The following is a 230,686-nucleotide window of genomic DNA, read 5'->3' as shown; positions in this document are numbered from 1 at the left end:
AAGAGAATAAAGAAAGGTGCGATCGCGCGTGATAAGGCTGCAGCAGTTTACAATCTGCTGGTGGACGCCGAAGTGCCGGAGAAGCTCGAGCTGATGAGCCGGTCTGCACTGGATGCCGGCAGGCCGGAAGAAGCCAGAGAGCATCGTCAGGTTTGGGGGGCTGTGCTGGACCTGCTTGATCAGATCGTTGAGATGATGGGCAGTGAGAAACTGAGCGCTGAAATGTTTAGCGGCATGCTGGACACGGGTTTAACGGAGCTTCGAATGGCGCTTGTTCCGCCTTCTCTTGATCAGGTGCTCATTGGAAGTATGGATCATACCCGTTCGGGTGATGTAAAATATGTATTTTTATTAGGCGTGAATGAAGGCGTAATTCCAGCCCAGTTTCAGGATGATGGAATATTGACGGAGCAGGAACGGGTTACGCTCGAGAGCTCAGGTATGGAGCTGGCTCCGAACATTTCCCGTCGTCTGCTGGATGAGCGCTTTCTAATATACATAGCGTTGGCTGGAGCCAGCCATCAGCTATGGATCAGCTATCCTGTGGCAGACCATGAAGGAAAACCGCTGCTGCCATCGGAAATTATTCGACATGTTAAGAGCATGTTTCAGCTTAAAGAACAAGTACTTCATTCCCACCCTCATAGTGAGCTGACATCTGAGGAACAGAAGCAATTTGTGGCCGGAACCGGAAAGTCGCTCGCATTTCTTGTCGGCAGACTCCGGGATTGGAGAAATGGAGGAAATTTGCCGCCTTTGTGGTGGGAAGTATACAACTGGTTCGCACGTCATTCTTTATGGAAGGATCAACTGGGCAGAATGCTCTCATCCCTTTCTTACCGTAATGAGGCCAGAACTTTGGCAGAAGAGACAAGTCGGCGCTTATACGGAAGCAAGCTGAGGACAAGTGTGTCGCGGATGGAACGTTTTGTTGCGTGCCCTTTCTCACATTTTGCGTCCCATGGGCTCAAGCTGCGCGAGCGTCAGCTGTACCGGCTTCAAGCTCCAGATATCGGCCAGCTGTTCCATGCCGCGCTTAGCGATATGGCGTCGCGCTTTAAGGATCAAGGTCGGAGCTGGGGCGAACTGAGTGCGGACGAATGCTTGCAGGAAGCTGAAGCGACAGTTGACAGGCTTATTCCTAAACTGCAAGGAGAAATACTGCTCAGCTCCAAGAGATACGGATATATATCCCGCAAACTGAAAAATATCGTCGGTCGTGCCTCCGTTATTTTAGGGGAGCAGTCGCGCAGAGGAAGCTTCGAGCCGATTGGTCTGGAACTGGACTTCGGCCCGGACAAGCCGATCCCGCCGCTCGTTTTTCAGCTGCCAAACGGCGTGTTGATGGAAGTGGTCGGTCGAATCGACCGTGTTGATATGGCTCGTGGAGAGAACGGGATCATGCTGCGAGTTATCGATTATAAATCGAGCCAAAAAGACTTGCGTTTGCACGAAGTGTACTATGGCTTATCCCTGCAGATACTGACCTATTTGGACGTGCTGCTCACATATGCCGAAGATTGGCTGGGCGAGAACGCACTGCCTGCGGGTACACTGTATTTCCATGTTCATGACCCGATGCTTCAGGCGCCTAACGGTATCAACCCTGATCAGGCAGCGGAAGAACTGCTGAAGCGGTTTAAGATGAAAGGGTTGCTGCTGGCTGACCGTGAAGCCGTATCTTTAATGGATTCATTCCTTGATAAAGGACATTCTGCCATCCTTCCTGTAGCTGTTAAGTCTGACGGCAGTTTTTACAGCAGCGCAGCTGTAGCTACGCCGGATCAATGGGATACGCTGCTCGCGGCTGTGAGGAAGAATGTGGTTACAATCGGCTCGCGGATTACGGACGGGGAAGTATCTATTGAGCCTTACCGGATTCAGCAAGAGACGGCCTGTACCTATTGTGCTTATCGATCGGTTTGTCAGTTCGATGAGGCGATGGAAGGCAGCGGGTATCAGCTATTAGGCAAGCCGGGCAAGGAACGGGTCTGGGAGCTGCTGGAACAGATGAAAGGAGGAAGCGACAGGTGAATAGGATCATGACTAAACCGGAAGGCAGCATGTGGAGCGACGATCAGTGGAAAGCGATCGCGATGAACGGAAGCGACATCCTGGTCGCTGCGGCTGCCGGTTCAGGCAAAACCGCCGTGCTGGTCGAACGCATCATCCGTAAAATTACGGACGAAAGCGCAGGATTCAGCGTGGATCGTTTGCTCGTAGCTACATTTACTAAAGCGGCAGCGGCGGAAATGCGTGAACGTATTCGGGAAGCGCTCGACAGAGAACTTGAGAAAGATCCGGACAATGAACATTTACGGCGTCAGCTCGCAATGCTTGGACGTGCCTCTATTACTACGCTACATTCATTCTGCATGGAAGTGATACGGCGTTATTATCAACTGATCCCGCTCGATCCAGGATTTCGAATTTTAAATGAGTATGAAGCGGAGCTCATGCGTCAGGACATTTTGGAGGATCTGTTTGAGGAGAAATACGGTGATGCTGCGCAGGGAGGGACTTTTCTGCAGCTGGCGGATTGGTTCAGCGGTGAACGAAGCGATGATGCTTTATTTCGGCTGATTCAGCGTTTGAACGATTTTTCCCGCAGTCACTCCTGGCCTGATCATTGGCTCAGAGACATGGCCGCTTCATTTCAGGTAAAGGATACAGCATCATTAGGTGAGACGGCTTGGGTTCGGAGCATTCTTGCTGACGCACATCTGTCGCTTTCAGGCGCATTGGATCTGCTCAAGCAGGCCCGTTCAATAGCGATGATGCCGGGTGGGCCGGCTCCATATGAGGCGAACTTGAATGAGGATATGATGCTGGTGGAATCGCTGCTTAACGCGGTCAACCATGATCCATGGGATCAGCTTTACGACCGCTTCCGCACGGTTTCTTTCGGCAAGCTGAAGTCTGTTCGTAAGGACGAGGTGATTCCTGAACTGCAGGAGCGGGTCAAGGAGCTGCGGGACAATGTGAAAAAAACAGTGAACGAGCTGAAAACAGCTTTGTTTGGACGCCCGGCGTTTGAATTTGTGAACGAACTTCAAACCGCTGCTCCGCTGATGCGTGAGCTGGTCGAAACGGTCATTGCCTTCGCTGATCGATATCGTGCTGCCAAGGCTGCGAAAAGTGTCGTGGACTTTAATGACCTGGAACACTACTGTCTTCAGATTTTAAGACATCCGGACTCTGATCCGGGACGTCTCATGCCGTCTGATGCTGCGCTGGAATACCAGGCACAGTTTGATGAAGTGCTGCTTGATGAATATCAGGATACAAATAACGTACAAGAAGATATTGTTCACCTGATCTCCCGGGAATCTCCAGGAAACCGGTTCATGGTCGGGGATGTCAAGCAGAGTATATACCGTTTTCGATTAGCTGAACCGGGTTTGTTTCTGGATAAATACAAAAATTACGTATCTGAAGCGGAGGTTGGGGCACATTCACTTGACCCTTCTTTGAAATCCTCGGGAATCCGGATCGATCTTGCACGGAACTTTCGCAGCCGGATGGAGGTTGTGGATGCCGTCAATATGGTGTTTCGTCAGATCATGAACGAGTCCGTGGCAGAAATCGCGTATGATCCTCGGGCAGAGCTTGTGTGCGGCGCATCCTTTCCGCAGCCAGAGCGAACGCATGATCATTTTGATCTGGACGATGAAGATGCCTTGGCACGCAATACCCCCTATGCTCCTGAATTGCTGCTTATTGACCGTCTTGGTCAAGGAAGCGAGGAACCTAAGGACGGGGAAAGCCCGGATATTGAAGGGATTTCTTCTGAGAGTGAGCGGCTGGAGATGGAGACCGCTCAGCTGGAGGCCCGGGCAATTGCCCGCCGGATACGCTCATTGGTCGGAGAACACGGAAATTCGCTCATGGTGTATGATAAGCATCTTAAATCGATGAGACCTGCCCAGTATGGCGATATCGTTATTTTGCTGCGTTCTGCTATGGTATGGTCCCCGTTAATTATGGAGGAGCTGCGGCAGGAAGGAATCCCGTCAATCGGTGAACAGAGCAAGGGATATTTTCAAGCGATTGAAGTTGAAATTATGCTTTCTTTACTTCATGTCGTTGATAATCCACGCCAGGATATCCCGCTTGCTTCTGTTTTGCGATCACCGATCGTCGGCTTAACGGAAGAGGATTTGGCACAGGTTCGCCTATGTTCTTCGGGAACGTTTTATGATGCGGTTCAAGCGGCCATCGGTGCATTTGAGCCCGATCTGTCTGAAGGAGCTGGGATCGATAGCGGTCGCTGGACGACCGGAATAATATGGCCAGGGTATACCGAGGCGGCTGCAGGTCGGGCGGATCTAGAGGTCATCTCTGAAAAATCAGAATTGACAACAGGTCATGTAAACGATGGTCCTGTAATATCCCAAGAGCTGTCCCGGAAACTGAAAAGGTTTATGGAAAGGCTCCAAACTTGGCGTAACAAAGCGCGTCAAGGAAGTCTCAGTGACCTCATCTGGGAAATTTACAGTGAAACAGGCTATCTGGACTGGGTTGGGGGACTGCCGGGCGGTTCTCAGCGCAGAGCCAATCTGACCTCCCTATATGACCGGGCTGTTCAATACGAACAGGATACGTCATCCAGAGGGCTTTTCCGGTTCCTGACCTTTATCTCACGCTTGCGTGATAATGGCGGAGATCTTGGTGCAGCAGGCGGGACAGAGAATCAGGGCAACGCTGTTCGTCTCATGACTATTCATAAAAGCAAGGGCTTGGAGTTTCCGGTCGTGTTCGTGGCTGGATTATCAAAAAAATTTAACCAGCAGGATCTGAACATTCCTTTCCTGATGCATAAGGAGCTTGGGTTTGGACCGAAGTATGTAGATGAAAAACTGCGGGTCAGCTATCCGACACTCCCGAATCTTGCTATACGCCGCAGAGCGCAGCTGGAGCTACTGGCAGAGGAAATGCGTGTTCTTTACGTAGCGTTAACGAGACCGAAGGAGAAGATGATTTTGGTAGGGACCGTCAAGGACTTGCCGAAAAAAGTGAGCAGCTGGGCTCAGGCAGATAGTACGCGCGAACTGCTTCTGCCCGATTATATGCTGGCACGCGGACGCAGTTATATCGATTGGATCGGGCCTGCTATTATACGTCATCCATCTGCTGGAATGCTGCGGGAAGCAGCAGGCTTGCAGCTTCCGGAGTACACCGCGCTTTCGTCGGACAGCACTGACTGGGTCATTCATATCGAAACATCCGATACTTTGTCCGAGACTGCAATTCATAAAGAGGAAGAGGATGCTATAGAGGCGAATCGGGCCGAGAAAGAAGCTGCCCTACGCAAGGTGGAGCCGGTTGCCGATATCGGTTGGCTGGAAGAAGGCAGTGTGCAGGAGATGAGACAGGATATTTACCACCGTTTGAGCTGGACATATCCTTTTGCACCGGTTAGCGGGATTTCTGCGAAAACATCGGTTACGGAAATGAAAAAGCTGCTATCTATGCAGGACAGCCCGTCACTGGATATCGTAGAAGAAGCGGTGCTTCGCAGAGAGCAGGCAAAGAAGCTGTCGGATGCCGATTCGTTGACCCTGCACTTACGAAGACCGAAATTCATGGAAGAGACTGCACTAACTCCGGCTGAGCGGGGAACGGTCTATCACACTATCATGCAGCATATGCCTATCGCCAAAAATACGAATCTCTCTATTGTTGAGAGAACGATAGTGGAACTGATCGAGAAAGAGATTATCACAAGAGCCCAGGCTGATGCTGTAAAACCGGAAGAAATTATGGGGGTTTTCCATTCTCAAGTAGGAACGAAGCTTCTCGAAGCCCAGCAAATTTGGCGAGAGCTGCCGTTTTCATATGGTTTGTCTGCATTCGAGGCTTACAAAGGTCTAGCTTTTCTGGGCTTGACGGAAGGAGCAACGGATTCCTCCGTTCGTGAGGCGAAGCTTCTGGCTGATGAGACCGTCCTGATTCAAGGGGTGGTGGACTGCTTGTTCCGAGTGGACGATCAGCTGATTTTGCTGGATTATAAAACAGACCGCGTTCTCGAGCATCGCGGAGGTGTTGAATCCTTAACCGAGCGATATCGTTTTCAGCTGGAGTTATACAGCAGGGCGCTGCAGGATATTTTGGATGAACCTATTTATGAAAAATGGCTCTACTTTTTCGATGGAGGCCATGCCGTTCTTTTATAAAATTGTTGATACATTGAGAAATAAGCTTTCCGTTAGAGAGGGTGAACTGAAATTTATGCGAATTTTGCATACAGGTGACTGGCATTTGGGCAGAACGCTTGAAGGGCGAAGCCGTATGGCTGAACAAGAGGCATTTGTGGACGAGCTTGTCAGGCTGGCTGATGACCAGCGTGCAGACCTTATATTGATGGCAGGTGACGTGTATGATTCTGTTAACCCGCCTGCGGCTGCAGAGCAGCTGTTTTATGAAGCTGCTGCCCGGCTGACAGATGGAGGACGGCCGCTAGTCGTCATCGCGGGAAATCATGATCAGCCTGAAAGGGTATCATCGGTGACACCGCTTGTATCAAGCCGTGGAATTCGTCTGGTAGGGCTGCCCTCAACGAAGGCTGTTACCGTAACGGTCCCCCGAACTGGAGAAGTTGCCAAAATAGCAGCCCTTCCCTATCCATCAGAAGCAAGACTAAATGAGCTGCTGACCGAAGGCGGGGACGAAAATGAGCTGCGCCGGGCTTACAGTAAACGGGTGGGAAAATTAATGGAGATGATGGCTCGTGAATTTTCGCCAAAGACGGTGAATCTGGCAATGAGTCATATTTACGTTCTCGGCGGGCTGGAGAGTGACTCAGAGCGCCCTATACAGGTAGGGGGTGCTTATACTGTAGATCCGTCAGCGTTGGCGGTTGGGGCTTGTTATACGGCCCTTGGTCATCTTCACCGGCCGCAGGCTGTTAAAGGTGAAGGGATCATTCGCTACAGCGGCTCGCCCTTGGCTTACAGCTTCTCGGAGGCGGGACAAGCCAAATCCGTAACGATGGTGGATGTTACCCCTGAAAGCACCCCGGTGATTGAGGAACTGTTTCTAAAGAGCGGGCGCCCGCTCGTCCGTTGGAAGGCCAAGGGAGGCCTACAGGAAGTATATCGATGGCTGGAGGAAGAGAGAGATCCCGGCGCTTACATAGACCTTGAAATTTCATTGACTGAAGCGATGGGGATGGCGGATATTCAGCGCCTGCGCAAAAGCCGTGAGGGGATCATTCATATTCGGCCGATATACCCTGAAATGGAACATTTGGGGCTGGAGAGCCAGAGATCTGCCCTTCCCCTGCCGGAGCTGTTTCGCAAGTTCTATCAGCGGCAGACTGGGGGAGCAGAGCCGGAAGATAGTCTTGTCGAGTTATTTTTGGAGCTTGTAGATGAGGAAGACGCGAAAACGAGCGGGGGTGAGTGAGTGAAGCCGATTTCACTTAAAATAGCTGGTCTTCAAAGCTATCGGGAATCGCAGGAAATCGATTTTGAGCAGCTGTGCGAGACCGGATTATTTGGTATATTCGGACCGACCGGAAGCGGGAAATCGACACTGCTGGATGCCATTACTCTGGCGATGTACGGCAAAGTGGAACGTGCGGTAAACGGTACGCAGGGGATTATGAATCATTCAGAGGATAGTCTTTTTGTATCTTTTACTTTTGAACTGGCTTCTGCAGACGGCCCGGAAAAATATCGTGTAGAGCGGCGTTTCAAACGGAATAATGAACTGTCGATCAGTAATACGATCAGCCGATTCGTTGCGCTTAAGGATGAAGGAGAGGTCGTTATTGCGGACAAGCTGGCTGAGGTGACCCGCTGCATAGAAGAGAAAATCGGTCTGAAGATGGATGACTTCACCAGGGCAGTTGTGCTCCCTCAGGGGAAATTCGCCGAGTTTCTGTCATTAAAAGGTAGTGAACGGCGGCAGATGCTCCAACGACTTTTTCATCTGGAGCGTTACGGTGATCAGCTTGCTGTAAAGCTCAGCCGCAGAGTGAAAGAGAATGACGGGGCATTAAAGTCGATCGAAGCGGAGCAACAGGGTCTTGGAAATGCAGGCAAAGAAGCCGTAGCAGAGGCTAAGAAGAAGATGGAAGAGGCGGTCGTGCACGCGGAAAAGTCGAGAAAAGCTTTAAGAGCAGCGACCGAGGCAAGTGAAGCTCTAGGGAAAATTCGCGAACTGGATTTGGAGCGGCGCCGTCTTAGAAGCAAACTGGATGATTTAGCAGCACATGAGGAAGAGATCAAAGGTTATGAAAAACGTTTGGAGCAGGCGGCAGCCGCAAAGCTTCTTATTCCAGCTTTGGAACTAAGCCGGGAATCCGTAAAAAAGCATAAAGACTTGCTGGAACAAGCGGAGCTGCTATTGAGGCAGTCGGAGGCGGCTGGGGCAGCAGCTGAGCTTGCTTGCAAGGCGGACGATGCCGCTACGCTGCAATTGTCAGAAGAGGAGCCCAAGCTTTTGCTGCGGGCCGAGCAGCTGGAGCAGGCGTCCGTTCTTCAACAAGAAAGGGATGGGCTTCATCTTGAGCTTAACGCTCTGAATGCCCGGCGCTCTAAAGCCAGAAAGTCACTGGAAAGCATTGGTGCACAGCTTCATAAGGAGCAGGAGCTGCTGGAAAGAGGGAACAAACGACGTGAGGAGCTGCAAGAGACTCTGAAACAGCTTGAGACACGCGCGCAAGATCGGCAGAATCTGCATGAGGCTATGCAGAAACGGCAGTTGATTATGGGCGCTGAAGAGCAGCTATCCAAAACAGAGACCGAGTTCAAGGAACATACCAAGAAGCAGCAGCGTATTGAACATGATTTGAAGGAAGCATTGGCCATAGAACAAGAGCTTCAGCTTGAGTTGGAGCGGCTTGCCCTGAAATCGGAGCAGCTTAGACATACGGCTGGGGAGGCATCGCGTCTTGCGGACGAGGGGGCAGCCAAAGCGGCAGAAACTGCTGTATCGATGAATAAATCTCTTCGAGAACAGCAGCTGCACGCGTTGTCCGTATCACTGGCCGCTGAGCTGCGCGATGGGGAAGCTTGCCCTGTTTGCGGCAGTATGCATCATCCTAATCCGGTTCGGCTGGATGTCCCTATAGAAGAATCTCTTGAACAGCAGCAGGAATCCCTTCGTCAGGCTCAAGAGGAGATTCAAGAACTTCGCTTGACTCTTCGTCAGCAGTTTAATGAAGTCTCGGCTTTGTCCGTTCCGGCTGTTTCAATAACAGCAGACTTGATGAAAAATGATGCCGAAATTGTTGAGCTGACGAATATTTTTTCTGAAGTTGCTGCAGGTTTGGAATTTGAACAACATGAGGAGTTATCCTTTGCCTTAGAGCTGGATAAGATTTGGCATTTTGTACCAGCGCTTAAAAAAGTCTCTTCAGTTCAGACAGAAGTTCTACAGCAATGTAAGGACCATCTTTCAAGTGTTCAACAAAAGCTTGCTTCCCTCCAGCAGGAATTGGCCAAGCGGAACGCTTCTGCCGAGAATGCCCGTATGTTATCCGATCAGTTTGAGAAAAAGATCAGCGGATGGAGAGAAGAGATCACCCGTTTGAAGCAGCAGTGGGATCAGAACAACTCAGGCCTTGAGCTGCAGACGGTAGAGCTTCGCTTTAAGGAAATGCAGGAGCGGGATGCTAAAGCGGAATCGGTTCGGGAAGGACTTGATCGAAGCGTACCTTTTCTGGAAGAGAAGAAGCGGGCTGTATTGAATTTTGAGAGTCAGCTTCTTGAACTGGAGAAGCAGCTTATTCAATGGGATGCGCAGTTTGAGAGCAAGCAGGAGCTTATCCTGGAAAAGGAGAAGAGGCTTAAGTCATGGGTTGGCGAGCGTTCTGCTCAAGAACTGCTGCAGGAATGTAAGCAGCGTCTTCAGCATTTGAAATCCGCAGCCGATCATGCGAAGCAGGAACGAAGGAAAGCGGAAGAGCGGAAGCAGCAGGCGAATCAGGCAGCAGCTATTGCCAAGCAGGCAGCGGACTCTGCCAGCGAACACGCACAGGCGGCGAAGCAGCGATGGCTTGCCTTGCTTGGCGAATCGCCATTCGCCACTGAAGAGGCGGTTCTTGAAGCTTCTATGAGCCCGCAGGAAGCCGAGCGATACGCTTCTCTTGTTCAGGCTCATCGTGAAGGTCAGCGTGAATGGTCAATGCGGCTGAAAGATATTGAGCTGAAGTTAGACGGTGCGGCATTTAGTGAAGAAGCTTGGCAGGAATGCTCACAGACATTGGAGCGATGTCAGCAGGCAGATGAACTGGCAATCGAGTCGAAAGCTCGCGCCGAACGGGATTTGGAAGATCTCAAGGAGCGGCATATTCGGTTTATGGAGCTGGAAGAACGCCGCAAACTGCATGCCTTGGAAGGCGAGCGTCTGTCCAAGCTTCAATCCTGTTTACGCGGAAATGCTTTTGTGGAATATGTAGCTGAAGAGCAGCTTATGCAAGTCAGTCAAACCGCGTCCCAGCGTCTACGTTTTTTGACGAAACAGCGTTATTCCCTGGAGGTCGATTCCGGAGGGGGATTTGTTATTCGTGATGATGCGAACGGGGGCGTGCGCAGGCCGGTTTCAACATTGTCTGGCGGTGAAACGTTCTTGACATCCCTGTCTCTGGCACTGGCTTTATCAGCCCAGATTCAGCTCAGAGGACAGTACCCTTTACAGTTTTTCTTTCTCGATGAAGGCTTTGGCACACTGGACCCTGAATTGCTTGAAACAGTCATCACCTCTTTGGAAAGACTTCACCATGATCGTCTTACGGTAGGGATTATCAGCCATGTGCCGGAGCTGAGAGCACGTCTGCCACGCAAGCTGATCGTACAGCCAGCCGAGCATTCCGGAGGCGGATCGAAGATTGTTTTAGAGACGATGTAAGCCTGTTTTTGTCCTGTGATTTTGTTCACAGAGACAGTTACAAGGGGCTGTTATAATACAGCTAAGCCGACATTCTTTTTCTTTGGAAGCACCTCGGCGGACGTATGGATAAGAGATATCTCTGCATCATACGTCCGTTTGCTGGACAGCTGAGTTTCAGCTGACCGGGTGCTTCTATTTTTTTGTCTTTAATTGGACGAAACCGCAGTTTTTCTTGTATGATGAAAACATGATAACCTTATGAGGAGGTATAGTTGTGGATAATTGTCTGTTTTGCAAAATTGTTAATGGAGATATCCCTTCCAAGAAGGTGATGGAGAATGACCGTGTGCTTGTTTTCCACGATATTCAGCCAGCCGCTCCGGTTCATGTGCTGATCATTCCCAAGAAACATATCGCTTCGATGAACGATGTTCAGGCAGAAGATTTAGAGCTGATTGTTGACATTCATAAGGCGGCTCAAGAAGCGGCTGCTGAGCTTGGAATTGCCAAAAGCGGCTACCGCCTGATCAATAACTGCGGTCAAGATGGCGAACAAACCGTTCATCATTTACATTATCATTTGCTCGGAGGAGCGCGTCTTGGAGCTTTAACAGGAATCTCTTCATCCCATGCTTAACTGCAAGTGTGCAGGTAGTTTTGCCTGCTAAATACATACGGATTTAAAGCTTGCAATAATGGAACTGTCAAGGTTGACACCTTATTTCAGTTTACCCTATAATGAAGAATGATGAACCGTGTTATGCTCTTGGACGGTCTGGTCGGAGGGAGGGAAAACTGGTGTCTGAAACGAAAGTTCGCAAAAACGAGACAATTGATGCTGCACTTCGTCGCTTCAAACGTTCCATTGCTAAAGATGGCGTCTTGGCTGAAGTGAAGAAACGTAAGCATTATGAAAAGCCAAGCGTAAAGCGCAAGAAAAAGTCCGAGGCTGCTCGTAAGAGAAAGTTTTAGGAGGATATGAACTAGCATGAATCTTAGCGAACGATTGAACGAAGATATGAAGCAAGCGATGAAGAGTAAGGACAAGTTCAAACTCTCCAATATTCGAATGGTTCGTTCGACGATTAAAAATCTTGAAATAGATTTAAAAAGAAGTTTGGATGACAACGAAGTGCTTGATATTATTAGTCGTGAGATCAAACAGCGCAAAGATGCCCTCCAAGAATTTGAAAAAGCAGGTCGCCATGATCTTGCCGAAAATGCGAATGCAGAAATTGAACTTCTTAGTGCCTACCTCCCGGAACAGCTTTCTGAAGAAGAAATTAAAGTCATTGTACAGCAGACCATCCAGGAAACCGGTGCTTCTTCAAAAGCCGATATGGGGAAAGTTATGAGCGCTCTCATGCCAAAAGTTAAAGGGCGTGCAGATGGAAAGCTTGTTAATCAAGTTGTTCAACAATTTCTGTAATAACATAAGCGAAACACTCCTTGATGAATCAAGGGGTGTTTTTTCGATGTGGGCCTGTTTATGACAGATAGTGTGCTTGCTTTTGCCAATCAGATACTGCGACGGATACATAATTATTGAAACAAAATTGAAAGTTATTCGTAATACCTATCATAAAGCCGGGACCTTAATTCATAAGAACATCCCCGGATGGCTCGAATCGATTATAATATCGATATAGCGCAAATATCATTTAATCGAAAAGGAGGGGATGATGGTGGTTAATAACAGTGATCATAAGGGGCGGCGATTTTGGACGATTGCAGGAGTTATGCTGCTTATTCTGATGTCTGTCGGCATGTATATGTTGCCGGTGAAACAAGCAGCAGCTGCTAAGGCGGGGTCGGTGTATGTAATCCCGGTCGATCAGCCGATCGAGCGAGGGTTGACCAGCTTTTTGGAACGCGGTTTTAAGGAAGCCGAAGAGATGGAAGCGGGTTTAATCGTACTTGAAATCAATACGCCTGGGGGGCGAGTGGACCAAGCTGATGAAATTGCGGGTATCATAAAAGGTACTGAAATCCCCACCGTTGCTTATGTTCGAGGGGATGCCACTTCGGCCGGAAGTTACATTGCACTAAATGCTAACAAGATTGCTATGGCTGAGGGAAGCACGATCGGTGCAGCATATTTGGTAGATGGAATGGGCAATCGTATTGAAGATGCCAAGATGGTAGCGTATTGGAAGAGCAAAATGAGAAGCGCTGCTGAGATGAATGGACGCAATCCCGATATCGCTGAAGGAATGGCTGATATTAATATAAAGGTCGAAATGCCTGAAATCGGTAAAACGAAAAATGTTGGTGAGATCATTTCCTTATCTCACGATGAAGCATTGAAGGTTGGTTATGCAGATAAAATTGCCGATAGCACCAATGAGGTCATCGAATGGATGGGCTACTCCACCAATGATGTCTTTCATATGGAGCAGACTTTCTCCGAAAAATTGGCTACGTTTTTGACGCATCCTGTCGTGATGACAATCCTGCTTTTTGTAGGTATTGCAGGGGTTATCATTGAAGTTATCGTTCCTGGATTCGGCGTACCAGGAATTTTGGGAATTGCAGCATTTGTGCTTTATTTCTTTGGTAATTCAGTTGCGGGATTCGCTGGATCGGAAACGTGGCTTCTGTTTATTATCGGTATCGGCTTGCTTGTCATAGAATTGTTTGTGCCAAGTTTTGGAATACTTGGTATTGGTGGCTCGATCTTATTGATTTTCGGTGTCGTACGGGCAGCGTACAGTACATCTCATGTAGCATTATCTCTTGGAATAGCTGTTACTTCTGCGTTAGTAGCCATTGTCGTTGTAGCTCTGGTGTTTAAAGAACGGGGAATATGGAATAAGTTCATATTAAAAGATAGTCTCACGAAGGAGCAAGGATATGTTCCTGTGGAGGACAGGGATGTGTTGATCGGGCTTATTGGCAGAAGCATAACCCCTCTTCGTCCGTCTGGAACTGTTGAGATTGACGGACGTCGTCTTGATGTCGTTACCGAAGGAGGATTTATTGAATCAGGCCGTCTTGTTCGTGTTGTGATGACCGATGGAACCCGGATCGTAGTTGAGGAAGAGAAGGAATAATACAGAAATAAAAATTTCTCAGGTAGTTATTCACTTGCTTTATTTGGTAAGATGGTCATAACAAATATATCGTTGGAGGATGATTTTTTTGGATATGGATAGTTCTTTGATTCCCATTCTACTGATCGGGGTCGTTGCGATCATCGTGCTGAGTGTGTTTTTCAGCTTCTTCCCGTTGATGCTCTGGATCTCGGCGCTCGCTTCGGGTGTTCGCATCGGAATTATTACGCTGGTTGCTATGCGGCTTCGCCGCGTTACACCGAGCCGAATCGTTAACCCGCTCATTAAAGCGACAAAGGCCGGCTTGGGATTGAATATAAATCAGCTGGAAAGTCACTATTTGGCGGGCGGTAACGTGGACCGGGTTGTAAATGCGCTGATTGCCGCCCAGCGTGCGAACATTCCGCTTGAATTCGAACGTGCCGCAGCGATTGACCTCGCAGGGCGTGATGTTCTTCAGGCCGTTCAGATGAGTGTAAACCCTCGTGTCATTGAAACCCCTATCGTTGCGGCTGTTGCCAAGGATGGTATTGAAGTTAAAGTTAAAGCTCGTGTTACTGTTCGTGCGAATATTGACCGCCTGGTCGGTGGTGCGGGTGAAGAGACGATTATTGCCCGTGTTGGTGAAGGTATTGTTACGACGGTCGGTTCTTCGGCTTCCCATAAAGACGTATTGGAGAATCCAGATCTGATCTCCAGAACTGTGTTATCTAAAGGGCTGGATGCCGGTACAGCATTTGAAATTCTGTCTATTGACATCGCGGATGTGGATGTAGGCAAAAATATCGGTGCATACTTGCAAACGGAGCAGGCGGAAGCAGACAAGCGAATCGCTCAGGCTAAAGCGGAAGAACGCCGCGCGATGGCTGTAGCGCAAGAGCAGGAAATGAAGGCCCGCGTTGTAGAAATGAGAGCGCGCGTGGTAGAATCCGAATCTCAAGTACCGCTGGCTATGGCTGAAGCGCTGAAAAGTGGCAAGATTGGCGTAATGGATTACATGAATCTTAAAAATATTGAAGCAGATACCCAAATGAGAGGCACCCTTGGCAAAATGGGTGAGAATACGGACGGAAATGACTCTCATAAAAAATAACAGGAAGAGATGAGGCGAGCCACTGATGGATTGGATTCTTGATAATATTGTCATCGTGGCGGGTATAGTTTTTTTTATCCTCTCCGCATTTGGGAAAATCGGCAAAAATAATGAGGAAAGCAAACAAAACCGGATGCCAACGTTCGGAGGGGGTGGAGATTTGACCGAACGGGTTCCAAAATCCAATAAGGAAGAACTCTCAGGACAGCAAGCCCGGCGCGTTAAGTCTTTGCCTGCTACAGAAGCTTCGGCGGGTCAGTCAGCCGATGATCGGACATATGATTCGTTTGATGACGAAGAGCCATATCCCGCGTACCATGAAGAGTCGGAGAGAACATATAGTTCCCCTGCCGATTTGGAGTCATGGCATGATGCTGCGCCGGGAAGGGAGTCCACCCTTTCGCTCGATATGGAGGAGCGCAATCGATATGTGGAGGAAGGTCTGGATCAGATTCACAAGGAATTGGACAAAATCACTTCGCATATTCCTGAAATATCGGTAGAGGTTACGGATACGGGTGGCACATCTGGGCGTAACCAGTCGAATCTTGTAGAACAGGCCAGAAGAGGAGTGATCTGGTCAGAAATTTTAGGGCCACCCCGCTCTAAAAAACCTTTGAGACGCCGATATTAGTGAAACTTTTGGTGTTTTTAGGAAAAACCAATCAAATATCAATATCAAGACCGCTTATGTCATCGACATAGCGGTCTTTTTGCTTATCAGTAGAAGCCGTGCTTTCCCATCGTTCATGAAAGGCTATCAACTTGCATAAAAAGGCCATTCCGTTCATAAGGTGTACAGTATAGGAAGGGGGGAGGGCCTTCATATGTCCCGCATCAGCCGCAAGTTGCAGAAATGGACTCAGGAAATGCTCGATTTGCCGCAGGATCTATTATTTGACTTGCCGCGGTTGACCCTGATTGGAAATAAGGAATTGCATATTGAAAACCATCGTGGTGTCCGTCATTTTTCCGCTGAAAAGCTTGTGCTTTCTCTTTCTCAGGGGTCTATGGAAATAACGGGTTCCGGTCTCTCCATCCGAGCAATTCAGAGTACGGAAGTCATGATTGAAGGCACAATTAACAACATTCAATATATAGGAACGGGGGAGAGACCGTGAATATACCGACAATGGTCTTTATACGCGGTTATTTGAAGCTTACGGTGCATGGCGAGCATGTGGAAGCATTCATCAATGCATTGGCGGAGAAGGGAACTCCGGTTTGGGATGTAAAACCGACAGGAGAGCATTCCGTAGAGTTCAAGCTGTTGCTAAATGATTTTAAAGGGCTGCGCCCTTTGTTAAAGCGGACAGGCTGCAGAACTCGTATCCTTGAACGTCATGGACTGCCTTTCCGGGCTGTTCGATTGCTGAAGCGCAAACTTTTTGTGATCGGTGTAGTTATATTTTTTGCCATTTTAACCGCTTTATCCTCTATGATCTGGAACGTAAGTGTTGAAGGAAACGAGACGATAGCGACCGAAGACGTGCTGCAAGCGGCAAAAGAGGAAGGGATATACCCTTATCAATGGATTTTCAGAATGAAACCATTGGACAAGCTGTCAACGAATTTGACTACTCGTTTGCCCGGAACCTCGTGGGTTGGCGTTGAAAGAAATGGTACGAGCATTCAAATTCAGGTAGTGGAAGCCGCTGTACCTAAAAAGCCGGAGTTGCAGAGTCCGAGGCATCTTGTCAGCACGAGAGACGCTGTAGTTACACATATTTATGCGGAAAAGGGCTTGCCGAAAGTTCAAGTCAATTCCCGCGTTAAAAAAGGGGATATTTTGATATCAGGAATTATTGGAGATGAAGAGTACTCCCAGTCTGTTGTTGCTAAAGGGGAAGTGCGGGGACTTGTTTGGCATGAATATGATATCGAAGTACCTCTTGTAAGAAAACAGAAAATTTATACCGGTGAATCATCCAAAAAGTCATATCTCGTTCTTGGAAATCGTGCAATACAGTTATGGGGGTACGGCGATGAGCCGTTTGATAAGCATGAAACACTGACATTGTATGATCCGTTGACTTGGCGCTCGCGAACGCTTCCAATCGGCTGGATGACTGAGAAGGTGATGGAGGTTAGCGAAAGTAGTCAGACTGTGACAGTGGAAGAAGCGAAAAAAGAAGGATTAGAGAGTGCTTTTCGCGATATTCAGGCAAAATATGGGGCAGATTCCCGTTTGGTGAGTCAAAAAATTTTGCATGATAAGAAAGAGAATGGTAAAGTTTATATGAAAGTACTTTTTGAGGTGGAGGAGACCATCGCAAAAGAACTTCCCATAGTATACAATCAAGGAGAATGAATCTATTTGTCACAGCAATCGACCAGCATTCAGATTTATTTGCAAAGTGCGTCTGAAGGACTATCCTTGTTCGGACCGCAAGATTCTTTTTTGAAAATTATCGAATCGGAAATACCCGCCAGAATTGCTTCAAGAGAAGCGGTTATTAATATTTCCGGTGAGCAGCGTCAGTTGGAAAGCTTGCAGCAGTTATTTGATGTGCTGTTGCAGCTTATTCGCAATGGCTATATCCTGACCGAGAGAGATGTTCTTTATGCAGTTGATTTGGCAAAAGATCTGCGTGCTGACCAGCTGTTGGATCTGTATAAAGGTGAAATTACGACAACATATCGTGGAAAGCCTATTCGGGTAAAGACGATTGGACAGAAGCACTATGTTACAACGATTAAGAAGAAGGATATCGTGTTCGGTATCGGTCCTGCAGGTACAGGAAAAACCTATTTGGCTGTAGTGCTTGCCGTAGCTGCACTCAAGGAAGGGTCAGTGAAACGGATCATCCTTACCCGCCCGGCCGTTGAAGCTGGAGAGAACCTCGGCTTTCTGCCCGGCGATCTTCAGGAGAAGGTAGATCCGTATCTGAGACCGTTATATGATGCTCTGTATGATGTTATGGGACCGGATCAAGTAGCCAAGGCTCTTGAAAGAGGTCTGATTGAAATTGCGCCGCTTGCATATATGAGAGGCCGAACGCTGGACGATTCGTTCATCATTTTGGACGAGGCCCAGAATACAACGCCTGAGCAAATGAAAATGTTTTTGACAAGGCTCGGCTTTGGATCAAAGATGGTCATAACGGGAGATGTTACCCAGATTGACCTGCCGCGCGGTAAAAAGTCAGGTTTGGTTGAAGCGAAGACCATATTGCATGAGATTGAAGATATCGGATTCGTTTACTTTGCGGAGCAGGACGTTGTGCGGCACTCTTTAGTACAAAAGATCATCGTTGCATATGATAAAGCTGCAGAAAACCAAGATTAAAGGGGATTGTCGCTATGGCCTCCAAAGAACCATCGACAAACAAGTCCATATTCGTTAAAAACAACGGTTGGAAATATAGCGTGGCAACACGCTATATTCTGTTTTTGTTTCTGGCTCTACTGTTTTACATCAGTCTTTCTTCAAAGCTTCTTCCGGAGCGCTATGACATACAGGTTGGTACGCGCAGTGAAAAGAATATTACTGCACCCGTGCAAATAGAGGACAGCAAGGCAACTCTAGAGGCGCAGGAAGAAGCGGCCGATAAAGTCCAGCCTATTTATACATATGTCCCGCTTCGTAATGATGTACTCGTTACTCAGTTGTTTGACCGGATTGATCGTTTGAATCAGGATGAGGTTTCTGTGCAGGATAAGATCGGGATTTACAGACAGGAACTTCCGCAACGGGTTGAGGATTTTGTGAATAATTTTATCCAAAACAACCGGGATAATTATCCACCGGAGCTGCTTGAAGAGATGAAAAAGGTGATTAGTCAGCAGGCTTACCGGGTACCCGAGGAAACGTTTATTAAAATCCCTAGGTTAAATCCTGAAGATATCAATGAGATGAAGATCGTAGCAAGGGACATCGTGTCACGGCTCATGAGTGAAACCGTAGATGCGCAGGTTCCAAGAGCCAAAGTAGCTGAGCTCGTCAGTGCGAGTTCGCTTGATGACCGAACGTCAAGAGAGGTGGTCCAGGAGCTTGCGCGCTTATCTCTGACAGCCAATAAGTTCTATGATGAGGTCGCTACGAAGGAAGCCAAGGTTGAGGCCAGGGAGAATACCCCACCTGTATATATTAATCAAGGTGATGTACTTGTAGAGAAAGGTCAGCTCATAACTCCCGAGCTGTATGAACTGCTTGGCAAAAACGGTCTTTTGAAAGATGAAGTTAACTATTGGCCAGAGCTGGGCGTTCTCTTATTCTCCATCCTGCTTTCCGTGGGAATACTGATGTTTATCCGACAGATCGATATGAACATGTTTAAATATAATAATTCCCAAGTGTTTATGATGGTGCTGATTTATTTCATTACGCTGATCTCCATGCATTTGGCTGGTGTTTTGCAGAGTGAACAGCGTATGTTCGTCGGTTATTTGGCTCCGGTCGCGATAGGAGTTATACTGATAACGCTGCTTTTGGATATGCATTTGGCTTATTTCAGCGCCATTATATTCAGTATCATGGCAAGTGTTATCTTGAATGTAGATAAAGGGGAAATGTTCGATTTTCACTTCGGTTTTTTTGCCGCGGTAACTTCCTGTGTGGCTATCTTTTCGATCCACCGGGCAAGCCAGCGTTCCACCCTGCTTAAGGGCGGAATCATGGTGTCTTTATTCGGGGCGATGACCGTTTTGATCATGATGCTGATTCAGGATTCTTCCTGGACGAGAGCAGAATCTATATATGCCCTGGCATTTGCTGTGGCTGGCGGAATTTTGACAGCTGTGCTTGTCATAGGCCTAATGCCGTTCTTTGAGGTTACTTTCGGTATCCTCTCGCCGCTCAAGCTTGTGGAGCTGTCAAACCCGAACCATCCGCTGCTGCGGAAGCTGCTTACTGAAACTCCGGGCACGTATCACCATAGTGTGATGGTCGGAAACCTGTCGGAAGCTGCAGCTGAAGCCATCGGTGCTGATGGATTGTTGTGCCGCGTTGGTTCTTATTATCATGATATCGGTAAAACGAAACGACCTGTCTATTTTATCGAAAATCAGAACAACATGGAGAATCCTCATGATTCCATGGACCCCAAACTCAGCAAGTCCATTATTGTGGCCCATGCGCGAGATGGTGTGGAAATGCTCAAGGATTACAAGCTGCCAAAGCCGATACGGGATATCGCAGAGCAGCATCATGGAACAACATTTTTACACTTTTTCTACCATAAGGCACTTCGGCAAGCTGAGGAACAGGGAGTAGAGCCTGATTTCACCGAAGATGATTTTCGCTATCCAGGGCCGAAAGCACAGTCTAAGGAAGCGGCTGTTGTAGGAATTGCGGACAGCGTGGAGGCTGCGGTTCGTTCCTTGCGGAAACCGACGGTGGAGCAGGTTGAATCGATGATTGAGAAGATCATAAAGGGCCGTCTGGATGACCATCAGTTTAATGAATGTGATCTGACGATGAGAGAGCTTGATATTATTGCAAGGACGCTGAAGGAAACCGTGATGGGCATTTTCCATTCACGGATTGAATATCCGGAAGAGATTAAGAAGCCGAAGCCGGACAGTCCGGCTGAACAACAAGAGTCGGTGGATTCCGTAAAGCCGGAGTCCGAAGAAGACAGTAGAAGGAGCGTTTAAGGATGAGTCTGCAGCTGGTATGGAACAATGAACAAGAGGAGTTTGATATTTCGGATGAATTGATATCTCTTCTTGAACGAATTCTGCAGCAAGCTGGAAAAGCTGAAGGGATAACGGAAGGAGAAGTTGATCTCACTTTCGTTGATGATAAGCAGATACACGAACTAAATAAAGAATACCGCGGAATCGACCGTCCGACTGATGTGTTATCTTTTGCAATGAATGAAGAGACAGATGAAGAGCTCCAGATCATTTACGAGCTGGATGAAGAGGACGAGCTAAATAGCGTGCCTGATGTACTGGGAGATATTATTATCTCTGTTTCACGTGCCAAACTGCAAAGTGAGGAATACGGTCACTCACTCGAGCGGGAGCTTGGATTTCTGTTCGTCCATGGCTTCCTGCACTTGCTCGGATACGATCATCAGGATGCGGAAAGTGAATCGGTAATGATGGGAAAACAAGAGGCTATATTAGCCCAAGTGGGGTTAACCCGTTAGTGAAGGGAAAGCCGTATAGGTCTTCCCTGCGGTCCACCTTTAAATATGCGGTACAAGGCATTATTCATGCCTTTAAAGCCGAAAGAAACATGAAGATTCATATCGTTGCTGCAGTTGTTGTGTTTATGGCTGCGGGACTGCTAGGCCTGACACTGATACAGTGGTTGTTTCTGGGGCTTGCCGTAACTTTAGTAATTTCAGCGGAATTGATAAATACAGCGGTGGAAGCTGTGGTTGACCTGATATCTCCTGACGATCATCCCTTGGCCCGTATTGCCAAGGATACAGCTGCAGGGGCTGTGCTGGTTACCGCTTGTTTTGCAGTAGTTGTCGGTATTGCTGTTTTTTATGAGCCGGTGATATCCTGGGTAAGCGATATCCGGTAAGCAAACTGTAGAAGAACTGCTGCCCGGAGCTTTGGGTTCATGGAGTTTGGGAACGAAATAATATGTAATCTTGATGGTCAATGAAGCTGTAAGAAACAATGGAGCAACATGTTAACGGAGGAATTTTATGCACAATAAAACGTTCAAATCGGGTTTTGTAGCTATTATCGGCCGACCAAACGTTGGCAAGTCGACGCTTATGAACCAGGTGATTGGTCAGAAGATTGCCATTATGTCAGATAAGCCGCAAACAACTCGTAATAAAATACATGGCGTGTATACGACGAACGATTCACAGATCGTTTTTTTGGATACACCCGGAATTCATAAACGCCAATCCAAGCTTGGGGATTACATGAATCAGACTGCGCTTGGCACATTAGGTGAGGTTGAGGCCGTCTTGTTTCTGGTGGATGCCTCAGAGGGTCTTGGCGGAGGGGACCGCTTTATCATTGAGCAACTGAAGCAGATTAGCACGCCTGTCATTCTTGTTATGAACAAAATTGACAAAATTGAACCAACCGCTTTGCTGCCGCTTATTGAGGAATATCGTAACCTGCTGGACTTTGCGGAAATCGTACCTATCTCTGCCAAATTGGGCAATAATGTGAATACCCTTTTGGATCAGATTCAGAAGTATTTACCGCCAGGACCGCAGTATTATCCTGAGGATCAGGTGACCGATCACCCAGAGCAGTTTGTTTGCGCGGAATTGATTCGTGAAAAAATACTGCACATGACAAGGGAAGAGGTTCCGCACTCCATTGCCGTCACGATTGAAGATATGCGTGTTGAGGAAAATGGCGTCGTCCATATATCGGCTGTTATTTTCGTGGAGCGTGATTCTCAAAAAGGGATTATTATCGGAAAGCAAGGTTCCATGTTGAAGGAAGTTGGCCGACAGGCTCGTCAGGATATACAGCGATTGCTCGGCTCTAAAATCTTTCTTGAATTGTGGGTAAAGGTGAAAAAAGATTGGCGCAACCAAGAGCGCGTCCTTCGAGATCTCGGGTTTCACCGCGAATAGTTCTTACAGTGTAAAGGGGATCGGGTGATTCGGACTTCTGCCAACAATTGCAAATCATAAATCCAGTGTTAACGCACATCCTAATTCTTGTAGATGATAGACGTCCATGTCTTTCGAAAGAAAGGATGAATACGAATGCGAGATTTTTCGTGGAAGTATTTTGCAATGACTGGAGATGTCGATGCTTATCTGCTGTACAAGGAGTCCGACGGCACCCCAGAGCTGTCCATTACAAGTGAAGAAGAAGAGCCGGTTGAATATGAAGAGAACGAATGATTTTTGGCTGCTTCAGGAATGGTTGGGGGAAAAGTCATGCTACACAGGACGGAAGGGATCGTCATCCGCAGTATGGACTACGGCGAGGGGAACAAGATTATTACGCTTTGCACCGAAAAATCAGGCAAGGTAGGGGTTCTCGTCCGCGGTGCGAAAAAGATGAAGAGTCGTCATGCTGCATTGACACAGCCCTTCACTTATGGAGAGTATGTTTTTTTTAGAAATCGTACCGGACTCGGCACATTAAATGCCGGAGAGATTATAGAATCTCATCACCTTCTTCGGGAGGACCTTATGAAAGCCGCCTACTCTTCATATGCCTGCGAGCTTCTGGATCGGGTGCTTCAGGATGAAGAGACAGGCGCTTTTTGGTTTCATCAGTTAAAAGCTTGTCTTACGGCACTTCAGGAAGATAAAGATCCGCAGATTATAACCAATCTGTATGAAATGAAAATATTGCAAGCTGCAGGTTACGGTCCGGAACTGAACGTTTGTATCTCTTGTAATCAGGAGAGAGCAGATACAGAGTTACTGATCAGTCCAAGACTTGGAGGAGTAATGTGCCGACGCTGCAAGCATTTGGACCCGCCGGCTATGCCAATGTCTCCGAAGACGCTAAAATTGCTTCGCATATTTGCTCAAATTGATCTTAGAAGACTGGGCAGCATTAATGTGAGTGATTCGACTAGGGCTGAGCTTAAAGCGATTATGAGAGCGCTGATGGATTTTCAACTCGGCTTACGTTTGAAATCGCAAAATTTTCTGGACCAGATGGACAAATATGATATTTGACGTCAGGTAAAAAATTAGGTATCATATGTTAAAGTTTCTAGTATTGAATATTGTCATGCGTTGAACGGAAAAGTAGTGGGTTTAGGTCCTTGCTTCAGCGAGTCGGTGATGGTGGGAGTCCGGCGGAAGAAATCCATGAACATGGCGTCCGGGAGCATGCTGCTCGTCATAAAGTGGGTCCTTATATGAAGGATCAAGTAGGGTGGAACCGCGGGAAGCTACAGCTCTCGTCCCTATGTCTGTACAACAGACGTAGAGGCGAGAGTTTTTTGTTGTGCAGAGCAAAAGTGACAGAAGTGGAAAAAGGGATTTTGAATAAGGTGTAAAGGAGCTAAAATCATGAATTTTCAGAAAATGATTTTGACGCTGCAGCAATATTGGGCGGAACAAAATTGTATTATCGTACAGCCGTATGATACGGAAAAAGGTGCAGGAACAATGAATCCGATGACATATTTGCGGTCGATTGGTCCAGAACCGTGGAATGTAGCTTATGTGGAGCCTTCCCGGCGCCCGGCGGATGGACGATATGGAGAAAACCCTAACCGCTTGTATCAGCACCATCAGTTCCAGGTCATTCTTAAGCCATCTCCAGACAATATTCAGGAGCTGTATCTGGAAAGCTTGAAGTGTCTTGGTATTAACCCGCTTGACCATGATATCCGTTTTGTTGAAGATAACTGGGAAGCACCGACGCTTGGGGCCTGGGGACTTGGCTGGGAAGTGTGGCTTGATGGTATGGAAATAACGCAGTTTACGTACTTCCAGCAGGTTGGAGGCATCGATGCAAACCCTGTAGCAGTTGAAATTACCTATGGTATGGAACGTCTGGCCTCTTATATTCAGGACAAAGAAAATGTGTTTGATTTGGAATGGGTCGATGGAATTACGTATGGGGATGTATTTCAGCAGCCGGAGTTTGAGCATTCGAAATATACCTTTGAGGTATCTGATGTGAAAATGTTGTTCACGCTCTTCAACATGTATGAAGAAGAGGCAAACAAGGCGATGGGTCAGCACCTGGTATTCCCGGCATACGATTATGTTTTGAAATGCTCGCATACGTTCAATCTGCTTGACGCGCGTGGCGCAATCAGTGTGACCGAAAGAACGGGCTATATCATGCGTGTTCGCAATCTGGCTCGTCAAGTTGCAGCGACTTATTTGGAGGAACGTGAGAAGCTCGGATTCCCGCTGATTAAGAAAGGAGGCGCTCAGCGTGACTAAAGATTTGCTATTTGAAATCGGATTAGAAGAAGTGCCTGCCCGTTTTTTACGTGCGGCGATGGAACAGCTCAAGGATAGAACAGTTAAGTGGTTTGAAGCGTCCCGGATTGCACATGGTGAAGTCAAATCGTATGCGACACCGCGCAGATTGGCTGTGCTTGTAAAAGATGTAGCAGAGAAGCAGACCGACGTAAGCGAGGAAGTCAAAGGTCCTTCGCGCAAGATCGCTCTGGACGAGAATGGAAATTGGAGCAAGGCCGCCCTCGGTTTTGCACGCAGTCAAGGAGTTGATCCGGACAGCTTTACATTTAAAGAGCTTGGAGGTACCGAGTACATCTACGTAACGAAGAAAAGCGCTGGGGTGAAAACTTCCGAGATTTTGCCTGAAGGATTGAACGGCATCCTTACTTCGATGACTTTTCCAAAGAACATGAGATGGGGCGGATATGAATTTAAATTTGTCCGACCGATCCGATGGATCGTTGCACTTCTTGGTTCCGATGTGATCGATATGGAGATTACTGGTGTAAAGTCAGGCAATGTGACAAGAGGCCACCGTTTTCTTGGTGGTGAAGCTGTCATTCCGGAAGCCTCGGCATATGAAGAAATACTTAGAGATCAGCACGTTATTGTGGATGTGAAGCAGCGACAGGACATGATCGTCTCTCAGATTAATGCACTAGCTCGGGAAAAAGACTGGAATATCGCAATAAAGGATGATCTGCTGGAGGAAGTTTTGTTCTTGGTGGAAACGCCGACGGCATTGTTTGGCACGTTTGATCCATCGTTCCTTGAAATTCCGCAGGATGTTCTCATTACATCGATGCGTGAGCATCAACGTTATTTCCCTGTGCTAGATAAGCAAGGGCAATTGCTTCCGTACTTTGTTACTGTACGCAGCGGTGACAGCCGATCCCTTGATATTATTGCCAGAGGGAATGAGAAAGTGCTGCGTGCTCGCTTGTCGGATGCGAAGTTTTTCTATGAAGAGGATCAGAAGCTGCACATCAAGGAAGCTTTGTCGAAGCTTGAAAGCATCGTGTTTCACGATGAGCTTGGAACGATCGGTGACAAGGTCCGCCGTATTCGCCGTATTGCTGACAGCCTGGCTGTAAAACTGGGTGTGTCTGCAGAGACAGCTGATTCCGTAAGCCGTGCTGCAGATATTTGTAAATTCGACCTCGTTACCCAGATGGTTTATGAGTTCCCTGAACTTCAAGGGGTTATGGGAGAAGACTATGCGCGCAAGGCCGGTGAGAAGGAGAACGTTGCAAAAGCGGTGTTTGAACATTATCAGCCGCGATTTGCAGGGGATGCAGTGCCTTCTTCTTCAGTAGGTTCGATCATTAGCATCGCTGATAAAATCGATACGATTGCAGGCTGCTTCTCCATTGGTATCATCCCTACTGGCTCTCAAGATCCGTATGCTTTGCGCCGTCAAGCACAAGGCATTGTACAGATTATTCTCGAGCATCAGCTGCCGATTACATTGGCTGATATTTTTGGAATCGCACTTTCTGTCCATGAAGATATTCGGGTGCTGAAACGTTCTAGCAATGAAATAAGTAAAGATCTGTATGAGTTTTTTAATCTGCGGGTGAAAAAGCTCTTGTCTGAGGAACAAAGATATGATGTTGTCGATGCGGTCATTTCAGCAGGATTTGATCATATCGTTTCCGTTGTTTCTCGCGGCAGTGCGCTTATGAATGCAGTCCATGAAATGGATGATTTCAAAACGGTTGTGGAATCCTTTAATCGGGTTAGCAATCTGGCTGCAAAAGCCGGGAAAATTGCCGTTAATCCAGGTTTATTTACAGAAGCGGAAGAGGGCAAATTGCACGAGGCATGGCTGGCGATTCGTCAACCGTACGAGGCGGCTATGGCACAGTCAGACGGTAAAACCGCCTTGGCTCTTCTTAGCGAATTGAAGGAACCAATTACCGAATTTTTTGACTCCGTGATGGTGATGGCTGAGGATGAAGCAGTGAAGGCCAACCGTTTAGCGCTGCTGTCCGGTATTGACAGTGACTTGAAGAGGTATGCTGATTTTACAAAACTGGTATGGTAATATCAGCTTGAAAAACAATTAAAGATAGAACGTGTTGAATTGACGAAAGCGGAGCCTGAACGAAAAAGGGGCCGCTTTCGTCATTCCTTGTCCTGTTGGAAAAAAGAGGATTGTCCATTCGCGGGTGAAGAAGGAGGATTTTATCCCTCATAAGACGTATATAATATATAGCAAACATTTATGAATGAGAAACCGGTGATACCTTTGACGTCAATACGTCCAATACACATTGTTGTAGATGGTGATGCCTGTCCGGTCAAGAAGGAAATTACTGAGACGGCCAGAGCTTTTTCTGTTCCTGTCCTGCTTGTTTCCTCTTACGATCATTTTCTCCGTGAAGAGGAGGGTGTTAAGGTTATTCAGGTAGACCGCAGTGATCAAAGTGCGGATTTGTATATCGCGAACCATATAGCGCGCGGTGATATCGTAGTTACACAGGATTATGGATTGGCGGCATTGGCATTGGCAAAATCATGCCATGTTTTGTCGTTTCGTGGGCGAATATTCAACGATCAGGATATCGATTTTTTACTTGATAGCAGGCACCATAAGGCCAAAGCTAGAAAAGCTGGGCATTATGGTAAAGGCCCCAGGAAAATGATCGATGAGGACCGAAGAATTTTTCAACATAAACTGACAAAACTTTTGCGAAATTTGCAGGAGAACGATTCCTTATAGCGAATACTATTTACGTGCTAAAGAGATGAAGGTGGTTGAGATGAGTGCCGGTCAAGGAATACCGGATATAGTCATCGAGGCAGTACTGGCCCGAAGCGACATTGTTGACACTGTCAGCAAATACGTGCACCTTACGAAACAAGGGAAGTACATGAAGGGGTTATGCCCTTTTCATTCAGAGAAGACCCCTTCTTTTACGGTTACACCGGAACGGCAAATCTTCTACTGCTATGGCTGCGGTAAGGGCGGCAATGCCATTAAGTTCAGAATGGAAATCGAAGGATTCTCTTTTCCCGAAGCTGTTAAGGTTATGGCAGAGGAACATGATATCGCCTTACCGGAAGGTCAGGGCGGTCCAATCATTCCACGGAATCCGGAGAAGGAGCGTTTATATGAAGCTTATGAGCTGACTGCCAAGCTGTATCATTTTTTATTGAAAAATACAGAGCATGGCAAAGAAGCAATAGCTTATTTACGCTCACGCGGGATGAACGACAAAATTATCGATCAATTTCAGATTGGCTTTGCCCCTGAGAGATGGGACACACTGGTTCAATTTTTGAGCAAGCGAGCCTTTGATCTGAAAGAGATGGAGAAAGGCGGGCTGCTGTCCGCAAGACATGACCATGAGGGTTACCTGGATAAATTCAGAGGAAGAGTGATGTTCCCGATCCATGACCGTAATGGCAGAGTGATTGCTTTTGCCGGCCGGATCTTGGGTGAAGGACAGCCGAAGTACTTGAATTCCCCGGAAAGTTTATTGTTTAACAAAAGCCGCACGTTGTATAACCTGCACCAAGCAAAGACGTCCATACGTAAATTGCGTCAAATCGTATTATGCGAAGGATACCTCGACGTTATATCTGCATGGGAAGCTGGTTTTCACAATGTCGTGGCAACGATGGGAACTTCTTTAACAGAAAATCAGGCAGCACTCATGAAGTCCATGGCAGAAGAAGTCATCGTAACTTATGACGGAGATAAAGCCGGGCTGGCCGCTGCAATGAAGGTCATACCGCTGCTCGAAAATGCCGGCCTGAGAGTTAGAATTTCGGTTATGAGTGACGAACTTGATCCGGATGATTACTTCCGTAAGTATGGTGCGGAGCGGTTCAGACATGTGGTGGAGTCAGCTGTTTCGACCACGAAATTTAAACTTATATATCTGAAAAAAAACCATATACTGCTAGAAGAAGAAGGAAAAATATCGTATGCGAAGGAAGCACTTCCGATCATTGCCGCCTTAAATTCTTCAACGGAACGTGAAGTTTATTTGAGGGAATTATCTTCAGAGCTTAATCTTTCTTATGAAAGTCTTAAGCAGGATTGCAATTTGCTGAGACAATCATTACAGAAAAAGACGGGCAATGGGGATAATAAGGAAAAAAGGTGGAATAATGGTAGGCATAAAAAAGGGCAGATTTCTATACCGAAGCTCTTGCCGGCTTATCACGCCGCTGAACGGCGTCTGTTATCATTAATGCTTCAGGATGCTGAGGCAGCCCGGTATGTGGGTGAAAAACTTGGAGAAGCGTTTAATATTCATGATCATGCAGCGATTGCTGCTTATCTTTATGCTTATTACGCACAGGGCAAGCCACCGGATATCAGCCGGTTTATGTCATCACTTCATGATGATCGGCTTGAGATGACGGTTAGTTCTATTTCCATGATGGATAATCCTACCGACTGGAATACTCAAGTACTTGATGATTGCATACGTGAAGTACTGAAATATCCGAAGCAGAAACAGATTGATCAAAAGAAAGAAGAAATGATTAAGGCGGAACGCTCAGGTGATTATATGCGTGCCGCGCAAATTGCAAGTGAGATTATTGCCCTAGAGAGACAGTGATGGCCCAGCTTGAATGTTTCTAGGGAGGAGGGAGTCGAAAGATGGCGAATGATCAGCATACTGAACTAGAAACGGAATTTACACTGGATCAAGTAAAAGATCAATTGATTGAACAGGGTAAAAAGAGATCCGTACTAAGCTATAAAGATATTATGGAGAAACTTTCGCCTTTTGACCAAGATCCTGAGCAAATGGAAGAGTTCTATGAGCAGCTCGGTGACTTGGGTATTGAGGTAGTGAATGAGAATGATGAGGAGAGAAGTCACGGTCCTTCTGAAGATCAAGAGGACAATAGCGATGACTTTGGAATTGATGATGACCTCTCTCTGCCGCCGGGAATCAAAATTAATGACCCGGTGCGTATGTATTTAAAAGAGATCGGGCGCGTACCATTGCTGTCTGCTGATGATGAAGTGGAGTTGGCGAAGCGGATAGAGAATGGGGATGAAGAAGCCAAACGACGCCTCGCTGAGGCGAACCTTCGTCTCGTTGTAAGTATCGCCAAACGCTATGTAGGCCGCGGTATGTTGTTCCTTGATCTGATTCAAGAGGGCAATATGGGACTGATCAAAGCGGTTGAGAAGTTTGATCACAAAAAAGGCTATAAGTTCAGTACGTATGCGACTTGGTGGATTCGTCAGGCGATCACACGTGCAATCGCTGACCAGGCTCGGACCATTCGGATTCCCGTTCACATGGTGGAGACGATCAATAAGCTGATCAGGGTATCCAGACAGCTGCTGCAAGAGCTCGGCCGTGAACCGTCTCCTGAAGAGATTGCAGCAGAGATGGAGCTAAGCGTTGAGAAAGTTCGCGAGATCATGAAAATTGCACAGGAACCGGTCTCTTTGGAAACTCCAATCGGTGAAGAAGATGATTCACATCTGGGAGATTTTATCGAAGATCAGGAGGCTTTGGCGCCTGCTGATGCAGCAGCTTACGAACTGCTCAAGGAGCAGCTGGAAGATGTGCTGGATACACTCACAGAACGGGAGGAAAACGTGCTTCGTCTTCGTTTCGGACTCGATGATGGACGAACTCGAACGCTTGAGGAAGTCGGCAAAGTATTTGGTGTTACACGTGAGCGGATTCGTCAGATTGAAGCGAAAGCGCTCCGTAAACTTCGCCACCCGAGCCGAAGCAAACGTCTAAAGGATTTTCTGGAATAGGGTGACTATGGGACCTTCTGCAAATGCCGCAGCAAGGTCCTTTTTCTTGGCTGTAAGCAAAAGCAGCACACATCTTCTTTGTACTGGAATTACTTCCTGCATTTGTTTTATTGGTCTTTATTTTAGCTCTTTTCCTTCGCCATTGCAAATTGCTTCCATTTCTATCTGTGGATTTGCAGTTTGACATGGTGTTTGGTAGGGTATTGATTAAACATGATTTGCTGCGGTATTTATCTCCCAAACGGAAGCTATACTTTTGAAGAGGGGGATATTGCTGATTAGCTGATTGGATATGGATAACGCCTCTTTGGTGGTTTTATTTAGAGAAATGTATGTTGAGAAAAATAGATTGTGTAGGTGTCATGATGAAGTTGTCAAATCGATTGCAGCTAATATTAGATCATATTCCTGTTGGAAGCCGTCTCGCGGATATCGGCTCCGACCATGCACTTTTGCCAACAGCGGCAATCCGGTCCGGGATTTGTGTTTCGGCCATCGCTGGTGAAGTGAATGCAGGACCATATCAGGCGGCAGTTAAACAGGTAAGAGAGTCGGGATTAACGGATACAATTGCTGTTCGCCGTGGAGATGGTCTTGAAGTTCTTAAGCCTGGTGAAGTGGATGTCATTACGATTGCTGGCATGGGCGGAGGGCTGATTGCCTCCATACTGGACCGAGGGATAGACAAGCTCAGTGGTGTCAAAAAGCTTGTGCTTCAGCCGAATGTAGGTGAAGATACACTTCGTCAGTGGTTGCTGGGGCATGGATGGCTGCTCATTGATGAACATATTTTGGAGGAAGACGGCAAGATTTACGAAGTGCTTATCTCTGTACCGGAAGAGTTATCAGAGTCTGATATAACGAATCAGACCCTTTATCAGGAACGCAGCCTTGATGGAGGAGTTATACTTTCACCAGAATGGCTTCTGCGGTTGGGTCCTTGGCTGATACAGCGGCCAAATCCTGTCTTTCATGCCAAGTGGAGATCTGAGATCGATAAGCTAAACAGCATTCTTCGCTCTTTATCGAAATCGGATCTGGCTACAGCCAAGCAGAAATCCGAAGAAATCAAAGCTGATATCAAGTATATTCAGGAGGTGCTTTCATGTTTGCCAAAGGACAAACGGTAATACAATTTATGGAGCAGCTGGCTCCGAAGCATGTAGCGATGCCGGATGATCGAATTGGACTACAACTTGGAACTTTACAGAAGGAAATCAAGACTGTGCTGGTTGCCCTGGACGTGAATGAGGCAGTCGTTGAAGAAGCGATTGAACTGGGGGCAGACCTGATTATTGCCCACCATGCTATCATATATCGGCCATTAAAGCAGCTTCAAACCGATACACCTATGGGCAAAGTATATGAGAAGCTGATAAAACACGATATTTCCGTATACATAAGTCATACCAATCTAGATGTGACGGAAGGTGGAATGAACGATTGGATGGCTGAAGCGCTCGGGCTGGTTGATACATTGCCTATCCATGATGTTCATACGGATCAATTATCCAAGCTGGTTGTATTTGTACCAAAGAGCCATCATCAGGAAGTGCTGGATGCCGTATTGAATGCAGGAGCCGGATGGATCGGGAATTACAGTCATTGCAGTTTTAATATCGAAGGCTTCGGCACTTATATTCCAAGAGAAGGAACAGACCCGTTTATAGGCAAGCAGGGGCAGATGGAGCGAGCAAATGAGATTCGAATTGAAACGGTTGTTCCGCTTAGCATTCGTAACAAAGTAGTTCAGGCTATGCTCAAAGCCCATCCATATGAAGAAGTGGCGTATGATTTGTATCCGATGGACTTGAAAGGCCGTTCCTTCGGTTTGGGCCGGATTGGAAAGCTTAGGGAGCCTATTACACTTGGTCAAATGGTGGATGTCGTTAAAGAAAAACTGGATGTGCCTTATGTCCGGGTAGTAGGAGATCTCGAACGCCTGATCAAAAAGGCGGCTGTCATAGGCGGCTCGGGCGGCAGCTTTGTAAATAGTGTACTGTTTAAGGGAGCGGATGTATTGGTAACGGGAGATGTGGATTACCATACCGCGCAGGATGCTTTAGCTGCAGGACTTGCCATTATTGATCCCGGTCATAATGCGGAGAAGATTATGAAAGAAAAAGTTACAGAATGGATGAAAAACAAGCTTCAAGAAAAAGAATATGAGACGCAAGTCGTTGCTTCAACAATCAATACCGAACCATTTCAGTTTATGTAAGCCCAAAATTTGTTGCTTCGGCATACCGGGCTATAAATATACATTCATGGGACAATCCTCTTGCAGTGGTAACGATTAAGGGTTGTATCTGCTTTGAATACCTAGTATACTATGTAGTGTTGTCCGGAAAGCTTAACAGACAATCGCTGGCGGCCAAGAGCCGCGAGAGGAAAGTCCGGGCTCCATAGGGCAGGGTGCTGGATAACGTCCAGTCAACGCGAGTTGAAGGATAGTGCCACAGAAATGGACCGCCGATGGCCGCTTATGTGCGGCACAGGCAAGGGTGGAACCGAGGTGTAAGAGACCCCGAGGAACGCTGGTGACTTCGTTCCTGGTAAACCCCACTTGGAGCAAGACCTAATGGGACGTAGCTTCTTTCGAGGAAGCAGCCTTTGCCCGAGGTGCGTCCAGGTTGGTCGCTGGAGCCGTTCAGCAATGATCGGCCTAGATAGATGATTGTCACTCCTGGTGGCAGGGTAGTTCCCGTTATGACCACGAAGAGTACAGAACCCGGCTTATGGTAAGCTTTCTTAACTGCAACAACTTTTTTATTAGTTTCACCCCGGTATATGCATCGTTATAACGCGTATCTTTCCAGCAGTTATTCTGCTGAGAGGGATGCGCGTTTTTCTATATATACCCCGGGCAAATGCTTTATTTTATATAATGGACGTATTTGACGGACAGTCGTCTATACCGAATAGCCCTATCAATAATAAGCTATTATCATCAACGGAAAGGAGTGTCTACCTATGGATTGCGTAAAGCCTGGTGTCTGTCCACCGGTATCACCTATTATATGTGAACCGATCGTCATTGTAAGAGAACATTTTATTCCACAAATCGTACCTGTCATTCATCCAATTAAGGTTGTGGATAAGGTGCATTGTGTTCCGGTCAAACAGCATGTTGTTACATGCACGAGGGATGGTGTAGGTACAGGAAACGTTACCGTTTCCAGTAAATCGCAGAAGAAACGTCCTGCCCGGATTTCACGCGCCAGAAACAAGCAATAATCGATTACCAGGTGAAACTGCCTAACTGTGCTTTAAAAAAATGGCTGTTATTTGTGCGAATATGTAACAAAGCAGCTTTCGCCTTAATGGTGAAAGCTGCTTTATAGTTATTTATCGTTACCTGTACTCAAACGTTGAAGCTCTTCTTGCAGCCGCTGAAGTATATTTTGCGGCCACGATTGTAGAGGCTTATTCTGATTGTTAGCAGCCTCCAACGAGCGGAAGACATCAACTTGTCCATTACCGAAGTATTTGTCTTTTCCTTTGACCCCCAAATCAACGGCTTGGGAAATCATGAGATCCATGACTTCCCTGTTCGTCAAGTCAGGGTTTAAGGAGCGAATGAGTCCAGCCATCGCTGCTACGTGCGGACTGGCCATCGATGTACCCGATAAAGCAGCATATTGATTCCCAGGATAGGTGCTTGCAATGTTGGTTCCAGGTGCAGTAACGTCAATATAATCCCCATAGTTGGAATATTCTGCACGGCTCATATCTTTGTTGGTGGCTCCAACCGCAAGCACCTCCGGATAGGCTGCTGGGTAGCCGGGTCGTTCTGTATTGTCATTTCCTGAAGCTGCTACAAGCAGGACATCACGGTCATAGGCATATTTGATGGCATCATGCAGAAATTGCGAATCCGCGTAGTTTCCAAGGCTCATGTTAATCACTTTGGCACCGTGATCAGTTGCCCATATTACCCCTTCAGCAACTGCATAGGTTGTCCCTGATCCACTGCTATCCAGTGCTTTTACAGGCATGATTTTGTTGTACCAGCTTATACCCGCCACACCTTCTTCATTGTTCACCAGAGCGCCTATAATGCCGGATACATGTGTTCCGTGTCCGACATCGTCCTTTGGTGTTTTCTTTGGATCGATAACATTATAGCCTGAAACGAGCTGTCCGTTTAAATCTGTATGGTCAATATCCACGCCCGTATCAACAACGGCGATAATGACATTTTCACTTCCTTTGGACAAATTCCAGCCACGGTTTGTTTCTATAGCAGGAAGATTCCACTGATATTGTGAGAAAAGCAAGTCGTTAGGAATGTTAGCTTCTTCAAGCATCGGATCATTGGAAACATTGTCGTTCTTTTTTTCGCTTATGCTGCTAAATCCATTTGTTAAATAAATGTAATGCGGTTCTGCGTACTTAGGGCTCCATTTTTCATTGAAATAAGCTTTAAGAGCATTATAATCCATCACATTTGAGCGAAAAACATAGGCATAGCCAAGTTTACGCGGTGTCCCGCCTGATATTTCTTTGGAAATTTGCTTCAGCTGCTGTGCTGATGGATCTTGCTGAAACCGAATGACGATTTCATTTTCATAAAAATGGCTCGCTTTTTCATTGTCATGTCCGGTTTTTAGCGTAATGTCCCGAAGTGTATCCGAATGAATGGATTCGACTCTGTATTTTCCTTCTTTTGGGTAAGGAATCAACCGCAAATTTTTCTTTTGATGATCCGTAACCTGTGTTAGGACGCTTAGATTGATCATGGCAGCAGCACCGTGCTTATGATCTGCTGATGGCTCTGCAACGATGAAAAACGGCTCCCCAGCAACTTTAAATTTCGGGGACTCATAGCTTTTTCCACGTTGAATATTTTGTTTGGCCTGTCTTAAATGTTGTTCAATTTGTTGCTTGTCCTGAGCATTCATGTTACGGGTTTTAATATTAAATTCGGTTTGCTTTTGATTTTGTAGATCGTACCATATTAATTTTTCACAATGGTTATGTGTGCGTTGATGTTTCTGTATTAATTGCTTTATTTGCTGAGTATCCAGGTTGTTTTTCTTTAGTAAAGCTTGAAGATGCTGCTTGGCATCAACTCGGCTTAAACCATCTGTAACGCTTAGGTCTCCTTCTAGAGCCGTTTGTTTAAGCTGATTTTCTTGTCGTGAAGGCAGGGGCTTTACATTGTTTTCAGAAGCTTGCTTTGGATGATCAGGTTCTGGAATTAGCAAAAAGACAATGAACAGACCAATAATCGCAGTAGTACCCAATATACTCCATAGACGGCGTGAATTCATAGTCATTCTCCTTAGTCGATGAACAATATTTTGTCTTTAGCGTTGGAAGAGAAGACGTATTTTATGCGTCTGAATCGAAAGTAAGTATTAAGGGAAAAGGACTTCCTGAAAAATACTTGAAAGCAGTATTATTTCATGTTAATAATTTCATGAACCATCTATTTATGTGGTAGGATAGTACATAATCATAAGCGCAGTCATATGTTGAGTCAGTAACCATTTTAAGGAGGAACTACCGTCATGCCAGCAGACAATCTTCAGAATCTGTGTTCGGAGACAAGGGAAAAACTCAAAACGGCTATAAACTTGGTTGAAACATTTTTGAATGAAAATGCCTTGCCTCAACTGGTTGTAGAGCAGGATGAAGAAACCATTTATTTTTACAAAGGATTTCTTTCTGATTTACGCCACTTGCTTACATTTTCGGAAGTTTGCTATGAAAATCTCGGTATTGTTCAGCGTCGTCCAAATTTTGACGTTGATTTTGCCGAGAAGGAGTTGTATCGAGTTTATCACCGCTGTGTTAACAGTTTTTTTTATCCTAAAAATGAAAGTTATTCTGAGGATGGCCGTTATGCATATACGGGTCAGGATGCGATTCGATTTCGGAAAAAACCAGTTCGTCCGGCACGGGATGTTATTATGAATATAACGAAAATTTATGAAGAAATTCGGGATGATCTGAGTTATTATGAAAGTGATTATTTAACGGCACGCCGAATGCAGGCCGAAAGAAAACATGCATAAAACATTAGAGGAATGATTCATGACTTTGATCGTGTTTCAATAGACAAAAAGAGGTGTCTTAGGTCAATGGACCGTTTAAGACATCTCTTTTTTTGTACGTCTTAACACCAACTGACATTTCAATTTGTGCATACACCTTCGTGTGTGCGGAGAAAATGTGTACGAGGTGATACCAAATGGCCAATGAAGCCAGACCATACGTTAAATGCAGTGTGAGTAACTGCAGCTATTGGGGCGAGCAAAATATATGCCGTGCCGACATGATCATGATCGAGATTGACCGTCATGCCAAGGTGAAACTAGGGGATGAGTTTGCAGGTGAGGATTTTGTCAATAACCATCAGGATAAGGCAAGTACTTCTTCTGCAACTTGCTGCTTGACATTTAAACCGAAAGAAGGATAACATGCTTAACCGTCTTTTAACAACAGGGAGGTGTCAGCATTGAGTAAAAACAAGAAACGTAAGAAAAACAACAATAACAACTTTATCGTTGTTGATAGCAAGCGTGAGCGTGTGGATTATCCACGCAGAGATGAGGAGGAGTTTGCTGCTGAGGTAGCTCCTGTCGAGGTAAACAACCGAAACACTGAAAATGACTCAGAAAGTGATGACATGTCTGCAGGCCGTGTAGCAGGATATATAGGTCTCGGTATTGGTATTGCCTCATTATTTATGTGGTCTGTCATTTTAGGTCCGATTGCTGCGGTTCTTGGCTATTATGCTTATGCTCAAGACAGCAGAACGCTCGGAGCTTGGTCGATGGGGCTTGGTATTGTAGCGACTATAAGCTATTTCATACTCATCCCGTTTGTAAGATAAAATTGCAGACGATACTCATCGGGATAACATCGGTACAACTAAGCAGATAACTCGTTATTACAACGGGTTGTCTGCTTTTTTATAATCATTTTACATTGACGTTATATTTAATTAAATTTTTGGCCTTAAATGCCGAAATATAGTTTAGGAAGTAAAACGTTTCTTTTGCGGAAGCAGGGTATAGCGAAATGTTGCAAAAGAATGTAAAATGGAATTTTAAAATCTAAGGGGAAGATATAATGAATGAAATGCAGATTAATCCGGTAACGGCTAAAAATACGGTTGAGCCGCATGTTTCCGCGTCAAACCATTCTGCTCGCCCGCCGAAAAGTTTGGAAATGACGGGAAACCATGCGGATTTTAAAGCTGCACTTCATAGTGCCATGAACGGAGCTCCTGTCTCTCCAGGGACGACCGTTACACTGAGCCTGGGAGTTACATGGGAGGACGGCTTGCTATGGCAGCAGCTCGGTACTACAGACAATCAGGCTGAGACTGCCGGACAGGTAACGAACCCTACGGCGGTGACAGCTATGGATTTTCGCTCAGATTCTTCAGTGAAAACAAACTATGATGAATTAATTATGGCTGCAGGGGAAAAATATGGAGTACCGACTTCGTTAATCAAAGCGGTTATCGATACAGAATCCTCTTTTAATCCGAATGCTGTTTCATCGGCGGGCGCGAAAGGTTTGATGCAGCTGATGGATGGAACCGCACGTGGGCTCGGGGTCAGCGATCCGTTTGACCCGGCGCAGAATATAGATGGGGGCACGAAATATTTATCGTATCAGCTGGAAAGATTCGGCGGTGAGGTTGCCATGGCTTTGGCTGCTTATAACGCAGGTCCTTCCCGTGTTGCGCGGTTAGGTGTGTCTAATGATGCAGAACTCCTTGCTGAGGCCCATCTGCTTCCCTCGGAGACTCAGGCTTATATTTATAAGGTAATGAATGCGCGTAAGAAATATGAAGCATAGCTTCTGAACTATACATGGCGAACAAAAGGATCAAACGGGGAGTAACGGCTGGCATGGTTCCCAGACCGTTTAATCCGTTTGATCTTTTTGTGCGAATATGAGAATTATGATTTAATATATAACGATCTGATCGAACGCTCTTCATTCCTTAGGATGCCGCAGCGTTTTTGTTTACAATATGGGAAATATAAGTGACAGGAAGGATAATGAAGATGTTATATTGGGATCATGCAGCCACAACCCCTCCCCACAAAGAGGTTGTAGACACAATGGCGGAAATCATGAACAAGCATTATGGAAATCCATCAGCACTTCATCAAGCTGGCGAGGATGCAGCTAAACTGCTTAAACGAGCGAGGGAAGTATGTGCCGCAGCACTTGATGTGCAACCTGTAGAAATTGTATTCACATCAGGGGCAACAGAGGGAAACAATATAGCCATTAAAGGAGCGGCGATACAGTATCGTTCTCGGGGACAGCATATCATTACAACCAAGACAGAACATCCGTCGGTATATGAATGCTTCAAACAGCTGGAAAGATTAGGATGGGAAGTGACGTATGTTTCTGTAGATGAGTTTGGCAAGGTTGATCCGCTTGATGTTGAACAAGCGATCAGAAAAGATACCGTATTGGTTAGTATTATGCATGTTAATAATGAGACGGGAGCGGTTCAGCCATTGGACGAGCTCGGAAAACGAATCAAGGAAAAAAATAACCGGACCTTGTTTCATGTAGACGGAGTACAGGGATTTGGCAAGCTTTCCGTTTCACTGAAAGAATGGAAGGTTGATTTATATACATTATCTGCTCATAAATTCAAAGGACCTAAAGGTGCTGGCGTAATGTACGTTCGTGAGGGAATAGAGCTCTTTCCCCTGTTGTCCGGCGGCTCTCAGGAGAACGGACAGAGACCTGGAACGGTAAATGTGGCGTCAGCCGTCGCTGTTGCCAAAGCGATGAGATTAGCCCAAGAGCATCAAAGAACCTTTTATGATAAAATAGGCAGGTTGCGTAATTTGCTTATGACTGAAATCCGAAACATTCCAGACTTTGTACTGAACAGCAGCGAGAAAGGGGCGCCGCATATTGTTCATTTCTCGTATCCGGGGTTGAAGCCGGAGGTGCTGGTCCACACGTTGGAGGAACATGGTATGTTGGTATCGACCAAATCGGCATGTTCATCCAGAAATAGTGAACCAAGTCGAGTTTTACAGGCCATGGGCAAAGACGATGACATCGCCGCAAGCGGGATCCGTATCAGTTTAGGCTGGGAACATACGGAGGATGATATAGGCCGTCTAATTAAAGCTCTTCATCAGTCCGTCGATCAGCTGCGGCCTTTACGTGCTAAAAGGAGGTAAACCCATTTGAAATATGACATGCTGCTTCTCCGTTTTGGAGAAATTACTTTGAAGGGGAAAAATCGAAACCATTTTGAGAGATCGGTGCTTATGCATGTTACATCAGCGCTAAAAACATATCCTAAAGCCAAAGTGTTAAAGGAATATGGAAGAATATACGTTGAGTTGAATGGAGAGTCTGCTGAAGAAATTATTGGCGTACTCAAAACAGTTTTTGGAGTCGTTTCAATCAGTCCTGTACGAGTCAGTGCTTCTGAGCTTGATGAAATTATTAAAACTGCAATCGAATTTTTGGGACAGGTAGATCTCTCGAACGAGACAACATTCAAGGTAAGTGCGAGACGTGTTTGGAAAGGATTCCCGCACTCTTCTCAAGAGATGAATCATCTTGTTGGCTCTCCTGTACTCCACACTTACCCTCAGCTTAAGGTTCAGGTCAAGGAACCGAAGATTGAACTTAAGATTGAGATCCGGCAGGATCGAACGTACATTTTTTATGAGGTTATCCCAGCCGTAGGAGGATATCCGCTTGGAACGAACGGAAAAGCGATGCTGCTTCTGTCCGGGGGGATTGATAGTCCGGTTGCCGCATGGTCTGCGATGCGAAGAGGGTTAAAGGTCGAATGTGTTCATTTTTACAGCTATCCATACACAAGCCAGCTGGCTAAAGAAAAGGTCATTGAGCTGACCCAAATCTTGTCTCGTTATGCAGGTAAAATAAAGCTTCATCTTGTACCTTTTACTGATGTGCAGACTTCCTTCACCGGAATTGGGCAGGACAATCTCATGATTACATTTATGCGCCGTGCTATGCTTCGTATTGCTACCATGATTGCTGAACGAGAAAGCGCGCTTGCTCTTGTAACGGGAGACAGCTTGGGCCAGGTTGCGAGCCAGACCCTGGCAAGTATGAATGTTATTGGAAGGGCTACGGAGCTTCCTATTCTCCGTCCGTTAGTAACGATGGATAAGAATGACATTGTGAATCTGGCGAAGGAGATTGGAACTTATGAGACCTCCATTCTTCCTTATGAGGACTGTTGCACACTGTTTGTACCGAAATCGCCAGCAACGAATCCAAACCTTCGGATTGTGGAAAGTGTAGAAAATTCCCTGTCCAATTTACCTGAACTGATTCAAACAGCTTTTGAAAAAACAGAGACTGTGATTGTAACGCCGGAGCTGAATCTAAACCGGAATCATGAAAAAATTCACGATGATGTTATTCAAGAGAAATGGTTTTAAGAGCACTTTTCAAAAAGAGGATTTACTATAGGCTTGTTTTTGAATGAGGCAAGCATAGCCTGGCCACTTCACTCATATGTGTAAAGTGAGGGGGTTGTCAGGTGGAGACGATATGGCTGTTAGGACAAATTTTAATTATTAATCTGGTACTGAGCGGCGACAATGCCTTGGTGATTGCAATGGCGAGCAAGGATCTTCCCGAGAAACAAAAGAAGCAAGCGGTTTGGATCGGCACATTAGGTGCAGTATTACTGCGCTGTGTACTTACTTTTGTCGCTGTGCTGCTGCTTAAGGTACCGTATTTGCAGGCCGGAGGAGCTCTTTTGCTGTTATGGATCGCATTTAAGCTGTTAATTGATCAACAGGGAAGTGACATCCATGTCTCTGAATCTTCGTCTATGTGGAAAGCGATCAACACAATCCTAATAGCAGATATTGTAATGAGTGTCGATAACGTTCTTGCTATAGCAGGTCTTGCCAAAGGAGATCTCGCATTAATGATAATCGGTATTCTGTTTAGCATACCCATTGTTGTATGGGGAAGCGGCATAATTACGAAACTGCTACGAAAGTTTCCGCTCCTTCTTTATATCGGGGCTGGCATACTTGCCTATACGGCCGGGGAGATGCTGCTTCAGGATTCAAGGACCGGTTTGCTTATTGCTTATTGGGCACCTCAATCTCACAGTATTTTACCCGCGATGCTGGCGTTGCTTGTCATTGGTCTGAGCGGATTAAAAACGTTGAAAAAATAAGATTTGAACATATGGAACTGAAGAAATGGCGATACTGAGTAGATCAGTATCGTCACTTTTTATTTTAATTTAGAAAACTTGAACTTGGTAAACAAAAATCAAACGTTTTTTTGGGAGACAAGCTCAGGATATGGTTTTTTTTGTCGCTTTCGGATAAGATTAAAGTAACTACATGTTCTTAATAACAGTGATCGTTTACAATAAATAAAGAGGGTGATGAGATGTCCTCCAAAAAAGATTTAATGCTGGGTGTGTTTATCGTTACGGCAGGCGTTGTTATTTTACTAGGTAAGCTTGGCGTGTTCGGTTTTCTCGGACGCACCTTCTGGCCTTTGCTTCTTCTTGTTCCCGGCTTGCTTCTGCAAGTACTGTTCTTTATTCGCCGCGCTCCGGCAGTGATCCTTATTCCTGGTGGAATTTTGACGGTATATGGAGTGCTGTTCCTTATTTGCAGTTTCTGGGGATGGGATCTGATGGCTACACTTTGGCCGGTCCTTATTTTGGGTGTCGGAATAGGTCTATACGAGTATTATCTTTATGAATCACCTCGTCCCGGAGGCGTGCTTCCAGCAGCTCTCGGACTGATGCTATTATCGGTCGTGATCTTGATTTTCACCTGGCTCAACACTGGCGCGCTGTATATTATCGCGCTTGTGTTAATTGCAGCAGGGATTTGGCTGATATTCGGACGTAACCGAGGTCGGAGCAGAGGTGGAAAATGGAGTCGCGATTGGTAATCCAGCTGGAAATTTTCTGAAAAGACTTGATTTCTACATTAGTTTACTTATAATATAATGGTTATGTTGAAGCGTCGGTTGGCTTAACTCCCGGCGCTTCTTTTGGTGGCTCATTCGAAAAGAAAGGATTTGAGATATATTTATGCAATCTAGAGATCAAATTCGCAACATCGCAATCATTGCCCACGTTGATCATGGTAAAACGACGCTTGTCGACCAGTTACTGAAGCAATCCGGTATTTTCCGGGAGCATGAAACGCTTCAGGAGCGAGCGATGGACTCGAATGACCTGGAGCGTGAACGCGGGATTACGATTTTGGCCAAAAATACGGCTATTACGTATAAAGATTATTTAATAAACATTGTGGATACTCCAGGTCACGCTGACTTTGGCGGCGAAGTGGAGCGTATCATGAAAATGGTTGACGGTGTACTGCTTGTAGTAGATGCTTATGAAGGATGTATGCCTCAGACAAAATTTGTGCTAGGCAAAGCACTTGAGCATAATCTGACTCCCATTGTTGTCGTTAACAAAATTGACCGTCCGGCGGCACGTCCGGCGGAAGTTATCGATGAAGTTCTCGACCTGTTTATTGAGCTGGGCGCTAACGATGAACAACTCGATTTTCCGGTTGTGTATGCGTCTGGATTAAACGGTACTTCAAGTCTTGATTCGGAAAAACAAGATGACAACATGCTTGCATTGTACGAAACTATTATCGAGCGTATTCCATCTCCAACCGAGAAAGTTGATGAACCTTTACAGCTTCTTGTAACGCTTATGGATTATAACGAATATTTGGGACGTATCGCTGTCGGCCGTGTAAACCGTGGCGTAATCAAGCAGGGGCAGCCGGTTACAGTGATGATGCGGGATGGTTCGACCAAGAGCGCTCGTATTGAAAAATTGTTTGGTTTTCAAGGCTTGAAACGAGTAGAAATCGCTGAAGCTGGAGGCGGAGACATCGTTGCCATTTCCGGTATCAAGGACATAAATATTGGTGAAACCATTGCCGACCCACAGCACCCGGAAGCGCTGCCAGTGCTTAAAATTGACGAGCCTACGCTGCAAATGACATTCCTTGTAAACAACAGTCCGTTTGCAGGACGTGAAGGGAAATGGGTGACATCCCGGAAGCTGCGTGAACGTCTCTATAAAGAGCTGGAAACAGATGTCAGCCTCCGTGTGGAAGAAACCGACAGCCCGGATGCTTACATTGTCTCAGGGCGTGGTGAGCTTCACCTCGGTATTTTGATTGAGAATATGCGGCGTGAAGGCTATGAGCTGCAGGTGTCCAAGCCTGAAGTAATCATCAAAGAAATCGATGGTGTCAAAATGGAGCCGATCGAGCGTCTGATGATTGATATCCCGGAAGACAGCGTGGGAGCAGTAATGGAAAGCTTGGGATCACGCAAAGCCGAAATGGTGAACATGGTTAACAGTGGGAATGGACAAGTCCGCCTTGAGTTTTTAATCCCTGCCCGCGGATTGATCGGTTACCGTACTTATTTCCTGACACTCACGCGCGGCTACGGGGTAATGAACCATGCTTTTGATAGTTATGGACCGTTTCATGGCGGCCAGGTTGGCGGACGTCATCAAGGCGTGCTGATTTCAACGGAGAATGGAACAACGACATTCTATGGTATGATGTCTGTAGAAGATCGTGGAATATTGTTCGTAGAGCCAGGAACCGAGATTTATGAAGGCATGATCGTTGGTGAACATACCCGGGATAACGATATCGTGGTAAACATCTGTAAGGAAAAGCAGCTGACCAACATCCGCTCTGCTACGAAAGACGAAACTGTTAAGATGAAAACACCGCGTATATTTTCTCTGGAGCAAGCGCTCGAATATTTGAATGATGATGAATATTGCGAGATTACACCAAAGTCAGTACGTCTTCGTAAAAAGATTTTGAACAAGAGTGAACGCGAGCGCGCAGAAAAACATCGTAAAATGGCGGAGTCGAAACTATAATAGAGAGAGTAGCTTTCTCTTCATTTATAGAAGTTGCATAAAAGTTTCCTATTGTAAAGGAGTGAACCTGTTATGCAAGCCTGGTTTGCCGCACATCCGCTTGTTTCCTACATCATTATCTTTGTGCTTATTGTTTTTGTGTACAACAAGGTGTTTCGGGTGAATCAGAAGCTTCCGCTTCTGAAAGAAATTCTTCTGTATATCATGATTGCGCTCGGCTCTGGCATGCTGCTCATCTTTCAAGTGGATAAGCTGCCGATTATCCAGAGTTTGCTCGTTGCGGTCGCATTGATGCTGATGGTTCGTATTCGTTATTTTGTAGAGGATCGTCGGAAGAAGAAGGCTCAGACAGAAGCGAAAGCACGTTAATGTTCACCTGCTTTCAGTAGTGAGGAAACTTTTTGTCAGTCACCATCGTTTACAAAAGAGAGAAATGTATGAATCGTCCGGTAGATGTCCCTTTGCAAAGGGCGCTATCGGACATTCCTCTAAAATGAATGAAAAAGGTGTTATGATATGAGCTCAGGTCATACTAGTCTGCCTCCGAGATCAAAAAACGGGGGGAAAAGCAAAAAGAAACCACCGCCGCGCAAGAAGAAAAGCAGAGTAAAATCATTCTTTAAATTTATTTTGATTGTTATGCTGTTGGCGGTGCTGGGAGTAGCAGTTTATGCCGGAAGTCTATACCTTAAGATCGAGAACAGTGTATTGAATACAGGAAATGATAAAAAAGTAGCTCCGGAGGAGTCTGCCCAGGTGAAGCCGCTGACGATGTTATTGCTTGGATCAGATCACCGCCCTAAAACCGGTACGAACCTTACGGATGTGGTCATGGTCGTATCCATGAATCCGAAGACGAATTCAGCCACGCTGGTATCTTTACCGAGAGATGCAACCCTGCAGCTGGAAGGATATAAATCGAACAAGAAGTTGAACTCTTTCTATGCTTCTTTTAAGGCGCAAGAAAAGGACACGGGGATATCTGCGGAAGATCAAATGAAGAAGATGCTTGGAAAATATTTGGATGTGGAAATCGATTATGCTACCGTCATCGATTTTCAAGGATTTCGTGATGTCGTTGATGCCCTTGGCGGAGTGAATGTAAACGTGCAGTACGACATGTGTCACCGTGACTCTATCGATGGGACGGACATTAATTTGAAGGCCGGTCCGCAGAAGCTGGATGGAGATGAAGCGTTGGATTATGTTCGCTACCGGAAATCGATGAACTGCAGTCCGAAGACCAAGGAATCCAATGACTTTGACCGAAATGCTCGTCAGAACGAGGTGCTTCACTCCATGATTGATCAAATGAAATCTTTCGGTGGAGCGACCAAAGCTTTTAAAGTGATTGATGCAGTTGATGATAATATGAAGACCGACCTTGAAAAGGATCAGGTTAAAAATATGATCAAAACGTATTATGATATAAATACAGAAGATGTAAAATTCGTACCGGTTACGGGTGAATGGCGAAGTCCTTTTGTTTATATTAATGAAAGTGAACTGGAAAAAGCGAAGCAAGCGCTGCATGACGAATTAGCAGGGAAGCATACCCGCGAACCAGACGGTACCAGCACGGAATCCGCGCCACAGTCGTAACAATGAAGGCAAGTTTTACAGCGTTCTATAATACAATGTAACAGACGAAAGCTTATTGTACTGGAGGCCGGTAATATGTCCCGATTCGCTGCAGAGTTATCGGAGAAATTGGTAAAGAAATTGCAGCCTGAAACATTTGTCTTGCTGAATACAGTAGATGCTGAAACCGGCGGTCCGACTTCGAGTGTTACTTCCTGGATTTACGCGGTAGATCCTTCTACGCTTCGGTTGACCATTGATCATCGTTCACGCCTTGTGAACAATCTTAAGGTCAATCCGCTTGTTACTGTAACGGTATTTGAAGACGGACAAGTTTTTGCCATCGGAGGCCGCGCTAAGGTTCGCCAGGACCCTCTGAATGAAGTGCCTTTTGATATGTGTTGTTTCGACATCCATGTTGAAGCGGTGCGAAATGCACTTTTTCATGGTATTGAATTAGCCGCACCTCCTCAGTATGTTAAAACGGATAACGTATGTGCAGCAGAAAAACTGGACGGGCAAGTTTTTGCTGCGATGCGAAAAGCCTAGTGAATATTCACTGGGCTTTTTTTGTTGAAAAATTGGAATTTTCCTCGGAAGATAAAAAGATTGAAATATGGATGGCAGGCTTGTTGGAAGGGGGGTGTTGCTGGTTAAAGGAAAAATGTGAGTTAATGGGATTCTTTGATAACTATAGCGGATATGTGTAATGAAGGAGCAGTGGAGGGGATACGATGAAAAAAATTTTTGTATTGGATACTAACGTTCTGCTGCACGACCCCAATGCGATTTTTGCATTTGAGGAACATGAGGTAGTCATTCCCGCTGTTGTACTTGAAGAGATCGATTCCAAAAAGCGGAATGCAGATGAGATCGGGCGCAATGCCCGTTCTGTGTCGCGTCTGCTGGACAGAATCAGGGAGAAGGGGCAGCTGCATGGTGGGGTCCCGTTGGAACACGGGGGCAGTCTCAAGGTTGAGCTGAACCACCGAAGCTTTGTTAGGGTACAGGAGATGTTTGGCGAGGTCTCGAACGACAATCGGATTTTGGCCGTCGCATTGAATTATAAATTGGAAGAAGAGACGAAAGAACATCCGACTTCCGTTGTACTGGTCAGCAAGGATGTGCTTGTTAGAATTAAGGCGGATGTGCTTGGGCTAACAGCTCAGGATTATTTGTCCGACAGAACAGCGGACCCGACAGAATTGTATTCAGGTTATACAACAGTAAAGGTACACCCCTCTGTCATCGATGAGTTTTACAGTTATCGAACATTAGCTATCAAGCCGCTTCAAATCTCATATACGTTGTATCCGCATGAGTTTGTCATTTTGAAGGATGAAATGGGGAGCAGGAAATCGGCGCTGCTCCGCGTGAACTCGGATGTTACTAGCCTTGAACCTCTTTATCTAAGCAATGATCCAGTTTGGGGGATATCTGCCCGTAATGCACAGCAGAGAATGGCTCTGGAGCTGTTACTAAATGACGATATACCGTTAGTTACAATAACGGGTAAGGCTGGCACTGGAAAGACACTGCTCGCTTTAGCCGCAGGCTTGTGCAAAGTGGAGGATGAACATAAATACAAAAAGCTTTTGATCGCTCGGCCCGTCGTTCCGATGGGGAAGGATATCGGATACCTGCCCGGAGAAAAGGATGAGAAGCTTCGGCCATGGATGCAGCCTATATATGATAACCTGGAGTTTCTGTTTGATACGAAAAAAGCAGGTGATATAGATAAAATTTTGATGGGGATTGGCAGTATTCAAGTGGAAGCATTGACTTATATACGAGGACGTTCCATTCCGGGCCAGTTCATTATTATAGATGAGGCTCAAAATTTATCCAGGCATGAAGTGAAGACGATTGTCTCCCGTGCCGGTGAAGGAAGTAAAGTTATTTTGATGGGAGATCCAGAGCAGATTGATCATCCGTATTTGGATGCCGTGAGTAATGGATTAACTTATGTCGTTGAACGATTTAAACAAGAAAGCTTAAGCGGTCACATTACGCTGACAAAAGGCGAACGATCGAAATTAGCCCAGCTGGCAGCGGATTTGCTCTAACTATATTTTCCGGGAAATATGTATATAAAGAACATGCAGGCCAATCCGAAGATTGAGTAAACAGGGGGGCCTGCTTTTTTATTATGCTTACATATGATCTTGAATATCTAAAAAAAGGTAGGACAAGAGCCCTATGAATCTGGTAATATAAGGGCAGGCTCAGAAAGGAGAGGATTAAGATATGAATATGAAGCGGAAAAACTATTGGCTTTTATTTGCCATATTACTTCTTTCGTTAACAAGTCTTTCTCCGAGCTTTGAATTCACTAACACTAGAAGTGGCGATCCTCCTGGTAATGAACCTGTCCCACCGACGCAAACACCTGATGCACCAGAAAGTGATTTAGGGCCAATACAAGTTGGGGTTCAGATGGACGATGCTGAGCTTAAGGTGCTTCAGCAGATGAACATACGGTTCATGGAGAGAACTGGGGCAGAGGTTGAGATTATTCCTTTAGACACGATCATTTCGGATGCGGAATCCCTTATGCTTGAAATGAGTCTTGGCGAAGCGCCGGATATATTATTTCTTGACAGCCAATGTATAGAGTCGCTTGCAATTAAAGGTTTTTTGCTTCCTATTGATGTTTCCCAGGCTGCTGTGCCTGACTCCCGGATTCCGGGATCTCTGCTTTCTCTTGTTCAATGGAATGGTTATCAGTGGGGGGTTCCGTTTGATATGGACCCTTATGTTTTTGTTTGGAAGAATGATAAGGATGCCGAGCTGCCATCCAGCCGGAAGGCTTGGCTGGAATTTAAGCAAGATCAGGGGAAAGAGTCCATGTTTGTCATGAACTCGAAAGATCCTTATGCATTTGCAGCAGCTGTAAGCGCATTCGGCGGTGATCCTTCAAAGCCTGATCAAGATATATTGCATATCCTGTCCCCATCTAAAGGCGCTTCCTGGTTTAAGCAACAAGATGCCGAAGCGGATTTAACGGAGCAGATTGAAGAGGAGAATGCTGCTATAGCGATCGGAGCGTATTCGTCTTTTCCTCAGGATTTGCCTGGAGAATATCGGATGTGGCTACCAGACTACGACACGAGCAAACATAAACCGGTTATTCACTCCCGAAGCTTTGCTATTACTTCGCATAGTGAGTCTTCCCAGCTTGCTATGTCCTGGATTTCTGAGATGAGTTCGAAAGAAATGAAACGCTTATGGTTCGAATCAACAGGGAAATTACCTGCTTTATCTGATTTCTACAATCCAGGTGACAGCGCTGGTGAACATCAGCTGACCGTACTGGAGGAGCTTCAATCGATAATGGAGCATGCGGAAGTTGCAGAATTGAGTTTTGGACGTGGAAAGGGCTTATTTGTGTATTCAAATTCGGTGGTTGATCTGATGAGTGGACAGATGAATGTAGAGGATTTTCGTGAGCAGTATGAGACCCCAGCCCGATAATTAAAAAAAAGCTGCCGAAGAGGCGGCAGCCTTTTTCTTAGACACGGTCAACTGGATTAAATGTCGAGCTCAAGCTTAACAAACAATACTTTATCGTCAGTCTTGACTTCGGTTGCCTTCAGGAAGGAAACGAGTTGTTTCGGATAAAAGTTCATATCAAATTCATTCTGAAGTGCCGTTCGAGTTGTATCCGGCAGTTCGAGCCGATTGAACACAAGTTTATCGATTTGAAACATAATCGCGTTTTCCGGGTCATTGATGATAGTGTACCGTCCTTCAATGAAAAGAGACAGGTTTCCGCTTTCCCCTTCAGCAGATATTTTTCCATCGTCAAAATGAAAGGCAAAGGTTTCAAACAATTCGTTCTGAGAGCGTAGAAATTCATTCAAATCATCTTCGTGGATTTGAATGGAATATTCCTTCCCGTTTGTCTTGAGCATGTTTTTATTTTTGCTGCCCTGGATAAAGTCAGGCAGATTGTTCATCGCTTCTGCCAGAGCTTGAAAATGACGTTTAACTTCGTATATGCCGACATTTTCCCAATAAAGTGTAAATTCTTCGATTAATTTCGCCATCGCGTCAGGGTTGCTGCTGGCCGTCAGCGCATCGTCTACCTGCTGCTCCAGTGCCAGCACACGTGCTCTTTGCTTGATCAGGTTGTCTTTAACTTCCGACAGCTGAGCTGTGATGCGAGTAGCTTCGGCTTGTGCAGACATCAGCTCCTTATGCTGCTGATTGTATGATTTCAATACGGTTTGGTCATTTTGTATAATCAGCTCATAAAAATCCAGTATTCTAAAAAAATCAGTTAAACTTTGAGTGGACAAAAGCAGGTTCAGCAAGCTCTCGCGTTCCCCCATATAGTAGGCTCTGAGCACGATCCCTGCCTGATCTCGGCGCTCCTTGATCTTTACTTCCATGTTCGATATTTTGGTATGTAAATCGTTTTGGACTTCTTCAAGCTTCTTTTGTCTGTTGCTGATCCGTTCAATTTCCTGATCGATCTCTACAATAGACAGGCTGTCCTCAAGCAGTTTTCTAGCTTCTTCCGAGTCTAATGCTGCCGCATCAGGAACGGCAAATACCGCTTGTGAACCTGCAGCGCTACCGGTGATTAGAAGGATAAAGATAAGAAGTATGAAGTGCAGTCGTTGTTTCAATACAATCAAACGGGTATCCCCCTTGATAATTTGTTGCGATTCTTTAGAATAGACAATCCCTTCATTTTAATCAATATATGATGTATAAGACATAAATATCAACCCTTGTCTTACTTTAAGTATGAAGAAATAAAAAACTTCAATTGTGATGTAAGCGCATAAAAAAGCGACCAAGCCGAAGCCTGATCGCTTTTTTATGTTCCATAAAGCGGGATATTAGACTGGCAAGCCCATTTCAAAGATCGTCCAATAGCTGAACCCGGTAAAGGTTACGATCATATAAGCCCAGAATAGAAGGACATAGGTCCTTTCCGTGAAGTTCAAGTATCCCAAGATCACGAAAAACGCTGTTTGCAGGAAGAATAGAAAAGCCATTTCCACCAAGCCCCCGGCAAACGCCATCAAACCGATGGTTAGAGTGAAGAAACCGAGTACTCGGAACATGCGTGCCACGATCATATCCTCCTCTCATATGTAAGGACAATACTTATTTTCTATGTACATTATAACGTCATGGTAAAATCGTGTAAATGTTTTACAGGATAATTTTTGAAAAATGTGATTTAAATACTTGAAATTTGGTGATCGATCGTATTTTTATTGCAAATCCAATAATTGGTGTATGTTATGTAGTTAAATTGGAAATACATTTTAGTATCAAATAGATTCTATGAACTCTATGAGAGGCATAGAAATGAATTAAGCAGCTTTTATACCCTATTCAGCAACCGAGTTGTACGGTATTGAAGACGGTTATTTTAGGATGTCGTTAGGAGGTTTTCATGGTATGTCAGCAGTAAGACAGGATGCATGGAGTGCAGAGGATGATCTAATTTTAGCAGAGGTGACTCTTCGTCACATCCGCGAGGGCAGCACGCAATTAGCAGCGTTTGAAGAGGTCGGAGAACGTATTGGCCGAACCTCAGCCGCCTGTGGTTTCAGATGGAACAGTTGTGTTCGTAAAAAATACGAGGAAGCGATCAGTCTTGCGAAATCTCAGCGTCAAAAAAGGAGTTATTACAAGAAACAGTCAGCACCTGCAGGTCCGCAAGTGGCAGGTTTGGTTCATGCTGACTATGAGCAGGACAGTTATAAGAATGAAGGAGCTAGCGAGGAAACGCTGTCGATTGATGCGGTCATTCGCTTCCTTCGTCAATGGAAGGGCGGGCTTCAGGAAAGCGGCCGCCAGTACAAAATGCTTGAGCGAACCCTTCGCGAGAAAGAAGAAGAGCTGGAAAGACTTCGTGCAGAGAACGCCCGTCTATTGAAGGAAGTTAGTGAAGTGAAGACAGACTATCATGTTGTTAATGATGACTATAAAGCTTTAATTCAAATTATGGACCGGGCTAGAAGGCTTGCTTTTTTGAATGAAGAGGATGAAGAGTTGAAGACACGCTTTAAAATGGATGCAAACGGTAATCTCGAACGAATCGAATAGTTTGACCATGGATGGCTAATAACCCGTTCTGTACACATATGTTGTGTATAGAGCGGGTTATTTGTATGGTCCGGATGATTTCTGATATATACTAGATGCTGAGTATGAACTACATGGACGGGGGAATTGACAGATGAAAATTCATATTATCGGAGCAGGTTCTTTAGGGCTGTTATTCGGAGGTCGACTTGCCGCAAGCGGAGCGGATGTTACCTTCTGGTGCCGTACGAATGAACAGGTGGAGCAGCTGCGCTTGAAAGGAATCACGGTTACCAAGGATCATAAATCAATCCATATATCGCCTGGATTTTTTAGAGCAGAACCGATGTCGAAGTATCATGAACTCGGCGGAGCTGGGGAAGAGGACTGTATTTTTTTAATGGTTAAGCAGACAGTATTGAACAGCGTGATTAAAGAACTTTTCGCTCCATATTCATTGAGGCATTTAAAACTTCTTTGTTTTCAGAACGGCACAGGGCATATCGAACAGTTGAGAGAACATCTCCCGGCCTGGACCCTGTATGCAGCAGTTACAACGGAAGGGGCCAAGCGGAGCGGGCTTGCCGAAGTCATACATGCCGGAGATGGCTCAACGTGGATTGGACAAGCCGGCGATGATGTTTCGAATAAAAAAGCAGATATAATCAAAGGAAGCGAGTTGGAAAAAGAGCTGACTGCTCAGCTGGAAATAGCAGGATTTGAAGTTTTTTTGTCGAAAGAGTTGGATACGATGATTTACCGGAAATTGTTGATGAATGCCGTCATTAATCCGTTGACCGCCTTATGGCGAATTACGAACGGAGAGCTGCTTGAATCGGAAAAGCGCATATCTTTAATGAGAGAGCTTTATGAAGAAGGGATTGCTGTATACGAAGCTTGCAATATTCCTTGGGAAAAAAATTTGTGGGATCAGATACTTCAAGTTTGTCAGAGTACTTCAGGGAACACATCTTCGATGTTGAAGGACGTTCTGGACGGACGCAAAACCGAAGTATCTTCCATCAATGGGAGCATCGTTCGCATGGCGGAGCGCATCGGTGGATCCGCACCGACTCACCGTCTTATATGGCGGCTGATAGAAGGTATTCATGTCAAGGAGGCGTGAGAATGAATCTTCTCGTAGTGATGAGTGTTGTACCAATCATACCTTTTGTTTTGGTTTATTTGATTGTTACTTTGCGAAACAAAAACAAGAAAAAGGCGTTCAGACTTGCAATGGATGTAACGACCTTTTTTTTGTTGATTTCTGTATCCGCCCTTTTTAACATCTTATTCCAATCTAAATCTGGATTTTATTTAATTCTTCTTCTGTTATTGATAACGACGGGATTAATCGGGGGGGCACAAAATCGCTGGAAGGGTAAAGTTGATGCCAAACGACTGGTCCGTGCTGTATGGCGTCTGGCTTTTTTAACTATGAGCATCGGCTATATTGTTTTTACATTATTTGGTCTACTTCAATACATAATTAAAACAATGTAAGAGAATTATATATACAAGGAAACATTTACAAAAATGTGTCGATTTTTTGACAGGGAGATTTTTCTGCTTTAGTTTTAATGGATTTTTTTGACCACTGGTTGTATAATCGATAAGCATATACCTAAAATCTATGAGGGGGAAACTGCAAGATGAAGAAACACAAAAGTCTTTTGTTACTCTTGACGCTGATTCTTGCTGTCGGTACTGTGTTGGCTGGATGCGGCTCCAACAACAAGAATGATAGCAATAGCGCAGGCAGTGACGACGGGAAACCTAAAGAGCAAGTTTTCCGTATGAACCTCGCTTCCGAACCTCCTACATTGGATCCGGGACAAGCTCAAGACAATACATCCAACACCGTTATTAACGCAGTGTTTGAAGGTCTTGTACGCAAAGGTGAGGACGGAGAACCCATACCTGGTGTAGCTGAAAAATGGGACGTTTCTGACGATGGTCTGAAATATGTGTTCACGCTTCGTAAAGATGCCAAGTGGAGTAACGGAGATCCTGTAACTGCGAAAGATTTTGAATTCGCTTGGAAACGTGTGTTAGATCCGAACTTTGCGCCTGCTCCACCGTATGTTTATCAGCTGTATTACATTAAAAATGCAAAAGCATACAACCTGGGAGATATTACGGATCCAAATGAAGTAGGTGTAAAAGCGACGGACGATTATACACTGGAAGTAACGCTTGAGAGCCCTACTCCATATTTCCTTAGTTTGATGTCTTTCCAAACCTACTATCCGATCCATTCATCTGCGAAAGATAATCCAAAATGGGCAACCAAAGCAGACACGCTGATTGGTAACGGACCTTTCAAAGTAACCAATATTGCGAAGGGTCAAAAGATCGAATTGGCTAAGAATGATCAGTATTGGGACAAAGATAACATTAAACTGGAAAAAGTAGAAATGAGTATTGTAAACAGTGGCGCTACAGAGCTTTCGAGTTACCGTAATAATGAACTCGACTATGCAGGAAAGCCGACAGGCAGCATTCCTACTGACCAGCTTGAAACTGTGAAGAAGGAAATGCCGGATGAGTTGAACATTAAAGGTATCTCCTCTACGTATTTTTATGTTTTCAATACGACTGCACCGCCGTTTGATAACGTGAATATACGTAAAGCTTTCTCCATGGCTATTAATCGTCAAGCGCTTGTTGAGAAGATCACGATGGCTGGGGAAATTCCGGCTTATGGATTTGTTCCACCAGGCATTAAAGGTGAGAAAGACGAGTATCGTAAAGAAGTACCTGACAATTACTTTGAAGAAAATATAGAAGAAGCTAAGAAGCTGCTTGCCCAAGGCATGCAGGAGGAAGGCTATACCACATTACCTGAGATTACTCTGATCCATAACTCTGATGATAACCACAAGAAAATTGCACTCGCAGTTGCGGATATGTGGAAGAATAACCTTGGTGTAGAAGTTAGTGTTCAAAACCAAGAGTGGGGCGTATTCCTGCAGAACCGTTCGAACCTTGATTATCAGATCGCTCGTTCAGGATGGGGTGCAGACTACAACGATCCTATGACATATATTGACATGTGGACGTCAAATAGTGGAAACAATGACAGTGGATTCAAGAACGAAGAGTACGACAAGCTTGTAGAAGAAGCTTATAAAACGAACGACAATGCAAAACGCATGGAATTGATGTCCAGAGCTGAAGAAATTCTGGTAAAAGAGAATCAAGTAGTTATGCCGTTGTACTACTATTCTAACGTATCTTTGGTAAAACCTTGGGTAAAAGGTCTTAACATTGATTTCAAAGGCGACATTGATTTCACACGTGCATATATTGAGTAGTCATTTATGATATAATGGCTACGACTCGGGATATATATGTGGGGGTTCATCTCATATATATCCCGATTTTTTGTATTAATGTCGAATTTCCAAATCTTGTTTTGTCTGGTGAAACTTATAGAATTGATTATTCGTTCTAGTGTTGTTTACAATAAAACTAGACTTGGTATAGAACAATTATCAACTAGGGGGATGCAGGATGCTGAGGTATGTTGCGAGTAAGTTTTTTTTCATGCTTGTGTCATTATTCATACTGATCTCAGCCACTTTTTTTCTCATGCAAATCATACCGGGTGATCCGTTTATGGGAGAAAAAAAGCCCTCGCCTGAAATACAGGCAAGGCTGATGGAACAGTATGATTTGGATAAACCAATTTATCAGCAGTATGCGACATATTTGAAAAATATTTTGCAAGGTGACTTGGGCGTTTCCATGAAACAACAAAATCAGAGTGTAACCGATATTATTACGGAAACATTTGCGCCATCCCTGAAATTAGGGTTAATAGCGATTGTTGTTTCTCTTATTATAGGTGTACTGCTAGGTATGCTGGCAGCTCTGTATCACCGAAAACTGATAGATAGCGTTGCAATGATTATGTCCGTTTTGGGGATTGCTGTACCAAGTTTTGTGCTGGCCTCTTTGCTTCAATACGTGTTAGCGGAAAAGGCAGGTATCTTTAATGTTATGGGCTTTGACGGCCCGCTTGACTATGTACTTCCGGTAATGGCACTATCGGCTCAGCCGATTGCCTTTATAGCACGTTTGACACGTTCCAGCATGCTGGAAGTATTGCACTCGGATTATATTAAAACCGCGAAAGCAAAAGGTTTGAGCTGGTACGCTATTATGTCTCGCCACCTTATCCGTAACGGTATATTGCCTGTTGTAACCTATGTTGGTCCGATGACGGCAAATATTATTACCGGATCGGTTGTTATTGAGCGGATTTTCGGTATCGGCGGAATTGGTAAGCAGTTTGTTGATAGTATTACAAACCGCGATTATACGGTCATTATGGGTATTACTATTTTTTACGGAATTTTATTGATGGTTGCTCGTTTTCTAACGGATATTGTCTATGTATTAGTAGATCCGCGTATTAAACTGAGCGGCGGGAAGGAGGACTAACCTATGAATACAGATCAGATGATGTCGAATCCCGCGGCACAAAACCTGAAGCCTGAAGATTTCCAAAAGATCGGCGTGGATGAGAAACAATCCGAAGTCATTCAGCGTGAAAGTTTGTCCTCTTGGCGGGATTCATGGGAACGATTGCGTAAGAACAAGTTGGCAATGACAGGCCTGATCATTCTTATATTAATCATTATTATGGCTATTATTGGTCCGATGATCTCGAATTATGATTATGATACAAATGATCTCATGAATACGAATGCACCTCCTTCCAAGGAACATTGGTTCGGCACCGACGATTTGGGACGTGATATGTTCGTTCGTACATGGATGGGCGCACGGATCTCTTTGACTGTCGGACTTGCGGCGGCGGCAATTGACCTTCTTATTGGTGTCATTTACGGCGGCGTAATGGGCTTCTTTGGCGGCCGTGTCGATGAATTTATGAATAAATTTGCTGAAATTTTGTATTCGATCCCTTATCTTTTGGTTACGATTTTGCTGCTGGTTGTATTTGAACCAAGTTTGGGTACGATCATACTTGCCTTGACGATAACCGGATGGATCAACATGTCATGGATTGTGCGAGGAGAAATAATGAAGCTGAAGAGCAGGGAGTATGTACTGGCTTCACGTTCCATGGGAGCTGGCGCGCCAAGACTGCTGTTCCGTCACTTGATTCCGAACGCACTGGGTCCGATCATTGTTACGTTGACGCTGACTGTACCGAATGCTATTTTCGCAGAGGCTTTCTTGAGCTTCCTTGGACTGGGTGTTCAAGCACCGGTTGCATCCTGGGGTTCTATGATTAACGATGCTTTGTCCGGCTGGATGGTTTATCCTTGGCGGATGCTGTTCCCAGCTCTCTTTATCAGCTTGACGATGCTTGCATTTAACATTTTTGGTGATGGTTTGCGTGATGCACTGGATCCACAATTGAAAAAATAGGAGGTGGGAAGATATGGAGCCGATTTTGCAGGTCAAAGATCTTAACGTTTCATTCAACGTACGCGGCGGTGAAGTGAAGGCTGTTCGCGGCGTAAGTTTTGAAGTTGGAAAAGGAGAGACGGTTGCCATTGTTGGTGAATCTGGCAGCGGTAAAAGTGTTACCGCGCAGACGATCATGCGTCTGATTCCGTCCCCTCCATCAAAAATAAAAAAAGGAGAAGTTCTTTTTAAAGGGGAAGACCTTCTCAAGAAAAGCAATAAACAAATGGAAGCGATTCGCGGCAAAGATATTGGGATGATATTCCAAGATCCGATGACTTCCCTGAATCCTACTATGAAAATAGGTAAGCAAATTACTGAGGTGCTTACAAAACACCAAAAGATGTCTTCCAGCGAAGCGAAGGAAAAAGCCGTTGAAATGCTCAAAATGGTCGGCATCAAAAATGCGGAGGAACGTTTCAATCAGTACCCGCATGAATTTTCAGGCGGTATGCGTCAGCGTGCGATGATCGCGATTGCACTTGCGTGCAGACCTTCCCTGTTGATTGCGGACGAGCCTACAACTGCGCTTGACGTAACGATCCAGGCTCAGATTATGGATGTTATGAAAGAAATGCAGGAGAGACTGGGCACATCGATTATTCTGATCACACACGATCTTGGCGTTGTAGCCGGAATGTGTGACCGGGTTATCGTAATGTATGCCGGTGAGGTTGTTGAGACTGGCACGAAGTGGGAGATTTTCAAGAACCCACAGCATCCTTATACAAAGGGCTTACTTCGTTCCATGCCGCGTTTGGACCAGAAAAAGGATGAGCCGCTTATTCCGATTATCGGAACACCTCCCGATCTCATTAAACCTCCGCTGGGCTGTCCGTTTTGTGCCCGCTGTGATGAGGCGATGAGAATTTGTGAACGAATTGATCCGGGGGCAACAGAGTTCAGCGATACGCATATGGCACGCTGCTGGAACCTTCATCCGATGGCAAAGGGGGAGCAGTCGTCATGAAGGACAACAAGCTTATTGAAGTAAAAGGACTAAAAAAATATTTTAATGTTGGTAAAGGCAATATTCTTAAAGCGGTAGATAATCTTAATTTCTATATCCGTGAAGGCGAAACACTTGGTATGGTAGGTGAATCCGGCTGCGGAAAATCAACGGCTGGGCGGACGATTCTTCGTTTGTATGAACCTACGGCTGGAAGTGTAACGTTCAATGGAGTAGATATTTATAAGCTGCCGCCGAAAAAAATGAAGGCGATGCGCCGTGATATGCAGATGATTTTCCAGGACCCGTATGCTTCATTGAATCCACGGTTTACGGTGACGGATATTATCGGAGAAGCGCTGGATATCCATGGATTGGCCGGCAGCCGGGCTGAACGGAAGAAACGTGTTGAAGAACTGCTGGATATGGTTGGCTTGAACAGTGACCATGCGACACGCTATCCGCACGAATTTTCAGGTGGTCAGCGTCAGCGGATCGGAATTGCTCGCGCGCTCGCGGTAAATCCTAAATTTATCATTTGTGATGAGCCGATTTCGGCATTGGATGTGTCCATTCAGGCACAGGTAGTCAACTTGCTTCAGGACTTGCAGGACCGTCTTGGTTTGACATACCTTTTTATCGCGCATGATTTGTCCATGGTTAAGCATATTAGTGACCGTGTTGCAGTTATGTACCTGGGCAAGATGGTAGAGCTTGCAGAAAGTGAAGAGCTGTATGCGAACCCTATCCATCCATATACGAAGGCGCTGTTGTCGGCGATTCCGATCCCAGATCCGGAAATTGAAGCCAACAAGAAACGTATGGTTTTGGAAAATGATACAGACGGTCCAATTTCTGCAGCTAAAGGTGAAGATGGGACTGTAGTCCTCAATGAGAAAGACTCCGAATTGGTTGAGGTGTCGAAAGGACACTGGGTAGCCAAAGCCTACGCTTAAAGAAATAACAATATGGGTGTCCTGAACGTTGATTATTAAATAAGGGCATCTTCCTAAAAAAAGTAAAAACCAGGTCATCCGAGGAATACATCTTTGGATGGCCTGGTTGTTTTTGAAAATCTAAGAAAATATAAGTTTGGCACGATTCTCTAATCTTGGATTTCCTCGCGAAACGTAAGCAGTGTCTGTTAAAGACAGCAAAGCCGTTTATGCTTGAAAATAACTGTTTTCCTTTGACGGGGAATAGCATCTTTCGGTACAATTCAATAAGGGCTTTAATAAAGTAAGCTGCCCGCTTAGGTTTGAAGCAGAATAGGAGGCATACCTCATGAATATAGTTCCGGAGCCCTTATCCGGCGGCTCGCGTCTGGCGCGGGATTACATAGATCGCTTTGAACGTGTGAGCGGTTTCTATGGAGGGGATTATCGTGATCAGCGCAGCTGGGAGAAGCGCGTGAAATGGCTGGATTCTACCGAAGAGAACCGGATTAACCGTAAAGCGCTGGTTGCCAGTCTTCGCTTATATAATGAAAGATATAATCCGCATAAGGCGGTACATCAATCATTGGATTTATTGGAGCAGGACGGAACTCTCGTCATTACGGGAGGACAGCAAAGCGGTTTGTTGACCGGTCCGATGCTCGTTGTATATAAGGCGATGACGATTATTCAGGCAGCGCGTGAGGCTGAGCAAAGATTAGGAAGGCCTGTCATTCCTGTGTTCTGGATTGCCGGTGAAGATCATGACTGGGATGAAGCAAACCATACATACATGTTGACAGCGAATCTTGAGGTGACCAAAATAAAAATAGACGGTGACGAAGATTCACGGACGTCTGTAAGCCTTACACCGGTTGCGCAGGAACAATGGAAAGAGGCGCTGGATACTTTTCAGAATTTACTTCAGGACAGTGAATTCAAACCGGGTATGATGGATTTACTTCGTCGTTCAGTCGAGACGTCTACCGGGCTTAGCGATGCATTCGCCAAGCTGATGGGGGCGCTTTTTGGCAAATATGGACTTGTGCTTCTAGATTCTGCCGATCCACAACTTAGGTCTTTGGAATCATCTGTTTTTGAAAAAATGATTAAACAAAATGAATATCTAGGTCATTCATACCAGTTAGCTGCTCGTGATATTGTGGGCCTTGGTTATGAACTGCAGGCGGATGTTCCTGTAAATGGAGCAAACCTGTTTTATTTGTTTGAGAACAAGCGGCTGTTGCTATTTCGGGAAAATGGGATTTTTACAGATCGAAGAGGCCTTGTCTCCATGACAGAAACTGAGTTGCTTGCACAATTGGAACGGCATCCAGAGCGTTTCAGCAACAATGTGCTTACAAGGCCGTTAATGCAAGACAGCCTGCTTCCTGTTTTGGGAACCGTTTTGGGGCAGGGAGAAATATCGTACTGGGCGATTACGCGCTATGCTTTTGCTGAAATGGGGCTTGAAATGCCGTTGATTATACCTCGGCTGTCTTTTACGATAGTTGAACATAACTCCAGAAAGTACATGGAGAAATACAATTTGACTTTCCAGGATATATGTGTAAATCTGGAAAGCAAGCGGCAAGCGTGGCTTTCGGCTCAAGATCAATTTGATTTGGACTATCGTTTCCGCGAAACCAAAGAGTCTTTCAACCGACTTTATGAGCCTTTAATTCAGGACTTGAGTCGGATACAGCCAGGACTTTTAAATTTAGGAGAAAGCAATAAAGAACGAATACTGGCTCAAATGGACTTTTTGCTGAATAAGACGAAAGAGGCTCTGAAACAGCAGCATCATGCTTCACTAAGGCAGTGGGAACTAATAGAGCAGTCTCTCGTTCCGCTAGGCAGGCCGCAGGAGAGAGTATACAACTTTTTCTACTATCTGAATCGATACGGAATGTCGCTGCTGGATGATCTTATGTCCATTCCTTATGATAACTCGGGTATTCACCGGGCCATCTATTATTGATTTCAAGGACAGTTTTGAATGCTGTGCTTAATAAGAATGTTGTTTAATGTATTATTTTTCATATATTAAGGAGGCCGTATTATGAGTTCACCAGCAATTCAGAGTAGCGTTATCAAGGATTTGAAGCTGGCGCCGGAAGGACATTTGAAAATCGATTGGGTAGAGGCACATATGCCCGTGCTGAGTCGTGTTCGCCAGCAATTTGAACAGCAGCAGCCGTTTAAAGGATTGAAGGTTGCGATCTCATTGCATCTTGAAGCGAAAACGGCTTATCTGGCAAAAGTAATTCAAGCTGGCGGTGCTGAGGTGACGGTTACAGGAAGCAATCCGCTGTCGACACAGGATGATGTGTGTGCAGCTTTGGTGGAGGATGGGATTACCGTCTTTGCGAAGTATGACCCTGAGCCGGAGGAATATAAGGAGCTGCTGCTTCGCACATTGGAGACTAAGCCTGATCTTCTGATTGATGACGGCGGTGATTTGGTAACGATTCTCCATGCGGAGCGCCCTGAACTGCTGAAGGGGATTCGCGGAGGGGCTGAAGAGACAACAACGGGCATCCTTCGTTTAAAGTCGCTTGAGAAAGAAGGGGCTCTGAAGTTTCCGATGGTTGCAGTGAACGACGCGTTCTGCAAGTACTTGTTCGATAACCGTTACGGTACAGGACAGTCGGTATGGGACGGAATAAACCGGACAACCAACCTGGTAGTCGCGGGTAAAACTGTAGTCGTTGTCGGTTACGGCTGGTGCGGTAAAGGGGTTGCGATGCGAGCCAAGGGACTGGGAGCAAACGTGATTGTGACCGAGATCGATGCCATCAAGGCAGTAGAAGCCTATATGGACGGTTTCCGTGTGATGCCGATGGAAGAAGCGGCGAAGCATGGCGATTTCTTTGTTACCGTGACCGGGAACCGTGATGTGATCAGCGGAGAGCATTATGACGTGATGAAGGATGGAGCGATCTTATCCAATGCGGGCCATTTCGATGTTGAAGTAAACAAACCGGATTTGGAAGCTCGCTCACAATCTTTTCGTACAGTACGCCGAAATATCGAAGAATATCTTTTGAAAGATGGACGTAAAATTTACCTGCTTGCTGAAGGTCGTCTGGTCAACCTTGCGGCAGGAGACGGGCATCCTGCTGAAATCATGGATATGACATTTGCGCTTCAGGCGCTTTCGCTGAAATATGTAAATGACCAATACTCCAACATTGGCAATCAGGTTGTCAATGTCCCTTATGAATTAGATGAACAAGTTGCGCGGTATAAGCTCGAAAGTCTTGGGATAGAAATTGACGAATTGAGTGAAGAGCAAAAGTCTTATCTCAACAGCTGGTCACCGCATTAAACTTTACACTTTGATTCGATTATTGAGAGGTTGTCCGATAAGGAGATTTTGTTCTCTTTGGGACAGCTTCTTTTTTTATTTCAGAACCTGCGCCAGAACATAGTGTACTTGTGAAAAAAAGAATAGCTTGCTTGAAGGAATTTGATTCTTGATGACGAATCTATTATTCTAAAGTGGAGGAAAGTGGTGCAAAGTGGGGAATCGGGGTTAAGGGGTGAGAGTGCCAGATGTTTATGGGGGAATTTCAGCATAGCATCGACGATAAAGGAAGGATCACGATTCCTGCAAAATTCAGGGATCTCCTTGGCAGCTCTTTTGTTATCACCCGCGGATTGGACCAGTGCCTCTTTGTATACCCCACTGAAGAATGGGCCATCATGGAACAAAAGCTCAAATCCCTCCCGCTCATGAAGTCGGACGCGCGTGCGTTTACTCGGTTTTTTTTCTCTGGTGCAGCAGAATGTGAATGGGATAAACAGGGAAGGGTAAATTTACCGGGCAATTTGCGTGAATTTGCGAAGCTTGAGAAGGAATGTGTTGTTATCGGCGTTTCGAATCGAGTGGAGATTTGGAGCAAAGAGCAATGGCAAAAGTATTACCAGCAATCAGAAGAAGCGTTCAATGACATCGCTGAGAAGCTGGTCGACTTTGATTTTGACCTGTAATAAAACACCAGCAGGTACTTACACCACAATCATATGCTGGAACTAAGTAGAAAATTATGGAGGGCTGCAGCTTGTTTCATCACATCACGGTGCTTAAAGAAGAAGCGGTAGAAGGGCTGCGCATCAAACCAGACGGTATATATGTTGACTGTACATTGGGAGGGGCGGGCCACAGCTCGCTGATCGCTTCCAAACTGGGTTCAGAGGGCCGCTTGATCGCGCTTGATCAGGATGATTGGGCGCTGAACAATGCTAAAGAGGTTCTGAAGCCATATGGAAATAGGGTTACCCTGGTCAAGACAAATTTTCGCGATTTGGAGGAGGTTCTCCGCAGCCAAGTCGGTCGTGACGAGGATGGCCATTTCCATGTTGACGGTATTCTGTTTGATTTGGGCGTCTCTTCGCCGCAATTTGATGAGGGGGAGAGAGGATTTAGCTATAATCACGATGCGCCGCTCGATATGCGGATGGATCAATCCGCAGAGCTTACAGCAGCCGATATCGTGAACGAATGGCCAGAGCAGGAAATCGCAAGAATTTTGTTCGAGTATGGTGAGGAGAAATTTTCAAGGCGAATTGCCAGGGTCATTTGTGAAAGGCGGGAAAATAGTCCCATTCAGACGACTGGGCAATTGGTCGATATGATTAAAGAAGGAATTCCGGCTGCAGCTCGCAGAACGGGAGGACATCCGGCGAAACGGAGCTTTCAGGCACTGCGAATCGCTGTTAATGATGAACTCGGTGCATTTAAGGATGCGCTGCATCAAGCGATAAACTGCCTTGCACCTGGAGGAAGAGTGTCTGTTATTACATTCCACTCACTTGAGGATCGGATTTGTAAGCAAATCTTTAACAGTTATATACCAAAATGTACTTGCCCACCAGATTTTCCCATGTGTGTTTGCGGTGGAGGACAAGGAACATTGAAGCTTGTAAATCGAAAACCGATTGCTCCAAGCGCATCGGAGTTAGCGCAGAATCCCCGCGCACGTTCAGCTAAATTGCGTATTGCAGAAAAGTTAGAACCTAGCTAAGAAATACCAAAGTGAAGGAGAATTCAGCCATGGCTTACACACGCGGCAATTTGGCCGTTCAAGAGAGACAGAAACAACAGCAGTCTCAGTATGTCGAGAAAACGACCGTCGTTAAACGCCGTTCTCAGCTGCCCCAAAAAGAGAAGCTGCTTTACCTGGTGTCCGTGCTGCTTGTTGTTGCAGTTATGGGCTGGGTTGGAATGAGCCATGTAAAAGTTTATGATCTCAACCGTCAGATTCAGAATACGACGCGAGAAATCGATACGCTGAACAAAAATATAGAAACACTTCAAGTAGAAAAGCAGACGTTAGAGATGGGGATTGCTCAAAAAGCGAAGGAAATGGGATATGTTCAAGCTGAGAAAGGCGATGCGATACACGTTCCTATGCCATCTGGCAAAGCGGATAAATCCAGTGTACCGTCGGGACAAAACTAGAAGTATAGTGAGGTTGGACCGATGATTAAAAAAATCAAACTGCGTACATTGCTGATAGGGGGAGTGATTACCCTCTTTTTTCTTTTATTGATTGGGCGGATTTTCTGGCTGCAGGTCATTGATAATGACTTCTGGAAAGAGAAAGCCTTAGATAACTTTGGCCGTCAAGAGACCATTACAGCTTCGAGGGGAACGATATCGGATCGCGATGGCGATGTACTGGCGATGGATGCCCCGGCATATACAATTGCTGTAAATCCGAGAGTGATTCAAGCTAATGGTTTGGAGGATGAGGTTGTAAAGGGTCTTAACAAGGTGTTGAATAAAGACGAAGAAGAGCTTCGGAAAATTGTAAGAGCGAAGAATAAAGAAGGGGAATATCACGTTTATCGGGAAATCGGCCTTGAAGGCTGGAAAGTCAATGAAGATAAGAAGAATGAAATTGTACAGTTGAGGGATGAGCTGGAAAGTCAGCTTAGAGCTGAGGGCAAAGTGCCGGATAGCGGGATTTCAATTATAACGGACAAGAAGCGTGTCTATCCGCAAAACACCTTGGCTGCGCATGTTCTGGGGTACACGGATCGTGATGGAGTCGCCAAGGACGGCTTTGAAAAATATTTTGATAATGAACTGAAGGGCGAGGATGGCTTTGCCAAATATCAGAGTGACAAGAAGGGGGTAAGGGTTCCTTCGGCTGATGAAGTTTACAAGCCCGCTAAAAATGGGAAAAATTTTATGCTGACGATCGACGACACGATCCAGTATTATATCGAGGATGCCATGCGTGAAGCATATGAGAAATATAACCCGCTCAGCATGACCGTTATCGCAGCAGATCCAAATACAATGGAAATTTTAGGCATGGCGAATATGCCGACCTTTGATCCGAATGAGTATTGGAATACGCCTGATATGGCGAATTTTTACAACCATGCGGTCATGTCCACGTATGAGCCCGGTTCCACCTTCAAGATCGTCACCCTTGCCAGCGCAATCGAGGAAAATTTATTTAACCCTGAGGCGAAATATATGTCAGGTTCCATTCGTGCAGGTGGCAGAACGCATTATGATGTCGTCCCATGGGGATGGGGAGAAATTACGTATCTCGAGGGTGTGAAGCGGTCCAGTAACGTAGCTTTTGTCAAACTCGGTTATGAAATGCTCGGGAAAGAACGTTTGAAACAATATATTAATGCATTTGGATTTAATGAAAAGACAGATATTGACCTTCCCGGTGAAGTAGTCGGTCAGTTGAATATGGAAAGAGATATCGACATCTCGACCGTTCCTTATGGCTATGCGGTTTCCGTTACGCCAATCCAGCAGATTGCAGCTGTTTCAGCCGTAGCTAATGGCGGGAAGCTGATGAAGCCGCAAATCGTCAAGCAAATTGAAGATCCGAATACAGGTGAAATTACAAAAATAGCACCTGAGGTTGTACGTCAGGTTATCTCTCCCGAGACTGCACGAGAAACCGGAGAGTACCTGGAGCAGGTTGTTGCTGACCAGAAGCATGGTAGTGGTAGGCTAGCATACATCGATGGTTACCGCGTAGCCGGTAAAACCGGAACAGCGATAAAAGGGGATTACAGAGACCGGAACAAGGTCGTTGCATCCTTTATCGGGTATGCGCCTGTAGACGATCCGAAAATCGCGGTATATGTCATCATTGACGAGCCGAATGTGCAAGCAGGAGGCGGAGAGGCTGCCGCGCCTGTATTTCAAAAAATCGTTTCCCAAACTTTGAATTACTGGGGTATACCCAAAAACGAATCCAAGGAAAAGTCGGGTGAAAAAAACAACTCTTCCGCTTCAACGGAGCGTAAAGCACCTAAGCTGGAGGGAATGAAGGTTAGCGAGGTTAAAACGAAACTGCTCGCAGAAGGGTTTGTTTTTGAGACCCTAGGGAAAGGAAGTACGGTCAAACAGCAGTATCCTCCAGCCAATGAACCGATTGAGGCTGGTCAGAGGATCTATCTGCTGACGGAGGAGAACGACAAGATGAAAATACCTGATCTCAGGGGAGAATCTTTGCGGGATGCATTGGAGGTTCTTAACTTGATGAAGGTGAAGGTGCATGTACAAGGCGAAGGGTATGTTGTTGACCAGAAGGAAGGTACTGAGAACGGTAAACGTGTAGTTTACCTGACGCTGAAGCCTGCTGAGGATACTGTAAAGAAGGATAAATCCTCCTCATCCGATGGTGCCAAAGCGAATGAAAAAAACGGTAAGGAATAGCTTGTTCTAACCCCTGATTGTCCCGAATACTCATGTGATAGACGGAAATTCATGAGCTTACGGGTTCAAGTAGGGGAGGGAAACATGTGAAAGTATCCAAGATATCTCAGCGGAGAAGGCTGCTCTGGGCCCTGTTGGTATTGTTTCTGCTGTTTGCTGCGCTTGTAGTGCGGCTTGCCTACGTCCAGCTCGGAAAAGGTGCAGAGCTGTCCGCTAAAGCCGAGGAATCCTGGCGCCGTAATATTCCGTTTACTGCAAAGCGCGGAGAAATCCGGGACCGTAACGGAGAAGCGTTAGTTACGAATATCAGCACGCCGACCATCATGGCCATTCCGGCTCAAATCAAAGAACCGGATAAGACAGCCATGTTACTGGCTTCGAAGCTGGGCATGAACGAGGCCGAAGTGAAGAAGATGATTACGAAGCGAGGGTCCATGGTTGAACGAATTAAACCCGGCGGACGAAAAATTACGATGGAGCTGGCTCAGGAAATTCGTGATTTGAAGCTGCCGGGTATCGTTGTTGCAGAGGATAATAAGCGTCACTATCCTTATGGTGGGCTTGCGGCCCATATTATTGGCTTTACAGGTATTGACAACCAGGGCCTGACCGGTACTGAGAAAAAATATGATGACAAGCTTAGGGGGATGAATGGCAGTATCTCCTACTTGTCAGATGCAGGCGGTCGGCTAATGCCCGGGTCATCCGAGAAGTATGTGGAGCCGAAGGACGGGCTGCATTTGGAACTAACGATTGATAAGTCGATTCAGTCTATCATGGAACGAGAGCTGGACCAGGCTATGGTGAAATACCAGGCGAATGCCAGCTGGGCTATCGCGATGAACCCGAAGAACGGGGAAATTTTAGCGATGGCCAGCAGACCCGGATTTAACCCGGAAAATTATCAGGAATATGATCCGGAAATCTATAACCGAAATCTTCCGATTTGGATGACATACGAGCCGGGGTCCACGTTTAAAATCATCACACTTGCAGCGGCATTGGAAGAGGGAAAAGTGAACTTGAAAAACGATCACTTCTTTGACTCCGGTGCTGTTGAGGTTGGCGGGGCAAGGCTTCGCTGCTGGAAGAGGGGGGGGCACGGAAGCCAGACGTTCATGGAAGTCGTTCAAAACTCCTGCAACCCGGGTTTTGTGGCACTCGGTCAAAAGCTGGGCAAGGAGTCCCTTTTCCAATATATCCGTGATTTTGGCTTTGGTGAAAAGACAGGCGTAGATTTAATTGGAGAGGAAAACGGAATCTTGTTCAAACTGTCGAGAGTTGGCCCGGTTGAGCTGGCTACAACAGCATTTGGCCAAGGGGTTTCCGTTACACCGATCCAACAGGTGGCTGCGGTATCTGCCGCTATTAATGGCGGGAACTTGTATCAGCCGAACGTAGCTAAAGCGTGGATACATCCTGAGACCGGAGAGGTCATTGACGAGGTGGAAAAAGAGCCTAAGCGGCGGGTCATCTCCGAGAAGGCGTCCAAACAAGTGCGGGAAGCGCTGGAAAGTGTCGTAGCCAAAGGAACCGGGCGCCCCGCTTTTATTGATGGCTATCGGGTTGGTGGCAAAACCGGTACAGCTCAAAAGGTTATTAATGGACGCTATTCATCGACAGAGCATATCGTATCCTTTATCGGCTTTGCACCGGCAGATGATCCGCAGATTGTCGTTTATACAGCGGTAGACAATCCGAAAGGAATTCAGTTTGGCGGCGTTGTCGCGGCGCCGATTGTACAGAACATATTGGAAGATTCGCTGCACTACATGCAGGTTCCGCAGCGAAAGGATCAGCTGCCACGGGAATATAAGTATGGCGAGACGCCGATGGTTACTGTACCCGATCTGGTGGGTGCCACGGTTCAGGAGCTGTATGAAGATCTGAATATGAACTTTATGCTAGCTAAATCGGGAACAGGCAACACAGTCATCAATCAGGCACCGAAGCCGGGAAGCCGGGTAGAGCGAGGATCAACGATCCGGATCTATATGGGGAACGATTCATCTGAAGGCGAGCATAAACACTAGCATCATCATCCGTTTTGCGAAGGTAAGGATGCTGAAGCTACTCGCGTATATTTGGAGGGATGACGATGAAACTGAGCGAGTTGACATCCGTTTTGGCCGCAGCTGTTATTGTTGGCGATGGTGACATTGATGTTACCGGACTTCAGACTGATTCCAGAAAAGTGACCCCCGGAGATTTGTTTTTTTGTTTGCCGGGCCATACGGTGGACGGACATGATTATGCAGCTGAGGCAAAGGAGAACGGTGCGGTGGCCCTTGTTGTAAACCGAACACTCAACATTCTACTTCCGCAAGTTGTTGTGAAGGACTGCCGGTTCGCTATGGCGGCGCTCGCTGACAGATTCTATGGCCAGCCCAGCAAGCGCATGACGATGATCGGAGTGACCGGGACGAATGGAAAAACAACGACGACGTATCTTATTGATAGAATTTTGAGTGATTATGGGTTGAAAACTGGATTAATCGGTACGATTCAAATGAAGTATGACGGCAGGTCATTCCCTATGTCGGGAACGACACCGGAGGCACTGGAGCTTCAGCGAAGCCTTTATGAAATGGCGCAGACAGGTACGCAGTTTTGTGTCATGGAAGTGTCCTCCCATGCTCTTGAACAGGGCCGTGTAAAAGGAACGGATTTCCGGACGGCTGTCTTTACGAATTTGACCCAGGATCATCTTGACTATCACAACTCGGTCGAGGATTATCAAAGGGCTAAAGGGTTGTTTTTCTCCAGACTCGGGAATGCTTTTGCCAAGGAAGAAAAACAGCGAAAATACGCTGTACTCAACGCGGACGACAAAGCTTCCGGACAATTTGCGAAATTGACGGCAGCTGAAGTCATTACATATGGCTTGGACGAGAAAGCGGATGTTCGTGCATCCGGCATTGCCATTACAGCACAAGGAACTTCGTTTTACGTAGATACTTTTCGAGGCAGCACAGATATTTCCATAAAGATGATCGGAAAATTCAATGTGTATAATACGATGGCGGCGATTGCTTGCGCGCTGCTTGAAAATATTCCGCTGCAAGACATTAAAAAAAGTCTTGAATCCGTACCTGGGGTAGAAGGCAGGGTAGAAACGGTTGATGCAGGGCAGCCCTTTGCAGTGATTGTGGATTATGCCCATACACCGGATGGTCTGGATAACGTACTTTGTACCATCAAGGAGTTTGCTCAGAACAGGGTGCTAACCGTATTTGGCTGTGGCGGCGACCGTGATAAGAGCAAGCGCCCGATCATGGGAAAGATCGCGGCCAGACTAAGTGATATCGTCATTGTTACATCTGATAATCCGAGAACGGAGGAGCCTGAGCAGATCTTGCAGGATATCGAGGCAGGGCTGCTGGAGGACGGTGTATCCGAGAATCGTTATCATCTCATCGTTGACCGCAGGCAAGCTATTAAAAAGGCTATTGAAATGGCAAGCCCGGGAGATGTAGTATTGATTGCGGGGAAAGGTCATGAGACCTATCAACTGATTGCGGGAAAAGTATTTGATTTTGACGACCGCATCGTTGCAAAAGAAGCGATAAGGGGCAGACAATTGTGATCCAAAAAACATTGCAAAGCATCGCAGCCATGTGCTGCGGTGCGCTTATTCGTAAACAAGATGGAGAAGTTATCATTCAAGGAGTCAGCACGGATTCAAGAACAGTCCGGCACGGAAGCTTGTATGTTCCGCTTGTCGGTGAACGTTTTGACGGCCATCAGTTTGTTGTTCCGGCGCTGGAGGCTGGTGCTGGAGCGTTCCTGTGGCAGGAGGATCACGGTACACCGCCTGAAGGACCGGTTGTCATCGTTAAAGATACGCTGGAGGCTTTGCAGTCACTGGCGTCTTCCTATCTGAAAGAGACTGGAGTCAAGGTTGTGGGCATTACCGGAAGCAACGGTAAAACGACCGTCAAGGATATGGTGACTTCCTTGCTTGAAACGAAATATAAAGTCCATAAAACAGAAGGGAATTTCAACAATCAGATCGGGCTTCCGTTAACGGTTCTCGCCATGCCGGAAGAAACCGATATCGCCGTATTGGAGATGGGAATGAGCGGACGCCATGAGATTGAGCTGCTGTCCTCCATTGCTCGGCCGGATATTGCGGTTATCACTAATGTAGGCGAGGCGCATATGCTTCAGCTTGGTTCAAGAGAGGAAATCGCTCGCGCTAAACTGGAAATCATTAGCGGAATGAAGCCGGGTGGACTTTTAATACATCATGGGGATGAACCGCTGATCACCCAAGTGCTGGCCGAACCAGAAACGAAAAAGCCCGAGGGGCTTCAAACATTCACCTTTGGGACAGGGGAAGACAATGATGATTACCCGACAGGCATGATGTTTCATGCCAAGGGAATGATCTTTACCTCTGATCGTCATCCCGGTGAAGGTTTCAGTTTACCTCTGCTGGGACGTCACAACGTAGTTAATGCTTTGGCTGCGCTAGCAGTTGCCGAGCATTATGGACTTAGTGAGGAACAGATCCGGGAAGGTTTGGCAGGTCTGCGTCTGACTAGCATGCGTATCGAAAGCATTGAAACCGAACATGGGGTAACGGTGCTGAATGATGCATATAATGCAAGTCCGAAATCGGTCAAGGCTGCTCTGGATGTATTGGGTGATATTAAAGGCTTCAGTCGGCGAATTGCCGTTCTCGGGGACATGCTTGAGCTGGGACCTCGTGAACAGGAGTTTCATGCGGAAATCGGGCAGTACATCTCACCTGACAAGGTAGATATGGTGTTTACTTATGGTCCACTGTCTACGTATACGGCGGAAGCTGCTAAATCCCGTCTGCCGAAGGGACAGGTAGTGGCTTTTACAGATAAGGCGGCGCTGATCGAGAGCATAACGAAAGAAGTAACTCATAAAGATGTTGTATTGGTCAAAGCCTCGCGAGGCATGAAACTGGAAGACGTTGTGGAAGCACTAAAAAGCTTGCATAGCCGTGACAACGATTTAAGGGGGTGATTTTCATGGACTTTCAACTGTTATTGCTGACGATCGGCGTATCGTTCGTACTTGCTGTTATATCCGCTCCGCTGCTTATACCGCTGCTTCGCCGGATGAAATTTGGTCAGCAGGTTCGGGACGATGGTCCGCAAAGTCACCTGAAAAAAGCGGGGACGCCTACGATGGGCGGAGTTATCATTTTACTGGCCTTTACTTTAACTTTTGTAAAATTTTCACCGGTTGATACCAATTTTTATGTACTGCTTGTTGGAACACTCGGGTTCGGTCTGATCGGATTTTTGGATGATTATATAAAAATCGTGTTTCGACGCTCTTTAGGACTGACGGCGCGCCAAAAGCTGTTGGGACAGCTTTTGTTTGCCGGCATTATGTGCTGGCTGCTGATTTCAAATGGCCACAGTACAGCGATCGGCATCCCCGGAACGAGCTTTGCATTCGATTGGGGCGGATGGTTCTACTATCCGTTTATCGTTCTTATGATGCTTGCGATCAGTAATGCGGTCAACTTTACAGACGGTCTTGACGGGTTGTTATCAGGAGTCAGTGCGATTTCCCTTGGAGCTTATGCGCTTATAGCGATTCAATCGACCTCGTTTGCAGCCGCTTTTTGTGCGGCGGCAATGATCGGAGCTGTGCTTGGGTTTCTCGTATTTAACGCGCACCCGGCTAAAGTGTTTATGGGGGACACAGGTTCGCTTGGAATCGGAGGGGCCATTGGAGCCATTGCCATCGTAACGAAGAGCGAGCTGCTGTTTCTAATCATCGGCGGGGTGTTTGTGATTGAGATGCTGTCGGTCGTGCTTCAGGTAGTTTCTTTTAAAACAAGAGGGAAGCGTATATTCAAAATGAGTCCGATCCACCATCACTTTGAATTGTCCGGTTGGTCGGAGTGGCGAGTCGTTATTACATTTTGGGCTGTAGGTCTTGTGCTGGCGGGTCTGGGACTTTTTATTAACAAGGGGTTGTAAAGATGAAACATCCAGAATTTTACCGGAATAAAGAAGTTGTTGTATTGGGACTGGCCAAAAGCGGAGTCGAGGTAGCCAAAGTGATGCATAATGCCGGAGCACTCGTTACTGTTAATGATAAAAAAGAACGGGAAGAATGCCCCGAAGCTTCCGAGATCGAAGCTTTGGGGATTTCCGTTGTATGCGGAGGACATCCTGAAGGATTGATACATGAGGGTGTATCGCTGCTCATAAAAAACCCAGGCATTCCGTATCATGTTGCGCCCGTTCTCAAGGCACAGGAACTTGGAATTCCGGTTGTGACGGAAGTAGAGGTAGCTTATCATCTTTGCAGCGCACCTATGATAGGGATTACCGGCTCGAATGGAAAGACGACGACGACAACATGGGTTGGTGAATTGTTGAAAGCAGCCGGGATGTCGCCGATCGTCGCCGGGAACATCGGAACACCGCTCTCTCAAGCTGCTATGGAAGCGTCTGAGGACGATTGGATGGTCGCAGAGCTAAGCAGCTTCCAGCTGAAAGGGACGGAGGATTACCGTCCTAAGATAGCCTGTCTGCTGAATGTGACGGAGACCCATCTGGATTACCATGGCGAAATGGACGACTATGTCGCCTCCAAGGCCAAGCTGTTTAGCAATCAGACGGCCGAAGATACCGCTGTTTTGAACTGGGATGATCCGGTATGCCGGAGCCTCGTGCCTTATATTAAAGCACATATTTTGCCGTTTTCGATGAATGAGCATCTTCGGGAAGGTGTGCATGTGGTTCCGCCATACTTGCCCGGTGTGGAAGATCATTTGAGCCGTATGGTCGTTTATACGGACGACAAAGGCTTCACCCATGAGATCATTCCGGTAGACAAGATAGGTTTGCCAGGCAAATTTAATGTTGAAAATGCTCTTGCTTCATGTGCGGTCGCTATTGCCGCGGGCGCGGATCTTTCGGCGCTTGCAGCTCCCCTGGAAAAATTCCGGGGAGTTGAGCATCGTCTGGAATTTGTTAAGGATATCAATGGAGTCTCTTACTATAATAATTCAAAAGCAACAAATGCCAAGGCTACGGGCATGGCGCTGATTTCGTTTACGCGTCCGATCGTTCTTATCGCCGGGGGGCTCGACAGAGGCTCCGATTATGAGGAACTTGTGCCTATCCTTAAAGAACGTGTCAAATCGGTGGTGCTTCTTGGTGAAACGAAGGAAAAATTAGCGAAAGCGGCAGAAGAGGCTGGGTTAAAGCAAATCATCCTCGTCGATAATGATGAGGACGCCGCCGCTGCACTCACTGCCGCCGTAAAGAAGGCTGCCGGTTTGGCCGAGCAGGGGGATATCGTACTTCTTTCGCCTGCCTGTGCCAGCTGGGACATGTTTTCTTCTTATGAGGTACGTGGACGCATTTTTAAAGAGGCGGTGCATAATCTGTAAGTAGGGGGGTGGATAAGCCCCTACTTCGTATGCTAAAGGTGGCCTCTTCATGAACAAGAACCGTCCGGCGCCCGATTTATGGCTCCTGATTTGTATTCTGGCTCTGCTGACCATCGGAATTATTATGGTCTATAGTGCGGGGTCCGTCCTCGCTTTTCATGATTACGGAGATCAGTTTTATTTTGTGAAGCGGCAGCTGTTATTTGCCTGTCTCGGTCTTGCTGCTATGTATTTTACGGCCAACATGGATTTTCGCGTATGGAAAAAATATGCGAAGCTTGGATTGTTGATCTGTTTTGTTTTGCTGGTGATCGTTTTGATCCCTGGCATTGGGGTTGTTCGCGGTGGTGCGCGCAGCTGGCTGGGAATCAGTTCGTTTGGTATTCAGCCATCCGAATTTATGAAGCTGGGTATGATTCTGTTTATATCCAAGTGGCTCAGCCGTGACGACTACGACATCACTTCTTTTTCCAAGGGATTAATGCCGCCGCTGGGATTGATCGGATTGGCTTTCGGCTTGATCATGCTCCAGCCTGATCTTGGAACAGGGGCCGTGATGCTTGGGGCTGCGCTCATGATTGTATTTACAGCCGGGGCACGCATGAAGCACCTTGGATTTCTTGCTTTGGGCGGGGCTGCAGGCTTTGTCGGTCTTATCCTAGCTGCACCATATCGGCTGAAGCGGATTACCGGATTTTTGGACCCGTGGTCCGACCCGCTTGGAGCGGGCTATCAAATCATTCAATCTCTTTATGCGATCGGACCGGGCGGTCTCGGCGGCCTGGGCCTCGGAATGAGTCGTCAGAAATACAGTTATGTTCCTGAACCCCAAACTGATTTTATCTTTGCTATTCTTGCCGAGGAACTTGGATTCATTGGCGGTTTGATTGTGCTTCTTTTGTTCCTTACCCTGGTGTGGCGGGGGATGAGAGTGGCTGTGACCGTAAACGACAGCTTTGGAAGTTTGCTCGCTGTCGGTATCATTGGTATGGTTGCCATACAGGTCATTATTAATATCGGAGTTGTAATCGGACTGATGCCAGTAACCGGTATAACGCTCCCGCTGATCAGTTATGGAGGAAGTTCTCTGACGCTGATGTTGACCGCTCTAGGCATTTTATTAAATATATCCCGTTATGCGAGGTGAACGGCGTGCGTGTCGTATTAACCGGCGGCGGTACGGGGGGGCATATATACCCCGCCGTCGCTATAGCCAGACAATGTGAAGCGGAAGAGCCCAAAGCCGCTTTTTTATATATCGGAGGAGAGAACGGCCTCGAAAGCAAGCTTGTTCCTCAAGAAAATCTTCCGTTCAAGAGTATCGATATCACCGGCTTTCGGCGGAAGATATCTTTCGATAATGTTAAGACGGTGTTGCGTTTTTTAAAAGGGGTATCGGCAAGTAAAAAAATGCTTGCTGATTTTAAGCCGGATGTAGTCATCGGCACTGGAGGGTATGTATGCGGTCCTGTCGTATATGCTGCCGCTAAGCTTGGCATTCCGACGATGATTCACGAGCAGAATGCGATTCCTGGATTAACGAATCAGTTTTTAAGCCGCTATGCCTCTACCGTTGCGGTCAGTTTTGAAGGCTCGGAGCGTTCTTTCCCCAAGGCCAAAAGAGTGATATATACCGGTAATCCCCGGGCAACCACCGTTCAATCGGCCAACCGGGAGCGGGGATTCGCCTCGCTCGGTATTCCGATGAATAGCCGCGTTGTGCTTGTTGTGGGAGGAAGCCGCGGAGCCAGAGCAATCAATAAAGCGATGGTTGACATGGCCCCGATGCTGCCAAAACTGCCGAACGTACATTTTGTATATGTTACCGGGGACTTATATTTCGAGGGAACCCGTGAAGCTGTACGCAGCCAGCTGGGGACGATGCCGAACCACCTTCATATCGTTCCTTATGTACACAACATGCCGGAGGTGCTTGCCTCGACTTCATTGATCGTGAATCGGGCGGGCGCATCATTTTTAGCGGAGATCACCTCGCTTGGAATCCCTTCTGTGCTTATCCCGTCTCCGAATGTGACGAATAATCATCAGGAGGCTAATGCCCGTCAGTTGGAAAGCGCTGGAGCGGCCAAAATGATTTTGGAAAAAGACTTGACTGCCGAAACCCTTTTTTCCCGAATCGAAGAAATTATGGGAGATCCCAAAACGATGACTTCCATGTCCGAAGCCTCACGTTTGCTTGGCAAACCCGATTCGGCCGCTGTCATTGTTAATGAAATACGCCGATTGATGAACAACCGCTAAAACGGCTGGGCGATTGTCACACACCTACAGGGGTCTACATAAGATACTCTATAATCGTGACAATCTCACCCAAGAGGCCGGTATCATCCAACAGCGGCCATCTCTTCGCAAGCCGGGGAATGGCCTTTTCGGTTTTGAAGTCAAGGGAGGTTTTGCAAGATGCAGGAGTGGGAGTTACAGTTATCGCAATCTAATGTCGGAGCTATATTCAAGAACGAACCGCTGGCTAAATATACAACCTGGAAAATAGGCGGTCCTGCCGACGTTCTGATTGTCCCGGAAACAATGGAACAGTTGGCAGAACTGACAAATATCCTCCACACCCACAATATTCCATGGATACAGCTTGGGCGCGGGTCCAATATGCTTATATCAGACAAAGGCATACGCGGGGCCGTTATTAAGCTAGGACAGGGATTTGACGAGGTTGTCTTTGATGGCGACCTGGTCACAGCCGGAGGCTGCATGTCATTTGTTAAACTTAGCGTTCTGGCCGCTAAAAAAGGTTTAACAGGACTGGAGTTTGCCGGAGGTATACCCGGGTCTGTCGGAGGGGCTGTATATATGAATGCCGGTGCCCACGGGTCTGATGTGTCACGCATATTTAAGTCCGCTGACATTGTACTGGAGACAGGTGAATTGGTTCACTATGCTGTGGAAGATATGGAGTTTGATTATCGTCATTCTGTCCTGCATGACAGGAGAGGAATCATTTTTCGGGCCGTGTTCCAACTCCAGCATGGTGACCGGAAGGAGATTTCAGCAGCCATGGCGTCTTATAAGGACCGCCGGCGGCGTACCCAGCCGCTTCAATCCGCCACCGCCGGTAGTGTATTTCGAAATCCACCCGGTGATCATGCCGCACGTTTGATAGAGGCGGCGGGACTCAAAGGATTTCGAATCGGAGGCGCGGAAATTTCCCTTCAGCATGCCAATTTCATTGAAAACACCGGTCAAGCGACAGCAGAGGACGTGCTCGCCCTGATGAAGAAGGTTCAGGAAACCATAGCTGAGAAAAACGGAATACATTTGGTACCTGAGGTTTATGTCATGGGAGAGCGGTAAACTCGGAGGTGATACATTGGACAAATTGGTGATTGAGGGCGGAAGCCCTCTATCAGGAACCATACGTATCCATGGAGCAAAAAATGCCGTTTTACCAATACTGGCGGCAAGCCTTCTTGCCGAAGGAAATGTCCGGCTTAGCAATGTTCCGCACTTGCTTGACATTGAGGTGATGCTGAACATTTTGAGACGTCTCGGTTCAAAGTGCAAGCATGAGCTGGAGACGGTCACTGTGGATACTTCATCCGCCAATTCGTTTCATGTGCCGGAAGATTTAATGAAGCAGATGCGATCCTCCATCTTTTTGATGGGTCCTCTGCTGGCCCGATTCGGTGAAGTGACGATTTATCAGCCTGGAGGCTGCGCGATTGGAGAGAGGAAAATCGATCTTCATCTTCAAGGACTACAGGCACTGGGTGCCGAAATCGAGGAAAGCGACCATAAGATTCACTGTAAAGCTCGCCGCCTAATCGGTGCCGACATTCATCTGGACTTTGCGAGTGTCGGTGCAACCGAGAATATTATGATGGCGGCGGCAACTGCGAAGGGTACAACCGTTTTGACGAATGCGGCGCGTGAACCGGAAATTCAGGATTTGCAGCATTTTTTGAACAAGATGGGCGCCAATATTATTGGAGCGGGAACGGATACGATTACGATTCACGGTGTCGATCGGCTTGAGCCTTGCGATTATGAGATCATTCCTGATCGCATTGTTGCAGGAACCGTCATGATTGCTGCCGCTGCAACAAGGGGGAGTGTCACGCTCACGCATTGCAACCCATCTCATCTGAGTTCTCTGATTCACGTGCTGAAGCGCGCCGGTGTTCAAACCAGTATTTGCAATGATATAATGAATATAAGCTGTATGGGCCGCCCCAAAGCTGTGGAGCGGATTGTAACATCGCCATATCCGTCTTTTCCGACCGATCTTCAATCACAGATCATGGTGTTGTTGTCACTGGCTGACGGATTTAGCGTTATGAAGGAAACCGTATTTGAAGGCCGCTTTAAACATGTAGAGGAATTGAACCGAATGGGTGCTGATATTTCTACAGACATGAACTGTGCATTTATTCGTGGAGTGCAGCGAATATATGGTGCTACCGTGGAGGCGACTGACCTTCGGGCCGGTGCGGCTCTAGTCATCGCAGGCCTTGCTGCTCAAGGTACAACGATTGTGGAACAAATTCACCATATTGATCGTGGGTATGACCGGATTGAGAACATGTTTCGGGGGCTGGGTGCAAGGATTTACCGTCAGTCACCCATACCGAAGCCACTAGATTTAGCCAATTGACTTATGCCCTGCAGCATCCCTCCCAAAGTGGGAGGGATGCCAGGTCTTTCTGGAGAGAGGATATGACAAAGAATCAAATTCCTGCTCTTAAAGAGCACAAACCCAGACCAAAAACCGGAAGAAAAATCATTTTTATATTAATGTTGCTGTTCCTGGCTTTGTTGGTTGTTATTTTTTTTCGTTCGCCTGTCAGTAAGGTAACGGAGATTCATATTACCGGAAATACCTTTGATACAGATAAGCAGTTGATGGAAAAAAGCGAGCTTTCGATCGGGATGCAATATTTCAATGTTGATGCTGAAAAGGTGAAAGAACGTTTGATCGCTATTGGGACCATTGAAAGTGCTGAAGTGGACAAGCAGTTCCCCGGTATTATAAATATTGCCGTTGTGGAACATCCGACAGTTGCTTACGAGCTTGCACAGGATGGCAGTTTGCAGGCTATATTAGCCAGCGGAACATCCGTTCCTGTTTCAGCCAGCGGAATTCCTGTAGACAAGCCCATATTAACCCAATGGGACCCAGAAGACCCCAACAAGGTAAAGTTAAGCGAGGTTTTAGCCGATATACCTAACAGTATGACTTCTGACATTTCGGAAATACTGCCGTCACCAACGCCTTCTTTCCCCGATCGCATCAAAATGTATACCCGCTCGAAATTCGAAGTGATTACTGCTGTTTCTCTACTAAGTGATAAGGTTGAATATCTCAATCAAGTGATTGAGATGGAGCAGCCCGGCGTCATCACGATGCTGGAGGCGGATTCATATGTTCCTTTTGAGCCTGAAAACCCGGATGGGGAGGGCGAAGATCCCCCTACTCAGGAGTAAGGAAAAATGGTACAATCAAGAGTATTGACAAGCCGCCAAACTCCCTCTTTTTTCTCTGACTTTTTGGGCTTCTATTAGCAGATGTTGGCACTAAAAAAATTGTAGAAAAAAGAGGGAAAGCCCTATGCGTGTTGAATAAGTAGAGAAGTGTTATTATATCCAAAAATTTATAACGAGAGAAACAGGAGGTGCCAGGGCTTGAGCAACAATGACATCATTGTTAGTTTGGACATCGGTACATCCAAAGTTCGTGCTATTATTGGTGAAATTAATAATGGAACCTTTAATATTATTGGAGTTGGATCTGCCGACTCGGAGGGAATTCGAAAAGGTGCAATTGTAGATATCGATCAGACCGTACAATCCATTCGCAGTGCTGTTGATCACGCGGAGCGTATGGTTGAAATTCAAATATCCGAAGTGTACGTCGGCATTTCAGGAAATCATATTGGACTTCAAACAAGCCACGGCGTTGTGGCAGTATCGAACGAGGATCGTGAAATCGGTGAGGAAGATATTGACCGGGTGCTGAAAGCAGCCGAGGTTGTCGCAATGCCTCCGGACCGTGAAATCATTGATGTGGTAGCTAAGCAATTTATCGTTGATGGTCTGGAAGGAATCTCAGATCCCCGCGGAATGATTGGCGTTCGTCTTGAAGTAGAAGCAACCATCATTACAGGTGCTAAGACGGCCATACATAATCTTTTGCGATGTGTAGAGAAGTCTGGCCTGAAAGTTAAAGATCTTGTGCTGATTCCGCTGGGTGCAGGACAGCTTGCGCTTTCCAAAGATGAGAAGACGATGGGCTCTGTTCTTGTTGACGTAGGAGCAGGCTCAACAACTCTTGCAGTATTCGAGGAAGGAAGCATTGCAGCTACATCAACGCTGCCGATCGGTGGAGATTTTGTAACCAATGACATTGCCTACGGACTTCGGACGTTAACCGATCAAGCCGAGAAGGTAAAGCTGAAATACGGCTGCGCGCTAATAGATAGCGCTGCACCGGAAGTTGTGTTTAAAGTAACTCGGATCGGAAGCAATGTGGACAAGGAGTTTACTCAGGAGGATTTGGCTGCTATTGTTGAACCACGTGTTCAAGAAATTTTTCAATTGGTGCGCCAGGAAGTTAAGCGATTGGGTTACAATGAGCTCCCTGGAGGTTATATACTTACGGGTGGCACAATGTCCATGCCCGGCGTGCTGGAGGTGGCACAGGCAGAACTGGCGAGTTCCGTCCGGATAGCGGTTCCTGATTTCATCGGAGTACGCGACCCAGGATTTTGCAGCGGAGTCGGAATACTTCATAATGCGATCAAGAATGTTCGAGTACGTTCGGGTGGAGCAACTGCCAGCAGCAACAACAAGAAACCGGTGAACCGTGCGAAGCCGAATCCTGCAGCAGCAGCTCAGGAAAGTAGCAGCGAGAAGCCGGGATTTCTTGAGCGTTTGAAAAATATGTTCAGCGAGCTTATATAGCGGGTTCAATTGACAGTGGACGTGCCATCCACGCACATTGAGGGGGAGATGGATTAGATGTTGGAATTTGATTTTGAAATGGAGAGCTTAGCCCAGATTAAAGTAATCGGGGTAGGCGGCGGCGGTAGTAACGCAGTTAACCGAATGATTGAGAACGGCGTTCAAGGCGTTGAATTTATAACAGTGAATACAGATGCTCAAGCGCTGCATCTGGCGAAATCGGAACATAAACTCCAGATTGGAGACAAGCTGACGCGTGGACTTGGTGCCGGTGCGAATCCTGAGGTCGGCAAAAAAGCAGCTGAGGAATCTCGTGATCTGATCATGAACACGCTCAAAGGCGCAGACATGGTGTTCGTTACAGCTGGTATGGGTGGCGGAACGGGTACAGGAGCGGCTCCGGTCATCGCAGAAATTGCGAAGGAATGCGGTGCTTTGACCGTAGGTGTCGTAACCCGTCCGTTTACCTTTGAAGGACGTAAACGTGCTGCTCATTCAGAGCTTGGTATTGAAACTCTTAAAGAGAAAGTAGATACGCTTATTGTTATCCCGAACGATCGATTGCTTGAGATCGTGGATAAGAAGACTCCGATGCTTGAAGCTTTCCGGGAAGTAGACAATGTACTGCGTCAAGCGGTTCAAGGGATCTCGGATTTGATCGCAGTACCGGGTTTGATCAACTTGGACTTTGCAGATGTTAAGACCATTATGACGGAGCGCGGCTCTGCTTTGATGGGAATTGGCACGGCTACCGGCGAGAATCGTGCGGCAGAAGCTGCACGCAAGGCGATCATGAGCCCACTCCTTGAAACTTCGATTGAGGGCGCTCGTGGAGTGATTATGAACATTACGGGCGGGGCTAATTTGTCCCTTTATGAAGTAAATGAAGCAGCGGAAATTGTAACCTCTGCATCTGACCCGGAAGTTAATATGATCTTTGGTGCGATCATCGAAGAAAGCATGAAGGAAGAGATCAAGGTTACGGTTATTGCTACGGGCTTTGAAAGCAAACCGGCACCATCACGCCGACCTGTAACTCAAGGCGAAGGCCAAAGTCAAGGTCAATCACAGACAACGGATAGCGGGAATGTAAACCTGAGGCCATTTGGAAATCAGGGGGGGAATGACCAGCTCGATATCCCGACTTTCCTTCGTAATCGTTCCCGAAACAACAACAACTAAGCTCATATAAAGCCTGTTTTCTCTTTTATGGGAAAGCAGGCTTTATTTATTATCCCCAGTTCCTGAAAAATAAGTAATTACTTTTAACCTCGAATTCGTGCAATTCACGCGCGAAACCTAAACAAAGCTGTCAATGACGGTATAGCTGTCAAATGTCCTCCATAAACTGCCTCACATCGACAAAAATAGTTGATGGACAACCCACAGGTTTAGACAGACTTTGATTCCTAATCTTCTTATACTAAATACATCTCCCAATAGCCCAGACAAACAATAACCCGAGGAAGATTCCCGGCTAGGCAGGTGAATATCCTGGTTGTTTATATTGATCTGATCTTTCTAGCAAACCTGCTTATTGACGGCATTTTGCTTGCTTTAACCGCATGGCTGCGAAGATTGAAGCCGAACTGGTGGAAACTGTCATTATCAGCTACGGTGGGCGCCATGTATGTTGTGATGATGTTTGTACCGGAATTGTCGTTTTTGTTTACTTTTTTGGTCAAATTTGGGCTCTCGTTGGTTATGCTCTGGATTGCCTTCGGATTTGTCAGTTTGCAGAGCTTCATACACAACCTTACCGCTTTTTATATGGTGAATTTTGCGATAGCTGGAGGTATTATCGGTTTTCACTATTTAAAGCAAAATTCGGGTGAGTTATTTGAGGGCATCTGGTATACGGCTTCGGGTGGATTAACGTTTGAGCTGAAGGTAGGCTTTTGGTTTGCCTGTATTGCTTTTCTTGTCGGGATTATCATTGTAAAAACAGTTCAGATGAAACGGCAACAGGTAGAAAATCGGGAAAGTCTATTAGGCAAGGTTACAGTAAGTATTGAAAATAAGACAATCGAATGTATGGGACTGCTTGATACTGGAAATCAGCTGAGCGATCCGCTGACGAGAACGCCCGTTATGGTGATGGAAGCTTCCCTGTGGGAAGCATATCTTCCTCCAACCTGGTGCGAGAAGCTCGCTGAGGGGGAGGCGGACAAACTTATCATGGAGCTGGAGAGTACCGATTTTATTTGGCAGGACAGGTTACGGCTTGTACCGTACCGCGGTGTAAACAGAGGATCTGCTTTTATGCTGGCACTAAAGCCGGATTTGGTGCGGATTCAGCTTGATAGCAAGGAATATGTCGCTACAAAGGTACTGATTGGCTTTGATGGAGGTACATTATCCGGCGAAGGTGCTTATCGGGCTATTATTCATCCCACGTTGACAGAGGGGGAGGCAGTTCAGGTTGAAAGAGAAGAATATGAAGAACCGAAAGGTACGGATAAGACAAGTGCAGCAGGTTAATCATTGAATCGCCGTAATAATGAAAGAGAGTTCTCTATCGAAAAATGAAGTTTATGCTTACGAAGAGAGTTTTCCTTCGGAAAACTTGTAGGAGGGAAAAAGATGCCTGTTAAATGGAAATTACTTTTGCAGCTGCAGTATTATCGTGTTTTGTTCTTTTTGGGATTAAAGAGTCAGGAAATCTATTATATCGGCGGTAGCGAGGCGCTTCCTCCTCCACTTACAAGAGAAGAAGAGGAATATTTGCTGCAGAAGCTTCCTTCAGGAGACGCAGCGACAAGAGCGATGCTTATTGAACGAAATCTTCGTCTTGTTGTTTATATTGCTAGAAAATTTGAGAACACAGGAATCAACATCGAAGATTTGGTTTCCATTGGTGCGATCGGCTTGATTAAAGCGGTCAATACATTTGATCCGGAGAAAAAAATCAAACTTGCCACCTATGCGTCACGTTGTATTGAAAATGAGATCCTCATGTATTTGCGGCGCAACAGCAAAACCCGAAGTGAGGTCTCCTTCGATGAGCCGCTTAATATTGATTGGGATGGTAATGAGCTGCTTCTTTCCGATGTCCTTGGCACGGAAAATGATACCATTTACCGCAATATTGAGGAGCAGGTGGACCGTAAACTTTTGCAAAAGGCGCTTGATAAATTGACCGACAGGGAACGAATGATTATGGAGCTTCGTTTCGGCCTTCGGGACGGCGAAGAAAAGACGCAGAAAGATGTGGCAGACCTGCTTGGCATCTCACAATCCTACATTTCCCGATTGGAAAAAAGAATTATAAAACGACTGCGGAAGGAATTCAACAAGATGGTTTAACTGGAAAACTTCAGGAATAAAATAAAGCCCCCCGGAGATAATGTACAGTAATGTTTCTCCTTGGGAGGTTAGTCATCATGACTCGAAACAAAGTTGAGATTTGTGGCGTAGATACGGCAAAATTGCCGGTTTTGACAAATGTGGAAATGAGGGAGCTTTTTCATTCTCTGCAGCAGCAGGGGGATCGCTCCGCCAGAGAGAAATTGGTGAATGGAAACCTTAGATTGGTCTTGAGTGTAATTCAGCGGTTTAACAACCGTGGTGAGTTTGTGGATGATCTGTTTCAGGTTGGATGTATTGGCCTTATGAAAGCTATCGATAATTTCGATCTTTCGCAAAACGTTAAGTTTTCTACCTACGCCGTACCGATGATTATCGGAGAAATCCGCCGCTATTTGAGGGATAACAATCCGATTCGTGTGTCCAGGTCCTTGCGGGATATTGCGTACAAAGCCTTGCAAATCCGGGATCAGCTAACGAATTTGAACTCAAGAGAACCGACCATTTTTGAAATTTCCGAAGCGCTGAATGTGCCCAAGGAAGATGTCGTATTTGCATTGGATGCCATCCAGGACCCGGTTTCCCTGTTTGAGCCGATTTATAATGACGGCGGAGATCCGATTTATGTGATGGATCAGATCAGTGATGATAAGAACAAGGATGTATCGTGGATTGAGGAGATTGCACTGCGTGAGGCGATGCATAAGTTGGGACAGCGTGAAAAAATGATTTTGTCCATGCGTTTTTACGAAGGAAAAACCCAGATGGAAGTGGCCGATGAGATCGGTATTTCACAAGCTCAGGTATCACGTCTGGAAAAGTCAGCGATTAAACAAATGCAGAAGCATGTCAAAACATAAAAATTGAATATAATACAAAGTTTTGAAAAAAACGCGGTGCAAGGAGTATCTTGCACCGTTTTTTGTTTCAGCAAAAGAATACATTGAAAGTTACAGGCTTCTTAACCTTAGAATTCAACCAAGCTGCATTTGTTACAGGATACGGACATATATTGAAATATAGTATACTTTCAAGGTGTGATGATGGTGATACCAGATAATCAGATGGTGGGGAATAAGATGAAAATTTCCGATTTTCAAACCAAGGATGTCATTAACATTATCGATGGCAAAAGACTCGGACAGGTTAGTGATTTGGAGCTTGATTTAAAGCATGGACGAATCGAGGCCATCGTCGTTCCGAGCTATGGGAAATTTATGGGTCTGTTTGGCGGCGGAAGCGATCTTGTTATACCGTGGCGAAATATCGTTAAAATCGGTTCAGATGTTGTGCTCGTAAAGATGGAAGAAGTTAGGAAAATGATAGAAGATCAGGAGCCTGTCGGCTACTTGGAACGCCCTGACCGGATCGATCGAAGGACATATTGAGAAAATGTATCCCTAGGCGCTTTTCTGGTAAACTGGTGTAGAGGTGAATAACATGGAACCGTTTATAAAGCAGGAAGGACCCGGGCCGAGCCTGTTTATGCTTACAGCATGGAATGAAGAAAGAACCGGGCTGACAGCTGGCTTCAGCGGCCGTGAGGGCGGTGAAAGCAAAGCCCCTTATGATAGTCTCAATCTTGCTCTTCATGTCGATGATGATCTAGAAGATGTAATCGCGAATCGAAAGAAAACAGCCGAGAAGCTAGGTTTTTCGTTCGATGCCTGGACATGCGGTGAGCAGATACATGGCAGCCGGATAGCAATTATTGGATCGAAGGAGCGGGGAAGCGGAAGGCTGAACCGTCAATCGGCGATTCCGGATACCGATGGATTGTTAACGAACACCCCCGGGGTTCTTCTGACTTCCTTTTATGCTGATTGTGTTCCGCTTTATTTCTGGGACCCGGTTCATCACGTTGTTGGATTGGCACATGCAGGATGGAAGGGGACTACGGCAGAAATCGCTAGCCGTATGATTGATCATATGACAGAACAATTTGGCAGTCGTGTAGAGGAAATCAGAACAGCTATAGGGCCATCCATCGGTCAATGCTGCTATGAAGTGGATGACAAGGTGATGTCCAAGGTAAGCGATTTAGGGTTGTTTGTACGGGGTAATAACAAAGGCGCAGATTCTTTTTATACCGACAAAGGAAACGGAAAGTATATGCTGAACTTGAAAGAAATAAACAGACACATTATGATAAAAGCAGGAATCTTGACGGATCATATCGAATGTACATTATGGTGTACAAGCTGTCGTAACGATTTGTTTTTTTCATACAGAAAAGACGGAGGAACGACAGGGCGTATGGCGAGTTGGATTGGAATGAGAAAGAGGTGAGTCTTCCTTGGGTTTGATAGAGCGCATCAATGAAGTGGATCAGCGTGTATCGGAGGCTTGCCGCAGAAGCGGAAGAAACCGAAATGAGGTCAATGTGATTGCAGTCACGAAGTATGTCTCTGTCGATCAGACTGCAGCCGTATTGGATCAGGGAATCCTTCATATCGGGGAGAACCGCTGGCAGACTGCCAAAGAGAAATGGCAAGCTCTTGGTGAACGGGGGACTTGGCATTTTATCGGTCACCTCCAGAGCAACAAGGTGAAAGATGTCGTTGGCAGATTTCAATATATTCATTCACTGGATCGACTATCTTTGGCGAAAGAGCTGGAGAAGAAAGCAGAAGCCCTGAATTTGCAGGTGCAAGCATTTATGCAGATTAACATTTCAGGCGAATCCACGAAATATGGTCTTCAGCCTGAGCAGGCGGCTTCTTTTCTTCAGGAAATGAATCGCTTTAAGCATATCAATGTGGTCGGGCTTATGACAATGGCTCCTTTTGAAACATCTGCGGAAGATACACGTCCTGTATTCCGTGGGTTAAGACAACTAAGAGATGAGCTGAACAAGCAGGCGATTACACCGGAGCCGTTAACCGAATTGTCCATGGGAATGTCCAATGATTTTGAAGTGGCAATAGAAGAAGGGGCGACTTGGGTTCGTTTGGGCTCAATATTAGTAGGAAAAGAGGAGAATTGACGATGGGCGTAATGAACCGGTTTATGAATTTCATTGGTTTGCAGGAAGAGGAAGAGGTTGTAGAGCGGGAAATGCTGCCACCAGAGGAAGAGCCGGTGGAGCCGACCCCGTTTGAGCAGCGCAAGACCGCAAAAGGCGGAAATGTCGTAAGCATCCATTCACAGAAAAACGTCAAGGTGGTGCTGGTGGAGCCCCGTTCGTATGATGAGGCCCAGGAAATTGCGGATCACCTTCGTTCTTTCCGCACGGTTGTAGTAAATCTGCAGCGTGTTCGTAACGATCAAGCACTGCGCATCATTGACTTTCTCAGCGGAACCGTTTATGCGCTGTCAGGCGGTATTTCAAAGGTTGGCGGCAATATTTTTCTTTGCACACCCGATACCGTCGAGATTCAAGGTTCCATCACTGAAATTTTAGCAGACGAGCAAGATTTTAACAGAACGAGGTGATTTCTGCTTTGACAGAAAATATTTTTGTAATCGTAAGAGTATTATTTGAAATCTACTTTTACATGATTCTTGTATATGTATTAATGTCTTGGCTTCCGAATGTTCGGGAGAGCTTTATCGGAGAGCTGCTTGGCAAGTTTGTTGAGCCTTACCTTGCACCTTTTCGCCGCTTCATTCCGCCAATTGGCATGATCGATATTTCCCCGATCGTAGCATTGTTTGTTCTGCAGCTGGCGCAAAGAGGCGTATTCGCAATTCTGGGATATTTACTGTTATAGAAAGGACACCCGTATTGATGCATCCAGATATTTACGAACATTTTCACCGGGATGAACGGGAATTTGTGGACAGGGCTTGGGAATGGGTCGTGAACGCAGGCGAATATCATGAGACGAAGCTGACGGATTTTCTCGACCCAAGGCAAAGATTCATTCTGGAAAGCCTGGTGAACCATCATCCCGATGTCCATGCCTTTTATGGCGGCGGTTATGCTGATGCAGAGCGCGTTCGTGCTCTTGTTGCACCGGATTACAGAGATCTTTCGAGTGAAGATGTGGGAATTAAAGTGCTCGCGATCACTTCGGGAGATCAGAAGTTTTTGTCGCTGGAGCATGGGGATTATATGGGATCGGTTTTAGGGCTTGGCATTAAACGTTCCAAGATCGGGGATATTCATGTTCATGAAGAGGGCTGTCATGTTGTCGTTGCGAACGAGATTGGAGCCTTTCTGCATATGAACCTGAGTCAGGTACACCGTGTTCATGTAATGACCGATCTTCTGCCTATAGAGGAGCTAAAGGTACAAGAAACCAAGCTTGAGACGATGGATCTGACAGTTGCCTCGCTGCGTCTGGACGGAATCGCAAGTGATGTACATCGTCTCAGCCGGTCCAAAATTGTTGTGCCGATCAAGGCTGGACGCTGCCGAGTCAATTGGAAGGTTGTAGAAGATCCGTCGTTGACGCTGAAAGATGGAGATGTCGTTTCCATGCAGGGCTTTGGCCGATTTAAAGTGCTGGAAACCGGAGGATTGACAAAAAAAGGGCGATACCGCGTCAAGGTTGGTAAATTTACTTAAGCCGTTTGAAGGAATTGCCGTTTTTTTGTCGAACTTTTTTAAAACGAAAAAATGTAAGGTTTTTCTATATTATGGCAGTAAAAAAACTTAATGATTATGCCGATACATCAGTTGACCGCTTGTGTTCAAAATTGGGTGGTTGGCTTCGAACAATGGATGGAGTTGTCATGCGAAGCCATATTCTTAGGAGGTGCGCATCATGCCATTAACACCGCTGGACATACATAATAAAGAGTTTGCCCGACGCATCCGTGGTTACGATGAGGATGAGGTTAACGAGTTTCTGGATCAGGTCATTAAAGATTATGAAAGTGTAATTCGTGAGAATAAAGAGCTCCATAATCAGCTTACATCTCTTCAAGAGAAAGTGGATCATTTTGTCAATATTGAGGATACATTATCCAAAACGATCATCGTTGCTCAGGAAGCTGCTGATGAGGTTAAGACAAATGCCAAGAAGGAAGCTCAACTGATCGTTATGGAAGCGGAGAAGAATGCAGACCGTATCATTAACGAGGCGCTCAGCAAATCACGCAAAGTTTCCCTGGAAGTTGAAGAATTGAAGAAACAGGCTTCCATTTACCGGACACGCTTCCGTTCGCTCGTTGAAGCCCAGTTAGAGCTTCTGAAGCATGATGGATGGGAATCGCTGGAGAGTTCTGAGCCTACTTTGGAAGCTAAAGAGGTTTATTAGAGCGTGGCAGGCTATTGCCATGTTGACTTTTATCCAGAAAGAGTCTATAACTAATAACATATTATAATTCATATGTATTCGTTGATGGGATAAGTACGATAAGGAACTGTTCTCCAGAGAGTTGGTGTTTGCTGAAAGCCAATGTTCAGACCTTGCCGGAAGATCCTCCCGGAGAAGTGAAGCTGAAGCGCTAGCTTTGCGTGTGTAGGCAGAACCGTCCAGCCGAACGTTATATCGGCTCCGTGTCTTGGTAGAAGACATGGACTTGAGGTGTCGTTACTTGTGATTCCGATGTGGAATATACATGAACGAAATTAGGGTGGTCACGCGAGCCAGGTTCTCGTCCCTTTGGGGATGAGGGCCTTTTTTTATTTTAATGAAAGGAAGATTATGATGAACAAAGTGGATGTGAAAGAAAAGGCACGAGCCAGAGAACTCCGGATTTTGAAAAAGTGGAAGGACGAAAACATATTTAAACGATCGATTGAGAACCGGGAAGGCAAGCCGCATTATGTTTTTTATGAAGGACCTCCGACAGCAAACGGTGCTCCGCATATCGGACATGTGCTCGGTCGTGTGATTAAGGACTTTATCGGCCGCTATCAAACGATGAAGGGCTATAAAGTGATTCGTAAAGCCGGATGGGACACTCACGGTCTGCCGGTTGAACTCGGCGTTGAGAAGCAGCTCGGTATTTCCGGTAAACAAGAAATTGAAAATTACGGCGTGGAACAATTTGTTAAAAAATGTAAAGATAGTGTGTTCGAATATGAACATAAATGGCGTGAACTAACCGAAGCGATCGGTTACTGGACAGACCTTGACGATCCGTATATTACGCTTCAGAACGATTATATCGAAAGTGTGTGGAACATTCTGGCGACAATTCATGATAAAGGGTTGTTGTACCGTGGACATCGCGTTAGTCCATATTGCCCGGACTGTCAGACGACACTCAGCTCCCACGAAGTCGCTCAAGGGTACGAGGATGTTAAAGATTTGAGTGCGACAGCAAAATTCAAGCTGCATGACAGCGGCGAATACGTGCTGGCTTGGACGACAACACCTTGGACGCTTCCGTCTCACGTAGCACTTGCTGTGAATCCGGATATGGATTACGCCCGTGTGCAGCAGGAGGACGGCGTATACATTGTGGCCAACAATCTCGTAGATGACGTGATGAAAGGCGATTACACCGTTCTGTCTACTCTGAAAGGCTCGGAGCTGGTAGGAAAAAGTTATACTCCTCCATTTACGTATGTGAAGACGGAAAAAGGAAATGTCATCGTAGGCGCTTCTTTCGTAACAGATGCGAGCGGTACGGGGATCGTTCATATGGCTCCTGCCCATGGGGAAGACGACTATCGTACATGTCGTGAGCATGGCATCAGCTTTGTCAGTGTTGTGAATGCACAAGGCCGTTATACGGATGAAGTGACCGATTTTGCAGGACGTTTTGTAAAAGATTGCGATCTGGATATTGTAAAATATCTTTCCGAAAAAGGACTTCTGTACAGCAAGGAGAAGTACGAGCACAGCTACCCGTTCTGCTGGCGTTGTAAATCACCGCTTCTCTACTATGCGATGGAGAGCTGGTTTATTGAGACTACAGCTGTGAAGGATCAGTTGATTGCGAACAACAACGCTGTTACCTGGTATCCAGGTCATGTGCGCGACGGTCGGTTCGGCAAATTTTTGGAGGATCTGGTTGACTGGAACATCAGCCGTAACCGATATTGGGGAACACCGCTCAATGTATGGGTGTGTGAATCAGGCGAGCATCAGTTTGCACCGCACAGCCTGGCTGAACTTCGTGAGCATGCCATCGGCGAGGTAGCAGAGGATCTGGAGCTTCACAAGCCGTACGTGGACGAAGTGAAGGTGAAATGTCCTCATTGTGAAGGCGTCATGGAGCGTACCTCAGAGGTGATTGACGTCTGGTTCGACTCCGGCTCGATGCCATTTGCACAGTATCATTATCCTTTCAACAAGGACATTAATTTTGAGCAGCAATTCCCGGCGGACATGATCTGTGAAGGGATCGATCAAACTCGGGGCTGGTTCTACAGTCTTTTGGCAATATCTACACTCTTTACAGGGAAGGCGCCTTATAAAGCGGTTATGGCAACCGGACATATTTTGGATGAGAACGGGCAGAAAATGTCCAAGTCCAAAGGCAATGTTATCGACCCGTGGGATATCATTAACGAGTATGGTACCGATGCGTTCCGCTGGGCTCTTCTGGCGGACAGTGCTCCTTGGAACAGCAAACGCTTCTCCAAAGGTATCGTAGGTGAGGCGAAATCGAAAGTCGTTGATACGCTTGTCAACACCCACGCATTCCTGACTCTCTATGCCAGCATCGATGGATATAATCCAGCCGAGCATGAATTCAAGGGATCTGATAACAAGCTGGATCGTTGGATTTTGTCCCGTCTGAACAGCCTGATTCAAGTCGTGGATAAAGGCCTTGCCGTTAACGACTTCCTGAATTCAGCCAAAGCGATTGAGTCCTATGTGGATGAGCTGAGCAATTGGTATATCCGCCGGTCGCGTGACCGTTTCTGGGGGAGCGGTCTTGGAGAGGATAAGTTGGCTGCTTACGGCACACTGACTCAAGTGCTGCTCACATTGTCGAAGCTGATGGCACCATTTACTCCAATGCTGTCTGAGGACATTTTTGTGAACTTAGGGGGAGGAGAAAGCGTGCATTTGGCAGACTTCCCTCAGGCCGATGAATCGATGATTGATAAGACACTGGAGCAAAATATGGAGACCGCCCGTCAGATTGTTGAGCTGGCACGCAACGTCCGTAACGAAACAGCGATTAAAACCCGTCAGCCGTTGTCTGAGCTGATCGTTTCAATGGATCGTGATTTTGCTTTGGTGGAATATGAAGATATCATCAAGGATGAAATCAACGTCAAGCATATTAAAGTGGAGACGAGCGACAGCGGTTTTGTCGATTTCACGTTAAAGCTGAATCTGAAAGTAGCAGGCAGAAAGTATGGCAAAAACGTTGGTTTTCTTCAGGGCTTCCTAAAAGGGATGTCTGGCGAGGAAACCCGCAATGTAGTTCAAAATGGCGGCGTGAATGTAACCTCACCGGAAGGAGAGGAACTTCAGCTTACAGCTGATGAGCTGTTGGTTGATAAGAAGGCGAAGGAAGGCTTTGCTTCCGCTTCTGGTTACGGCCTTACGGTTGCGCTCAATACGGATATTACACCTGAATTGGAGCAGGAAGGCTGGGTTCGTGAGGTCATCCGCGCTGTGCAGGATACACGTAAAAAGCTGGATCTTCCGATTGAAAAGCGGGTTGTTCTGACCCTCCATACGGATGAAGAGCTTCAGGCTTCCATCACTGCATTTGATCATGTGCTTCGTGAGAATGTGCTTGTAACCGAGGTGCATTTTGGACAAAAAGAAGGTATGGAAGTTGTGGAAATCGGCGGAAAATCGATCGGTATTCACATCGCTTAGTAGCGTCAGATAAGGTAGATAAAGCCGTTGGCTTTGGGGTAAAACCCGAGTCAGCGGCTTTTTGTTTATATTTCCCGAGAAATGTTGTCCTGGCTGTAAAAGGAGATGATGGCGGTTCTTCTTGCATAAAAAAGAATGGGAGAGGAGGTTATGAAGCATAATATCAAAGATATGATTTTCATTATTTGTAGACGGGGTAGCTAACTGCCAAGCGAAGTGACGAGATAATATTTTCCAACATGTACATGTTTGTAAAAGGAGTCGAAAACGCATGGGGGATCAAACAAAGGAGCATCAAGTAAAGGAATGTGGTGAAGCAGTAGAGACGGATGATGCAAGAGAAGAAATTGGCAAAATCTATCTTTTGACCGAAAAAATGGCTCAGCAGTTGGAGAAATCTCGAATAACGGAATATACTCAGCTTTTGTACAGGCCCTGGAAGCTCATCGGAGTTAACCTGCTGGCGGGAACAGCGAAAGGGGTCGGAATCGCCATCGGGTTTACTTTTTTTGCAGCGACGATTATTTATATCCTTCAAGCGCTCGGTGCACTGAATCTCCCGATCATTGGTGATTATATCGCCGATATTGTTCGTATCGTTCAGCGGCAGCTGGAATTGACATAAGAGTAAAGAGCGGAATCGATAATGACCGACTCCGCTATGATGATCTACTCGGCTGATTCATTTTCGGAATCAACATGCGGGTCCAGTAAATAGCTGCCTTCTCCCTTGTTCAGATAATCATAATACTGACTGCTTCGAACAATAAAAACCTCTGAGTTATCTATATTTGTAGCCACAAAATTTTCATATTCTTCCACATAGCCGTCCTGACTTTCATCATTCTCAAAATCCATCTCATCATAACTCGTTACATTTGGATTTTCAGCCATTGCCGGTGAGTTGGAACTCCCCATATTTTCTAAAATTTGCAATGCATCCTCTCCGTCAAAGCCGGTATATTCATGCTCATCCAGGCTGGATCGTCCAAAAGGCGGATGAAGGAACTCTTCTTCGATCGGGCGCCGAAGAGAAGGCTCGGTACGCGGAGTATCTTCTAAGCAATACATCGTATCGGGGACAGCTTGCAGCCGTTCAAAAGGGATCGGCTTGCCGCATGTAATGCATATACCGTACTGTCCTTTGTTCATATTGTCCAACGAACGTTGAATTCGCTCTAATTCCAGTTCTGCTCGATCCTGAAGTCCAAGATCCTTCTCACGTTCGTACAGATCTGTCGCCACATCACCCGGATGGTTATCAACATGTGACAATTCGCCGGATGTATCACGTTCTGATATGCTCAGACCATGGTTATGACTTTCGTTCAGACGCTCAAGTTCGGCTTTGCGATCAAGCAGCTGCTGATGCAGCTGTGTAAGTTGCTCTTGTGTTAAGTGTGACATATGCAGCTCCCTTCCGGTCTTTTTTAGACGGCTATCTCTATATATAGGATGCTCGCAGATGACCTCTTTTACAGGCGGAAAATGTTCACCGTATTGGTCGGGAATGGACGTTTTTAAAGCGGCTGTGCTACAATAAGACAAGCTCCTTTTGAAAATAATGAAGGTGGCTCTTTTGCATAAGACAAGATCGGAGTGACAGTTTATTGTGGTCAATTATTTAATCGCGTTAATCGTATTAATGCTCGATCAGGGAACGAAATATTTGATTGCAACAAGGCTCGAATTGGGTGAGCAAATTCCGGTGATCGGCAACTTTTTTGTCATTACATCAAGCCGTAATCGGGGAGCAGCGTTTGGAATTTTACAGGATCAGATTTGGTTCTTTATCGTGGTAACGATTGTAGTTGTCATCGGACTGATTTGGTATCTAAGAAAGGTGCGGATTGAAGGACGCAAGCTGCTGCCGACCGCGCTAGCCCTCGTATTGGGCGGTGCACTGGGGAATTTTATTGACCGTCTTTTCATGGGAGAAGTGGTTGATTTCCTCCAATTTAATTTTGGCAATTATACATTCCCGATCTTTAATATTGCTGATTCCTGTATTGTTATTGGGGTGGGATTGATCATTTTGGACACCATATTAGAGGAAAAGCGTGAGAGACAAGCTCTTTCCAGTGAACAGAGTTCCGCTAAGGAAGGAAATGAATAATGTTGCAGGATGACAAAAGATTTGAGAATGAATTTGAGTATGAAACGGACAGCGATGAACATGCTGAAATAAATGATTATACATGGACTGTTGATTCGAAAGATGCAAAAACGAGAATCGATAAATTTATAGCGGAGGCGCTCGGTGAAGAAGCATCCCGCTCACAGGTGCAGCTTTGGATCGCAGAAGGTTGTGTGAAAGTCAATGACAGCCAGGTTAAATCAAATTATAAACTGGGTGTTGAAGACCTCATCACGCTCAAAGTTCCTGAGCCGACAGCGGTTGAGCTTGTGCCAGAGAATATCCCTCTTGATATCGCCTATGAGGATGGTGATGTCATTGTCGTAAACAAGCCAAGGGGAATGGTTGTTCACCCGGCCCCGGGCCATCCGTCCGGAACGCTTGTCAATGCATTGATGTTCCACTGTCAAGATTTATCAGGCATTAACGGTGAGCTTCGTCCCGGCATTGTCCATCGGATCGATAAGGACACATCGGGACTGATTATGGCTGCGAAGAATGACAGGGCGCATACCTCACTTGCTGCACAGTTGAAGGAACATAGTGTGACGCGGCGCTATTATGCTCTCGTTCACGGTAACATCAGTCATGATCAGGGGACGATTGATGCGCCAATTGGAAGAGACCCGCATGATCGGAAACTGTTTACAGTGACGGACCGGAACAGCAAGCATGCCGTTACTCATTTTACGGTTGTGGAACGCTTTGGAGATTACAATTTGCTGGAGCTGAAGCTGGAGACCGGTCGAACCCATCAAATTCGTGTGCATATGAAATATATTGGACACCCTTTGGTTGGGGACCCTGTATATGGAAAAAGCAAAGGATTGAAAATGAACGGACAGGCACTTCATGCAGCCGTTCTGGGCTTTATTCACCCTGTGACGAATGAATATATGGAGTATTCGGCACCTATGCCGGACGATATGGAGGAACTGCTAGCAGTGCTGCGAAGCCGCTAGCGGTTTTTTCTTGAAGCGATATAGGAAGTAAAACTGTTCCAAATTGATGTAATCAGTTATTGCGTATGAATAAGCTTTCGTGTTATATTCATAATAATTATGAAATGAGGAGGTGAGGCAGGATGAATTTCGAGATGGTTAACAACTGTATTAGCCGGCTACCGCTTGCTATGGCCGGCATCGTTCATGATTTTTCGTTCAACGGGAGAGGTCTGTCCATTTTTAACGATACAGTTTGTACCATCGCGAGAAGTCACCTGCCTGCCTGAACGGAACTAAGCCTATTTTCTTGGGCTTATCAAGTTTGTTGAAAAAGGCCGCAGAGCTCGTCTCTCGGCCTTTTTTGTGTTGCAGTAAGGTCTTCTCCGTAAATAACGATTTTCCCCCAGGCTATTCTGGGGAAAAAATGAGGAGGAACCTTAATATGAATTTCATTAATGCCAAGGAATTAACTCAATACTATGGCGCGAATCTCGTGCTTGACCATATCCATTTTGAAATCAATGAAGGAGATAAAGTTGGTTTAATCGGTAGTAACGGAAGCGGGAAGACAACGCTGATGCGTTTGCTTGCCGGGCGACTGGTCCCGGATGAAGGGCAGCTTATGATCAAGAAACAGACAAAGATCGGCTATGTGGCACAAATTCCGACGGTTGAAGCGCATTGCACCGTATTGGATGTGTTAACGCTAGGACTGAAAGATCTGAATGAATGCCGAAACCAAATGTCGGAGTTAGAGCGGATGATGGGTGATCCGGCGTATGCCGGAAATGAGGAAGAGCTGGATCGGCTCCTTAAAAAGTATGCTTCTCTTCAAGAGCGGTTTGAGAGGGAAGGAGGCTACGAAATGGAGGCAAGCATCGATCAGGTTGCTTCAGGACTGGGCATTTCGAAAGAGGCGTACAGTCTTCCGTTCCAATCGCTGTCGGGAGGGGAACAGACCCGTGTCGTACTCGCTTCCCAGCTGATTGTAAAACCGGAGCTACTGCTGCTGGATGAGCCGACGAATCACCTCGACTTGACTCGTACGGAATGGCTGGAGTCATTTTTGAGAGATTATACAGGTACTTGTGTCATCATTTCACATGACCGCTATTTCCTGGACCGTGTGATTACCAAAACGATGGAACTGGAAGATGGGCAAGCCTTTATGTCGACAGGAGGATATACGGTCTACATGAAGGAAAAGGAAGAGCGGCTGCTGCAGCAATTTAACGCTTATCAAGAACAGCAAAAAAAGATTAAAAAGATGAAAGAGACGATCAGGCAACTGGAAGAATGGGGGCAAAACGGGGATAACGAGAAATTTTTTAAGCGCGCTGCTTCGATGCGCCGGGCGTTGGAACGAATGGAGCGTATTAAGCGTCCGATACTTGAGCGTCGTCAGGCGGAATTCGATCTGGATATACAGGATCGTTCTGGCCGCAGAGCCTTGGTCTTTGAACAGCTTCAGAAATCCTATGGAACGGATTGCGTGCTTAAAGAAGCTAGCGGCTTGCTGGAGTATGGAGACAAGATCGCTTTGCTTGGCCATAATGGCAGCGGAAAGACCACGTTATTCAAGCTTCTGCTTGGTAAAGAAAAGCCCGATGCCGGATTTATGGAGTGGGGTTCCAGAGTTGAGATCGGTTACCTGGCTCAGCAGGAGGAACCGTCAAATCCTAAAGAAACCATGCTTGATTTTTTCAAGAAAAACGCTTGTGTGGAGGAAGGAGAAGCCCGAGGTTTGCTGGCCCGATATTTGTTCTACGGCCCTGCTGTATTTCGAACGGTCGGACAGCTATCTGGTGGGGAGTGGACGCGGCTTCGGCTAGCCCTGTTGATGCATCACAAGCCTAATCTGCTCTTGCTTGACGAACCGACCAATCATCTGGACATCGCCTCCAGAGAGGCGCTGGAAGAGGCGTTGTCTGATTACACGGGAACCATTCTTGCGATTTCTCATGACCGCTATTTTGTAAATAAGTTGGCAGAGCGGATTTGGGAGCTTCAGGATGGGCGGCTGAGCGTTTATCAGGGGAACTATGACGATTATCGTGAAAAAAAGATGGAGAAATTGATCAAGGAGACGGAGACTTCGACACGGTCTAAGCAGCAGTATTCGGATCGGTTGAGAGGCGGAGCTACCCGACAGCTTGAGCAACGGGCGAACCATCGTGATGCAGAGCGTAACAAGATTGAGCATGTTGCTTCGGATGATTCACCAGAGAGATCACGATCACGTAAGAACACTAAAGGTGATGGGCGGAGTGCAGCTATAAAGCTTCAAAGGCTTGAGCAGGATATTGCCGAACTGGAAGCTAAAATTCAGGAGCTCGATTTGCAAATGGAAGCCAAGTCGGTTCAGATTGCTGCGCCAGATCAATTGAATACTTTGGAGCAGCAATGGACAGAACGTGAAGCGCTTGTGCAGCGGCGTGATCTGCTTCTTGCAGAGTGGCTGGAGCTTTCCTGAAATTAAGATAAGGAGAATAGTACAAATCATTCGTTGGATCATACATGGCTCATCTATTTATTTTTCGGCATATTTATCAATATACCAAATGCCAGTGTAGGGGATGAGTACAAACCATGAGCATGGATCGATATGAGGAAACGTACATTCAACACAATTTCGCAGATCGGATCGGCGGGGCGAATTACGGTAAGGATACTTCCATTTATAAATTCGAGAAAATCAAAAGAGCGAAAGCAGCGGCCCTAAAAGAATTCCCGAACAAGGAACTGATTGATATGGGTGTAGGTGAGCCGGACGAGATGGCGGATGCCAGCATTGTCAGCAAGCTTGCCGAGGAAGCCGCCAAATCGGAAAATCGCGGTTATGCCGATAACGGGATACCCGAATTTAAACAAGCTGCAGCGAGATACTTGAAGCGGGTATTTAACGTTGAAGGTCTGGATGCTGACACAGAGGTGCTGCATTCCATCGGTTCAAAGCCGGCTCTTGCCATGCTGCCGTCCTGTTTCATTAATCCGGGTGATGTAACGATTATGACGGTGCCGGGGTATCCGATTCTCGGGACCCATACCCAATATCTTGGCGGGGAAGTGTATCGGGTGGAATTGAAAAAGGAAAATGCCTTTCTTCCTGACCTGACTTCCATTCCTGAAGGGGTTGCCAAGCGGGCGAAACTGCTGTATTTAAACTACCCGAACAATCCGACAGGAGCGAGTGCGACGATTGAATTTTTTGAAGAAGTTGTAGCATGGGCCCGAAAATATAATGTGGTCGTTGTCCATGATGCGCCCTATGCCGCCTTGACTTATGATGGCTTGCGTCCTTTAAGCTTTCTGTCTGTATCGGGGGCTAAAGACGTTGGCGTTGAGCTTCATTCTTTGTCCAAATCGTATAATATGACCGGGTGGCGCATCGGTTTTATCGCTGGCAATCCGCTCATAGTCAAGGCATTTGGAGATGTGAAAGACAATTTTGATTCCGGACAGTTCATAGCGATCCAGAAAGCAGCAGCCTTGGGGCTGGATCATCCGGAAATTACCGAGAAAATCGCGGCTAAATATTCGCGACGTCACGATATGTTGGTTAAGGTATTAAGCGAGATCGGTTTTAAAGCCGAGAAGCCGAAGGGCTCTTTCTTCCTTTATGTTGAAGCACCGAAAGGGATTAAAGGAGGACGCCGCTTTGAATCCGGGGAGGATTTTTCCCAGTATTTGATCCGGGAAAAGCTGATTTCCACCGTACCTTGGGATGAGGCGGGGCATTTTATACGTTTTTCGGTTACGTTTATTGCCGAAGGTGAGGAAGAAGAGAAGCGGGTGATGGCTGAGATACGGAATCGCCTTAGCGATGTCCAGTTTGATTTTTAATGGATGATTTAATGGATTGTTGGTGCTTGACAACGAAACTGACGTCTGTCATAATGCAATTAATTGAATAGCACCTTTAAATCAGCCCCGTGAGGCTGGCAAGGTAACGTGAACCGAGGTTCATGACATGGAAGCACAATTTCTGTCTGCGGATGGAACTCCAATGCTTCGTACTATCTTATGTACAAGAAACCACTCCTTGCCTGCGCGGCAAGGAGTTTTTTTATGCCTAAATAACAGGGATTGATGGAAAGGGCTAAAACTTTAGGAGGGATTTCTAAATGAGCAATGAACAGCATGTGATTATGGACGAAACGGCGATCCGCCGAGCTTTGACAAGAATCGCTCATGAAATTTTAGAAAAGAACAAGGGGATTGAGGACTGTGTTCTGATCGGAATCCGGACAAGAGGCGTCTATCTGGCGCAGCGGATAGCGGAGCGTATTAACGACATTGAAGGCACACCGATTCCTTGGGGAGAGATCGATGTAACTTCATACAGGGATGACCGCAAATCGGTTTCCGGTGAGGCTTTGGAGGGAGCTAAGCTGACCCCTGAACATTTGGATGTGCACGACAAAAAAGTGATCCTGTTCGATGACGTTCTCTTTACAGGCCGCACGATCCGGGCTGCGATGGACGCGCTGATGGATTGCGGACGGCCCCGGATGATTCAATTGGCGGTTTTGGCTGATCGTGGGCATCGGGAGCTGCCGATTCGTCCGGATTTCATCGGCAAAAATGTGCCGACCTCAAAGCAGGAAGAGATCATTGTGGCACTATCTGAAGTCGACGGCAAGGATGAAGTAACAATCTCGCAGAGAGAGGAACGATAAAATATGATGACCGCAACTTCCATTAAAGAACGAAGCCTGCTTGGGCTTAAGGATATCAGTCGAGATGAAATTCAGTCGATCTTGAATCGGGCGTCTTACTGGGAAGCTCAGACGGATAAAGTAATACCGGTATTAAATCAGAAGTTCGCGGTGAACATGTTTTTTGAAAATAGCACTAGAACCCGCTTCTCCTTCGAAATGGCGGAGAAGCGGCTTGGTGCCGAAGTGATGAACTTTACCTCGGCTTCTTCCAGTGTGGAAAAAGGAGAGTCGATCTACGATACGGTGCGCACGCTGGAATCGATGGGGGTGGACGTCGGGGTGATCCGATTAAAGCCATCAGGCGTTCTGCAAGAGCTGGCTGAGCGCGTCAGCATTCCGCTTGTGAATGCGGGTGACGGTAACAACGAGCATCCGACACAGGCGCTATTGGATCTGTACACGATGCAGAAGGTGTTTGGTGATTTAAATGGGCTGACAGTGTCCATTATTGGGGATATCAAGCATAGCCGGGTGGCTCGATCGGATCTGTGGGCACTGCGAAAGTTCGGAGCAAGAGTACAATTTTGTGCACCTGTGAACATGCAGGCGCCAGAGCTGGCGGAATATGCGCCATACGTAAGTATGGATCAAGCACTGAAATCCGATGTGGTCATGATGCTGCGGGTGCAGCTGGAACGTCACCATCAGGGGCTGTTTAGCTCAAACGCACAATATCGTGAGCATTACGGTCTTACCGAAGAGCGGGCGGCAAGATTGTCAGGCCATACCATCATTATGCACCCGGCACCGGTAAACCGGAATGTAGAGATCGATGATGCAGTAGTGGAGTGCTCCAGATCCGTCATATTTCATCAAATGTCAAATGGAGTGCCGATTCGGATGGCAGTAATGGAGCGGGCAATATAGGGTGGATCAGACGAGTGATCCATAAATACATGCTGAATTTGACTAATAAATATACACAAAAGTGAATTATTATTATACAATAAACAAGAAGCGGACCGTGCTTCTTCAGCGGAGGGGAAACGATGATGCTACAAATGATCAAGAATGCCAGCATTATTAATGAACAGGGTCAGCTCGAACAAAAGACGATCGTGATCGATCAGGGAGTGATTCAGTCCATCACGGATGAAGATCAGGCAGTACCGGCAGGAGAAGGAGTTCGCGTGATTGATGCGGCGGGAAAGCTGGTGACGCCGGGATTCATCGACATGCATGTACATCTGAGAGAACCGGGCTTTGAGCATAAGGAGACGATCGAGAGCGGAAGCCGCTCTGCGGTAAAAGGCGGTTTTACGACGATTGCCTGTATGCCAAATACAAAGCCTGTAACTGATAACCCTGATACTGTAGCTCATGTGCTGGAGAAGGCGCGGCAGGCAAACATGGCAAAGGTGCTTCCTTATGCGGCCATCACGAAGAATGAGCTTGGCCAGGAGCTTACTGATTTTGATGCACTGAAAGCCGCCGGGGCCATCGGTTATACCGACGACGGAGTTGGTGTACAGAATGCTCAGATGATGAAGGATGCGATGAAAAAAGCAGTTTCGCTTGGTATGCCGATCATTGCACACTGTGAGGATGAGTCGCTGGTAAAGGGCGCTTGCGTAACAGAAGGCAAATTTGCCGAGAAGCACGGACTCAAGGGGATTCCGAATGAATCCGAAGCGATTCATGTTGGACGGGATATTTTGCTGGCAGAAGCAACAGGTGTTCATTATCATGTATGCCATGTCAGCACTGAGCAGTCGGTAAGGCTCATCCGGCAGGCGAAAGCGATCGGAATTTCGGTAACCGCTGAGGTGTGTCCGCATCATCTGGTTCTGTCGGATGAAGACATTCCGGGACTGGATGCGAACTGGAAGATGAATCCCCCGCTGCGTTCTCCGCGCGATGTGGAAGCTTGTATTGAAGGACTGCTGGACGGCACGCTCGATATGATTGTAACGGACCACGCCCCCCACAGCGAAGAAGAGAAAGCAAGGGGGATGGAGCTTGCACCGTTCGGAATTGTCGGCTTTGAGACTGCATTCCCGCTGCTCTACACGAAGTTTGTTGCTACAGGCAAGTGGGAGCTCTCCATGTTGGTAAAGCGCATGACAAGCGATCCGGCCAGCGTGTTCGGGCTTCGTAGCGGGGTACTGAAGGCAGGTGCACCGGCCGACCTGACAATGATCGATCTAGAAAGCGAGAAAGAAGTAAATCCGGAAAGCTTCGCTACGAAAAGCCGCAATACTCCATTTACGGGCTGGAAGCTGAAAGGCTGGCCAGTAATGACATGGGTGGATGGAGAGATCAAGTGGTCGGAACATCACGGATTTAAGCAAAACTGAGGAAGTTGCCCTTATAACGATATTTTACACATAGATGACAGGAGTGAGTGGGATGCAGGCACAGGCAAGATTGTTATTGGAGGATGGTACGCTGTTTTGCGGGAAATCCTTCGGCGCGGATGCGGAAATAACCGGTGAGGTTGTATTTAATACGGGGATAACAGGATATCAGGAGGTGTTGTCGGACCCGTCATACTGCGGGCAGATCGTAACGATGACATATCCTTTGATCGGGAACTACGGCATTGCGCGAGATGATTTTGAGGCGATCCGTCCGTTCGTACACGGCTTTGTCGTTCGCCGGCATGAGCCTGTTCCGAGCAATTGGCGTGCGGAATACAGCGTGGATAATCTGTTGAAAGAATACGGCATACCGGGGATCAGTGAGATTGATACCCGGATGCTGACTCGGATTATCCGCCATCATGGCACGATGAGAGGGTTGATCACAACATCCGCCAAGCCGGTGGAAGAGCTGATGGACATGCTGAAAGACACATCGGTTCCCCAGCTTCGAAACCAGGTAGCACGTACATCCACTCCACAAATGTACGCCAGCCCAGGACAGAAAGAACGGATCGTGCTCATAGACTTCGGAGCGAAGAGCGGTATTTTGAAAGAACTGACAGCACGGGGCTGTGACGTGATCGTTGTGCCTCATAACACGACAGCCGATGAAATCCGCCGCCTGCATCCGGACGGCATTCAACTGTCGAACGGTCCTGGAAATCCGAAAGACGTTCCTTATGCGGTGGATACGATCAAGGAGCTTTTAGGTGAATATCCGATTTTTGGCATCTGCCTGGGTCATCAGCTGTTCGCACTTGCATCTGGCGCAGACACGGAGAAGCTGAAGTTTGGACATCGGGGGGGCAATCACCCGGTTAAAGACCTGTCGAGCGGACGCTGTTACATTACATCCCAGAACCACGGTTATACGGTGAAAGAGGATTCCATTGCAGCAACAGATCTTGAAATAACACACATCAACAATAATGACAAAACGGTTGAGGGATTGAAGCATAAGAAATATCCCGCCTTCTCGGTTCAATACCATCCGGAGGCTGCTCCCGGACCGCATGACAGCAGTTATCTGTTCGATGAATTCCTTGCAATGATCGCACATCATAAGAACAATGAAACTCATAATCCGCGTCAGGCGGTTCTGGCTGCAGCCGGGAAAGGAGCTCTCAAACATGCCTAAAAATGAACAGCTGAAAAAGATACTTGTCATCGGCTCCGGCCCGATCGTTATCGGTCAGGCAGCAGAATTTGACTATGCCGGTACGCAGGCTTGCCAGGCTTTGAAAGAAGAAGGCATCGAGGTTGTCCTGATCAACAGCAACCCGGCTACCATCATGACGGATACGAATATGGCAGACAAAGTATATATAGAGCCGATCACCCTTGATTTTGTTACGCAAATCATTCGTCAGGAACGTCCTGACGGATTGCTGCCAACTCTCGGCGGTCAGACCGGCCTTAACATGGCTGTGGAGCTGGCCCGTGCCGGCATCCTTGAACAGGAAAATGTGAAACTGCTCGGTACACAGCTTGATTCCATCGAGAAGGCCGAAGACCGCGATCTGTTCCGCGAGCTGATGCGCGAGCTTGCGCAGCCGGTACCGGAGAGCACGATTGTAACTACGCTTCAAGAAGCGCTTGATTTTGCTGAAGAGATCGGGTACCCGCTGATCGTTCGCCCAGCCTACACGCTTGGCGGTACCGGGGGCGGGATTTGCTCTAACGAAGAGGAACTGCGCGAAACCGTCACCTCGGGCATTCGTTACAGTCCGATCAACCAGTGTCTGATCGAGAAAAGTATCGCAGGTATGAAGGAAATAGAGTACGAAGTGATGCGTGATGCCAATGACAACTGCATCGTAGTCTGCAACATGGAAAACTTTGACCCGGTAGGCGTGCATACAGGCGACAGCATCGTCGTGGCTCCAAGCCAAACGCTGTCTGATCGGGAATATCAGATGCTCCGATCGGCTTCCTTGAAAATCATCCGTGCTCTAAACATTGAAGGTGGCTGTAACGTACAGTTCGCGCTGGACCCCAACAGCTATCAATATTATGTCATTGAAGTAAATCCTCGCGTCAGCCGGTCTTCGGCTCTTGCATCCAAAGCAACCGGCTATCCGATTGCCAAAATGGCAGCTAAAATCGCCATCGGCTACACGCTGGATGAAATCGTAAACCCGGTTACCGGCCAAACCTATGCCTTCTTTGAACCGACACTCGATTACATCGTCAGCAAAATACCACGCTGGCCGTTTGATAAATTTACTTCGGCTAACCGCAAACTGGGCACCCAAATGAAAGCGACCGGCGAAGTGATGGCCATCGGCCGCACGTTCGAAGAATCGATTCATAAAGCGGTCCGTTCGCTTGAAATCGGTGTACATCGCCTTTATTTGAAGGGGGCGGAGGCCCTTAGCGATGAAGTGTTGGAGCAGCGGCTTCTGAAACCGGATGATGAGCGCATCTTTCTTATCGCAGAAGCTTTTCGCCGCGGCTATGGGCTTCAGCAAATTCAGGATTTAACTCGCATTGACTGGTGGTTCCTGGACAAAGTTGAAGGACTCATTAAATATGAAGATCATATTCGCAGCGAAGCTGCCTTAACTTATGAAACGCTATATGAAGCCAAACGTTTGGGATTTACAGACCGTGCGATCGCGGAACTCCGTGCCGAAGGCAAGGCAACGTCTCACATCACTGAAGAATCCATCTGTTTTCTTCGCCATGAGCACAATCTTTCTCCAGTTTACAAGATGGTAGATACTTGTGCGGCGGAATTCGAATCTTCCACTCCTTACTACTACTCAACGTATGAAACGGAAAATGAAGTGATCGAAACGTCAAAGGAGAAGATTATCGTGCTCGGGTCGGGGCCGATCCGGATCGGTCAAGGTATCGAGTTTGACTACTCCACCGTACATGCGGTGTGGGCGATTCAAAAAGCAGGTTATGAAGCGGTTATTATCAACAACAACCCGGAAACGGTATCGACCGATTTTAACACGTCAGACCGTCTTTACTTCGAACCGCTGTTTTTCGAGGATGTGATGAACGTGATCGAGCAGGAAAAACCGGTCGGTGTCATCGTTCAGTTTGGCGGACAGACGGCGATCAATCTGGCAGCACCGCTTAGTAAAGCAGGGGTAAACATCCTTGGAACAAGTTTGGACAGTATCGATGAAGCTGAAGACCGGAAGAAGTTCGAAGCACTGCTGTCAAGGCTGAGCATCGCTCAACCGAAGGGCAAAACCGTGACTTCAGTGGATGAAGCGGTAGGCACCGCACAGTGGCTGGGCTATCCGGTCCTCGTCAGACCTTCGTATGTTCTGGGCGGACGTGCGATGGAGATTGTGTACTCCGACAGCGAGCTGCTGAACTATATGGAACAAGCCGTTAAGATTAATCCAGAGCACCCTGTTCTGATCGACCGTTACATGCTCGGTAAGGAAGTGGAGGTAGACGCGATCTGTGACGGAGAGACGGTTCTGATTCCAGGTATTATGGAGCATGTGGAACGTGCCGGTGTTCACTCCGGCGACTCGATTGCCGTTTACCCGCCGCAGTATCTTATGGATGAACTGAAATCGAAGATTGCAGATATTACGATTAAAATTGCTAAAGAGCTGAAAACACGCGGACTTGTGAACATACAGTTTGTTATTTATAAAGATGAGGTATACGTTATCGAAGTGAATCCTCGCTCGTCTCGAACGGTTCCGTTTTTAAGCAAAGTAACAGGGATTCCGATGGCTAATCTGGCGACTCAGGCGATACTCGGAACGAAGCTGAAATCCCTTGGCTACGAGGAAGGCATGTGGCCGGAAAGTGAGCATGTGTCTGTAAAAGTTCCTGTATTCTCCTTTGCGAAGCTGCGCCGGGTTGAGCCTACACTCGGTCCTGAAATGAAGTCAACAGGCGAAGTGATGGGACGTGATGTGAAATACGCGAAGGCCCTTTATAAGGGATTGATCGGTGCAGGTATGAAGATCCCTTCCACGGGCGCGATCATTGTAACTGTAGCGGACAAGGATAAGGAAGAAGCTGCGGTATTGATGAAAGGATTCCACAAGCTGGGATATAAGATCATCGCTACTGGAGGGACTGCCGCTGCATTGGAAAAAGCGGGACTCGATGTGACAACCGTGAATAAACTGTCCGAAGGAACACCTAACATTCTTGATATGATTCGCACAGGTGAAGCGAACTTCGTATTTAATACATTGACCAAAGGCAAAACACCGGAGCGTGACGGATTCCGCATCCGCCGTGAAGCGGTGGAGAACGGAGTAGTATGTATGACCTCCCTGGATACGGTACGGGAGCTTCTCACGATGCTTGAGACGATCAACTTCTCATCTGAAGCGATGCCTGTCTAACGATGAACAAGGGAGTGGGACAATGAATACCGATTATAAACAAATGGCGGGCCGCCTGATGGTGGCCCTGGATTATCCGGATGCCGCGCAGGCAGCCGAGTTGGTCCAGAAGCTGGAGGGCATTCCTTGCTATATGAAGGTAGGAATGGAGCTGTTTTATACGGCGGGACCGGATTTTGTAAGAAGCTTGAAGGAAAAAGGTTATTCGGTTTTTCTGGATTTAAAAATGCATGATATTCCGAATACGGTCAGAGGGGGCGCGCATAGTTTAACCCGGCTCGGTGTGGATATGTTCAATGTTCATGCTGCAGGCGGATTGGATATGATGCGGGCGGCCAAAGCCGGGGCGGAGGCCGCAGTGGCGGAAACCCCGGGTCTTGTCATGCCTGTCATCATTGCGGTGACCCAGCTGACCAGCACAAGCCAAGTCGTAATGAATGAGGAGATCGGAGTCGGCGGCACGGTTGAGGAGTCGGTCGTCCGTTATGCTTCTCTGGCAAAGAAAGCGGGTCTTCACGGTGTTGTCGCTTCTTCTCTGGAAGTGGAGGCGATCTCTGCGGCCTGTGGTCGTGATTTTAAAACAATAACACCCGGAATTCGGCCGGAAGGCTCTGTTACCGGAGACCAGGCAAGGGTATTGACTCCAGGACAAGCCATTGTACGAGGAAGCCATTATCTGGTTGTCGGCCGACCGATTACAACAGCACCCGACCCAAGGCTAGCGGCTGAACAAATCATAGAGGAGATGATCGGAGCATGAACACTACGATGGAAATACCACAACAAATCGCATCATACCTATTGAAGATTGAAGCGGTCGCCTTGCGCCCACATGAGCCGTTTACATGGACTTCCGGGATCAAGTCACCGATCTACTGTGACAATCGATTGACGATGTCATATCCGGAAATTCGCGACTATATTGCGGAATCCTTTGCTTCCATCATTCGTAAGCAGTACCCTGACGCTGAAGTGATTGCAGGGACGGCGACGGCAGGAATTCCCCATGCAGCCTGGGTGTCTCAAAAGCTGAACCTGCCTATGGCGTACATACGGGATAAAGCGAAGGGGCATGGCAAGGAAAATATGATTGAAGGTCATATCAAGCCCGGACAGAAGGTTGTCGTGATCGAGGATCTGATATCAACCGGGGGAAGCTCTCTTAAAGCTGCAAAGGCGGTGCAGGCTGCAGGAGCAGAAGCGCTTGCTGTGCTGGCGATATTCAGTTACCAGTTGGATAAAGCAGTTCAGGCTTTTTCGGAAGCAGGTATCCCGCTGCAAAGCTTGTCTAATTATACGGCATTGATAGAGGTAGCGCTGAAAGAGGGGCGGATTCAAGAGAAAGATGTGGAACTGCTTCAATCGTTCAGAGCGAACCCGGCTCAATACGGCAAAACACAATAGCACCCAAAAGCTTGTTCAAGGCTTCTGTCTCTTGTCATATGGCGGAGATCGAAGCTTTTTTATTGGAGAAAACGCCTTTCACTCATCGAGTAAGGATAGTGAAGGCGTTTTTCCTGTTATACTTAAAAACCCTTCAGAGTAAAATAATAACTTGACATATTATTACATAAAGGTTGATAATATGTACTATAATTGATTATAAAGTATAAAAAGGGTGTGTGCCTATGTTAGCTGTTGAGGCTGTTGGCATTAGCAAAATGTACGGTTCCAAGCGTGGTGTGATTGATCTAAACATGGAGGTGAAGCAGGGAGAGGTGTTTGGCTTTATTGGACCGAACGGGGCTGGAAAGTCCACTACTATCCGGATGATTATGCAGCTGCTGTATCCGACGAAGGGCAAATTGAGCGTGCTTGGCACTATGCTTGATAAAGAAAGGCCAGGGCTTCGCAAACGGATCGGTTACCTGCCTTCTGAGGTTATATCCTATCCGAAAATGAGCGGGAAGCAGGTGTTGGAGCTGACAGCAAGGGCTTACGGACTGAAGCTGGAAGATACCCTTGCCATGGAATATGCGGACAGACTTCAATGGAATCCGAATCAAAAGATCAAATCGTATTCTTTAGGAAACCGGAAAAAGCTTGGACTCATTTTGGCTCTGATGCATCGACCGGATCTGTTGATTTTGGATGAACCCACTTCAGGACTGGACCCATTGGTTCAGCGTGAACTGTTTGTGCTGTTGTCGGATTTGAACAAAAAAGAAGGGATGACGATTTTTTACTCTACTCATGTACTTTCTGAAGTTGAGAAGCTCTGCGAACGGGTGGCGTTTATCCGTGAAGGACAGCTTCTGCGCGTATCCCGTTTGGATGATCTGTCCCATGATCGGACGCATAAGGTTTCCGTTCAGTTCGAGACCGCTGGAGATCATATTGACGCCTATGGATTACGTGAGCTTGATCCTGATGTTACATTTGACGGCAGTCATCACTTCCTTCAGACGGGTGAGTCGCTTCAGGCTGCCTTAAGTAAACTTTCGCAGCTTCCTATTGTGGACCTTACGATACGCCGCCCGACTATAGAGGAGTTGTTTATGGATGATTACCGTATAGATGCAGAAGAAGGGGGGGAGAGAGCATGAAATGGAACCTTATCGCCCTTGAACTTCGGCAAAATGGGCGCAGTTTTTACACCTGCTTATGGTTAACTCTCGTTTTTATTTTATTGCTGTTAGGCAAAGCAGAGGCATATGTGAATAATCCGGATATGGAAAAGTTGATTCAGGGGATGCCGGAGGGGCTGTTGAAAGCATTCAACATTCAGCTGGAAAGCTTCCAAACCTTTGAAGGCTTTTTGTCTACTCAGGTATTTCCGTACTTTATTGTCATTTTATCGTCATTCGCCGCAGCTTGGGCGGCGGGAAGTATAGCCAAGGAACAGGACCGGGGGACATATGAGCAATTATTTGCATTGCCATATAGCCGCTCCACGATTTTTTGGTCCAAAATGGCAGCTCATTTGCTGCACATGACGATAGTGTACGTATTGAGCACTGTCCTTCTTCTTATGCTCGCGCAGTCATCGGGGCAGGTGGCTCATCAGGGAGATATGCTGCGTCTATTGTTGATCGGATATTTGCTTGTTTTGTCGCTTATGGGGATTGGATATGGGCTCACATCCTGGATATCATCTGCAGCTGTTTCGTTCGGCGCAGGCATCGCCGTGCTTGCCTTTCTACTTAACTTGTTATCGGGAACGAGTGAGACGATGGAAAAGATATCTGTCATTTCTCCATACCGCTGGTTTGATGCATTTGATATAGTTAAGGGTAGTGTGTTACCAGCAACCGGATGGATTACAATGTTAGGGCTGTACGCCGTTGGGATAGCGGCAGGCATTGTTATTTTGAAGAGGAGGGATCTGGGCTAAAAATTATGAGTGCTAAAAAGAAGGCGATACTGGAAGCGGGACAGCGATTGTTTTTGGAGCAAGGGATTGTACAAACGAGTATGGAGCAGATTGCGGAGGCGGTACCCGTCTCTAAAATGACGATATACAATTACTATCAGAGCAAGGAAGGTCTGCTCGATCATGTCGTTGACAACCTTATGGAGACGTTATGGACTCTTTATCGTGAGGTTATGGACAGTGCGAAGGACCCGCTGGATGCGCTGAGTGTGTTTTATAAGGAGCAGGAACGGTTTTCGCTCAATATAACCCAGTCGTTCATTACAGATCTCGTCAAGTTTCCGGAGCAAATGGAAAAGCTGATGGCATTCAATCGTGAGAAGGTCATCCCTGAGTTTGAAATGATGATTTTCAAGGGACAGCAGCTGGGACAGATTCGAAAGGATATTTCTCCTCAAGTATTGGTTGCTTTCCTGACCTTTATTAAGGAATTTACGGCGAGGAAGGAATGGTACCATGGCCTTGGAAGTCTGAACGCGATCAGTGAACAGCTCATGACGATTCTGTATTACGGCATAATCCAAAAGGAAGAGCCGCCTGCTTCGACCTGAAGTATTAATAACAAGACATTCCGCAGGTTGCTTGAAACCGGGGATGTCTTATTTTTGAAGCGGATGGGAGACGGGAGTATGTATTGGAAGAGCTGGGTAACCCGTCACAGGAATGGTTAAAATCCCTTGCCTATCTGCAGTTCGTTGAGTTTAAAGGGGGGCAAGCTTGGTTATGCAGGAATCGCCATGCAAACCGTTGGAAATGTTGTCACCAATATAAACGAGAATAAAAGCGGGGCTAAAATAGCGGGTGATGCTGTTGTCGATATAGGTGTCGGCGTGAGAACGGTTGCTGCTTCTGCTGCTGCAGGTGCAAAGGCGGGTGCACTGATCGGCACAGCGGTTGGCGGGCCTATAGGAACGCTTGCCGGAGCTGCTATCGGATTTGGCGTCTCGGTCGGTGCCTCCTATGTTATGGACGGCATCAAGTTTGCAGATTTTGATGGGGATGGTGATAAGGATAGCGTGACTGAGGGAGTTAAGTACCATGTTGAAAAAATCGGTTCGACAATAGCTGGCTGGTTTAAATAAGGGAGTGAAGTTATGAGTACCAAACTGATGGAGGAGTCTTTTCATTTCCGATTAATCCCGGCGCAGCAGATCCGGGGCGGCGTAATCTGTTTTTTGTTTATTATGATCATACCTGTTTTGGTTACGCTCGCTGAACCGATGATGTCGGTATATTTTTATACGGCTGGGGCTATTTGGGGGGCTATGCTGCTGTGGGGAATTGTTCTTAGTGTCAATCCGTATCGATACGAGGTTGCCTTTGTTTTGTATTTGGGTATTTATGGTGCAGGACTGGCGATTATCTGCCAGATTGCTATTCTAAAAATGATGTATGATATGGCCGGCATCAAGTCGATCGGTTATGGGATCAGCTCGGTAGCCGTTATGCTGCTGCTTGTGACGTTTTATATACTGCATTTTCGGGCACTGAGTCAAGGGGCATATTCGTCTACAGAGCGTCAAGGCGAAGTTGGAAAAGCTGGAAAAGCCGCACTATTATTAGCAGCTATCGGTTATACAGGATATTACATTGCGGTCGCTGTTCTTGGTGATATCGGAGGTTTTACCATGGGTATGGCAGCTTTTTCTGTATTGCTGGTTTTGGGGTTGTATATGGCTGTTGTATTCATTCACCGTTATATTTACATACAGAATCATGTAGAGCAATTGAAGGCTCATTATCCTGTGCTTGGTCTTCCGAAGGAGCAGCGAACAGCTAAACATTTGACTCAATTGAATCAAGAGCGAACAACCTCCATATCTCAGCGTCATCATAAACAAAGGAGAGGAAAAAAGTGAGTCAGCGATTACTTCCTAACGGATCTATTGTCATTTTGAAGGAAGGAAAGAAGAAGTTGGTCATCTACGGACGCAAGCAAATTCTCGCGCTGGAGGAGCCGCAAATGTTTGATTATTTGGCATGTCCTTATCCGGAAGGCTATGTCAGTCCGGAGTTTGCCTATTTGTTTAACCATGAGGATATCCAGGACATTGTATTTATTGGGTATCAGGATGAAGATGAGGAACAGTTTCAAGTTGTGATGGCCGAGACCGGTACTGCATAATATTCGTCGATATAAAAGAAAGAGGAGGGGCAGTTATGTCAAGCCGTATAGAGGTTTCACCTAAGGAGCTGCGGCGTACAGCTGCCGAAATTCGAAGTGGAAGTGAATATGGTAGAGAATTGGTAGCGAGGCTTTCTCAGGTCATAGAGACTTTGAATACCGAATGGGAAGGTGTATCCCAGCAAAGGTTTAGTTCGGAAGCGGAGCAGACGAAGGTTCAACTGATACAGTTTGTTGAGATGATGAATAAGTTGGAGCAAGAGCTGGTGAGCATCGCCGCGCGTTTTGCGGAAACGGACGGACAATAGCTGAGGAAACTGCTATGTACAAATCAATCGGCCCCATTTTTTTCGTGAGGGCGCCGATTATTTTTTTGACGAGGTTGATCAGCGTGGTTTTTCAGAGGAAGTTTGGGTATAATATTACAGCATTTGACTAATGCTAGTTAAGGAGGCGATAAAGATGAACTGGGTATATTACGGTAAGCTCTATACTACCAAATTTCAAGCAGGTTGTTTCGCAAAACGTTTAGAGCAGGATGCTTGGCTGTTCGGTTACAATGACCCCCGAATGGTGGAAGTATATCGTTCCAAAAAAGGCCGTTATGGCGTGCGATTTTTGCCTTGAGCGAAGTTCCAATAAAATAATACTTGACTTGAGACGGTAATATGGTATATATTTATTCTTGTCGCTGTTTGGTACAGCATTGACGCGGGGTGGAGCAGTTCGGTAGCTCGTCGGGCTCATAACCCGAAGGTCGTAGGTTCAAATCCTGCCCCCGCAACCAAATTATTTTATGGTTTTGTCCTAATATGTATTGGTATGTGAATTAGGGCCCTTAGCTCAGGTGGTTAGAGCGGTCGGCTCATAACCGATTGGTCGGGGGTTCGAGTCCCTCAGGGCCCACTTCATGAAAAACTCTTGCTTACGCAAGGGTTTTTTGTTTTTTATTAAGCCGTAGTTCGTAGATGTCATCGCATTGAATATGACGATGGACACTAGTAGGCAATATACAGTTGGAACTTTTGGGAAAATCTATTCGGTAGGTTCCTTGATAGGGAGAGAGGGGCATCTACTCATTGTTTTAGAAAATTTCCTAGTAGCCGTTACTCGATATCAAAATTATTCATAGTATATTCTAACTCATATATGGAGGTGGAGGAGCATGAGCGGTTTCGGTTTTGGTGGTTTTAGTTCAATTGGAGTAGTATTGGTTCTGTTCATCTTATTGGTGATCATTCTTGGTGCTTTTGTGATTTAATATTTTAATTGCAATAGACCCTGCCGGCTTTTGAGCTGGTAGGGGATAATCATAATAGGATGCAGAGAAATCTGCACATATTGTAGACACTGTGCCTAATTAAAGTCCCCGATCTTCTCCTCTGCAATAAATTTAATTAAACAGTTTCATAATCCAACGAGGGATATAGAGTATAGCTTCAGATACAAGGGTGGTTATGTTGCCCATCTTTTGTAACTTGGCTCTTCCGGGCCATTTTATTTTTTTCATACGAATCACCTCACTCTAAATTTAAACATTTAAGGTTCGGAAATTAAAGTGAAATTATTTTCGATTATATCATCATTCGTTGATAAATAACAAAAAACGGAATTTTACCAATTTCCATTTGCCTATAGTATAAAAAGTACGTCGAAGCCATAATATTAAGTTGGACTTTTCGTTCCAATTAGGTATGCTTAAGGTATAATGATCCAAATTTGTTATTAGCAGGAGGTAAATTGTGAATAGCGAAAATAATCTGAAAGAAGAAATTCAAGAGCTTAATCAGCGAATAAACAAGATGGAAAAAGAATACAAAAAAAGCTCCAAAGTGTTCAAATGGCTTAAGTTAACTATAGGATTTATCCTCTTCGTTTGGCTCCTATTGTTTTTGATTGGAATTATTCAGTTTGTGAGCTAACAAATAATCATATGGAAGAAGCGCTATTACATATCTTCATGAAGGACAGTCCAAATGGGCTGTCTTTTTTGTTAACGAATGACCTAAAAAAATGTATGAAATTTTAGATACAGATGTTATAATACCGAAGTAAACCGTCTGGACGGTATAGTCAAGGAGGGTCGGTCATGTCTACGAAAAAAAGGCTTTTGGAGGCCGCGTCTAAAATTATCATCACTCAGGGGAGTGGGGCGCTTACGTTAGAAGCCGTTGCTAGCGAGGCGGGTGTCAGTAAGGGAGGTTTGCTGTACCATTTTCCCAATAAAGAAGAGCTTATTAATGGATTGAATTTATATACGCTTGAACGTTTTCGGGACCGTATTAGGGAAGAAGTGAATCTGGGTAAAAGTTATATAGAGGCGTACGCCGAGGCTACTATGAATGATCTGTTTCAGTCCGAGTTTTTGGGCATCGATGCAAGTGTTTTGGCCGCTTCGGCTAATTACAGATCTGTACTCAAAAAATGGAATGAGGAATGTCTCCGGTTTAAAGAGGAAGTGGAGAAGCAGGGGGTTCCTTTTGAGCTAGGGATGTCATTACGACTGGCTTGTGATGGTCTTTGGTATTCTAAAATGTTCGGAATCGGGACGCTTAAAGAGGACGAGCAGAGACGGATTATCGAATATATTCTTCGACAAATCAAGGAGGTTTGTTAGTGGTTTTTTATCTTTTTTTGGCAGGGGCGATTGTGTTTGAAGTGTTCGGCGCGACGATGCTGAAGTTGTCTCACGGGTTTACTAAATTTATGCCGGCCATCGGTGTCATAGTTGGTTACACGATTGCTTTTTATCTGTTGTCCAAAGCGTTAGAGGTTCTGCCTTTAGGTCTTGCTTATGCCACATGGAGCGGTGTAGGCACGATACTCACGGTCATTATCGGGGCGCTGTTGTTTAAAGAAAAGGTGAACCGATACGCTATACTTGGCGTTGCCATACTGATTGCCGGTATTGTCATGCTTAATTTGTCTTAAGTAAAGGTGGTTTAAATAATGGGTGTTATCTACTTGGGTTTAGCAATTATACTTGAAGCGTTCGGATCTACGATGTTGAAACTTTCAGCGGGATTTACTGAGTTATGGCCTTCGATCGGTGTTGCCGCAGGCTTTCTCGGGTCTTTTCTGGCGTTGTCTTTTGCTCTAAAAAGCATTTCGTTGTCTTTCGCATACGCCACCTGGTCTGGAATCGGCACAGCTTTAACAGCCGTTATTGGGGTGCTAATATTTCAGGAGGATATGTCGTTGATGAAAGGGACTGCTCTGGTTCTTATTATTGTAGGAATTGTGATCCTGAATAAGTCCCGGAGCAGTTCGGAGGATTCTGAGTCTTCCACAGCTTAAAGGGTATTAATTAGCCTTAATATAACTTTTGGTTTGTTGCCTGAACGAAAGCAGTTCGGAGACGGTGACAAAGGAATAGCCCCTTTTTTTCAACTCAGGTAAAATAATTTCCAGGGCGTCATAGGTTTGAGAGCTGTTCAACACAAAGTCGTGCATGAGAACGATATCGCCGTTATGTGCGTTTTTCAAAACCTTGTTTACGATTTTATCCACCCCCGGCTTTTTCCAGTCTAAAGTGTCCTGATGCCAGGACCATAAAATCATGAGAAGACCGCTACTTTTTCCAAACTGTACGATCGATTCATTATAGCTGCCTCCGGGTGGCCGAAAAAGGGTTGGTTTTTCTCCGATCGTTTTGTAGATCACTTCCTGGGTTTTGGTTAGCTCTGTTGCAATAAGGCTGCCATTGATTCGCTCGAACGAGGGATGGCTGTATGAATGGTTTCCAATTTCATGGCCTTCCTCGAACTGGCGCTTAACGATTTCAGGATGCTTTTCAACACGATTGCCGACAACAAAAAAAGTGGCTTTGGCATTATGCTTTTTAAGCAGATCCAAAATCTTTGTAGTGGATTCCTGATGAGGGCCATCATCAAAGGTCAGCGCAATCACCTTCTTTGGAGTAGGAACTTCCCATACAATATCGCCGCGTTGCTCGTAATAATCACGTTTTTTGCTGAAGGTGGAAGGTGTTGCATTGACCGAAGGTGCTAGTATGGAAACGGTGATGAGAAACAGTAGAAGCAGGGAGTATTTTTTCATAATTGTAATGTCCTTTACTTTGTTATGTCGTTGACATTTTTTAATTATTGTTTGGTGCTATTTATGATTTTATTCTTAATTGCATGGATGCCTGAGCAAAAGGAAGAATTTATATACAAAATCAAAGATGGAGAAACTAATTTCATCCAACATGTTGACAACATATATCGATACATGGTATTATCATTTTTGTCGCCGCGATAAAAAATGCTTTGTCAGGCGCACAGAAACATGTTCGCTAGTCGGTTCGTAACCTATACGTTAGGGGCGAAAAAAGCGAAGCGGAAAACCCGCATTATTGTGCCGGGGTGGCGGAATTGGCAGACGCACAGGACTTAAAATCCTGCGGTAGGTGACTACCGTACCGGTTCGATCCCGGTCCTCGGCATACACTAGGAAACCTTGAGAAATCAAGGTTTTCTCCATGTAGACAATGAGTCTAAAAACTGATAGTCCTGTGTGTTTAATTAAAACGCACAGGACATCGAGAAGCTTATAATAACCTCCTTTGCAGTATCTGACTAAATCAGATGATGTGAAGGAGGTTTTCTCGTTGGTCAAGCGATTAACGAAAGTAAAGAAGACAGCACCAGCAACGTTAGAAGAAGCTTTTGCCCAATTTATAAATTGGAAAAAAGCAAACAATCTCAGTGAGCAAACAATCCTAGACTACACTACACATTTCAATCTACTTTTGAAGAGGTTTCCTTCTTCAACACAATCTTATGAGGAGCTTGAAAAAGCTTTATTTAAACACTTAGGACAGGAAGGTATTAAACCAGCTACATATAATAACCGTCTGGTCTGCCTGAGGAGTTTTTTTAAATGGTGCGTTGAACATGCGATTTTATCTGATAATCCATTAGAAGGATTTAAGAAGCGAAAGGATGAGGGTAGAGTTGTCCAGATTGATGAGAAAGTATTGAGTGATTTAATCAGGCTACCAGACCTCACAACCTATGTTGGCTTGCGAGATTATGCTTTGATATTGATATTTTTGGATACTGGTATTCGCCCAAAAGAAGCGTTTGGCTTAATGGAATCAGATTACAATAAATATGCACTTGAATTAACAGTACAGGCACAAAAAGCTAAAACAAGAACATCTCGAACACTGCATATTATGCCGCAAACAGCAAAAGCCATTGATGAATTAATTTCTGTTCGTCCAGAGGAGTGGAAAGATGCTCCACTATTTTGTACTAATGAAGGTAAACCATTAAATCGGCATACTTGGGGAGATAGAATTGAAATGTATTGTAAGAAGCTTGGGACTCAATTTCATCCTTATGCTTTGCGTCATGCTTTCTCGATCATGTTTTTACGTGGGAAGGGGAACGCTTTTGCTCTTCAAATGATGCTTGGACATGTTGATATGACCATGACAAAGAGATATGTAAGATTGACAAACAATGATCTAAAAGAACAACACTCAATAGCTTCTCCATTAAATCAAATATTGCCCCAAAAAAAGCGAATTAGGAAGATAGATAAATAAATTATCGCTGGGAATTTATCGAAGTTTCGAGATTTTTATTTGTAGTCTGTGTGATTTTCACAGCTATCTATATAGCTATATATATCAATTATTTTATGTTCTTCTGCGTTAAGAGACAATTCTAATTATCAATTAAACTGTATTACACTTGAGAGTCCATGAGTAGTTGGTCATGGACTTTTTTCTTTCTGAGACAGGTGAAATTAGGGTGTATATGCTTTTTATGAATTAAATAGACTCCTTATTAAGAAAGAAAGTGCAACGCCTTAAACAGGGGGCGAGGTCCATCTAAAGATGCGAATATTTTTTTGTCAAGAAAAGCACACACGGTATTTGATAGTTTTACACATGAACATTTGTTTTTTCTCAAAATCTAACATTTTTTTGGTTGACTATTTACTTAATTTGATAGTTTTGTTACTATGAGATTGCGATAATTGTTGAATTTCCTCCAAAACTATAATTTGCCAAACTTGGCGGTACTATTTGTCTGGTTGTATGTTTGCCGTCGCGACACAGGTTCTCAAGACATGAGCATCATGTCGAGACGTCCAACACTCATCCGACAAAATTTTAGGCTCACTCACTAAAGAGCGGAGTTTTAAAAGGTAGAGTTGACATGCCTATTTTCAACACTCTAATGTTGTGCGGAGGGGGACATGAATTCTTCATGTTCTACTAACATTAGAAAAGAGGTACCTGTATGGATAATCGTAATAGGCATAGTAAAATTATAGGACATTTAAAGAAAGTATGGAAAGCTATTGTTGTTATTGCGGGAACATTTTCTGCAATTCATCTTTTTATTAATGTCCTTGTCAGATTCTTTGAGTTTTTCCTTATAGTTTTCACTTGTTTAGTTGATCTGATGGTTTATTTTACTGAACATTTTAATACGTTTGTCAACTCTATCTTTATTTATCAAGAGGTTAGTTATGGATATAAATAATTGTAAGTTACAGAATATCAGCAACAAAAAATACTTCTCTGAATTAATTCGAATACCTCTCTCCCACTTGAAAAATGTCAGGAAATACTATACAACTGTCCCCTTTACTCAAATGACCCAAAAAAATAAGCCGAGAACTCTTTATAATCCTTCTACAGAACACAAACGTATTTTGAAAAGTATTAATAGACATTTACAAAAAATTATTATTCCTGAATACGTTATTGGTGGCGTAAAAGGAAAAAGTTACATAAACAATGGGGAGATTCATAATGGTCAATCTTTTTTTTGTCTTATTGACTTTACTGACTTTTTTCCATCTACAAATGAAAAATATGTTTACAATTTCTTTAGATATAAATTGAATAATTCAGTGGATATTGCAAAAATCTTGACACTATTAGTTACTGAAACCTCTCCTTCTACAGGAGTAGATATATTACCACAAGGTTACCCGACAAGTCCTATTCTGAGTTATTTGAGCTATCATGGGATGTTTTCAAAGTTGAAAATCTTAGCCGATGCAAATAATTATAAGTTTAGTTGTTATTATGATGATGTCACTTTCTCATCAAATACATTTATAAATAAAAATTTCAAGAAACAAGTTATTAGAGTTACTTCAGATTACGGTTTAAAAGTTCATCCTCAAAAATCTGGAATATATATATTGAAAAATGGGATAAGAATAACTGGAACAATCGTTCGAAAAGAGGGTTTGTATGCCCCTAATAAGCTACAACTTAAAATGATTAATCAATTCAAGGAATTAGAACAAAAAGCTAAAGTTTCAGCAGATCATGATGAAATTATCAGCTTAATAAATCGAGTACAAGGTACTGTATCAGCTATTAAATCTATAGAGAAAGACAGAAGCTTCCCTCATATCACTAGACGCTTGAAAGAAATAAGACACTCTTCTAAAATTAATAATATTGCAAAATAAGTCCCTCTAAATAGAGGGTCAGATTGTAGAGAAACCTACGTTTTTTCGAAACGCTAGGTTTCTCTTTCGTTTATAGTGGTATATGATTGGCGAAAGCGTCGACTTGTTCGACCATAGCCTTAGTCATATTGGACACGGTTTGTGGCGTGTAGTGATGACCATACATTTTCTCAATGAGGTCAGCGAAACTCTGTCATCGTAACGCCCTTTTGAAACATGTGGATGACAAAGGATTCAAGCGTGTCATTGGAACGCTTGTACGGAGCTACTGTTTGCTGTTTAAACTCTCCATTGCGATCTCGTGGGATGTGAAGCTGCAAGTCTCCATACTCAGTATGGAGTGTACGCGCGTATCCACCATTACGGGAATTTCCAGAATTCATCCCTATTCGGTCATATTTTTCGTAATCGAGGAATGCAGTTAATTCTGTCTCCAATAAGCGATTCATCGCCATTTCTAAGTGCTTACGAAATTTCAGTCACATCCTGTTTCGTGACTAGAGCTTGGACTAAATCTGATGTAAAATGATTCATAGGAAGACCTCTTTTCTATGGATTGTAGTGTGGTAGCTCAATTCTACAAGAAAAGGTCTTCCTTTTTTGCTATTTATCTATTTACACAAGATATTTTACGCTCTCATGTGTTGATGTTAAGTGTATAACTTTAGATTGTTCAGTAACATCTTCTATAAGTTGTTTTAGCTTATGATGAGTCGTCTCAGTTTCATTCATAGTCACACCTCATTTTTGTAAATCAGAATACTGTAATGCTTACAAATTATTGTGTCATGAAAAAGTATCTAAGATGCTCCATTGCTGATTGATCGCCCTCATCACCATAATATACTGCGTTGCATTCTTTACAATAATCCTCTTGTATTGTAACAGATATGATTTTTGAGTCTTTTGATAAAAGATATACTTCCAACTCAACATTATCAATATTATAGGATTTACAAACTTCACAGTAACTAACTCTAGGTTCAACAGTATTATTCCCTTCACAAGAGTAAGAGTTAATTATTGTATCTATTTCTTCTAAGTGTTTCATTTTTTTTTATTAAAATATCTTTCATCACACTTTGAACAAACAGCCGCAATCAATTTAACACTTTTGTAGCGATTATTATTTGTATTTAATGGCAAATCAACCTTCTGGTACAGAAGCTCAGTACCATTACACTTACAACAAAAATGAACCTCCGATTTTTTGTCACACAATGCGTTTTGTCTTTCTATAAAATTATTCAATCTCTTCTGATAATTCACTCTGTCTATCACTGAACTCATGATTTTCTCTTCGAAACTGAAAAGACTGCCCTCTCTCAATTTTCGTTTATCTTCACTCATTTTTTCCCGCTCCTTCTTTTAAAAAAGTCTCAATAAAATATCGATTCTATTGAGAATGAGCAGTTTAGTTATTCCTCATCTAGCTCATCCTCAAGCGCTTCAATTCTATCTTGTATTTCCTCTGTGTATTGGCGAAAATAGTTAAGTGATTGATGCCATTCAGGTGTATAAAGATTCAGAATTCTGCCGCCTACAGCTTGGTTCACTCTTACATTGGAATAGTTACATATATTCGATAATCCGATTTGAATGGATTGTAAGACGAAACATCAGTATCAAATCTTTCTGGCTGGTGTACAATGAGAATAATAATTTTGTAGTCTCCAGTTAGAGGAATATACTCAATATCCCAAAGTATCTCAGGTTTCCGATGACCAGATATACGCTTAGAATCATTATCTGCTTTAAAATAAGGCGGTTTTTTTCAGTAACGTAAGTCACTCCAACTTCTTTTCCAATCAGTTCAAACAGCGGAATACCTTCAGTTGAACAGGGGAAATTCAACATACTATAACCTCCATAAAAAAGTAATGGTTGAATGCTTGTCTATCCTAACTCCGCTCTTCTATATCCCTCCCTTAAAGTGCCAAAAAAAGTACTCTGTATTCCTAACTATTGACGAATAACTCTCTGTGTTCTGAAAAGAATGCAATTAGACTATCTAAAGCGAAGCTTTGGCGCAGCAGTAACCTGCACCAATCGGAACCATTTTCTATTATTTAGCAGTCTTAACCCCAAAAACAAATTCGATTTGTTTCTGGGGTTTGAATATAATCTGCTCGTTTTACTTCTTTCCTATTGCCTTTCTAGCCGAATTGTGACTTGCCTTGTGAAAAATGTTCTGATACTTCTGATCGCCAATGTACCGAACTGTTACATTTAGGCTACCTGTATATGACTCCAATAAATCATTTATCTCAGTAATCAACTCACGCACACACACTCCATAACCAACAGTTTACTGTCAGAATTTCCCTACGAGAGTATAACTTCTCTGGAAGCACGGGGTAAGTCATAGATAAAAGAAACCTTACCGAAGGAGAGTAAGGTTTCTGATGGTTTTCAAATGCCCCTGTCTTGCCTTGATGTTATGTTAAACAAGGCATCCCGTTTCACTCAACCGCGTTATTTCGTTCCGTATGGCTTCGCGGATGCTAAACAGCTCCACGGGTTTCGCTATTGCCGTTTGCGGGGACTACACAACGTGATGGAACAAGCGTTGATGACCGCTGCGGTACAGAACATGAAGAAGATCGCCCTCCATCTAGATAGAAGGGGATTAAAGGGTTAAATACCTTTTCCACCCCTGTCCGACGCTAGCTAAGCGTTATGTTTGCGTTTATATCGACGCCACTTACATTGCGGTTAAGCGTGAAACGGTTTCTAAGGAAGCTGTATATCTAGCGGTAGGTATTCGTGAAGACGGTTCAAAGGAAGTCTTAACCTACACGATTGCTCCTACCGAATCAGCTTATGTCTGGAATGAGTTGCTACAAGACGTTAAAGCCCGTGGCACAGAAGAAGTCTTGCTCTTTATTTCAGATGGCTTATCGGGGATTGTAGACGCTATCGGAAAGGTATATCTATATGCTAAGTACCAGTTATGCTGTGTCCATATTGCACGTAATATCGCGCATAAAGTACGTGTATCCGATCGAAAAAACATCTGTGAGGACTTTAAATCCGTTTACCGAGCAAAAGATGAAAAGTCAGGCAAAGCAGCACTTCAAGCCTTCTGTGACAAATGGAAATCCATCTATCCTAAAGTAACGAAGTCCCTTCAGGAGAATCCCTATATGTTTACGTTTTAAGGCTTTCCAAAATCAATCTGGAAAAGCATATACTCCACCAATTTAATCGAATCTTTCAATAAGCAGATTAAAAAATATACGAAGCGTAAAGAGCAATATCCGCATGAAGAAGCATTGGAGAAGTTTCTGGTTTCTCAGTTTGAAGGTTATAACCAGCGCTTTGCTACTCGTTGTCATATCGGCTTTGATCTAGCTCGTGCAGAACTCCAAGAGATGTTCACCACTAAAAGCTAATTCAATCTTCTACAAGAGAAGGCCTTTTTCATTTACACAAAATTATTGACGCTACCCAACACATACGAATGAAAGGCTTAAAACTATAGAAAGTTTAATGTGGAAAATAGAAAGAAAGTTAATAGATCAGAATAAAGTCTTAAGCTTGTTATCAGAGAATGAACTAATAGATCGGCTGGTAACGATGAAGTACGAACGAAGTAAAATCAAACCTTTCCACTTGGAAAGTGAAGAATATCAATTATCCACTATTAAAGCTATGTACGAAGAAGATGAATAAGCTTAATTTGATGTTATAGTATTTTGTTTCATAATGAGCAGGCACTCCGAAAAGCAACACTAATAATCTGGAGTGCCTATTTTAGGAGATATCACTTTAGTATAGTGGAGCGGATTATTACAGAGCCAGTTTTTTCGTATGACCCTGCGTATCCCGATTTGTTCGTTCTGATGATGTTTAGGCGAATATCCCCCTACCCATAAATAACTTCCGATAGGATATATTATCAGAAGTTTTAACTTCTTGTAGGTAATATAGCCCAATTTCGTATGTTATAATATGGTACAAACGTATTGGCAGCAGTGTTGCTGCTAATACAATCATGCAGCAAAGCTAATAGCAATTATTTCGGAGGGGTCTATGGTACCGATTAAATACATACACCAGAACAATAATTAGAATGTAGTCACATAATTGGATGCCTGTGATCGTTACCATTGTCATTGCAATTAACCAAAACAAAAAGAAATAGACCGCCCTCGCCAAAGGAAACGGTCTATTTGACTAAAAACCTTTAATATAAGCCACCCGCCCTTATAAGCGGCTATTGTGCAAGAGTGAAGATGTTACCAGCATCCTTGTTCTTATTTATTATATACAATAAACACTTTAAATATTGCTGTCAACGCTGTGGGACTATTATGCCAAAGAAGTGTTTTTGTACATATATCCAGAATAGGCAAAAATATAAATAACGGGAACGAAAGAATATTAGATTAGGCAAAGGCAATCAGAAGGGATATCAGTAGCGAAGCAAGGGAAAGCATCTAGGGCATCCACAGATAAATTATGATTCTTTAAGGAAAGAGCAAAAAGCAATATTAGAATCAAATTATTCTAGATGGCAACGTAAAGAGATAACAGCGGTGCAGTTTATTGAAATGCTAGGGCTAAAAAAATACATTTTATAAAATAAATGAATATAGGAAAAATAAGGAGAAGAGATGAAAAATAATATATTTTATTCTTGGCAATCTGATTTGCCTAACAATGAGAATAGAGGATTTATTGAATCTTGTATATCGGCATCGATAAAAGAATTAAGTAAGACCAAAGAATTTCAATTGGATATAAATTTAGATAGAGATACAAAAAATGAGTTAGGAACGCCTGATATAGTAAATACTATTTTTTCGAAAATAGAGAAATCAAAAATATTTATTGCAGATATTAGCATAATAAATGGTAATTCTAATGGAAGAAAAACGCCTAATCCAAACGTGCTTCTGGAATTAGGTTATGCAGCAAAAGTATTGGGCTGGGAAAAAATAATCTGCATATTCAATACGGACTATGGTGATTTTGATGATTTACCCTTTGATTTACGATTTAGAAGACCACTTAGTTACAGCTTGAAGGGGAAAGTAAAATCAGAAACTAAAAAATTTATTGTTAAAGTAATCAGTCAAACAATTCAGGAACTACATATAAAAGGTTTACTTGATGATGGTATTAATGATTATTTCAAAATGCAAGTAGATACACAAGTTCTATCAATTTTAGGTCACTTGAGTAAAATAGTATATGGTTATGAAAAGAAAAAGTTTGATTCTTATAAAACTTTAATAAATTTAAAATACGATGATATATTACAGTTATTAAGTAAAAGGAAATACATTGGGTTTCAAGTATATAAGAAATTTGAACCCATTGGAAAAGAGCTGAAGAATTTATTAGACAGCTTTACTTCTACTTATTTCAATAAGGAAATAGGCATAGCCATTGTTAATTTTATTCAATGGATTGATAGGTTTGATAAGGTTAATAGTCTAAGGCTGTCACCTGATTTATTTATTAGTTCTCACGAGAAAGTTAAAGGGTATAAGACGATTTACGCACCAGAAATGAATCCAAATAATAAAGATAGCTATTTGTTGTTAAAAGAGTTGAATGATAAAGACGGACAAGTTGTAGACTTTGGAAAATTCCAAGAAATACAAAAAATTGATGCAATGCTTAATTATGTTTATTTAAATGAAAAGTATTCAGAGATATATGCAAATTTAATATTGGAGATAATAGAGCTTGCCTGGAAATGGATTGACAACACAAACAAAGAATTAATTGTTGATAATATAAATCATTTTGAGACAAGTAGTGTTGTACTTCCTCCTCAGAAAATAAAGAATGCCCTGAGTAAGAAAAATACCTCAATAAAAGATGATATCTCAGCGCTATTAAAATCCAGGTTTAATTTTGATTATGGTGATATAGTACAGATTAATGCATTCCTACATTTTTTTCGCCAAGGGTTTATTATTGATAATCAACAAAAAATGGTAGAAAATATTCAACGAAGACTAAAGGGAAAGATAAAATTAAACAGTGCTTTTTCTATTCTCCCCTTGGAGGATGAATTTGGAATTAACCAAGTGTTATCGGAAACAGTAAGGCAAAGGGGTCTCGAAAATCTTAATAGCATTCGACAAGGTTATTTTAACGTTGATTATATATATGTTACTCATAAGTATGGAAATGCGATAGACGCTTTACTACGATTAATAGAAAATCAATCATTGGAAGGAAAGGCAAGAGAATTACTTTGGAAAATAGTTAAGGATAGTCAGAATAATTTACTCCACCATTTAATTGAGCCTCTGAGGGAATTTATTGTTGAATCCTCAAAAATGAATTATGGTAATTCTCTGAATATTGTTAGTTTAATCGATGAGTTTAACAAGATTAGGATTTATCATGAAAAAGACATTAATTGTTTTATAAGCGAAGTTAGACATTTAATTGTGGATTAAAGAAATTATTCCTAGGGAGGAAAAAGTGAAATATGCATTTTAATAAAGTGAATTGGTATGAAATTATAGAGTTAAGTTATCTTGAGGATTTAAAGATACTATTTGATGAGACTCAACGAATGTGGAGGAGCAATTTGAATGAAATAGGTGAAGAAATCGAGAGACTTGATGAAAGCGATAGAGATGAGTATGTCGATCATCATTATGATACTATAGTTCAAATGAGAGAAACACTGCCTAGAATCACAAATAATTCCATATTAACGAATATTTATTCTTTCTTTGAAGCTAATTTAATTGATTTTTATAATGAGGTAAAAAGAAAACTTGTTAGCGACATTAGTGCTAAGCACTTAACAGATAAGCTTCATTTCATAAATGAAAGTTGCACCACTGCTGTTATTACAGAAAATGAAATTATTCAACTTGATTTTATTAGAGAACTTCGGAATAGAATAATGCATAGTAAAGGTCTTATTGAAAACAATTTTGCAGAACTCGCAAAAAGAATTGAAGAATGCCCTAAGATAACAACATCTGACCGAAAGGAACTAATCATTAGCAATGATTTTATAAGTGATACATTTGAACTTGTCGAAGATGTTTTAAGAAATTTAAATAGTAATATTAAAAATTTATAAATAATAACTATTTTACATTTAAATTTATTAGCTCTTGAAAAAAAACATGTTTCACTAGCTACAATTGATATACAAAAATAGCGCGATAATTGAATAGTAATTTACTCTATGCCCGTACGTATTTCTATACGGTTGGTATCCGTGCAGTAACGTCCATCGACGGTATGACCACCGACTGGGCGCGTATTCCATGGGGCGTGCTTGAGAAGATCTCCGTGCGCATCTTTAACGAAGTGGACAACGTAAACCGCGTTGTATATCTGCAGTAATTATTGAATTGTCTGCTTTTTTACGTTCATCAAGTATACCTATTGTATTATATCAGCTTGTTAATATAGATTGGGTGTAGTAAAGTAATACATGTAGACACTCAGGATTCTTATTAGCAGGCTATTGAAAATTGTAAAATCCTGTTGGTTTAATTCATGCAGATACTGCAAAACGTTGATATTATAAGCTTTCTAGGTGATGCAATGACGCACAGGACTTAAAATCCTGCGGTAGGTGACTACCGTACCGGTTCGATCCCGGTCCTCGGCATAATAAGAAAAATGCGGTCACATCAACGTTAAATTAGCGTGAATAAGCGGGAGGTCCTGCGTATCTGTATCGGAGTTATTTGCAGGTACACATGATTCGCGAGAAGTACACGGAGACGCCACCGAAAGGGAGGCGTTTTTGTTTTGGCTAGATTGCGACTGCGGAAACATCAGAAACTAGAGGGGCTGAACAGGCTCGATATCTTAGTGGAATTCTTCATACAGACAATACATTAATGATCAGTCGGTTGCAGGTGCCGCATACGAAGGTAACGAAGATTTAGCGAAGGGACGAACCTATTGAATGGAGACATTACGGATAATAGCGAAATAGAATGAATAATTTGCGCCCACTGTGGAATTAATAGAGACTTCGTTAGTGGCGCTTTTTCTTTGCTTATAGTGACCGCTTGCTTTGTGGTACTATTTAGGGGATTGGAGGGGCCTGTTTATGAGTTAAATTTACGAAGAAAGACATTTTAATCGGCGGCATAGTATTATTAGTTTTAGCCGCGTTAGTCATAGGTCTTACGACATATTCAAATGGTAAGCGCGTACCAGTATCGGCGATGCGCGAAATTACTATCGGTGATACTTTTAATAACGGTAACTTTGCATACACAATATTAGATGCAAAACGCGAAGGAGATATCGTCACAGTTAAAGCACAAGCAAAAAACATCGCCAAAAAGGCAGAAACTCTTTATAATGGATCGATGAAGTTGCGTGATTCCGAGAGCAATACGTACGGCCATCGGAGCGACGGCCTATCAGTGAGTAAGATTAACCCCGGAATAGAGACGCAGGGGGAAATTACATTTGAAGTTCCGGAGGATGCAAACGGTCTTAAGGCTGCCGTCAATACAGATGGTATTCAAAACGCTATAGATAACGCGTTAGGGAATGACGTTAGTTACGTAATTATAGATATTGGATTATAACAATGGGTAGTGGTAATTAAGTGGTTTGACGAATTGAGCGAAGAATAAAAATAGCGCCCACTTGCGGAGTTGTTTCCGTGGGGGGGCGCATTTTTTGTTTATTGAACAACAAAACCGTCTGGTAATGGGTATGCGTCAAACAATTCTGTTACTTTATCGCTAATAGCTTTAGCGTCTTTATACGGGCCATCAACTCGCTTACCTACCAAGTAATATGTTTGTATGATTGCCGATTCCGTTTTAATAAATAGGTATTCACGTGAGTCTCGTATACTCTCTATATATTTTGTTGCCGGGTCACTAGGTGTGGTGTCAAAGCTATCTATTTTCGCGAAAATATCAAGATAGGCAGCGCATGTGTCAAAAATGTCTTGAGGTGTTCTAACACTTTCATATTTAGATGCTATACTTCTAAATTCGTCAATCAATAATATTACTTCTTCTATTCTTTTTATTTCAGTATTTACTTCGGTTAGTTTAGACCTAATATCAGGGTCTTCTTTGACCTCAAGTGCCTTTGAATAGACTGCCGCGGATGATATGTATTCTTCGCCGTTATAATGACGGTTTGCTTGTTCTACGAGACTGTCGAACTCCGCATCCTTATTTGAACAACCTCCCAAAATAATCAATAAGATAGATGCTACGATAAGATACTTTTTATAGTTCATCTTGCGTAGATAACCTCCATTACTATTTTCCTTATATTACCACGGAAGCAGTTCGATAGTCATCTTTATTCCCCGGAAGATACCAATACATCCTCACACTTGGGCTGTTTATAAATATTCATTTTGTATTTAGAATGCTCTAATATTTCCACGACATATCTTTGTTTCGGTAGAGCTTTCCTTCGCATTGTTTTATTCACCATATTCCAAAGCTATTTTCTATATTCAGTGATGTAATAACTGCGGTAAGTGATTAACGAACTGGTTTGAACCTTTTCTTTCACACTATAATAAATAAGAATCTTTACCTTTGGGGGATCACCCAGACCTACAATGCACCTTAACTCAAACTATAAATGAAAAGGTTTTTCATCGGATTTCCAACACGTAATCTAATAGTAATAGAAAAGTAATACAATTGTCGCTAAACGTACTTAAAGAAACGGCTTCCTGTGCAGGAAGTTGGTTTATTTTTTGGTGAAAAAAGTGTAATATTTTTATACATCTATTATATTTGATAGTCTGCTAGGAGGAAACAACTGTGTTTGATAACGATTGGGACTTGCATCTGCAAGAAGAGATAGAAAAGCCTTATTTCGGACAGCTGAGAATAACGATGGCAAGAGAGTATCGGGATTATACCGTTTATCCGCCTAAAGAAGATATTTTCCGTGCATTGAAACAGACGTCATACAAAGATACAAAGGTTGTTATTTTAGGGCAAGATCCATATCATGGCTACGGGCAGGCGGAAGGGCTCAGTTTTTCTGTTAAACCGGGCGTGAAAATCCCCCCGTCTTTATTGAATATTTATAAAGAGCTTAGAGAGGATCTAGGAGTTCCTTTTCCTCCGCATGGATCATTAATGCATTGGGCAAACCAAGGCGTGCTGCTTCTCAATGCCGTTCTGACCGTTCGGGAAGGACAACCGAATTCGCATAAATCGCTAGGATGGGAACAATTTACAGATGCTGTGATTTCAAAATTGAATGAACGTGAAACCCCGATGGTATTTATGCTATGGGGTAGCTATGCGCAAAAAAAAGGAGCTATCATTGATCGGACAAGACATAAAGTGCTTCAGTCCAGTCACCCAAGTCCTTTGGCGGCACATAGAGGGTTTTTCGGAAGTCGTCCATTTTCAGCTGCTAACGCATTTTTAATGGAGCAGGGCATTGAACCGGTGGACTGGAATATTTCCAGCTTATCGGCCGCGGAAAGGAAATAGTCCGGGAGGTGGGCCAGGGTGAGGCATTGGATTGGTCGTCGGGTTGTTGTACAGCGTCATGACGGTACAAAATCCTCTGTTGAAGGTATATTGAAAATATGGGACAGTGTCCAGGAAAGATTAGTTTTGGCACCTGGAGATGTCGTTGTACCTTTTCACGCTATAGCAAAGATCGAAAGAGCGGATCATTCTCCGTCCTTGAACAGTATTGGCTATAAGATCAATCATTCCATACAGTTTGATAATGCTGTATATTTTGGCTCACATGTTATGGTATGGAGAGGGAATTCTTTAGCAGCATATCAAGCGATACTGACGGCACATGATGCAGAAACCGTTACGTTGTCAGATGGGACGCGTTTGCGCAAAGATGAATACATCTTTGTGGTGCGCTCCTTGCGCGGAAGAGTCTGAAATTTCTAATCGGTTCTTGGTTAAAGAAACGCTATCCATTCTTTGCAGGATGAGCGTTTCTTTTTTTTGAAAGCCAAGGGAAATAAGACAAAGCCGCCCTGTGGACAGGACGGCGAGAACATTTTTCATGTATAATGATTATGCATTTTCCACCTTTTCGGCAAGAAAGAGCTCGTACACCCGAACGACGATAATTTTAAGAACCATATAGGCAGGGATAGCTAGCAGAACCCCGAGTATGCCGTAAAGATCTCCACCGACAAGCAAGAGAACGATTGTAGTTAACGGATGAATATCGAGTTGTTTGCCGTAAATGAGCGGCCCCAAAATATTATCCTGAATTTGCTGTGCAATAAGGATTACGACTACTGACCAGATCGCAATCATAGGGGACTCAATAAAGCCGACAATGACCACTGGAATGGATGCGAGAAAAGCCCCGATGTATGGTATGAAATTCAGGAAAAATGAAATTACGGTAAGAAGCAAGGAATACGGTAGCCCAATGATCAAAAAACCGATATATATCATGACACAAAGAATCAAGTTAAGAACCACTCTCCCGATGATAAAATTGCTTAGCGCGCTATCAATATCACTAAGCACCTCTTGTCCGTCCTTACGGAAGCGTCTCGGCAGACAACTAAGAAGCTTTGGAGGAAGCTTGCTGCCCTCCTTTAGCATGAAATAAAGAACGATCGGAACAGTTGCGATGATGACAACGACACCGGATATTACGGAAATGAAGTTGCTGATCGAGTTGCTGATCCAGGCTATAGCCTGATTTACATATTCCATCGTACGGTTATAGAGCTCGGATTCCGATGGAATAAAGCGGGACCAGAACGGATTTTGCTGAAGTTGGTTCACTTGCTGCTGTATATCTTCGACGAGAAAAGGAGCATTGATGATAAAATTTTCAATCTGCTCTTTTAAGGTCGGCCACACGACAACGATAAAAATGGCAAACAGGCCGATAAACACAAAATAAATCATAAATACACCGATGGATCGTTTGATCTTTCGTCGTTCAAGATAGTCGATGAGCGGTCGCAGTAAATAGTAGAAGAATCCGGCAATCACAACCGGGATGAGAAGGATATTGAATAACGATAGGATCGGTTTGAATAAGAAACTGACCTCCGTACCCAGGTAAATGATTAACAGTAGTGCAATAATACCAAGACAGGTTCGAAAAAACTTACTCTGCATCATATGACGTTCCCTCCAGGCTATGTAGAATGGTGCAATTAATTCGTGCCTAACAGTTCTCATTAACCAGATTAGTACGATTTGAAGAAAAATGCGAATGTTTGCTTTGCAATTTTTCTAGTTTTAACGTCTTATTGTTACCTGAGTATGGATTGGAACAAGGGAAGCCAATTCATTGACATCCTCGTTGTACATACGGATACAACCATGGGTAACAGCTCTACCGATGGAAGAAGGGTCATTAGTTCCGTGAATGCCGTAATGGGGTTTGGATAAGCCGAGCCAATACGAGCCAAAAGGCCCGCCGGGGTTGGGCTGTTTATTCACGATGGTGTAGTTGCCTGGAGGTGTTTGGGTAGCCATTTTACCGATGGCGATCGGATAAGTATGCACCACGCGGTCCCCATCAAGCAAATGAAGCTGAAAATCGGACAAATCAACGATAATCCGGTATTTTGGCACAAATATCACTCCTTTTCACCTACATTATGTAAGGAAATGAATTTGTGCGCATAAAAACATGTGAAATAGGCTATCATCATCTTTTCCATATTGCGCTAATTCTAAAAGTTTTAATAGTTTCATTGTAAATTATTTCTTATTGTCTTATTAAATTTTAAATGCTTTAAACATGTTATAGTATAAAGAGAGCAACCAGACAGTTTTTTGCATCAGGAAGGGGATTGACATACATGTCTCCTGTTAAATTTTACAATAATTATATAAAAAATAATATGTTCACCAAAATGCTGCTTCTGTTCGCCGCGATCACGGTAGTAACGATTCTTTCTCTTTCTTATGTGATGTATTATTTTTTATCTCAATCTGCCGTGCGTGAAGAGCTCGAAAAACAGCGTACAGCGGTAGAACAAATAGAACGAGGTATGAATGAGAAATACGAGGCTGTACAGTCATATGTCAACGATTTGTATAGCAGTATTTCGTTAAGTGAAGACGCTTCCTATTTTCTGATGAATTCTTTTGATGAATATATGGCTAATAGAATTAACCGTTTTACCGGTTCGGTTGTCTCCAATTCAGATAGTGTTCTTGCTTATTTTAAAAAGCGTCTGGAAGATGATGCAGATATTCAGAATATAATCCTTTATAGTGCTGAGAAGCAGTATATGTATGTATATACGCAAGGGAGTATGACCAAGCTGTATTCGGTTAATTCAGCAAGGTCATTTATTCCGGATGCCATGGCATTGGAGAGCCAGAGTGTCATGTTGCCTAACGAATGGGTGCGAAAACTGATCGGTAACGAGGAAAGCCAGTTGTATTCTATCCGTAGTCCGATCAACAATATGGTAACCTATAAAAATTTAGGCCAGCTGCTTGTTTATTATCGGACAGAGGGTTTGCATCAGATGTTGTCGAGTGAGTCCATTGATATGAAGGGATATATCCTTGTTTTGTCAGCGGATGGTCTGGTTCTGTTTGATTCTTCAAATCAATATTACGGTAAGCGCTATCCTTATTCAGAAGAGCTGCTCAATCCAAAACAATCGGTGATGAACCTGGAAGAAGAATCCTACATCACTTCTCTTTCAAACAATCAAGGGGGGTTCACTGTTGTTGGAATTACGCCTAAATCGGAGGTAGCCGCTGTATATAAAGGGCTGCGCAATACGATAATGCTGGTTGCCCTAGGTTGTGTGTTTATTGCTATTCTCGTTCCAACTGTAGTCATTGTTAATTATTCAAAGAGAACCAATAATATCATTCGCTTTATGCGCAAGGTGGAGACCGGCGACTTTGTGGCCAGAATCCAGGATACGAAGGAAGATCAGCTAGGTCAAATTGCAAAAAGCTTTAATCAGATGCTGGATGAATTGACAAGATATATCGATAAAGTATATAAGGCAGAAATCAACCAGAAGAATGCTGAGCTGTCAGCGCTGCAAGCGAGAATCAATCCGCACTTTTTATATAACACATTGGAAGTGATTCGAATGAGGGCGCTTTCTCATGGGGCTGATGATGTTGGCGAGATGATATACAGCTTGTCTGTCCTTTTTAAAAATATGGTCCAGGCAAAGAGCAATTACACATTGAAGGACGAGCTTGAGGCATGCCGCTTGTACCTCGAATTGTTTCGAATTCGTTTTAAAGACAAATTTACCTATGAATTTGATTGGGAGCAGGAAATCGGTACGATTCCAATGATCAAGATGTCGCTTCAGCCATTGGTGGAAAATTATATTGTCCATGGATTAAGGAAGGACTCTTATGATAACCATATCCTCATTAAGGCGGCTTGCAACGAAGATCGGGTACAAATTGAAATTCGTGACAACGGGAAAGGGATTACAGCGGAAAAACTGAACAGCATACATGAGCGTCTTCAGCTTGCCGAGTCCAGTGGGGAATCATTTGGCCTAAGAAGTGTATATGAGCGTATGAAGCTTACTTACGGAAATGAATTTACTATGGACATCCAGAGTAATCCGGACATCGGTACTACAGTATCGATCGATTTACCGGTGACAGAAAAGGGAGTTGGAAGGTAATGTATAAGGTGTTTATTGTGGATGATGAGCCGTTTATTATCGAAGGTCTTTATGACGCCGTAGATTGGCCGAAGTTTAATATTGAGATCGTTGGAAATGCTGAAAATGGAAAGCAGGCGCTTGAGAAGTTGCAGAAGATTCCGGTAGATATTCTTATTACCGATATTTCTATGCCTGTGATGACGGGCCTTCAGTTAATAGCAGAAGCCAGAAAAATGAATCCGGATTTAAAGGTTATCATCCTTAGCGGTTTTGATGATTTTTCTTATTTGAAAGAAGCGATGCAGCTTGGAATTGAAAATTATTTGCTTAAACCGATTAATTTAAAGGAGCTTGAAGAGACTCTTTCAAGTACAATTGAAAATATCAACACCACCAGAGAGAGGTACACACTGAATGAATATGATATCTCTATTCTGAGAAGCAATATATTATACCGCTGGCTCACTGGAAGAATTGAACCGGAAGAGCTGGCAGAACGTGCTTCACTATTGGGTCTTAGGCTTGATCAGCCTTATATGATGGCTTCTGTGCTGCGTACTCAGTCGGCGAAATTGGAACAGGCACTGGTAAGACTGGTCGAAAATGAGGAAAATGTACTTTATTTGGTTGATTATGATGGAGATTTTGTCGTCATCTTTACAATGGATGATCCCGAGACAGAAAAGCCCAGAGCGATTCGGTTGCTGCAGGAGGTAAGAGAGCAGTGTTTCGGTGAAGAGATCAGTATTTCATTAGGAAGTATTGAAGCTCTTCCTGTTAAGCAATCCGATAGTTACCGACATGCGAAAGAGGCACAGGAATATTTTCTTGTTCTCCAGCAGCCTACTTATGTGGATTATGTTGATATCAGGGAGCGCAAGGAAGAGACTTCCCGTTCTTTCTCGCTGCATTGGCCAGACTATGCAAAAGGCATTGCGGCAAGGGATAAAGAGAAACTGTTCGCTAAAATTGACAGCGATTACGAGCAGCTTCGGAATACGCCTGGGATTGTGCCAAGTGTGTTGCAAAGTTTTGCTGTGGAGCTGATCATTCGTTTCAAGATGGAGCTTAGCGATATTCAATGCAGTGCTGCTCCGGATTTTGTTAAACACACACTTACCCGGATTATGGAATCGGTGTCGATTGAAGACTTGATTACTACAGTGAAGGAAGGAATCGGCGATCTGGTTGACTCATTGAATAGTGATATTAAAAGTCCGGTTATTCAGCAAACGCTTCACCATATCCATCAATATTATAACGAGGATTTGTCGCTCAAAGTGCTCGCTGGACAATATCATATTCATCCGGTTTATTTGGGGCATCTTTTTCATAAAGAAACAGGGGAGAGCTTCACGGAATACATAAACCGTTACCGGATTGAGAAAGCAAAGGAACTGCTTCGCACGACCAATTTAAAAGTACAGGAAATTGCCAGAGAAGTGGGTTATTGGGAGACTGGGTATTTTTACAAACAATTCAAAAAATACGTTGGATTATCACCGAGAGAGTTTAAAGGACTGCTCTGATAACGCTATCAGAGCAGTTTTTTTCTTTATTTTCACCATAATACCTTTAATTTTTAGCCTATGTGAAAACACTTTCATCCGGTAATCTTGAATTGTAGAGACATACAAGTGAGTCAAAAGGGAGGAAATGAAATGAGTAAATCGAGAAAGAAGTGGCTGCTTCCGCTCACCTTGCTGTTGTCAGTATCGATGCTGCTTTCAGCTTGTGGCGGGGACAAAAAAGAGGCTGCCAGTGAAGGGGGAACTGCGGAAAACCCGGTTGAATTGATCTGGTATACGATCGGTGCACCTCCGAAAGATTTGGATAAGGTTGAAGCCGAGATCAATAAGTATACTGCCGAAAAAATCGGTGTAACCGTTGACATCAAAATGATTGACTTCGGTGATTATACACAAAAAATGCAGGTTATGGCTGCTTCCGGTGAGCCGATGGATATTTTGTTCACAAGCTCATGGGCGTTTGATTATGTACAAAATGCGAGAAAAGGCGCGTTTATGGAACTGGATGAACTGCTTGAAACGCATGGGCAAGGCATTAAAGAAGTGCTTGATCCTGCCTTCCTGGAAGGTTCTAAAGTTGACGGACATAACTACGCGATCCCGGCTAACAAGGAGCTTCCAGCCCAAGATGTATGGCGTTTCAACAAGAATCTTGTTGACAAATACGACCTGGATATCTCGAATGTGAAATCATTAGAAAGCCTGGAGCCGCTTCTCAAGACAATCAAGGAAAATGAGCCGAATATCGTTCCGTTTGCAGTGGCCAGCGACTACACTCAAACGCTTCCTTTCGATTATGTAATTGAAAAGTTGCCGATGGCCGTTCGTTTGGACGACAAGGAAGAATTGAAAGTGATTAACTTCCTCGAAGCTCCTGAAACGATGGAAGCTTTTAAAACTATGCACAAGTACTATAAAGCGGGATATATTTCCCCTGAAGCAGCAACAACAACTTCTACACAGGATCTGATGACATCCGGAAATTGGTTTTTAGATCGAGCTAATACCCAGCCGTTTGCTGACAACATGTGGAGTGCAAGTTACGGCTACCCAGTCGTTTCTGTTCCAGCTTCAGACCCAATTATCTATAACTGGTCTGTTATGGGCTCGATGCAAGCGATTTCGGCTAACTCCGACCATCCTGAAGAAGCGATGAAGTTTTTGAACTTGCTTAACACTGATGCCACACTTCGTAACATGGTGGATTCCGGTATTGAAGGCGTTCACTACAAGAAGGTTAGCGAGAATGTAATCGAGAACTTGCCTGCATCCAAAGATTACGATATGCCTACATTCTCACTTGGTAACATCATGCTTACTTATTTGAATCCTGAAGATCCTGAAAATAAATGGGATGAGTTCAAGAAGTTTAACGAGTCCGGTGAACCTGCACCGCTGCTGGGCTTCAACTTCGATCCTAAGAACGTAACTACGGAACTTGCTGCAGTTAATAACGTCAAAGAAGAATTCTGGGCTCCTCTTATGACCGGTACGGTTGATCCAGAAGAATTCATACCGAAAGCTGTTGAGAAATTGAATGCTGCTGGTCTGGAGAAAATCATGGTCGAGGCTCAAAGCCAAATTGACGCATGGAAAGCAAGCAAATAGTAAGAACATGGAGATAAGAGGGGCGGCGGTTTGTTTATCGACCGCTCTTCTTTTTCAAAATAATAAGAAACGTACTTGTTGTCGAAGAAACGCCGCTGCCTTAAACAAAGGACGGCGAAACCGTTTCTTCTTGTCATCATGAGGAGGGATAGAAGTGAGAGCAATCGGACAGTTTTTTAAAAATGTGATGACCAATAAAGCGATGCTGTTCTTTGTTTTGCCGGGAACCATCTGGTTTCTCTTGTTCTCCTATTTGCCGATGTTCGGTACGATCATTGCGTTTAAAGAATACCGTTTTAGCCGCGATGGATTTTTGGCCAGTATCATGAACAGCGAATGGGTGGGACTTGAGAATTTTAGATTCTTATTTAGTACGGACGATGCTTATATCATTACGAGAAACACGGTGTTGTATAATTTCGCCTTTATCGTGCTTGGCCTCGTTTTTTCTGTTGCCCTGGCGATCATCTTGTCTGAGATCATCAATAAAAGACTGGCGAAAGTTTACCAGACCGGTATGTTTCTACCTTATTTTTTGTCCTGGGTTATCGTTGGTTATTTCGTATTCAGCTTCCTGAGTTACGACAAAGGGGTTTTAAACCAAATTCTGGGTTGGTTCGGCGCAGATCCAGTTCAATGGTACTCGGAACCAAAATATTGGCCAATATTTTTGATATTAATCAGTTTATGGAAAGGGATCGGTTATAACAGTGTCATTTATCTGGCAGCGATCACAGGCATTGATAAATCGCTATTTGAAGCAGCCATGATTGATGGAGCGAACAAATGGCAGCAGATCAAGTCGATCACGATCCCAATGCTGAAGCCGCTCATGACGATCTTGACACTGCTTGCTGTAGGTAAAATCTTTTATGCGGATTTCGGGCTATTCTACCAGGTTCCGAGAGATTCCGGTACACTTTACTCGGTTACGAACGTTATTGATACCTATGTTTACCGTGGTCTTAAGACGACCGGTGAAATCGGTATGAGTGCTGCGGCTGGTTTATATCAATCTGTTGTCGGCTTCATTCTAGTGATGACCTCGAACTATATCGTACGCAAATATGATAGAGAGAACGCATTATTCTAATCAGCGAATTTTTATAGAAGGGGGTACCTGCCGTGACTAACAGCAGCACCAAGATCAAGACTCGAGACTTTCATCAGGTTTCCAAGGGATGGAATATAATAGGCAACCTGGTTGCAGGTATATTTTCTTTTTTATGTGTGTTCCCGTTTGTATTCGTCATGATCATTTCCTTTACAGATGAGAAAACTCTTGCTACGAACGGTTATAGTATTTTTCCTGAAAAATGGAGTCTGGAAGCATACAAGTATGTGTTTGAAACAGGGGATACGCTGCTTCGTTCATACGGTGTAACGATCTTTATAACCGTTGTTGGAACGATCATCAGCTTATGTGTCATCTCGTTATATGCCTATGCCATTTCGCGTAAAAGCTTTAGATACCGTAATTTCTTTTCGTTTTTTGCATTTTTTACGATGCTCTTTAACGGCGGTATGGTGCCGACTTATATCGTGGCAACGCAGCTTCTGGACCTTAAGGATTCCATTTGGGCGCTTGTATGGCCGCTTGCCGTAAACGCGTTTTATATTATGATACTTCGAACATTTTATTCAACGAGCGTGCCCGATGCCATTATTGAATCCGGAAAAATTGATGGGGCATCGGAGATTACTATTTTTTACAAACTCGTTCTTCCGCTTTCCTTGCCTGGTCTGGCAACCATTGGATTGTTCAGCACGCTGGGATACTGGAACGACTGGTTTAACGCGCTCCTATATATCGATGATCCCAATTTGGTTCCGTTACAGTCCATGTTGATGCGGATCGAAACAAGTATGCAGTTTATATTGCAAAATTCCCAGAACACTTCGCTGAGCATGGAAGCTCTGCAATCATTGCCACAGGATACAGCTCGAATGGCAATGGTCGTACTGGCAACCGGACCGATTATCCTGGCTTATCCGTTCTTCCAACGTTACTTTATTCAGGGTTTGACCATCGGTGCGGTAAAAGAGTGATTTTTGTAATGGGTATATGCTTTGTATCGTTATAGAACAATTTTGTTCGAAAATATGTGACCTGAATCGTGCAGGAATACGGTGGACAGTATCGAAGATATCTCACTAGTCCATCAACTTGCACGTTTCAGGATGATGTACAAAAAGCGATAAAGGTAACACATAACTATTATTACTTAAAGGAGCCAGAACATCATGGAACAATTTAGACTGCCCCAAATACCTATGCCGCCGCTTGAGCTGCCGCGGTCGATTCAAGATGTATTGAGAGAGGCAGAAGAGAAGTTGGCGCATCGCCCTAAGCTTTTACAATTATTTAAAAATACGTTTCCGAATACGCTGGAAACTACGACTAAGTTGATGGATGATGGAACAACGTTTATTATAACCGGTGACATTCCGGCAATGTGGCTGCGTGACTCCGTTGAACAGGTCATTCATTATGTCCCATTTGCCAAAAATGACCTTGATCTTCAGCGGATTTTGAGCGGCTTGATCAAGCGTCATATGAACTATATTCATATTGATCCGTATGCCAATGCGTTTAATGAATCGGCCAATGATTGGCATTGGAACACCGATGACCAGACAGAGATGTCCCCATGGGTATGGGAGCGCAAATTTGAAATCGATTCATTATGCTTCTCGATCCGGTTGGCCTATGCTTACTGGAAGGAGACCGGGCTTACTGATATATTCGATGCAGGGTTCAAAGCGGCGATGCTGAAAATTGTAGAGCTGTTCAAGACCGAGCAGCATCACTTTGAACGTTCTTCATACCGCTTTACACGGGATAACGGCATTCCGGAGGACTCCTTGCGCAACAATGGATTAGGCATGCCGGTCAATTATACAGGGATGGTATGGTCCGGTTTCCGTTCCAGCGATGATGCCTGTGATTTCCATTACAACATTCCAGGTAATATGTTTGCCGTTGTAGCGCTGCGTCATATGCAGGAGTTTGCAGAATGGGTATTCCGCGATATGTCGCTGCTTGCGGATCTTAAGAAGCTGGAAGCCGAAATCGATCATGGAATTCAGCTATACGGCATTTACCGCCATCCTGAATTCGGACCGATTTATGCATATGAGACAGACGGCTTCGGTAACTATTGCCTGATGGATGATGCGGGCACACCGGGGCTGATGTCCATTCCGTATTTGGAATATGTCGGTGCGGATGATCCGATCTATCAGAATACAAGACGCTTTGCGCTGAGCAAGGAAAATCCATACTATTTTGAAGGAAAAGCAGCAAAAGGTATTGGCAGTCCCCATACACCGCCGCAGTACATCTGGCATATGGCGCTATCAATGCAAGGGCTTACAGCATCAACAGCTGAAGAGAAGCTTGAAATGATCGATCTTTTGGAATCGACAGATGCTGATACTGGATTTATGCATGAAGGCTTTCATGCCGATGATCCGAAAATTTTCACCAGATCTTGGTTTGCCTGGTCAAACAGCTTGTTCTCTCAGCTCGTGTACCGGGCGATGAAAGAAGGTATTTTGTAAGTTTCTCGTTGATCTCATTTATGCATAATAAACGTTCTAATAAAGGAGACATAACAATGACTAAAATTATTGGCGAATCCCTAAAAAACATCCCTTGGCAGGACAAGCCGGAGGGTCTCAATGCTCCGGTATGGCGCTATTCGGAAAATCCGGTTATTGAGCGTCATGCAATCCCCAATTCCAATAGTGTATTCAACTCCGCCGTCGTTCCATTTGAAGGTGGATTCGCTGGTGTGTTCCGCTGCGATTCTAGATCCGTTAGTATGGATATTTTCGCCGGTTTCAGCGAAGACGGTATCAACTGGAAAATCAATCACGATCCTATCGTATTTGAAGGCGATGAGGAAATAACGAAGCGTGAATACCGTTACGATCCACGGGTGATCAAAATCGGAGATCGTTATTACATCAACTGGTGTAATGGCTATCATGGCCCTACGATCGGGATTGGGTATACGACCGATTTCAAGACGTTCCACCAACTGGAAAACGCCTTTTTGCCGTATAACCGTAATGGGGTGATGTTCCCGCGCAAAATTGGTGATTATTATGCGATGCTCAGCCGTCCGAGCGATACGGGCCATACACCGTTCGGGGATATTTTCTACAGCGTAAGTCCTGATCTTACCTTCTGGGGCAAGCACCGTTTTGTAATGGGAACGATTAATGGAGATGCTTCGGCATGGCAGTCCAAGAAAATTGGACCTGGACCGGTTCCGATCGAAACGGACGAAGGCTGGTTGCTGATTTACCATGGTGTTATCAATACGTGCAACGGCTTCGTTTATCGTATGGGCGTTGCTCTCTTGGATCTCGATGAGCCATGGAAAGTGAAAGCACGTTCCCGCAACTATATTTTGGGACCTGAAACGACATACGAATGCGTGGGCGATGTGCCTAACGTAACGTTCCCGTGCGCGGCGTTGACCGATGCCGACACCGGTCGCATCGCGATTTACTATGGTTGTGCCGACACCGTGACAGGATTGGCGTTTACGACTGTCGATGAGCTGATGGATTACATGAAGAAGTACCCTTTAGATGAGGCGTAACATTCAGGTTGATAACATACGTTAGAGACAGGCAAGCGTGTAAAATGACAGGTTCAATAAAACATTTCGCACGCTTGTCATGTTCATACATCATTCTGTGAAACAAGGGGGAGTCGACAACTATGACCCAATCAAGAAAAGCTCATATCATTTCTCATACCCACTGGGATAGAGAGTGGTATTTACCTTATGAAAAGCATCATGTGCGCCTTGTCCAGCTAATGGATACACTTCTTGAAACAATGGAGAAAGACCCGGAGTACCGTTATTTCTTCCTGGATGGTCAGACGATCATTTTGGAAGATTATTTGCAGGTTCGTCCCGAGAAGAAGCAGCAGCTTGAAGCGCTTATCCATGAAGGCCGAATTCAGATCGGGCCATGGTATATTTTGCAGGATGTTTTCCTGACAAGCAGTGAAGCGAATGTGCGTAACATGCAGATCGGACATCAGGATGCGAAACAATATGGAACCATCTCGAAGATCGGCTATTTCCCTGATACTTTCGGACTTGCGGGCCAGATGCCGCAGCTGATGCTGCAATCCGGTATCGATAATGCTTTCTTCGGCCGTGGAGTGAAACCAACCGGCTTTAACAATACGGTATCGGATGAAGGCTATGAATCGTCTTTCTCCGAGCTGATGTGGGAAGGACCAGACGGCTCCAAAGTGCTCGGTATTCTGTTCGCCAATTGGTACAGCAACGGGAACGAAATCCCGGTTGATGAAGAAGAAGCCAAGACTTTCTGGGAAAGAAAACTGGCTGATGCTGAAAAGTTTGCCTCGACAGGCCAGCTGTTGTACATGAACGGATGTGACCATCAGCCGGTTCAATGTGATCTGCCAGAAGCGATTGAAACCGCGAAAAAACTGTATCCGGATACCGAATTCGTTCACTCAACTTTTGATGATTATATGAAAGACTTGAAAAACAGCATGAGCCAGGAGTTGTCTTCGGTGCAGGGCGAGCTGCGCAGTCAGCGTACAGATGGATGGGGCACGCTAGTCAACACCGCTTCTGCCCGTGTTTATCTAAAACAGATGAACCAGGCTGGGCAAAGTATTCTGGAAAAAGTAGCGGAGCCGCTTGCATCGTTTGCAAGCCTGCTCGGGCAGGAATACCCGCATCATCTGTTTACTTATGCATGGAAGACATTGATGCAAAACCACCCGCATGATAGCATTTGCGGATGCAGCGTTGACGAGGTGCACCGTGAGATGGTAACTCGGTTCGATAAGAGCCGCCATGTTGCCGAAAGCATTATAGATGACAGCAAGAATGCGATCGCTGAAGCGGTTGACACTACATCGTTTGCCAAGTGGGGCGAGAGCAGCGTTCCGTTTGTCGTATTCAATACGAGCGGCTGGAAGCGCAGCGGTACGGTGACAGTTGAGCTTGACGTTGAACGCCTGTATTTCCGTGACGGGTTTTCCCTGAAAGAGACAGCTACCCGGATGAAAGAGGTTGATCTTTCCGGACGAACTGTTGTTGATAGTGAAGGGAACGGGATTGCGTTCACGATGGAGGATTTAGGAGTTCAGTTCGGTTATGATTTGCCGGATGATAAATTCCGTCAACCTTATATGTGCCGGAGAGTGAAACTGACTCTTGAAGTTAAGAACCTGCCTGCACTTGGAATGCAAACCTATGCGTTTGTGAAGGGGGATGCAAAACCGGCGGATTCGAAGTCTCTGGTGACCGGAGAGAGAGTGCTGGAGAATAACAAATTGAAGGTCGAGCTGGCTTCAGACGGTTCCTTTACGCTGACAGACAAGAGAAACGGTCAAGTCTTCCGTGATCTGGGTATATATGAGAACACCGGTGATATCGGTAACGAATATATGTTTAAACAACCGGATGGGGAAGAAGCTTTGACGACAAAAGGGCTTGAAGCTAAGATTCGGGTTGTGGAAGATACACCGTATCGGGCAGCGTTCGAAGTGATTCATGAATGGGAAATACCCGCATCCGCTGACGATAAGCTTGAAGAAGAGCAGAGAGAGCTGATCTATTATCCGCTTCGCAAAGTTCAGCGCTCAAGCGAGACAGTCATGCTGTCCATTCGCACCTTGATATCTTTGGAACGTGAAGGCAATGGCGTTAAAATAGAAGCAACCTTTGACAACCAGGCGAAGGATCATCGTCTGCGGGCGTTGTTCCCGACCGATCTGGATGCTTCTGTTCACCATGTCGATTCCATTTTCGAAGTTGCTACACGAAGCAATACGCCTGCGAAAGAATGGGAAAACCCTAGCAACACGGCACATCAGCAAGCCTTTGTTGATGTTAGTGGAGAAGGAGCCGGACTTACAGTAGCCAACCTGGGATTGAATGAATATGAGGTTTTACGCGACGGCCGCAATACAATTGCAGTTACGCTGCTGCGTGCTGTCGGGGAACTCGGTGATTGGGGGCACTTCCCAACGCCTGAAGCTCAGTGTCTTGGCGTTTATACCGCGCATATGGAGATCATTCCGCATGATGGTGATGGGATTGCTTCCGGCGCCTATGCAGAAGCTTATCAGTTCCAGATTCCATGGACGGTATGTCAGACAGGTATTCATGAGGGAAGCGTTTCTCCTTATGGTTCCGTGTTCAAATGGGAAAACGATGAACTTGCTTTCTCATCGCTTAAGGTCAGCCGTCAATCAGGTGATTTGATGCTTCGTTGGTTTAATATGGGCGACTCTCCATCTGAATTGACGCTGCACTCCAAACTTTCCGGAGCACAGGCTTACAAGACGACGATTTTGGAAGAAGAGGGAGAGCTTCATCCGTTTACGGATCAGGGAGAATTCTCGCTTTCTGTGAAGCCTTATGAAATCTTGACGATTGGTGTAAAATGTTAAAGACTACGAATTTATTAACAGAATAGATCGCGATTTGATGAAAGGCCGATTTCTGCAATTTTATGCGGAAATCGGCCTTTGGTTTTTTCCCTATTGTCAATTCATATATCTTGGTGATATAATTGTGATATCATATTGATATCCAGGGGGTAATTCCATGAAAGAAAAACCAGCGTTAAAGGTGAATGGCTATCTCGGTATTCTTGTATCGTTACTGTTTATCGGTTTAGCTGCGTTCCTGTTCCTGACAACGGAATCTGTTGGTTCAGCACTTGTACTTCCAGTGATCCTGGTGATTGTAGCCGCATTGATTCTTTCGGGTATCACCATTGTTCAACCGAACGAGGCCAAGGTTCTTACTCTGTTCGGAACTTATGTTGGTGTCATCCGGGAGCAGGGGCTGTGGGCAGCGGTTCCGTTAACGATCAAATCCAGAGTTTCGCTTCGTGTTATCAACTTTAACAGTGACAAGCTGAAGGTTAACGATCTGGAAGGAAATCCGATCGAAATTGCTGCTGTCGTTGTCTATAAGGTTTCGGATAGCGCTAAAGCCACATTCGATGTAGAGGATTACGAAGAATTTGTTCAGATTCAAAGCGAGACAGGTATTCGCCATATTGCCAGTCAATATGCGTATGATCATTTTGAGAATGAGACGGATATGTCATTGCGGAAGAATAGCGATGAAATCGCTGATTTTTTAGCACAAGATCTTCAAAACCGTCTTGCTGTTGCCGGAGTTGATGTCATTGAGGCTCGTATCATGCACCTGGCTTATTCTTCTGAAGTTGCAGCTGCTATGCTGCAAAGACAACAGGCACAGGCGGTATTGTCTGCACGCAAAGTCATTGTAGATGGCGCCGTCAGTTTGGTGAAGAGCGCAATCGAGCAATTAGCGGATGAAGGCGTTGTGGAGCTAGACGATGAGAAGAAGGCACAAATGGTCAATAACCTGATGGTTTCCATTGTGTCTGAAAAAGGAACACATCCTGTTATAAATACAGGAAGTATTTATTAGGATATTTGGGACCATGGCTAAACGAAAAGCTTATCCGCTAAGAATCGACCCCAAGCTCTATGATGCGCTTGAAAAATGGGCAGATGATGAGCTGCGAAGCGTAAATGCTCAAATTGAGATTCTTTTGAAAGAAGCTGTGAAGAAAGCAGGAAGATGGAACCAAGATAAAGAGTGAAATGAAAAAGGATATAGGAGTAACGAATGGATAGATACGGCAGATCATTTTTTCTGCTTGTGTCTATCTTTTTTTATTTATGTAATAATATTTGATTTCAAATGTCATTTATATGATTGAAAAAATCATAATTATGAATTAGACTATCATCGAAACATGAAATCCATGATCGTTAATTTTAGAAATTGAGGTGATGAGCAGTGAAGCAAGTTAGATTAGGAATCATCGGTGTAGGAGCCAGAAGCAACATTGTGGAATATTGGCATCAGCCTGGCGGCAGATCCGTTGTAACGGGTGCAGCAGACGTTAATTTGAAAGCACTTTCAAAGTTTAAGGACGCAATTAATTCAGATGCTTTTGTCACAACTGATTATCGTGAACTGCTGGCCCGGGAAGACATTGATGCGGTCGTTATTCTTTCTCCGGATCATTTGCATGAAGAGCATGTAGTAGCAGCATTCCGCGCTGGAAAACATGTATACTGCGAAAAACCGCTGGCGATTACGCCTGAAGGGTGCGACCGGATTCTGGATGAATGGAAGCTCTCAGGCAAACATCTTATGATCGGGTTTAATATGCGGTACATGAGCATGTATCAGACAATGAAGGAAATTATCGATTCAGGGGTAATTGGAGATATCAAAGCGGTCTGGGTAAGGCATTTTGTCGGGTTAGGCGGTTTTTATTACTATCATGATTGGCATGGCACCAGAGCTAACACTACTTCACTGCTGCTTCAGAAGGCTTCACACGACATCGATGTCATTCACTGGATCACAGGCCAATATGCGAAGAAAGTGTCTTCGTTTGGCAGTCTGGATTATTATGGTGGTGATATGCCGAATGATCTGTATTGTCCTGACTGCGAACGGAAAGACACCTGTCCTGATGTCAGTCTGGAGCGGCTCACTCAATGCGCTTTCCGTGAAGAAATCGATGTCGAGGACAACAACATGGTCATTATGGAATTGGAAGGCGGGATTAAGGCTTCTTATCTCCAGTGCCATTTTACACCGGACTATTCGCGGAATTATACTTTTATCGGTACGAAAGGCCGAATCGAGAATGATGATGTGAATGATGTCATTCATGTGAAAACAAGAAAATCGGGTACATGGCATGAAATGAGCAACATTACGTATGAAATGAAAAAGATGCCGGGCACGCATTCCGGGGCTGATCCACGGATTTGCGAAGATTTTATCAATCTTGTGTTGGATAACAAGCAGCCTTTAACGAGTCCATTCGACGGCAGAATGAGTGTGGCAGTCGGTTGTGCAGCTACGGAATCCATTCGTGCGGGTGGCAAAGTTGTTCAAATCGATCAGGGGAAACATCGACCGGTTATAGAAAACCATGAAAAGCTTCCGATTTAGCCTATCATATGGCCGTTTTCTGTAATTGATGCAGGAATCGGCTTTTTCATTTAGATGATTGAAAAATAAATTCATAATAATGATTGAAAAAATCATAATTATGAATTAATATATCATTATAACGAAGTGAGGGGGAGACGTTCTTTGATGACGAAAGGAAAGTTGACTTACCCGGAAATTGGACAACAGGCAGAAGCTATGGCAGCTGCATGGGAGCAGCTTGCCAAACAACAGAATTGGGTTCAAAAATATTTTGGCAATGCTGATTACGATGAAGTGATTTTTATTGGTTCAGGATCATCCTACTATCAAGCCCAGACGATGGCTGCAACCTTCCGTTACTGGCTTGCAAGACCTGCTAATGCATTACCTTCATCAGACATCTTTTTGTTCAGAGATCAGTCCACGGCAGCAACAGGCAAGAAGCTGCTTGTAGGCGTATCGCGTTCTGGAGAATCTACGGAGGTAATTTTGGCGATTGATTCGGTGAAAAATCTTGATAACTGGGATACTTGCGGAATCACTTGTTACGAAGAGAGCAGTATGGCCAAGCAAACCGAATGTCTCGTTTCACCACTTGGTAAAGAGAAAAGCACGGTCATGACTAAGTCTTTTGTAAGTATGACATTTATGATGCAGGCAGCGATTGCCGCCGTTGCAAACGGAAGCTTTTCTAAAGAGATGAAAACGGTGTTAGATCAAGCCGGGGCTAAAATTGCGGAAGCGGATGCTTTTGCTAAAAACATAATTGTGAATAACGATTTTATTAAGACGATATACCTCGGTATGGGAAGTTATTTCGGCATCGCACAAGAGGCATGCCTCAAACTGAAGGAAATGTCTTATACTTGGACAGAGAGTTACGGCACCCTTGAATTCAGACACGGTCCAAAATCGATCATCGAGCCAGGATCACTTGTTGTACTTCTGCTTTCGGAGACTGCACGTTCCTATGAGCTGAAAGTCGCTGAAGAGATGAAGGCTTACGGCGCATATGTGCTTATTATCACAGCTCGTGCGGGTGAGGATACCGCTTTTGCGGACGCCGTGTTTGAGATCGGGGCATCGGATGTGAGCGATGAAGCTCGTGCCGTCATGTATTTGCCGCTTCTTCAGTATATTGGCTTCTGGACAGCAGTTCATAAAGACATCGATCCTGATGAACCACGTAACTTGACGCAGGTAGTTAAGATTTAAACGAGTCGTTTGCCAGAAATGCCTGTAAACGTTGAAGCAGTTGAAGCGGCATTTTCAAATTAACCAGCGAGGAGAAATGATAATAAATGGCACGAATTGGAATGAAAGCAAAGCGGCAGGACCAAATTCTGAGTGCGCTGGCGATTAAGGGAGAAATGTCACTTCAAGAGCTGATGACGACGTTTAATTGTTCGGAGGCTACAATTCGAAGAGACCTTGAGGAATTGGAGCAGAGCGGAAACGTGATCAGACGTGTCGGCGGTGGAGCGATGTACGTCAAGCCGGGATCGGCATATGAAGTTCCGTTCATAGAGAAGCAGCAGGTACTATATGCAGAAAAATTAGAAATCGCCAAGCTGGCTGCTTCTTTGGTTCAAGAAGGAGAGGTTATCGGATTAACAGGGGGTACAACGACCTTTCTGATTTCCCAGCAATTAAAGCTTAGGAAAAACATTACGGTCGTTACCAATGCTGTCAATATTGCGATGGAGCTGTCAGAGAACAGTGACGTTCAGGTCGTACTGACTGGCGGTGTGCTGCGAAACAAAAGCTTTGAGCTATGTGGTCCGCTGGCCGAGCAGACGGTAAATGCCGTCAACATCAATACGATGTTTATGGGAATCGACGGCTTTACCACTGCCGGGGTCAGCACATATTCAGAGCTGGAAGCGAATATAGCTCGCATGCTAATGCGCCGGGCGGATAAAACGATAGCGGTATTCGACCATACCAAGATCGGTCGTACTTCCTTGTTCACCGTTGCTCATCTGGAAGAGCTGTATGGCTGTATTACGGATGAAGAGCCATCAAGCGCATTGATCAGCGCTTTGAAGGAAGCGGGTACCTCTTTGTATGTAGCTGAAAAAACGAATAATTTTTAGGAGGCGAAACGATGAGTTTCTGGATCGGTGTTGATGTCGGAGGGACAAACATTGTCTGCGGCATAGTGAATGAAAAGGGAGAGGTGCTGGATTCGATTAAAAAGCCTACCCAGGCTTTTCTTGGCACCTCATCCGTGCTGGATCATATGGCCCAAATGGTTTTGGAAATCATAGACAAAACAGGACTTTCTGGAAAGGTCGGCGGCATCGGCATCGGTATTCCGGGATTGGTAAACCCGTGGGACGGTATTGCTCTATACTCCGCCAATCTGAACTGGCGTGATGTTCCTTTGAGTGCGGAATTATCCAGACGTACATCGTTGCCGGTTTATATTGATAATGATGTTCGGATGTATGTATATGGTGAAGCGGTTTACGGGGCAGGCCAAGGTGACGATTACGTCCTTGGATTGACCGTCGGAACCGGAATAGCATCGGCCTCTGTGAACAGGGGACAGCTTCATTACGGTTATCAGAATCTGGCCGGTGAGATTGGTCACGGGACGATGGATGGTGAATTCGCCCCTTGCGGCTGTGGATTTAAGGGCTGTCTGGAAGCCTCTGCCTCAGCCTCCGGTATGGTACGCGAAGCCAAGCGCATGATAGCTGAAGGAAGACAAAGCCTTTTGTCAGAGTGGTTTCCGGGAGAGGAGCTTCAGAATTTGTCGGCAGCCGATATTTCAAAAGCGATGGACGCCGGAGATGCTTTAGCTACTGAAATTATGAACCATGCCGGGGAACTGCTCGGTAAGGCGCTTGTACCTGCCGTACATCTTTTGAGTCCGCAGACCATTATTATTGGCGGTGGCGGGGCCATGGCCAAAGAGAGATTGCTAACACCGCTGCGACGCATGTTAATGTCCAGGCTTCTGCCTGACTTCAGACAGCATGTGTCTATCAAGCCAGCTGTGCTTGGAGATGATGCCGGTGTCATCGGAAGCGCTATGCAGGCGAAGCAGCGTCATGAGATAGATTAATCATAACTTTAGGATCTTGGGGAGGACATTAAGATGACCATTGTATCATCTACACCATTGTTGGAAGCTGCTCGCAGCGGGGGATACTGTATCGGTGCGTTCAACGTACATACACTGGAAATGCTGCAGGCTGTTGTCGAAGCGGCTGAAGAAACACAGTCTCCGTTAATCATTCAATCAACGGTAGGTACCGTAAAGCATCTCGGGCCGGATTATATTGCAAAGGCTGCGATGGTAGCTTCTGAAAGATCAAGCGTACCGATAGCACTTCATTTGGATCATTGTTCTGATTTTAACATTATTATGCAGTGTATTCGTGCCGGCTACACCTCTGTGATGATCGACGCCTCTCACGAGCCGTTTGATGTTAATGTGGAGATGACCAAGAAGGTTGTTGAAGCGGCAAACGCGGTAGGTATTAACGTAGAGGCCGAACTTGGGCGAGTTGGCGGGGTAGAAGACGATATTGTTGTAGATGATCAAGATGCCCTGCTTGCCGATCCAGATGAATGTTCCCGGTTTGTCGAATTAACCGGAGTGCATTCGCTAGCTCCTGCCATTGGTACAGCTCACGGAATTTATAAAGGGGAGCCTAAAATTGACTTTGAGCGTATTCAAAGCATCGCCGCTAAAGTTTCCGTTCCGCTTGTACTACATGGTGGATCAGGCATTCCAGATGAACAGGTCAAACGCTGTGTAGCATTAGGAATGTCGAAAATGAATGTTGCTACAGAGCTTCGCATCGCTTTTTCTAACGCGATTAAAGACGTGTTTAATGAGAATCCGGATGAGAACGATCCTCGAAAATATATGGTTCCGGCCAAGCAGGCTCTGAAGAAAATGGCCATCGAAAAAATGCGGCTCTGCGGCTCTTTTGGTAAAGCAAAGGATTATTACCAATGAAACAAGGCATCGTTACTGTCACTTTAAACGCGGCTATTGATAAAACATACTACATGAACGGTTGGTCAACCGGAACCGTTATGCGTGTGGATCGCATTCATGCCATTGCTGGAGGCAAAGGACTTAATGTGGCGAGGGTACTTCATCAACTTGGACAAACGGATGTTACCGCTACAGGCTTTACCGCCGGATACAATGGTCAGTTTATTGCCCGTGCTGCTGAGAGTGAAGGATTCAGGACAGATTTTGTAACGATCCAGGGCGAATCGAGAGTCTGCCTTAGTATAGTGGACGAGGTCAACCGTACTTTTACGGAAGCTTTGGAACCAGGTCCGCTGATAACTATGGAAGATGAAGAGAGAATGAAGTCCAAAATCGGAGAGTTGGCACCAAAGGCTGGACTTGTCATCATCTCCGGAAGTCTGCCGAAAGGGTGTAGACCGGAGTTATACACTGAATTGATCGAAATTATCTCTTCGCACGGTGCAGACGTGTTCCTGGATACAAGCGGAGCCGCGCTCGTTGAAGGAATGAAGGGAAGACCTGGCTTGATCAAGCCGAATGAGGATGAAATTAAGCCATGGCTGGAACGCAATGTGAAAACGGATGCAAACGCTGGAGTGTCACTGCATAACTACGCAGATGCCATCCAGAAGCTTGCGGAAGATACGAAAATTTCAAGAGTGATCGTAACTTTGGGCGGACAAGGTGCATTGGCTTGTATTGGCGGCACGGTTTACCGGGTAGAGATCCCGCAGATGGATATTGTCAATCCGGTAGGCAGCGGGGATTCTTTTGTGGCAGGATACGCATTTGCGCATATTCGCAATATGGCGGATATGGAGTGCTTGCGTCATGCTGCGGCGGCCGGAAGTGCGAATGCGCTGAAGCCGACGGCTGGAAGCGTTGCTCAGGAGGATTTTCAACGTTTAATGAAGCAAATGAAGGTTGAGCGATGGGGCTGATTTTTGCAGGCTCGTTCAACATGGAAATAGAAATAGAAAAGCCAAGTACCTCAAAGGTGCTTGGCTTTTTGAATGATCGTATTATTTTTGAATAAGTACAGGGGTGTTCATTTTGACCTTGTCAAACAGCCAGCGGACTTCTTTGTTATACATTCGTATACAACCTTCAGAGACGTATTTGCCGATGGAGGCCGGATTGTTGTTTCCGTGAATCGCATAGGCGTAACTTGTTTTACCGTTAATTTTTACGTTAATGCCCAGCCAGCGGTCTCCAAGCGGATTTCTGGGGTCACCACCTTTGATACGCTCTTTATAGTAAGGTCTGTTTTTTGTTTTTTCATGAATTTTAAACAGACCTTCAGGCGTGTAGGAAGGCTTTTTTCCGGTGGCTACCGAGAACGTCTTGATTGCTTTGCCTTTTTCATAGTACGTCAGCTTGTTGCTGGATTTGTCGATTACAATAAATTGCGGGTACTTGGCGTACTTACTGCTCAGCTTCTGGCCGGAAGCATCCGCTTGATTAACGACAGGGAGAACCAGTACAAGGAGCAAAGCAAAGATGAGTATACGATATAAAATCTTGAATATGTGTATCACCTCTTTTCGCTTTTCCAGTATATGTAGGAGAACTCGAATGTTGCCGTTTTTTGATATAGTTGTGTAGTCATCATGCTGTTTTTGAGGTCAAAGATTGATCGAAGCAGCGGCGACAATTATTATACGTTCCTGTTTGCGAAAAGGAAACATTTTCTTGGGCGGGATTCACATAAAAAAACCCTTCGGGTTCTCAAGCGGCAAAACCATCATTGTTGAGGGTTCTCGGGCTTGGTTACCTGAAGGGATTTTGTTTGTTCCTAAACGGGACTAGTGCTCTTGAACGGTCGTTTTCTCGTATGCAATCAATGTAACTTCTTTGCCTGACAGATCGGCAATTGCCGCTTCCGCAGCTTTTATGGCATCCACCGTTCCTTCATCATCGATTAGCGAAGCGATTTTGTACTCCTCGGTTTGAATATTCATTTGTTTCACCTCCCTTACCATAAGGTTATAACAAAGGATAGGTTACCCATCAGAAAGATCATGAATGCGAATTGAAAGAAGGAGGGAACATATGTGAATCATTTTATCGCATCGATGGCGCTGTTAGTCGGCATATTCTTTTTAGTGAATACGGTGGATGAGACACAAGTTCTCAATGAGCGTCACCCTTCACAAGGTACGACCGTAACGAAACCAAATGAAGAGTCGCAGACTTCAAAATCTTTCGATTATGTCGTGTGGAATGGGGGGCATATCTATAAAGTCATTCCTCATGCCAAGCTGCCAAAATCCAAGGTAGGGAAGCAGGCAGGAGAGGTTCAGCGTCAACAAAAGGATGCTGCTTTTACAGGTGGAAAAGGGAAGAGTGAACTTGCAGACGGAGACAGCAGCCTGCCCGTAGGGACGAAAATCTATCAGTTCAAATACGGCCCTTCCATAGGGGTGATCGTGATGGAGCTGAATGGTGAATTTGTGAAAGCTGTGAAGATCAGATAAATATTGAATTCATTGTGAAAGAGACCGGCTTTGACGTAAATCATGCCAAGGAGGTAAACAATGGAAATCAACAAAAAAATAGCGGAGTTGGAAGACAAAATATTGAATTTAGAGGAGAAAGTTGAAAATTATACTAGTAAATCTAGGCGGTTCTGGTTTGTTTTAGGCGCAGTGGTTTTGCTGTTTATTGCAGTAAGCTTGATCGGGTATTTTTTTGCGGAAGGCTAAAATACACTCTCCAGAAACACCTCCGCCCTATTAAAAGGACGACGAAGGCGTTTCTGGAGTCGATACAATTATCATTATTGAAGTTCCTTGATCATTCGGACATGGGGAATCCCTGCATCGTCGAAAGGCTCGTCCGAAACCGTAACGTAACCCAGCTTGTTGTAAAAAGCTTCTGCATGACATTGAGCATCGAGCACAGAATTTAACAGCTTTAGTTCACGGGCTTGATTCTCCATCGCAATCAATAACACACGCCCCAGTCCTTTGGAGCGGAAAGATTTCCTTACGGCAATACGCTGCATTTTGGCAGAATCTTTGTTATAGTAAGTTACCCTGCCCGTTGCCGCATACTCTCCTTCATATTTAATTAGAATATGATGTGCATCAGCATCCAGACGGTCATATTCATCGATTTCCATCTCAAGGGGCACGTTTTGCTCTATAACGAATACTTCTTTTCGAATGTCCAGCGCTTCACGCAATTGCTCCTCTGTTGTAACATTTATGATTTCCGCTGCCAATTAAAAACACCTCATTCCAGACTATTTCCTGCATGTTCGCCGGATTAAACTGAATCATTATACAAAATTTTTAGTTTCCTGTATAGTCGAGGGAATTTTTTTATCACAAAAAAGGATACTCCCGCGAATGGGATGAGGGATAAAACGATCAAAACCGCCACCTTTTTCGGTTGACGGTTTTTTGCTGCTGTAGAACTTGGTTGATTACTGACATATGGCACTGGGCCTACCGCTAAAAGCTGCGACACGGCTGGTCCATCGTTATCCAAGCATTTGGGTGCTTTTTATGTAACGGAAAAAATCAGTGTTATCGTACAGCTTCCTGAAGACTGTCCGGGGCTTCTAAGGATGGCTCTGGAACGAACTGCTCATGCCTGCCAGAAGAATAAACATCCACATCAACGGAACGATCATATACATTTTGAAGTACAGGTGAAGCGGGGGCTTGCAAGTCATTCAACTCTCCGGACCATCTTGAAGGAATACTGCATCCACCGAGCATCGGAATAGTTAATAGCATAGTAACGATGATAATACTGCCTGATCTTAGCTGCTTTAGTATATTCATGGCTGCCTTCTCCCTTCTGGAAAATCATGCTTCCTTTTATTCTGAACCGGAACACTTGATTTTATAACGAGAAAACAATTGACACATGATCGGGCAGCTGGTATTATATAAATTGCCCTTAAAAATTCAATCTTGATCTGTTAGCTCAGCTGGGAGAGCACCATCTTGACAGGGTGGGGGTCAGTGGTTCGAGCCCACTACAGATCATTGCTAAAAACCCTTGTGTAGCAAGGGTTTTTATTTTTATAAAAATAGATGATTGGTTTGGGGAAAGATTGGGAGAAGTACAAGCTTGCGTCTCTGTATTTGTTCTTGAAAATTCGACTTTATTGTTTCCGCGGATATGTATGTAATACAAGTATCATCTGGCTTACTAGCTTTAAGCTTGTTGTCTAGCGATGTTCCAGCGGAAACACCAATACAGTTACCACCGAGACAATTAACAAACCGAGAAATCAAATTATGTCCTTAGTTTTCCCCCGGTAGTCATTCTTGGTATTTGGAATTTTCTCAAACGTTTGGGAATATTAAAGACCCTGCTTTAGCTTTAAATTAGACAGCAGGGTCTTTTTTTGCACTTATGATTATTTGTAAATAAATTTATCAACTCTAACAGCTTCTAGGCTCCTCTTCAATATATAAACATTACATCAAAAATATAGGTGATCCTTGAGGATTAATATGGTAAAATAGTCATATGTTAATAAAGGGGTGGTATATAAAAAAAATAGTAAAAAAGTAATAATGGTCAGTCGTTGTATCAATATTTTTATAGGAGGGATGTCGGTTTAGACACCTAGATTTGTCGATCATTAAATCTGTGCTTGACTGTATGGTTTAGGTTATTTTGGTTTTATGAGCATTAGCCCTTTAAGACATCGATTTATTTTTTGTAGATCTTTAAATAAACAGATAACTTTTTTGATTTAAGTGTTTGGTTCTATAAAACTAAAATTCAAGAAAATATAGGAGGGTATTATATGATTACTGCATTGGTTTCTTCTGATAAATTTAAAAATAACTGGGGAGATTCAAATTCAAACAAACAAACTAAAAATCAAGTTGTTACCTCTAATACTGCTAAAGCGGCGGGAGCAAACGCAGGGAGGCAGATTTATAAAGAGAAACAAATATACGATCAAGCAAAGAAAACAGCTGAACGAGCTGCAAAACTTCATGAATCAGCGGCTGTAAGAGTAAGTAAGCCTGATTTTCCAAAAGCTGGACTTAAGGGCGGACTCATTGGGGGGGCGATCGAAGTCGCAACAAGATACATAGTTAATGAATATAAGGAAGGGGCTGAAAGAGGTGGAGTAGTAGGTGGAGTTTTGAAAACTGTAATGTTGCATTAAAATCGAGGTGTTTCAAAAAGCTCTCTTTCTTAGAGAGCTATTTTGTTAAAGGAGAGTTATATGGAGAAATATAGAGTCGAATTTCATAATTATTTTACTGATGTAAGTAGTGTGGATATCATACTTTTTATGGAAAATGATCAAATGTGTTTTCCATTGGCATATGATGAGGACCAAAACGTATGGAGCACTACTTTACTTGAAAAACCTGAGATATATCAATTAGGTTTAAACAATATGTTTCCTATAAATCAACTAAAAACAAAATATCTTAAAGTTGACAATCAAACATTTTCTATCTATGAAACTAATAAAAATTGTATGGATAAAGTTGAAGTGCTTGAATGTTATCTATTTACTACAGATTCGTTAAATAAAGTAAACAAAAGATCGATTTTTTATTTTTCAGATCAAATTATTGTTGTTGCTATAAAATTTCATTATATATGTTCATCATTAATCGCAACTGAATGGATTAATCCAGAAGGTCGGCTTGTATATGCCGTTGATAGTTACGTAGAGGAGGAGCAAGAACATCAAAGTTTTTTTATTTTGAATCAGAATTATCTTACAGAGGGGTTATGGTCTATCAATATTTATGCTGATGGTAATAAAATTGCAAATAAATCATTTTACTTGCGTAAAATAAGTAATAAATATATTACTTAGAAAGGTAATGTGCAGATGACTACATTACTTGTTGAAAATTTTTTGCTTGCTTTTGGTATATCTATATTTGTAAGTATAGTTATAGCGGTCAGAAATGCTTCGAAACCTGAATATCGTTTTGGATTTACTGACATAAAACATATCACTTGCTTTGGCAATAATTTTTACGTTCATTGATTTATTGTTTGATTTTTAGCATTATTGAACACCCTATACTTTACTTAACGATAATTTCCTAGTATGAAGGAAGCAAGACTTACCGTCATAGGAACAATCCCTTTATGAATAGATTTTCTAGATAATTATATACGTTAAATCATGAAAAACCCCTTTATAATCCAACGGATTACCAGAAAGGGTTCCGAGGGTTTATTATAAAGGGGATATACCCGAAGTTCAGGATCTAACCATTAAAATGTCGGCAGATTATCGAGATTGTTGCTTGGGTCGCCGTCGGCATTGGAGCGAAGATGTAGCTCATCATCCCGTCCACGAAATACGTTCAGGTTCTTGATCTCTTTGTTCTGAACCATCTGCTGAGCGGTCTTATAGTCTACGACAGAGCCTGTGCTCAGTTTGAGCTCTACAATATCACCGTCACTGTTCTTGCGTACAGCAATCACTTCAGCCTGCTGATCTTGATTCATTTCATATCGCCTCCCTAAACCTATCTTCCCGCTCCCTTCTGAATTTTATTCATTAACCGAAGCTTACAGTTCGTAGATACGCTGCTGTTCGAGTATGTGCATCGCATCTGTACGGCCCTCATACCTCTTTATTTCATCATCGTAATGCATGAGATAGATTCGCTTCTGAATATACTCTGGCAAGCTCCGAAGCTCCTCCAGCGTTGTATGAACCATCCCGACCCCTTCAAGCTGACATTCATGCAAAATAACTTCACATCCCCGTTCATTGACCAATTGATGAAGCAGTTCCGGATCAAAAGTCATATCTGCGCTATAAAAAACGCGGTTATTGAAATAGATAGAGTAGCTGTCCTTCCCCGGGATATGCTGTGTCTTGATCAGCTCGGCCGAAATGCCGGGGGATAGATCAACGGCTGTTCCCGGCTGCAATGGATGTACATCAAATACATCGTTTAAGGAAGTGATCGCACCATCTTGGTACAAGCCTCCGCTTAATGTATTTTCCCACAATGGTTTGACAAGAGAATCTGCTATATAAAGCGGGATTTTACGATTGTATTGTATCTTCATGCTGAATGCCAGTTCTTCTAAACCGCCTACATGATCTGCATGAATATGCGTAATCAGAACGGCATCAACGGACCCAAAGGAGCGGCCTAGAGCATGAAGTGCCATAGATGCGGTCACTCCGCAGTCAACAAGCAGTGTAAAGTTTTCATCAAAGATTAATGCGTTGTTATTGAAAAATGATTTGGAAAAGGCACCACCGGTACCTAGCATTTGTAGTTTCAGTGTCAATGGAATGAACCTCCAGATGATGTTTAATAGAGTCCAGATAATAATTATATTTTAACGAATTATATTTATATATACACGCATTAATATATGTTTTAACAGATAAAAAAGATAAACAGCCTCGTTAATCTTTTAAAAAAATGACCATTAATTGCCTGTTTTTGCGCAACTTTGTTTTTTGTCATGTGTATACACATATAACAGCCGGAAAAAGTAACGGGGGGATGCAGTTATATGAAAGCAAGTTGGAAAAAAATTTTGCTCTGCACAGTTGTTCTTTCATTGATCGGAGGCAGCTCGATATTATTTGCTGATTCCATCAAAGAACATGTACGAGTGTGGATGAACGGACGGGAGCTGAAGGATGGGGGGTATTTGATTAATAATAAAATCTACATGCCTGTCCGTGATATTGACGCTGCGGTAGATTGGGATAAGAACAGCGGCAAAGTAAATATAATCAAGCCCAATGTGCATATTTTTCTGTTTAAGGGAGATACTGCATTCGGAAACGTGAACAGGGGAAAGTTGAAATTCAACGTGTTCAGTCAGGTGGATAATTTACAAGATGACATCCATTCAGTCAAGGTGGCTATAACCGACCCGGCCGGAAATGTGAAAGACATCCAAACCCAGGAAGTTAAAAATAACAAGGACAATTTCTGGTTCCGCACCTATGATTTCACGTATGATTTCAACACCGTAGGCAAGTATTCCGTCGGTTTCTACATTAAAGCCAAGGCTGATTCAAACTTTGTCAAAGTAGCTGAAAAAGTGATTACCGTTCTGAATTAAATGTAGTTGGTGTTGGTTCTTCGGTAAATTGACCTGAATATTTTTCCGTGTTACCATACGGAAGTATGATAATTTAACTGAAGTGAGGTATTCTCAATGAGCGATCACAAACATGAACACGGAGATGCATGTGGCTGCGGTCACGATCATGAGCATGATCATGAACATGAAGAGTTTGTTCTTACGCTGACCGACGAGCACGGCAAAGAAGTGGAAATGGTACTCGTGGAGACATTTGATGTCGGCGAGAACTTGTATGCACTTCTTCTGGAGCGTAACAATCCGGGAGCGGATGGCATCATCCTGCGTATGGAAGAAGAGAACGAGGAAATGGTTCTTTACAATATCGAAGATGAAGATGAATGGAACGCGGTTGAAGCAGCTTATAATGAGCTGGTTGCAGCTTACGAATAGTTTCTGCTGAACATGATAACCCCGGTGCGCTGGCACCGGGGTTTCGTGTTTTTCCCTAGAAGATCGGGTTGGCTTCTACAATCACTTTGACGTTTTGAATGCTGAGGTCTTCCGGTCCTTTCACGGGAAGTCCAACATCTACATGGTCAACGATATAATCGATATTATCTTGGGAAATAACCTCACCCGGCAGCAGAATAGGTATGCCCGGCGGGTACACGTAGATAAACTCGGCAATGATGCGTCCAGCAGATTCCTTGAACGGGACGATTTCGGTATCTCCATAGAAGGCATCCCGAGGAATGAGGGAAAGCTGAGGGATTTCCGGTATTTTTACGATCAGTTCATTAATTTCATTTACATTGTGGTACGTCTTAGATAGATGGCGGAGAGCCGCGAGCAATGTTTCGATGGACTCCATCGTATCTCCAGGTGTTACCAGACACAAAATATTGTACATATCACTCAGTTCAACCTCAAGGTTATAGTGTTCTCGAAGCCAGTTTTCAGCTTCATAACCGGTAATGCCCAAATGGCGCACGTGAATGGTCACTTTTGTCGGATCAAAGCTGTGGGTCGCTTCCCCTCCGCTTAATATATCATCCCCGAAGCAATACAATCCTTCGATTTCATTGATTGACTTCCGGGCATGTTGAGCAAGCTCAATCGTTTTTTGAGCCATTTCATGTCCATGGAGCGCCAGATTACGCCGGGATGTATCAAGGGATGCGAGCAAGACGTAAGAAGTTGACGTTGTTGTCAGCATACTGATGATCGTCTGGATTCGATACGGATTAACATAGCCGTTCTTCGTGTTGACATTCAGCACAGAGCTTTGAGTCATCGATCCGCCAAGTTTATGCACACTCGTGGCAGCCATATCGGCGCCAGCCTGCATCGCTGACATCGGCAAATCTTCGTGGAAATGAATCAATACACCGTGGGCTTCATCGACCAGGACAGGTACATTGTAGCTGTGTGCCAGTTCCACAATTTCCTTCAGATTTGCACTGACCCCGAAGTAGGTCGGGTTGATGACAAGAACAGCTTTGGCATCCGGGTGTCTTTTCAATGCTTTACGTACAGAGCTTGTCGTAATTCCATGATCGATCCCTACATTGGAGTCTTGTGCCGGTGATATAAACACCGGTTTTGCGCCGGAAAAAATAATCGCGGACAAAATGGACTTGTGTACATTGCGCGGAACGATGATTTTATCGCCAGGAGAGCAGACAGACATGATCATCGTCATAATCGCTCCGCTGGTGCCTTGAACGCTAAAGAAGGTGTAATCGGCTCCAAAGGCATCTGCCGCAAGCTTTTGCGCTTCTTCGATAACGCCGGTAGGCTGATGGAGATCATCCAGCGGAGCGATGTTAATCAAATCTATCGAAAGGGCATTATCCCCTATAAATTCCCGGAATTCTGCATCAGTACCGAGACCCTTCTTATGCCCTGGTATGTGAAATTGCACCGGGTTTTTGGCCGCGTGTTCCTTTAGTGCGGTGAAGAGTGGTGTACGGCTATGGTCCATGGACGCTGTCACAACCTTTCTGTGTGTGAAATTTGTTATTGTTTATTGTCGAAATCGGTTTCTTATTAAACAAAATTGAGTATAGCAAAAAAGAGGGGGATTGCAAGCAAATGATTTAGAGGCATGTCTTCCGGAGAAAAGGCAAGAATAGAGATATCGCCGTAAAAGTAGAACGATAGGATGTGGTAAGATGTCGCAGGCGATCTCTATGGTGAAGAAACGCCGGCTCATGTCTCCTTTTTTCATTGAATTGCTCGTGATTATATTTCTGGTTGAATTTATTAAGGGCTCTTTGCTCGTCTCGATTTTGCCGGTATATATGAAAAATGTTCTGGGGTTATCAGCTGCCGTGATCGGGCTGGCCTTTGCTCTGCAGTACCTGGGTGATAATCTATTTCGAAGTCCTGCAGGCTGGATAGCAGAGCGGCTTGGCTTCCGGGCAACCTTGTCTGTAGCATTAAGTATGGTGGTCATCGGCGTTTGTATCATCGCTTTTTCAGATGGTCCCCTCTGGCTCTTGCTTGCTTGTCTGATCATTGGAGTGGGAACGGCTCCTTTGTGGCCTTGCGCCATGACGGGAGCGACGGAAATATCCGGTCCGAACAATAGAAATGGTACAGCGATCGGGGCGCTGGAAACAGCTGCATTGACAGGAACGGGTGCCGGACCGATCACGATGAATTTTGTAATGGAGCAGATGAACAAAAATTTTCAGACGACTTTTTTGATCATGATTGGAGCAGGCATTATTCTCGTGCTCATTGCTCTTTTGCTCCCGGGTGGAGAAAAGTTAAGGATGAGGGCGAAACCAGCCGCTTCTTCAATTGCATCCGGAAAGGGGATGAAACAAAGGATTAACCATTTACGGACAAGCGTCAAGACTACACTTCACAAAGTAAAGAGCACTTTGAATGTAAGCTGGCTAGTCTATCCTGCACTATTTCTACAGTCTTCGGTTATCGGCCTTCTCAGCCCGGTATTAACGCTGTATATTACCAATCAGCTCGGTGCCAGTCCGAATCAGTACAGCCTTTTGCTTGTGGTCGGGGGAGGCATTACTGTGCTGATGCTTATTCCGGCAGGCAAACTGATTGATCGGTTTGGAACGACGATGTTTTTAAATGCCGGGTTCCTGCTCTGTGCCATTACACTGAATATGTTTACATGGTTCACTTCATTGTCTGTTGTTTTTGTGTTGGTGTCCGTCATTGGGGCTGCGTATGGCATGATTTTACCGGCATGGAACACCTTTGTAGCCAGCCTTGTTCCCAAGGGAGAAAGAGGGGCGGTTTGGGGCTTTTTCTTAACGATCCAGGGCTCTGGCATGGTGTTTGGCCCCGTTGTTTCCGGATGGATGTGGGAGAGCATCAGCTATCGAGCCCCTTTTATAGCCAGTGGAATCGTTATGGGGGGACTGTTTCTGATTCATCTGTTCCTTACGCGCAGCCAGGGTTCCTCCCTTCAGCCCAGTCGTGCTAAAGTTTGAGTTGTATATATTCATTCCAGCTACAAAAGCAGCCTTACCCTTCGCATCATGCGAGTGCAAGGCTGCTTGTTTTGAATCAAAAAGTGGTTTAAACCTGGTTACTCAAAAAGCCATTCGGTATAGCGGAAGCAGCGTTTCAAAGGTTTCCTGGATCGTTTCGATCAGCTTGTCCCCTTTTATGTTTACAGCTTCTTCACGAGGAATGCGCAGGCCGCATATGACCTCAGCTTTTTTCACCTGCTTCAATTTGTTGATCAGAACATCAAAGCTTTCTTGATCCATTTCGTCATGGGGTGTGCCGTCAGGCTTCATATGATCCATCGACCAGTAATAGGATTTGGGCAGCTTGGATGTAATGTCAGATAACTGTTGTTCCAAATGGTTGGCAAACACGACTTTGTTCGGACTTTCATATATAATCGCAAAAATGATGAACAGATGCGATTCGAACATGCCTACCTCGAAATGAGGAAGCGCCTTGTAACCGCGCTTGTTGGCTGCCCAGGCTACCCACGTATCGATCGGTGGATTGATCGTGCGGCGTGCATGTTTGGCTACATGGACGAACATTTCTTCACCGCACAAGGCAGATAGATAAGGAGCAATTTCCGCACCTAGAACTTCCAGCTTCGGGCGAACACGCTCAATCAGCACGCTCATCCGATTTTCCAGTCCGGGAACAAGAAAAACATCAAAATCATCTGAAGTAAAACCTGTGAAATTCATATATAAGACAGCCTCCCTATATACTAGTTATAACGTGCCCCTCAGGACAACCTGTAATGACCCTTAATAAGCTGGACCGAATCACTCGACAGGGTAAGTCTGTACATAAGGTTTAGGTCCCCTTGCTGAAGGGTAAAAATAGTCAATAAACCAAGTTACCGTTACATAAGATGAAGTATAAGATATAGATAACACAACGTCAAAACTATCCAGAAGGGGTAATACATCTAAGCCGTATCAGATGGGAGATGGAGCATCGGGGAGGGAGTGCCGTGAATAAGAGCGAAGAAGTGGAATATTGCAATCTGGAGCTTCGGTTTGACCGCCGGCATATCCAGGACTTGATTAAAGAACTGATTCAGGATGGGTATTCGCTTTATTGGAGTGAGAACGAAGCTCAATTCGTCATTTCGATCCGCACGGGTCGAAAGCTGGTGAAGCTGCGCTTCCAACGTATTGGCAGCGGCTATAAGCTGGTCGGCGACTACATGATCAGAGACCCGAAGCTTGCGGAATGGATGGAAAAATTAATCGAGGATACGCGTGGCCATGCGGTTGTGAAGCGGTTTAAAGACCGGCAGATCTTGATTGAAAATATTTTGTTCGGCGAGGTCATTCGGCTTGTAGAAATTACAGGTTATCGACAGCGGGTCCTTTATCAGAAAGGCACGCCGATGACAGAGCAAGAGATGGATCGTCTGTTTGAATCAAAGGAGGGGGAACACAGGCTTCTTTTGTGCAGACTGGAGACGGATGACGAGCTGGAGAGGCTGCATAAGGCGATGCAGTCGGGAAATGAAAAGGCTATAGCCAAATGCAAAAAAAGACTTCATGAGCTTTCGATGGAACTATTTCGTCTTGAATGGTAAATAGGTTCCTGCATAAACTAAAAAGCACGAATAACACCTCAGGCGTTAAGGGGTGTTTTCGCGCGGTCAGTTTTTGTTGAAGGGGTTCACTTCTCTGGGGAAAAACGTTAATATAAGAGTATTGATACTAATCTCTCATTTTGACATTATGGGATGAAGATGTACAAACAAATATATTGGAGCAAAGGATGGAGAACCAGATGGCAAAACAACAAATTGGTGTGATTGGCCTTGCTGTAATGGGTAAAAATTTGGCTCTTAATATTGAGAGCAAAGGCTTTACCGTATCTGTATACAACCGCTCTCCGCAAAAGACCGAGGATCTTCTGAAGGAAGCTGAAGGAAAAAACCTGACAGGGACGTTTTCCATCGAAGAATTTGTGGATTCACTTGAAACACCGCGCAAAATTTTAATTATGGTTCAGGCTGGACAAGCTACCGATGCTACGATTGAGCAGCTTCTGCCTCATTTGGATCAAGGTGACATCATTATTGATGGGGGTAACGCATACTTTCCCGATACGGTTCGCCGCAGCAAAGAGCTTGAAGCCAAAGGCTTCCGTTTTATCGGCGCAGGTGTGTCCGGAGGCGAAGAAGGGGCACTTAAAGGGCCTTCCATTATGCCTGGTGGACAGAAGAGCGCATATGAGCTCGTAGAGCCGATCTTAACGGCGATTTCTGCCAAAGTAAACGGAGAACCTTGTTGTACATATATTGGTCCGGACGGTGCTGGACATTATGTGAAAATGGTTCATAACGGCATTGAATACGGCGATATGCAGCTGATTGGCGAAGCCTATCATCTGCTTAAGGATGTACTGGGACTAAACGCTGAAGAACTGCATGAGATTTTCTCTGAATGGAACAAGGGAGAACTGGACAGCTATCTGATTGAAATCACGGCTGATATTTTCTCAAAATATGATGAAGAGACCGGCAAACCGATGGTTGATGTCATCCTGGACGCTGCCGGCCAAAAAGGTACCGGTAAATGGACAAGCCAGAGCTCGCTGGATCTCGGCGTTCCACTATCCATGATTACGGAATCTGTTTTCTCCCGTTTCCTGTCAGCTATGAAGGAAGAGCGTGTGGAAGCGAGCAAAATTTTGAATGGTCCCAAATCCGCAAGCTTCACAGGTGACAAAGCGGAATTTATCGAGAATGTTCGTAAAGCGCTGTTCGCCAGCAAAATCGTATCCTACGCTCAAGGCTTTGCTCAACTTCGCGTAGCTTCCGATGAATACAACTGGAATATTCAATACGGCGAACTGGCCAAAATCTGGCGTGGCGGTTGCATCATTCGTTCCCGATTCCTGCAAAATATTACCGATGCATACAATAACAATCCGGAACTGAAGAACCTGCTTCTGGACCCGTTCTTTAAAGAGATCATTGAGAACTATCAGGATGCATGGCGTAAAGTCGTGGCGGCTGCTGTAAGCATGGGCATTCCGGTTCCAGGCTTCTCAAGTGCGCTGGCTTACTATGACAGCTATCGTACAGCGAACCTTCCGGCTAACCTGCTTCAGGCGCAGCGTGACTATTTCGGAGCGCATACCTTTAAGCGAGTAGACAAGGAAGGCACATTCCACTTTAACTGGATGGATTAATATCAACCAATCCATGCAGTACATCTAACAGACAGGCGCGGATTTTGTCATTATCGGCATAAAAAGGCGCTTTACTACCAAGCAGCAGCATCGCTGCTTCACAGTAACTGTTAAAGGTTTGCAATAACCGTGGCTTTGAAAGCTCCAGCAGGGCTGGGTCTTTTGAAGCCACTTTTTTTTGTACATAGTGCAGAACCCACATGATATCCTCACGGCAAAGAGGGTGTGAAGGGTCTAAAATCTGGATCAGCCTTTTTGGCGGCTCCGGTCGAGCGAAATGGTCGGAAGACATGGTCTCGATTCACTCCTGACAATCTTTAATCTTTGAAATGAGCATTATTATTTATATGACGATTGGACAAAACATAGACTTGTATCATATATATGGATGAAATGCTCTCTTTGAGGCCAAGATACCGGATTGTTCAAACTTTTCGGCCTGTGGTATGATATGAAAAAGTTTGATAGGATGATCGCGTAAAAATGAGGTGATACATTGAATGATAAAGATCTCAATATTATTTTGATCGGTATGATGGGGACGGGCAAAACCACAGTCGGTCAGCTGATCGCACAACAATTGAATTATGACCTTATCGATCTGGATTCTGAGATCGAGTATGCCGTGGGCAAGTCGATCCCGGATATATTTGAAGCGGAAGGCGAGGCTTTTTTTCGAAACGCTGAATCGGCCGTATTAGAGGAAGTTCTCAAGCGGCAAAAGGTAGTCATCGCTACAGGTGGCGGCGCGGTTCTCCGTAAAGAAAACTGTGACCTGATGAGCAGTAAAGGCTGGGTTGCTGCGCTTACAGCAGACGAAGAGACGATCATCGAACGTGTTCGGGGAGATGTTGGCCGTCCGCTGCTTGCCGGGAACCTGGAGGAAAGAGTGCACAAGATTATGGAGGAACGTAAAGATTGCTATCGGTTTGCTAATGCTACCGTGGACACGATAGGAAAATCAGCGGAACAAGTAGCGCTTGATATTTTAATGCATTACCGCGCCTAAGCCCCAAGGGACCATCTTTGTTTCTTGAAAAAGGCGGGAAATCTACCCCCGCCTAGCAGATGAATCAAGCGGGGTGGGATCTATTCTTCGTCCGCGTGCCACTGAAGCATGCCGCCGCTCATATTGATCATATTATCGAAGCCTTGCTGTTTCAAAAATTGACACACCTGCTGGCTGCGATTTCCGCTGCGACAGATAAATACAACTTCGTTGCCCCGTGGAATTTCGTCCATTCGGCTCGGGATTTCACCCATAGGGATATGTTTGGCGCCTGCGATAATGCCTTGCGCAACTTCTTCGTCTTCACGTACATCAATCATATAAACGGCTTCTCCGCTTTGAAGCCTGCTATTGAGTTCGGAAGGTTCAATCTGTGGAATCGATTTCATTATGCGACCTCTTTTCTGGACATGATCAATATATTAATGATGTCTTTATGATACGAAGTGGAGAATTACATGTCAATTTTTTTCATTTTGATGATGAATGAAAAAACCAAAGGAAAGAGAAGATGAGCTTTATCATAGGAAAAGGAGAGTACATAAATGGATGTTATTGTCAGACCCACACCCGAGTTAAAAGGGGAAATTGGAGCGTTGTCCTCCAAAAACTATACGACTCGTTATTTGCTGGTTGCGGCGCTTGCTGAAGGGGAAAGTACGATTTATTATCCAGCCCACAGTGAGGATAGCGATGCCATGAGACGATGTATCCAGGATCTTGGGGCTACTTTGGTGGAAGATGAGGAGAAGGCCGTGATTATCGGATTTGGTCGTTCTCCAAAAAATGTAAAGGAACTGAACGTAGGGAATGCAGGAGCGGTTCTTCGGTTTTTGCTGGGGATAACAGCATTATGCAAGGAAGTAACATTCGTAAATACGTACCCGGATTCGCTTGGCAAACGTCCGCATGACGATCTGATTGATGCGCTTGAACAACTGGGGGTTGAAGTCGATCACAACCATGGACGGCTGCCGATTACAATCCGCGGAGGCCAGCCGAAAGGCGGGAAAGTATCTGTATCGGGCTCGGTCAGCTCACAGTATTTAAGCGCGCTTTTATTCCTGACACCTTTGCTTGTGGAAGACAGTGAGATTACAGTTACAGGTGATTTGAAATCAAAGGTTGTAATCGGGCAGACGCTTGAAGTGCTTGAGCAGGCTGGGATCGTCATTCACGCCGCCGATGACTATATGCATTTCCGGATTCCTGGTGGTCAGACTTATAAAGCGCAAACGTATACCGTACAAGGTGACTATCCTGGATCAGCTGCTGTTCTTGCCGCTGCAGCCGTTACAGATTCGGATGTCACGATCCGCAATCTGGCCGAAGACAGCAAGCAAGGTGAGCGTGCGATCATCGATGTGCTCAAGATGATGAAGGTCCCTTTGACACATGAGAATCACAACGTGCGCGTTCAAGGTAACGGCAACTTGCAGGCAGTTGAATTTGATGGAGATACGGCTACCGATGCTGTTCTTGCCATGGTCGCTGCAGCCGTATTCGCAAAGGGAACCTCTCGTTTCTATAATGTGGAGAACCTTCGTTATAAGGAATGCGACCGGATTACGGATTACTTGAACGAGCTTCGGAAAGCAGGGGCGAATGTTGAGGAAAGACAGGCCGAAATTATCGTCCATGGCCGTCCGGAAGGCGTGGAAGGCGGCGTGGAGATCAATGCTCACTACGATCACCGGGTGATTATGGCTCTGACTGTCGTTGGGCTTCGCTCCGGAAAGCCTCTGCTTATTAAGGATGCCCATCATGTTGCCAAATCGTATCCTCAATATTTTGATCATTTAAAAGCGCTTGGCGCCGATGTACAATGGGTAAAGTAACATAGATTAGTGCATTACAAATAAAGTTTGTATTTGAAGAAAGGCGGGAGTTAAATGGCATTTGAAAATCCATCACGTGAACAGATAGCTGAAATTTTACGCAATGCCGGCAACATAGCTGTTGTAGGTTTGTCCGATAAAACGGACCGCACATCATATATGGTTGCACAGGCCATGCAGAACCGTGGATACCGGATCATCCCGGTGAATCCAAAAGCAACAGAAATTTTAGGTGAAAAGTGCTACCCATCGCTGCAGGATATCCCGGAGCAGGTTGATATTGTGAACGTGTTTAGGAAAAGCGAATATTGCGCTGACGTAGCGCGTGAAGCGGTCAAGATCGGTGCAAATGTACTGTGGCTTCAGCTGGGCATTATAAATGAAGAAGCTGCAGATATTGCAAAAGAAGGCGGGATGATCGCGATTATGGACCGATGCATCAAGGTCGAGGATTCCATCGCGGTGCGCGGAAATTAATCCAACTTGTTCCTGGTACAATAGGCAGGCTCTGGCAGCAGAGCTTGCTTATTTTTCATTATACATTTGTGATCCGGTTCTTTTGACAAAATCAAGTTCAGCGCGTACCATCTAGAATAGAAAGGAGGGCTCGCCTTGAACTGGTTGGGATCATTACAGCAATTGGGCAGAGCAGTCATGTTACCAACAATGGCTCTTCCTGCGGCAGCTCTCCTGCTTAGTTTGGGGAGCTTGCCATGGGCTTCATGGGGCTTGGAAACTCTTGGTGAGGTGGCTTCTGCAGCAGGGCACGGCGTGTTTTATTATATGCCGTATCTGTTCGCCATCGGAGTCGCCTGGGGCATGTCTAATCAAGGAGGCCCTGCGGGGCTGGCAGCGTTGGCAGGCATGTTCATCTATGATCAGGTTACTTCGATCATCGGTGACGGAAGCGTGCAGCCAGCAACCCTGATCGGGATTATATTTGGAATTGTTTCAAGTATGGTTTATAACCGTTTTAAACATATTAAGCTTCCGGAGGCGATACAATTTTTCGGAGGCTCTCGTTTTGTTTTACTTATTATGGGTTTGTTCTCAGCCGTTTTTGCCTGGGGGATGGTCAATGTCGCCCCGCTCATACAAAACGGACTTGAAGCTTTTTACACGCTGGTCGTACATATGGGTGAATTCGGGTTGTTTTTGTACGGGATTTTGTACCGGGTCCTGACGGCTTTCGGGCTTCACCATTTATTAAACAACGTATTCTGGTTTCAGCTTGGCACATATGAAACAGCGGACGGTACGATCATACAAGGGGATCTGCCCCGATTTTTCGCAGGTGATCCGACTGCCGGGGATTTTATGGCCGGTTTGTTCCCGATCATGATGTTCGCCTTGCCAGCGATTGCCTTCGCTATCATTCAGGAAGCGCGTGAAGATCTCAAGCCGAAGGTTAAAAAGACGTTTATGCGCTCGGCGCTTGTTTGCTTTCTGACGGGAGTATCCGAGCAGATCGAATTCGCCTTTTTGTTTGCCTCGCCGTACCTTTATGTTCTGCATGCATTAATGGCCGGATTTGCCATGGTGTTAACATACACTTTGGATATCCATCATGGATTTTCGTATTCCGCAGGGTTTATTGATTTTATAATAAACTATCATCTGTCCCAAAATGCGTGGATGCTCATTCCGATTGGAATTGCCTACGGACTGATTTACTACTTTCTGTTCAGGTGGGCGATTCGAAGATTCGGCATCGCAACACCAGGTCGGGAAGACGGCTCTGCTCTGGAAGGATGGGCTGGAAACATCCCGAATCAGGCACCGCTTATTCTGGATGCGCTTGGAGGCAAGGACAATATTGTACAGGTTGAATCCTGTATGACACGCTTAAGGCTGACCGTGCATAACGATCGTCAAATTGATACGAATGCGCTGAAGCTTCTTGGATCGGCTGGCATTATTAAGCTTGGCGGCGGCAATGTGCAGGTTGTATTCGGCACGTACTCCGAGCTGATACGCGAGGAGATTAACAAGCTGATGCAGCGTGATCTGCCGCGGGTATTGTTCAGCGCTCCGGTTCAAGGCCGAATGTTGCCGATCGAAGAAGTGCCGGATGATATTTTTGCAGCCAAGCTGGTAGGCAGCGGGGTAGCCTTTATTCCGGAAAAGGGTGAACTGGTATCACCTGTATACGGAACCGTTATGCACATATACCCTACGATGCACGCCATCGGTATTTCCACGCCAGAAGGCTTGGAAGTTCTGATACACATCGGTATTGACACTTCACAATTGAAGGGACCGTTTACAGCTGTCGTGAATGAAGGAGATACTGTGCAACCAGGTCAACTGCTGGTGAAGTTTGATCTTGCATATTTGAAGGCACATGCAGCTTCACTTGCGACTCCAATGGTGATAACGAATCCGGATAAGGTACGGTCCTGGAGTTTTGCACCGTTTAAATCGTTTAAAAAAGGACAGTCTTCGGTCATGTCCGTTGTATTAAATGAAAGTAACGCTGGGGGTAGAGAATCATGATTCAAGGCATTGGTGCAGCAGCGGGCGTTGCGTTCGGCAAGGCGTTTGTTCTTCCCAATTGGGAGCTTGATTTGCCGGATTCCGAGATCGACGCTGTCGATTTAGCGAGAGAGTTTGAGCGACTTTATGAGGGCATACGGACCTCCAAAGATGAAATCGAATATATAAAGAACGAGTTCAAAGAGATGGTGGGGGATGAAGAGTCGCATATTTTTGATGCGCATCTCGCTATTTTGGAGGACCCGGTGTTCATGAATGAGATTCAGGGGTTGATTGAACGCCAATACAAGGCAGCCGAGGTTGCAGTAAAGGAAGCGATTGACCATTTTGTCTCGATGTTCGATTTACTTGATGATGAGTACATGAAGGAGCGGGCGCTTGATATCAAGGACGTCGGCAATCGTCTTCTCAAGCATTTGCTCGGTGCGCCTGAAGTAAAGCTGCCTTCGGATACACAGCCGTATATTTTAGTGGCGAAGGAACTGTCTCCTTCCCAGCTTGCTCATCTCAATCCATCTCACGTTCTCGGCATTGTGACGATGACGGGCGGCAAAACCTCGCATTCCGCTATTATGGCCAGAGCTATCGGGATTCCTCTTGTATCAGGGGTGGAGAACCGTCTGGAGAAACCGATCGAGACAGGAGAATTTCTGGTTGTGGACGGGGATGAGGGGTATTTATATATTAATCCAAACCAGATTATCATCGACCGTTACAAAATGATCTGGGAGGAGCAGCGGAAGAAGAAGGAGCAGCTTCAAGTGCTTTCGACGGTGGAAGCCGTTACGAAGGATGGGTCGTATTTCAACCTGGCTGCAAACATCAATTCATTAAAGGAACTCGATATATCTTTGCAAAACGGTGCCAAAGGCGTAGGTCTGTTCCGTACAGAATTTCTTTATATGGATCGCAGTACATTTCCTACCGAAGATGAGCAATTTGAAGTATACCGGCAGGTTGCTGAGAAAGCAGGAGATGCATCTGTCGTCATCCGAACGCTCGATATCGGCGCTGATAAGCAGCTGGATTACTTTGCATTGCCTGAGGAAGAAAACCCGGTACTTGGATACCGTGGAATTCGAATCAGCTTGGATCAGACGGAATTGTTTCAGACCCAGCTGACCGCCATTTTAAGAGCCAGCAGTTATGGGAATGTAAGGATTATGTATCCAATGATCTCATCTGTTGACGAGATACATCAGGCTAAAGAAATTCTTAAGAGCGCTATGGCGGATCTTGATCGCCGCGGTGTGACTTACAACCCGGACATCAAGGTTGGGATTATGATTGAAGTGCCTGCTGCGGTGACCATTTCGGATCTTCTGGCCGAGGAATGTGATTTTTTCAGTATCGGAACAAATGATTTGGTACAGTATGTACTGGCGGTGGATCGGATGAACGAGCAGATTGCCCAGATGTATCATCCGTTTCATCCAGCTGTGCTGCGTATGCTTCGCACAACGGTGGAGGCTGCCAAGCAAGCTGGAATACCTGTAAGTGTATGCGGAGAACTCGCCGGTGATGAGCGTGCTATCCCGCTCTGGCTTAACCTCGGCGTTCAGGACCTGAGCATGTCCCCACTTTCTCTGCTTAAGGTTAAACATCGTATTCTAAATACGAATGCGGAGGAGGCCAAGAAGGAAGCTGCAGCTTGCTTCAAACTTCGCAGTAGTATGGAGATTGAAGAGCGTCTTGCCCTTTTTGCGGACACGAATACTTACTTTAAATCCAACGATGTGTAAGAAGCTCTGGGTGTCTTTCGGGTTAACTTTTGATTTGACAGTTTTTTTGAGAGGACAAGCCTTTTCTGCAAAATTTTAAAGAAAAAAAGCCGTCACGGATGAGTCAGGACTCTACCGTAGACGGCTTTTATAGTACGCCGGGGAAATTATTTGCCTGAAGAGGTTACTGTTTGCCAGCAAGGGCATCGCAAAATGCTTTTCCGTATTCAGGAAGATCCGGAGGTCTGCGTGCCGATATAATATGTCCATCGGTAACTACCGGCTCATCGATCCAAACCGCACCTGCGTTTTCCATATCATCCCGAATTCCAGGTGTGGAAGTGACGGTAACACCCTTTAATATTTTGGCTGAAATCAGTACCCATCCAGCATGGCATATTTGCCCGATCGGTTTTTTATCCTCATGCATCTCACGTACCATTTGGAGTACTTTATCGTAGCGGCGAAGCTTATCAGGTGCCCATCCACCTGGTACAAGAATTCCGTCAAAATCCTCGCTGTTAAGCTCATCAAACGAATACTCTGCAGCGGCCGGGACTCCGTATTTACCGATATACGTTTTCCCTTTCTCTGCTCCAGCAAGAATGACCTCAGCCCCTTCCTCACGAACCCGGTAAACGGGATACCATAATTCCAGATCCTCAAACTCTTCGTCAACAAGAGCCACGACTCTTTTACCAGCTAGTCTCATGGTTCAAAGCTCCTTTCAGATTGGCAAATACCGTAATCAATTCTAAATCTATAATACTTATCACACCCCATAAAATTATTGTAACAAAAAGCATATGAAAATTCATGTCATCTCGTATTATCGCAATTACAATTACACTTAAATCAATAACTGGTAAAAAAAGCATTATCACAAATTTGAAGGAATCTCTGCTATGATAGTCGAAGAGTACTATTTATATGGAGAAGTACTATGATCATGTAACAGACTGAAAGACCTAGATTTCACGAGATATTATGTAATAAGATTTGAGGTGGCTCATTTTGTTGAAATTATGCGATTGCGGACAGACGATGAAGTTGGAACTAAGAAGATTAGTATATAAACGAAGGACGTTCATCTCTCATGTTCCTGTATATGCTTGTCAGCACTGTCCGACCTATGAACTAATGCCTTTGGTCAAGCCGGATTTATTAGATTATTTAAACTCGCTAGATGGCGACAAGCATCAAACGCGGATTTCATTTGCAGACATTTATGAGCCGGTGTCTATATTGCAGGATGTTTTGGCGTCCTATAGTGGCTCAATTGAGGAATTTCAGCGGTGTTACAAGGAGGCCTTCGAAGATCGCGTTAATATGCTCCTTGATTTATACCGATTCGCAAAAGCAAGCAATGATACGGCTTGGATGGATGAAATCAAGGCCCGTTTGGAGAAGGTAAATGCTTTTTTACAGCTCAAAATGGAAAGTTCTGATTTCTGTGCAAGTTAGTTGATATTTTTGTCGAGGTTGTTGGATTTTTCACGAACATTTTGTTAGGATATAGGGTAGGAACTTCAATATAATGAAGGGAATGTATATCCTATGGCGACTATGACCAAAATGACTACAAGCGAACAATTGCGTACTGCGCTGGAATCATCTCACCAGAAGGCGCTGCTGCTGTTCAAGCATAGCACACGATGTCCTATCAGTGCCGGAGCTTACGAGGAGATCACTGCTTATTTGCAAAATGATCCGAACGAACAGCTAGACTACGCTTTGATTGATGTAGTCTCTGATCGACCGGTCTCAAATGAAGCCGCGGAGGTACTAAGCATTAAGCATGAATCACCGCAAGTTATTGTTGTAAAACAAGGAGCGCCGGTCTGGCATACATCCCATTCCCATATTACGACTGAAGCGCTGAGGAGTAAATTGAACAGCCTGTAAGGCTGTATCATTGCACAATGCAGTAATTTGTCGTATCATAAAATTTAATTGGTTATATTGAACGTATGAACGAAAATCTATTGGCAATGGAGAGAAGGAATTTGACGGTAACCATTTATGATGTGGCGCGTGAAGCAGGCGTTTCCATGGCTACGGTATCGAGGGTTGTTAACAATAACCCTAACGTTAAGCCACAAACCCGGAAAAAAGTATATGAAGCAATAGAGCGTTTGGGATATCGTCCGAATGCGGTGGCCCGAGGTCTGGCCAGCAAAAAGACTACAACTGTCGGCGTTGTAATCCCAGATATTTCGAACTCTATTTTCGCTGAAATTGCCCGGGGGATCGAAGATATCGCCAACATGTACCATTACAATATTATTTTATGTAACGCCGACAAGCGGAAGGAAAAAGAAATTCGAGTTATTAATACATTGCTCGAAAAGCAGGTGGACGGGCTCTTGTTCATGGGTGGAACTGTGACGGACGAGCACATCCAGGCTTTTCAGACATCGTCTGTGCCGATTGTTCTTTGTGCAACCCGTGATGAGAGGGACTCATACCCTTCGGTTGACATCGATCATGAGCAGGCTGCTTTTGATGCAGTAAATACACTGATCCGGCATGGACACCGTGAGATCGCAATGATCAGCGGTACTCTCCAAGATCCGGCTAACGGTTATGCTCGTTTCCATGGTTATAAGAAGGCGCTTGAAGCGGCTGGAATTGAATACCAGGAGGATCTTGTGCGCATTGGCAACTATCGTTATGAATCCGGCGTAGAAGCCATGAAGTATTTCCTCGGTTTGAAGAAAAAGCCAACCGCTATTTTCGCAGCAACTGACGAAATGGCGATTGGAGCAATTCACAGCATCCAGGACGAGGGTTATAAGGTTCCGGATGATTTCTCGATCATCAGTGTTGACAATATCCGTATGGCGTCCATGGTTCGTCCGTTGCTGACGACAGTGGCTCAGCCGATGTATGACTTGGGAGCGGTGGCCATGCGTTTGCTCACGAAGCTGATGAAGAAAGAAAACGTGGAAAACTCTCGTGTTATTTTACCGCATGAGACCATTCTCCGCCTTTCTGTCAGTCATGTAAACGAATAGTTCATAGGATATACATTTAGAAAAAGCTCCTTTAAGGAGCTTTTTTCTACTGCTCGAAATAAATAGCAATTTTCCGTCCGAAAAGGCTATACCGTGGATATGGAAGAGCGAAAGGGGTATAAGGAATGATGTCAACTTCAGTAATTGGTTTAATTGGTGCAATGGATGAGGAGATTAAGCTGCTTTTGTCTCAGATGGAGAGCAGAGAAGAAGTATCGAGAGCCGGCATAAATTACATTTCAGGCACGTTGCAAGGGCGGCAGGTTGTAGTATGTAAGTCAGGTGTTGGCAAGGTGAATGCGGCAGTGACGACCCAGATTTTGATTGATCATTTTGGTGTATCTCATGTGTTGTTTACAGGTGTGGCCGGCGCTCTTGATCCTCGATTGAATATTGGGGATATCGTCATATCCTCTTCGTGTATGCAGCATGATATGGATGTCACGCCGCTTGGATTTGATCGCGGGATCATTCCTTATCAGGATGTTTCTGATTTTCCAGCAGACGAGCGTTTGATCAGCCTTGCAGAGAACGCTTGTAAGGAGCTTGCAAGGGACGAATACCTTATAGGGAAGGTTCTGTCAGGGGATCAGTTTATCGCCAGCAGAGACACCGTACAGACGCTGTATAAGCAATTGAACGGTGCTTGTGCGGAAATGGAAGGGGCGGCTGTTGCCCAGGTCTGTTATATGAATGGCACCCCTTATGTGGTGATACGCTCCATGTCAGACAAAGCGGACGGATCGGCGCATGTCAATTTTGCTGAATTTACTGTTAAAGCTTCCGAACGGTCTCATTCTATTGTCAGCCACATGTTGAATCACTTGTAAAACAGGTCCTGCCCATCGAGGAAATCATATTCCGCATTTATGTTGAAAACGGCGCTGTTGCCCTATTTGGACGACAGTGCCGTTTTCGTTTAACTATATCCAGGTTTCATTAATACATAAATCGTTGCTGGAATCGAATGCGGTCAAATTGCTCTTGAGAAGACAGAGGTACCTTTTTCCCGATTTTTACCATGAGGCAGTTAGCGGGGTGGGAACAAATTTCCGGATCATCGGTGGCATACCATTCCATGTCTACGACTTTCATCAGCCTTTCCATCATTTTCCGGTAATCCCATACGTTTAATCCGCTTCCCTTCAGATCCCAATGCCAGTAATATTCCGTTGTAAATACGATATACTGCTCCAATTGTTCATCTTCAAAAGCAGTTTTGATCATTTTTTGGCCGAGTCCTAATGAACGGTAATCATTCGCTACTTCAATGGCTCCAAGCTCGATCAAATCCTCCATGTTTCCTTGTGACCATCGTTCTTGTTCATCAGGATAGTGAAAGGTTACATATCCCACAATGGTTTCTTCGTCGCGAGTAATAATAATTCTTCCTTCAGGTAACCCAGCTATTTCGACCAGTGCTTCATGCTGTTCTGGAGGGCGGCGAAAAGCATTGAGATCAGGATGCATCGATAATTTTGAGAGACGCTCGGGCGGTACGGGGCCTTCAACAATCAGACGGCGGTCTTCAGGGAACAAGAGATGAGACCTGTACAACTTACAGTGTTCCATCGGTACGCTCCTTTCAAGTACATACCCTACTTATAGCAAAAAAATAAAAAAATGAAAAGCAATGACAGGAAATCGTTACCTATGATATAATCACTTCGACATAAAACCTTCACAATTATATTATTGACTTTCGGGGAGGATTCCCCGAAAACCTTGGGTCTATGCACGATGATTGAAACCTCAAGACGACCTTTCGTTTGTGAATTCTAATGCTTTATTTATAGCATCTGGAAGCGCTGTCCACAAGTAGAGAACGATTCAAGAATGAGGAGGATGAAATCATGAATCAAACGCATAGTGAAGTATTGCCGAGTGAAGTATCAACTGCGAATATGAGCGATTACGAGCAAGCCGTCGCCCGGTTTTCCTGGGATGAGATCGAGCGCCACTTCACTTGGTATGAGACAGGGAAAGTCAACATGGCGTACGAAGCAATCGATCGACATGTAGCAGAGGGACGAGGAGAGAAAACAGCGCTGTTGTATAGTGATGCAACGAGAGATGAGGCATTCACCTTTGCCCAATTGAAGGAACAATCTGATAAATTCGGAAATATTCTTCGGAAATACGGCATTAAAAAAGGCGAGCGGGTTTTCATTTTTATGCCGCGCAGTCCCGAGTTATATGTCAGCTTGTTTGGTATTTTGAAGGTAGGGGCTGTTGTAGGCCCATTGTTCGAAGCATTTATGGAAACTGCAGTCAAGGACCGACTGGAGGATAGCGGCGCGGTAGCGCTTGTTACAACGCCTGCTTTGTTATCTCGTGTTAAACGTAATGAGCTGCCGCAATTGAAGCATATATTCGTTGTTGGCGAGAACACAGAGGAAGACGAACGTCTAATTGATTTTTTCAGTGAAATGGAAAGTGCTTCATCTGATCTAAAGATCGAATGGGTGGACCGGGAAGACGGATTGATTATGCATTATACTTCTGGTTCTACAGGCAGACCTAAAGGCGTATATCATGTGCATAATGCGATGATTCAGCATTACTATACAGGCAAGGTAGTTCTCGATCTCCGGGAAGATGATATTTACTGGTGTACCGCGGACCCGGGTTGGGTTACCGGAACTTCTTACGGTATTTTTGCCCCGTGGCTGCATGGAGTAACGAATGTGATTCGCGGCGGGCGTTTTAGTCCGCAGGATTGGTACGGGACGCTGGAGAAAAATAAGGTATCGGTATGGTACAGTGCTCCTACTGCATTTCGTATGTTGATGGGAGCAGGTTCGGACTTGATCTCTAACTATGATTTGAGCAGCCTGCGTCATGTGTTGTCCGTAGGAGAGCCATTGAACCCTGAGGTTGTACGATGGGGCTATAAAGTATATAAGCATCGTATTCATGACACATGGTGGATGACAGAGACCGGGGGACAATTGATCTGTAACTATCCGAGTATGGCGATCAAGCCGGGGTCGATGGGGCGTCCGTTGCCGGGTATCACCGCAGCCATTCTTGATGATCACGGACGGGAGGCGCCGCCATATACGATGGGGAACCTCGCGATCAAGACAGAATGGCCGTCCATGATGAGAAAAATCTGGAACAATCCTTCCAAATATGAGGAATATTTTAGGTTTCCGGGCTGGTATGTGTCCGGTGACTCTGCATATATGGACGAAGAGGGGTACTTCTGGTTCCAAGGTCGAATAGATGATGTTATCAATTCCTCCGGTGAGAGGATCGGACCTTTTGAAGTGGAGAGCAAGCTGGTAGAGCATCCAGCCGTAGCGGAGGCAGGTGTAATCGGAAAGCCTGACGTCACCAGAGGCGAGATAATCAAGGCGTTTATCTCCCTGCGAGAAGGATATGAGCCTACACAGGAGCTTAAGGATGAGATTTACCGTTTTGTAAAAGAAGGGCTGTCCGCTCACGCTGCTCCGCGGGAAATAGAGTTTAAGGATAAACTGCCGAAGACGCGCTCAGGTAAGATTATGCGCCGTGTTCTGAAAGCGTGGGAGCTGGATTTGCCAACAGGGGATCTGTCAACGATTGAGGATTGATTCTATCCGGATTCAAGGGGACTGAAGGAAGTCTCCTGATACAAAAAGAAAGGGATGTCCCTCTGGTCATTGGACCTTGGGACATCCCTTCTTTGTTTAGATCTGCTTATTTCTTTTCGAAAAAAACAGTGGGCGAAGCTGAAGATTCTCCATTCTGATTGATAGCCGTAACCCGGAATGTACCGCTAATCGGGGAGCTGGAACTGAAATTAAATTCGTTCGTTTGACTCGTTCCGATCAGCTGATAAATTCCATCATTGTTAGGGCTGTAATAAATATGATACAAGCTTACTCCGTCCTGAGAAGGATTAGCCCTCCAGGTCGCCCGAAACCCTTCAGGCGTAGCCTGGATGTTTAGTTGACTCGGCTGTTGAGGCAGGGAGGTTGACTCCTGAGAACCGCTGTCAGGCGTTTCTTGCGTTCCTTCATCAGGGGTTACGTCTTCTGCTTCATTCTCCCCATCCGGTATTTGATTTGGATCAGGTCCCTGGCCAGTACCGACGATTTCGCTTGGTTCAGAGACCTTGCCTGCTACGTCCACTGCAACGATGTAGTAGGATGTGTTATAGCCTCCGGAAGTGTTAAATTGTTTGGCCCCGTCTGCCATAACAACTTGACCCTGGTTAGCAAACGGACCTCCATTCACGGAGCGGTACAGTCTGTACCCGACAACATCCGGTGATCCGCTTGGCGAAAAGGTAATCACGCCGCCTGAATAATTCAGATTTTTCGGAGGCGTAGGTGCTTTTCCGTCATCCACCCTTGGATCGACCTTGGTCGGCATGCCTTTGTTGGCATCACGAGGAATATAGTATTCCAGCGGCATCCGCTTGCCCTTCATGACGGCTAATGCCGCCTCAAGCTCCTTGATTAGCTCATCAATCGGTTTTTCCCGTTTAATGACGATCTGCTCGTTAAGAAAATCTTCAGGCGTTCCATCTCGTGGTATATAGTTGGCGCCTTTATAAGTGATATATTTCGCCTTTGCCAGACTGTCGTCTGATTCTGTAGGCACAAATTTGGCATTGAAAATATCTGTTACAAACTTGTCAGTCATCTGGGACGGCAGCTTCCCGCTGTATGCTGATACAGTTTTGGTTACGATCCCTTCAGGTTTTTTAAATTCTTTTGTCGGGAACAGGTCAGGCTTTAGATTGATAGCTTCATTCATGATCTTGGCCCAAATGCTCTGTGAATGGGTTCGCTGCGGTCTTTCCAGTTTATGAGTCGGGTACTTATATCCGACCCAAACACCCAGAGTAACGTCAGGCGTATAGCCCATAAACCAACTGTCTCCATAGTCTTGGGTGGAGCCTGTTTTACCGGCAATTGGTATTGAGTTAAAGTGTTTGTAGTTGTTGCGAACCGTGCTGCCTGAACCGTTAGTGATAACGGTGCGAAGCATATCGGTCATCAGGTAAGCAGTCTGATCTGAATATACCTGGACAGGATCAGGTTCATGCTGATATACAATTTTCCCTTCCGAATCTACAATCTTCTCGATCATATAAGCATCGACAAAATCCCCTTGATTGCCGATCGAGCTGTAGGCGTTGGTCAATTCCTCGACAGAAACCCCGTATTTGAATCCGCCCAGAACCCCTGTTGCAGCAGAGTAGTCTTCTTCAACCAACGTTGTAATGCCGAGCTTTTTGGAGAAATCCAAAGCATTCTCGATTCCTATGCTTTCGTTATACAGCTTCAGCGCTACGGTGTTAACAGAGTCGTTCAGTGCCTCACGGGCCGTCATAAGCCCCTTGTATCCCGTGTAAACATTTTGTGGAATATGGTATCCCTTCGAATAATCCCTCAAAATAATCGGAGAATCATCCACAATGCTTGCTGGCTGTACCTTGCCTGCTTCCAGCGCGGGCAGGTAAGCGGCTATTGGCTTCATGGCCGAACCCGGCTGGCGAATCATTTGGGTAGCATAGTTCGTTTCTTCTGTTTTGAAATCCCGGCCTTCGATCATACCCAGGATGGCGCCGGTTTTATTATCGATCATCATGGCTGCGACTTGTTCTTTCCCTTTGGTTTTACTGTCAGGGTAGAAGTTACTGTCATCTTCCGCAATTTTGCGCATGGATCCGTAAATGGTGCGGTCTATGGTTGTGTAAATCCGATATCCGCCGGTGCTCAGTTCAGCTCGCGCCTCATCCATCTTGTCGCCGTTTTCTTTCGTTTGCTCTACATCGACCTCCGGATTGTTCAGCTCCATAAGAATTTTAGAAGCTTGTCGCTCAACCTCCATCATTAGATATGGATAAGTTACGTAGGCTTTTTGTGTACGCGGAGCAAGTGACTTTTTAATGTCGAACTCCTTCGCTTCCTTATGTTCAGCAGGGGTGATTTTACCCTCCTCAAGCATGCGGTCAAGCACAAGCTGCTGTCGCTTCACAGCACGCTCGAAGCCCTCCTCATTAAATTCACCGACGCCGTTAAACGCCGAGTAGGCGGAGGGAAGCTGCGGAAGACCTGCTAAATAGGCCGCTTGGGCGATATTCAGTTTATCAAGATCATTGATGTTAAAAATACCTTTTGCTGCCGCTTTAATACCGAAAACATTATAGCCGTTTGAACCGTTTCCGAAAGGTACTTTGTTCAAATAGGCAGTTAGGATTTGTTCTTTAGTCAAAAAGCGTTCCAGGCGAAGTGCCAGCAAAATTTCTTTTATTTTCCGGTCGCTTGTCTTTTCACGGCTTAAAAAGACTTGCCTTGCAAGCTGCTGTGTAATCGTACTGCCGCCTGTCTGAATCGGTTCATTCAGAAGCTGCTGCTTGACGGCACGGGCAGTACCTCGGTAGTCGACCCCTTTATGTGTAAAAAAACGATTATCTTCTATGGATATAACCGCATCAATGACAATTTGGGGGATCTCTTCATAGGTTACGGGGCGTCGGTCTTCTTCAGTCCGAAGCTGCCCGATCGGGGAGCCGTCATTAAAGTAGGCGAAGCCAGTAACGGCGTTATCGTCTATTTTTTGTTCAATGAGAGCTCTTGATCTTACAGGTTCATCTTTTACGGTATAGGCTACATATCCGTAGAGGGCTCCTCCGACGAACAGTGTTCCCATCAAGCCAATCACAAAGAGCCAGCCCAGTACTGATCCAAATTTTCGTATAATGGACCTCTTTTTAGGAGGGCGTTTGTTGTCAGGCTCTTGTTTTTTATCCTCAACCATGAATGTTTACTCCTCCTTTTAACGCACCTATTATAGCATAAATCGCCGGTTTTGAATCATCATATCGCATCCTTCGGTTCCCATTTTACGGAATTATAAAGTCAGTTGGTTGTTACAGGTGACAGGATCGGCGCATGCTTTTATGATGGAGGTGTTTTTATTCACAATGTACAGGCAAAATAAAAACCCGGAAGTAAAAACTTCCGGGTTTTGCACATCATTAACGGTTGTAAAATTCGACGATTTGTGTCTCGTCGATGTCTTGAGACAATTCGGAACGCTCTGGCAGACGGATGTACTTGCCTTCCATTGCCGTTTCATCGTATTCAAGGTAAGCAGGCAGATGTACACGGTTAGCCAATGCTTCTTTGATCGCAGAAAGGTTACGGCTTCTTTCACGAAGACCGATAACATCACCTGGTGAAACAGCATAAGAAGCGATGTCCACTTTCTTGCCGTTTACTGTGATATGACCGTGTGAAACAAGCTGACGTGCACCTGGACGGGAGTTACTGAAGCCCAGACGATACACGAGGTTGTCGAGACGGCTTTCAAGCATGAACATAAAGTTCTCACCGGCAATACCTTTCATTTTCGTTGCTTTATCGAAGAGGGTGCGGAATTGCTTTTCACCCAGACCATACATATGACGCAGTTTTTGCTTTTCTTGAAGCTGCATTCCGTAGTTGCTCATTTTTCTCCGTTGGTTAGGACCATGTTGTCCTGGAGGGAAAGGGCGTTTTAATTCTTTTCCAGTACCGCTGAGGGAAATGCCCACACGACGGCTTAATTTAAATTTAGGACCGGTGTAACGTGCCATGTAATATAGACTCCTTTGTAATTAAGTTTCAATAATTAGGGCTCTATTTGCGCCGTATTTGTTGATCACTGTCTTACAGACAGAGTATGACAGGAAAGTTCAGCCGCTGTCCTGTCAAAAACAAATATCGTGAGGGTGACACAACGTTCCGCCCAATTCATATGGAATGCATTGCATTCTTGTTCAACAATAAATATTATATGAAATGATAATATAAAGTCAAGGTGGAGTTCACAATATTATTTGTCTAAAATTGTCGATGGGTCTATGGACCTAGAAAATATAACTCGAACTTCGAAATTATAATGCAAAATCGGGTGGAAAATAGTAATATAAGATTAATAGTGAATATTTGTTTGAAATCAGTATTTAATTGAAATCAGGATACATACTATGTTGCTGTGTTGTTTACTGGTGGCAGGAACAGCGGAGTGTATTGCCACTTTTGCCTACTGGACTTAGGAAGGATGAGGCTTACACAATTAAACCGTCAGTATCTAGGTCTTTAGACAGGCTCTTATAATGGTGCAAAGGAGCGCCCTTTTATGTCAGAAGAACAACGGAAAGTGTTTGCAAGCTCTCCCGGTTCTACAGCCATGTTAAACGGTACCGGGCGAATCCCTGAAACCGATTTTTTTATGCGGCACCAGATGATGGATATCACACCATCGGATTTTCCCTATCTTCAACAATTGATAGAACACAGCTTTGGAGAGTGGATGAAGGAAAGTTCCGGGCTGCAAATGGTATCGCAGGCTGATTGGATTGTCATAAGTCCAATGGGGGAATGGCTGGTTGGAGATGACACGCTGCGGGAATATTTCTCAGCAGGGGATGACAGCATCGTACAGCGGGCAATAGAAATGAAGACTACCGCCGTTGGCAGTGAAGAGGATCGTCTTGATGGCAGAATGGTATGTGCGGTTCCCATCTTTTCCAGAATTCACGGTGATTTGTTCGCAGTGTTGGTCAGCGTTTCTTCTTCGCAAATAGAGGATCAACAAGCCCAGTGTATAACCGAATCGGCCGCACTATTGTTTCGGGCTTGTTTTTACCGCTGGTTTGAACGTATATTTGTCGAGGACCTTGCTAAAGTTCATGTTCAAGCAAATCGGGAATCCCGCAGACGATCTGTCCTGTTCCAGGTACTGAAGCGAATGCATGCACAGATCGATGTAGACGGGGTTTTGACAGAGCTGCTGGACAGCGTGCTTGGTCTTTATGCCAACGTGAACGTAAAACTGTTTCTGTCCCAGGATCATCAGTGCAGCCACCCGCTTGTGCTGCCCTTGCTTCTTCATCACTGGAAGGAGGAAGTGTACGTCCGTACCTTTATGGAAGGAATGATGACTGTCTGCCAAAGACGGGAGCAGTCTGAGGGGCTAACAGAGATCGGTATTCCCGTTGGAGGCAAGCAAGGGGTTTATGGTGTTCTTCATCTTGTGGTGAAGCGGGAACATATGAAAGATATGGATTTTGAATTGGTTGGCATGATGGCGGACGCCGCTGGGACAGCTTTCGAGAACGCCAAACTGTATGAACAATCGAATCTTATGATCCATGAGCTGCGGATGATCAATGAACTTACTCAACAGTTGAACAAAAGTTTGCAGCTTCAGGACATTTATCAGTTTGCAAACGAGGAACTAAGGAAGATATTGAATGCAGAGTACTGCTGTATTACAAGTTATAACGAAGAGCTTGGCGGTTTAGAAATTTTGTCCTGTAATGCGGAGTGGCTGGTTAAGGAAGTGTTCGAGAAGGATTATGGGCTTGGGGGGTACGTCTATTCCTCAAAGGAGCCTTTAATCTTGGCGGATTATTCGGACGAGCGCCCTGCGGTATCCAAGCTGATGGAGTCAACAGGGTCGAATTCGGTGATCGCAACGCCGCTAATCGTCAACGCAAAGGTTCAGGGCGTTATATTATTAACCCATCGTAAAAAGCATTATTTTACTTATGATAACTACCGTCTGCTTCAAGCATTGGCAAGTCATATCGGTCTTGCCATAGGAAATGCAACGTTGCATGCGGAAGTTAGACGCATGGCGAACCGGGATATGTTGACGGAACTCTTTGCTAGGCATTATCTAGATGAAGCGATCCATGAGTGTCAGAACCGTGATTTATGCGGTTCACTGATCGTAGTGGACATTGACCAGTTTAAGCAGGTAAACGATACGTTTGGACATCAGCTGGGGGACAAGATCTTAAAGCAGGTTAGCGCTATCGTGAAATCGTCGATTCGGCAGACCGATATTGCTGCCAGATGGGGTGGAGAAGAGCTGGCGATTTACCTTCCCGGCTTGGGTATTGAGACGGCTAGTCATGTAGCTGAGCGTATTCGCCGCAGGGTTGCGGAAGAAACAGAGCCGAAAGTAACCGTCTCCTGCGGTATATCCGAATGGAATTGGATGAATGAGAAAATCAGTGTTGAATCTCTTTTTTACCGCGCAGACATGGCTCTATATGAAGCAAAAAATAGCGGGCGAAACCGGATTGCGGTCGAGAAGTTGGATATTTTGGAAGAATGAAAAATGAAAATAGTAGTACAAAAGTGGTTTGAACGGTAGCCCGAGATGATTCTTTTTAAAAGTGTCTTCTCCTAAGGTTACCGTTTTGTTATTCTTGTGCTGCTATTTTTTATGCAGCATATTTAAAAAATATAAGGCTCGCCTGTTACGAGGGCAGATAAATTGTTTGCTTTTGTATAAATGGGAAAGGGAGGGTTAGCATAAGAGTGATGAACATACGAGAGGCTGATCTTGATGAGAAGATTCGGAACCATTCTTCGTCTTCGAATGGTATGGATTGCATTGAGCTTGATGTTATTTGTCCAGGGTTGTGGAATGGAGCAGTTAACGGCTGAACAGTCTTTAAACCGGGCCATTGCCGGACTGGAAGGCGTAGATCGCCTTACGTTCAAGGGAGAGATGGCGATTCGAAATGGGGAGAGTGGAGTGTTTGAGCAATCGGTTGCTTTTGAAGGTGAGCTGAAGAATCATCATCTGCTTACACTAACGACCTCAAAATCGGCGTCTCCTGTCTCTTCTTCATCCGTTTACTCCGCCGGAAATACAAGCATGGATGGACTGAAAGGAACGATGAAATATGAGGGCGGGATTTGGCGTCCCCTTGCTGACGGTTATTCAAACGATAACTGGATGTCACCGCTTAACCCTTTGGAACAGCTGCAGATGATCGGGAAATCCAATAAAAAAGTAACAGAGGAGTCCGGGGCTGCACGCGGCACTAAAGTGCTCCGGATCGAGCTGGACTCGAAGGCTTCCCGCCAGATGATAACTGAAGCGCTGAACGGGCAGATGCAGCAGCTTCGAAATCGTATGGACCAGAAGGGGGACGCTCTCTACCCTGAGAATGAAAAATCTCGGAAACGGCTTCTTGCTGTGTGGGAAAAGGGAAACCGAGAGCTGAATCAGCTGCTCTCAAAAGCCGACGTTTCCACTGTATTTTATTTGACGATAAATAAAAAAACTGACCTTCCTCAGAAACTGTCCTCAGAACGTAAAGTTTCTTATCAAGATTCTTTTGGCCGGAAACATACTGAAAGCATGATGTCTAATATCAGCTTTTCCCAGTCCCGATAATTTTCTGCTCGTCAGCTGACGCATGCCTTTTACCGTGATACAATAAAATAATGAATTTACCGCTGTTCAATTTTTAAACGAATGAGAGCAAGCAGGTAAAGCAGCTCAAGGAGGTTACATAATGCGAGATCCAAGAATTCAGAAACTAGCCGAAAACCTTGTAGGTTATTCGGTGGATATGCAGCCGGGTGAAAACGTGTTGATTGAGATGATCGGTACGGAACGCGATCTGCTAAACGCTATTATCGAAGAAGTGGGTAAAAAGGGAGGGCGTCCTTTTGTTCAATTAACCGATAAAACAGTACAGCGTGCGATGCTTATGAACGCGACGAAAGAGCAGCTTACACTGTGGGCTGAACTGGATTTGAAGCGGATGCAAGAGATGGATTGCTATATTGGTATTCGGGCAGGAGAGAATGTCAATGATTTATCCGATGTGCCGGAAGAAAATATGAAGATGTATAACTCTCTGTATTCTCATCCGGTACATAGTGAAGAACGTGTCAAGAACACGAAATGGGTCGTTCTTCGTTATCCGAATGCAAGCATGGCACAGCTGGCGAATATGAGCACGGAAGCCTTTGAAAACTTTTATTTTGACGTGTGCAACCTGGATTATTCCAAAATGGACCGGGCTCAGGACCCGCTGGCAGAACTGATGAGAAAAACCGACAAGGTCCGTATTGTAGGGCCTGGAACCGACCTTAGCTTTTCGATTAAGGGCGTTGGAGCAGAGAAATGCTCCGGCCAAAAGAACATTCCGGATGGAGAAGTGTATACTGCACCGGTTCGTGATTCAGTGAACGGAACGATTTCTTACAATACTCCGTCGATTTATAACGGGGTCACTTTTGAAAATATTAAATTCCGTTTTGAGAACGGCAAGATCGTTGAAGCAACGAGCAACGATACGGCCCGGATTAACGAAATTCTGGATTCCGATGAAGGTGCACGTTATATCGGTGAATTTGCGATCGGCTTCAACCCGTATATTTTAACGCCGATGAAAGATATTTTGTTTGATGAGAAGATCGCGGGCAGCCTCCACTTTACACCTGGTCAGGCCTATGAAGTAACAGACAACGGCAACCGTTCTTCCATTCACTGGGACTTGGTACTGATTCAGCGTCCGGAGTATGGTGGCGGGGAGATTTATTTCGATGATGTGCTGATCCGTAAAGACGGTATTTTCGTTATCCCTGAGCTTGAGGGACTAAACCCTGAAAATCTGAAATAAAAAGAAATATAGTTGCATAAGAAAACGGATTCAAGGTATCATGAGGGGGAACGAATATAGCTATGTATCATAAAGTTACGGAGGGATTCATATGTCCAATAACAATGCGATCGTTGTAGACATTTCTCAGACAGCAGGCAAGTTCTCATCTTCAATCGTTTTGCAGGCTGAGAACAAGTACATCGATGTAAAGAGCATTTTGGGACTATTTACTACATTGGTGAGCCATCAGAGCTATGAATTACACGTTCATGGCCCAGATGCCGAAGAAGCTAAAAAAGCGATGACAGAAGTATTTAAGAAGCATGGTTTAAATGTAACCGTGGTTGGTGAATAACATCATCAAGCAATGTTTACCTGGAGCTCTATGATCAATCAATACCCAGGATAGTTCACAAGCAAAGCAGGCTGTTCGAGAAATTTTTCTTGGGCAACCTGCTTTTGTTGAAATATAATAAATTATAGTGATATTTGGGAGAGTACGAAAACCTCAGTTTATCTGCATGAACAATGAAGAACGGGAAGCATACGAAAGGAATGAAATTAAATACGGGGAGGTTTGAAGTATACTTCTGAACTGGTCCTTGTATTGATATGCAATTTCGTCTAATATTAGATGTAGTAACCGTGCTGTGATATTTAACATAGGGGGGAAGATCATGACTTCATCTGATTTGCAGGAACAGCTTCACCATAAAGCAATCAGTCTTCTTCATGAAGATGCAGATAAAATTCAAAAGCTCATTGAAGTGCAGATGGAGAATCTGGCAACCCGTTACTGCCCTCTCTATGAGGAAGTGCTGGATACCCAAATGTACGGATTTTCACGAGAAGTAGACTTTGCGATCCGTGCGGGACTTCTGCCGGAAGCGACGGGAAAGCAACTTCTCAGCAAGCTGGAACGTAATTTGGCTTTGTTATATGAAGCCATGAATCAAGCCTAATAGCCTGTCTTGTGCAGGCGATACATAGAAACGCATGTGCAATGAGCGCTGGCATGAGTTTTTAATATAAGAAACCGGGGAAACGCTTTTCATCTTTACAGCAGGATGTCAAAAGGCGTTTTTTCTTGTGTTTATCGCTTTTTAGCATGGGATGAAGTCCATGTAAAGCGAACCTGGTTGTAAGTTCAAACGAGATAAAAAGAAAAGCCGAGAATAATATAAACCGCCATCAGCATGAGTCCCTCATACCAATTGGTTGCACCGTCCTGTGTGATTGATTTGGCAATAAAGATAGCTACACCGATCGCTACGAGCTCGATGGTCGTGAATACGATATCCATCGTATTGCCCATGAAAAAGCTGATAAATACCAAGACAGGGGCTACAAACAGGGCGATTTGAAGACTGCTGCCGACGGCAATTTCCACCGCTGCACCGATTTTGTTCTTCATCGCCAGCATGATGGCTGCACTATGTTCTGCGGCGTTACCGATAATAGCTACAAGGAATGCCCCGACAAACAGCTCACTCAGTCCATACTCCTGACTGACAGGTTCCAGAACGTTAACGAGCCATTCACTGACAAAGGCGACCATAACGGTAGCGAGAACCAGATAAAGGACAGATCGACCTTTGGACCACGTAGGATCATGCTCGTGCGGAAGCTCCTTGTCACTGCTATCGCTGACGTCAGCCAGATAGCTTTTATGTGTGACCATGGAGAAGAGCAGCCAAGCTAAATAAGAGGCAATGAGTATACCTGCTACAATCAGACTTAAGAATTTGGTGTCTGATTCCGTAATGGAGTGGGTGTTCAGGAATATCGCAGGTATAAAAAGTGCTATGATACCGAGGATCATAAGCGAGCCGTTCAATCCGGCCAATGTTACGTTGTATTTCTGAACTTTATATTTCAGGCCGCCGGCAAACAAGCTAAGCCCCAGAACGAGCAGCAGGTTGCCGATGATGGAACCGGTAATGCTTGCTTTTACCATATCGTACAGTCCTTGTCTAACCAAAAGGATGGCGATAATAAGCTCGGCAGCATTTCCGAAAGTAGCATTTAGAAACCCTCCAAGCCGCTGTCCGGCGTAATGGGCGACGCTTTCCGTTGCTTTTCCGAGAAATCCCGCCACAAAAATAACCGATATAGACGACAAAATAAACTGCAGGGTGAAGTTCCAATGTAGGAAGTGTCCCGCGGCACTGAGCAGAAAGGAAACGATTAACAGAGTGGGACTTAGCCACTTTTTCAAAATGTACACCAGCCTTTTTTGTGAAAAATCAAATATTCTCTTACAATATTCCCAGAAAAGTGTCGATAATATGTATAGGGTATAGCAAGTATTTGCTTTTTAGGCCTGTTAGGATTTACAATAACGAATATGAGGGTGAAGGAGGATTTGACATGGCGGAACAACTTCAACTGGATAACGGTTTGATTCGGATATCGGATGATGTCGTCTCGAAAATTGCCGGAATGGCTGCCCTGGAGACTCCTGGGATTGCAGCAATGTCTGGTGGTTTGTCTGAAGGTTGGGCGAAACGACTAAGCGGTAAAAATGTACAAAAAGGTGTGACAGTAGAGGTCGGTCAGCTCGAAGCAGCAGTTGACTTGCGCATTATTGTCCTGTACGAGACGCCGATACATGAAGTGTGCCGTATGCTTCAGCAAAACGTGCGTGAAGCCATTGAGAGCATGACAGGACTTCGGGTTGTTGAAGTCAATGTCAAAGTCGAAGGCGTCGCTTTCAAAGATGATGAAATTGATGACATTCAGAATCGGACGAAATAAACATCAGAGATAAGACATAAGAACGACGAAAGACTACCGGGTAGACCGGTAGTCTTTTTTTACAACAGATTTCACATGTTCTTCCTTCTGAGGACGGTTGCTTTCTCTGGAGATGCTCAGCATAATTCCCATAGCCAGCATCATAACGAGCAGAGAAGATCCGCCATAGCTGATGAACGGAAGGGTAATGCCCGTTATAGGAATCGTATTTGTTACTCCGCCGATGTTGATAAAAGCCTGAATGGCTATAAGCCCCATAATCCCGATACCAGTCAGTGTTCCGAAGGGGTCCGGGCAGCGCAGAGCAATAATAATTCCCCTCCATATGAAATACAAATAAATAAGTAGAAATATCGACGTCCCTATAAATCCGAATTCTTCCGCAATGACGGAAAATATAAAATCATTGTACGGGTTCGGCAAATAATGCAGTTTTTGCACGCCTTCACCGTATCCCATCCCGGTTACCCCCCCTTGACCAATGGCAATGAGGGATTGAACCAGGTTATAACCTGTTCCGGATTCATCTTTAAAGGGATCGAGATAAGCCTCTATTCGACCTATTTTATAGTCGTTGCTTGCCGCTTGCTGTGCGTCATTGCCGGAAATCGCTTCGATTAGAGAACCGACTCCGATGGTCACGGCCAGTCCGAGTGCAACAAGAGAAATACATGCTGTAATATGCTTTAGACTGGCGCCCCCCGCATAGATGACCAATCCGCTAGTGGCCACTAGAATGAAGGTAGAGCCTAGGTCAGGCTGAAGCATGATCAGACCGGCAACAACCCCGACGATAATAAGAACAGGGAAGAAACCGCCTTTCCATTGCCGAATCCGCTCGCCTTTCTTCGTTATCAATGCAGCTAAATAAACAATTGTAGCAATTTTGGCGAGCTCCGTCGGCTGAATCCCCAGTTTACCGGAAAATAGATTAAACCAGCTTGTAGCACCGTTGGTCGTTCTTCCGACAGCAACAACAAGGATCAGCATAAGTAGCGAGAAGAAAAAGACAGGAATGCATAGCTTCTTGTATTTCTTATAATTGATGTTCATTGTAACCAGCATGACGAAGAAACCAAGAGCAGAAAAGATAAGCTGGCGTTTTGCAAAATGCAGCGGATCGTAGTCGAATTTTTTACTGAATACGGCCAAACTGGAGCTGGAACTGAATACCATGATCAGTCCGAATCCCACCAGCAGCAAGGTAAGGATCAGCAGCTGAAAATCCGGCGTCCCTCTCTTGGGCAGTGGTTTGTTTGTTTTCATCACAATTCCTTGTTTATGCTTCCAGCAGCAATTTTAGTTCTTGCAGTTTTTTTGTAGCGACGTCCAGCACAGGCTGAGGGGCCGGAGTTTCATATTCAAGTCCGTGCGGGAACGTTGCTCTCCCCAGGTAAACGGCTTCAATTTGAAGGACGGCATCGGGTTTTTCCAGTTTCCCTTCCACAGCGCGGGTGTTGATTCTAAGGAAGTATTCTGCATCGCTCTTCTTATCTTCAATTTTAAAATCATATGTAGCCCGGTAGTACTCCCATTGCCAGCGGATAAAACCTACCTTCTCGGCACTTTCATCGAGATAAGCCAAATCACTTTTTAAGCCGTCCAAACCGGTGTTTTCAAAAATCATAGCGATAGCGACCTCCTTAATTTATCCCTACAAAGTTCATTAAATATGATATTATGTTTCGGGAACTTGTGCAAGCTTGAAGGGCGCCAATGATTAGCCGAATATGTATGGTTGATCAAAACAGAATGTGTCCGAAAAGCGAGGAAAATTTTGTTTATTTTCTGATACAATGAAGAACAACGAAGGTTCCTCCGTTGTTTGATGACCTCGTTATAACGGTTGAATACTCTTATGATGAATTCATAGGAAAAGAGGGGTTGTCCTTTAAACCGGGAGAGGATGGTTGTGATGAAGGAGCAATTATTTTTGGAACATCTGTTTTCGAAAATGGTAAAATGGCGGCGTTTTTTGCATATGCATCCTGAAGTTTCTTTCGGAGAGAAAAAGACTGCGGCTTTTATCGAGGCCCAGTTACGTGAAATGGGTTACGAAGTAACTTCGGGAATGGGCGGACATGGAGTGATGGCTGTATTGAAAGCCAGGCAGCCGGGTAAGACGGTTGTGCTGCGAGCGGATATGGATGCATTGCCGATTCAGGATGAGAAAAGCTGCGAATATAAATCCACTGTACCGGGAGTGATGCACGCTTGTGGTCATGACGGTCATATGTCAATCTTGCTGGCCGCAGCTTCTTTTTTTAAACAATTTGAGGAAAGCGTTCACGGGGAAATAAGATTTTTATTTCAGCCCGCTGAAGAAACATGTCCAGGCGGTGCTCTAGGAATGATTGAGGCAGGGGCGATTAACGGAGCTGATGTCATTTACGGCTTGCACCTATGGACACCCATTCAACTTGGGAAAGCAGCTAGCTCGCCCGGTCCTGTCATGGCTGCGGCGGATGAGTTCTATATCGATATAATCGGACGAGGCGGTCATGGCGGCATACCGCATGTAACCGCGGATGCTGTAGTAGCTGCCTCTGCCCTCGTGATGCAGCTGCAGACCATTGTCAGCCGTTCTGTCGATCCTCTGCAGCCTGCGGTCGTTACGGTAGGTACGATTGCAGGGGGTTCAGCCCAAAATGTAATCGCTGAGCGGTGCCGCATTACTGGAACGGTTCGAACGTTTGATGAAGAGACACGTCAGCTGATTCGTACCCGACTCGAGTCAGTGACCCGGGCAACAGCTCAAGCTTATGGAACGAAAGCTGAAATTGATTATATTTTGGGTTACCCGGCTGTTGTAAACGATGAGAAGGAAGCAGATCGTTTTTTTCGGTCGGCCCCGCATGTTTTCGGAGCGGAGCAGGTCATGCTGTCTCCTAAAATGATGCCGGCTGAAGATTTTGCCTATTATTTGCGTGAAATACCAGGATGCTTTATGTTTGTAGGGGCGGGGAATGCAGATAAGAACGCTGTTTACCCCCATCATCACCCAAGATTTGACTTTGATGAGGATGCGATGCTGTATGGATTAAAGCTAATGATCGAAATGGTGCGCTCCTATCAGAATGAACATGTACAGAATGTTTCCGGAGAATAATGAGGTCAAAGAGATGTCTTGCCGCATGGAATGGGGAAAATTTGGGAACAGTAAACTTGGGGAAGTTCAGATCCGTCCTTTGACGGGATGAGCTTCTTTTTGTAAATTCGGCTAAATCTTTAGAGCCCGCCAAGGAGGAATTTCATTGACGAAAGACAAACCATGCATCGTCCAGCGGGATCGGACGATCCTCTTGGAGGTAGAGCATTCCGGCTTTGAAGAAGCCCGAGAGCAATTGTCAAGATACGCTGATTTGGTTAAAAGTCCACCTTCTTTTCATACATATCGCATCACACCGTTGTCTTTATGGAATGCTGCTTCATCGGGTTGGAGCGCTGAGCAAATATGTGAAAGCCTTCAGTCGCTTTCCCGATTTGATGTACCTGCTGTCGTACTACAGGAAATCTTGCATCTCGTATCAAGATACGGTCAGTTGTCGCTGTCAAAGCATCCGAAGAAAGAGGGGGTTCTTGTCCTGCGGTGCGAGGATGAAGGCCTTATGCAGGAGCTCGGAAGCCAACCTTCTTTACCGAATTTGGGATTGACGATTTTGGCAGATATGGTGGCGGAAATTTCCTCAGAACGAAGAGGAATGCTGAAGCAGGAACTGACTCGTCTTGGATATCCTGTTATGGATTATGCCGGATATCAGGAAGGACAGTTTCTGGAAATTCATTGGCATGATGATGGTCATTTTCATCTTCGCGATTATCAGCTTGAGGCGGCGGAAGCGTTTCGGGACAACGGAGGCAAGGGAGGAAGCGGTGTGCTCGTGCTTCCTTGCGGCGCAGGCAAAACCGTTATCGGTATGGCGGCGATGCGGGAGCTCCAATGTGAAACGCTGATCCTGACTTCCAATACAACATCGGTTCGTCAATGGATTTCGGAGCTTTTGAGCAAAACGACTCTTCAAGCTTCCGATATTGGTGAATATACAGGACAGCGGAAAGAGGTGCGCCCGGTAACGGTGGCGACCTATCAAATATTAACGCATCGTCAGAGCAAAGACGATGAACTGCGGCATATGAAGCTGTTTAACGAAAGAAGTTGGGGACTGATCATCTATGATGAAGTTCATTTGCTTCCTGCCCCCGTGTTTCGGGCAACTGCAGATATCCAGGCAACACGTCGGCTCGGTCTAACGGCAACGCTCGTCAGGGAAGACGGCAGGGAGCATGATGTGTTTTCCCTGATCGGTCCGAAGCGGTATGAAATGCCCTGGAAGACGCTTGAGGAGAAAGGCTGGATTGCTTCTGTAGATTGTATTGAAGTAAAAGTACCGATGACAGACAGCTTGAAGGAGCGATGCCGCTACGCTGGCACACGTGAGCAATTCCGTTTGGCGTCGGAGAATCCGCTCAAGCTGGATATAGTGAAAAAGCTATTGAAGCGTCATCCCCATGCTCAGACCCTTATTATCGGACAGTACCTCGGCCAGCTGAAGGCCATTTCCCGGGAGCTGGGTATTCCACTGATATCAGGACAAATGCCTCAGCACCAGCGCAATGAACTGTACGCTGAATTCAGAAGGGGGAAGCAGCGAATTCTTGCTGTTTCCAAAGTTGCTAATTTTGCAGTTGACCTGCCGGATGCGTCCGTTGCAATCGAAATATCCGGCAGTTTTGGCTCAAGACAGGAAGAAGCGCAGAGGCTTGGGCGTATTTTGCGTCCAAAGGCTGAAGATAACAGGGCATATTTCTATGCACTCGTTTCGCAGGATAGCCGGGAAGAGGTCTTTGCTCTTCGCAGACAGCTGTTTTTGATCGAGCAAGGTTACCAGTACCGTACGGTTTTTGAATCTATACCTAATGCCGATAGTAAAGGAATTCGTGCTTTTGATACTGGTGATGAGTCTGGAAAGGAGGCGGCAAGTGCTACATGATCGATAATGAAGGCAGATCCGTCGACCAATTATCCGTAGCGGAACAGAGCGTATTGAAGCAAATATGGACTGCTTTTTCCGGTCAGGCATTTGATGAGGAGAAGCTGCTCAGCATGGATATCCCGCCATTAAGCGGTGCTGAGGTGCTGGCGGCTTTTCTGGATCTCAGACAGAACGGATGGATCAGGGCAGTGAAGAAAGCTTGGGGCGAGCGCTTGTACTTCATTCCATCAGATAAACTTCTCGATGTGCAGTCCGCTTTTTTTATACCGTCTTCCGCACAGGAGAAGGTCTCGGCACTTTCTATGGTTGTCGAAGCGAAGCCGGGACTTGCTCTGGAGCTATTTAACACATTGGTTTACGTTGCTAAAAACAGCGGACTTCCATTGACTGCAAAAGGAACCGTACATAAAAAACATATTCAAAAGCTGAATGAACAAGAGGGACTTTCAGCGGCAGATATTACTGCGATCGGCCTGCAGTATGCTCATTCAGATGTATATCCGCCAAAAGTTGCGGTACTGTTGGACCTGCTCCTTAGTTTGGGTCTATTAAGTAAAGAGAGCCATGCCTTTGTATTGAGAGAGAACATCCTTCGAGAATGGCTTGGCCTGTCACGGGAGAGAATGAACCATCTTCTTTTTCAGAGCATCATGGAAAGATACGGTCAGGCTAACCCGGAACACCAGCATTTTCGGCAGATGTTATGTCATAGCGCATTTGGAGAAAACATCTGGTATGATGTTGACCGGCTGCTTGATGAAATGACAGCGGCAGGTATTTTGAAGCATGAACATCGAAGTGAACAAAATGTGAAGGCAGAAGGCTGGCTCCGGTTTCTGGCAGCTGCGGGCTGGGTCGATGTTGGCACCGGTCAGGATGAGCATTTGCTGTTCCGCTGGAAAATACCCGCTGAACGGCTAATGCAAGGTGCACACGACGATACGCCGGCTCCTGCGTCCGCGTATTTATTTATCCAGCCTGATTATGAAGTGATGGTGCCGCCGGATACTCCATTCTCCGTCCGCTGGAGCTTGGCTCTATGCTCAGAGCGAGTATTGGATGATCATATGTCGGTCTACCGTCTGACGAAGGGGGCCGTTGCGCTTGCTTCAGATTTGGGGATGAATCCGGACCAGGTGATTGAATTTATTACCGATCAGGCGATCTCTGGTATGCCTGATAATGTCGCAGCAGCTCTCACCCAGTGGGGACGTGAGGTAGGCAGAACATCGTTTGCGGAATTGACTGTTCTGCAGTGTGAAACGGCCGAAGAAGGCGATCAGATCGCATCACATCCTAAGCTGACTGAATGGATACATCGTCTGGGTCCTTTGCATTTTGCCATAAAGCCTCAGCATATGACTGAGATTAGAAAAATATTAACGGTTGCGGGACTTCCTCCGAAACGTGTGGTCGGCGATTTTGAACAGATTGCTGGCGGCCATGAGCGGGTGGAGGAGCAACATGATAAAGAAACGGGTGACAAGACCTGTCTCTACAAGGGGAATTATGATCATTTCAAATTCTCAGGTTTGGTTTATAGCGGAAGAAATGAGCATTATTTTGAGCCGGATCTGGAAATACCAGATAAGCAGAATCTTTTCCCTGGTCTTGCCAAAGTCCCGGTTATGTGGACCCGAGATTGGCGGAGTTATCATGGTACAACGACTAAACAAATAATGGAGCAGGCGCTGGAATGGCAAGTCAAGGTGGAGCTTGGGCTGAATCACAAAAAAGTTGAATTTATACCGAAGAGGCTGTTTCGGAATCCCTGGAGGATATCGGGTTTTCTATATCCACCGGACTCCGATAGATCGGAGCAGATTGAACTGAAAGAGGGCGACTGGCAAGAGATAAGAATGATTGTACCGAGTCAAAGCTGAGTCTATATTTTCAAGTCAATGGCAGCTTCGTCTGACAGACTGCATGATAGGATTAGGCAGGGCCTTTAACTGCAGTTTACCTCTTCTTAAGCAGCTTTTGTTATGCTATGATAAAGGAGTCCACGTTTGGAGTGGGCTAAATTAAATAGGAGCGGGGTAAGATTATGAGCGTATCGGAATTGAATACGATTGATATGGCCGAGGTGCTCACCTACGCCTATGAATTGGGCGATATGATCAATGCATCTGCTGAAGTGGCAGATTATTTATACTGGAAGCAGGCGGTCGATAACGATCCAGAAATCCAGGCACTGGTTCGCAAGCTTGAGGCCAAAAAGGAATTGTTTGAAGAAACACAGCGTTTCGGTCATTTCCACCCTAATTATCACTCGGCTAAAGATGAGGTGTCGGCAGTAGAGGCTGAATTGGAACAATTTGAGGCCGTGGTGCGATTCAAAGCAGCTGAGAAGAAACTGGATGATCTACTCTTTAAAATGTCCGAGAAAATCGCATTTTCGGTATCGGATACGATTAAAGTTCCAAATAACAATCCCCTGCCTACAAGAGGCTGTGCAAGCGGCGGAGGCTGCAAGTGCGGCTGATTCGAAAGTTTAAAAACAGATAGAGACGAAAGAGAGGCGAGACCAGGATGTTGGCGGAACGAACCGGTTATATTATTTGGGTAAGTGATGTAAAAGCAGCGAGAAATCTTGAGAAATATGGCAGTGTGCACTATATTTCACGTCGTATGCAGTATGTTGTCATGTACGTTAACGCTGACCGTGCTGACGAGACGGTTAAAAATATTCGCAGACTTCCCTACGTCCGAAAAATCGAGCGCTCGTACCGAAACGAGATCAAGACGGAATATAGCAGCAAAGGACCTGATAAGACTCAATTTTTTGGACTATGAGAGTACCGGCTTCACACCCGGGTCTTGCTGATTTATGGAATACGAATGATACGAGCGGCCGCAAGGCCGCTTTTTTTATATGTGCAGGATAATGAGGTCTTTTCTGAGAATCTTATGAAAAACAGTGTAATTTTCAAGAACTATTCACAAAGAAAAAAGTTTCTGACTTGTGAATAATTAAGGAATGATGTAATATGTTGGGTATATATACATAGACATAAAGACCCATTTGGTGGAGAGTGATAATCCATGCGCGATAAAGGGACAGAGCGGTGGAGCACCTACGAACCGTTTTACATTACGTTAAATGACAAAAAAATAGCAGATATCGTCATAACCAATCATGCCAAGAATCGGTACGCGGATCGGGTGAAACATCACGATACACCTCATGAGGAAATTGGAGCCTGGATGTGGGAATGTCTAAAACAAAACCGCATTGTACCTTATTACAAAAACGAGCAGGATGTATATCTTATTGACGATGATCTCGTTGTCGTGGCAGAATTTTCAGAGCTTGAGCACGAACGCGATTTGATCGGGAATCCACTGCATCGTATGATTATTGTTACTTTTTTAGGACGGATGTCTGAGACGATTGAACTTAGGGATTTAAAGTCTTATTATTCCTGGTTGCGTCATTCACGGCGTATGACCTTAATCAAAAATAGCCGTAAGCGGAAATAGAGTATGCGTGCAGCAAGCACGGATGCTCTTTTTTGTATCAATTACGTTTGTCAGATACAATAAAAAATAAACGAGAGGGAGTTGGAAAATGGAATCGGGTCAACAATTACCATCCATGGTTAACATCCGCAAAGGATGCGACCTTCATACTCATACCCTGGCGTCAGACGGGATGAATGAACCTTCCGAGAACGTGCGTATTGCATATGAAAAAGGTCTACACGCTATTGCTATAACAGATCATGATACGGTTTCTGGTGTCCCAGAGGCACTTGAAGCGGGACAGCGCTACGGAATAACGGTTATCCCTGGTGTTGAGATCAGCACGATGGCAGGAGGCAAGGATATTCATATTCTCGGATATTACGTCAATACGGAGGATCAGGATTTTCTGAACCGCTTGTCCAATTTGCGCAATACGAGGAATGAACGGAATGAGAAAATCATTCGTAATTTGCAAAACTTAGGGATTCAAATAACGATGGAGGAAGTTGTATCAGGTTTGGGTCGGGACTTAAAGCCTGATGAAAGCGTTGGACGGCCTCATATAGCAGATGCGCTCGTACGAAAAGGGGTCGCCACAGACATGCGTGACGCGTTTGACCGTTATTTGGCACAGGGCGGGCTTGCTTATGCTGCTCAGCCTCGAATCTCTCCGCAGCAGGCGTGCTCATGGATCAGAGAGGCTGGGGGGACGCCCGTATTGGCACATCCGGGTATTTATGATGATGACGAACTGGTAAGGAATATTATTAAAGAGGCGTCTTTGGCGGGAATTGAAGTGTTCCACTCGGACCATGGGTCAGAAGAAGAAAATCGTTATCAGAAGTTGGCTGATGAATTTGGTCTGATCGCAACGGCAGGTTCCGATTATCACGGCGAGCGGCAGGGTGTTATATTTCATGGGGATATCGGCAATCGCTCGGTGCCTGAGGATGTACTGGAGCAGTTAAAGGCTGCGCGGGGGAGGATTGGCAGTTAATCATCGATGAAATATCGTGGGAAGCGGTCGTTTGTATGAAAGATGGGCAATCTGACGGGGCATTCGTCAGATTGCCCTTTTTTAATTAACTATGAGAGATGTTTGTACTCAGACGCAAGAAATCGTACACGCAGCTTCTTCGCAATATAAAGTGTCATTCCTTAATTTCTCTGGTTCTTGATCACGTTTGGCAGGCTCTTGATGTGCTCCTCATCCGGGGTCACAAACAGCGTCTTCTGGTGATCATAAATGACGAAACCGGGTTTTGCACCGTTAGGTTTTCGTACATGACGGATCAATGTGTAGTCAACAGGCACGCTGCTTGATTGTTTGGCCTGACTGTAATAGGCAGCCAGTTGGGCAGCCTCTTGTAGTGTCTCTTCCCCAAAATTGTCGCTGCGGATTACAACGTGTGAACCCGGGATATCCTTGGTATGAAGCCAGGTATCATTCGGTGAGGCCAACCGGTTTGTAATGTATTCATTTTGCAGGTTGTTTTTTCCAACATACATCTCGATACCTTCCGATGATGTATACATATGCAATGTTGGCTTATCGTTTTTTTTCTTTTTCCGGTTTTTACGGCCTCGATCACGCAAGTATCCTTGCTGGATCAGCTCATCTCGGATTTCATCGATATCATTTAATGTCGCATGAGCCAGCTGCTGCAGCAGATTATCCATATAGCTGATCTCTTCACGTGTCTTGGCGAGCTGTTCATCAATGACTGCCAGACTGTTCTTGTATTTGTTGTATCTTTTGAAGTAGCGCTGTGCGTTATCGGATGGAGACAGCAGTGGATCAAGCGGGATCAAAATCATCTTTTGCTCTTCGTCATAATAATTAAGAAGCTCTGCCTGTTTATCACCCTTTTGAATGCTGTGCAGTGATGAGAACAATAATTCGCCGTAAATACGGTAACGATCAGCGTCTTTAGCTTCCTCCAAATCCTTGTGCAGCTTATCGAGCTTTTTAATATTTTTGGAACGTTCATTTTGAAGAAACCGCAGCAAATCGCCTACCTTTTGCTTTACGGCATCCCGGTGAGCTTTGTCGCTGTAAAAATCTTCAAGGCACTTGCTGACGGAATCATAATGCTTCGTCTGCCCCGTAAGCATGGTCAGCGGAATGACGGAAAAAACCATCTTCCCCTTGTTGTTTATTCCACTCATCGGCGTGTAGTGGTGGTTGGCAGCATCTTTCATCACTTCGGAAAAAGCTTGCCATAACCCTCCGCAGTCCTTTTCATTCCCCGAATCTTCTTCGCCAGCTGAATAGCCAGCCCGATGGACGATTTCTTGCGCTGCCAGAGGACTTACCCCGCTAAAAGAATTTACTAGCCACGGGGCAGGTTCATCGGAACTGAGAAGGCAGGACTCTCGGAATTGCTCCTGCCCGATTTCCAGCGGGTTCAGCTTGTTTTGCTGCGGTGGCTCTGTGTAAGCGACCCCCGGCATGATCACCCGGTAGCTGCTGATTGCAGGTGTGACGTGATGGATTCCGTCGAGTATCGTTCCGGCGGAATGATCTAGCAAAATGATGTTGCTGTGACGACCCATTAGCTCAATGATAATCGTTTTGGAGGAAACATCTCCAAGCTCATCCCTTTGCCGGACACGGATATGAATGATCCGCTCCATATCGACCTGCTGAATATCCTCGATGATTCCGTTCTCACAATGCTTGCGCATCAGCATGCAGAACATCGGGGCTTCGGGAGGATTAAGAAAGATTTCATTCGTCAGGTGAACCCGGGGATATGTCGGATTTGCGGAAAGCAAAATCTTGGCGTTTCCACTTTGTGTCCGGATGTGAAGTACGATATCCCGTTCGTTCGGTTGATATATTTTATTGATCCGGGCGCCTTTGCACGCTTGAAGCTCATGCACGATCGCCCGTGTTACGATACCGTCCAATGCCATGTTCATTCTCCTATCTGTTGCGTTACCCTTCTCGCATTCTTTTTCTATGATGCCATATTTCGAGCAAAAACTTAATAGTTTGGCTGTGATATTTATGGACCTGTCCGAATACATTTACGTTGAGAGGTGGAAAAGCTGTCAGTCCGCCGGAACTGGATAAACAACCGGGAGGGAAAGGAAGCATGGAACAAAAGCTATGGCACCAGATGAATATCGCTGAACTGCAGCAAGCGATGCGGGTAAATCCGCAGCAGGGCCTCACGGAAGAGGAAGCAGGGGAAAGACGGAAAACCAGCGGGTTGAACGAATTGTCTGAGGGTAAAAAAATATCTCCATTCACTCTATTGTTGAACCAATTCAAGGATTTTATGGTGCTGGTGCTCCTTGGTGCCACGTTGGTATCCGGTTTACTTGGTGAATATTTGGATGCCGTGACCATCATCGCCATCATTTTAATTAACGGCTTGCTCGGTTTTGTACAGGAGTTTCGTGCTGAACGTTCACTCCGGGCATTAAAGCAGTTGTCAGCACCCACTTCCAAGGTGCTGCGTGATGGCAAAGTTATTCATATCGCTGCCAAATTACTTGTGCCGGGAGATATCATTTTGGCAGAAAGCGGGGATCGGATTCCAGCGGATGTACGCTGGGTAGAGACAAGCAGCTGCAGTGTGGAAGAGTCTGCGCTTACCGGTGAATCGATGCCGGTGAACAAACATGCAGAGCCTATTTCAGAGCATGATGTCCCGCTTGGAGATCTCAAGAACATCGGGTATATGGGCACGATGATTACCCGCGGAACGGCGAAGGGGATCGTTATTCGGACTGGAATGGACACCGAGATGGGGAAAATTGCCGATCTGATCCAAAATACCGAATCCCAGGAAACTCCGTTGCAGCATCGTTTGGAACAGCTTGGAAAAATTTTGATCGGTGTAGCACTCGCGCTCACGATTCTCGTTGTCGTCGCAGGAATATTGCATGGCCAGCCGGCAACCGCTATGTTCCTTGCAGGAGTCAGCCTTGCGGTTGCTGCAATTCCTGAGGGACTTCCGGCTATCGTGACCATAGCCCTCGCGCTAGGAGTACAGCGCATGATTAAGAGGAAGGCGATCGTAAGAAAGCTGCCGTCGGTTGAAACGCTGGGGTGCGCCTCTATTATCTGCTCGGACAAAACCGGTACACTGACGCAAAACAAAATGACAGTTACCCGTGTATGGATCGGCGGACGGACGCTGGAGGTGACGGGACAAGGATATGATCCATCCGGTCAAATTTTGAAGGACGGAAAACCGGTTGAGCTTCGGACGGATCAATCTTTACGCAGGCTTTTACAAATTGGCGGTCTTTGCAACAATGCCGAGGTGTATGAGACCACGACCGATGAATCAAGGTCCAAGCGAAAGGGCAAGGAAGCTTCTCAAACGCTCAGCTGGGAGCTCAAGGGCGATCCGACAGAGGGGGCATTGTTAACACTTTCTGCAAAAATGGGGCTTAGCCAGAGCACGTTATCTGCTTCGTATCAGCGGGATAAGGAATTTCCATTTGATTCCGAGCGCAAGTTGATGTCTGTCATTGTCAGTCACCAGGGCGGCCGTCTTTTGTGCACCAAAGGGGCCCCAGATGTGCTGCTTCATGCATGCAGTTATATTTTATGGGATGGCAATGTCGTGCCTTTAACCGGAACGCTTCGGGAAAAGGTGCTGGCGGCTAACGAGGCTATGGCTTCGTCCGCATTGCGGGTACTCGGCATGGCATATCGGGAGCTTCGTCCTCACGAAAAGCCGGAAACCGAACGGGAGGCTGAATCCCAGCTTATTTTCACAGGACTTGCCGGGATGATTGATCCTCCGCGAACGGAAGTGCGCGAAGCGATTGCAACATGCCGCCGGGCCGGGATCAAAACGGTTATGATTACCGGAGATCATCGCACTACTGCAGAGGCGATCGCAAATCAGCTCGGTATCATGCCGCACAATGGACTTTCGATGACCGGACAGGAGCTGTCCCGCCTGGATGATAAAGAGCTGGATGCAAAAGTCGAACAGACCTATGTTTACGCCCGCGTCTCGCCTGAGCACAAGCTCAGAATCGTCAAGTCGCTTCAGCGCAGAGGTCATGTGGTAGCAATGACCGGGGACGGTGTCAACGATGCGCCTGCGATCAAGGCGTCAGATATCGGGATCGCGATGGGGATTACAGGTACGGATGTTACGAAAGAAGCTTCGTCGCTTGTACTGAGCGATGATAATTTCTCAACGATCGTAGCCGCTATCGAAGAAGGTCGCAGTATTTACGAAAATATCCGTAAGTTTATCAGATACCTTCTCGCTTCCAATGTTGGTGAAATTTTAACCATGTTTTTCGCGATGATGATGGGCTTGCCGTTGCCGCTGGCACCGATTCAGATTTTATGGGTCAATCTGGTTACCGACGGGCTTCCTGCCATGGCACTGGGCGTTGATCAGCCGGAGAAAGATTTGATGGAGCATAAGCCGCGCGGAGCCAAGGAAAACATATTTGCCAGACGCCTTGGATGGAAAATTATTAGCCGCGGTGTGCTGATTGGACTATGCACACTTGCCGCCTTCTGGATTACACTTCGGGCGGCACCGGATCAGGCTGGCCAGCTGGCCAAGGCGCAGACCGTTGCATTTGCCACCTTGGTTATGGCGCAGTTGATCCACGTGTTCGATTGCCGTAGCTCACGCTCTATTTTTCACCGGAATCCACTTCAGAACAAATATTTGGTGTTAGCTGTGCTGTCATCTGTACTGCTTATGCTGGGAGTGATCTACATCGAAGCGATGCAGCCGATCTTTAAGACGGTTCCGCTGGGGCTTAGAGAATGGGCAATTACCCTTGTCGCAGCAGGCATTCCGACATTTTTAATGGGTGCAGGCAGCATATGGGGCGGAAATAGACATCGTAAACGCCGCAACATCATGACTAATAGTGCAAACCTTTCAGCATAAAATAAATATGAAAACCCATCTTTCTGCGGTATGCTGATGTTCATTAAAAACGCTGCAGAGGAGATGGGTTTTCTTATGATATTTACGAAGATGCACGGTCTTGGTAACGATTTTATCGTCGTGTTTGGTGAGAGGGAAATGCCAAACAATGCTTCAGAGCTAGCTGTAAATTGGTGCAATCGATACTTCGGTATCGGGGCGGATGGACTTGTATTTATTCTGTCGTCTGACAAGGCCGATTTCAGGATGCGAATAATGAACCCGGACGGTTCGGAAGCGGAACAATGTGGAAATGCCATCCGCTGCGTCGCTAAATACGTCTATGAGCGTGGATATATCAATAGCCTTGAGCTCACGGTTGAAACGCTTGGAGCAGGCGTACAGAAGCTTCAACTTCATGCAGACGGAAATCGGGTTCGAAGCGTAACGGTTAATATGGGAGAGCCTGTGCTTGAAGGTTTAAAAGTACCCACTATGCTGGATCTCAATCCGATAATCAATCATTTGATTGAGGTGGACGGTTGTCAATTCAGCTTTACAGCTGTATCGATGGGGAATCCTCACTGTGTGATTTTTGTGGATGATGCTGTTCATTTTGATTTGTCGACATGGGGACCGAAGCTGGAGGCTCACTCGCTGTTTCCAAACAAAACGAATGTTGAATTTGCTACTGTAAGGGCGCGGGATTGCATAGATATGCGTGTATGGGAGCGGGGAGCCGGGCCTACGCTGGCTTGCGGGACAGGTGCATGTGCGACTTTAATAGCGGCGGTGCTGAATGGGAGTGCTGACCGGGCTGCGACGCTCTCGCTTAAAGGTGGCGACCTGTTCATCGAATGGGATTCAAGTGATAATCATGTTTACATGACAGGTCCAGCTGAGATCGTTTACGAAGGAGAGATTCCAAATGAAAATATAATTTGTTTCTCTCGAAGAAACGCTTTTCATCCTTGAAAAGGAAATGAGGAGCGTTTTTCTTTTCTTTATCTTTGGGAAGTTTTTATGTTACATTAATTAGAAACTATATTTAGGCAGGGGGAGAACGATGAGACCGGATTTACGGAAAGCATGGGATAATAAAGTGCTAATCGGAGACGGAGCCATGGGTACTTTTTTATATCAAAAAGGGTTCCCGGTAGGGATATCTTATGAAGAGTTAAATCTGACCTCCCCGGAAGTTATAGGAGATGTACATCGCCAGTATATCGAAGCTGGCGCTCAAGTACTTGAGAGTAACACGTTCTCCGCAAACTACGACAAGCTTTCAAAATATGGTCTTGAATCGAGAGTAGAGGAGATTAACCGGGCGGGGGTTCGGATTGCCCGTGAAGCGGCCGGCAAGGATGGATACGTTGTCGGGGCCATTGGCTCCATCCGTGGAGGAAAGCGGAACAATATATCCTTGGATGAACTGAAGAGACACTTTGAACAGCAGATTCATTCCATTCTGTCTGAAGGTGTGGACGGTATTTTACTGGAAACCTTCTATGACGTGGAGGAAATGCTCCTGGCGTTGTCCCGGGTGCGGAAGGAAAGCGATCTGCCCATCATTGCCCAGTTTTCTGTCGAAGATATTGCTAGAACGCTTGATGGATACACGATGACTGAGGCGTTTCGCATTGTTTCTCAGGAAGGGGCCGATGTGTTCGGTTTCAACTGTCGGACTGGACCAAATGGAATGCTGCGTGCTTTGGAGACGCTTGATGGAGTAAAGACACTTTCGGCGTCGGTGTTTCCCAATGCAGGAATAGCTGATTACGTAGATGGTGAATACCTTTATGGAGCCAGTCCTGAATATTTCGGAAAAATGGCGTTGCAGTTTGCTGATTTGGGAGCCAGGATCATCGGGGGATGCTGCGGAACAACGCCTGCGCACATTGCAGAGATTGCTTCTGCTTTGGAACACTATGTACCGCTGCCGCTGCCGAAACTTTCTGTAGAGGATTATGAACGAGAAAGTGTTATTCTTCATGAACCGTTACAGTATGAGCAGGGGAGACAGCGCGGCGGTGAACCTTCGATTGTGGATTGTGTAAAAGAGCGTCACACCGTCATCGTTGAGCTGGACCCGCCTCGCGATCTGGATATTACAAAATTTATGAAGGGTGCCGAAGCTTTAAAAAGAGCCGGTGCAGATGCGTTGACGTTGGCTGACAACTCGCTGGCTGTTACCCGGATGAGCAACATGGCGCTAGGTCATCTTGTCCAGAGCCGCACGGGTCTTCGGCCTTTAATTCACATTGCTTGCCGTGATCGTAATCTGATTGGGACGCAGTCTCATATGATGGGCTTCGATGCGCTAGGTATTGATCATGTGCTGGCTGTTACAGGGGACCCTGCCCGGTTTGGAGATTTGCCGGGTTCCAGTTCTGTTTACGATCTGACTTCCTTTGAGATCATTCGAATGATCAAGCAGTTGAATGAGGGGATAGCTTTTTCGGGGAAGCCCTTGAAGCAGAAGGCGAAGTTTGTTGTGGGTGCTGCGTTTAATCCGAATGTAAGGAATCTTGATAAAGCGGTTCAGCGCCTGGAGAAAAAAATAGCCTGCGGTGCTGATTACGTAATGACTCAGCCGGTGTATGATCCGGAACTGGTCGTGAAGCTCAAGGAAGCGACCAAGCATCTGGACATTCCTATTTTTATCGGAATCATGCCTTTGGCAAGCGGAAGGAATGCGGAGTATCTTCATAACGAGGTGCCTGGAATTCAACTGTCCGATGAAGTAAGGGGGCGAATGGCTGATCTTGAAGGTGAAGCCGGCAGGGCTATGGGTGTGAAGATTGGGGAAGAATTATTGGAAGTGGCGGTAAAGCATTTTAATGGCATATATCTGATGACTCCGTTTATGTTTTATGAAATGACGGCACAGTTGACGGAGTATGTATGGAAGTTGTCTGGCCGCAGCTTGTCCCCCTTGTTTCATTAATCGTTATCAATTACAATAGTATAATGGATGTGATTCCGATGTCATTAAGTATGACCGGATTTGGTCAATCCGCCATCAAATTTGAGGGTTATACGGTCACTATTGAAGTAAAGTCAGTAAATCATCGGTATTGTGAAGTTTTATTTCGGATGCCGCGTGAATGGGCTTGCTTCGAAGATGCTTTAAGAAGGACTGTACAGTCACGCATCGGACGAGGGCGGATCGATGTTTACATGAATAGAGAAAGCGACGACGAGAACATCTCGCAAGACCTGAACCATGCTGTGGTGAAGTCTTATTTGAAAGCTGCGGATGAACTGCGTGCCTACGGTATCGAAGGCGACCTGACGATCCGTGACATTCTTTCACTGCCTGATGTTCTAGTCAGCCGAAGCGAGCAATCGGGCGAAGATAAGCGCCAGCAATGGAGTGAAATGCTATGCGCTGGACTTAACGATGCTTTGGATGGGCTGATTGAAATGCGTAGTAGGGAAGGAGCCCTTCTGGCCCAGGATATTGAGCATCGGATCGAGCGACTTCAGACTTTGCAGTCAGAGATGGTAAGTCTGGCTCCGACCGTCACAGCTGAATATCGAACTCGCCTGCGGCAGCGCTTGGAGGCTTTGAACGACGGCTCGTTGACTTTTGATGAACATATATTTGGAATGGAAGTCGCTTTGTTTGCTGAACGCTCCAATGTTGATGAAGAGCTGATTCGTCTGCAGAGTCATTTCAATCAATGCAGACAGCTTTTACATCAGAATGGGCCATCGGGTCGCAAGCTGGATTTTCTGATCCAGGAAATGAACAGGGAAGTCAATACGATTGGATCGAAAGCCAATCATCTGACTCTGGTAAACCGTGTTGTCGAAATGAAAGCGGAGCTGGAGAAGATTCGTGAACAAGCTGCAAATGTAGAATAAAGCAGGCTTATTCGGCAAATAGAGTCAAATGTATAGGGGGAACAACCGTAATATGGCAATTAAACTCATTAATATCGGCTTCGGGAATATCGTATCGGCCAACCGTATCATTTCTATCGTAAGCCCCGAATCAGCTCCAATTAAACGGATTATTCAAGAAGCAAGAGATCGTCATATGTTGATTGACGCTACATATGGCCGCCGGACTAGGGCCGTAATTATTACTGACAGCGATCACGTCATTTTGTCGGCTGTGCAGCCGGAGACGGTTGCTCATCGCTTGTCCAGCAAAGATGATGACAACGACGAATAAAGATGGGGAGTATTATGTCTACAAAAGGATTTTTAATTGTATTGTCCGGTCCGTCCGGAGTAGGTAAAGGAACGGTATGCACCGCACTGCGCAGTCGAGTTCCGGACCTGGTATACTCAGTTTCCGCAACAACACGCAAACCGCGTGCAGGTGAGGTTGACGGAGTTAACTATTTTTTCAAGGATCGCGAACAGTTTCTCTCCATGATTGAGAACGATGAGCTCTTGGAGTTTGCAGAGTATGTCGGCAACTATTACGGTACTCCGCGTGATTTTGTGGAAGAAACATTAGCAAGCGGCAAGGATATTATCCTGGAGATTGAAGTGCAGGGTGCGTTAAAAGTGAAGGAGAAATTCCCGGATGGGATCTTTATTTTCCTCACCCCACCGTCCATGGATGAGTTAAAGGACCGGATTGTAGGGCGCGGCACGGAAAATCAGGATACGATCGATCATCGGATGTCTGTGGCGGTTGATGAGATGGAATTGATTAGGCATTATGATTATGCTGTTGTCAATGACGAAATCAATCAAGCGTGCAAACGAATAGAATCGATTATTATTGCCGAACATTGTAAAATCGTGAAAAAAGGTCAGTAGCTTTTTTGTTGACGATGATTTGACGATGAAAGAGATCATTTAAGTAAATGAAAAAGAGGTGCTTTGAATCTATGCTATATCCTTCCATCGATGAGATGATGAATAAAGTGGACAGTAAATATTCACTCGTGGTTGCCGCTTCCCGTCGTGCACGTCAGCTGCGCGAGGGTGCACTCAGCGAGTTGAAAGAACCGAAATCCCATAAACATGTGGGTGTTGCCCTTGAGGAGATTTACGGAGATTATGTTCGCATTGAGCGGATCGGGGAGTAAACGTCCTGACATTTCAATAAAAGCCTTACAAAAATGTGACAACCGAAAGGTTGTTATTTTTTTGACGTCACTGCCCTTGGAAAAGGATGCGAAGGCGTTTCTTCTTGAAGCCAATACAGTTTTGCTTCATTGTAGTTTGAATACGAAAAAGTGGAGGGAGCAGTTATGTTAAACGGTAAAGTTATCGTGCTTGGGGTTACGGGAGGTATAGCCGCATATAAGGCCGCTGCACTGTGCAGTAAACTCACTCAGAGAGGCGCTGATGTACATGTGATTATGACGTCCTCGGCCAAGCAGTTTATTACTGAGCTAACGCTGCAGTCTCTTACGAAAAATCCGGTATACAGCGATACGTTTGATGAGCGCGACCCATCTGTTGTATCCCATATTCATCTTGCTGATCTGGCTGATCTGGTTTTGGTGGCTCCGGCTACGGCCAATATTATAGGGAAAATGGCAAACGGTCTTGCCGATGACATGCTTTCGACTACTCTTCTGGCAACGACGGCCCCTGTTATGGTGTGTCCAGCGATGAATGTGCATATGTATACACACCCCGCCGTTATAGCCAATATGGAGACACTTGCTTCCCGTGGCGTATCATTCATCGAACCGGGAGAGGGCTTGCTTGCCTGCGGCTATGTTGGTAAAGGCCGCATGGAAGAGCCGGAAAAAATCGTTGAAGTGGTTGAAACTTTTTTTGAGCAGAGGGAAACGGAGGATGCTCACTCTGGCAGTGACAAGGCAGCAGGCATATTGACAGGCAAAAAGGTTGTTGTAACGGCAGGTGGAACGATTGAACGCATTGATCCGGTCCGTTATATTACGAATGATTCGTCTGGAAAAATGGGCTTTGCGATTGCAAAAGCGGCAAAGGAAATGGGGGCCGATGTTCACTTGATCGCCGCTCATACCGATGCTGCTTCTCCGGAAGGGATCAAGATCGAGCATGTGGAATCCGCACAAGATATGTATGAAGCGGTGATGCGTGAGTTTGAGGATAGCGACTTGATTGTCAAAGCCGCTGCGGTTGCCGACTATCGTCCAGCGAAGGCAGCTCCATTAAAGCTGAAAAAGCAAGGGGAGACCATGACGCTTGAACTGGTTAAGACGACAGATATTTTGGAGACGCTCGGCCAAAACAAAAAGTCACAATTCCTGATCGGTTTTGCTGCTGAAACGAATTCGGTAGAACAGTATGCGACGGACAAGCTGCGTCGTAAAAACTGTGATTTGATCGTGGCAAATGACGTAACCCAGTCCGGTGCCGGGTTCGGAACGGATACGAACAGTGTGCATATTTACGATTCGGAAGGGCTTGTTCTTCATCTTCCGCTGCTGTCCAAGGAGGATATAGCCCGTCGTTTGCTTGTTTTGGCAGCTGAGCGGATGGCGAAGGGGGAAGCTTGATGGAAATGGCAAGGGTGATTGTGGACGTGCCGTCCAAGGACACGGACCGCCCTTTTGATTACCTGATTCCGGATCGTTTGCGGCCGTGGATTGAGGTGGGAAGCCGGGTCGGTGTTCCTTTCGGGCATCGGACACTGCAAGGTTTCGTCGTGTCTCTCCATCCGCGTCCTGAGATGGATTATGCCAAGATGAAGCCGATTCAGGAAGTTTTGGATTTCACGCCTCCGCTGTCACCATCGCTAATTAAGCTAAGCGAATGGATGAAAAACCGCTATGCGTGCCGTCAGATTTCAGCATTGCAATCGATGCTGCCAACAGCGCTTAAAGGAAAAGCGGAACGCTATATTACACTCGGAAATCCAGATGATCATAATGGCGGGCTGGAAGAGGGCCTGTTCGCAGTGTTTACTGAAAATGAAGCGGAGCAGGCCATTTTAGATTTTGTTAAACAGCGTGGAGAAGTGACGCTCAATCAGGTGAATCGGACTTTTCCAGATCAAGCAGCTCTGATCAAAGCCTTGTTGGAACGCGGGTTGCTGCGTGAGCACCAGCAGATTAAGGACAAACTTCGGAAGAAGACGATGAAGGCTGTTGAACTGGCGGTAGAGGCTGAAGAGTTGGAAGGGATACTGGCATCCTTTCCTGCGAATGCCCGGCGCCAGAAAGAAGTGCTCGAGTATATGCTTGAAATGCAATCATTTCTTCCTATTGCTATGAAAGAAGTGCTTTCTGCTCTCGGTGTGACTGCCGGAACTGTCAAAGCTCTTGCTGATAAAGGATATATCCGGATTGAGGAGATGGAAGTATTCCGGGACCCCTATAAGGGAAGGTATTTTAAGCCGAGTGAACCGCTTGCCCTGACACAGGAGCAGCAGCAGGTGTACAAACGGATTGTTCATGATCTTGAGGAACGAAGACACAATGTCTTTTTATTACATGGGGTCACCGGTAGTGGAAAGACGGAAATCTATCTTCAAAGTATCCAGCGTTGTCTCGAGCAGAAGCGTCAAGCGATTGTGCTTGTACCGGAGATTTCGCTTACACCCCAGATGGTGGAACGTTTTAAAAGCCGTTTTGGCGATTTGGTAGCGGTCATGCACAGCCGGCTTTCTGACGGTGAACGCTATGATGAATGGAGAAAGATTCATGAAGGCCGCGCGTCGGTGGTTGTGGGAGCACGTTCGGCTGTTTTTGCTCCTTTTGATCGCCTTGGCCTGATTATTATGGATGAAGAGCATGAGACTTCTTATAAACAGGAAGAAGCACCGAAGTATCATGCGAGAGATGTGGCGATTCGTCGAGCTTCCGAAATAGGGGCGGTCGTTATTTTAGGATCGGCTACTCCTTCACTTGAAAGTTATCATGCAGCCAGATCACAAGCGAATGATGATTTTGCGCCAGAGCTGCTTGAAATGTCGACCCGTGCACTCGGCAACAAGCTGCCGGAGGTTACGGTTGTTGATATGCGTGGGGAGTTGAAAGAAGGAAACCGCTCCATGTTCAGCCGGACTTTGCATGAAGCGATTGCGCTTCGGCTTGAACGCGGGGAGCAGATCGTTCTGCTGCTTAATCGCCGTGGCTACTCCACATTTGTAATGTGTCGCAGCTGCGGCTATGTAGCAGGATGCCCGGAATGTGACATTTCATTGACCTATCATCAGAAGTCAAACAATCTTCGTTGTCACTACTGTGGGTATGCCCAGCAAACGCCGGAAGTATGTCCAGACTGTGGAAGCGAGCATATTCGTTATTTCGGAACCGGAACACAGCGTGTTGAGGAGGAGCTTGCCAAGCTGTTTCCGGGTATTCGCGTCATCCGAATGGATGTGGATACAACGACGGAAAAGGGATCTCATGAGAAGTTGCTAAAGCAGTTCAGGGATAAAAAGGCAGATGTGCTGCTTGGTACGCAGATGGTAGCCAAAGGCCTTGATTTTCCGGATGTGACGCTAGTTGGTGTAATTACAGCGGATTCGGCGCTGAATCTGCCTGATTTCAGGGCGGCTGAAAAAACGTTTCAACTGCTAACCCAGGTTGCGGGTCGTGCAGGTCGTCATCAGCTGCCAGGTGAGGTTGTTATTCAGTCGTATACGCCTGAGCATTATTCCATTGTTCATGCGAGTGAACATGATTATCTTAACTTTGTTACGGAAGAGCTGAGACACCGAAAGGCGCTGCATTACCCTCCATATTGCAGGCTTATATTGGTAACAATATCCCATGAGCAGCTTCCGCTGCTTGTTCGGGTTGCCGAAAATTTTGCAGCAGATTTGAAAAGAAGGGCTGACCAAAGAGGGTGGTTCGGAAGCTTGGACCGTTTTGCTGCTGAAGCCCTGAATGTGCTGGGGCCTGTAGCGTCTCCTATTCCGAGACTGAAAAATAGATACAGATTCCAATGTATGATAAAATGGCGTGGGAGAATGGATGCCGTCTCACTTGTCCGACAAGTGGCTGAGGAGCTGCAGGATTCGGTGCGTGACGCCAAGTTGCAAATCAGCATTGACGTGGACCCGCAAATGTTAATGTAATAGTGCATATATTGAATGAAAAGCGTAAGGAAGGTGTCATGATGGCAATACGCATTATTGTTAAGGAACCAGATGAGGTGCTCCATAAGAGAGCCAAGGAAGTTACAAAAATAACACCAAACGTTCAGAAGCTTCTGGATGATATGGCGGATACGATGTACGATGCCGACGGTGTTGGACTCGCTGCACCACAGGTAGGGATATTGAAGCGATTGATTGTAGTAGATGTCGGAGATGAGCATGGATTGATCAAGATGATAAATCCGGAAATTGTTGAAAGTGAAGGCGAGCAATTCGGACCGGAGGGTTGTTTGAGCATTCCGGGGTGGAACGGTGACGTGCGCCGCGCTGAGAAGGTCAAGGTAAAGGGACTCGATCGCGAAGGAAATGAGCTGATCGTCACAGCGACGGGACTCTTGTCCCGTGCTTTCCAGCATGAAATAGACCATCTGAACGGGGTGTTGTTTACAGACGTCGCGGAACGGGTGTATGAGTACGATCCGAACCAGCCTCCACGGGGGGAGCTTGAGAATCGATGAATATCGTATTTATGGGCACGCCTGCGTTTGCTGTACCGAGTCTCGATATGCTGGTGACTGAAGGCTACAACGTGGTCGCAGTGGTGACACAGCCGGACCGGCCGCAGGGACGGAAAAAGGTGCTTACACCTACTCCGGTAAAGGAGGCGGCTCTACGCCATGGCATCGCTGTGCTGCAGCCGCAGCGCCTTCGGAGTCCGGAAGCGGTGGCTGAGCTTTCAAAATACAAACCGGATATGATTGTTACAGCAGCATATGGGCAAATTTTACCGAAGGCTGTGCTGGATATGCCTGCGCTAGGCTGCTTGAACGTTCATGGCTCGCTTCTCCCCAAATACCGGGGAGGAGCTCCAATCCAGCGTTGTATTATTAACGGTGAGAAGGTTACGGGCATTACGTTAATGTATATGGCAGAAGGCCTTGATACAGGGGATATGATTGCTAAAGTGGAAGTTCCAATTCAGGATGATGATACCGCTGGCACGATGTTCGATAAGCTTAGCATCGCCGGAGCTTCTCTTCTGAAGGAGCAGCTCCCGTCTTTGGTGAATGGCAAAGTAAAAGCTACTCCCCAGAACGATGAGGAGGCGACCTATGCTCCAAACTTAACCCGCGAAGACGAGAAGATCGATTGGACGCGCACGTCTCGCCAGATCTATGATCAAATCCGCGGACTTGTTCCTTTTTCCGGCGGATTTACGCTTTGGAACGGTGAGGTGTTCAAGATATGGGCCGCTGCCATTCCGGGAAATCATAGCATGGCCTCCAAGGAAGTCGTTCCGGGAACGGTGCTTGATCTGAGCGAAAGCGGGATCGTCGTGAAGACAGGTGACGGCACTTTGACGCTGTTAACCGTTCAGCCAAGCGGTAAGAAAGCGATGGATGCCGCGCAATTCAGCCGCGGGACAAGCATGAAGCCTGGGATGGTGCTGACGTGAGCGGCCAAGGAAGGCGAGGAAGTCAACCTTCCAAACGGCGATCAGTGACGGCCAGGGAGCTTGCTCTGGATGTGTTGACACAGGTAGAGCAGGAAGGTGCTTACAGCAATCTGCTGCTTAACACAGCTCTCCAAAAGGCTTCTCTTGAGAAAGGTGATGCGGGGCTTGCAACAGAACTCGTATATGGAACGATCTCAAGACTGAATACATTAGACTATTTTTTGGACCGCTTTGTCAAAAAAGGAACCGCGAAGCTTCAGCCCTGGGTAAGAGCGCTGCTGCGGCTAAGCTTGTACCAGATTATGTATCTGGACCGGATTCCGGAGCACGCGGTTGTCAGCGAAGCTGTCAACCTGGCGAAGCGGCGCGGTCACCAAGGGATATCAGGCATGGTCAACGGAGTGCTTCGAAACATCCTGCGGCAAAGGGATGAATTGGTTATTCCTGAGGACTTGCCTGCAGCGGACCGCATCTCTCTTTCTCACTCACATCCGAAATGGCTTGTAGAGCGCTGGATTAAGCAGTATGGCGCGGACGCAGCGGAAGCGATCTGTAAAGCGAACAATGAGCCGCCAGCTGTCAGTGTTCGGGTCAACACAACGATGATCAGCCGCGACGGCATGTTGGAGGAGATGAGCAAGAGCGGTGTTGACGCTGCACCATCAGAACTGAGTCCATATGGAATCATCGTTAGGAGCGGTGGCAACATGGCTCATACGGATTGGTATCGTGAGGGAATGATTTCCATCCAGGATGAGAGCTCCATGCTCGTTGCCGAGACTGTCTGCCCAGCACCTGGTATGCGGGTTCTTGACTGCTGTGCAGCCCCCGGCGGTAAAACGGCTCACATGGGGGAAATGATGAAGGATGATGGGACGATCATCGCCAATGATCTGCATTCTCATAAACAGAAGCTCATCGCCGAACAGGCGAAGCGTTTGGGATTGGACAGCATTATGACGGTTACAGGCGATGCGCTGGAGCTCGGAAAGAACTACGAACCTTCATCATTTGATCGTATTCTGCTGGATGCTCCTTGTTCGGGGCTTGGTGTTATAAGGCGCAAGCCCGATCTGAAGTGGGCCAAGAAGCCTGAAGATATTGAAGAAATTGCAAAGCTGCAACGTGAACTTCTTCAATCCGTATCCGGTCTCGTCCGGCCTGGTGGAGTGCTTGTATATAGTACATGCACGATTGAGCCTAAGGAAAATGAGGAGACGATTGCCGCTTTTTTGGCTAAACATCCAAACTTTGAGATCGCTGATGATGAGTCCGGCAGTATGAGCCGGGCATTAAAGAATGCTCTTCCCAAGGGAGGGGGCGTTCAGCTCCTGCCGCAGCATTTTCATAGTGATGGATTTTATATTGTGAGGCTTCGCAGGCTCTCATAAGCAGTTTCAATGTTGCATTGATTGCAGGAGTGGCCCGCCGTTGCTGGCGGGTTTTCTCTTTTACCCTCTCTTTTATTTGTGTTAAAATAGAAAGAATGAAAAAAGAGATGCATATGAATGAAAAAGACAGGTGTGGTGAGATGAACCCTTTTATATACGATTTATCGCTTGAAGAGCTCCAAAAGTGGACTCAGGATAACGGTGAACCCGCATTCCGTGCTGTCCAAATATATGATTGGCTGTATGTTAAACGAGTGGACTCATTCGATGAAATGACGAATCTTTCGAAAAGTCTGCGGCAAAAACTGAAGGAACAGTTCAGTTTCGTAACTTTATCGGAAATTACGAAGTTTGAATCGAAGGATGGCACAGTCAAATTTTTATTTGGACTCCATGATGATCATGCGATTGAAACGGTTATTATGAAGCACAATTACGGTAACAGCATCTGTGTGACCACTCAGGTTGGCTGCCGGATCGGCTGTACGTTTTGCGCTTCTACTTTGGGCGGGCTGAAACGGAATTTGACACCTGGGGAGATCGTCGCTCAGGTCGTTCAAGCGCAGAAAATTCTAGATAAGAAGGGGGAGCGCATCAGCAGTATTGTTATCATGGGTTCTGGAGAACCGTTTGAAAACTATGAAGCGACAATGAAGTTTCTCCGGACGATGATTCACGAGAAGGGATTAAACATCGGCCAGCGTCACATTACCGTGTCTACAAGCGGGATCGTACCTAATATTTATAAGTTTGCCGAGGAAAACACCCAAATTAACCTGGCTATATCCATTCATGCACCGAACGATACGCTTCGTTCCAAGCTGATGCCGGTTAACAGGCGTTATCCATTCGATGATGTCATCGAAGCTCTTCGGTATTACCAGGCCAAGACCGGACGCCGAATCACGTTTGAGTATGCCTTGATTGGCGGTGTCAATGATCAGTCTGAGCATGCGGAAGAGCTGGCAGACGTAATTAAAGACATGAACTGTTACGTCAATTTGATCCCGGTCAACCACGTGCCAGAACGGAAATATGTCCGCACGTCACGCAATGATATTTTCAAATTTCAACGTACGCTTGCAGATAAGGGTGTGAATGCAACCATCCGCCGTGAACAGGGTCACGATATTGCTGCCGCTTGCGGTCAGCTTCGGGCCAAGCATATGGAGTTGAGGTGAGAATAATTTGATCAATACGGTTCATGTCAGCCATGTCGGACGAGTTCGACAAGTCAATGAGGACTCTGTGTTAATTCGTCAATTAGAGCATGGCTATACACTCGGCATTGTAGCCGACGGCATGGGGGGTCACCTTGCTGGAGATACCGCCAGCAGGCTTGCGGTTCAAACCGTGGCTGAAGATTTGTCTTTCCTGGAACCGGATATTTCCATGGACGGTATTCGGGCGGCTTTAAGCGATGCCATCCTGCATGCCAATGAAGTTATATTCCAGGAAGCTTCCGCCGATGAGCGGTTGCACAACATGGGAACGACCATTGTTGCCGTTTTGCTTCGGGACCATGAAGGTTATATCGGGCATATCGGCGACAGCCGGGCCTATAAAATTTCAACCGACCAAGTGGTTCGGTTGACGGAAGATCACACCCTGGTGAACGAACTGTTTAAAAGCGGTCAGATTACCGAGGAGGAACTAGAGTCTCATCCACGTAAAAATGTACTGATCCGGGCGCTTGGAACAGATATGGATGTATCTGTGGAATTAAGCCCGATCGTCATTGATGCGGGAGAGGTACTGATGCTATGCAGTGACGGGCTAAGTAATCCAGTCAGAACAGACCGGATAGGACAAATTGTCGGCTCACTCGAAATTTCTCTGAAAGAAAAAGCAGACCGCCTGCTTCAACTGGCACTGCTCGCCGGAGGCGATGATAATATTACCGTCGCCCTGATTGAACATCAAGAAGAAGGTGCCGGGGAACGTATAAAGGAGTGGAATTCATGATCGGACATGAATTGGCTGGTCGTTACAAGATCATAGAGCGAGTCGGCGGCGGTGGAATGGCGCTGGTTTATAAGGCTCAGGATATCTTATTAAATCGATACGTAGCGATCAAAGTGCTGCGACAGCAGTTTGTGCACGACGAGGAATTTATCCGGCGCTTTAGGCGTGAGGCGCAATCTGCGGCATCCTTGTCGCATCCGAATGTAGTTAGTATTTATGATGTAGGCCAAGAGGATGAAACTCACTATATCGTCATGGAATTTATTGAGGGCCATAACCTTAACGAGATCATTAAAGAAAGAGCACCGCTTCAGGTTGATGAAGCGGTACGCATTGCTTCACAAATTTGTGATGCGCTTGATCATGCCCATCATAATCAGATCATACACCGTGATATTAAGCCGCATAACATTTTAATCGGGCGTAACGGGCGTGTGAAAGTAACTGATTTCGGCATTGCCCGAGCTGTTACTTCCACGACGATTACCCAGACTGGATCTGTCGTTGGCTCTGTGCATTATTTTTCACCTGAGCATGCCAAGGGTGTAACTACCGGAGAAAAGTCAGATTTATATTCTCTTGGTATCGTATTGTATCAAATGCTGACGGGCCGTCTTCCTTTCCTTGGAGAAAGTCCGATCAGTGTGGCGCTCAAGCATCTTCAGGAGGAATTTGACGAGCCTAAAGAAGTAAACCCGCTTATTCCTCAAAGCGTAGAGAACATTATTTTGAAATCGATGCGCAAAAATCCGCATGAGCGTTATCAATCTGCTGAGGAAATGATGCAGGATTTGGAAACTTGTCTGCTGCCTGATCGGCGTGATGAGCCCAAGATAGAATTCGATGATGATGAGGATCAGACACGAATTATGCCGGCTCTTAAAACGATGCAGTCGGATGATCGTGATGATTATACTGCAGCAGTGCCTGTCCATGATACGATGAATGAAGTTACGGATGAAGAAGAAGTCCATGAAGGAAATAAGAAGAAAAAACGGAAAAAGCAAGCGCTCATCGTCGGTTCGATCCTTTTGTTTCTGGCAATCCTTACGGGTGTAGTTATTTATGTGAATAATATGCTGGTTGTACCTGAGGTGACGGTTCCTAACGTTGTGGATAAGCCGGAAGAGGTGGCTGTTAAGGAGCTGGAGGATTTAGGCCTCGTGGTAAAAGAAGTAAGCCGGGTCTATAAGCAAGGTGTTGACGAAGGCATCGTATTTAAACAGAGCAGGACCGAAGGAACGGTTGTCAAAAAAGGTGCGGATATCATTTTAACGGTTGGAGATGTCAAGCCGCTCAGTACAATGCCGGATCTGAGAAACGGAAAAACGCTTGAAGAAGCGATCAAGCTGCTCAAGGTTCAGAAGGTAGACGAGGACCGCATTGATGTAAAATATGAGAACCATGACAGTATACCGGAAGGGCAGATCATTTCCCAATGGCCGGAAAGTGGTGAGGAATTCGATCCGGATGTAACGCAAGTAAGACTTGTTGTAAGTAAAGGCAAGCAGTCTATAACTATGCCTAATCTGATTGGTCAAACCCGCAGTCAGGCGGAAAGTCTGATCAAAGAGAAGGGTCTTGAGATCGGTTCGGTGGAGGATATGTCAAGCTTTACTGTAGAAAAAGGCAAGGTTATCGAGCAGTGGCCTTACCAGCCTAACGAGATTGCGGAGCCGGGAACGAAGATAGATCTGAAAGTAAGTTCAGGCTATCCTCCGGAAGCTATAAACTACACGTTTAATGTACCTGTTGCTCCTAGTCGTGAGGGAGAAAAGAGTCAGATTCGTATCGTTTACTCTGATGCATTAGGCGACAAGCGTGAAGGGGAGAGCCGCACGATTACGACTACCGAGATTATTCCGGTGAAGCTCCTTCTGGCCCCTGAGAAAAATGGATCGGTAGAAATTTACCGTGATGGTAGGGCGCTGGAAACGTATATTGTGCTGTATACTGATGCGAAGAATGGCACAGTGCCTCAGCCTCAAATTGAAGCGCCGCCGGAGCCTGAAGTTCCTGCTTCCACAGAGCCTCCGCAGCAAGATGGCGATGGGGAGCCTGAAGAGGATGAGAGCGAGCGTAATGAGGATTCAGATTCATCCAATGAGGGTAAGCGTAAAGGCGATAATAAAAAGCATTCATGGAAAGATGATAATTGACCCCGTAGAACGGGTAAGGCAAAAAGCTTACACTAAATGATCGAAAGTGAGGCCTGCGTATGCATGAAGGACTGATTGTCAAGGCGTTAAGCGGATATTACTATGTGAAGCCACTTAGAGAAGGCGATGTTGTATCCGGGGAAGACCCATCGGTTCAATGCAGAGCCCGCGGAATTTTCAAAAAAAGAGGTGTTTCTCCGCTTGTCGGGGATCGTGTACTTTACTCTTTGACCGAGAACGGGGAGGGGACCGTGGAAGAAATTCTTCCGCGGTCTTCCCAATTAATACGTCCTCCGGTTGCGAATGTTCATCAGGCTGTTCTACTTTTTTCTGTAAAAGAGCCGGATATGAACTTGCTGCTCCTGGATAAGTTCCTCGTACATATTGAGCATTCCAATTTGAAGGCTCTCATCTGCTTGACGAAGCAAGATCTTGCTGATGATTCCGCTGACTCTATAGAAGAAGTAAAGCGTATATATGGGAAGATCGGTTACGAGGTAGTCGTAACGAGCGCGCTTGAGGGAATAGGTATTGAGGATGTGAAGGAGCTGCTGGCAGGGCAAATCAGTGTGTTTTCTGGTCAATCGGGTGTGGGTAAATCTTCTTTGCTCAATGCATTGATGCCTGGCTTGTCTCTGGAGACAAGTGAGATTAGTATACGGCTTGGTCGCGGGCGCCATACGACAAGACATGTCGAGCTGATTGAACTGGATAACGGAGGCTTTGTCGCTGATACACCGGGATTCAGCCAACTGGATTTTGTTGAGTTGGGGATCGAGGAGTTATCCGGCTGTTTCAGAGAGTTTATACCCTATGCCGATAACTGCAAATTCAGGGGTTGCAGCCATATACACGAACCTGGTTGTCAGGTCATTCAAGCCAAGGAAAATGGAGAGATCGCAGACAGCCGATATGAGCATTATGTGGAATTTTTTACAGAAATGAAAGACAAGAAGCGGAGGTACTAACGTTATGATTAAAATAGCGCCATCCATACTTTCGGCGGATTTTGCTAAGTTGGGTGAGGAAATTGCAGATGTACAGGCGGGAGGAGCAGACTGGATTCATGTCGATGTGATGGACGGTCATTTTGTGCCAAATATTACACTCGGACCGCCGATCGTTCAAGCGATCAGACCCCACACTACGCTGCCGCTGGATGTGCACTTGATGATCGAGGAGCCGGAAAGGTATGTTGCTGATTTTGCCTTGGCCGGAGCCGATTATATTACCGTTCATGCCGAAACCTGTATGCATCTTCACCGTGTTGTTCATCTGATTAAAGAGCATGGTGTTAAGGCAGGTGTCGCTATAAACCCGGGTACTCCTGCGAATGTTCTGGAGGAAATGCTTCCTGATCTTGATATGGTGCTCGTGATGACGGTTAACCCCGGATTTGGCGGACAGGCTTTCATCAAGCATACCGTAAACAAAATCAAGCAACTGAGAGAGTGGATTCAAAATTCCCCAAATCCGGACATTCATATCGAGGTAGACGGCGGTATAACTGCTGAAACGGCTCCGCTTGTAGTGGAAGCTGGCGCGGATATACTTGTGGCAGGAAGCGCTGTCTTTGGAAAACCGGATCGTGCGGCTGCGATTGCGGAGATTCGCAAAAGCACTCAGTTCTAAGCTGTAAGTCTGTGGGCTGTATGCATAGGGCGGGGCTTTCCCGCATAAACATGGTTACATGAGCTGGGTTCTCATGTAGCCTTTTTTGTTCGTGTTCACACATCTATGGGCTTAGTGCATAAAATAACTTGGAAGGCATGAGAATGATGGGGAGGGTGAGACATGAAATTTTATACATTTAAGCTGCCGAAGTTTCTAGGAGGTTTTGTGAAGGCCATTTTGAACACGTTTCATAAAGGCTGACAGCCTGTTGCGACATCACAAAACCTTTCGTCCGGGGCGGAAAAAGCTAAATGTGACTGTACCGGAAAAGAGGCATTAAAAAAAGCACCTGCTGGCGTTCAGGGTGCTTTTTGTTTAATCGTATGTATTTAAACGAAAGAAAAACTTCCTTGTCCCGGGCAGCTCCATAGAACGCTAGAGATTAAGAAAGTTTTCATAAATATAAGAAAGTATGATATTCACTTGATACTCGACTTATATTTCTCGCAGAAATGCCATCGTCCTTCAGGACGACGTCATTGTTTCTGCTTGTATAGGCATTGATCGATTATACGCGAGTCACTTTACCGGATTTCAAAGCCCGAGTGCTTACGTATACACGTTTTGGTTTGCCGTCTACCAGGATGCGAACCTTCTGAACGTTTACACCCCAAGAACGCTTGTTGTGGTTGTTAGCGTGAGAAACATTGTTTCCTCTTCCTGGTTTTTTACCTGTTACATAACATTTGCGAGACATAGATTACACCTCCCTGTTTCATAACCCTGTATAAAACAATACCTAAATATAATATCACAGTAAAATTTGCTGCGTCAACTATCTTAAAAACATTTATTTCTCTTTCCTCTTATAGTACAATGTTGTTTAGTCCATAATATTTCCGAGAAATACGGTGGGCTGATCGGCATGTCCCTCGCTTAAGCATGGACAGTTGCCGAAAGGCTCGAAAGATGAAATGCCTGCCATCACCGACGTTGTAACGAATTTTATATAATCATAGCATGTTTATTTATAAATCGGGTGATGATCGGTTATAAGCTCTGAAATAGAACAAAACATACAACTAAAGCGTTATTTGCATTATGCCAGGAAGGGGAATTCTCATTGAGTAAGCGTTCTTTGAATGGAACAGAATTTACCGCAATGGTACTAGCCGGAGCGGAACAACTGCAGCTGCATGCAGAGCACGTCAATTCGCTCAATGTTTTTCCTGTGCCGGATGGGGACACGGGAACGAACATGAATTTGACGATGACTGCAGGTGTGGCAGAACTGAAAAATAAATATTCGGAGTCGATAGGTCATAGCACCGGCGTGCTGTCGAAAGGACTTTTGATGGGGGCTCGGGGGAACTCCGGGGTTATTTTGTCCCAATTGTTTCGCGGCTTCAGCCGTTATGCAGCCCCTTATACGGAGCTAAACCCTAGTCAGTTTGCTGCTGCACTTCAGACGGGTGTAGAGACCGCTTATAAAGCGGTCGTTAAACCGGTGGAGGGAACGATTCTTACGGTAGCGAAGGAAGCAGCGAAGCACGCTGTTTATTATTCTCGCCGAAGTAACGATATCGTGGATTTAATGGAGCAAGTACTGCTGAAAGCCAAGGAGGCTCTTGCCCAAACTCCGGAACTGCTGCCGGTTTTGAAACAAGTAGGTGTTGTGGATTCCGGTGGACAAGGACTAGTATACATCTATGAAGGGTTTTTAAGAGCGCTGAAAAATGATGCTTCCTCTTCAGAACTTTCTTCTGCCTCCGTAGGACAGACGGATTTCCGGGAAGCGGCGGAAGCTAATATCGTAACTCATCCCGATCTAGCGACGGTACAAGCTCCTGCTTCAGCACAGTCCAGACTTTCGACGGAAGATATCGAGTATTTATACGATATGGAGTTTTTCATCAACCGAAAGCTTGGCAATGCTCAATCTGCTGTGTTTGATGAGGAAAAATTTAGAAAAGCACTTTCTGCTAATGGTGATTCTATTATCGTCATTGCTGATGATGAGACCATTAAAGTGCACGTACATTCGAAAGCTCCAGGCGAGGTTCTGAACCTGGCCCTGCTATACGGCGAGATTACGCAAATTCATATTTTGAACATGCGTGAGCAGCACCGTGACCTGCTATCGACGGGTATGGACATTGCTCCGATGCCTGAGTTGTTTGCAGATATTCCGGCTGAATCCAAAGCACCGGAGGCTCCGGCGGTTCCTCCTGCGGATGAGCTGGCACCTTACGGTTTCATCGCTGTATCGTCTGGCGAGGGTATTTCAGATATTTTCAAAAGCTTGGGTGTAGATGTTGTGTTATCCGGCGGACAAACGATGAATCCGAGCACAGAGGATTTTGTAAATGCGATAACGTCTATTTCTGCGCAACATATTTTTATTTTGCCGAACAACTCCAATATCGTTCTTGCGGCACAACAGGCTGCAGAGCTCCTGGAAGGCGAGCGTCAAGTAACGGTTATTCCGAGCAAGACAATTCCGCAAGGGATTGCAGCTGCTTTTGAATTTCAGGAAGATGAAAGTGTTGAAGTGAATACGGATAATATGCTTGAAGCGGTTTCCCGTGTTCAATCCGGACAGGTAACCTATGCTGTGCGGGATACAAATATTGATGATCTTGAGATTAAGGCTGGAGAATATATCGGCATCCAAAATTCGAAAATCGTAGCTGCAGCACCAGATTTGCAAACTGCATGTCAGGAGCTGCTTGCTAAAATGCTGGGCTCCGGTGATGAAATCGTCACGCTTCTTACGGGTGAGGATGCAACTGAAGAAATTACAGAAGGCTTGACCGCTTGGCTCGAGGATAACTATCCGGATGCTGAAGTGGAAGTTCATTTTGGAGGACAGCCGATTTATACCTATCTGTTCTCTGTAGAGGCCTAAATATTTGTCGCAATAGTCGCCATGAAAAAACGCTTTGTGAGAAATATGTATCTAGGAAATCAGCAAACAACTGATGGCTATTTTATGTAGGAGGGGTTCCCGGTGAAGAAAACCGTTATTGTCACTGACAGCACAGCGGATATTCCGGCAGACCTGGTAAAGAAGTACGACATACGAATCGTCCCTTTATCTGTTCGATTCGGCAGTGAGTCCTATCTTGATGGAATTGAAATTAGCGCCAAGGAGTTTTACAAACGACTTATCGAATCCGATCAGATGCCGACAACTTCGCAGCCATCTCCGGCTGACTTTGTAGAGGTATATGACTCCATTCGTCAGGAGTTCCCGGATTGCTCCATTCTGTCGATGCACCTTTCTTCCGGGATGAGCGGTACCTATCAGTCAGCATTGCTGGCTACTTCCCTGATCGAGGGGAAGGCGGATATTAGGGTGTGGGATTCGAAATCTGCATCCTATGGCTTCGGGTTGTTTGTTGTTCATGCAGCCCAGCTGGCTGCTGAAGGTTTGCCAGTGGAAGAAATCCTCTCCTCTACTGAAGAGCTTCGCAGCAAGCGTCGTCTGTATTTTCTGGTGGATACACTGGAATATTTGCAGAAAGGTGGACGGATTGGTAAAGCCTCGGCTGTACTCGGTACATTGCTGAATATTAAACCGATACTGTCCATTGACGATGAAGGCATTATTTTTTCCGTTGATAAAGTAAGAGGCCGCAAAAAAGCAATTGCCAGAATGATTGAACTGTTTAAAAATGATCTAACAGGCATTACGAATGTTAAAGTAGCGGTGGGCACTACGGCGGATCCGGCTTCGGTTGATGATTTTTTGGACCAGTTATCTGCTGTGTTTACGGTGGAAGAAACGGTTTTTTCCGACATCGGCCCCGTCATCGGCAGTCACGTTGGACCGGGTACCATTGCCGCGTATATCTGGCCCGCTTGATTGGGGGAGGATTATGAGTCTCGATCTGGATCAAATATCCGTAAGACAGATAAACGGCGTGAGCGCCCTGAAAGAGGGGGAGCTTCACGCCTTTGGCGTCTCTACGGTGAAGGATTTATTGGAGTACTATCCGTTCCGGTATGAGGATTACCGTCTCCGCTCGCTCAGTGAGGTGAAGGACGGAGACAAAATTACAGTACAGGCAAAAATAACAGGTATTCCTGTGCTGCAGAGGTATGGACGAAAATCTCGTTTATCGTGTAAAATGCTGGCTGAAAACTGGATGTTTACCGCCACTTGGTTTAACCGTCATTTTCTTAAGGATCAGCTGACTACCGGACGTGAAATCGTGCTGACGGGGAAATGGGATCAAAGACGTATGCAGCTGACCGTATCGGAATCCGAATTCCCGGATAAAGGGGCATACCGAAGTGGAACGCTGCAGCCTGTATATTCTGTCGGTGGAAAAATAACGCAAGGCTGGATTCGAAAAACGATCAGACAAGCATTGAGCCAATACGGGGAAATGATTCCAGAAATTCTTCCCCCTGCTCTTCTTCAAAAATATAATCTGATGCCGCGCAAGAAAGCGATCGCTACCATCCATCAACCGGTCGATTCTAAAGAAGGTCAGGAAGGCCGCAGGCGAATGGTGTATGAAGAGCTGTTTATGTTTCAGTTGAAAATGCAGGCATTTCGCGCGCTTAACCGCAAACGGATGGATGGGATCGTACATACTGCCGACAATTCAACGATAAGGGAGTTTGTGAGGAGTCTGCCTTTTGAGCTGACGGATGCCCAGAAGAGGGTGGAGCTTGAAATTTTGCATGATATGCGTTCGCCGTATTGTATGAACCGGCTGCTTCAAGGTGATGTCGGCTCTGGTAAAACGGTGGTAGCCGCAATCATTTTGTATACTACGGTAAAATCAGGATTTCAGGGAGCTTTGATGGTGCCCACAGAAATTTTAGCTGAGCAGCATATGCGGTCTTTGCAGAAGATGTTTGAGCCGTTTGGAGTGACTGTAGGGCTTCTGACAGGCAGTGTAACGGGAAAAAGACGCAAGGATCTTCTTGCTTCGGTTCAGATGGGATTGACCGACATCGTTGTCGGCACTCACGCCTTGATTCAGGAGGATGTGTATTTTCGTGATCTGGGTCTTGTGGTTACGGATGAGCAGCACCGTTTCGGCGTGAATCAGCGCAGTGTGCTGCGCCGGAAAGGATACAATCCGGATGTGCTGACGATGACGGCTACACCGATTCCGCGGACATTGGCGATTACGGCTTTTGGTGATATCGATATTTCAACCTTGTCTGAGAGACCGAAGGGACGTATTCCGATTACGACCTATTGGGTTAAGCATGATATGATGGAGCGCGTGCTTGGATTTATATCCAGGGAAGTGGAGCAGGGCCGTCAGGCCTATCTGATCTGCCCGTTGATTGAGGAATCTGACAAGCTGGATGTGCAGAACGCGATCGATCTTCATGTTCAGATGCAGCAGGCCTTTCCGAAATACCGCATCGGTTTGCTGCACGGTCGAATGACGCCGTCCGAGAAGGATGAGGTCATGCGCGGATTTTATAATAACGAACTTCAGCTGCTTGTTTCCACCACGGTTGTCGAGGTTGGTGTGGATGTTCCCAATGCTACATTGATGGTTATTATGGATGCTGACCGTTTCGGCCTGTCGCAGCTTCATCAGCTGCGCGGCAGGGTAGGTAGGGGAGCTCACGCTTCTTACTGTATCCTTATAGCCGATCCGAAGTCTGAGGTGGGACAGGAACGTATGCAGGTGATGACTGAAACGGATGACGGATTCGAGGTGGCGCGGCGGGATCTCGATTTAAGGGGACCAGGTGACTTTTTTGGTACGAAGCAAAGTGGGGTGCCAGAGTTCCGGCTGGCTGACATGGTTGCCGATTTTGAGGTTGTGGAGCAGGCAAGGGATGATGCTGCCGCTTTGGTTGGCGATGCTTCCTTCTGGACATCACCGGTCTATGCTCCTTTGCGTGAGTATTTGCAGAAGGAACAGCTTTTTCAAGGGGATCTTATCGATTAGTTGAACAAGATGACACAATGGACCGGCTCTCGTCATATACTCAAACTGTGACAGCAGTTATTACGGGAGGTGGCTATTAATTTGAGCTATCAACAATATGGAATTAGTCCGCAATTGGTGGAGCGTATCAAGCTGAAAATGAAAAATCCTGCCATCAAGGAAAAGATTAAAGGCCTTGTCCAAGGTCTGACAAAGGCGGATCTTCAAAATAGTACAAAGGTACATCAGCTGGTACGTACTTCAGCAGGAATTTTAAATGAAA

General features: G+C 45.5%; 210 protein-coding genes, 4 tRNA genes, 1 other RNA gene and 4 pseudogenes (2 of these 219 cut by a window edge). 190 read left to right on the top strand and 29 right to left on the bottom strand.

Annotated elements, in window-relative coordinates; genetic code table 11:
• The 28 genes from addB to C8268_RS14545 all read left to right on the top strand — a co-directional run.
• Positions 1 to 2,034, top strand: the 3' portion of a protein-coding gene (gene addB / locus C8268_RS14685) for a helicase-exonuclease AddAB subunit AddB (RefSeq protein ID WP_106768364.1). Its footprint begins 1,485 nt before the window's first position; only the last 2,034 of its 3,519 coding nucleotides appear in the window; its start codon lies off the left edge, out of view; its stop codon occupies positions 2,032 to 2,034.
• 8 nt (positions 2,035 to 2,042) lie between these two features.
• The gene (addA, locus tag C8268_RS14680) at positions 2,043 to 6,176 is read left to right on the top strand and encodes a helicase-exonuclease AddAB subunit AddA (protein WP_106769965.1); all 4,134 of its coding nucleotides are present in this window, start codon (positions 2,043 to 2,045) and stop codon (positions 6,174 to 6,176) included.
• 55 nt (positions 6,177 to 6,231) lie between these two features.
• Positions 6,232 to 7,407, top strand: coding sequence for an exonuclease SbcCD subunit D (locus C8268_RS14675; protein ID WP_106769964.1), 1,176 nt, complete (start codon positions 6,232 to 6,234; stop codon positions 7,405 to 7,407).
• Complete coding sequence (locus tag C8268_RS14670) at positions 7,408 to 10,857, top strand: AAA family ATPase (RefSeq protein WP_106768363.1); 3,450 nt, start codon at positions 7,408 to 7,410, stop codon at positions 10,855 to 10,857.
• Positions 10,858 to 11,113: 256 nt separating this feature from the next.
• Entirely contained in the window at positions 11,114 to 11,476 is a 363-nt protein-coding gene (locus C8268_RS14665) for a histidine triad nucleotide-binding protein (RefSeq protein WP_106768362.1), read from the top strand.
• A 161-nt stretch (positions 11,477 to 11,637) separates the two neighbouring features.
• A complete protein-coding gene (gene rpsU, locus C8268_RS14660) occupies positions 11,638 to 11,811 on the top strand; it encodes a 30S ribosomal protein S21 (RefSeq protein ID WP_005547957.1) in 174 nt (57 codons plus the stop codon).
• A 16-nt stretch (positions 11,812 to 11,827) separates the two neighbouring features.
• Positions 11,828 to 12,268: a GatB/YqeY domain-containing protein gene (locus C8268_RS14655; RefSeq protein ID WP_106768361.1), complete on the top strand. Its 441-nt coding sequence runs from the start codon at positions 11,828 to 11,830 to the stop codon at positions 12,266 to 12,268.
• Between the two features lie 310 nt (positions 12,269 to 12,578).
• Positions 12,579 to 13,892: an NfeD family protein gene (locus C8268_RS14650; protein ID WP_420094281.1), complete on the top strand. Its 1,314-nt coding sequence runs from the start codon at positions 12,579 to 12,581 to the stop codon at positions 13,890 to 13,892.
• A 94-nt stretch (positions 13,893 to 13,986) separates the two neighbouring features.
• Positions 13,987 to 14,985 carry a flotillin-like protein FloA gene (gene floA / locus C8268_RS14645; RefSeq protein ID WP_106769963.1) on the top strand — a complete coding sequence of 333 codons (999 nt, stop codon included), beginning with the start codon at positions 13,987 to 13,989 and terminating at the stop codon, positions 14,983 to 14,985.
• Positions 14,986 to 15,010: 25 nt separating this feature from the next.
• Positions 15,011 to 15,619, top strand: a complete 609-nt coding sequence (locus C8268_RS14640) for a single stranded DNA-binding domain-containing protein (RefSeq protein ID WP_106768359.1) — start codon at positions 15,011 to 15,013, stop codon at positions 15,617 to 15,619.
• A 193-nt stretch (positions 15,620 to 15,812) separates the two neighbouring features.
• Positions 15,813 to 16,106, top strand: a complete 294-nt coding sequence (gene yqfC / locus C8268_RS14635) for a sporulation protein YqfC (RefSeq protein WP_106768358.1) — start codon at positions 15,813 to 15,815, stop codon at positions 16,104 to 16,106.
• The gene (gene yqfD / locus C8268_RS14630) at positions 16,103 to 17,296 is read left to right on the top strand and encodes a sporulation protein YqfD (RefSeq protein WP_106768357.1); all 1,194 of its coding nucleotides are present in this window, start codon (positions 16,103 to 16,105) and stop codon (positions 17,294 to 17,296) included. Before yqfC ends, yqfD begins: the two co-directional genes overlap by 4 nt.
• Positions 17,297 to 17,302: 6 nt before the next feature.
• Complete coding sequence (locus C8268_RS14625; RefSeq protein WP_106768356.1) at positions 17,303 to 18,274, top strand: PhoH family protein; 972 nt, start codon at positions 17,303 to 17,305, stop codon at positions 18,272 to 18,274.
• A gap of 14 nt (positions 18,275 to 18,288) precedes the next feature.
• Positions 18,289 to 20,583 (top strand): HD family phosphohydrolase, encoded by a 2,295-nt coding sequence (locus C8268_RS14620; protein ID WP_106768355.1) that lies wholly within the window; start codon positions 18,289 to 18,291, stop codon positions 20,581 to 20,583.
• Between the two features lie 2 nt (positions 20,584 to 20,585).
• Positions 20,586 to 21,083 carry an rRNA maturation RNase YbeY gene (gene ybeY / locus C8268_RS14615; protein WP_106768354.1) on the top strand — a complete coding sequence of 166 codons (498 nt, stop codon included), beginning with the start codon at positions 20,586 to 20,588 and terminating at the stop codon, positions 21,081 to 21,083.
• Complete coding sequence (locus C8268_RS14610) at positions 21,083 to 21,469, top strand: diacylglycerol kinase family protein (RefSeq protein ID WP_106768353.1); 387 nt, start codon at positions 21,083 to 21,085, stop codon at positions 21,467 to 21,469. The genes ybeY and C8268_RS14610 overlap by 1 nt, the downstream gene beginning before the upstream one ends.
• Before the next feature lie 127 nt (positions 21,470 to 21,596).
• A complete protein-coding gene (gene era, locus C8268_RS14605; RefSeq protein ID WP_106768352.1) occupies positions 21,597 to 22,496 on the top strand; it encodes a GTPase Era in 900 nt (299 codons plus the stop codon).
• Between the two features lie 135 nt (positions 22,497 to 22,631).
• On the top strand, positions 22,632 to 22,772 hold the full coding sequence (locus C8268_RS14600) for a YqzL family protein (protein ID WP_106768351.1): 141 nt from the start codon (positions 22,632 to 22,634) through the stop codon (positions 22,770 to 22,772).
• 36 nt (positions 22,773 to 22,808) lie between these two features.
• Positions 22,809 to 23,564 carry a DNA repair protein RecO gene (gene recO, locus C8268_RS14595; RefSeq protein ID WP_106768350.1) on the top strand — a complete coding sequence of 252 codons (756 nt, stop codon included), beginning with the start codon at positions 22,809 to 22,811 and terminating at the stop codon, positions 23,562 to 23,564.
• Between the two features lie 339 nt (positions 23,565 to 23,903).
• Complete coding sequence (gene glyQ, locus C8268_RS14585) at positions 23,904 to 24,791, top strand: glycine--tRNA ligase subunit alpha (RefSeq protein WP_106768348.1); 888 nt, start codon at positions 23,904 to 23,906, stop codon at positions 24,789 to 24,791.
• On the top strand, positions 24,784 to 26,859 hold the full coding sequence (glyS, locus tag C8268_RS14580; protein ID WP_106768347.1) for a glycine--tRNA ligase subunit beta: 2,076 nt from the start codon (positions 24,784 to 24,786) through the stop codon (positions 26,857 to 26,859). Before glyQ ends, glyS begins: the two co-directional genes overlap by 8 nt.
• A 204-nt stretch (positions 26,860 to 27,063) precedes the next feature.
• Complete coding sequence (locus C8268_RS14575; RefSeq protein ID WP_420094248.1) at positions 27,064 to 27,537, top strand: YaiI/YqxD family protein; 474 nt, start codon at positions 27,064 to 27,066, stop codon at positions 27,535 to 27,537.
• Between the two features lie 40 nt (positions 27,538 to 27,577).
• Positions 27,578 to 29,392 carry a DNA primase gene (gene dnaG, locus C8268_RS14570; RefSeq protein WP_106768345.1) on the top strand — a complete coding sequence of 605 codons (1,815 nt, stop codon included), beginning with the start codon at positions 27,578 to 27,580 and terminating at the stop codon, positions 29,390 to 29,392.
• A 41-nt stretch (positions 29,393 to 29,433) separates the two neighbouring features.
• Positions 29,434 to 30,561 carry an RNA polymerase sigma factor RpoD gene (gene rpoD / locus C8268_RS14565; RefSeq protein WP_106768344.1) on the top strand — a complete coding sequence of 376 codons (1,128 nt, stop codon included), beginning with the start codon at positions 29,434 to 29,436 and terminating at the stop codon, positions 30,559 to 30,561.
• Positions 30,562 to 30,926: 365 nt separating this feature from the next.
• A complete protein-coding gene (locus tag C8268_RS14560) occupies positions 30,927 to 31,691 on the top strand; it encodes a tRNA (adenine(22)-N(1))-methyltransferase (RefSeq protein ID WP_106768343.1) in 765 nt (254 codons plus the stop codon).
• Positions 31,667 to 32,782 (top strand): Nif3-like dinuclear metal center hexameric protein, encoded by a 1,116-nt coding sequence (locus tag C8268_RS14555; RefSeq protein WP_106768342.1) that lies wholly within the window; start codon positions 31,667 to 31,669, stop codon positions 32,780 to 32,782. Before C8268_RS14560 ends, C8268_RS14555 begins: the two co-directional genes overlap by 25 nt.
• 127 nt (positions 32,783 to 32,909) lie before the next feature.
• Positions 32,910 to 33,315: RNase P RNA component class A (gene rnpB, locus C8268_RS14550), an RNA gene on the top strand.
• Between the two features lie 219 nt (positions 33,316 to 33,534).
• The gene (locus C8268_RS14545; RefSeq protein ID WP_106768341.1) at positions 33,535 to 33,798 is read left to right on the top strand and encodes a hypothetical protein; all 264 of its coding nucleotides are present in this window, start codon (positions 33,535 to 33,537) and stop codon (positions 33,796 to 33,798) included.
• A gap of 107 nt (positions 33,799 to 33,905) precedes the next feature.
• Here the strand turns inward: C8268_RS14545 and C8268_RS14540 are convergent, their stop codons facing one another.
• Positions 33,906 to 35,837: a S8 family peptidase gene (locus tag C8268_RS14540; protein ID WP_106768340.1), complete on the bottom strand. Its 1,932-nt coding sequence runs from the start codon at positions 35,835 to 35,837 to the stop codon at positions 33,906 to 33,908.
• A 240-nt stretch (positions 35,838 to 36,077) separates the two neighbouring features.
• On the opposite strand from C8268_RS14540, the gene C8268_RS14535 reads away from it, so the two are divergent.
• The 14 genes from C8268_RS14535 (at position 36,078) to C8268_RS14470 (ending at position 49,522) form a co-directional block, all read left to right on the top strand.
• Positions 36,078 to 36,584, top strand: a complete 507-nt coding sequence (locus C8268_RS14535; protein WP_106768339.1) for a YpuI family protein — start codon at positions 36,078 to 36,080, stop codon at positions 36,582 to 36,584.
• A 176-nt stretch (positions 36,585 to 36,760) separates the two neighbouring features.
• Positions 36,761 to 36,988, top strand: coding sequence for a DUF1540 domain-containing protein (locus C8268_RS14530; protein ID WP_106768338.1), 228 nt, complete (start codon positions 36,761 to 36,763; stop codon positions 36,986 to 36,988).
• A gap of 84 nt (positions 36,989 to 37,072) precedes the next feature.
• Positions 37,073 to 37,405: a hypothetical protein gene (locus C8268_RS14525; protein ID WP_106769962.1), complete on the top strand. Its 333-nt coding sequence runs from the start codon at positions 37,073 to 37,075 to the stop codon at positions 37,403 to 37,405.
• 248 nt (positions 37,406 to 37,653) lie between these two features.
• Entirely contained in the window at positions 37,654 to 38,382 is a 729-nt protein-coding gene (locus tag C8268_RS14520) for a lytic transglycosylase domain-containing protein (protein ID WP_420094280.1), read from the top strand.
• Between the two features lie 212 nt (positions 38,383 to 38,594).
• Complete coding sequence (locus tag C8268_RS14515) at positions 38,595 to 39,746, top strand: cysteine desulfurase family protein (RefSeq protein ID WP_106768337.1); 1,152 nt, start codon at positions 38,595 to 38,597, stop codon at positions 39,744 to 39,746.
• Between the two features lie 6 nt (positions 39,747 to 39,752).
• Positions 39,753 to 40,991 (top strand): tRNA uracil 4-sulfurtransferase ThiI, encoded by a 1,239-nt coding sequence (gene thiI / locus C8268_RS14510; RefSeq protein ID WP_106768336.1) that lies wholly within the window; start codon positions 39,753 to 39,755, stop codon positions 40,989 to 40,991.
• 101 nt (positions 40,992 to 41,092) lie between these two features.
• Positions 41,093 to 41,746, top strand: coding sequence for a TerC family protein (locus C8268_RS14505; protein ID WP_106768335.1), 654 nt, complete (start codon positions 41,093 to 41,095; stop codon positions 41,744 to 41,746).
• A 221-nt stretch (positions 41,747 to 41,967) separates the two neighbouring features.
• Positions 41,968 to 42,483, top strand: coding sequence for a hypothetical protein (locus tag C8268_RS14500; protein WP_106768334.1), 516 nt, complete (start codon positions 41,968 to 41,970; stop codon positions 42,481 to 42,483).
• Between the two features lie 142 nt (positions 42,484 to 42,625).
• Positions 42,626 to 44,467: a translational GTPase TypA gene (gene typA, locus C8268_RS14495; RefSeq protein WP_106768333.1), complete on the top strand. Its 1,842-nt coding sequence runs from the start codon at positions 42,626 to 42,628 to the stop codon at positions 44,465 to 44,467.
• A gap of 72 nt (positions 44,468 to 44,539) precedes the next feature.
• Positions 44,540 to 44,836, top strand: coding sequence for a YlaH-like family protein (locus tag C8268_RS14490; protein ID WP_106768332.1), 297 nt, complete (start codon positions 44,540 to 44,542; stop codon positions 44,834 to 44,836).
• A gap of 147 nt (positions 44,837 to 44,983) precedes the next feature.
• Positions 44,984 to 46,069 carry an LCP family protein gene (locus C8268_RS14485; protein WP_106768331.1) on the top strand — a complete coding sequence of 362 codons (1,086 nt, stop codon included), beginning with the start codon at positions 44,984 to 44,986 and terminating at the stop codon, positions 46,067 to 46,069.
• A 75-nt stretch (positions 46,070 to 46,144) separates the two neighbouring features.
• Positions 46,145 to 46,597: a pyridoxamine 5'-phosphate oxidase family protein gene (locus C8268_RS14480; protein WP_106768330.1), complete on the top strand. Its 453-nt coding sequence runs from the start codon at positions 46,145 to 46,147 to the stop codon at positions 46,595 to 46,597.
• Positions 46,598 to 46,782: 185 nt separating this feature from the next.
• Positions 46,783 to 48,114, top strand: coding sequence for a PhoH family protein (locus C8268_RS14475; protein ID WP_106768329.1), 1,332 nt, complete (start codon positions 46,783 to 46,785; stop codon positions 48,112 to 48,114).
• A 181-nt stretch (positions 48,115 to 48,295) separates the two neighbouring features.
• Complete coding sequence (locus C8268_RS14470) at positions 48,296 to 49,522, top strand: extracellular solute-binding protein (RefSeq protein ID WP_106768328.1); 1,227 nt, start codon at positions 48,296 to 48,298, stop codon at positions 49,520 to 49,522.
• A 56-nt stretch (positions 49,523 to 49,578) separates the two neighbouring features.
• Here the strand turns inward: C8268_RS14470 and C8268_RS14465 are convergent, their stop codons facing one another.
• Both C8268_RS14465 and C8268_RS14460 read right to left on the bottom strand, forming a co-directional pair.
• Positions 49,579 to 50,691, bottom strand: a complete 1,113-nt coding sequence (locus tag C8268_RS14465) for a PcsB-like coiled-coil domain-containing protein (RefSeq protein WP_234032809.1) — start codon at positions 50,689 to 50,691, stop codon at positions 49,579 to 49,581.
• A gap of 207 nt (positions 50,692 to 50,898) precedes the next feature.
• Positions 50,899 to 51,135 carry a DUF2626 family protein gene (locus C8268_RS14460; RefSeq protein ID WP_106768327.1) on the bottom strand — a complete coding sequence of 79 codons (237 nt, stop codon included), beginning with the start codon at positions 51,133 to 51,135 and terminating at the stop codon, positions 50,899 to 50,901.
• Positions 51,136 to 51,469: 334 nt separating this feature from the next.
• Here C8268_RS14460 and C8268_RS14455 point away from each other — a divergent pair, with 334 nt between their 5' ends.
• From C8268_RS14455 to C8268_RS14270, 38 genes are all read left to right on the top strand, one after another.
• A complete protein-coding gene (locus tag C8268_RS14455; protein WP_106768326.1) occupies positions 51,470 to 52,120 on the top strand; it encodes an RsfA family transcriptional regulator in 651 nt (216 codons plus the stop codon).
• A gap of 133 nt (positions 52,121 to 52,253) precedes the next feature.
• Entirely contained in the window at positions 52,254 to 53,225 is a 972-nt protein-coding gene (locus C8268_RS14450) for a ketopantoate reductase family protein (RefSeq protein WP_106768325.1), read from the top strand.
• A gap of 2 nt (positions 53,226 to 53,227) precedes the next feature.
• Positions 53,228 to 53,602 (top strand): DUF3397 domain-containing protein, encoded by a 375-nt coding sequence (locus C8268_RS14445; protein ID WP_106768324.1) that lies wholly within the window; start codon positions 53,228 to 53,230, stop codon positions 53,600 to 53,602.
• 149 nt (positions 53,603 to 53,751) lie between these two features.
• Positions 53,752 to 55,416, top strand: a complete 1,665-nt coding sequence (locus C8268_RS14440; protein WP_106768323.1) for a peptide ABC transporter substrate-binding protein — start codon at positions 53,752 to 53,754, stop codon at positions 55,414 to 55,416.
• 199 nt (positions 55,417 to 55,615) lie between these two features.
• On the top strand, positions 55,616 to 56,548 hold the full coding sequence (locus C8268_RS14435) for an ABC transporter permease (protein ID WP_106768322.1): 933 nt from the start codon (positions 55,616 to 55,618) through the stop codon (positions 56,546 to 56,548).
• 3 nt (positions 56,549 to 56,551) lie between these two features.
• On the top strand, positions 56,552 to 57,502 hold the full coding sequence (locus tag C8268_RS14430; RefSeq protein WP_106768321.1) for an ABC transporter permease: 951 nt from the start codon (positions 56,552 to 56,554) through the stop codon (positions 57,500 to 57,502).
• Positions 57,503 to 57,515: 13 nt separating this feature from the next.
• Positions 57,516 to 58,511 (top strand): ABC transporter ATP-binding protein, encoded by a 996-nt coding sequence (locus C8268_RS14425; protein WP_106768320.1) that lies wholly within the window; start codon positions 57,516 to 57,518, stop codon positions 58,509 to 58,511.
• Positions 58,508 to 59,446, top strand: coding sequence for an ABC transporter ATP-binding protein (locus C8268_RS14420; RefSeq protein ID WP_106768319.1), 939 nt, complete (start codon positions 58,508 to 58,510; stop codon positions 59,444 to 59,446). The genes C8268_RS14425 and C8268_RS14420 overlap by 4 nt, the downstream gene beginning before the upstream one ends.
• 328 nt (positions 59,447 to 59,774) lie before the next feature.
• A complete protein-coding gene (gene bshC / locus C8268_RS14415) occupies positions 59,775 to 61,406 on the top strand; it encodes a bacillithiol biosynthesis cysteine-adding enzyme BshC (RefSeq protein WP_106768318.1) in 1,632 nt (543 codons plus the stop codon).
• An 81-nt stretch (positions 61,407 to 61,487) separates the two neighbouring features.
• Positions 61,488 to 62,756: an adenosylhomocysteinase gene (locus tag C8268_RS14410; RefSeq protein WP_106768317.1), complete on the top strand. Its 1,269-nt coding sequence runs from the start codon at positions 61,488 to 61,490 to the stop codon at positions 62,754 to 62,756.
• Positions 62,757 to 62,983: 227 nt separating this feature from the next.
• A complete protein-coding gene (mraZ, locus tag C8268_RS14405) occupies positions 62,984 to 63,421 on the top strand; it encodes a division/cell wall cluster transcriptional repressor MraZ (protein WP_106768316.1) in 438 nt (145 codons plus the stop codon).
• A 71-nt stretch (positions 63,422 to 63,492) separates the two neighbouring features.
• Positions 63,493 to 64,455, top strand: a complete 963-nt coding sequence (gene rsmH, locus C8268_RS14400) for a 16S rRNA (cytosine(1402)-N(4))-methyltransferase RsmH (RefSeq protein WP_106768315.1) — start codon at positions 63,493 to 63,495, stop codon at positions 64,453 to 64,455.
• 29 nt (positions 64,456 to 64,484) lie between these two features.
• Complete coding sequence (locus C8268_RS22970; RefSeq protein WP_106768314.1) at positions 64,485 to 64,892, top strand: cell division protein FtsL; 408 nt, start codon at positions 64,485 to 64,487, stop codon at positions 64,890 to 64,892.
• Positions 64,893 to 64,913: 21 nt separating this feature from the next.
• On the top strand, positions 64,914 to 67,130 hold the full coding sequence (locus C8268_RS14390) for a penicillin-binding transpeptidase domain-containing protein (RefSeq protein ID WP_106768313.1): 2,217 nt from the start codon (positions 64,914 to 64,916) through the stop codon (positions 67,128 to 67,130).
• 86 nt (positions 67,131 to 67,216) lie between these two features.
• Positions 67,217 to 69,163 carry a stage V sporulation protein D gene (locus C8268_RS14385; protein WP_106768312.1) on the top strand — a complete coding sequence of 649 codons (1,947 nt, stop codon included), beginning with the start codon at positions 67,217 to 67,219 and terminating at the stop codon, positions 69,161 to 69,163.
• Between the two features lie 65 nt (positions 69,164 to 69,228).
• The gene (locus C8268_RS14380) at positions 69,229 to 70,716 is read left to right on the top strand and encodes a UDP-N-acetylmuramoyl-L-alanyl-D-glutamate--2,6-diaminopimelate ligase (RefSeq protein WP_106768311.1); all 1,488 of its coding nucleotides are present in this window, start codon (positions 69,229 to 69,231) and stop codon (positions 70,714 to 70,716) included.
• Complete coding sequence (locus C8268_RS14375) at positions 70,713 to 72,131, top strand: UDP-N-acetylmuramoyl-tripeptide--D-alanyl-D-alanine ligase (protein ID WP_106768310.1); 1,419 nt, start codon at positions 70,713 to 70,715, stop codon at positions 72,129 to 72,131. Before C8268_RS14380 ends, C8268_RS14375 begins: the two co-directional genes overlap by 4 nt.
• 5 nt (positions 72,132 to 72,136) lie before the next feature.
• On the top strand, positions 72,137 to 73,102 hold the full coding sequence (gene mraY / locus C8268_RS14370; RefSeq protein ID WP_106768309.1) for a phospho-N-acetylmuramoyl-pentapeptide-transferase: 966 nt from the start codon (positions 72,137 to 72,139) through the stop codon (positions 73,100 to 73,102).
• A 2-nt stretch (positions 73,103 to 73,104) separates the two neighbouring features.
• Complete coding sequence (gene murD / locus C8268_RS14365; RefSeq protein ID WP_106768308.1) at positions 73,105 to 74,526, top strand: UDP-N-acetylmuramoyl-L-alanine--D-glutamate ligase; 1,422 nt, start codon at positions 73,105 to 73,107, stop codon at positions 74,524 to 74,526.
• A 49-nt stretch (positions 74,527 to 74,575) separates the two neighbouring features.
• Entirely contained in the window at positions 74,576 to 75,673 is a 1,098-nt protein-coding gene (gene spoVE, locus C8268_RS14360; RefSeq protein WP_106768307.1) for a stage V sporulation protein E, read from the top strand.
• A gap of 5 nt (positions 75,674 to 75,678) precedes the next feature.
• Positions 75,679 to 76,788 (top strand): undecaprenyldiphospho-muramoylpentapeptide beta-N-acetylglucosaminyltransferase, encoded by a 1,110-nt coding sequence (gene murG / locus C8268_RS14355; protein ID WP_106768306.1) that lies wholly within the window; start codon positions 75,679 to 75,681, stop codon positions 76,786 to 76,788.
• 159 nt (positions 76,789 to 76,947) lie between these two features.
• Positions 76,948 to 77,853 (top strand): UDP-N-acetylmuramate dehydrogenase, encoded by a 906-nt coding sequence (murB, locus tag C8268_RS14350; protein ID WP_106768305.1) that lies wholly within the window; start codon positions 76,948 to 76,950, stop codon positions 77,851 to 77,853.
• A gap of 16 nt (positions 77,854 to 77,869) precedes the next feature.
• Positions 77,870 to 79,153 (top strand): UDP-N-acetylglucosamine 1-carboxyvinyltransferase, encoded by a 1,284-nt coding sequence (gene murA, locus C8268_RS14345; RefSeq protein ID WP_106768304.1) that lies wholly within the window; start codon positions 77,870 to 77,872, stop codon positions 79,151 to 79,153.
• 62 nt (positions 79,154 to 79,215) lie between these two features.
• A complete protein-coding gene (locus C8268_RS14340) occupies positions 79,216 to 79,983 on the top strand; it encodes a cell division protein FtsQ/DivIB (RefSeq protein WP_106768303.1) in 768 nt (255 codons plus the stop codon).
• 198 nt (positions 79,984 to 80,181) lie between these two features.
• On the top strand, positions 80,182 to 81,459 hold the full coding sequence (ftsA, locus tag C8268_RS14335; RefSeq protein WP_106768302.1) for a cell division protein FtsA: 1,278 nt from the start codon (positions 80,182 to 80,184) through the stop codon (positions 81,457 to 81,459).
• Between the two features lie 57 nt (positions 81,460 to 81,516).
• On the top strand, positions 81,517 to 82,641 hold the full coding sequence (gene ftsZ / locus C8268_RS14330) for a cell division protein FtsZ (RefSeq protein ID WP_106768301.1): 1,125 nt from the start codon (positions 81,517 to 81,519) through the stop codon (positions 82,639 to 82,641).
• A gap of 312 nt (positions 82,642 to 82,953) precedes the next feature.
• Positions 82,954 to 83,940 (top strand): sigma-E processing peptidase SpoIIGA, encoded by a 987-nt coding sequence (gene spoIIGA, locus C8268_RS14325; protein WP_106769959.1) that lies wholly within the window; start codon positions 82,954 to 82,956, stop codon positions 83,938 to 83,940.
• A gap of 102 nt (positions 83,941 to 84,042) precedes the next feature.
• A complete protein-coding gene (gene sigE / locus C8268_RS14320) occupies positions 84,043 to 84,765 on the top strand; it encodes an RNA polymerase sporulation sigma factor SigE (protein WP_106768300.1) in 723 nt (240 codons plus the stop codon).
• Between the two features lie 77 nt (positions 84,766 to 84,842).
• On the top strand, positions 84,843 to 85,625 hold the full coding sequence (gene sigG / locus C8268_RS14315) for an RNA polymerase sporulation sigma factor SigG (RefSeq protein ID WP_106768299.1): 783 nt from the start codon (positions 84,843 to 84,845) through the stop codon (positions 85,623 to 85,625).
• 219 nt (positions 85,626 to 85,844) lie between these two features.
• Positions 85,845 to 86,153, top strand: a complete 309-nt coding sequence (locus tag C8268_RS14310; RefSeq protein WP_106768298.1) for a YlmC/YmxH family sporulation protein — start codon at positions 85,845 to 85,847, stop codon at positions 86,151 to 86,153.
• Positions 86,154 to 86,205: 52 nt separating this feature from the next.
• Positions 86,206 to 87,054 carry a peptidoglycan editing factor PgeF gene (gene pgeF / locus C8268_RS14305; RefSeq protein ID WP_106768297.1) on the top strand — a complete coding sequence of 283 codons (849 nt, stop codon included), beginning with the start codon at positions 86,206 to 86,208 and terminating at the stop codon, positions 87,052 to 87,054.
• A gap of 7 nt (positions 87,055 to 87,061) precedes the next feature.
• Positions 87,062 to 87,751: a YggS family pyridoxal phosphate-dependent enzyme gene (locus tag C8268_RS14300; protein ID WP_106768296.1), complete on the top strand. Its 690-nt coding sequence runs from the start codon at positions 87,062 to 87,064 to the stop codon at positions 87,749 to 87,751.
• Between the two features lie 2 nt (positions 87,752 to 87,753).
• Complete coding sequence (locus C8268_RS14295; protein ID WP_106768295.1) at positions 87,754 to 88,200, top strand: cell division protein SepF; 447 nt, start codon at positions 87,754 to 87,756, stop codon at positions 88,198 to 88,200.
• Between the two features lie 8 nt (positions 88,201 to 88,208).
• Positions 88,209 to 88,478 carry a YggT family protein gene (locus tag C8268_RS14290; RefSeq protein WP_106768294.1) on the top strand — a complete coding sequence of 90 codons (270 nt, stop codon included), beginning with the start codon at positions 88,209 to 88,211 and terminating at the stop codon, positions 88,476 to 88,478.
• A 17-nt stretch (positions 88,479 to 88,495) separates the two neighbouring features.
• On the top strand, positions 88,496 to 89,278 hold the full coding sequence (locus tag C8268_RS14285; protein WP_199794856.1) for a YlmH family RNA-binding protein: 783 nt from the start codon (positions 88,496 to 88,498) through the stop codon (positions 89,276 to 89,278).
• Between the two features lie 199 nt (positions 89,279 to 89,477).
• Complete coding sequence (locus C8268_RS14280) at positions 89,478 to 89,972, top strand: DivIVA domain-containing protein (protein WP_106768292.1); 495 nt, start codon at positions 89,478 to 89,480, stop codon at positions 89,970 to 89,972.
• Positions 89,973 to 90,365: 393 nt separating this feature from the next.
• Entirely contained in the window at positions 90,366 to 93,452 is a 3,087-nt protein-coding gene (ileS, locus tag C8268_RS14275) for an isoleucine--tRNA ligase (protein ID WP_106768291.1), read from the top strand.
• 271 nt (positions 93,453 to 93,723) lie between these two features.
• Positions 93,724 to 94,077, top strand: coding sequence for a DUF5665 domain-containing protein (locus C8268_RS14270; protein ID WP_106768290.1), 354 nt, complete (start codon positions 93,724 to 93,726; stop codon positions 94,075 to 94,077).
• A gap of 44 nt (positions 94,078 to 94,121) precedes the next feature.
• Here the strand turns inward: C8268_RS14270 and C8268_RS14265 are convergent, their stop codons facing one another.
• Complete coding sequence (locus C8268_RS14265; protein WP_106768289.1) at positions 94,122 to 94,859, bottom strand: TraR/DksA C4-type zinc finger protein; 738 nt, start codon at positions 94,857 to 94,859, stop codon at positions 94,122 to 94,124.
• 205 nt (positions 94,860 to 95,064) lie between these two features.
• Between C8268_RS14265 and lspA the strand changes: the two genes are divergently transcribed.
• The 27 genes from lspA (at position 95,065) to C8268_RS14140 (ending at position 116,749) form a co-directional block, all read left to right on the top strand.
• Positions 95,065 to 95,568: a signal peptidase II gene (gene lspA, locus C8268_RS14260; RefSeq protein ID WP_106768288.1), complete on the top strand. Its 504-nt coding sequence runs from the start codon at positions 95,065 to 95,067 to the stop codon at positions 95,566 to 95,568.
• Positions 95,568 to 96,551 carry an RluA family pseudouridine synthase gene (locus C8268_RS14255; protein WP_106768287.1) on the top strand — a complete coding sequence of 328 codons (984 nt, stop codon included), beginning with the start codon at positions 95,568 to 95,570 and terminating at the stop codon, positions 96,549 to 96,551. The genes lspA and C8268_RS14255 overlap by 1 nt, the downstream gene beginning before the upstream one ends.
• Before the next feature lie 122 nt (positions 96,552 to 96,673).
• Positions 96,674 to 96,820, top strand: a complete 147-nt coding sequence (locus C8268_RS22965; RefSeq protein WP_199794855.1) for an RAxF-45 family protein — start codon at positions 96,674 to 96,676, stop codon at positions 96,818 to 96,820.
• Between the two features lie 155 nt (positions 96,821 to 96,975).
• A complete protein-coding gene (abc-f, locus tag C8268_RS14250) occupies positions 96,976 to 99,006 on the top strand; it encodes a ribosomal protection-like ABC-F family protein (protein ID WP_106768286.1) in 2,031 nt (676 codons plus the stop codon).
• Between the two features lie 116 nt (positions 99,007 to 99,122).
• Positions 99,123 to 100,376, top strand: a complete 1,254-nt coding sequence (locus C8268_RS14245) for an LL-diaminopimelate aminotransferase (RefSeq protein WP_106768285.1) — start codon at positions 99,123 to 99,125, stop codon at positions 100,374 to 100,376.
• Positions 100,377 to 100,657: 281 nt separating this feature from the next.
• The gene (gene pyrR, locus C8268_RS14240) at positions 100,658 to 101,212 is read left to right on the top strand and encodes a bifunctional pyr operon transcriptional regulator/uracil phosphoribosyltransferase PyrR (RefSeq protein WP_106768284.1); all 555 of its coding nucleotides are present in this window, start codon (positions 100,658 to 100,660) and stop codon (positions 101,210 to 101,212) included.
• A gap of 3 nt (positions 101,213 to 101,215) precedes the next feature.
• Positions 101,216 to 102,121: an aspartate carbamoyltransferase catalytic subunit gene (locus C8268_RS14235; RefSeq protein WP_106768283.1), complete on the top strand. Its 906-nt coding sequence runs from the start codon at positions 101,216 to 101,218 to the stop codon at positions 102,119 to 102,121.
• 125 nt (positions 102,122 to 102,246) lie between these two features.
• A complete protein-coding gene (locus tag C8268_RS14230) occupies positions 102,247 to 103,551 on the top strand; it encodes a dihydroorotase (protein WP_199794965.1) in 1,305 nt (434 codons plus the stop codon).
• Positions 103,552 to 103,603: 52 nt separating this feature from the next.
• Complete coding sequence (locus C8268_RS14225) at positions 103,604 to 104,755, top strand: carbamoyl phosphate synthase small subunit (RefSeq protein WP_106768281.1); 1,152 nt, start codon at positions 103,604 to 103,606, stop codon at positions 104,753 to 104,755.
• On the top strand, positions 104,748 to 107,954 hold the full coding sequence (gene carB, locus C8268_RS14220) for a carbamoyl-phosphate synthase large subunit (protein ID WP_106768280.1): 3,207 nt from the start codon (positions 104,748 to 104,750) through the stop codon (positions 107,952 to 107,954). The genes C8268_RS14225 and carB overlap by 8 nt, the downstream gene beginning before the upstream one ends.
• A gap of 22 nt (positions 107,955 to 107,976) precedes the next feature.
• Positions 107,977 to 108,714, top strand: a complete 738-nt coding sequence (gene pyrF, locus C8268_RS14215) for an orotidine-5'-phosphate decarboxylase (RefSeq protein WP_106768279.1) — start codon at positions 107,977 to 107,979, stop codon at positions 108,712 to 108,714.
• Complete coding sequence (gene pyrE, locus C8268_RS14210; RefSeq protein WP_106768278.1) at positions 108,711 to 109,358, top strand: orotate phosphoribosyltransferase; 648 nt, start codon at positions 108,711 to 108,713, stop codon at positions 109,356 to 109,358. Before pyrF ends, pyrE begins: the two co-directional genes overlap by 4 nt.
• A 224-nt stretch (positions 109,359 to 109,582) precedes the next feature.
• The gene (locus C8268_RS14205) at positions 109,583 to 110,500 is read left to right on the top strand and encodes an ABC transporter ATP-binding protein (protein ID WP_106768277.1); all 918 of its coding nucleotides are present in this window, start codon (positions 109,583 to 109,585) and stop codon (positions 110,498 to 110,500) included.
• Positions 110,497 to 111,288, top strand: a complete 792-nt coding sequence (locus C8268_RS14200; protein WP_106768276.1) for an ABC transporter permease — start codon at positions 110,497 to 110,499, stop codon at positions 111,286 to 111,288. The genes C8268_RS14205 and C8268_RS14200 overlap by 4 nt, the downstream gene beginning before the upstream one ends.
• Positions 111,289 to 111,293: 5 nt before the next feature.
• Positions 111,294 to 111,878, top strand: a complete 585-nt coding sequence (locus tag C8268_RS14195) for a TetR/AcrR family transcriptional regulator (protein ID WP_106768275.1) — start codon at positions 111,294 to 111,296, stop codon at positions 111,876 to 111,878.
• Positions 111,879 to 112,064: 186 nt separating this feature from the next.
• A complete protein-coding gene (locus tag C8268_RS14190; protein WP_234032807.1) occupies positions 112,065 to 112,409 on the top strand; it encodes a hypothetical protein in 345 nt (114 codons plus the stop codon).
• Between the two features lie 12 nt (positions 112,410 to 112,421).
• Positions 112,422 to 113,186 (top strand): hypothetical protein, encoded by a 765-nt coding sequence (locus tag C8268_RS14185; RefSeq protein WP_106768274.1) that lies wholly within the window; start codon positions 112,422 to 112,424, stop codon positions 113,184 to 113,186.
• Complete coding sequence (locus tag C8268_RS14180) at positions 113,183 to 113,452, top strand: DUF4176 domain-containing protein (RefSeq protein ID WP_106768273.1); 270 nt, start codon at positions 113,183 to 113,185, stop codon at positions 113,450 to 113,452. Before C8268_RS14185 ends, C8268_RS14180 begins: the two co-directional genes overlap by 4 nt.
• Positions 113,453 to 113,487: 35 nt before the next feature.
• A complete protein-coding gene (locus C8268_RS14175) occupies positions 113,488 to 113,760 on the top strand; it encodes a WXG100 family type VII secretion target (RefSeq protein WP_106768272.1) in 273 nt (90 codons plus the stop codon).
• A gap of 154 nt (positions 113,761 to 113,914) precedes the next feature.
• Positions 113,915 to 114,079, top strand: coding sequence for a hypothetical protein (locus C8268_RS22960; protein ID WP_199794854.1), 165 nt, complete (start codon positions 113,915 to 113,917; stop codon positions 114,077 to 114,079).
• 83 nt (positions 114,080 to 114,162) lie between these two features.
• Positions 114,163 to 114,239 (top strand) — tRNA-Met (locus tag C8268_RS14170).
• A gap of 45 nt (positions 114,240 to 114,284) precedes the next feature.
• A tRNA-Ile gene (locus tag C8268_RS14165) sits at positions 114,285 to 114,358 on the top strand.
• Between the two features lie 259 nt (positions 114,359 to 114,617).
• Positions 114,618 to 114,713 (top strand): sporulation protein YjcZ, encoded by a 96-nt coding sequence (locus C8268_RS14160; RefSeq protein ID WP_106768271.1) that lies wholly within the window; start codon positions 114,618 to 114,620, stop codon positions 114,711 to 114,713.
• Between the two features lie 481 nt (positions 114,714 to 115,194).
• On the top strand, positions 115,195 to 115,374 hold the full coding sequence (locus tag C8268_RS14155) for a hypothetical protein (RefSeq protein WP_106768270.1): 180 nt from the start codon (positions 115,195 to 115,197) through the stop codon (positions 115,372 to 115,374).
• Positions 115,375 to 115,541: 167 nt separating this feature from the next.
• Positions 115,542 to 116,069 (top strand): TetR/AcrR family transcriptional regulator, encoded by a 528-nt coding sequence (locus C8268_RS14150; RefSeq protein ID WP_106768269.1) that lies wholly within the window; start codon positions 115,542 to 115,544, stop codon positions 116,067 to 116,069.
• Positions 116,063 to 116,383 carry a DMT family transporter gene (locus tag C8268_RS14145; protein ID WP_106768268.1) on the top strand — a complete coding sequence of 107 codons (321 nt, stop codon included), beginning with the start codon at positions 116,063 to 116,065 and terminating at the stop codon, positions 116,381 to 116,383. The genes C8268_RS14150 and C8268_RS14145 overlap by 7 nt, the downstream gene beginning before the upstream one ends.
• Before the next feature lie 15 nt (positions 116,384 to 116,398).
• A complete protein-coding gene (locus C8268_RS14140; protein ID WP_106768267.1) occupies positions 116,399 to 116,749 on the top strand; it encodes a DMT family transporter in 351 nt (116 codons plus the stop codon).
• Between the two features lie 6 nt (positions 116,750 to 116,755).
• Here C8268_RS14140 and C8268_RS14135 read toward each other — a convergent pair whose 3' ends face one another.
• A complete protein-coding gene (locus tag C8268_RS14135; protein WP_106768266.1) occupies positions 116,756 to 117,511 on the bottom strand; it encodes a polysaccharide deacetylase family protein in 756 nt (251 codons plus the stop codon).
• Positions 117,512 to 117,813: 302 nt separating this feature from the next.
• Between C8268_RS14135 and C8268_RS14130 the strand changes: the two genes are divergently transcribed.
• From C8268_RS14130 to C8268_RS14115, 4 genes are all read left to right on the top strand, one after another.
• Positions 117,814 to 117,899, top strand: a tRNA-Leu gene (locus C8268_RS14130).
• 165 nt (positions 117,900 to 118,064) lie between these two features.
• Positions 118,065 to 119,009, top strand: coding sequence for a tyrosine-type recombinase/integrase (locus C8268_RS14125; RefSeq protein ID WP_106768265.1), 945 nt, complete (start codon positions 118,065 to 118,067; stop codon positions 119,007 to 119,009).
• Positions 119,010 to 119,712: 703 nt separating this feature from the next.
• A complete protein-coding gene (locus tag C8268_RS14120) occupies positions 119,713 to 119,958 on the top strand; it encodes a hypothetical protein (RefSeq protein WP_106768264.1) in 246 nt (81 codons plus the stop codon).
• Entirely contained in the window at positions 119,945 to 120,904 is a 960-nt protein-coding gene (locus C8268_RS14115) for a reverse transcriptase family protein (RefSeq protein WP_106768263.1), read from the top strand. The genes C8268_RS14120 and C8268_RS14115 overlap by 14 nt, the downstream gene beginning before the upstream one ends.
• Positions 120,905 to 120,995: 91 nt before the next feature.
• Here C8268_RS14115 and C8268_RS14110 read toward each other — a convergent pair.
• A pseudogene (locus tag C8268_RS14110) lies at positions 120,996 to 121,438 on the bottom strand (transposase); the annotation flags it as partial.
• A 513-nt stretch (positions 121,439 to 121,951) separates the two neighbouring features.
• On the bottom strand, positions 121,952 to 122,254 hold the full coding sequence (locus C8268_RS14100) for a hypothetical protein (protein WP_106768261.1): 303 nt from the start codon (positions 122,252 to 122,254) through the stop codon (positions 121,952 to 121,954).
• Between the two features lie 1,144 nt (positions 122,255 to 123,398).
• Between C8268_RS14100 and C8268_RS14090 the strand changes: the two are divergent.
• The 6 genes and pseudogenes from C8268_RS14090 to C8268_RS14060 all read left to right on the top strand — a co-directional run.
• Positions 123,399 to 123,545 (top strand): annotated as a pseudogene (locus tag C8268_RS14090) (transposase); the annotation flags it as partial.
• Positions 123,546 to 123,567: 22 nt separating this feature from the next.
• Positions 123,568 to 124,299 (top strand): annotated as a pseudogene (locus tag C8268_RS14085) (IS256 family transposase); the annotation flags it as partial.
• Between the two features lie 1,224 nt (positions 124,300 to 125,523).
• Complete coding sequence (locus C8268_RS14075; protein WP_106768257.1) at positions 125,524 to 127,329, top strand: hypothetical protein; 1,806 nt, start codon at positions 125,524 to 125,526, stop codon at positions 127,327 to 127,329.
• Positions 127,330 to 127,361: 32 nt separating this feature from the next.
• Positions 127,362 to 127,970, top strand: a complete 609-nt coding sequence (locus tag C8268_RS14070) for a hypothetical protein (protein WP_106768256.1) — start codon at positions 127,362 to 127,364, stop codon at positions 127,968 to 127,970.
• A gap of 113 nt (positions 127,971 to 128,083) precedes the next feature.
• Positions 128,084 to 128,239, top strand: a pseudogene (locus C8268_RS23340) (GMP synthase (glutamine-hydrolyzing)); the annotation flags it as partial.
• A gap of 839 nt (positions 128,240 to 129,078) precedes the next feature.
• The gene (locus C8268_RS14060) at positions 129,079 to 129,450 is read left to right on the top strand and encodes a DUF4352 domain-containing protein (protein ID WP_106768255.1); all 372 of its coding nucleotides are present in this window, start codon (positions 129,079 to 129,081) and stop codon (positions 129,448 to 129,450) included.
• A gap of 98 nt (positions 129,451 to 129,548) precedes the next feature.
• Here the strand turns inward: C8268_RS14060 and C8268_RS14055 are convergent, their stop codons facing one another.
• Positions 129,549 to 130,121 carry a hypothetical protein gene (locus C8268_RS14055; protein WP_106768254.1) on the bottom strand — a complete coding sequence of 191 codons (573 nt, stop codon included), beginning with the start codon at positions 130,119 to 130,121 and terminating at the stop codon, positions 129,549 to 129,551.
• Between the two features lie 541 nt (positions 130,122 to 130,662).
• Between C8268_RS14055 and ung the strand changes: the two genes are divergently transcribed.
• Together ung and C8268_RS14045 are read left to right on the top strand one after the other, a co-directional pair.
• Positions 130,663 to 131,349: a uracil-DNA glycosylase gene (gene ung, locus C8268_RS14050; protein WP_106768253.1), complete on the top strand. Its 687-nt coding sequence runs from the start codon at positions 130,663 to 130,665 to the stop codon at positions 131,347 to 131,349.
• Positions 131,350 to 131,367: 18 nt separating this feature from the next.
• Entirely contained in the window at positions 131,368 to 131,763 is a 396-nt protein-coding gene (locus C8268_RS14045) for a hypothetical protein (protein ID WP_106768252.1), read from the top strand.
• 138 nt (positions 131,764 to 131,901) lie between these two features.
• Here C8268_RS14045 and C8268_RS14040 read toward each other — a convergent pair whose 3' ends face one another.
• A complete protein-coding gene (locus C8268_RS14040; protein ID WP_106768251.1) occupies positions 131,902 to 132,978 on the bottom strand; it encodes an AI-2E family transporter in 1,077 nt (358 codons plus the stop codon).
• Positions 132,979 to 133,098: 120 nt separating this feature from the next.
• Positions 133,099 to 133,437: a L,D-transpeptidase gene (locus C8268_RS14035; protein ID WP_106768250.1), complete on the bottom strand. Its 339-nt coding sequence runs from the start codon at positions 133,435 to 133,437 to the stop codon at positions 133,099 to 133,101.
• A gap of 230 nt (positions 133,438 to 133,667) precedes the next feature.
• Here C8268_RS14035 and C8268_RS14030 point away from each other — a divergent pair, with 230 nt between their 5' ends.
• From C8268_RS14030 to C8268_RS13960, 16 genes are all read left to right on the top strand, one after another.
• Complete coding sequence (locus tag C8268_RS14030; RefSeq protein ID WP_106768249.1) at positions 133,668 to 135,488, top strand: sensor histidine kinase; 1,821 nt, start codon at positions 133,668 to 133,670, stop codon at positions 135,486 to 135,488.
• On the top strand, positions 135,488 to 136,999 hold the full coding sequence (locus C8268_RS14025; RefSeq protein WP_106768248.1) for a response regulator transcription factor: 1,512 nt from the start codon (positions 135,488 to 135,490) through the stop codon (positions 136,997 to 136,999). The genes C8268_RS14030 and C8268_RS14025 overlap by 1 nt, the downstream gene beginning before the upstream one ends.
• Positions 137,000 to 137,131: 132 nt before the next feature.
• Positions 137,132 to 138,607: an ABC transporter substrate-binding protein gene (locus tag C8268_RS14020; protein WP_106768247.1), complete on the top strand. Its 1,476-nt coding sequence runs from the start codon at positions 137,132 to 137,134 to the stop codon at positions 138,605 to 138,607.
• Between the two features lie 163 nt (positions 138,608 to 138,770).
• Complete coding sequence (locus tag C8268_RS14015; protein ID WP_199794963.1) at positions 138,771 to 139,700, top strand: ABC transporter permease; 930 nt, start codon at positions 138,771 to 138,773, stop codon at positions 139,698 to 139,700.
• Positions 139,701 to 139,732: 32 nt separating this feature from the next.
• A complete protein-coding gene (locus C8268_RS14010; RefSeq protein WP_106768246.1) occupies positions 139,733 to 140,656 on the top strand; it encodes a carbohydrate ABC transporter permease in 924 nt (307 codons plus the stop codon).
• A gap of 195 nt (positions 140,657 to 140,851) precedes the next feature.
• Positions 140,852 to 142,171 carry a glycoside hydrolase family 125 protein gene (locus C8268_RS14005; protein ID WP_106768245.1) on the top strand — a complete coding sequence of 440 codons (1,320 nt, stop codon included), beginning with the start codon at positions 140,852 to 140,854 and terminating at the stop codon, positions 142,169 to 142,171.
• 56 nt (positions 142,172 to 142,227) lie between these two features.
• The gene (locus tag C8268_RS14000; RefSeq protein WP_106768244.1) at positions 142,228 to 143,223 is read left to right on the top strand and encodes a glycoside hydrolase family 130 protein; all 996 of its coding nucleotides are present in this window, start codon (positions 142,228 to 142,230) and stop codon (positions 143,221 to 143,223) included.
• Between the two features lie 122 nt (positions 143,224 to 143,345).
• Positions 143,346 to 146,072, top strand: coding sequence for an alpha-mannosidase (locus C8268_RS13995; RefSeq protein ID WP_106768243.1), 2,727 nt, complete (start codon positions 143,346 to 143,348; stop codon positions 146,070 to 146,072).
• Positions 146,073 to 146,229: 157 nt separating this feature from the next.
• Positions 146,230 to 147,090, top strand: coding sequence for an SPFH domain-containing protein (locus C8268_RS13990; RefSeq protein WP_106768242.1), 861 nt, complete (start codon positions 146,230 to 146,232; stop codon positions 147,088 to 147,090).
• 13 nt (positions 147,091 to 147,103) lie between these two features.
• A complete protein-coding gene (locus C8268_RS22730) occupies positions 147,104 to 147,265 on the top strand; it encodes a type II toxin-antitoxin system antitoxin (protein ID WP_158702740.1) in 162 nt (53 codons plus the stop codon).
• A gap of 200 nt (positions 147,266 to 147,465) precedes the next feature.
• Positions 147,466 to 148,641: a Gfo/Idh/MocA family protein gene (locus C8268_RS13985; RefSeq protein ID WP_106768241.1), complete on the top strand. Its 1,176-nt coding sequence runs from the start codon at positions 147,466 to 147,468 to the stop codon at positions 148,639 to 148,641.
• A 147-nt stretch (positions 148,642 to 148,788) separates the two neighbouring features.
• On the top strand, positions 148,789 to 149,838 hold the full coding sequence (locus C8268_RS13980) for an SIS domain-containing protein (protein WP_106768240.1): 1,050 nt from the start codon (positions 148,789 to 148,791) through the stop codon (positions 149,836 to 149,838).
• 86 nt (positions 149,839 to 149,924) lie between these two features.
• Positions 149,925 to 150,719 carry a DeoR/GlpR family DNA-binding transcription regulator gene (locus C8268_RS13975; RefSeq protein ID WP_106768239.1) on the top strand — a complete coding sequence of 265 codons (795 nt, stop codon included), beginning with the start codon at positions 149,925 to 149,927 and terminating at the stop codon, positions 150,717 to 150,719.
• 11 nt (positions 150,720 to 150,730) lie between these two features.
• Positions 150,731 to 151,696: an ROK family protein gene (locus C8268_RS13970; RefSeq protein WP_106768238.1), complete on the top strand. Its 966-nt coding sequence runs from the start codon at positions 150,731 to 150,733 to the stop codon at positions 151,694 to 151,696.
• A 33-nt stretch (positions 151,697 to 151,729) separates the two neighbouring features.
• Positions 151,730 to 152,599, top strand: a complete 870-nt coding sequence (gene fba, locus C8268_RS13965; protein ID WP_106768237.1) for a class II fructose-1,6-bisphosphate aldolase — start codon at positions 151,730 to 151,732, stop codon at positions 152,597 to 152,599.
• Positions 152,596 to 153,564, top strand: a complete 969-nt coding sequence (locus C8268_RS13960; RefSeq protein WP_106768236.1) for a 1-phosphofructokinase family hexose kinase — start codon at positions 152,596 to 152,598, stop codon at positions 153,562 to 153,564. Before fba ends, C8268_RS13960 begins: the two co-directional genes overlap by 4 nt.
• A gap of 81 nt (positions 153,565 to 153,645) precedes the next feature.
• Here the strand turns inward: C8268_RS13960 and C8268_RS13955 are convergent, their stop codons facing one another.
• Both C8268_RS13955 and C8268_RS22955 read right to left on the bottom strand, forming a co-directional pair.
• Positions 153,646 to 154,161 (bottom strand): L,D-transpeptidase, encoded by a 516-nt coding sequence (locus C8268_RS13955; RefSeq protein ID WP_420094247.1) that lies wholly within the window; start codon positions 154,159 to 154,161, stop codon positions 153,646 to 153,648.
• Between the two features lie 267 nt (positions 154,162 to 154,428).
• Complete coding sequence (locus C8268_RS22955; RefSeq protein ID WP_199794852.1) at positions 154,429 to 154,584, bottom strand: hypothetical protein; 156 nt, start codon at positions 154,582 to 154,584, stop codon at positions 154,429 to 154,431.
• A gap of 93 nt (positions 154,585 to 154,677) precedes the next feature.
• Here C8268_RS22955 and C8268_RS13950 point away from each other — a divergent pair, with 93 nt between their 5' ends.
• Both C8268_RS13950 and C8268_RS22725 read left to right on the top strand, forming a co-directional pair.
• A complete protein-coding gene (locus tag C8268_RS13950; RefSeq protein ID WP_106768235.1) occupies positions 154,678 to 155,100 on the top strand; it encodes a hypothetical protein in 423 nt (140 codons plus the stop codon).
• A gap of 60 nt (positions 155,101 to 155,160) precedes the next feature.
• The gene (locus C8268_RS22725; RefSeq protein WP_158702739.1) at positions 155,161 to 155,328 is read left to right on the top strand and encodes a hypothetical protein; all 168 of its coding nucleotides are present in this window, start codon (positions 155,161 to 155,163) and stop codon (positions 155,326 to 155,328) included.
• 74 nt (positions 155,329 to 155,402) lie between these two features.
• Here the strand turns inward: C8268_RS22725 and C8268_RS13945 are convergent, their stop codons facing one another.
• Together C8268_RS13945 and C8268_RS13940 are read right to left on the bottom strand one after the other, a co-directional pair.
• A complete protein-coding gene (locus C8268_RS13945) occupies positions 155,403 to 155,849 on the bottom strand; it encodes a GNAT family N-acetyltransferase (protein WP_106768234.1) in 447 nt (148 codons plus the stop codon).
• 307 nt (positions 155,850 to 156,156) lie between these two features.
• Complete coding sequence (locus C8268_RS13940) at positions 156,157 to 156,417, bottom strand: hypothetical protein (RefSeq protein WP_106768233.1); 261 nt, start codon at positions 156,415 to 156,417, stop codon at positions 156,157 to 156,159.
• 134 nt (positions 156,418 to 156,551) lie between these two features.
• Between C8268_RS13940 and C8268_RS13935 the strand changes: the two genes are divergently transcribed.
• The 3 genes from C8268_RS13935 (at position 156,552) to C8268_RS13925 (ending at position 158,438) form a co-directional block, all read left to right on the top strand.
• Positions 156,552 to 156,624 (top strand) — tRNA-Val (locus tag C8268_RS13935).
• 773 nt (positions 156,625 to 157,397) lie between these two features.
• On the top strand, positions 157,398 to 157,769 hold the full coding sequence (locus C8268_RS13930) for a hypothetical protein (RefSeq protein ID WP_106768232.1): 372 nt from the start codon (positions 157,398 to 157,400) through the stop codon (positions 157,767 to 157,769).
• 60 nt (positions 157,770 to 157,829) lie between these two features.
• On the top strand, positions 157,830 to 158,438 hold the full coding sequence (locus C8268_RS13925; protein WP_106768231.1) for a hypothetical protein: 609 nt from the start codon (positions 157,830 to 157,832) through the stop codon (positions 158,436 to 158,438).
• Between the two features lie 410 nt (positions 158,439 to 158,848).
• Here C8268_RS13925 and C8268_RS13920 read toward each other — a convergent pair whose 3' ends face one another.
• Entirely contained in the window at positions 158,849 to 159,085 is a 237-nt protein-coding gene (locus tag C8268_RS13920) for a DUF3892 domain-containing protein (protein WP_106768230.1), read from the bottom strand.
• Between the two features lie 63 nt (positions 159,086 to 159,148).
• Complete coding sequence (locus C8268_RS13915) at positions 159,149 to 159,886, bottom strand: MBL fold metallo-hydrolase (RefSeq protein WP_106768229.1); 738 nt, start codon at positions 159,884 to 159,886, stop codon at positions 159,149 to 159,151.
• Between the two features lie 231 nt (positions 159,887 to 160,117).
• On the opposite strand from C8268_RS13915, the gene C8268_RS13910 reads away from it, so the two are divergent.
• Together C8268_RS13910 and C8268_RS13905 are read left to right on the top strand one after the other, a co-directional pair.
• Positions 160,118 to 160,678 (top strand): copper amine oxidase, encoded by a 561-nt coding sequence (locus C8268_RS13910; protein ID WP_106768228.1) that lies wholly within the window; start codon positions 160,118 to 160,120, stop codon positions 160,676 to 160,678.
• 96 nt (positions 160,679 to 160,774) lie between these two features.
• Positions 160,775 to 161,092, top strand: coding sequence for a DUF1292 domain-containing protein (locus C8268_RS13905; protein WP_106768227.1), 318 nt, complete (start codon positions 160,775 to 160,777; stop codon positions 161,090 to 161,092).
• Positions 161,093 to 161,147: 55 nt separating this feature from the next.
• Here the strand turns inward: C8268_RS13905 and C8268_RS13900 are convergent, their stop codons facing one another.
• Complete coding sequence (locus tag C8268_RS13900) at positions 161,148 to 162,626, bottom strand: aminotransferase class I/II-fold pyridoxal phosphate-dependent enzyme (RefSeq protein WP_106768226.1); 1,479 nt, start codon at positions 162,624 to 162,626, stop codon at positions 161,148 to 161,150.
• Between the two features lie 190 nt (positions 162,627 to 162,816).
• Here C8268_RS13900 and C8268_RS13895 point away from each other — a divergent pair, with 190 nt between their 5' ends.
• Entirely contained in the window at positions 162,817 to 164,112 is a 1,296-nt protein-coding gene (locus C8268_RS13895) for an MFS transporter (protein ID WP_106768225.1), read from the top strand.
• Positions 164,113 to 164,214: 102 nt separating this feature from the next.
• On the opposite strand, the gene C8268_RS13890 is transcribed toward C8268_RS13895, so the two are convergent.
• Positions 164,215 to 164,838, bottom strand: coding sequence for a YktB family protein (locus C8268_RS13890; RefSeq protein WP_106768224.1), 624 nt, complete (start codon positions 164,836 to 164,838; stop codon positions 164,215 to 164,217).
• A 272-nt stretch (positions 164,839 to 165,110) separates the two neighbouring features.
• Between C8268_RS13890 and C8268_RS13885 the strand changes: the two genes are divergently transcribed.
• Together C8268_RS13885 and gndA are read left to right on the top strand one after the other, a co-directional pair.
• A complete protein-coding gene (locus C8268_RS13885) occupies positions 165,111 to 165,707 on the top strand; it encodes a hypothetical protein (protein ID WP_106768223.1) in 597 nt (198 codons plus the stop codon).
• A 200-nt stretch (positions 165,708 to 165,907) separates the two neighbouring features.
• Positions 165,908 to 167,317 (top strand): NADP-dependent phosphogluconate dehydrogenase, encoded by a 1,410-nt coding sequence (gene gndA, locus C8268_RS13880; RefSeq protein ID WP_106769956.1) that lies wholly within the window; start codon positions 165,908 to 165,910, stop codon positions 167,315 to 167,317.
• Here gndA and C8268_RS13875 read toward each other — a convergent pair.
• Complete coding sequence (locus C8268_RS13875; protein WP_106768222.1) at positions 167,301 to 167,609, bottom strand: hypothetical protein; 309 nt, start codon at positions 167,607 to 167,609, stop codon at positions 167,301 to 167,303. The genes gndA and C8268_RS13875 overlap by 17 nt on opposite strands.
• Before the next feature lie 204 nt (positions 167,610 to 167,813).
• Between C8268_RS13875 and C8268_RS13870 the strand changes: the two genes are divergently transcribed.
• Positions 167,814 to 168,326 carry a shikimate kinase gene (locus C8268_RS13870; RefSeq protein WP_234032804.1) on the top strand — a complete coding sequence of 171 codons (513 nt, stop codon included), beginning with the start codon at positions 167,814 to 167,816 and terminating at the stop codon, positions 168,324 to 168,326.
• A gap of 80 nt (positions 168,327 to 168,406) precedes the next feature.
• On the opposite strand, the gene C8268_RS13865 is transcribed toward C8268_RS13870, so the two are convergent.
• On the bottom strand, positions 168,407 to 168,715 hold the full coding sequence (locus tag C8268_RS13865) for a rhodanese-like domain-containing protein (RefSeq protein ID WP_199794851.1): 309 nt from the start codon (positions 168,713 to 168,715) through the stop codon (positions 168,407 to 168,409).
• A 156-nt stretch (positions 168,716 to 168,871) separates the two neighbouring features.
• On the opposite strand from C8268_RS13865, the gene aroA reads away from it, so the two are divergent.
• The 4 genes from aroA (at position 168,872) to ptsP (ending at position 174,402) form a co-directional block, all read left to right on the top strand.
• Complete coding sequence (aroA, locus tag C8268_RS13860) at positions 168,872 to 170,164, top strand: 3-phosphoshikimate 1-carboxyvinyltransferase (protein ID WP_106768220.1); 1,293 nt, start codon at positions 168,872 to 168,874, stop codon at positions 170,162 to 170,164.
• Positions 170,165 to 170,218: 54 nt separating this feature from the next.
• A complete protein-coding gene (locus C8268_RS13855; RefSeq protein ID WP_106768219.1) occupies positions 170,219 to 170,641 on the top strand; it encodes a CoA-binding protein in 423 nt (140 codons plus the stop codon).
• 135 nt (positions 170,642 to 170,776) lie between these two features.
• On the top strand, positions 170,777 to 172,660 hold the full coding sequence (locus C8268_RS13850; RefSeq protein WP_106768218.1) for a glucose PTS transporter subunit IIA: 1,884 nt from the start codon (positions 170,777 to 170,779) through the stop codon (positions 172,658 to 172,660).
• Positions 172,657 to 174,402 carry a phosphoenolpyruvate--protein phosphotransferase gene (gene ptsP / locus C8268_RS13845; RefSeq protein WP_106768217.1) on the top strand — a complete coding sequence of 582 codons (1,746 nt, stop codon included), beginning with the start codon at positions 172,657 to 172,659 and terminating at the stop codon, positions 174,400 to 174,402. The genes C8268_RS13850 and ptsP overlap by 4 nt, the downstream gene beginning before the upstream one ends.
• A gap of 163 nt (positions 174,403 to 174,565) precedes the next feature.
• Here the strand turns inward: ptsP and C8268_RS13840 are convergent, their stop codons facing one another.
• Entirely contained in the window at positions 174,566 to 175,093 is a 528-nt protein-coding gene (locus C8268_RS13840; protein ID WP_106768216.1) for a type 1 glutamine amidotransferase domain-containing protein, read from the bottom strand.
• A 302-nt stretch (positions 175,094 to 175,395) separates the two neighbouring features.
• Between C8268_RS13840 and C8268_RS13835 the strand changes: the two genes are divergently transcribed.
• The 4 genes from C8268_RS13835 (at position 175,396) to C8268_RS13820 (ending at position 178,228) form a co-directional block, all read left to right on the top strand.
• Positions 175,396 to 175,845 (top strand): hypothetical protein, encoded by a 450-nt coding sequence (locus C8268_RS13835; RefSeq protein WP_234032802.1) that lies wholly within the window; start codon positions 175,396 to 175,398, stop codon positions 175,843 to 175,845.
• A gap of 93 nt (positions 175,846 to 175,938) precedes the next feature.
• Complete coding sequence (ytxJ, locus tag C8268_RS13830; protein ID WP_106768214.1) at positions 175,939 to 176,286, top strand: bacillithiol system redox-active protein YtxJ; 348 nt, start codon at positions 175,939 to 175,941, stop codon at positions 176,284 to 176,286.
• 101 nt (positions 176,287 to 176,387) lie between these two features.
• A complete protein-coding gene (gene ccpA, locus C8268_RS13825; RefSeq protein ID WP_106768213.1) occupies positions 176,388 to 177,398 on the top strand; it encodes a catabolite control protein A in 1,011 nt (336 codons plus the stop codon).
• Between the two features lie 128 nt (positions 177,399 to 177,526).
• Positions 177,527 to 178,228: a 5'-methylthioadenosine/adenosylhomocysteine nucleosidase gene (locus C8268_RS13820; protein ID WP_106769954.1), complete on the top strand. Its 702-nt coding sequence runs from the start codon at positions 177,527 to 177,529 to the stop codon at positions 178,226 to 178,228.
• Positions 178,229 to 178,337: 109 nt separating this feature from the next.
• Here the strand turns inward: C8268_RS13820 and C8268_RS13815 are convergent, their stop codons facing one another.
• Entirely contained in the window at positions 178,338 to 178,970 is a 633-nt protein-coding gene (locus C8268_RS13815; RefSeq protein ID WP_106768212.1) for a GNAT family N-acetyltransferase, read from the bottom strand.
• Between the two features lie 281 nt (positions 178,971 to 179,251).
• Here C8268_RS13815 and acsA point away from each other — a divergent pair, with 281 nt between their 5' ends.
• Positions 179,252 to 180,976: an acetate--CoA ligase gene (gene acsA / locus C8268_RS13810; RefSeq protein WP_106768211.1), complete on the top strand. Its 1,725-nt coding sequence runs from the start codon at positions 179,252 to 179,254 to the stop codon at positions 180,974 to 180,976.
• Positions 180,977 to 181,082: 106 nt separating this feature from the next.
• Here acsA and C8268_RS13805 read toward each other — a convergent pair whose 3' ends face one another.
• Both C8268_RS13805 and rpsD read right to left on the bottom strand, forming a co-directional pair.
• Complete coding sequence (locus tag C8268_RS13805) at positions 181,083 to 184,157, bottom strand: transglycosylase domain-containing protein (protein WP_106768210.1); 3,075 nt, start codon at positions 184,155 to 184,157, stop codon at positions 181,083 to 181,085.
• A 220-nt stretch (positions 184,158 to 184,377) separates the two neighbouring features.
• Positions 184,378 to 184,977 (bottom strand): 30S ribosomal protein S4, encoded by a 600-nt coding sequence (rpsD, locus tag C8268_RS13800; RefSeq protein ID WP_106768209.1) that lies wholly within the window; start codon positions 184,975 to 184,977, stop codon positions 184,378 to 184,380.
• A 545-nt stretch (positions 184,978 to 185,522) separates the two neighbouring features.
• Between rpsD and C8268_RS13795 the strand changes: the two genes are divergently transcribed.
• From C8268_RS13795 to C8268_RS13775, 5 genes are all read left to right on the top strand, one after another.
• Positions 185,523 to 187,511, top strand: coding sequence for a sensor domain-containing diguanylate cyclase (locus C8268_RS13795; protein ID WP_106768208.1), 1,989 nt, complete (start codon positions 185,523 to 185,525; stop codon positions 187,509 to 187,511).
• Between the two features lie 234 nt (positions 187,512 to 187,745).
• Positions 187,746 to 188,585, top strand: a complete 840-nt coding sequence (locus C8268_RS13790; RefSeq protein ID WP_106768207.1) for a hypothetical protein — start codon at positions 187,746 to 187,748, stop codon at positions 188,583 to 188,585.
• A gap of 121 nt (positions 188,586 to 188,706) precedes the next feature.
• Entirely contained in the window at positions 188,707 to 189,822 is a 1,116-nt protein-coding gene (locus C8268_RS13785; protein WP_106768206.1) for an aminopeptidase, read from the top strand.
• A gap of 91 nt (positions 189,823 to 189,913) precedes the next feature.
• Positions 189,914 to 190,159, top strand: coding sequence for an HPr family phosphocarrier protein (locus C8268_RS13780; RefSeq protein WP_106768205.1), 246 nt, complete (start codon positions 189,914 to 189,916; stop codon positions 190,157 to 190,159).
• Between the two features lie 322 nt (positions 190,160 to 190,481).
• Complete coding sequence (locus tag C8268_RS13775; RefSeq protein WP_106768204.1) at positions 190,482 to 190,766, top strand: Fpa/YlaN family protein; 285 nt, start codon at positions 190,482 to 190,484, stop codon at positions 190,764 to 190,766.
• 185 nt (positions 190,767 to 190,951) lie between these two features.
• On the opposite strand, the gene cax is transcribed toward C8268_RS13775, so the two are convergent.
• Complete coding sequence (cax, locus tag C8268_RS13770) at positions 190,952 to 192,022, bottom strand: calcium/proton exchanger (protein ID WP_106768203.1); 1,071 nt, start codon at positions 192,020 to 192,022, stop codon at positions 190,952 to 190,954.
• A 152-nt stretch (positions 192,023 to 192,174) separates the two neighbouring features.
• Between cax and C8268_RS13765 the strand changes: the two genes are divergently transcribed.
• Positions 192,175 to 192,561 carry an Asp23/Gls24 family envelope stress response protein gene (locus tag C8268_RS13765; protein WP_106768202.1) on the top strand — a complete coding sequence of 129 codons (387 nt, stop codon included), beginning with the start codon at positions 192,175 to 192,177 and terminating at the stop codon, positions 192,559 to 192,561.
• A gap of 33 nt (positions 192,562 to 192,594) precedes the next feature.
• Here the strand turns inward: C8268_RS13765 and ftsW are convergent, their stop codons facing one another.
• Positions 192,595 to 193,827 carry a putative lipid II flippase FtsW gene (ftsW, locus tag C8268_RS13760; RefSeq protein ID WP_106768201.1) on the bottom strand — a complete coding sequence of 411 codons (1,233 nt, stop codon included), beginning with the start codon at positions 193,825 to 193,827 and terminating at the stop codon, positions 192,595 to 192,597.
• Positions 193,828 to 193,840: 13 nt separating this feature from the next.
• The gene (locus tag C8268_RS13755; protein ID WP_106768200.1) at positions 193,841 to 194,188 is read right to left on the bottom strand and encodes a YugN family protein; all 348 of its coding nucleotides are present in this window, start codon (positions 194,186 to 194,188) and stop codon (positions 193,841 to 193,843) included.
• A gap of 288 nt (positions 194,189 to 194,476) precedes the next feature.
• On the opposite strand from C8268_RS13755, the gene C8268_RS13750 reads away from it, so the two are divergent.
• The 7 genes from C8268_RS13750 (at position 194,477) to C8268_RS13720 (ending at position 202,020) form a co-directional block, all read left to right on the top strand.
• Positions 194,477 to 195,670, top strand: a complete 1,194-nt coding sequence (locus C8268_RS13750; protein WP_106768199.1) for an amidohydrolase — start codon at positions 194,477 to 194,479, stop codon at positions 195,668 to 195,670.
• Between the two features lie 145 nt (positions 195,671 to 195,815).
• A complete protein-coding gene (locus C8268_RS13745) occupies positions 195,816 to 197,552 on the top strand; it encodes a DNA repair helicase XPB (RefSeq protein WP_106768198.1) in 1,737 nt (578 codons plus the stop codon).
• The gene (locus tag C8268_RS13740; RefSeq protein WP_106768197.1) at positions 197,549 to 199,438 is read left to right on the top strand and encodes a helicase-associated domain-containing protein; all 1,890 of its coding nucleotides are present in this window, start codon (positions 197,549 to 197,551) and stop codon (positions 199,436 to 199,438) included. Before C8268_RS13745 ends, C8268_RS13740 begins: the two co-directional genes overlap by 4 nt.
• Before the next feature lie 164 nt (positions 199,439 to 199,602).
• Positions 199,603 to 200,040, top strand: coding sequence for a YlbF/YmcA family competence regulator (locus C8268_RS13735; RefSeq protein WP_106768196.1), 438 nt, complete (start codon positions 199,603 to 199,605; stop codon positions 200,038 to 200,040).
• Positions 200,041 to 200,087: 47 nt separating this feature from the next.
• Positions 200,088 to 200,351 carry a YlbG family protein gene (locus C8268_RS13730; protein WP_106768195.1) on the top strand — a complete coding sequence of 88 codons (264 nt, stop codon included), beginning with the start codon at positions 200,088 to 200,090 and terminating at the stop codon, positions 200,349 to 200,351.
• Between the two features lie 249 nt (positions 200,352 to 200,600).
• Positions 200,601 to 201,038, top strand: a complete 438-nt coding sequence (locus C8268_RS13725; protein WP_106768194.1) for a hypothetical protein — start codon at positions 200,601 to 200,603, stop codon at positions 201,036 to 201,038.
• An 88-nt stretch (positions 201,039 to 201,126) separates the two neighbouring features.
• The gene (locus C8268_RS13720; RefSeq protein ID WP_234032800.1) at positions 201,127 to 202,020 is read left to right on the top strand and encodes a PHP domain-containing protein; all 894 of its coding nucleotides are present in this window, start codon (positions 201,127 to 201,129) and stop codon (positions 202,018 to 202,020) included.
• A 161-nt stretch (positions 202,021 to 202,181) separates the two neighbouring features.
• On the opposite strand, the gene C8268_RS13715 is transcribed toward C8268_RS13720, so the two are convergent.
• Entirely contained in the window at positions 202,182 to 203,942 is a 1,761-nt protein-coding gene (locus tag C8268_RS13715) for an Rqc2 family fibronectin-binding protein (protein WP_106768193.1), read from the bottom strand.
• A 182-nt stretch (positions 203,943 to 204,124) separates the two neighbouring features.
• Here C8268_RS13715 and C8268_RS13710 point away from each other — a divergent pair, with 182 nt between their 5' ends.
• The 18 genes from C8268_RS13710 to spoVM all read left to right on the top strand — a co-directional run bounded on the left by C8268_RS13710 (position 204,125) and on the right by spoVM (position 224,752).
• Positions 204,125 to 206,914, top strand: coding sequence for a calcium-translocating P-type ATPase, SERCA-type (locus C8268_RS13710; protein ID WP_106768192.1), 2,790 nt, complete (start codon positions 204,125 to 204,127; stop codon positions 206,912 to 206,914).
• 75 nt (positions 206,915 to 206,989) lie between these two features.
• On the top strand, positions 206,990 to 207,868 hold the full coding sequence (gene dapF, locus C8268_RS13705) for a diaminopimelate epimerase (protein WP_106768191.1): 879 nt from the start codon (positions 206,990 to 206,992) through the stop codon (positions 207,866 to 207,868).
• A 91-nt stretch (positions 207,869 to 207,959) separates the two neighbouring features.
• On the top strand, positions 207,960 to 209,840 hold the full coding sequence (locus C8268_RS13700; protein WP_106768190.1) for a bifunctional homocysteine S-methyltransferase/methylenetetrahydrofolate reductase: 1,881 nt from the start codon (positions 207,960 to 207,962) through the stop codon (positions 209,838 to 209,840).
• A 38-nt stretch (positions 209,841 to 209,878) separates the two neighbouring features.
• Positions 209,879 to 210,763 carry a YicC/YloC family endoribonuclease gene (locus C8268_RS13695; protein ID WP_106768189.1) on the top strand — a complete coding sequence of 295 codons (885 nt, stop codon included), beginning with the start codon at positions 209,879 to 209,881 and terminating at the stop codon, positions 210,761 to 210,763.
• Between the two features lie 52 nt (positions 210,764 to 210,815).
• Positions 210,816 to 211,076 (top strand): extracellular matrix/biofilm regulator RemA, encoded by a 261-nt coding sequence (gene remA, locus C8268_RS13690; RefSeq protein ID WP_006209218.1) that lies wholly within the window; start codon positions 210,816 to 210,818, stop codon positions 211,074 to 211,076.
• A 14-nt stretch (positions 211,077 to 211,090) separates the two neighbouring features.
• Entirely contained in the window at positions 211,091 to 211,675 is a 585-nt protein-coding gene (gene gmk, locus C8268_RS13685; protein ID WP_106768188.1) for a guanylate kinase, read from the top strand.
• Positions 211,676 to 211,746: 71 nt separating this feature from the next.
• Positions 211,747 to 211,947, top strand: coding sequence for a DNA-directed RNA polymerase subunit omega (gene rpoZ, locus C8268_RS13680; RefSeq protein ID WP_106768187.1), 201 nt, complete (start codon positions 211,747 to 211,749; stop codon positions 211,945 to 211,947).
• Between the two features lie 165 nt (positions 211,948 to 212,112).
• Positions 212,113 to 213,357, top strand: a complete 1,245-nt coding sequence (gene coaBC / locus C8268_RS13675) for a bifunctional phosphopantothenoylcysteine decarboxylase/phosphopantothenate--cysteine ligase CoaBC (protein ID WP_106768186.1) — start codon at positions 212,113 to 212,115, stop codon at positions 213,355 to 213,357.
• Positions 213,357 to 215,885, top strand: a complete 2,529-nt coding sequence (gene priA, locus C8268_RS13670) for a primosomal protein N' (protein ID WP_106768185.1) — start codon at positions 213,357 to 213,359, stop codon at positions 215,883 to 215,885. Before coaBC ends, priA begins: the two co-directional genes overlap by 1 nt.
• Positions 215,886 to 215,926: 41 nt before the next feature.
• Positions 215,927 to 216,424 (top strand): peptide deformylase, encoded by a 498-nt coding sequence (gene def / locus C8268_RS13665; protein ID WP_106768184.1) that lies wholly within the window; start codon positions 215,927 to 215,929, stop codon positions 216,422 to 216,424.
• The gene (gene fmt / locus C8268_RS13660) at positions 216,421 to 217,362 is read left to right on the top strand and encodes a methionyl-tRNA formyltransferase (protein WP_106768183.1); all 942 of its coding nucleotides are present in this window, start codon (positions 216,421 to 216,423) and stop codon (positions 217,360 to 217,362) included. The genes def and fmt overlap by 4 nt, the downstream gene beginning before the upstream one ends.
• Complete coding sequence (gene rsmB / locus C8268_RS13655) at positions 217,359 to 218,753, top strand: 16S rRNA (cytosine(967)-C(5))-methyltransferase RsmB (RefSeq protein ID WP_106768182.1); 1,395 nt, start codon at positions 217,359 to 217,361, stop codon at positions 218,751 to 218,753. The genes fmt and rsmB overlap by 4 nt, the downstream gene beginning before the upstream one ends.
• A 140-nt stretch (positions 218,754 to 218,893) precedes the next feature.
• Entirely contained in the window at positions 218,894 to 219,934 is a 1,041-nt protein-coding gene (gene rlmN / locus C8268_RS13650; protein WP_106769952.1) for a dual-specificity RNA methyltransferase RlmN, read from the top strand.
• A 7-nt stretch (positions 219,935 to 219,941) separates the two neighbouring features.
• Positions 219,942 to 220,718 carry a Stp1/IreP family PP2C-type Ser/Thr phosphatase gene (locus C8268_RS13645; RefSeq protein ID WP_106768181.1) on the top strand — a complete coding sequence of 259 codons (777 nt, stop codon included), beginning with the start codon at positions 219,942 to 219,944 and terminating at the stop codon, positions 220,716 to 220,718.
• Positions 220,715 to 222,877 (top strand): Stk1 family PASTA domain-containing Ser/Thr kinase, encoded by a 2,163-nt coding sequence (gene pknB, locus C8268_RS13640; RefSeq protein ID WP_106768180.1) that lies wholly within the window; start codon positions 220,715 to 220,717, stop codon positions 222,875 to 222,877. The genes C8268_RS13645 and pknB overlap by 4 nt, the downstream gene beginning before the upstream one ends.
• A 59-nt stretch (positions 222,878 to 222,936) precedes the next feature.
• Positions 222,937 to 223,845: a ribosome small subunit-dependent GTPase A gene (gene rsgA / locus C8268_RS13635; protein WP_106768179.1), complete on the top strand. Its 909-nt coding sequence runs from the start codon at positions 222,937 to 222,939 to the stop codon at positions 223,843 to 223,845.
• A 4-nt stretch (positions 223,846 to 223,849) separates the two neighbouring features.
• Positions 223,850 to 224,509 carry a ribulose-phosphate 3-epimerase gene (gene rpe / locus C8268_RS13630; RefSeq protein WP_106768178.1) on the top strand — a complete coding sequence of 220 codons (660 nt, stop codon included), beginning with the start codon at positions 223,850 to 223,852 and terminating at the stop codon, positions 224,507 to 224,509.
• Positions 224,510 to 224,671: 162 nt separating this feature from the next.
• Entirely contained in the window at positions 224,672 to 224,752 is an 81-nt protein-coding gene (spoVM, locus tag C8268_RS13625) for a stage V sporulation protein SpoVM (protein WP_095263314.1), read from the top strand.
• Between the two features lie 307 nt (positions 224,753 to 225,059).
• On the opposite strand, the gene rpmB is transcribed toward spoVM, so the two are convergent.
• On the bottom strand, positions 225,060 to 225,248 hold the full coding sequence (rpmB, locus tag C8268_RS13620; protein ID WP_106768177.1) for a 50S ribosomal protein L28: 189 nt from the start codon (positions 225,246 to 225,248) through the stop codon (positions 225,060 to 225,062).
• 366 nt (positions 225,249 to 225,614) lie between these two features.
• On the opposite strand from rpmB, the gene C8268_RS13615 reads away from it, so the two are divergent.
• The 4 genes from C8268_RS13615 to C8268_RS13600 all read left to right on the top strand — a co-directional run.
• Complete coding sequence (locus C8268_RS13615) at positions 225,615 to 227,399, top strand: DAK2 domain-containing protein (RefSeq protein WP_106768176.1); 1,785 nt, start codon at positions 225,615 to 225,617, stop codon at positions 227,397 to 227,399.
• A 102-nt stretch (positions 227,400 to 227,501) separates the two neighbouring features.
• Entirely contained in the window at positions 227,502 to 228,359 is an 858-nt protein-coding gene (locus tag C8268_RS13610) for a DegV family protein (protein WP_106768175.1), read from the top strand.
• 13 nt (positions 228,360 to 228,372) lie between these two features.
• Positions 228,373 to 230,424 carry an ATP-dependent DNA helicase RecG gene (gene recG / locus C8268_RS13605; RefSeq protein WP_106768174.1) on the top strand — a complete coding sequence of 684 codons (2,052 nt, stop codon included), beginning with the start codon at positions 228,373 to 228,375 and terminating at the stop codon, positions 230,422 to 230,424.
• A gap of 81 nt (positions 230,425 to 230,505) precedes the next feature.
• Positions 230,506 to 230,686, top strand: partial view of a stage VI sporulation protein F gene (locus C8268_RS13600; RefSeq protein ID WP_106768173.1) — the 5' portion only. The gene runs 107 nt beyond the window's last position; 181 of the gene's 288 nt are visible here — the first part of the coding sequence; its start codon is at positions 230,506 to 230,508; its stop codon lies off the right edge, out of view.

The sequence above is a fragment of the Paenibacillus faecalis genome, assembly GCF_900289175.1.
Taxonomy (GTDB): Bacteria; Bacillota; Bacilli; order Paenibacillales; family Paenibacillaceae; genus Paenibacillus_AQ; species Paenibacillus_AQ faecalis.
Note: the sequence above shows the minus strand (reverse complement) of the source record. Positions and strands in the feature narration are given on the sequence as shown.

What these genes read in the sequence shown, in the direction of transcription:
- addA (WP_106769965.1), top strand. Translation starts at nt 2,043, where the DNA reads ATGACTAAACCGGAAGGCAGCATGTGGAGCGACGATCAGTGGAAAGCG.
- C8268_RS14675 (WP_106769964.1), top strand. Translation starts at nt 6,232, where the DNA reads ATGCGAATTTTGCATACAGGTGACTGGCATTTGGGCAGAACGCTTGAA.
- C8268_RS14655 (WP_106768361.1), top strand. Translation starts at nt 11,828, where the DNA reads ATGAATCTTAGCGAACGATTGAACGAAGATATGAAGCAAGCGATGAAG.
- C8268_RS14650 (WP_420094281.1), top strand. Translation starts at nt 12,579, where the DNA reads ATGCTGCTTATTCTGATGTCTGTCGGCATGTATATGTTGCCGGTGAAA.
- floA (WP_106769963.1), top strand. Translation starts at nt 13,987, where the DNA reads ATGGATAGTTCTTTGATTCCCATTCTACTGATCGGGGTCGTTGCGATC.
- C8268_RS14640 (WP_106768359.1), top strand. Translation starts at nt 15,011, where the DNA reads ATGGATTGGATTCTTGATAATATTGTCATCGTGGCGGGTATAGTTTTT.
- yqfC (WP_106768358.1), top strand. Translation starts at nt 15,813, where the DNA reads ATGTCCCGCATCAGCCGCAAGTTGCAGAAATGGACTCAGGAAATGCTC.
- C8268_RS14620 (WP_106768355.1), top strand. Translation starts at nt 18,289, where the DNA reads ATGGCCTCCAAAGAACCATCGACAAACAAGTCCATATTCGTTAAAAAC.
- ybeY (WP_106768354.1), top strand. Translation starts at nt 20,586, where the DNA reads ATGAGTCTGCAGCTGGTATGGAACAATGAACAAGAGGAGTTTGATATT.
- era (WP_106768352.1), top strand. Translation starts at nt 21,597, where the DNA reads ATGCACAATAAAACGTTCAAATCGGGTTTTGTAGCTATTATCGGCCGA.
- C8268_RS14600 (WP_106768351.1), top strand. Translation starts at nt 22,632, where the DNA reads ATGCGAGATTTTTCGTGGAAGTATTTTGCAATGACTGGAGATGTCGAT.
- recO (WP_106768350.1), top strand. Translation starts at nt 22,809, where the DNA reads ATGCTACACAGGACGGAAGGGATCGTCATCCGCAGTATGGACTACGGC.
- glyQ (WP_106768348.1), top strand. Translation starts at nt 23,904, where the DNA reads ATGAATTTTCAGAAAATGATTTTGACGCTGCAGCAATATTGGGCGGAA.
- dnaG (WP_106768345.1), top strand. Translation starts at nt 27,578, where the DNA reads ATGAGTGCCGGTCAAGGAATACCGGATATAGTCATCGAGGCAGTACTG.
- rpoD (WP_106768344.1), top strand. Translation starts at nt 29,434, where the DNA reads ATGGCGAATGATCAGCATACTGAACTAGAAACGGAATTTACACTGGAT.
- C8268_RS14560 (WP_106768343.1), top strand. Translation starts at nt 30,927, where the DNA reads ATGAAGTTGTCAAATCGATTGCAGCTAATATTAGATCATATTCCTGTT.
- C8268_RS14555 (WP_106768342.1), top strand. Translation starts at nt 31,667, where the DNA reads ATGTTTGCCAAAGGACAAACGGTAATACAATTTATGGAGCAGCTGGCT.
- C8268_RS14545 (WP_106768341.1), top strand. Translation starts at nt 33,535, where the DNA reads ATGGATTGCGTAAAGCCTGGTGTCTGTCCACCGGTATCACCTATTATA.
- C8268_RS14540 (WP_106768340.1), bottom strand. Translation starts at nt 35,837, where the DNA reads ATGAATTCACGCCGTCTATGGAGTATATTGGGTACTACTGCGATTATT.
- C8268_RS14535 (WP_106768339.1), top strand. Translation starts at nt 36,078, where the DNA reads ATGCCAGCAGACAATCTTCAGAATCTGTGTTCGGAGACAAGGGAAAAA.
- C8268_RS14530 (WP_106768338.1), top strand. Translation starts at nt 36,761, where the DNA reads ATGGCCAATGAAGCCAGACCATACGTTAAATGCAGTGTGAGTAACTGC.
- C8268_RS14520 (WP_420094280.1), top strand. Translation starts at nt 37,654, where the DNA reads ATGCAGATTAATCCGGTAACGGCTAAAAATACGGTTGAGCCGCATGTT.
- C8268_RS14515 (WP_106768337.1), top strand. Translation starts at nt 38,595, where the DNA reads ATGTTATATTGGGATCATGCAGCCACAACCCCTCCCCACAAAGAGGTT.
- C8268_RS14500 (WP_106768334.1), top strand. Translation starts at nt 41,968, where the DNA reads ATGTCCTCCAAAAAAGATTTAATGCTGGGTGTGTTTATCGTTACGGCA.
- typA (WP_106768333.1), top strand. Translation starts at nt 42,626, where the DNA reads ATGCAATCTAGAGATCAAATTCGCAACATCGCAATCATTGCCCACGTT.
- C8268_RS14490 (WP_106768332.1), top strand. Translation starts at nt 44,540, where the DNA reads ATGCAAGCCTGGTTTGCCGCACATCCGCTTGTTTCCTACATCATTATC.
- C8268_RS14485 (WP_106768331.1), top strand. Translation starts at nt 44,984, where the DNA reads ATGAGCTCAGGTCATACTAGTCTGCCTCCGAGATCAAAAAACGGGGGG.
- C8268_RS14480 (WP_106768330.1), top strand. Translation starts at nt 46,145, where the DNA reads ATGTCCCGATTCGCTGCAGAGTTATCGGAGAAATTGGTAAAGAAATTG.
- C8268_RS14475 (WP_106768329.1), top strand. Translation starts at nt 46,783, where the DNA reads ATGAAAAAAATTTTTGTATTGGATACTAACGTTCTGCTGCACGACCCC.
- C8268_RS14470 (WP_106768328.1), top strand. Translation starts at nt 48,296, where the DNA reads ATGAATATGAAGCGGAAAAACTATTGGCTTTTATTTGCCATATTACTT.
- C8268_RS14455 (WP_106768326.1), top strand. Translation starts at nt 51,470, where the DNA reads ATGTCAGCAGTAAGACAGGATGCATGGAGTGCAGAGGATGATCTAATT.
- C8268_RS14450 (WP_106768325.1), top strand. Translation starts at nt 52,254, where the DNA reads ATGAAAATTCATATTATCGGAGCAGGTTCTTTAGGGCTGTTATTCGGA.
- C8268_RS14445 (WP_106768324.1), top strand. Translation starts at nt 53,228, where the DNA reads ATGAATCTTCTCGTAGTGATGAGTGTTGTACCAATCATACCTTTTGTT.
- C8268_RS14440 (WP_106768323.1), top strand. Translation starts at nt 53,752, where the DNA reads ATGAAGAAACACAAAAGTCTTTTGTTACTCTTGACGCTGATTCTTGCT.
- C8268_RS14435 (WP_106768322.1), top strand. Translation starts at nt 55,616, where the DNA reads ATGCTGAGGTATGTTGCGAGTAAGTTTTTTTTCATGCTTGTGTCATTA.
- C8268_RS14430 (WP_106768321.1), top strand. Translation starts at nt 56,552, where the DNA reads ATGAATACAGATCAGATGATGTCGAATCCCGCGGCACAAAACCTGAAG.
- C8268_RS14425 (WP_106768320.1), top strand. Translation starts at nt 57,516, where the DNA reads ATGGAGCCGATTTTGCAGGTCAAAGATCTTAACGTTTCATTCAACGTA.
- C8268_RS14420 (WP_106768319.1), top strand. Translation starts at nt 58,508, where the DNA reads ATGAAGGACAACAAGCTTATTGAAGTAAAAGGACTAAAAAAATATTTT.
- bshC (WP_106768318.1), top strand. Translation starts at nt 59,775, where the DNA reads ATGAATATAGTTCCGGAGCCCTTATCCGGCGGCTCGCGTCTGGCGCGG.
- C8268_RS14410 (WP_106768317.1), top strand. Translation starts at nt 61,488, where the DNA reads ATGAGTTCACCAGCAATTCAGAGTAGCGTTATCAAGGATTTGAAGCTG.
- mraZ (WP_106768316.1), top strand. Translation starts at nt 62,984, where the DNA reads ATGTTTATGGGGGAATTTCAGCATAGCATCGACGATAAAGGAAGGATC.
- C8268_RS22970 (WP_106768314.1), top strand. Translation starts at nt 64,485, where the DNA reads ATGGCTTACACACGCGGCAATTTGGCCGTTCAAGAGAGACAGAAACAA.
- C8268_RS14390 (WP_106768313.1), top strand. Translation starts at nt 64,914, where the DNA reads ATGATTAAAAAAATCAAACTGCGTACATTGCTGATAGGGGGAGTGATT.
- C8268_RS14380 (WP_106768311.1), top strand. Translation starts at nt 69,229, where the DNA reads ATGAAACTGAGCGAGTTGACATCCGTTTTGGCCGCAGCTGTTATTGTT.
- mraY (WP_106768309.1), top strand. Translation starts at nt 72,137, where the DNA reads ATGGACTTTCAACTGTTATTGCTGACGATCGGCGTATCGTTCGTACTT.
- murD (WP_106768308.1), top strand. Translation starts at nt 73,105, where the DNA reads ATGAAACATCCAGAATTTTACCGGAATAAAGAAGTTGTTGTATTGGGA.
- spoVE (WP_106768307.1), top strand. Translation starts at nt 74,576, where the DNA reads ATGAACAAGAACCGTCCGGCGCCCGATTTATGGCTCCTGATTTGTATT.
- murB (WP_106768305.1), top strand. Translation starts at nt 76,948, where the DNA reads ATGCAGGAGTGGGAGTTACAGTTATCGCAATCTAATGTCGGAGCTATA.
- C8268_RS14340 (WP_106768303.1), top strand. Translation starts at nt 79,216, where the DNA reads ATGACAAAGAATCAAATTCCTGCTCTTAAAGAGCACAAACCCAGACCA.
- ftsZ (WP_106768301.1), top strand. Translation starts at nt 81,517, where the DNA reads ATGTTGGAATTTGATTTTGAAATGGAGAGCTTAGCCCAGATTAAAGTA.
- sigE (WP_106768300.1), top strand. Translation starts at nt 84,043, where the DNA reads ATGCCTGTTAAATGGAAATTACTTTTGCAGCTGCAGTATTATCGTGTT.
- sigG (WP_106768299.1), top strand. Translation starts at nt 84,843, where the DNA reads ATGACTCGAAACAAAGTTGAGATTTGTGGCGTAGATACGGCAAAATTG.
- C8268_RS14310 (WP_106768298.1), top strand. Translation starts at nt 85,845, where the DNA reads ATGAAAATTTCCGATTTTCAAACCAAGGATGTCATTAACATTATCGAT.
- pgeF (WP_106768297.1), top strand. Translation starts at nt 86,206, where the DNA reads ATGGAACCGTTTATAAAGCAGGAAGGACCCGGGCCGAGCCTGTTTATG.
- C8268_RS14295 (WP_106768295.1), top strand. Translation starts at nt 87,754, where the DNA reads ATGGGCGTAATGAACCGGTTTATGAATTTCATTGGTTTGCAGGAAGAG.
- C8268_RS14285 (WP_199794856.1), top strand. Translation starts at nt 88,496, where the DNA reads ATGCATCCAGATATTTACGAACATTTTCACCGGGATGAACGGGAATTT.
- C8268_RS14280 (WP_106768292.1), top strand. Translation starts at nt 89,478, where the DNA reads ATGCCATTAACACCGCTGGACATACATAATAAAGAGTTTGCCCGACGC.
- ileS (WP_106768291.1), top strand. Translation starts at nt 90,366, where the DNA reads ATGAACAAAGTGGATGTGAAAGAAAAGGCACGAGCCAGAGAACTCCGG.
- C8268_RS14270 (WP_106768290.1), top strand. Translation starts at nt 93,724, where the DNA reads ATGGGGGATCAAACAAAGGAGCATCAAGTAAAGGAATGTGGTGAAGCA.
- C8268_RS14265 (WP_106768289.1), bottom strand. Translation starts at nt 94,859, where the DNA reads ATGTCACACTTAACACAAGAGCAACTTACACAGCTGCATCAGCAGCTG.
- C8268_RS14255 (WP_106768287.1), top strand. Translation starts at nt 95,568, where the DNA reads ATGTTGCAGGATGACAAAAGATTTGAGAATGAATTTGAGTATGAAACG.
- C8268_RS22965 (WP_199794855.1), top strand. Translation starts at nt 96,674, where the DNA reads ATGAATTTCGAGATGGTTAACAACTGTATTAGCCGGCTACCGCTTGCT.
- abc-f (WP_106768286.1), top strand. Translation starts at nt 96,976, where the DNA reads ATGAATTTCATTAATGCCAAGGAATTAACTCAATACTATGGCGCGAAT.
- C8268_RS14245 (WP_106768285.1), top strand. Translation starts at nt 99,123, where the DNA reads ATGAGCATGGATCGATATGAGGAAACGTACATTCAACACAATTTCGCA.
- pyrR (WP_106768284.1), top strand. Translation starts at nt 100,658, where the DNA reads ATGAGCAATGAACAGCATGTGATTATGGACGAAACGGCGATCCGCCGA.
- C8268_RS14235 (WP_106768283.1), top strand. Translation starts at nt 101,216, where the DNA reads ATGATGACCGCAACTTCCATTAAAGAACGAAGCCTGCTTGGGCTTAAG.
- C8268_RS14230 (WP_199794965.1), top strand. Translation starts at nt 102,247, where the DNA reads ATGCTACAAATGATCAAGAATGCCAGCATTATTAATGAACAGGGTCAG.
- C8268_RS14225 (WP_106768281.1), top strand. Translation starts at nt 103,604, where the DNA reads ATGCAGGCACAGGCAAGATTGTTATTGGAGGATGGTACGCTGTTTTGC.
- carB (WP_106768280.1), top strand. Translation starts at nt 104,748, where the DNA reads ATGCCTAAAAATGAACAGCTGAAAAAGATACTTGTCATCGGCTCCGGC.
- pyrF (WP_106768279.1), top strand. Translation starts at nt 107,977, where the DNA reads ATGAATACCGATTATAAACAAATGGCGGGCCGCCTGATGGTGGCCCTG.
- pyrE (WP_106768278.1), top strand. Translation starts at nt 108,711, where the DNA reads ATGAACACTACGATGGAAATACCACAACAAATCGCATCATACCTATTG.
- C8268_RS14205 (WP_106768277.1), top strand. Translation starts at nt 109,583, where the DNA reads ATGTTAGCTGTTGAGGCTGTTGGCATTAGCAAAATGTACGGTTCCAAG.
- C8268_RS14200 (WP_106768276.1), top strand. Translation starts at nt 110,497, where the DNA reads ATGAAATGGAACCTTATCGCCCTTGAACTTCGGCAAAATGGGCGCAGT.
- C8268_RS14195 (WP_106768275.1), top strand. Translation starts at nt 111,294, where the DNA reads ATGAGTGCTAAAAAGAAGGCGATACTGGAAGCGGGACAGCGATTGTTT.
- C8268_RS14190 (WP_234032807.1), top strand. Translation starts at nt 112,065, where the DNA reads ATGCAAACCGTTGGAAATGTTGTCACCAATATAAACGAGAATAAAAGC.
- C8268_RS14185 (WP_106768274.1), top strand. Translation starts at nt 112,422, where the DNA reads ATGAGTACCAAACTGATGGAGGAGTCTTTTCATTTCCGATTAATCCCG.
- C8268_RS14175 (WP_106768272.1), top strand. Translation starts at nt 113,488, where the DNA reads ATGTCAAGCCGTATAGAGGTTTCACCTAAGGAGCTGCGGCGTACAGCT.
- C8268_RS22960 (WP_199794854.1), top strand. Translation starts at nt 113,915, where the DNA reads ATGAACTGGGTATATTACGGTAAGCTCTATACTACCAAATTTCAAGCA.
- C8268_RS14160 (WP_106768271.1), top strand. Translation starts at nt 114,618, where the DNA reads ATGAGCGGTTTCGGTTTTGGTGGTTTTAGTTCAATTGGAGTAGTATTG.
- C8268_RS14150 (WP_106768269.1), top strand. Translation starts at nt 115,542, where the DNA reads ATGTCTACGAAAAAAAGGCTTTTGGAGGCCGCGTCTAAAATTATCATC.
- C8268_RS14135 (WP_106768266.1), bottom strand. Translation starts at nt 117,511, where the DNA reads ATGAAAAAATACTCCCTGCTTCTACTGTTTCTCATCACCGTTTCCATA.
- C8268_RS14120 (WP_106768264.1), top strand. Translation starts at nt 119,713, where the DNA reads ATGGATAATCGTAATAGGCATAGTAAAATTATAGGACATTTAAAGAAA.
- C8268_RS14115 (WP_106768263.1), top strand. Translation starts at nt 119,945, where the DNA reads ATGGATATAAATAATTGTAAGTTACAGAATATCAGCAACAAAAAATAC.
- C8268_RS14100 (WP_106768261.1), bottom strand. Translation starts at nt 122,254, where the DNA reads ATGAGTGAAGATAAACGAAAATTGAGAGAGGGCAGTCTTTTCAGTTTC.
- C8268_RS14075 (WP_106768257.1), top strand. Translation starts at nt 125,524, where the DNA reads ATGAAAAATAATATATTTTATTCTTGGCAATCTGATTTGCCTAACAAT.
- C8268_RS14070 (WP_106768256.1), top strand. Translation starts at nt 127,362, where the DNA reads ATGCATTTTAATAAAGTGAATTGGTATGAAATTATAGAGTTAAGTTAT.
- C8268_RS14060 (WP_106768255.1), top strand. Translation starts at nt 129,079, where the DNA reads ATGCGCGAAATTACTATCGGTGATACTTTTAATAACGGTAACTTTGCA.
- C8268_RS14055 (WP_106768254.1), bottom strand. Translation starts at nt 130,121, where the DNA reads ATGAACTATAAAAAGTATCTTATCGTAGCATCTATCTTATTGATTATT.
- C8268_RS14040 (WP_106768251.1), bottom strand. Translation starts at nt 132,978, where the DNA reads ATGATGCAGAGTAAGTTTTTTCGAACCTGTCTTGGTATTATTGCACTA.
- C8268_RS14030 (WP_106768249.1), top strand. Translation starts at nt 133,668, where the DNA reads ATGTCTCCTGTTAAATTTTACAATAATTATATAAAAAATAATATGTTC.
- C8268_RS14025 (WP_106768248.1), top strand. Translation starts at nt 135,488, where the DNA reads ATGTATAAGGTGTTTATTGTGGATGATGAGCCGTTTATTATCGAAGGT.
- C8268_RS14020 (WP_106768247.1), top strand. Translation starts at nt 137,132, where the DNA reads ATGAGTAAATCGAGAAAGAAGTGGCTGCTTCCGCTCACCTTGCTGTTG.
- C8268_RS14005 (WP_106768245.1), top strand. Translation starts at nt 140,852, where the DNA reads ATGGAACAATTTAGACTGCCCCAAATACCTATGCCGCCGCTTGAGCTG.
- C8268_RS14000 (WP_106768244.1), top strand. Translation starts at nt 142,228, where the DNA reads ATGACTAAAATTATTGGCGAATCCCTAAAAAACATCCCTTGGCAGGAC.
- C8268_RS13995 (WP_106768243.1), top strand. Translation starts at nt 143,346, where the DNA reads ATGACCCAATCAAGAAAAGCTCATATCATTTCTCATACCCACTGGGAT.
- C8268_RS13990 (WP_106768242.1), top strand. Translation starts at nt 146,230, where the DNA reads ATGAAAGAAAAACCAGCGTTAAAGGTGAATGGCTATCTCGGTATTCTT.
- C8268_RS22730 (WP_158702740.1), top strand. Translation starts at nt 147,104, where the DNA reads ATGGCTAAACGAAAAGCTTATCCGCTAAGAATCGACCCCAAGCTCTAT.
- C8268_RS13980 (WP_106768240.1), top strand. Translation starts at nt 148,789, where the DNA reads ATGACGAAAGGAAAGTTGACTTACCCGGAAATTGGACAACAGGCAGAA.
- C8268_RS13975 (WP_106768239.1), top strand. Translation starts at nt 149,925, where the DNA reads ATGGCACGAATTGGAATGAAAGCAAAGCGGCAGGACCAAATTCTGAGT.
- C8268_RS13970 (WP_106768238.1), top strand. Translation starts at nt 150,731, where the DNA reads ATGAGTTTCTGGATCGGTGTTGATGTCGGAGGGACAAACATTGTCTGC.
- fba (WP_106768237.1), top strand. Translation starts at nt 151,730, where the DNA reads ATGACCATTGTATCATCTACACCATTGTTGGAAGCTGCTCGCAGCGGG.
- C8268_RS13960 (WP_106768236.1), top strand. Translation starts at nt 152,596, where the DNA reads ATGAAACAAGGCATCGTTACTGTCACTTTAAACGCGGCTATTGATAAA.
- C8268_RS22955 (WP_199794852.1), bottom strand. Translation starts at nt 154,584, where the DNA reads ATGAATATTCAAACCGAGGAGTACAAAATCGCTTCGCTAATCGATGAT.
- C8268_RS22725 (WP_158702739.1), top strand. Translation starts at nt 155,161, where the DNA reads ATGGAAATCAACAAAAAAATAGCGGAGTTGGAAGACAAAATATTGAAT.
- C8268_RS13940 (WP_106768233.1), bottom strand. Translation starts at nt 156,417, where the DNA reads ATGAATATACTAAAGCAGCTAAGATCAGGCAGTATTATCATCGTTACT.
- C8268_RS13930 (WP_106768232.1), top strand. Translation starts at nt 157,398, where the DNA reads ATGATTACTGCATTGGTTTCTTCTGATAAATTTAAAAATAACTGGGGA.
- C8268_RS13925 (WP_106768231.1), top strand. Translation starts at nt 157,830, where the DNA reads ATGGAGAAATATAGAGTCGAATTTCATAATTATTTTACTGATGTAAGT.
- C8268_RS13920 (WP_106768230.1), bottom strand. Translation starts at nt 159,085, where the DNA reads ATGAATCAAGATCAGCAGGCTGAAGTGATTGCTGTACGCAAGAACAGT.
- C8268_RS13910 (WP_106768228.1), top strand. Translation starts at nt 160,118, where the DNA reads ATGAAAGCAAGTTGGAAAAAAATTTTGCTCTGCACAGTTGTTCTTTCA.
- C8268_RS13905 (WP_106768227.1), top strand. Translation starts at nt 160,775, where the DNA reads ATGAGCGATCACAAACATGAACACGGAGATGCATGTGGCTGCGGTCAC.
- C8268_RS13900 (WP_106768226.1), bottom strand. Translation starts at nt 162,626, where the DNA reads ATGGACCATAGCCGTACACCACTCTTCACCGCACTAAAGGAACACGCG.
- C8268_RS13895 (WP_106768225.1), top strand. Translation starts at nt 162,817, where the DNA reads ATGTCGCAGGCGATCTCTATGGTGAAGAAACGCCGGCTCATGTCTCCT.
- C8268_RS13890 (WP_106768224.1), bottom strand. Translation starts at nt 164,838, where the DNA reads ATGAATTTCACAGGTTTTACTTCAGATGATTTTGATGTTTTTCTTGTT.
- gndA (WP_106769956.1), top strand. Translation starts at nt 165,908, where the DNA reads ATGGCAAAACAACAAATTGGTGTGATTGGCCTTGCTGTAATGGGTAAA.
- C8268_RS13875 (WP_106768222.1), bottom strand. Translation starts at nt 167,609, where the DNA reads ATGTCTTCCGACCATTTCGCTCGACCGGAGCCGCCAAAAAGGCTGATC.
- C8268_RS13865 (WP_199794851.1), bottom strand. Translation starts at nt 168,715, where the DNA reads ATGAAATCGATTCCACAGATTGAACCTTCCGAACTCAATAGCAGGCTT.
- aroA (WP_106768220.1), top strand. Translation starts at nt 168,872, where the DNA reads ATGGATGTTATTGTCAGACCCACACCCGAGTTAAAAGGGGAAATTGGA.
- C8268_RS13855 (WP_106768219.1), top strand. Translation starts at nt 170,219, where the DNA reads ATGGCATTTGAAAATCCATCACGTGAACAGATAGCTGAAATTTTACGC.
- ptsP (WP_106768217.1), top strand. Translation starts at nt 172,657, where the DNA reads ATGATTCAAGGCATTGGTGCAGCAGCGGGCGTTGCGTTCGGCAAGGCG.
- C8268_RS13840 (WP_106768216.1), bottom strand. Translation starts at nt 175,093, where the DNA reads ATGAGACTAGCTGGTAAAAGAGTCGTGGCTCTTGTTGACGAAGAGTTT.
- ytxJ (WP_106768214.1), top strand. Translation starts at nt 175,939, where the DNA reads ATGGCGACTATGACCAAAATGACTACAAGCGAACAATTGCGTACTGCG.
- C8268_RS13820 (WP_106769954.1), top strand. Translation starts at nt 177,527, where the DNA reads ATGTCAACTTCAGTAATTGGTTTAATTGGTGCAATGGATGAGGAGATT.
- C8268_RS13815 (WP_106768212.1), bottom strand. Translation starts at nt 178,970, where the DNA reads ATGGAACACTGTAAGTTGTACAGGTCTCATCTCTTGTTCCCTGAAGAC.
- acsA (WP_106768211.1), top strand. Translation starts at nt 179,252, where the DNA reads ATGAATCAAACGCATAGTGAAGTATTGCCGAGTGAAGTATCAACTGCG.
- C8268_RS13805 (WP_106768210.1), bottom strand. Translation starts at nt 184,157, where the DNA reads ATGGTTGAGGATAAAAAACAAGAGCCTGACAACAAACGCCCTCCTAAA.
- rpsD (WP_106768209.1), bottom strand. Translation starts at nt 184,977, where the DNA reads ATGGCACGTTACACCGGTCCTAAATTTAAATTAAGCCGTCGTGTGGGC.
- C8268_RS13795 (WP_106768208.1), top strand. Translation starts at nt 185,523, where the DNA reads ATGTCAGAAGAACAACGGAAAGTGTTTGCAAGCTCTCCCGGTTCTACA.
- C8268_RS13790 (WP_106768207.1), top strand. Translation starts at nt 187,746, where the DNA reads ATGAGAAGATTCGGAACCATTCTTCGTCTTCGAATGGTATGGATTGCA.
- C8268_RS13785 (WP_106768206.1), top strand. Translation starts at nt 188,707, where the DNA reads ATGCGAGATCCAAGAATTCAGAAACTAGCCGAAAACCTTGTAGGTTAT.
- C8268_RS13780 (WP_106768205.1), top strand. Translation starts at nt 189,914, where the DNA reads ATGTCCAATAACAATGCGATCGTTGTAGACATTTCTCAGACAGCAGGC.
- C8268_RS13775 (WP_106768204.1), top strand. Translation starts at nt 190,482, where the DNA reads ATGACTTCATCTGATTTGCAGGAACAGCTTCACCATAAAGCAATCAGT.
- C8268_RS13765 (WP_106768202.1), top strand. Translation starts at nt 192,175, where the DNA reads ATGGCGGAACAACTTCAACTGGATAACGGTTTGATTCGGATATCGGAT.
- ftsW (WP_106768201.1), bottom strand. Translation starts at nt 193,827, where the DNA reads ATGAAAACAAACAAACCACTGCCCAAGAGAGGGACGCCGGATTTTCAG.
- C8268_RS13755 (WP_106768200.1), bottom strand. Translation starts at nt 194,188, where the DNA reads ATGATTTTTGAAAACACCGGTTTGGACGGCTTAAAAAGTGATTTGGCT.
- C8268_RS13750 (WP_106768199.1), top strand. Translation starts at nt 194,477, where the DNA reads ATGAAGGAGCAATTATTTTTGGAACATCTGTTTTCGAAAATGGTAAAA.
- C8268_RS13740 (WP_106768197.1), top strand. Translation starts at nt 197,549, where the DNA reads ATGATCGATAATGAAGGCAGATCCGTCGACCAATTATCCGTAGCGGAA.
- C8268_RS13735 (WP_106768196.1), top strand. Translation starts at nt 199,603, where the DNA reads ATGAGCGTATCGGAATTGAATACGATTGATATGGCCGAGGTGCTCACC.
- C8268_RS13730 (WP_106768195.1), top strand. Translation starts at nt 200,088, where the DNA reads ATGTTGGCGGAACGAACCGGTTATATTATTTGGGTAAGTGATGTAAAA.
- C8268_RS13725 (WP_106768194.1), top strand. Translation starts at nt 200,601, where the DNA reads ATGCGCGATAAAGGGACAGAGCGGTGGAGCACCTACGAACCGTTTTAC.
- C8268_RS13720 (WP_234032800.1), top strand. Translation starts at nt 201,127, where the DNA reads ATGGAATCGGGTCAACAATTACCATCCATGGTTAACATCCGCAAAGGA.
- C8268_RS13715 (WP_106768193.1), bottom strand. Translation starts at nt 203,942, where the DNA reads ATGGCATTGGACGGTATCGTAACACGGGCGATCGTGCATGAGCTTCAA.
- C8268_RS13710 (WP_106768192.1), top strand. Translation starts at nt 204,125, where the DNA reads ATGGAACAAAAGCTATGGCACCAGATGAATATCGCTGAACTGCAGCAA.
- dapF (WP_106768191.1), top strand. Translation starts at nt 206,990, where the DNA reads ATGATATTTACGAAGATGCACGGTCTTGGTAACGATTTTATCGTCGTG.
- C8268_RS13700 (WP_106768190.1), top strand. Translation starts at nt 207,960, where the DNA reads ATGAGACCGGATTTACGGAAAGCATGGGATAATAAAGTGCTAATCGGA.
- C8268_RS13695 (WP_106768189.1), top strand. Translation starts at nt 209,879, where the DNA reads ATGTCATTAAGTATGACCGGATTTGGTCAATCCGCCATCAAATTTGAG.
- remA (WP_006209218.1), top strand. Translation starts at nt 210,816, where the DNA reads ATGGCAATTAAACTCATTAATATCGGCTTCGGGAATATCGTATCGGCC.
- gmk (WP_106768188.1), top strand. Translation starts at nt 211,091, where the DNA reads ATGTCTACAAAAGGATTTTTAATTGTATTGTCCGGTCCGTCCGGAGTA.
- rpoZ (WP_106768187.1), top strand. Translation starts at nt 211,747, where the DNA reads ATGCTATATCCTTCCATCGATGAGATGATGAATAAAGTGGACAGTAAA.
- coaBC (WP_106768186.1), top strand. Translation starts at nt 212,113, where the DNA reads ATGTTAAACGGTAAAGTTATCGTGCTTGGGGTTACGGGAGGTATAGCC.
- priA (WP_106768185.1), top strand. Translation starts at nt 213,357, where the DNA reads ATGGAAATGGCAAGGGTGATTGTGGACGTGCCGTCCAAGGACACGGAC.
- def (WP_106768184.1), top strand. Translation starts at nt 215,927, where the DNA reads ATGGCAATACGCATTATTGTTAAGGAACCAGATGAGGTGCTCCATAAG.
- fmt (WP_106768183.1), top strand. Translation starts at nt 216,421, where the DNA reads ATGAATATCGTATTTATGGGCACGCCTGCGTTTGCTGTACCGAGTCTC.
- rlmN (WP_106769952.1), top strand. Translation starts at nt 218,894, where the DNA reads ATGAACCCTTTTATATACGATTTATCGCTTGAAGAGCTCCAAAAGTGG.
- pknB (WP_106768180.1), top strand. Translation starts at nt 220,715, where the DNA reads ATGATCGGACATGAATTGGCTGGTCGTTACAAGATCATAGAGCGAGTC.
- rsgA (WP_106768179.1), top strand. Translation starts at nt 222,937, where the DNA reads ATGCATGAAGGACTGATTGTCAAGGCGTTAAGCGGATATTACTATGTG.
- rpe (WP_106768178.1), top strand. Translation starts at nt 223,850, where the DNA reads ATGATTAAAATAGCGCCATCCATACTTTCGGCGGATTTTGCTAAGTTG.
- spoVM (WP_095263314.1), top strand. Translation starts at nt 224,672, where the DNA reads ATGAAATTTTATACATTTAAGCTGCCGAAGTTTCTAGGAGGTTTTGTG.
- rpmB (WP_106768177.1), bottom strand. Translation starts at nt 225,248, where the DNA reads ATGTCTCGCAAATGTTATGTAACAGGTAAAAAACCAGGAAGAGGAAAC.
- recG (WP_106768174.1), top strand. Translation starts at nt 228,373, where the DNA reads ATGAGTCTCGATCTGGATCAAATATCCGTAAGACAGATAAACGGCGTG.